The sequence below is a fragment of the Pseudomonas azotoformans genome (assembly GCF_001579805.1).
Classification (GTDB): Bacteria; Pseudomonadota; Gammaproteobacteria; order Pseudomonadales; family Pseudomonadaceae; genus Aquipseudomonas; species Aquipseudomonas azotoformans_A.
In genome coordinates, this window is sequence record NZ_CP014546.1 from 5372624 (window position 1) to 5597968 (window position 225345).

Annotated in this window: 225 protein-coding genes, 1 tRNA gene and 6 pseudogenes (2 of these 232 only partly in view); 105 read left to right on the forward strand and 127 right to left on the reverse strand. The window is 60.9% G+C overall.

Annotated features, from left to right (window positions below; genetic code table 11):
- On the forward strand, positions 1-2031 hold the 3' end of the coding sequence (locus tag AYR47_RS24490; protein ID WP_061448813.1) for an RNase A-like domain-containing protein. It extends 2688 nt beyond the left edge of the window; only the last 2031 of its 4719 coding nucleotides appear in the window; its start codon lies beyond the left edge, outside the window; it ends in the stop codon at positions 2029-2031.
- The gene (locus tag AYR47_RS24495) at positions 2028-2351 is read left to right on the forward strand and encodes a contact-dependent growth inhibition system immunity protein (RefSeq protein WP_061448814.1); all 324 of its coding nucleotides are present in this window, start codon (positions 2028-2030) and stop codon (positions 2349-2351) included. The genes AYR47_RS24490 and AYR47_RS24495 overlap by 4 nt, the downstream gene beginning before the upstream one ends.
- A gap of 206 nt (positions 2352-2557) precedes the next feature.
- Here AYR47_RS24495 and AYR47_RS24500 read toward each other — a convergent pair whose 3' ends face one another.
- Both AYR47_RS24500 and AYR47_RS24505 read right to left on the reverse strand, forming a co-directional pair.
- Positions 2558-3145 carry an NUDIX domain-containing protein gene (locus tag AYR47_RS24500; protein ID WP_061448815.1) on the reverse strand — a complete coding sequence of 196 codons (588 nt, stop codon included), beginning with the start codon at positions 3143-3145 and terminating at the stop codon, positions 2558-2560.
- An 11-nt stretch (positions 3146-3156) separates the two neighbouring features.
- A complete protein-coding gene (locus AYR47_RS24505; protein ID WP_061448816.1) occupies positions 3157-4014 on the reverse strand; it encodes an SDR family NAD(P)-dependent oxidoreductase in 858 nt (285 codons plus the stop codon).
- A 163-nt stretch (positions 4015-4177) separates the two neighbouring features.
- Here AYR47_RS24505 and AYR47_RS24510 point away from each other — a divergent pair, with 163 nt between their 5' ends.
- The gene (locus tag AYR47_RS24510) at positions 4178-5104 is read left to right on the forward strand and encodes an alpha/beta hydrolase (protein ID WP_061448817.1); all 927 of its coding nucleotides are present in this window, start codon (positions 4178-4180) and stop codon (positions 5102-5104) included.
- Between the two features lie 192 nt (positions 5105-5296).
- Here the strand turns inward: AYR47_RS24510 and AYR47_RS24515 are convergent, their stop codons facing one another.
- Positions 5297-6457, reverse strand: coding sequence for an alpha-hydroxy acid oxidase (locus AYR47_RS24515; RefSeq protein ID WP_061448818.1), 1161 nt, complete (start codon positions 6455-6457; stop codon positions 5297-5299).
- A gap of 121 nt (positions 6458-6578) precedes the next feature.
- Between AYR47_RS24515 and AYR47_RS24520 the strand changes: the two genes are divergently transcribed.
- Positions 6579-7361 (forward strand): DeoR/GlpR family DNA-binding transcription regulator, encoded by a 783-nt coding sequence (locus AYR47_RS24520; protein ID WP_033901874.1) that lies wholly within the window; start codon positions 6579-6581, stop codon positions 7359-7361.
- A gap of 82 nt (positions 7362-7443) precedes the next feature.
- A complete protein-coding gene (locus AYR47_RS24525; protein WP_033901873.1) occupies positions 7444-8004 on the forward strand; it encodes a type 1 glutamine amidotransferase domain-containing protein in 561 nt (186 codons plus the stop codon).
- 60 nt (positions 8005-8064) lie between these two features.
- Here AYR47_RS24525 and AYR47_RS24530 read toward each other — a convergent pair whose 3' ends face one another.
- The gene (locus tag AYR47_RS24530; protein ID WP_033901872.1) at positions 8065-8271 is read right to left on the reverse strand and encodes a PLDc N-terminal domain-containing protein; all 207 of its coding nucleotides are present in this window, start codon (positions 8269-8271) and stop codon (positions 8065-8067) included.
- A 170-nt stretch (positions 8272-8441) separates the two neighbouring features.
- On the opposite strand from AYR47_RS24530, the gene AYR47_RS24535 reads away from it, so the two are divergent.
- Entirely contained in the window at positions 8442-8684 is a 243-nt protein-coding gene (locus AYR47_RS24535; protein WP_033901871.1) for a hypothetical protein, read from the forward strand.
- Here the strand turns inward: AYR47_RS24535 and AYR47_RS24540 are convergent.
- The 7 genes and pseudogenes from AYR47_RS24540 to AYR47_RS24570 form a co-directional block, all read right to left on the reverse strand.
- Positions 8673-8882 carry a DUF3079 domain-containing protein gene (locus AYR47_RS24540; RefSeq protein ID WP_061448819.1) on the reverse strand — a complete coding sequence of 70 codons (210 nt, stop codon included), beginning with the start codon at positions 8880-8882 and terminating at the stop codon, positions 8673-8675. The two genes, AYR47_RS24535 and AYR47_RS24540, sit on opposite strands and share 12 nt — an antisense overlap.
- Before the next feature lie 109 nt (positions 8883-8991).
- Positions 8992-10611 (reverse strand): methyl-accepting chemotaxis protein, encoded by a 1620-nt coding sequence (locus AYR47_RS24545; RefSeq protein ID WP_061448820.1) that lies wholly within the window; start codon positions 10609-10611, stop codon positions 8992-8994.
- Between the two features lie 69 nt (positions 10612-10680).
- Positions 10681-11106 (reverse strand): annotated as a pseudogene (locus AYR47_RS24550) (anaerobic ribonucleoside-triphosphate reductase activating protein); the annotation flags it as partial.
- Between the two features lie 8 nt (positions 11107-11114).
- A pseudogene (locus AYR47_RS32300) lies at positions 11115-11455 on the reverse strand (NnrS family protein); the annotation flags it as partial.
- Between the two features lie 72 nt (positions 11456-11527).
- Positions 11528-12550 carry a hypothetical protein gene (locus tag AYR47_RS24560; protein WP_061448821.1) on the reverse strand — a complete coding sequence of 341 codons (1023 nt, stop codon included), beginning with the start codon at positions 12548-12550 and terminating at the stop codon, positions 11528-11530.
- A 97-nt stretch (positions 12551-12647) separates the two neighbouring features.
- On the reverse strand, positions 12648-13964 hold the full coding sequence (locus tag AYR47_RS24565; RefSeq protein WP_033901868.1) for an OprD family porin: 1317 nt from the start codon (positions 13962-13964) through the stop codon (positions 12648-12650).
- 132 nt (positions 13965-14096) lie between these two features.
- On the reverse strand, positions 14097-16271 hold the full coding sequence (locus AYR47_RS24570; RefSeq protein ID WP_061448822.1) for an FUSC family protein: 2175 nt from the start codon (positions 16269-16271) through the stop codon (positions 14097-14099).
- 184 nt (positions 16272-16455) lie between these two features.
- Between AYR47_RS24570 and AYR47_RS24575 the strand changes: the two genes are divergently transcribed.
- Complete coding sequence (locus AYR47_RS24575; protein ID WP_033901866.1) at positions 16456-17409, forward strand: LysR family transcriptional regulator; 954 nt, start codon at positions 16456-16458, stop codon at positions 17407-17409.
- 145 nt (positions 17410-17554) lie between these two features.
- Complete coding sequence (locus tag AYR47_RS24580; protein WP_033901865.1) at positions 17555-18298, forward strand: SDR family NAD(P)-dependent oxidoreductase; 744 nt, start codon at positions 17555-17557, stop codon at positions 18296-18298.
- Here the strand turns inward: AYR47_RS24580 and AYR47_RS24585 are convergent, their stop codons facing one another.
- A complete protein-coding gene (locus AYR47_RS24585) occupies positions 18299-19453 on the reverse strand; it encodes an MFS transporter (protein WP_061448823.1) in 1155 nt (384 codons plus the stop codon).
- Positions 19450-20472: a zinc-dependent alcohol dehydrogenase family protein gene (locus AYR47_RS24590; protein ID WP_061448824.1), complete on the reverse strand. Its 1023-nt coding sequence runs from the start codon at positions 20470-20472 to the stop codon at positions 19450-19452. Before AYR47_RS24590 ends, AYR47_RS24585 begins: the two co-directional genes overlap by 4 nt.
- 154 nt (positions 20473-20626) lie before the next feature.
- On the opposite strand from AYR47_RS24590, the gene AYR47_RS24595 reads away from it, so the two are divergent.
- Positions 20627-21508, forward strand: a complete 882-nt coding sequence (locus tag AYR47_RS24595; RefSeq protein WP_061448825.1) for a LysR family transcriptional regulator — start codon at positions 20627-20629, stop codon at positions 21506-21508.
- Here the strand turns inward: AYR47_RS24595 and AYR47_RS24600 are convergent, their stop codons facing one another.
- A complete protein-coding gene (locus AYR47_RS24600) occupies positions 21509-21904 on the reverse strand; it encodes a winged helix-turn-helix transcriptional regulator (RefSeq protein WP_061448826.1) in 396 nt (131 codons plus the stop codon).
- A gap of 91 nt (positions 21905-21995) precedes the next feature.
- Between AYR47_RS24600 and AYR47_RS24605 the strand changes: the two genes are divergently transcribed.
- Complete coding sequence (locus AYR47_RS24605; RefSeq protein WP_061448827.1) at positions 21996-22910, forward strand: aromatic alcohol reductase; 915 nt, start codon at positions 21996-21998, stop codon at positions 22908-22910.
- On the opposite strand, the gene AYR47_RS24610 is transcribed toward AYR47_RS24605, so the two are convergent.
- Entirely contained in the window at positions 22885-23430 is a 546-nt protein-coding gene (locus tag AYR47_RS24610; RefSeq protein WP_033901859.1) for a putative natural product biosynthesis protein, read from the reverse strand. The genes AYR47_RS24605 and AYR47_RS24610 overlap by 26 nt on opposite strands.
- Positions 23431-23492: 62 nt before the next feature.
- Positions 23493-23876 (reverse strand): DUF2946 domain-containing protein, encoded by a 384-nt coding sequence (locus AYR47_RS24615; protein ID WP_033901858.1) that lies wholly within the window; start codon positions 23874-23876, stop codon positions 23493-23495.
- 164 nt (positions 23877-24040) lie between these two features.
- On the opposite strand from AYR47_RS24615, the gene AYR47_RS24620 reads away from it, so the two are divergent.
- Entirely contained in the window at positions 24041-24649 is a 609-nt protein-coding gene (locus AYR47_RS24620; protein ID WP_016976099.1) for an SCO family protein, read from the forward strand.
- The gene (locus AYR47_RS24625; RefSeq protein ID WP_033896646.1) at positions 24649-25116 is read left to right on the forward strand and encodes a copper chaperone PCu(A)C; all 468 of its coding nucleotides are present in this window, start codon (positions 24649-24651) and stop codon (positions 25114-25116) included. Before AYR47_RS24620 ends, AYR47_RS24625 begins: the two co-directional genes overlap by 1 nt.
- Positions 25117-25176: 60 nt before the next feature.
- On the opposite strand, the gene AYR47_RS24630 is transcribed toward AYR47_RS24625, so the two are convergent.
- The 3 genes from AYR47_RS24630 to AYR47_RS24640 all read right to left on the reverse strand — a co-directional run bounded on the left by AYR47_RS24630 (position 25177) and on the right by AYR47_RS24640 (position 28759).
- Positions 25177-27291 (reverse strand): xanthine dehydrogenase family protein molybdopterin-binding subunit, encoded by a 2115-nt coding sequence (locus tag AYR47_RS24630; RefSeq protein ID WP_061448828.1) that lies wholly within the window; start codon positions 27289-27291, stop codon positions 25177-25179.
- A complete protein-coding gene (locus AYR47_RS24635; protein ID WP_033896649.1) occupies positions 27288-27743 on the reverse strand; it encodes a (2Fe-2S)-binding protein in 456 nt (151 codons plus the stop codon). Before AYR47_RS24635 ends, AYR47_RS24630 begins: the two co-directional genes overlap by 4 nt.
- 92 nt (positions 27744-27835) lie before the next feature.
- On the reverse strand, positions 27836-28759 hold the full coding sequence (locus tag AYR47_RS24640) for a LysR family transcriptional regulator (protein ID WP_061448829.1): 924 nt from the start codon (positions 28757-28759) through the stop codon (positions 27836-27838).
- Between the two features lie 209 nt (positions 28760-28968).
- Here AYR47_RS24640 and AYR47_RS24645 point away from each other — a divergent pair, with 209 nt between their 5' ends.
- Positions 28969-30582 (forward strand): argininosuccinate lyase, encoded by a 1614-nt coding sequence (locus tag AYR47_RS24645; protein ID WP_033896652.1) that lies wholly within the window; start codon positions 28969-28971, stop codon positions 30580-30582.
- A gap of 76 nt (positions 30583-30658) precedes the next feature.
- On the opposite strand, the gene AYR47_RS24650 is transcribed toward AYR47_RS24645, so the two are convergent.
- On the reverse strand, positions 30659-31867 hold the full coding sequence (locus tag AYR47_RS24650; RefSeq protein WP_061448830.1) for a cation:dicarboxylate symporter family transporter: 1209 nt from the start codon (positions 31865-31867) through the stop codon (positions 30659-30661).
- A 118-nt stretch (positions 31868-31985) separates the two neighbouring features.
- On the opposite strand from AYR47_RS24650, the gene AYR47_RS24655 reads away from it, so the two are divergent.
- Positions 31986-32945, forward strand: a complete 960-nt coding sequence (locus AYR47_RS24655; protein ID WP_033896655.1) for a LysR substrate-binding domain-containing protein — start codon at positions 31986-31988, stop codon at positions 32943-32945.
- Here AYR47_RS24655 and AYR47_RS24660 read toward each other — a convergent pair.
- Positions 32854-33789, reverse strand: a complete 936-nt coding sequence (locus tag AYR47_RS24660) for a LysR family transcriptional regulator (protein WP_061448831.1) — start codon at positions 33787-33789, stop codon at positions 32854-32856. The two genes, AYR47_RS24655 and AYR47_RS24660, sit on opposite strands and share 92 nt — an antisense overlap.
- Before the next feature lie 87 nt (positions 33790-33876).
- Between AYR47_RS24660 and AYR47_RS24665 the strand changes: the two genes are divergently transcribed.
- Positions 33877-34908 carry an NADP-dependent oxidoreductase gene (locus AYR47_RS24665; protein ID WP_033896657.1) on the forward strand — a complete coding sequence of 344 codons (1032 nt, stop codon included), beginning with the start codon at positions 33877-33879 and terminating at the stop codon, positions 34906-34908.
- On the opposite strand, the gene AYR47_RS24670 is transcribed toward AYR47_RS24665, so the two are convergent.
- The gene (locus AYR47_RS24670; RefSeq protein WP_016976107.1) at positions 34895-35224 is read right to left on the reverse strand and encodes a DHCW motif cupin fold protein; all 330 of its coding nucleotides are present in this window, start codon (positions 35222-35224) and stop codon (positions 34895-34897) included. The two genes, AYR47_RS24665 and AYR47_RS24670, sit on opposite strands and share 14 nt — an antisense overlap.
- Before the next feature lie 125 nt (positions 35225-35349).
- On the opposite strand from AYR47_RS24670, the gene AYR47_RS24675 reads away from it, so the two are divergent.
- Positions 35350-35838, forward strand: coding sequence for an HIT family protein (locus AYR47_RS24675; RefSeq protein ID WP_061448832.1), 489 nt, complete (start codon positions 35350-35352; stop codon positions 35836-35838).
- On the opposite strand, the gene AYR47_RS24680 is transcribed toward AYR47_RS24675, so the two are convergent.
- The gene (locus AYR47_RS24680; protein ID WP_033896659.1) at positions 35832-37742 is read right to left on the reverse strand and encodes a sigma-54-dependent Fis family transcriptional regulator; all 1911 of its coding nucleotides are present in this window, start codon (positions 37740-37742) and stop codon (positions 35832-35834) included. The genes AYR47_RS24675 and AYR47_RS24680 overlap by 7 nt on opposite strands.
- 194 nt (positions 37743-37936) lie before the next feature.
- On the opposite strand from AYR47_RS24680, the gene AYR47_RS24685 reads away from it, so the two are divergent.
- From AYR47_RS24685 to AYR47_RS24700, 4 genes are all read left to right on the forward strand, one after another.
- Entirely contained in the window at positions 37937-38803 is an 867-nt protein-coding gene (locus tag AYR47_RS24685) for a DUF1932 domain-containing protein (RefSeq protein WP_033896661.1), read from the forward strand.
- Positions 38804-38812: 9 nt separating this feature from the next.
- Positions 38813-39517 carry an S-adenosylmethionine--2-demethylmenaquinone methyltransferase gene (locus tag AYR47_RS24690; RefSeq protein ID WP_033896662.1) on the forward strand — a complete coding sequence of 235 codons (705 nt, stop codon included), beginning with the start codon at positions 38813-38815 and terminating at the stop codon, positions 39515-39517.
- A gap of 79 nt (positions 39518-39596) precedes the next feature.
- Positions 39597-40958, forward strand: a complete 1362-nt coding sequence (locus tag AYR47_RS24695) for a CitMHS family transporter (RefSeq protein WP_033896663.1) — start codon at positions 39597-39599, stop codon at positions 40956-40958.
- Positions 40959-41263: 305 nt separating this feature from the next.
- A complete protein-coding gene (locus tag AYR47_RS24700) occupies positions 41264-41599 on the forward strand; it encodes a hypothetical protein (RefSeq protein WP_033896666.1) in 336 nt (111 codons plus the stop codon).
- Here the strand turns inward: AYR47_RS24700 and AYR47_RS24705 are convergent.
- Positions 41589-43202, reverse strand: a complete 1614-nt coding sequence (locus AYR47_RS24705) for an ATP-binding response regulator (RefSeq protein WP_061448833.1) — start codon at positions 43200-43202, stop codon at positions 41589-41591. The two genes, AYR47_RS24700 and AYR47_RS24705, sit on opposite strands and share 11 nt — an antisense overlap.
- A 116-nt stretch (positions 43203-43318) precedes the next feature.
- On the opposite strand from AYR47_RS24705, the gene AYR47_RS24710 reads away from it, so the two are divergent.
- Positions 43319-43921 (forward strand): LuxR C-terminal-related transcriptional regulator, encoded by a 603-nt coding sequence (locus tag AYR47_RS24710; RefSeq protein WP_061448834.1) that lies wholly within the window; start codon positions 43319-43321, stop codon positions 43919-43921.
- On the opposite strand, the gene AYR47_RS24715 is transcribed toward AYR47_RS24710, so the two are convergent.
- Together AYR47_RS24715 and tssM are read right to left on the reverse strand one after the other, a co-directional pair.
- Positions 43918-44352 (reverse strand): GNAT family N-acetyltransferase, encoded by a 435-nt coding sequence (locus AYR47_RS24715; RefSeq protein WP_061448835.1) that lies wholly within the window; start codon positions 44350-44352, stop codon positions 43918-43920. The two genes, AYR47_RS24710 and AYR47_RS24715, sit on opposite strands and share 4 nt — an antisense overlap.
- A 64-nt stretch (positions 44353-44416) precedes the next feature.
- Positions 44417-48079 (reverse strand): type VI secretion system membrane subunit TssM, encoded by a 3663-nt coding sequence (gene tssM / locus AYR47_RS24720; protein ID WP_061448836.1) that lies wholly within the window; start codon positions 48077-48079, stop codon positions 44417-44419.
- A 296-nt stretch (positions 48080-48375) separates the two neighbouring features.
- Here tssM and tssF point away from each other — a divergent pair, with 296 nt between their 5' ends.
- The 6 genes from tssF to AYR47_RS24750 all read left to right on the forward strand — a co-directional run bounded on the left by tssF (position 48376) and on the right by AYR47_RS24750 (position 59279).
- Positions 48376-50142, forward strand: a complete 1767-nt coding sequence (gene tssF, locus AYR47_RS24725) for a type VI secretion system baseplate subunit TssF (RefSeq protein WP_061448837.1) — start codon at positions 48376-48378, stop codon at positions 50140-50142.
- Positions 50143-50157: 15 nt separating this feature from the next.
- Positions 50158-50955 (forward strand): type IVB secretion system protein IcmH/DotU, encoded by a 798-nt coding sequence (gene icmH, locus AYR47_RS24730; RefSeq protein WP_061448838.1) that lies wholly within the window; start codon positions 50158-50160, stop codon positions 50953-50955.
- 226 nt (positions 50956-51181) lie between these two features.
- On the forward strand, positions 51182-53965 hold the full coding sequence (locus AYR47_RS24735; RefSeq protein ID WP_061448839.1) for a type VI secretion system Vgr family protein: 2784 nt from the start codon (positions 51182-51184) through the stop codon (positions 53963-53965).
- Positions 53962-58476, forward strand: coding sequence for an RHS repeat-associated core domain-containing protein (locus AYR47_RS24740; protein WP_061448840.1), 4515 nt, complete (start codon positions 53962-53964; stop codon positions 58474-58476). The genes AYR47_RS24735 and AYR47_RS24740 overlap by 4 nt, the downstream gene beginning before the upstream one ends.
- Before the next feature lies 1 nt (position 58477).
- On the forward strand, positions 58478-58837 hold the full coding sequence (locus tag AYR47_RS24745) for a hypothetical protein (RefSeq protein ID WP_061448841.1): 360 nt from the start codon (positions 58478-58480) through the stop codon (positions 58835-58837).
- Positions 58838-59018: 181 nt separating this feature from the next.
- Positions 59019-59279, forward strand: coding sequence for a PAAR domain-containing protein (locus AYR47_RS24750; protein ID WP_156487859.1), 261 nt, complete (start codon positions 59019-59021; stop codon positions 59277-59279).
- A 15-nt stretch (positions 59280-59294) separates the two neighbouring features.
- On the opposite strand, the gene AYR47_RS33055 is transcribed toward AYR47_RS24750, so the two are convergent.
- A complete protein-coding gene (locus AYR47_RS33055) occupies positions 59295-59534 on the reverse strand; it encodes a hypothetical protein (RefSeq protein ID WP_061448843.1) in 240 nt (79 codons plus the stop codon).
- 180 nt (positions 59535-59714) lie between these two features.
- On the opposite strand from AYR47_RS33055, the gene AYR47_RS24760 reads away from it, so the two are divergent.
- From AYR47_RS24760 to argE, 4 genes are read left to right on the forward strand one after another with little or no spacing between them, the layout of a single operon-like run.
- The gene (locus tag AYR47_RS24760; RefSeq protein WP_061448844.1) at positions 59715-61004 is read left to right on the forward strand and encodes a flavin-containing monooxygenase; all 1290 of its coding nucleotides are present in this window, start codon (positions 59715-59717) and stop codon (positions 61002-61004) included.
- A gap of 25 nt (positions 61005-61029) precedes the next feature.
- The gene (locus AYR47_RS24765) at positions 61030-61440 is read left to right on the forward strand and encodes a RidA family protein (RefSeq protein WP_033896673.1); all 411 of its coding nucleotides are present in this window, start codon (positions 61030-61032) and stop codon (positions 61438-61440) included.
- 10 nt (positions 61441-61450) lie between these two features.
- Complete coding sequence (locus tag AYR47_RS24770) at positions 61451-62128, forward strand: DUF1028 domain-containing protein (RefSeq protein ID WP_061448845.1); 678 nt, start codon at positions 61451-61453, stop codon at positions 62126-62128.
- Positions 62125-63270, forward strand: a complete 1146-nt coding sequence (gene argE, locus AYR47_RS24775) for an acetylornithine deacetylase (RefSeq protein ID WP_061448846.1) — start codon at positions 62125-62127, stop codon at positions 63268-63270. Before AYR47_RS24770 ends, argE begins: the two co-directional genes overlap by 4 nt.
- Before the next feature lie 55 nt (positions 63271-63325).
- Here the strand turns inward: argE and AYR47_RS24780 are convergent, their stop codons facing one another.
- On the reverse strand, positions 63326-64237 hold the full coding sequence (locus tag AYR47_RS24780) for a LysR substrate-binding domain-containing protein (RefSeq protein WP_033896676.1): 912 nt from the start codon (positions 64235-64237) through the stop codon (positions 63326-63328).
- Between the two features lie 219 nt (positions 64238-64456).
- Between AYR47_RS24780 and AYR47_RS24785 the strand changes: the two genes are divergently transcribed.
- The 3 genes from AYR47_RS24785 to AYR47_RS24795 all read left to right on the forward strand — a co-directional run bounded on the left by AYR47_RS24785 (position 64457) and on the right by AYR47_RS24795 (position 66996).
- The gene (locus AYR47_RS24785; protein WP_033896677.1) at positions 64457-65872 is read left to right on the forward strand and encodes a purine-cytosine permease family protein; all 1416 of its coding nucleotides are present in this window, start codon (positions 64457-64459) and stop codon (positions 65870-65872) included.
- A gap of 204 nt (positions 65873-66076) precedes the next feature.
- The gene (locus tag AYR47_RS24790) at positions 66077-66568 is read left to right on the forward strand and encodes a GNAT family N-acetyltransferase (RefSeq protein ID WP_033896679.1); all 492 of its coding nucleotides are present in this window, start codon (positions 66077-66079) and stop codon (positions 66566-66568) included.
- Between the two features lie 2 nt (positions 66569-66570).
- Positions 66571-66996, forward strand: coding sequence for a GNAT family N-acetyltransferase (locus AYR47_RS24795; protein ID WP_033896680.1), 426 nt, complete (start codon positions 66571-66573; stop codon positions 66994-66996).
- Here the strand turns inward: AYR47_RS24795 and AYR47_RS24800 are convergent.
- Complete coding sequence (locus tag AYR47_RS24800; RefSeq protein ID WP_033896681.1) at positions 66983-67516, reverse strand: GNAT family N-acetyltransferase; 534 nt, start codon at positions 67514-67516, stop codon at positions 66983-66985. The two genes, AYR47_RS24795 and AYR47_RS24800, sit on opposite strands and share 14 nt — an antisense overlap.
- Before the next feature lie 107 nt (positions 67517-67623).
- Here AYR47_RS24800 and AYR47_RS24805 point away from each other — a divergent pair, with 107 nt between their 5' ends.
- A complete protein-coding gene (locus AYR47_RS24805) occupies positions 67624-68301 on the forward strand; it encodes a class I SAM-dependent methyltransferase (RefSeq protein WP_033896682.1) in 678 nt (225 codons plus the stop codon).
- Positions 68302-68306: 5 nt separating this feature from the next.
- On the opposite strand, the gene AYR47_RS24810 is transcribed toward AYR47_RS24805, so the two are convergent.
- Positions 68307-69506, reverse strand: coding sequence for a TPM domain-containing protein (locus tag AYR47_RS24810; RefSeq protein ID WP_061448847.1), 1200 nt, complete (start codon positions 69504-69506; stop codon positions 68307-68309).
- Positions 69507-69632: 126 nt separating this feature from the next.
- Here AYR47_RS24810 and AYR47_RS24815 point away from each other — a divergent pair, with 126 nt between their 5' ends.
- Together AYR47_RS24815 and AYR47_RS24820 are read left to right on the forward strand one after the other, a co-directional pair.
- Positions 69633-70448 (forward strand): alpha/beta fold hydrolase, encoded by an 816-nt coding sequence (locus AYR47_RS24815; RefSeq protein WP_061448848.1) that lies wholly within the window; start codon positions 69633-69635, stop codon positions 70446-70448.
- Entirely contained in the window at positions 70438-71580 is a 1143-nt protein-coding gene (locus AYR47_RS24820) for a PAS domain-containing sensor histidine kinase (protein WP_061448849.1), read from the forward strand. The genes AYR47_RS24815 and AYR47_RS24820 overlap by 11 nt, the downstream gene beginning before the upstream one ends.
- Here the strand turns inward: AYR47_RS24820 and dapF are convergent.
- Entirely contained in the window at positions 71568-72371 is an 804-nt protein-coding gene (gene dapF, locus AYR47_RS24825; protein ID WP_061448850.1) for a diaminopimelate epimerase, read from the reverse strand. The genes AYR47_RS24820 and dapF overlap by 13 nt on opposite strands.
- Before the next feature lie 73 nt (positions 72372-72444).
- Here dapF and AYR47_RS24830 point away from each other — a divergent pair, with 73 nt between their 5' ends.
- Complete coding sequence (locus AYR47_RS24830) at positions 72445-72954, forward strand: AAA family ATPase (RefSeq protein WP_033896687.1); 510 nt, start codon at positions 72445-72447, stop codon at positions 72952-72954.
- Positions 72955-73123: 169 nt separating this feature from the next.
- Here AYR47_RS24830 and AYR47_RS24835 read toward each other — a convergent pair whose 3' ends face one another.
- Positions 73124-74719, reverse strand: a complete 1596-nt coding sequence (locus AYR47_RS24835) for a L,D-transpeptidase family protein (RefSeq protein WP_061448851.1) — start codon at positions 74717-74719, stop codon at positions 73124-73126.
- A 39-nt stretch (positions 74720-74758) separates the two neighbouring features.
- On the opposite strand from AYR47_RS24835, the gene AYR47_RS24840 reads away from it, so the two are divergent.
- Together AYR47_RS24840 and AYR47_RS24845 are read left to right on the forward strand one after the other, a co-directional pair.
- Positions 74759-75472, forward strand: coding sequence for a murein L,D-transpeptidase catalytic domain family protein (locus AYR47_RS24840; RefSeq protein ID WP_016977141.1), 714 nt, complete (start codon positions 74759-74761; stop codon positions 75470-75472).
- Positions 75473-75500: 28 nt separating this feature from the next.
- Positions 75501-76247: a creatininase family protein gene (locus tag AYR47_RS24845; RefSeq protein ID WP_033896690.1), complete on the forward strand. Its 747-nt coding sequence runs from the start codon at positions 75501-75503 to the stop codon at positions 76245-76247.
- Between the two features lie 13 nt (positions 76248-76260).
- Here the strand turns inward: AYR47_RS24845 and AYR47_RS24850 are convergent, their stop codons facing one another.
- Together AYR47_RS24850 and AYR47_RS24855 are read right to left on the reverse strand one after the other, a co-directional pair.
- The gene (locus AYR47_RS24850) at positions 76261-76602 is read right to left on the reverse strand and encodes a hypothetical protein (protein ID WP_033896691.1); all 342 of its coding nucleotides are present in this window, start codon (positions 76600-76602) and stop codon (positions 76261-76263) included.
- 34 nt (positions 76603-76636) lie between these two features.
- Positions 76637-77281, reverse strand: coding sequence for a hypothetical protein (locus AYR47_RS24855; RefSeq protein ID WP_061448852.1), 645 nt, complete (start codon positions 77279-77281; stop codon positions 76637-76639).
- A gap of 131 nt (positions 77282-77412) precedes the next feature.
- Here AYR47_RS24855 and AYR47_RS24860 point away from each other — a divergent pair, with 131 nt between their 5' ends.
- Entirely contained in the window at positions 77413-77676 is a 264-nt protein-coding gene (locus AYR47_RS24860) for a hypothetical protein (RefSeq protein ID WP_061448853.1), read from the forward strand.
- On the opposite strand, the gene AYR47_RS24865 is transcribed toward AYR47_RS24860, so the two are convergent.
- The 4 genes from AYR47_RS24865 to yfcF form a co-directional block, all read right to left on the reverse strand.
- Positions 77653-78486: an amidohydrolase family protein gene (locus AYR47_RS24865; RefSeq protein ID WP_061448854.1), complete on the reverse strand. Its 834-nt coding sequence runs from the start codon at positions 78484-78486 to the stop codon at positions 77653-77655. The two genes, AYR47_RS24860 and AYR47_RS24865, sit on opposite strands and share 24 nt — an antisense overlap.
- A 28-nt stretch (positions 78487-78514) precedes the next feature.
- Entirely contained in the window at positions 78515-79795 is a 1281-nt protein-coding gene (locus AYR47_RS24870) for an MFS transporter (RefSeq protein ID WP_033896695.1), read from the reverse strand.
- Between the two features lie 98 nt (positions 79796-79893).
- Entirely contained in the window at positions 79894-80625 is a 732-nt protein-coding gene (locus tag AYR47_RS24875; protein ID WP_016977148.1) for a GntR family transcriptional regulator, read from the reverse strand.
- 111 nt (positions 80626-80736) lie between these two features.
- Positions 80737-81369 carry a glutathione transferase gene (gene yfcF, locus AYR47_RS24880; RefSeq protein ID WP_061448855.1) on the reverse strand — a complete coding sequence of 211 codons (633 nt, stop codon included), beginning with the start codon at positions 81367-81369 and terminating at the stop codon, positions 80737-80739.
- 177 nt (positions 81370-81546) lie between these two features.
- Between yfcF and AYR47_RS24885 the strand changes: the two genes are divergently transcribed.
- Positions 81547-82242 (forward strand): hypothetical protein, encoded by a 696-nt coding sequence (locus AYR47_RS24885; RefSeq protein WP_156487827.1) that lies wholly within the window; start codon positions 81547-81549, stop codon positions 82240-82242.
- Positions 82243-82245: 3 nt separating this feature from the next.
- Here the strand turns inward: AYR47_RS24885 and AYR47_RS24890 are convergent, their stop codons facing one another.
- The 4 genes from AYR47_RS24890 to AYR47_RS24905 form a co-directional block, all read right to left on the reverse strand.
- Positions 82246-82788, reverse strand: a complete 543-nt coding sequence (locus tag AYR47_RS24890) for a DUF924 family protein (RefSeq protein ID WP_061448856.1) — start codon at positions 82786-82788, stop codon at positions 82246-82248.
- A 122-nt stretch (positions 82789-82910) separates the two neighbouring features.
- Positions 82911-85340, reverse strand: coding sequence for a TonB-dependent receptor (locus tag AYR47_RS24895; protein WP_061448857.1), 2430 nt, complete (start codon positions 85338-85340; stop codon positions 82911-82913).
- 89 nt (positions 85341-85429) lie between these two features.
- Entirely contained in the window at positions 85430-86383 is a 954-nt protein-coding gene (locus AYR47_RS24900; RefSeq protein WP_061448858.1) for a FecR domain-containing protein, read from the reverse strand.
- Entirely contained in the window at positions 86380-86877 is a 498-nt protein-coding gene (locus AYR47_RS24905) for a sigma-70 family RNA polymerase sigma factor (RefSeq protein ID WP_033896865.1), read from the reverse strand. Before AYR47_RS24905 ends, AYR47_RS24900 begins: the two co-directional genes overlap by 4 nt.
- Positions 86878-87006: 129 nt before the next feature.
- Here AYR47_RS24905 and AYR47_RS24910 point away from each other — a divergent pair.
- Positions 87007-88162: pseudogene (locus AYR47_RS24910) on the forward strand (DUF1624 domain-containing protein).
- A gap of 39 nt (positions 88163-88201) precedes the next feature.
- Here AYR47_RS24910 and AYR47_RS24915 read toward each other — a convergent pair.
- Positions 88202-88810 (reverse strand): LysE family translocator, encoded by a 609-nt coding sequence (locus AYR47_RS24915; RefSeq protein WP_061448859.1) that lies wholly within the window; start codon positions 88808-88810, stop codon positions 88202-88204.
- Between the two features lie 164 nt (positions 88811-88974).
- On the opposite strand from AYR47_RS24915, the gene AYR47_RS24920 reads away from it, so the two are divergent.
- Positions 88975-89346 (forward strand): GFA family protein, encoded by a 372-nt coding sequence (locus AYR47_RS24920; RefSeq protein WP_061449479.1) that lies wholly within the window; start codon positions 88975-88977, stop codon positions 89344-89346.
- A 43-nt stretch (positions 89347-89389) separates the two neighbouring features.
- On the opposite strand, the gene AYR47_RS24925 is transcribed toward AYR47_RS24920, so the two are convergent.
- From AYR47_RS24925 to AYR47_RS24955, 7 genes are read right to left on the reverse strand one after another with little or no spacing between them, the layout of a single operon-like run.
- The gene (locus tag AYR47_RS24925; protein ID WP_033896705.1) at positions 89390-90709 is read right to left on the reverse strand and encodes an OprD family porin; all 1320 of its coding nucleotides are present in this window, start codon (positions 90707-90709) and stop codon (positions 89390-89392) included.
- Positions 90710-90716: 7 nt separating this feature from the next.
- The gene (locus AYR47_RS24930) at positions 90717-91550 is read right to left on the reverse strand and encodes a phosphodiesterase (protein ID WP_033896706.1); all 834 of its coding nucleotides are present in this window, start codon (positions 91548-91550) and stop codon (positions 90717-90719) included.
- Positions 91551-91559: 9 nt separating this feature from the next.
- The gene (locus tag AYR47_RS24935) at positions 91560-92591 is read right to left on the reverse strand and encodes an ABC transporter ATP-binding protein (protein WP_033896707.1); all 1032 of its coding nucleotides are present in this window, start codon (positions 92589-92591) and stop codon (positions 91560-91562) included.
- A complete protein-coding gene (locus AYR47_RS24940) occupies positions 92588-93382 on the reverse strand; it encodes an ABC transporter permease (RefSeq protein ID WP_033896708.1) in 795 nt (264 codons plus the stop codon). Before AYR47_RS24940 ends, AYR47_RS24935 begins: the two co-directional genes overlap by 4 nt.
- Positions 93379-94197, reverse strand: a complete 819-nt coding sequence (locus tag AYR47_RS24945) for an ABC transporter permease (protein WP_033896709.1) — start codon at positions 94195-94197, stop codon at positions 93379-93381. The genes AYR47_RS24940 and AYR47_RS24945 overlap by 4 nt, the downstream gene beginning before the upstream one ends.
- Complete coding sequence (locus AYR47_RS24950) at positions 94198-95202, reverse strand: ABC transporter substrate-binding protein (protein ID WP_033896710.1); 1005 nt, start codon at positions 95200-95202, stop codon at positions 94198-94200.
- On the reverse strand, positions 95186-96205 hold the full coding sequence (locus AYR47_RS24955) for a LacI family DNA-binding transcriptional regulator (RefSeq protein WP_061448860.1): 1020 nt from the start codon (positions 96203-96205) through the stop codon (positions 95186-95188). The genes AYR47_RS24950 and AYR47_RS24955 overlap by 17 nt, the downstream gene beginning before the upstream one ends.
- 255 nt (positions 96206-96460) lie before the next feature.
- On the opposite strand from AYR47_RS24955, the gene AYR47_RS24960 reads away from it, so the two are divergent.
- Both AYR47_RS24960 and AYR47_RS24965 read left to right on the forward strand, forming a co-directional pair.
- Positions 96461-97558 carry a carboxynorspermidine decarboxylase gene (locus AYR47_RS24960; protein WP_028616547.1) on the forward strand — a complete coding sequence of 366 codons (1098 nt, stop codon included), beginning with the start codon at positions 96461-96463 and terminating at the stop codon, positions 97556-97558.
- A gap of 28 nt (positions 97559-97586) precedes the next feature.
- Complete coding sequence (locus AYR47_RS24965) at positions 97587-98831, forward strand: saccharopine dehydrogenase family protein (RefSeq protein ID WP_033896713.1); 1245 nt, start codon at positions 97587-97589, stop codon at positions 98829-98831.
- Between the two features lie 70 nt (positions 98832-98901).
- Here AYR47_RS24965 and AYR47_RS24970 read toward each other — a convergent pair whose 3' ends face one another.
- From AYR47_RS24970 to AYR47_RS24980, 3 genes are all read right to left on the reverse strand, one after another.
- Positions 98902-100845 carry a hypothetical protein gene (locus tag AYR47_RS24970; protein ID WP_156487828.1) on the reverse strand — a complete coding sequence of 648 codons (1944 nt, stop codon included), beginning with the start codon at positions 100843-100845 and terminating at the stop codon, positions 98902-98904.
- Positions 100838-101893, reverse strand: a complete 1056-nt coding sequence (locus AYR47_RS24975; protein WP_167351268.1) for a polyprenyl synthetase family protein — start codon at positions 101891-101893, stop codon at positions 100838-100840. Before AYR47_RS24975 ends, AYR47_RS24970 begins: the two co-directional genes overlap by 8 nt.
- Positions 101894-102044: 151 nt before the next feature.
- Positions 102045-102824 carry an IclR family transcriptional regulator gene (locus tag AYR47_RS24980; RefSeq protein WP_061448863.1) on the reverse strand — a complete coding sequence of 260 codons (780 nt, stop codon included), beginning with the start codon at positions 102822-102824 and terminating at the stop codon, positions 102045-102047.
- Positions 102825-103039: 215 nt separating this feature from the next.
- On the opposite strand from AYR47_RS24980, the gene AYR47_RS24985 reads away from it, so the two are divergent.
- The 6 genes from AYR47_RS24985 to AYR47_RS25010 all read left to right on the forward strand — a co-directional run bounded on the left by AYR47_RS24985 (position 103040) and on the right by AYR47_RS25010 (position 108042).
- A complete protein-coding gene (locus AYR47_RS24985; RefSeq protein ID WP_061448864.1) occupies positions 103040-103822 on the forward strand; it encodes an ABC transporter substrate-binding protein in 783 nt (260 codons plus the stop codon).
- Entirely contained in the window at positions 103819-104487 is a 669-nt protein-coding gene (locus tag AYR47_RS24990; RefSeq protein ID WP_034106261.1) for an amino acid ABC transporter permease, read from the forward strand. Before AYR47_RS24985 ends, AYR47_RS24990 begins: the two co-directional genes overlap by 4 nt.
- The gene (locus AYR47_RS24995; RefSeq protein WP_038846955.1) at positions 104484-105236 is read left to right on the forward strand and encodes an amino acid ABC transporter ATP-binding protein; all 753 of its coding nucleotides are present in this window, start codon (positions 104484-104486) and stop codon (positions 105234-105236) included. The genes AYR47_RS24990 and AYR47_RS24995 overlap by 4 nt, the downstream gene beginning before the upstream one ends.
- On the forward strand, positions 105233-106501 hold the full coding sequence (locus AYR47_RS25000) for an NAD(P)/FAD-dependent oxidoreductase (RefSeq protein ID WP_061448865.1): 1269 nt from the start codon (positions 105233-105235) through the stop codon (positions 106499-106501). Before AYR47_RS24995 ends, AYR47_RS25000 begins: the two co-directional genes overlap by 4 nt.
- Positions 106502-106634: 133 nt before the next feature.
- Entirely contained in the window at positions 106635-107420 is a 786-nt protein-coding gene (gene mddA / locus AYR47_RS25005) for a methanethiol S-methyltransferase (RefSeq protein WP_061448866.1), read from the forward strand.
- A gap of 118 nt (positions 107421-107538) precedes the next feature.
- Complete coding sequence (locus AYR47_RS25010; RefSeq protein ID WP_033896723.1) at positions 107539-108042, forward strand: signal peptidase II; 504 nt, start codon at positions 107539-107541, stop codon at positions 108040-108042.
- A gap of 38 nt (positions 108043-108080) precedes the next feature.
- On the opposite strand, the gene AYR47_RS25015 is transcribed toward AYR47_RS25010, so the two are convergent.
- From AYR47_RS25015 to AYR47_RS25030, 4 genes are all read right to left on the reverse strand, one after another.
- Positions 108081-108824 carry a zeta toxin family protein gene (locus AYR47_RS25015; RefSeq protein ID WP_237142504.1) on the reverse strand — a complete coding sequence of 248 codons (744 nt, stop codon included), beginning with the start codon at positions 108822-108824 and terminating at the stop codon, positions 108081-108083.
- Complete coding sequence (locus tag AYR47_RS25020) at positions 108821-109111, reverse strand: hypothetical protein (RefSeq protein WP_028616556.1); 291 nt, start codon at positions 109109-109111, stop codon at positions 108821-108823. Before AYR47_RS25020 ends, AYR47_RS25015 begins: the two co-directional genes overlap by 4 nt.
- A 152-nt stretch (positions 109112-109263) precedes the next feature.
- Positions 109264-110172 carry a glutaminase B gene (gene glsB, locus AYR47_RS25025; RefSeq protein WP_033896725.1) on the reverse strand — a complete coding sequence of 303 codons (909 nt, stop codon included), beginning with the start codon at positions 110170-110172 and terminating at the stop codon, positions 109264-109266.
- A gap of 155 nt (positions 110173-110327) precedes the next feature.
- Positions 110328-110738: a hypothetical protein gene (locus tag AYR47_RS25030; RefSeq protein ID WP_033896726.1), complete on the reverse strand. Its 411-nt coding sequence runs from the start codon at positions 110736-110738 to the stop codon at positions 110328-110330.
- Positions 110739-110846: 108 nt separating this feature from the next.
- Here AYR47_RS25030 and AYR47_RS25035 point away from each other — a divergent pair, with 108 nt between their 5' ends.
- Positions 110847-111689, forward strand: coding sequence for an AraC family transcriptional regulator (locus tag AYR47_RS25035; RefSeq protein ID WP_033896727.1), 843 nt, complete (start codon positions 110847-110849; stop codon positions 111687-111689).
- A gap of 9 nt (positions 111690-111698) precedes the next feature.
- On the opposite strand, the gene AYR47_RS25040 is transcribed toward AYR47_RS25035, so the two are convergent.
- Genes AYR47_RS25040 through AYR47_RS25060 form a run of 5 tightly spaced genes read right to left on the reverse strand, consistent with a single transcriptional unit; the run spans position 111699 to position 116798 of the window.
- On the reverse strand, positions 111699-112487 hold the full coding sequence (locus AYR47_RS25040) for an ABC transporter ATP-binding protein (RefSeq protein WP_061448867.1): 789 nt from the start codon (positions 112485-112487) through the stop codon (positions 111699-111701).
- On the reverse strand, positions 112481-113470 hold the full coding sequence (locus AYR47_RS25045) for an ABC transporter permease (RefSeq protein WP_061448868.1): 990 nt from the start codon (positions 113468-113470) through the stop codon (positions 112481-112483). The genes AYR47_RS25040 and AYR47_RS25045 overlap by 7 nt, the downstream gene beginning before the upstream one ends.
- Positions 113457-114515 carry an ABC transporter substrate-binding protein gene (locus AYR47_RS25050; protein WP_061448869.1) on the reverse strand — a complete coding sequence of 353 codons (1059 nt, stop codon included), beginning with the start codon at positions 114513-114515 and terminating at the stop codon, positions 113457-113459. Before AYR47_RS25050 ends, AYR47_RS25045 begins: the two co-directional genes overlap by 14 nt.
- On the reverse strand, positions 114508-115863 hold the full coding sequence (locus AYR47_RS25055) for an LLM class flavin-dependent oxidoreductase (protein WP_061448870.1): 1356 nt from the start codon (positions 115861-115863) through the stop codon (positions 114508-114510). The genes AYR47_RS25050 and AYR47_RS25055 overlap by 8 nt, the downstream gene beginning before the upstream one ends.
- The gene (locus tag AYR47_RS25060) at positions 115860-116798 is read right to left on the reverse strand and encodes an aliphatic sulfonate ABC transporter substrate-binding protein (protein ID WP_061448871.1); all 939 of its coding nucleotides are present in this window, start codon (positions 116796-116798) and stop codon (positions 115860-115862) included. The genes AYR47_RS25055 and AYR47_RS25060 overlap by 4 nt, the downstream gene beginning before the upstream one ends.
- Before the next feature lie 245 nt (positions 116799-117043).
- Between AYR47_RS25060 and AYR47_RS25065 the strand changes: the two genes are divergently transcribed.
- Both AYR47_RS25065 and AYR47_RS25070 read left to right on the forward strand, forming a co-directional pair.
- A complete protein-coding gene (locus AYR47_RS25065) occupies positions 117044-117988 on the forward strand; it encodes an aliphatic sulfonate ABC transporter substrate-binding protein (RefSeq protein WP_033896735.1) in 945 nt (314 codons plus the stop codon).
- Positions 117989-118060: 72 nt separating this feature from the next.
- Complete coding sequence (locus tag AYR47_RS25070; protein ID WP_061448872.1) at positions 118061-119056, forward strand: GlxA family transcriptional regulator; 996 nt, start codon at positions 118061-118063, stop codon at positions 119054-119056.
- Between the two features lie 210 nt (positions 119057-119266).
- On the opposite strand, the gene AYR47_RS25075 is transcribed toward AYR47_RS25070, so the two are convergent.
- Both AYR47_RS25075 and AYR47_RS25080 read right to left on the reverse strand, forming a co-directional pair.
- On the reverse strand, positions 119267-120685 hold the full coding sequence (locus AYR47_RS25075) for a mechanosensitive ion channel family protein (RefSeq protein WP_033896738.1): 1419 nt from the start codon (positions 120683-120685) through the stop codon (positions 119267-119269).
- Complete coding sequence (locus AYR47_RS25080) at positions 120685-121614, reverse strand: LysR family transcriptional regulator (protein WP_033896739.1); 930 nt, start codon at positions 121612-121614, stop codon at positions 120685-120687. Before AYR47_RS25080 ends, AYR47_RS25075 begins: the two co-directional genes overlap by 1 nt.
- Before the next feature lie 220 nt (positions 121615-121834).
- On the opposite strand from AYR47_RS25080, the gene AYR47_RS25085 reads away from it, so the two are divergent.
- The 4 genes from AYR47_RS25085 (at position 121835) to AYR47_RS25100 (ending at position 125824) form a co-directional block, all read left to right on the forward strand.
- Positions 121835-123373: a sensor histidine kinase gene (locus AYR47_RS25085; protein ID WP_082781536.1), complete on the forward strand. Its 1539-nt coding sequence runs from the start codon at positions 121835-121837 to the stop codon at positions 123371-123373.
- Complete coding sequence (locus tag AYR47_RS25090; RefSeq protein ID WP_061448873.1) at positions 123370-124041, forward strand: response regulator transcription factor; 672 nt, start codon at positions 123370-123372, stop codon at positions 124039-124041. The genes AYR47_RS25085 and AYR47_RS25090 overlap by 4 nt, the downstream gene beginning before the upstream one ends.
- Before the next feature lie 81 nt (positions 124042-124122).
- On the forward strand, positions 124123-124491 hold the full coding sequence (locus AYR47_RS25095) for a response regulator transcription factor (RefSeq protein ID WP_033896742.1): 369 nt from the start codon (positions 124123-124125) through the stop codon (positions 124489-124491).
- A 133-nt stretch (positions 124492-124624) separates the two neighbouring features.
- The gene (locus tag AYR47_RS25100) at positions 124625-125824 is read left to right on the forward strand and encodes an NAD(P)/FAD-dependent oxidoreductase (protein WP_033896743.1); all 1200 of its coding nucleotides are present in this window, start codon (positions 124625-124627) and stop codon (positions 125822-125824) included.
- Positions 125825-125896: 72 nt separating this feature from the next.
- On the opposite strand, the gene aqpZ is transcribed toward AYR47_RS25100, so the two are convergent.
- From aqpZ to AYR47_RS25120, 4 genes are all read right to left on the reverse strand, one after another.
- Positions 125897-126598, reverse strand: coding sequence for an aquaporin Z (gene aqpZ, locus AYR47_RS25105; RefSeq protein ID WP_206542892.1), 702 nt, complete (start codon positions 126596-126598; stop codon positions 125897-125899).
- 102 nt (positions 126599-126700) lie between these two features.
- Complete coding sequence (locus AYR47_RS25110) at positions 126701-127885, reverse strand: sugar transporter (RefSeq protein WP_033896745.1); 1185 nt, start codon at positions 127883-127885, stop codon at positions 126701-126703.
- A gap of 123 nt (positions 127886-128008) precedes the next feature.
- On the reverse strand, positions 128009-128368 hold the full coding sequence (locus tag AYR47_RS25115) for a type 1 fimbrial protein (RefSeq protein WP_033896746.1): 360 nt from the start codon (positions 128366-128368) through the stop codon (positions 128009-128011).
- An 86-nt stretch (positions 128369-128454) separates the two neighbouring features.
- Positions 128455-129453, reverse strand: coding sequence for a bile acid:sodium symporter family protein (locus AYR47_RS25120; protein ID WP_038846999.1), 999 nt, complete (start codon positions 129451-129453; stop codon positions 128455-128457).
- A gap of 86 nt (positions 129454-129539) precedes the next feature.
- On the opposite strand from AYR47_RS25120, the gene AYR47_RS25125 reads away from it, so the two are divergent.
- Positions 129540-130328 carry an AraC family transcriptional regulator gene (locus AYR47_RS25125; RefSeq protein ID WP_061448874.1) on the forward strand — a complete coding sequence of 263 codons (789 nt, stop codon included), beginning with the start codon at positions 129540-129542 and terminating at the stop codon, positions 130326-130328.
- On the opposite strand, the gene AYR47_RS25130 is transcribed toward AYR47_RS25125, so the two are convergent.
- From AYR47_RS25130 to AYR47_RS25160, 7 genes are all read right to left on the reverse strand, one after another.
- The gene (locus AYR47_RS25130; RefSeq protein WP_082781537.1) at positions 130325-131560 is read right to left on the reverse strand and encodes a Zn-dependent hydrolase; all 1236 of its coding nucleotides are present in this window, start codon (positions 131558-131560) and stop codon (positions 130325-130327) included. The two genes, AYR47_RS25125 and AYR47_RS25130, sit on opposite strands and share 4 nt — an antisense overlap.
- A complete protein-coding gene (locus AYR47_RS25135) occupies positions 131553-132035 on the reverse strand; it encodes an L-2-amino-thiazoline-4-carboxylic acid hydrolase (RefSeq protein ID WP_033896750.1) in 483 nt (160 codons plus the stop codon). Before AYR47_RS25135 ends, AYR47_RS25130 begins: the two co-directional genes overlap by 8 nt.
- A 57-nt stretch (positions 132036-132092) precedes the next feature.
- Complete coding sequence (locus AYR47_RS25140) at positions 132093-133232, reverse strand: branched-chain amino acid ABC transporter substrate-binding protein (protein WP_061448876.1); 1140 nt, start codon at positions 133230-133232, stop codon at positions 132093-132095.
- 63 nt (positions 133233-133295) lie between these two features.
- Positions 133296-134012 (reverse strand): ABC transporter ATP-binding protein, encoded by a 717-nt coding sequence (locus tag AYR47_RS25145; protein ID WP_061448877.1) that lies wholly within the window; start codon positions 134010-134012, stop codon positions 133296-133298.
- Entirely contained in the window at positions 134005-134778 is a 774-nt protein-coding gene (locus AYR47_RS25150; protein ID WP_016977293.1) for an ABC transporter ATP-binding protein, read from the reverse strand. The genes AYR47_RS25145 and AYR47_RS25150 overlap by 8 nt, the downstream gene beginning before the upstream one ends.
- Entirely contained in the window at positions 134775-135860 is a 1086-nt protein-coding gene (locus tag AYR47_RS25155; RefSeq protein ID WP_061448878.1) for an ABC transporter permease subunit, read from the reverse strand. Before AYR47_RS25155 ends, AYR47_RS25150 begins: the two co-directional genes overlap by 4 nt.
- Complete coding sequence (locus AYR47_RS25160) at positions 135857-136804, reverse strand: branched-chain amino acid ABC transporter permease (RefSeq protein WP_061448879.1); 948 nt, start codon at positions 136802-136804, stop codon at positions 135857-135859. Before AYR47_RS25160 ends, AYR47_RS25155 begins: the two co-directional genes overlap by 4 nt.
- A 172-nt stretch (positions 136805-136976) precedes the next feature.
- Between AYR47_RS25160 and AYR47_RS25165 the strand changes: the two genes are divergently transcribed.
- Positions 136977-137873, forward strand: a complete 897-nt coding sequence (locus AYR47_RS25165) for a LysR substrate-binding domain-containing protein (protein ID WP_061448880.1) — start codon at positions 136977-136979, stop codon at positions 137871-137873.
- Here the strand turns inward: AYR47_RS25165 and AYR47_RS25170 are convergent.
- Entirely contained in the window at positions 137870-138883 is a 1014-nt protein-coding gene (locus AYR47_RS25170) for an ABC transporter substrate-binding protein (RefSeq protein WP_061448881.1), read from the reverse strand. The two genes, AYR47_RS25165 and AYR47_RS25170, sit on opposite strands and share 4 nt — an antisense overlap.
- Before the next feature lie 148 nt (positions 138884-139031).
- On the opposite strand from AYR47_RS25170, the gene AYR47_RS25175 reads away from it, so the two are divergent.
- The gene (locus AYR47_RS25175; protein ID WP_033896763.1) at positions 139032-139928 is read left to right on the forward strand and encodes a LysR family transcriptional regulator; all 897 of its coding nucleotides are present in this window, start codon (positions 139032-139034) and stop codon (positions 139926-139928) included.
- On the opposite strand, the gene AYR47_RS25180 is transcribed toward AYR47_RS25175, so the two are convergent.
- Complete coding sequence (locus AYR47_RS25180; protein WP_061448882.1) at positions 139929-140321, reverse strand: RidA family protein; 393 nt, start codon at positions 140319-140321, stop codon at positions 139929-139931.
- 164 nt (positions 140322-140485) lie between these two features.
- Between AYR47_RS25180 and AYR47_RS25185 the strand changes: the two genes are divergently transcribed.
- Positions 140486-140914, forward strand: coding sequence for a hypothetical protein (locus tag AYR47_RS25185; protein ID WP_061448883.1), 429 nt, complete (start codon positions 140486-140488; stop codon positions 140912-140914).
- Here the strand turns inward: AYR47_RS25185 and AYR47_RS25190 are convergent, their stop codons facing one another.
- A complete protein-coding gene (locus tag AYR47_RS25190) occupies positions 140915-141664 on the reverse strand; it encodes an SDR family NAD(P)-dependent oxidoreductase (RefSeq protein WP_061448884.1) in 750 nt (249 codons plus the stop codon).
- A 130-nt stretch (positions 141665-141794) separates the two neighbouring features.
- On the opposite strand from AYR47_RS25190, the gene AYR47_RS25195 reads away from it, so the two are divergent.
- Positions 141795-142721, forward strand: a complete 927-nt coding sequence (locus tag AYR47_RS25195; protein ID WP_038847026.1) for a LysR family transcriptional regulator — start codon at positions 141795-141797, stop codon at positions 142719-142721.
- On the opposite strand, the gene AYR47_RS25200 is transcribed toward AYR47_RS25195, so the two are convergent.
- The gene (locus tag AYR47_RS25200) at positions 142715-143464 is read right to left on the reverse strand and encodes an SDR family NAD(P)-dependent oxidoreductase (RefSeq protein ID WP_033896770.1); all 750 of its coding nucleotides are present in this window, start codon (positions 143462-143464) and stop codon (positions 142715-142717) included. The two genes, AYR47_RS25195 and AYR47_RS25200, sit on opposite strands and share 7 nt — an antisense overlap.
- 147 nt (positions 143465-143611) lie before the next feature.
- Between AYR47_RS25200 and AYR47_RS25205 the strand changes: the two genes are divergently transcribed.
- The gene (locus tag AYR47_RS25205) at positions 143612-144478 is read left to right on the forward strand and encodes an AraC family transcriptional regulator (RefSeq protein ID WP_033896771.1); all 867 of its coding nucleotides are present in this window, start codon (positions 143612-143614) and stop codon (positions 144476-144478) included.
- Positions 144479-144558: 80 nt separating this feature from the next.
- On the opposite strand, the gene AYR47_RS25210 is transcribed toward AYR47_RS25205, so the two are convergent.
- From AYR47_RS25210 to AYR47_RS25225, 4 genes and pseudogenes are all read right to left on the reverse strand, one after another.
- Positions 144559-145023 carry a nuclear transport factor 2 family protein gene (locus AYR47_RS25210; RefSeq protein WP_061448885.1) on the reverse strand — a complete coding sequence of 155 codons (465 nt, stop codon included), beginning with the start codon at positions 145021-145023 and terminating at the stop codon, positions 144559-144561.
- 19 nt (positions 145024-145042) lie between these two features.
- Positions 145043-146000, reverse strand: a pseudogene (locus AYR47_RS25215) (saccharopine dehydrogenase family protein).
- Positions 145997-146398 (reverse strand): VOC family protein, encoded by a 402-nt coding sequence (locus AYR47_RS25220; RefSeq protein ID WP_033896774.1) that lies wholly within the window; start codon positions 146396-146398, stop codon positions 145997-145999. Before AYR47_RS25220 ends, AYR47_RS25215 begins: the two are co-directional and overlap by 4 nt.
- Before the next feature lie 16 nt (positions 146399-146414).
- On the reverse strand, positions 146415-147158 hold the full coding sequence (locus AYR47_RS25225) for an SDR family NAD(P)-dependent oxidoreductase (protein WP_033896776.1): 744 nt from the start codon (positions 147156-147158) through the stop codon (positions 146415-146417).
- 138 nt (positions 147159-147296) lie between these two features.
- Here AYR47_RS25225 and AYR47_RS25230 point away from each other — a divergent pair, with 138 nt between their 5' ends.
- Complete coding sequence (locus tag AYR47_RS25230) at positions 147297-148184, forward strand: AraC family transcriptional regulator (RefSeq protein ID WP_191982990.1); 888 nt, start codon at positions 147297-147299, stop codon at positions 148182-148184.
- Positions 148185-148225: 41 nt separating this feature from the next.
- Here AYR47_RS25230 and AYR47_RS25235 read toward each other — a convergent pair whose 3' ends face one another.
- Genes AYR47_RS25235 through AYR47_RS25260 form a run of 6 tightly spaced genes read right to left on the reverse strand, consistent with a single transcriptional unit; the run spans position 148226 to position 154149 of the window.
- Positions 148226-149968 carry an ABC transporter substrate-binding protein gene (locus AYR47_RS25235; protein ID WP_033896777.1) on the reverse strand — a complete coding sequence of 581 codons (1743 nt, stop codon included), beginning with the start codon at positions 149966-149968 and terminating at the stop codon, positions 148226-148228.
- A 32-nt stretch (positions 149969-150000) separates the two neighbouring features.
- Positions 150001-150273, reverse strand: coding sequence for a DUF2160 domain-containing protein (locus AYR47_RS25240; protein WP_016977309.1), 273 nt, complete (start codon positions 150271-150273; stop codon positions 150001-150003).
- A gap of 10 nt (positions 150274-150283) precedes the next feature.
- Positions 150284-151084: a carbohydrate ABC transporter permease gene (locus AYR47_RS25245; RefSeq protein WP_003174634.1), complete on the reverse strand. Its 801-nt coding sequence runs from the start codon at positions 151082-151084 to the stop codon at positions 150284-150286.
- A gap of 10 nt (positions 151085-151094) precedes the next feature.
- On the reverse strand, positions 151095-151961 hold the full coding sequence (locus AYR47_RS25250) for a carbohydrate ABC transporter permease (RefSeq protein ID WP_010209674.1): 867 nt from the start codon (positions 151959-151961) through the stop codon (positions 151095-151097).
- Positions 151958-153055, reverse strand: a complete 1098-nt coding sequence (locus AYR47_RS25255) for an ABC transporter ATP-binding protein (RefSeq protein ID WP_061448886.1) — start codon at positions 153053-153055, stop codon at positions 151958-151960. Before AYR47_RS25255 ends, AYR47_RS25250 begins: the two co-directional genes overlap by 4 nt.
- The gene (locus tag AYR47_RS25260; protein ID WP_033896779.1) at positions 153055-154149 is read right to left on the reverse strand and encodes an ABC transporter ATP-binding protein; all 1095 of its coding nucleotides are present in this window, start codon (positions 154147-154149) and stop codon (positions 153055-153057) included. The genes AYR47_RS25255 and AYR47_RS25260 overlap by 1 nt, the downstream gene beginning before the upstream one ends.
- 248 nt (positions 154150-154397) lie before the next feature.
- On the opposite strand from AYR47_RS25260, the gene AYR47_RS25265 reads away from it, so the two are divergent.
- Positions 154398-156215, forward strand: a complete 1818-nt coding sequence (locus tag AYR47_RS25265) for a sigma-54-dependent Fis family transcriptional regulator (protein ID WP_033896780.1) — start codon at positions 154398-154400, stop codon at positions 156213-156215.
- On the opposite strand, the gene AYR47_RS25270 is transcribed toward AYR47_RS25265, so the two are convergent.
- The 3 genes and pseudogenes from AYR47_RS25270 to AYR47_RS25280 all read right to left on the reverse strand — a co-directional run bounded on the left by AYR47_RS25270 (position 156212) and on the right by AYR47_RS25280 (position 159877).
- A complete protein-coding gene (locus AYR47_RS25270) occupies positions 156212-157144 on the reverse strand; it encodes a FecR family protein (RefSeq protein ID WP_061448887.1) in 933 nt (310 codons plus the stop codon). The two genes, AYR47_RS25265 and AYR47_RS25270, sit on opposite strands and share 4 nt — an antisense overlap.
- Positions 157141-157683, reverse strand: a complete 543-nt coding sequence (locus AYR47_RS25275; protein ID WP_033896782.1) for a sigma-70 family RNA polymerase sigma factor — start codon at positions 157681-157683, stop codon at positions 157141-157143. Before AYR47_RS25275 ends, AYR47_RS25270 begins: the two co-directional genes overlap by 4 nt.
- Before the next feature lie 75 nt (positions 157684-157758).
- Positions 157759-159877 (reverse strand): annotated as a pseudogene (locus tag AYR47_RS25280) (TonB-dependent receptor family protein).
- Positions 159878-160100: 223 nt separating this feature from the next.
- Between AYR47_RS25280 and AYR47_RS32740 the strand changes: the two are divergent.
- Positions 160101-160259, forward strand: a complete 159-nt coding sequence (locus tag AYR47_RS32740) for a hypothetical protein (protein ID WP_167351269.1) — start codon at positions 160101-160103, stop codon at positions 160257-160259.
- A 5-nt stretch (positions 160260-160264) separates the two neighbouring features.
- A complete protein-coding gene (locus tag AYR47_RS25285) occupies positions 160265-160891 on the forward strand; it encodes a helix-turn-helix domain-containing protein (protein WP_033896785.1) in 627 nt (208 codons plus the stop codon).
- Positions 160892-160941: 50 nt separating this feature from the next.
- Here the strand turns inward: AYR47_RS25285 and AYR47_RS25290 are convergent.
- The 5 genes and pseudogenes from AYR47_RS25290 to AYR47_RS32745 form a co-directional block, all read right to left on the reverse strand.
- Positions 160942-161440 (reverse strand): annotated as a pseudogene (locus AYR47_RS25290) (hypothetical protein).
- A gap of 749 nt (positions 161441-162189) precedes the next feature.
- Positions 162190-162459 (reverse strand): hypothetical protein, encoded by a 270-nt coding sequence (locus AYR47_RS25295; protein ID WP_033896786.1) that lies wholly within the window; start codon positions 162457-162459, stop codon positions 162190-162192.
- 134 nt (positions 162460-162593) lie between these two features.
- Positions 162594-163343 (reverse strand): hypothetical protein, encoded by a 750-nt coding sequence (locus AYR47_RS25300; protein ID WP_033896787.1) that lies wholly within the window; start codon positions 163341-163343, stop codon positions 162594-162596.
- Positions 163344-163822: 479 nt separating this feature from the next.
- The gene (locus tag AYR47_RS25305; RefSeq protein ID WP_061449481.1) at positions 163823-164140 is read right to left on the reverse strand and encodes a hypothetical protein; all 318 of its coding nucleotides are present in this window, start codon (positions 164138-164140) and stop codon (positions 163823-163825) included.
- A gap of 5 nt (positions 164141-164145) precedes the next feature.
- Positions 164146-164307: a hypothetical protein gene (locus tag AYR47_RS32745; RefSeq protein WP_167351270.1), complete on the reverse strand. Its 162-nt coding sequence runs from the start codon at positions 164305-164307 to the stop codon at positions 164146-164148.
- Between the two features lie 193 nt (positions 164308-164500).
- Here AYR47_RS32745 and AYR47_RS25310 point away from each other — a divergent pair, with 193 nt between their 5' ends.
- Positions 164501-165358 carry a sensor domain-containing diguanylate cyclase gene (locus AYR47_RS25310; RefSeq protein ID WP_038843682.1) on the forward strand — a complete coding sequence of 286 codons (858 nt, stop codon included), beginning with the start codon at positions 164501-164503 and terminating at the stop codon, positions 165356-165358.
- 104 nt (positions 165359-165462) lie between these two features.
- Here the strand turns inward: AYR47_RS25310 and AYR47_RS33060 are convergent, their stop codons facing one another.
- From AYR47_RS33060 to AYR47_RS25325, 3 genes are all read right to left on the reverse strand, one after another.
- On the reverse strand, positions 165463-165939 hold the full coding sequence (locus tag AYR47_RS33060; RefSeq protein ID WP_237142505.1) for a hypothetical protein: 477 nt from the start codon (positions 165937-165939) through the stop codon (positions 165463-165465).
- 312 nt (positions 165940-166251) lie between these two features.
- Positions 166252-166893, reverse strand: a complete 642-nt coding sequence (locus AYR47_RS25320) for a glycoside hydrolase family 25 protein (RefSeq protein ID WP_061448888.1) — start codon at positions 166891-166893, stop codon at positions 166252-166254.
- A gap of 887 nt (positions 166894-167780) precedes the next feature.
- Positions 167781-168461 carry an EcsC family protein gene (locus AYR47_RS25325; RefSeq protein WP_033896790.1) on the reverse strand — a complete coding sequence of 227 codons (681 nt, stop codon included), beginning with the start codon at positions 168459-168461 and terminating at the stop codon, positions 167781-167783.
- A 1132-nt stretch (positions 168462-169593) separates the two neighbouring features.
- On the opposite strand from AYR47_RS25325, the gene AYR47_RS25335 reads away from it, so the two are divergent.
- Positions 169594-169866, forward strand: coding sequence for a hypothetical protein (locus tag AYR47_RS25335; RefSeq protein ID WP_033896791.1), 273 nt, complete (start codon positions 169594-169596; stop codon positions 169864-169866).
- A gap of 410 nt (positions 169867-170276) precedes the next feature.
- Here the strand turns inward: AYR47_RS25335 and AYR47_RS25340 are convergent, their stop codons facing one another.
- The 3 genes from AYR47_RS25340 to AYR47_RS25345 all read right to left on the reverse strand — a co-directional run bounded on the left by AYR47_RS25340 (position 170277) and on the right by AYR47_RS25345 (position 171246).
- A complete protein-coding gene (locus AYR47_RS25340; protein WP_033896792.1) occupies positions 170277-170582 on the reverse strand; it encodes a hypothetical protein in 306 nt (101 codons plus the stop codon).
- A gap of 284 nt (positions 170583-170866) precedes the next feature.
- Positions 170867-170962, reverse strand: a complete 96-nt coding sequence (locus AYR47_RS33205) for a phage holin family protein (protein WP_156487830.1) — start codon at positions 170960-170962, stop codon at positions 170867-170869.
- A 193-nt stretch (positions 170963-171155) separates the two neighbouring features.
- A tRNA-Ser gene (locus tag AYR47_RS25345) sits at positions 171156-171246 on the reverse strand.
- 152 nt (positions 171247-171398) lie between these two features.
- Between AYR47_RS25345 and AYR47_RS25350 the strand changes: the two genes are divergently transcribed.
- Positions 171399-172070: a Bax inhibitor-1/YccA family protein gene (locus tag AYR47_RS25350; RefSeq protein ID WP_025858161.1), complete on the forward strand. Its 672-nt coding sequence runs from the start codon at positions 171399-171401 to the stop codon at positions 172068-172070.
- Positions 172071-172132: 62 nt separating this feature from the next.
- Here AYR47_RS25350 and murB read toward each other — a convergent pair whose 3' ends face one another.
- From murB to AYR47_RS25390, 8 genes are all read right to left on the reverse strand, one after another.
- Entirely contained in the window at positions 172133-173152 is a 1020-nt protein-coding gene (murB, locus tag AYR47_RS25355; protein ID WP_061448889.1) for a UDP-N-acetylmuramate dehydrogenase, read from the reverse strand.
- A complete protein-coding gene (locus tag AYR47_RS25360; protein ID WP_033896794.1) occupies positions 173149-173613 on the reverse strand; it encodes a low molecular weight protein-tyrosine-phosphatase in 465 nt (154 codons plus the stop codon). Before AYR47_RS25360 ends, murB begins: the two co-directional genes overlap by 4 nt.
- Complete coding sequence (kdsB, locus tag AYR47_RS25365) at positions 173613-174377, reverse strand: 3-deoxy-manno-octulosonate cytidylyltransferase (protein ID WP_028616766.1); 765 nt, start codon at positions 174375-174377, stop codon at positions 173613-173615. Before kdsB ends, AYR47_RS25360 begins: the two co-directional genes overlap by 1 nt.
- Positions 174374-174559 (reverse strand): Trm112 family protein, encoded by a 186-nt coding sequence (locus AYR47_RS25370; protein ID WP_003174668.1) that lies wholly within the window; start codon positions 174557-174559, stop codon positions 174374-174376. Before AYR47_RS25370 ends, kdsB begins: the two co-directional genes overlap by 4 nt.
- 24 nt (positions 174560-174583) lie before the next feature.
- Positions 174584-175594: a tetraacyldisaccharide 4'-kinase gene (lpxK, locus tag AYR47_RS25375; protein ID WP_061448890.1), complete on the reverse strand. Its 1011-nt coding sequence runs from the start codon at positions 175592-175594 to the stop codon at positions 174584-174586.
- Entirely contained in the window at positions 175594-176022 is a 429-nt protein-coding gene (locus AYR47_RS25380) for an ExbD/TolR family protein (protein ID WP_061448891.1), read from the reverse strand. Before AYR47_RS25380 ends, lpxK begins: the two co-directional genes overlap by 1 nt.
- A complete protein-coding gene (locus AYR47_RS25385) occupies positions 176019-176654 on the reverse strand; it encodes a MotA/TolQ/ExbB proton channel family protein (protein WP_033896796.1) in 636 nt (211 codons plus the stop codon). The genes AYR47_RS25380 and AYR47_RS25385 overlap by 4 nt, the downstream gene beginning before the upstream one ends.
- A 73-nt stretch (positions 176655-176727) precedes the next feature.
- On the reverse strand, positions 176728-178953 hold the full coding sequence (locus AYR47_RS25390; protein ID WP_237142506.1) for a DNA internalization-related competence protein ComEC/Rec2: 2226 nt from the start codon (positions 178951-178953) through the stop codon (positions 176728-176730).
- A gap of 135 nt (positions 178954-179088) precedes the next feature.
- Here AYR47_RS25390 and AYR47_RS25395 point away from each other — a divergent pair, with 135 nt between their 5' ends.
- On the forward strand, positions 179089-179604 hold the full coding sequence (locus AYR47_RS25395) for a DUF2062 domain-containing protein (protein ID WP_033896799.1): 516 nt from the start codon (positions 179089-179091) through the stop codon (positions 179602-179604).
- Here AYR47_RS25395 and AYR47_RS25400 read toward each other — a convergent pair.
- Together AYR47_RS25400 and AYR47_RS25405 are read right to left on the reverse strand one after the other, a co-directional pair.
- Positions 179601-180971: a sensor histidine kinase gene (locus AYR47_RS25400; protein ID WP_061448893.1), complete on the reverse strand. Its 1371-nt coding sequence runs from the start codon at positions 180969-180971 to the stop codon at positions 179601-179603. The two genes, AYR47_RS25395 and AYR47_RS25400, sit on opposite strands and share 4 nt — an antisense overlap.
- Positions 180958-181686: a response regulator transcription factor gene (locus tag AYR47_RS25405; protein ID WP_033896801.1), complete on the reverse strand. Its 729-nt coding sequence runs from the start codon at positions 181684-181686 to the stop codon at positions 180958-180960. Before AYR47_RS25405 ends, AYR47_RS25400 begins: the two co-directional genes overlap by 14 nt.
- A 206-nt stretch (positions 181687-181892) precedes the next feature.
- On the opposite strand from AYR47_RS25405, the gene AYR47_RS25410 reads away from it, so the two are divergent.
- The 4 genes from AYR47_RS25410 to AYR47_RS25425 all read left to right on the forward strand — a co-directional run bounded on the left by AYR47_RS25410 (position 181893) and on the right by AYR47_RS25425 (position 186572).
- Complete coding sequence (locus tag AYR47_RS25410; protein WP_061448894.1) at positions 181893-184646, forward strand: response regulator; 2754 nt, start codon at positions 181893-181895, stop codon at positions 184644-184646.
- A 23-nt stretch (positions 184647-184669) separates the two neighbouring features.
- Positions 184670-185659: a 2-hydroxyacid dehydrogenase gene (locus AYR47_RS25415; protein WP_033896803.1), complete on the forward strand. Its 990-nt coding sequence runs from the start codon at positions 184670-184672 to the stop codon at positions 185657-185659.
- Between the two features lie 71 nt (positions 185660-185730).
- Complete coding sequence (locus tag AYR47_RS25420; protein ID WP_033896804.1) at positions 185731-186171, forward strand: hypothetical protein; 441 nt, start codon at positions 185731-185733, stop codon at positions 186169-186171.
- Positions 186168-186572, forward strand: coding sequence for an META domain-containing protein (locus AYR47_RS25425; protein WP_033896805.1), 405 nt, complete (start codon positions 186168-186170; stop codon positions 186570-186572). The genes AYR47_RS25420 and AYR47_RS25425 overlap by 4 nt, the downstream gene beginning before the upstream one ends.
- 32 nt (positions 186573-186604) lie before the next feature.
- Here AYR47_RS25425 and AYR47_RS25430 read toward each other — a convergent pair whose 3' ends face one another.
- Entirely contained in the window at positions 186605-187066 is a 462-nt protein-coding gene (locus AYR47_RS25430; protein ID WP_033896806.1) for a TlpA disulfide reductase family protein, read from the reverse strand.
- A 115-nt stretch (positions 187067-187181) separates the two neighbouring features.
- On the opposite strand from AYR47_RS25430, the gene arsC reads away from it, so the two are divergent.
- From arsC to AYR47_RS25445, 3 genes are read left to right on the forward strand one after another with little or no spacing between them, the layout of a single operon-like run.
- Positions 187182-187535, forward strand: coding sequence for an arsenate reductase (glutaredoxin) (gene arsC / locus AYR47_RS25435; protein WP_038847344.1), 354 nt, complete (start codon positions 187182-187184; stop codon positions 187533-187535).
- Positions 187532-188146: an NAD(P)H:quinone oxidoreductase gene (gene wrbA, locus AYR47_RS25440; protein ID WP_061448895.1), complete on the forward strand. Its 615-nt coding sequence runs from the start codon at positions 187532-187534 to the stop codon at positions 188144-188146. The genes arsC and wrbA overlap by 4 nt, the downstream gene beginning before the upstream one ends.
- A complete protein-coding gene (locus AYR47_RS25445; protein ID WP_033896807.1) occupies positions 188130-188534 on the forward strand; it encodes a DUF2069 domain-containing protein in 405 nt (134 codons plus the stop codon). The genes wrbA and AYR47_RS25445 overlap by 17 nt, the downstream gene beginning before the upstream one ends.
- A 40-nt stretch (positions 188535-188574) precedes the next feature.
- Here the strand turns inward: AYR47_RS25445 and AYR47_RS25450 are convergent, their stop codons facing one another.
- Positions 188575-189246, reverse strand: coding sequence for a DNA-3-methyladenine glycosylase I (locus AYR47_RS25450; RefSeq protein ID WP_028616779.1), 672 nt, complete (start codon positions 189244-189246; stop codon positions 188575-188577).
- A gap of 67 nt (positions 189247-189313) precedes the next feature.
- The gene (gene ttcA, locus AYR47_RS25455; protein ID WP_033896808.1) at positions 189314-190138 is read right to left on the reverse strand and encodes a tRNA 2-thiocytidine(32) synthetase TtcA; all 825 of its coding nucleotides are present in this window, start codon (positions 190136-190138) and stop codon (positions 189314-189316) included.
- A gap of 262 nt (positions 190139-190400) precedes the next feature.
- Between ttcA and AYR47_RS25460 the strand changes: the two genes are divergently transcribed.
- Complete coding sequence (locus AYR47_RS25460) at positions 190401-191003, forward strand: Yip1 family protein (RefSeq protein WP_016977555.1); 603 nt, start codon at positions 190401-190403, stop codon at positions 191001-191003.
- Between the two features lie 128 nt (positions 191004-191131).
- Entirely contained in the window at positions 191132-191626 is a 495-nt protein-coding gene (locus AYR47_RS25465) for a SprT family zinc-dependent metalloprotease (protein ID WP_010209629.1), read from the forward strand.
- Between the two features lie 3 nt (positions 191627-191629).
- Here AYR47_RS25465 and AYR47_RS25470 read toward each other — a convergent pair whose 3' ends face one another.
- On the reverse strand, positions 191630-192793 hold the full coding sequence (locus AYR47_RS25470) for a CaiB/BaiF CoA transferase family protein (RefSeq protein ID WP_061448896.1): 1164 nt from the start codon (positions 192791-192793) through the stop codon (positions 191630-191632).
- Positions 192794-192950: 157 nt separating this feature from the next.
- Here AYR47_RS25470 and tusD point away from each other — a divergent pair, with 157 nt between their 5' ends.
- From tusD to AYR47_RS25500, 6 genes are all read left to right on the forward strand, one after another.
- Positions 192951-193343, forward strand: a complete 393-nt coding sequence (gene tusD / locus AYR47_RS25475) for a sulfurtransferase complex subunit TusD (RefSeq protein ID WP_033896872.1) — start codon at positions 192951-192953, stop codon at positions 193341-193343.
- A 1-nt stretch (position 193344) separates the two neighbouring features.
- Complete coding sequence (gene tusC / locus AYR47_RS25480; RefSeq protein WP_033896810.1) at positions 193345-193695, forward strand: sulfurtransferase complex subunit TusC; 351 nt, start codon at positions 193345-193347, stop codon at positions 193693-193695.
- Positions 193695-193973 carry a sulfurtransferase complex subunit TusB gene (tusB, locus tag AYR47_RS25485; protein ID WP_033896811.1) on the forward strand — a complete coding sequence of 93 codons (279 nt, stop codon included), beginning with the start codon at positions 193695-193697 and terminating at the stop codon, positions 193971-193973. Before tusC ends, tusB begins: the two co-directional genes overlap by 1 nt.
- The gene (locus tag AYR47_RS25490) at positions 193970-194305 is read left to right on the forward strand and encodes a TusE/DsrC/DsvC family sulfur relay protein (protein ID WP_061448897.1); all 336 of its coding nucleotides are present in this window, start codon (positions 193970-193972) and stop codon (positions 194303-194305) included. The genes tusB and AYR47_RS25490 overlap by 4 nt, the downstream gene beginning before the upstream one ends.
- The gene (locus AYR47_RS25495; protein ID WP_061448898.1) at positions 194302-195303 is read left to right on the forward strand and encodes a glycosyl transferase family protein; all 1002 of its coding nucleotides are present in this window, start codon (positions 194302-194304) and stop codon (positions 195301-195303) included. The genes AYR47_RS25490 and AYR47_RS25495 overlap by 4 nt, the downstream gene beginning before the upstream one ends.
- An 88-nt stretch (positions 195304-195391) precedes the next feature.
- Positions 195392-196387 (forward strand): glutathione S-transferase family protein, encoded by a 996-nt coding sequence (locus AYR47_RS25500; protein WP_061448899.1) that lies wholly within the window; start codon positions 195392-195394, stop codon positions 196385-196387.
- Positions 196388-196434: 47 nt separating this feature from the next.
- On the opposite strand, the gene cysG is transcribed toward AYR47_RS25500, so the two are convergent.
- From cysG to AYR47_RS32620, 7 genes are read right to left on the reverse strand one after another with little or no spacing between them, the layout of a single operon-like run.
- The gene (gene cysG, locus AYR47_RS25505; protein WP_033896815.1) at positions 196435-197829 is read right to left on the reverse strand and encodes a siroheme synthase CysG; all 1395 of its coding nucleotides are present in this window, start codon (positions 197827-197829) and stop codon (positions 196435-196437) included.
- The gene (gene serS / locus AYR47_RS25510) at positions 197830-199110 is read right to left on the reverse strand and encodes a serine--tRNA ligase (RefSeq protein ID WP_038847883.1); all 1281 of its coding nucleotides are present in this window, start codon (positions 199108-199110) and stop codon (positions 197830-197832) included.
- Positions 199111-199126: 16 nt separating this feature from the next.
- Positions 199127-199501 (reverse strand): fluoride efflux transporter CrcB, encoded by a 375-nt coding sequence (gene crcB, locus AYR47_RS25515; RefSeq protein WP_033896818.1) that lies wholly within the window; start codon positions 199499-199501, stop codon positions 199127-199129.
- Positions 199501-200823, reverse strand: a complete 1323-nt coding sequence (locus AYR47_RS25520) for a replication-associated recombination protein A (RefSeq protein WP_061448900.1) — start codon at positions 200821-200823, stop codon at positions 199501-199503. Before AYR47_RS25520 ends, crcB begins: the two co-directional genes overlap by 1 nt.
- A gap of 10 nt (positions 200824-200833) precedes the next feature.
- Positions 200834-201457 (reverse strand): outer membrane lipoprotein chaperone LolA, encoded by a 624-nt coding sequence (lolA, locus tag AYR47_RS25525; protein ID WP_016975527.1) that lies wholly within the window; start codon positions 201455-201457, stop codon positions 200834-200836.
- A 54-nt stretch (positions 201458-201511) separates the two neighbouring features.
- Entirely contained in the window at positions 201512-203920 is a 2409-nt protein-coding gene (locus tag AYR47_RS25530; RefSeq protein ID WP_061448901.1) for a DNA translocase FtsK, read from the reverse strand.
- Positions 203895-204104 (reverse strand): hypothetical protein, encoded by a 210-nt coding sequence (locus AYR47_RS32620; RefSeq protein WP_167351271.1) that lies wholly within the window; start codon positions 204102-204104, stop codon positions 203895-203897. The genes AYR47_RS25530 and AYR47_RS32620 overlap by 26 nt, the downstream gene beginning before the upstream one ends.
- Before the next feature lie 312 nt (positions 204105-204416).
- Between AYR47_RS32620 and aat the strand changes: the two genes are divergently transcribed.
- The 3 genes from aat (at position 204417) to infA (ending at position 206179) form a co-directional block, all read left to right on the forward strand.
- Positions 204417-205097 carry a leucyl/phenylalanyl-tRNA--protein transferase gene (gene aat, locus AYR47_RS25535; protein ID WP_033896821.1) on the forward strand — a complete coding sequence of 227 codons (681 nt, stop codon included), beginning with the start codon at positions 204417-204419 and terminating at the stop codon, positions 205095-205097.
- 55 nt (positions 205098-205152) lie between these two features.
- Complete coding sequence (locus AYR47_RS25540) at positions 205153-205860, forward strand: arginyltransferase (RefSeq protein ID WP_016975530.1); 708 nt, start codon at positions 205153-205155, stop codon at positions 205858-205860.
- A 100-nt stretch (positions 205861-205960) separates the two neighbouring features.
- Positions 205961-206179: a translation initiation factor IF-1 gene (gene infA / locus AYR47_RS25545; protein ID WP_002553999.1), complete on the forward strand. Its 219-nt coding sequence runs from the start codon at positions 205961-205963 to the stop codon at positions 206177-206179.
- Between the two features lie 126 nt (positions 206180-206305).
- Here infA and clpA read toward each other — a convergent pair whose 3' ends face one another.
- Together clpA and clpS are read right to left on the reverse strand one after the other, a co-directional pair.
- On the reverse strand, positions 206306-208576 hold the full coding sequence (gene clpA, locus AYR47_RS25550) for an ATP-dependent Clp protease ATP-binding subunit ClpA (RefSeq protein ID WP_033896823.1): 2271 nt from the start codon (positions 208574-208576) through the stop codon (positions 206306-206308).
- 29 nt (positions 208577-208605) lie between these two features.
- Positions 208606-208974 (reverse strand): ATP-dependent Clp protease adapter ClpS, encoded by a 369-nt coding sequence (gene clpS, locus AYR47_RS25555; RefSeq protein WP_005789091.1) that lies wholly within the window; start codon positions 208972-208974, stop codon positions 208606-208608.
- Positions 208975-209198: 224 nt separating this feature from the next.
- On the opposite strand from clpS, the gene cspD reads away from it, so the two are divergent.
- Entirely contained in the window at positions 209199-209477 is a 279-nt protein-coding gene (cspD, locus tag AYR47_RS25560) for a cold shock domain-containing protein CspD (RefSeq protein ID WP_033896873.1), read from the forward strand.
- A 78-nt stretch (positions 209478-209555) separates the two neighbouring features.
- Here the strand turns inward: cspD and icd are convergent, their stop codons facing one another.
- Entirely contained in the window at positions 209556-210812 is a 1257-nt protein-coding gene (icd, locus tag AYR47_RS25565) for an NADP-dependent isocitrate dehydrogenase (RefSeq protein WP_061449482.1), read from the reverse strand.
- 494 nt (positions 210813-211306) lie between these two features.
- Here icd and AYR47_RS25570 point away from each other — a divergent pair, with 494 nt between their 5' ends.
- The 13 genes from AYR47_RS25570 to nuoC all read left to right on the forward strand — a co-directional run.
- Positions 211307-213532, forward strand: a complete 2226-nt coding sequence (locus AYR47_RS25570; RefSeq protein WP_061448902.1) for an NADP-dependent isocitrate dehydrogenase — start codon at positions 211307-211309, stop codon at positions 213530-213532.
- A 172-nt stretch (positions 213533-213704) separates the two neighbouring features.
- A complete protein-coding gene (locus AYR47_RS25575; RefSeq protein WP_237142507.1) occupies positions 213705-214922 on the forward strand; it encodes a serine hydrolase domain-containing protein in 1218 nt (405 codons plus the stop codon).
- A gap of 62 nt (positions 214923-214984) precedes the next feature.
- Positions 214985-215431, forward strand: coding sequence for an NUDIX hydrolase (locus AYR47_RS25580; protein WP_038847889.1), 447 nt, complete (start codon positions 214985-214987; stop codon positions 215429-215431).
- A 59-nt stretch (positions 215432-215490) separates the two neighbouring features.
- A complete protein-coding gene (gene mnmA, locus AYR47_RS25585; protein ID WP_033896831.1) occupies positions 215491-216615 on the forward strand; it encodes a tRNA 2-thiouridine(34) synthase MnmA in 1125 nt (374 codons plus the stop codon).
- Positions 216612-217235 carry a high frequency lysogenization protein HflD gene (gene hflD / locus AYR47_RS25590; RefSeq protein WP_033896832.1) on the forward strand — a complete coding sequence of 208 codons (624 nt, stop codon included), beginning with the start codon at positions 216612-216614 and terminating at the stop codon, positions 217233-217235. Before mnmA ends, hflD begins: the two co-directional genes overlap by 4 nt.
- A 125-nt stretch (positions 217236-217360) precedes the next feature.
- Positions 217361-218731 (forward strand): adenylosuccinate lyase, encoded by a 1371-nt coding sequence (gene purB / locus AYR47_RS25595; RefSeq protein WP_033896833.1) that lies wholly within the window; start codon positions 217361-217363, stop codon positions 218729-218731.
- A gap of 84 nt (positions 218732-218815) precedes the next feature.
- Entirely contained in the window at positions 218816-219982 is a 1167-nt protein-coding gene (locus AYR47_RS25600) for a ribosomal protein uL16 3-hydroxylase (RefSeq protein WP_033896834.1), read from the forward strand.
- Positions 219975-220397: a GNAT family N-acetyltransferase gene (locus tag AYR47_RS25605; protein WP_033896835.1), complete on the forward strand. Its 423-nt coding sequence runs from the start codon at positions 219975-219977 to the stop codon at positions 220395-220397. Before AYR47_RS25600 ends, AYR47_RS25605 begins: the two co-directional genes overlap by 8 nt.
- Positions 220398-220547: 150 nt before the next feature.
- A complete protein-coding gene (locus AYR47_RS25610) occupies positions 220548-221285 on the forward strand; it encodes a secretin N-terminal domain-containing protein (protein ID WP_061448904.1) in 738 nt (245 codons plus the stop codon).
- A gap of 490 nt (positions 221286-221775) precedes the next feature.
- Positions 221776-223101: an isocitrate lyase gene (aceA, locus tag AYR47_RS25615; RefSeq protein ID WP_003174717.1), complete on the forward strand. Its 1326-nt coding sequence runs from the start codon at positions 221776-221778 to the stop codon at positions 223099-223101.
- 501 nt (positions 223102-223602) lie between these two features.
- Positions 223603-224016, forward strand: a complete 414-nt coding sequence (locus tag AYR47_RS25620) for an NADH-quinone oxidoreductase subunit A (RefSeq protein ID WP_003219575.1) — start codon at positions 223603-223605, stop codon at positions 224014-224016.
- Between the two features lie 10 nt (positions 224017-224026).
- The gene (locus tag AYR47_RS25625) at positions 224027-224701 is read left to right on the forward strand and encodes a NuoB/complex I 20 kDa subunit family protein (protein WP_016975544.1); all 675 of its coding nucleotides are present in this window, start codon (positions 224027-224029) and stop codon (positions 224699-224701) included.
- Positions 224702-224774: 73 nt separating this feature from the next.
- On the forward strand, positions 224775-225345 hold the 5' end (the start) of the coding sequence (gene nuoC / locus AYR47_RS25630; protein WP_061449483.1) for an NADH-quinone oxidoreductase subunit C/D. The gene runs 1214 nt beyond the window's last position; the window shows 571 of its 1785 coding nt (coding positions 1-571); it begins with the start codon at positions 224775-224777; its stop codon lies beyond the right edge, outside the window.

The window sequence follows — 225345 nt, forward strand, 5'->3', positions numbered from 1 at the left end:
AAAATCACCTCCGAGCGCGATGAGCTCGGCCACGTCACCCGCTACGAATACGCTGACGGCCTGCACCTGATCAGTCGGCGCATCAACGCTGATGGCACTCAGGTCAAATACCGTTACGACAACGTCAGGTTGCTGCTGACCGAAATCGAAAATGAGGTGGGCGAAACCTACCGACTCCAGTATCACGCCAACGGCCTGATCCAACAGGAAACCGGGTTTGACGGCCAGCGCACAGCTTACCTCTACGACCTCAACGGCAACCTTCAGGAAAAGACCGAGCATGGCGATGATGGCAGTCAGCTGGTTACCCGTTACGAGCGCGACTACGCCGGACGCCTCGTAAGAAAAACCCTGCCCGACGGCAGACTTGTCGATTACGCCTACGACCGCCAGGGCAATCTCCTCAGCGTCGAGGACGGCCACTGGGCGTTGGCCTACGAGTACGACAGCCAAAACCGCCTCACCGCCGAACACCAGGGCTGGGGCACGCTGCGTTACGGCTATGACGCCTGCGGACAGCTGAACAACCTACGCCTGCCGGACAACAACCGGGTGGTGTTCAACCACGACAAAGGCGGCCACCTCGCCACCGTCGAGTTAAACGGCGCGGTGCTGACCGCCCACCTGTTCAAAGCCGGCCAGGAACACCAGCGCCAACAAGGCCAACTGATCAGTCATTACCACTACGACGACCAGCAACGCCTGCACGCCCACGCCGTCACCCAACAGCAACACACCCTTTACCAACGCCACTACGACTACGACAAATCCGGCAACCTCACCCGCCTGCTCGACACCCACAAAGGCGACCACCACTACCACTACGACCCGCTAAACCGCATCACCCACGCCGACCACTCCCAAGCCGAGCTAGAGCGTTTCGCACACGACCCGGCCGGCAACCTGCTCATGCAAAACCGCCCCGGCCCGGACATCGTAGCGGGCAACCGCCTGATGATCCAAGGCGACCACCACTACGACTATGACGCCTTCGGCAACCTCATTCGCGAACGACGTGGCAAAGGCCACCAACTCGTCACCGAGTATCGCTACGACTGCCAGCATCGTCTGATCGGCATTAAAAAGCCCAACGGCCAGACTGCCAGCTATCGCTATGATCCGTTTGGGCGGCGCATCAGCAAGACCGTTGATAGCACAACTACCGAGTTCTTCTGGCAAGGCGACAGACTCATCGCCGAACACCAAGCGGATCGCCATCGCAGTTACCTCTACGAACCTGAAAGCTTCCGGCCATTGGCGCTGCTGGAGGGCTTTGGTCCAAAGGAAACCAAGGCCTACCATTACCAACTCGATCACTTGGGTACGCCGCAGAAACTCACCGATACCAACGGCGAAATCGTCTGGTCTGCGCATTACCGTTCTTATGGCGAAATCAGCCGCCTCGATATCAACAAAATCGACAACCCGCTGCGTTTCCAAGGCCAATACTTTGACCCAGAAAGCGGGCTGCACTACAACCGTCATCGCTACTACAATCCGGATATTGGTCGCTACCTGACGCCGGACCCGGTGAAGTTGGCGGGTGGGATCAATGCGTACCAATACGTGCCCAATCCAACCGGGTGGATAGATCCCCTAGGTCTAAGCTGTAAGAGCACAAACTGTCCTGAAGGACCCTATAGCGCAATAGTTCCAGGAGGAGGATTAGCCGCACATGAGAAAGCAGGTGGGCACTTAATGGAAAAACATATAGGTAGAAGCGACGAACAATTATTGGACCGTTTGAAGCAAGAGCCACACATCCCTGCCGCCTCTACATTCCACGACAGAGCCACAGCTGAGTGGGAAGTATCGACAGTACTGGATCAAAACAAAGAAAAAATCGATAAATTTTTAAAGGGGACAAAGAGCCAAACCGTTATCACTCAAAAAACCAAATACCCCGTAGGCACAAGCTTTAAAAAAAACAGCACAACAGCGCTTTCGGGAAAGGAAATTCAACTGATAATCCGCAGAGATCATAAAACGCATACTGGCTACCGAATTCATACTGGATTTCCAAACCCATGAACCAAGACTACCCCGAATTACAGCAATTTCTTGCGTGTTACTTCAACCAAGACTGGGTTGATGACCACGAAAAAGCGGACGATGTTATTCATTATTTTATCTCCGAGTCATCCGAAGATACGCTATTAGAAGTGCAAGAAGAACTAGATAAGCTAATGCGAAGTGGAAAGACAGAGCAAGAGCTTGAAAATTATTTATTCAGTGATATCGGTTGCTATTATTATTATCGCAGCGAATGGGCCGACGGAATCACTTGGCTGAGACATGTTGTATCAATACTGAAAAATGGAACCCTCCAAATGAAAAATAAAAAAAACTAAACGACGCTTAAGAAAGCGACGCTCACTCCTGTGGCGAACGAGCTTGCTCGCGCTGGGTCGCGAAGCGGCCCCAATCCAGGCAATGTTTTTTTTAGTTACATCGGCAGTGTCTGTTTTAGGGCTGCTTCGCAGCCCAACGCAGGCGGTGCGACGATTCGGGAAGCCTGCTCACTACAGTAATCGTGTTCACCCAGCAACAAACGAACTCACCAGCCGTCCCTCAACATCCGCAACTCCAAATGCTGCAACAACATAATCGTCTTCCCATCCACAATCTCCCCACTCTGCACCATCCCCAGCGCCTGCTCGAACCCCAGCTCCAACACCTCGATATCCTCACCCTCCTCTTCCAAACCACCACCGCTCCCCACCCGATCCCCCGGCTGATACTCACCGATAAAAAAGTGGATCCGCTCCGTCACCGACCCCGGGCTCATGAACGCCGCATAGATCTTCTCCACATGCCCCACGCGATACCCGGTTTCTTCTTCCGCTTCCAGGCGAATACGTTCTTCGGGGCTGGCGTTGTCGAGCAAGCCGGCTGCCGCTTCGATCAGGTAGCCGTGGTAGTCGTTGACGAATGTCGGCATGCGAAACTGGCGGATCATCAACACCGTGCGCTGCTCGCGGTTGTACAGCAGGATGGTCGCGCCATTGCCGCGGTCGTACACCTCGCGGGTCTGGGCTTGCCAACTGCCGTCGCGGCGGCGCAGGTCGAAGCTGTATTTTTTCAGCAGGTACCAGTTTTCCGAGAGGGTTTCTTCGGCGGTGATACGAACGGGGCTGTTGTCCATGCTCGGGTTTCTCAAGAAAGAGGTTGGGCTTGTTTGATGCTGTCCCAGGCAGCGGCGACAGCTTCTGCGCTACTCGCCTTGATCCGTGCCAAGTTGCGCGGGTAGTCCACCCCTGGGTTTTCGGTGAAGCGCGTGGCCGTGAATTGGCCGTTGCTGGCGCGCAGGATATAACCCGTGTCCTCGCACTGCTCAGAGGCGAGGAACAGCACCCCCGGCGTCACCCAGTCAGGCTTGAGTTCATCCGGTTCTTCGGTCACGCCCCACATGCGCGTCTTGGCAACCGGCGAGATTGCATTGACCTTGATCCCGGCCTCCGCGCCCTCATGGCTCAACGCGTTCATGATCCCCAGTTGCGCCATCTTGCCCGCGCTGTAGGCCACCAGGCCGGTCTGCTCATATTGCGCATACATGGCGCGGTCGGAGGTGGTGAGGATGATGCGCGGCGCGGATGAGCGCAGCAGGTGCGGCCAGGCGTGCTTGCACAGCCATAGCGGTGCGTAGAGGTTGATGTCCATGGCACGTTGCAGGAACGCGGCGTCGAGGTCAGCGATGGGCTGGTAACCGACCCAGCCGGCGTTGTGAATCAGGATGTCGAGTTGGCCGAAGGCCTCGATGGCGTACGCGATCAGTTGCTCGCAGCCCGCGTTCGTGGACAGGTCGCCCCCGTGGCCGATCACGTTCAAGCCTTCGACCTGCAGGGTTTCTGCCGCAGTCTGGACCACCGAGGCATCGCTGCCCGCGCCGGCATTGTCGGCACCGATATCGCTGATCACCACCCGTGCGCCGCCCAGGGCCAAAGCCCGTGCGTAACTGAGCCCCAACCCGCGTGCGCCGCCGGTGACGAGTGCGGTTTTGCCTGTGAAATCCATGTGCTTGCTCTCCTGTTCGGGCCGCCCACCCTAACAACCTCGGCGCGCCTTGTTCAATGCTGTAATACTTTGCAAGCAATCCCCGTTGACGGCTGTCGAATTAATTCCTGCCCGATTGGGCCATCTGGTAAAACCCCTGCTTCACCTTTTTCCTGGAACCTTCATGTCCTCTCGTTTCCTCTCGCGCCTGAGCCTGCGCTGGTTTCCCATGGTGTGCATGGCATTGTTGATCGTCGGCCTGCCGGTGGGCTGCGCCGTGCTGCAACACAAGGAGCGCGAGCTGGTGTTTCGCATCGAGCCGGGCACCGCCAGTTGGTACAGCGGCTTGCCTAAGGCAGTGCAGGAATTCGAACTCAAGCCGGCCAGTTTCAAAGCCGGACAGAATATCCATGGCTGGTGGTACCCGGCGGACAAGAAAGACGCGCCCGCCATCCTCTACCTGCACGGCGTACGCTGGAACCTGACCGGGCAACTGTTTCGCATCGAGCAACTGCACGCCCTGGGTTATTCGGTACTGGCTATCGACTATCGCGGCTTCGGCCAGAGCCACGGCGAACTGCCGTCGGAAACCACCGTGTATGAAGACGCGCGCATCGCCTGGGAGCGTTTCCAGGTGCTGCAACCGGACCCGAATAAACGCCTGATCTACGGGCACTCACTCGGCGGCGCAGTGGCCATCGATTTGGCTGCCGAGTTGGGCAAGCAAACACCGCTGCCGGTGCGCGGGCTGGTGATCGAATCCACCTTCACGTCGCTGGCGGATGTGGCCACGGCCGTGGCGAACACCTCATTGCCGGTGCGCTGGTTGATGTCGCAGAAATTCGATTCCATCGACAAGATTGCCGATATCCATATGCCGCTGCTGGTGGTGCATGGCCTGGACGATCGCTACGTACCGCCGCGTTTCAGCCAGCAATTGTTTGAAGCCGCCCAGGAACCCAAGCGGCTGTTAATGGTGCCCGGTGCCAGCCATAACAACAGCATGAGCCTGGCCGGTCGCAGTTATGGCCAGGCGCTGGACAAACTGATGCAAGCGAAGATGCCGGCGCAGGTAGTCACACACTCCACAGGTCGCAGCGGCGACTCGTAAAAGCGTATTTCGGCACTGGGTTCGCGCTTGCGTGTCAAGCGCAAACCCTGCCCATGCTGGGCCAAAACAGAAGTTGATCAAATAATAACCTCTGCCGAAATCGCCAACCCTGCCGGGGCTTCGCAAAGTTATCCACAGAGATACCCACGGTTTTCGTGGACAACTCTTTTTATATTTTTACGTTTTTTTTGCTCAGCAAACCTTTTCAGGAAATGTACCCGGCAACAAAATCTCGCGATTCACATCGCGTATATCGTTATACCCACACAAGGCCATCGACACGTCCAACTCACGGGCGATGATCTCAAGCGCCTTGGTCACACCCGCCTCGCCCATGGCGCCCAGACCATACAAATGCGGGCGGCCGATCATGGTGCCCTTGGCGCCCAATGCCATCGCCTTGAGCACGTCCTGGCCGGAACGAATGCCACCGTCTAGCCACACCTCAATGCGCTCGCCCACCACTTCGACAATCGCCGGTAACTGGCTGATGCTCGAAGGCGCACCGTCCAGTTGACGACCGCCGTGGTTGCTCACCACCAGTGCGTCGGCGCCGGCATTCGCGGCCAGGCGTGCATCCTCCACATCGAGGATGCCCTTGATGATCAACTTGCCGCCCCAGCATTTCTTGATCCATTCCACATCGTCCCAGCTCAGGCGCGGGTCGAATTGCTGGGCGGTCCAGGACGACAGCGAACTCATGTCTGCCACGCCGTTCACGTGCCCGACGATATTGCCAAAACCCCGGCGTTTAGTGCCGAGCATGCCCATCACCCAGCGTGGCTTGGTCGCCATGTTGAGGATATTCGGCAAGGTCAGTTTCGGTGGCGCCGACAGGCCATTGATCAAATCCTTGTGGCGCTGGCCGAGGATCTGCAGGTCGAGGGTCAGCACCAGGGCATCCACACCGGCAGCCTTGGCGCGCTCGATCAACTGTTCGATAAAGGCGCGGTCGCGCATCACATAGAGCTGGAACCAGAACGGCTGGCCGACGTGCTCGGCGATGTCTTCCAGGGAGCAGATACTCATGGTCGACAAGGTGTAACGCAGGCCAAATGCTGCGGCGGCGCGCGCGGTCAGAATCTCGCCATCGGCGTGCTGCATACCGGCCAATCCGGTAGGCGCCAGTGCCACCGGCATAGCCATCTCCTGGCCGATCATCGTGGCGCGGATCGAGCGTTGATCAATGTTGCGCGCCACGCGCTGGCGGAACTTGATGCTGGCAAAATCGCTTTCATTTGCCCGGTAGGTGCTCTCAGTCCAGGAGCCGGAATCGGCGTAGTCGTAGAACATCCGGGGGACACGTTTTTGCGCGAGCTTGCGTAAATCTTCGATGGTTGTGATCAACGGCATCTAGGTCACCTCTCCCTGAACTGAATGCTGAGAGTAACCGCCCATCGGCTGCGCAACCAGCCATTGCGTTTAGATAGCTGCACGGCTAATCTCGCATAAACCCGCAGAAAAGCGCACAAACATGCACAACACTCATCAAGACATCGACCTGCCTTCTTTGCGCAAACAGAAGATCCTGTTGCTGCTGGAGCGCGACGGCAAAGTCACCGCCTCGGAACTGGTGGAACACTTTGCCGTGTCCCAGGACACCATCCGCCGCGACCTCGGCGAACTCGCCGCCGCTGGGCTGTTGCAACGCGTCCACGGTGGCGCCCTGCCCCGGCCCAAGGACACCGGCAAAGACTTTTTCACCCGCGTCGGCGAGACCAACGAGGCCAAGCGCCACCTCGCTCGGCTGGCGGCAGACCGTGTGGAAGATGGGCAAATCGTACTGTTCGATTCCGGCTCGACCACGCTGCAGATTGCCCAGTCATTGCCGCGCTCGATCCGCCTGACAGTGGTCACGACATCACCGATGATCGCCATCGCTTTGGCCGACCATCCTGACGTGAAAGTCATCCTCACGGGCGGCCAGCTCAACCCGGCGACGCTGTCCACCAGCGGCCATGAAACCGTGCGAATGATCCAGGGCATCAAGGCCGACCTGCTGTTTACCGGCGTCTGCGCGCTGCACCCGCAAGTGGGCATCAGCTCGCTGCATTTTGATGAAGTGGCGGTCAAGCAGGCACTGCTCGACAGCGCTTCCCATGTGGTGGCGGTGACCATGGCCGACAAACTCGGTGCCGTGGAGCCTTTTGTGGTGGCACCGTGCAGTCGCATTCACACGTTGATCACGGAGTGGCATGTGCCGAGTGTGGAGGCGTATGAGCAGTTGGGATTGGAAGTGTTGCGGGTAGAGGTCTAGAAACCACGCAAATTAATTTAAACCTTTACCACCCCCATCGGATCAACTCTCCCATATCCCATCCATCAGGAGAGACTCGATCATGCGTTCAGACCTTAACGGCAAGAAGATTCTGGTCATCACATCCAACACCGGTATCGAGCGCGATGAACTGCTCAAGCCCCTGGAAGCCTTACGTGAATTTGGCGCAACGGTAACCCATGGTTCCAGCAAAGGCGGCACCACCCAGACCTTCGTCGGTGATACCGAAAAGGACACAACAGTTGAATCCGATGCGAAGCTGTCCGAGCTGTCGGGGAGTGATTTCGATGCATTGGTGATTCCCGGCGGCACCGTCAACGCGGACACATTGCGCCAGGATGCAGCAGCGCAGAAGTTGATCAATGAGTTCGTCACGGCAGGTAAAACCATAGCGGCGATCTGTCATGGGCCATGGGCGCTGATCGATGCCGGCGTGATCAAGGGCAAGACCCTGACCTCTTACAAAAGCGTGCGTATCGACCTGGAAAATGCCGGTGCTGCTGGCTGGGTCGATGCCGAGATCAAGGAATGCCGGGCCAACGGTTGGACCTTGATTACCTCGCGCACACCAGATGATCTACCGGCCTTCAATCATGCGATTGCCAAGGCAGTGGCGGGCTGACTCGCCACTGGCAGAATGCAAACAGGCGCCTCAAAGGCGCCTGTTTTTTTCGTTCATGCCTCAGCTTTTGCGGTGTTCCGGCATCTCACGCTTGGGCCCGAACATCGCCCAGGCAATCAAGCCGAACAGCGGTACAAAAATCAGAATCACCAGCCACAAACCCTTGCTCTCCCACCCCCCGGTGCTGCGCAGTACTGTATTGATCGCCCACAATTCCAACAGCAACAGAATCACTGCCAAGCCGATCCAGATATATTGAATTTCCATGCTTCACCTCCTAGGTCGTATGCATTAGGTCAAGCATCGGCCTTGAGGGTTCATTAAAAATTGCGCGAAGAGCCGCTCGTCGCTCCGGCACCCGGCGTATAAAACTTTGATTTCCCGCAGGCACTCCCAATTAAGCAAGGCCAAACCTCCATGCGATAGGGGATTGCGTCATGAAGACCAGAACGTCCCGAAGGATTTTGCTTATCGTCAGCCTGTCAGCCCTGTTGACCGGCCCCGCCCTCGCCGCCTTTGGCGACAACACCAACGCGCCTGCGGCCAACGCCCTGCCGCCAGGCACTTACCCCAGCAGCCAGTCCGACAGCGACAAGAAACCCAAGGGCACCGACAAGCAGCCACCCAAGCCGGCTGACAGCCGTAAGGACACCAAGGAAAAGCCCCGCTCAGGCAGTTGACGACTCAACCGTCACCGGCGGCTCAGGCGCAAGCCCCCAGTCGCCGTGTTCGTACCAGTCATCACCGAGCATCTCGGCCGGGTGCATGGTGCGGTCGGCACCGTTGCCGCAAGCCAGGTCGGCCGCACCGCAGTAGCGGTCGCAGCCCCAGCAGATACGTTCGGGGTGTTTGGGGTGCAACGGAAAAGGCTTGGCCATGGCTGTGCTCCTTACTCCGGACAGAGCCCCCACCCTACTGCTGACGCGCGGCTGTGGACTTGACTGAAATCAAACCCACAGTCCGCACTGTTTCGGCGCCCGCTTCAGGCTAAACCTTGAAACGCGCCACCGTCTGGTGCAGCGCCCCCGCCATGCCCGCCAGGTCATGCCCCGCCGTCTCGGTATGCAACGCCCCTTCCAGCACCTGCTGCGACAAGTTGCGAATGCCCACCAGGTTGCGATCCACTTCGCGCGCCACCAGGGCCTGTTCCTCGGTGGCGCTGGCGATCATCATGTTGCGCTCGTTGATCTGCGAAATAGACCGGGTGATCTCATCCAAGGCTTCACCCGAACGCTGTGCCACGCCAAGGGTCGCCTGTACGCGCTCGCTGCTGCTGTGCATGGCCGCAACTGCGTGCTCGGTGTCCTGGCGGATGTTGCCGATCATCTGCTCGATCTCCTGGGTCGACGCCTGGGTACGATGGGCCAGCGCCCGCACCTCATCGGCGACCACCGCAAAGCCGCGTCCGGCATCGCCGGCACGGGCCGCTTCGATGGCGGCATTGAGGGCCAGCAGGTTGGTCTGGTCGGCAATGCTGCGGATCACTTCCAACACGCTACTGATGTCTTGCACGCGGCCCGCCAGTTGCTGGATGCGCTCGGAGGTTTCCACGACGCCAGCGGCCAAGGTGTTGATCGACACCACGGTTTCCTGCACCTGGGCACGGCCGCGCTGGGCGGTCTGTTCCGACAGGCGCGAGGCCTCGCTGGTGCTCACGGCGTTGCGCGCGACCTCATCCACGGCAGCGGTCATTTCATTCACCGCCGTGGCAGCTTGTTCGATTTCATGACCCTGGGACTGCAAGCTGCTGCTGGTCTGGCTGCTGACCGCGCTGAGCTCTTCGGAGGAACTGGCCACGCCGTCCACCGACGCCGCAATATGGCGCACCATCTGGTTGAGGTTCTGCTGCATCTGATGCAGGTTGCGCATCACACTGCCCTCGGCGCTGTTGCCCACCGGCACGTTGATGGTCAGGTCGCCCTGGGCGATATGGCTCAACACACGCGCGGCTTCGTCCGGCTCGCCGCCCAAAGGACGGATCACGCTGCGGGTGACGATCACGGCGGCAGTCACCACCAACGCCACGCACAGCAAAAGCAGCCCGATCATGTTGCGTCGGGCGTCGTCGTACAGCGCCTGCGCGGCCTGCTCACGCTCGGCGAACAAACGCCCCTGCATGGCCATCAACGCGTCCAGGCTCTTGAACACTTCAAGCTCGGCCGGCACCACCTGCTGCTTGAGCTGGGCCAGGCCCTGCTCGCGGGCGCCTTGCTTGATCAGTGCCTGCACCTGCGTGAACGCCGCCACGTAGGTTTCACGATGGGCCTTCAAGGTCGCATAGGCCGCCTTGCCTTCGGCGGTATCGAGCAGCGGCTCCAGGATGGCGAACGCCTGGGTGATGCGCTGCCGAGTGGTGCCAATGGCGTCCTGGGCCTGCTGGTTGTCCTGGTCAATCAGCAGGTCGCGGGTGTTGCGGCCGTTATCGCGCACGCCGGTGGCGATCACCATGATCGGCGCGATTTTGGGCCAGTCCTGCTGCACAATCTGTTCGGATTGTTGCTTGAGGGTTGCCAGGTCGTGCAAGGCATAGAACACCAAACCGACCAGGGCCAGCGGCGCAATCGCGAAACCGATGACAATGCGTTGTGCCGTGGTTAACTGCTTCATTCTGAACATTCCTTGATGAAAACCTGCCCACCATGGGCAGCATCGATAAAAACCGGCTGAGGGTGCGGGTCACCCTCGCAATACAAAAGCGGGAAACAACTCGCGCAGACGGCCCCACAACTCCGGCAACGCGGCCTGTGCCGGGGCACTCGGCAGTTGCGTATCGAGCATGCTGGCGGTGCGCACCCTCTGCACGGCAAAGCGCTGCACACCACGGGCCTGCAAACGTTGGGCCAGGAGCAACAGGCGCGGTGGGTCGATCAGGTGCCAATGCACGGTGGTGCGGCATTCCTACTCCACGCCGCTGGCGAGCAAGGTGTCGAGGCTGCGCCAGTTGGCGGCGCCGCTGCCCTTGACCTGGGTGATCGACTGGCAGTCTTCGGCCAGGGCCTTGACGTCAAACCCGACACAGTCGGCATGGCGCAAGGTATGGGCAAACCCCGCCGGCTTGATCCCAGCACTGTGCAAGCCGATGTGAAAACCCATCGCGCGCGCACCCCGGTAACTGCCAACGGGACATTCAGCAACCAAGCCACGCGTGCCGCCAGCCACAGCGCGGCCAACACCGCCAATGGCCCCCGCTGAGGCCGGGGCGACCGGTCCAGGTCTGCACTGCCGTCAGCAGGAACCCGGCGATGATCGCCAGGCCGGCGCCGAACAGCACCAGCAACACCCAGGGCATCAGCACCTTGGCGCGCTGGCCGACGCCCTGCTCTACCCGCACCATTACCCGTGCGGGGAGTTGATGGTGCAGTCGCGCCAGGATCAGCACTTCGAAAAACACCGTGCCGATAAAGATCAGCGCGGCGAACAGATGGGCCAGCAGAAACAGCAGGTAAAGCATGGTGGCCTCGCAGGTCGCGTCGAGGCTCCAGTGTGGTCGGCCTGACGCTGCCAAACCTTGATGCCGATCAAGCTAAACGCGCACGCCGAGCATGCCGGCGGTAATGACCAGTGTCACCAGCGCACCGATCCCGATCACCGTCCAGGTCAAGGTCGCGCAACGTGTTTCGCTCACCCCATGGTTGCGCAGTACCCCGCGCAAACCGCAGGCCAGGTGCGCGATCAGCAGGAACACCGCCAGGGAGTAATGCGGCACCAGGCGAATGCTCCAGGCATCGGCCAGCAAGCCCACCGGTTCGGCCACGGCCCAGGCGTAATCGGTGTCGGTGCCGAAGTAGCGTGCCAGGGTGAACACTGAGTTGATATGAGAGGCGATAAACAGCGCCAGGTAAGCGCCGGATGCCGTCTGCAAGGCATCCAGCAGGTCGGCGCGCTGCTGGGTCCTGGGGCGGATCAGCACCAGGCCGCTGAGTATCTGGAAGAAGAACGTGACAATGATGATCGGTTCCAGCCAGCCATTGCGGTAGACCCCGCGCAACACCTCCATCACCGCCCGATGCGCATCGCTGCCCAGCACGCCGAACAGATGGTTGAACAGATGCGGCGCCAGGAACACCAGCAGGATCGCCACCGACGCAATGCCATGGGCAACCCGCAGCTTGACGTAGGTACGCGCGTGCCGACTGAAATCAATGCTCGGCAATGTGCTCGACACCATCGAGAAGTAGGCGATCAACGCCAGCCACAGGCCGCTCCACACCCAGAGGTCATGGCCATTGATCTTCATCAGGTACAACAACACGCCCATCAACGTGTAGGCCGGCGGCGCGGCCACCGCCAGGCAGGCCAGGCGCCGTGCAAGTACCAGCCGTGCCGTCATCACCGGCTGTATGCCTGTGACGAAAACGCAGTAGAACGCCAGCACCGGCACCGCATAGGCACTCAACATCAACGCCAGCGTCACCGGCGCGCCAGCCTCGGCGACATGGGCCTGGTTGCTCCATTGCAGCGCCCAGGGGTAATAGAGCGCGGCAGCGAATGGCAGCAGCCAGAGCCATTCGAGCCGGGTGTGGGTGAGCTTTTGTACGCGTGACATGACAACGTCCTTACTCATGGATTTTCCCTCGCGACCCTACGGGCTGGCCCGCGGGAAACCCAGGTCCAATCCCACGCTTTTTGCCTACTCCACTGCGCTAGAGCAACGGGATGCTGTAGCTGACGATCAACCGTGTCTCGTCCTTGTCGGCCGTGTCGTTACCGCGCAGTACCGCGCTGCGCCAGGTAAATCCCAGGCCTTTCAAGGTGCCGGTGGGGATCACGTAATCCAGGCGCAAGTCGCGCTCCCATTCACTATTGTCGCGGCTCGCGGTGCGGATATGGCTGCCGTGCAGGTAGGTCACGCTGGAGCGCAGCCCCGGCACGCCAAGGCTGGCAAAGTCATAGGCGTAGCTGCCAACGGTGGCCTGCTCACCGGCATTCACGAACTTCAGCGACTGGGAATTGGTGATCAGGTACAGGGAGCGGCCCTGGCCCTGGTTGATGTGCGGGAAGTCACTTTGCCCGCTGGTTTTCTGGTAGCCGAGGCTCAGCGAGTGCCCACTCAAGGCATAGGTGAACATCGCGCTCCACAGGCGGTTGTCGACCTTGCCCGCATTGACGCCCGGACCGTAGTAACCCGAGCTGACGTAACCTTCGCCGCGCCCGGCAGCGCTGCCATTCTTGCCGTCGGCGGTGCTGTAGAAATACCGCAGGTCGCTCTTGAGTTGGCCCACCGGCAGTTGCCAGTTGTGCACCAAACCGAGGAAATGCTGCTGGTAGAAATTCTCGAGGCTCGCGTAGTAGTACTGCACCTGCAACTGCTTGCTGACGGCGTAGTCCACGCCGCCGTAATAGAACTGGTTGCTCGCCTTGCCTTTGATGGGGTCGTTGGCACCGGCAATCGACAGGCCTTGGCCATTGCTGGAGTTACGGTCCATCACCTGCTCGATCTTGCCGGCAATCAGGTTGACGTCCTTGAAGTCCCTGGACTCCACTTGATACCCCCGGAAGGTCTGGGGCAACAGGCGACCGTCTTCGGTGGTCAGGATGGGCAGCTTGGGCATCAGGCTGCCGGCCTTGAGTTGGGTCTGGGCGATCCGCATCTTGCCGGTGACGCCGGTCTTGCTGAAGTCATGGGCAGCCTTGCCATCGTCCAGCGGGAAGACGCTGCCGGGGGTGTTGTCTGCGCCGGCCTTGCCCGCCCGGCCCGAAGCGTCCAGGCGCAAGCCGTACCATTCTTGCAGATCCACGCCCAGGCCGACCGTGCCCTCGGTGAAACCCGACTGGTAATTGAACATGAAGGCCTGGCCCCACTCCTTGTCCGAGGCGGCCTTGGCGTTGCGGGTGTCCTGGTTGTAATAGAAATTGCGCAGGTCGAGGCTGGCTTTGCTGTCGTCGATAAAACCCGACGCAGCCGCCTGCTGCGCGGCGCCGAGGGAGACGGCGAGCGCCAGGCAAGTCTTGTGGTTCATGAAGGCTCCGAGAAGTGATTGAGGCGATCCCGCCGGCGCCCTGTTTTTTTGTCGGCCAGGTGCGGCGGCATTCAGCGGGAGCGCGCACGGTATAGGGTTGGGGCACAGGGAAAAAGCCGGCAAAACTGCCAATCACTTTTTCAGTTTGGGTAACAATCCGGCGAACGGCGAGCGTGTATCCAGCAGCGAGGTGCGGATGAAATGCAGATAGCTTTCCACCCGGCGCAACGCCGAGGTTTCGAAGTGCGCCTCGAACGGTTCTACGCTGTGCTGCACACACTCGATCGCCTGTTCCACGGCGGCCAATGCACGCCGCCATGGCTTATGCTCCGGCTTCAGGAACAGGCGAACCAACGCCCGCCCCATGCTGCGCACTGCTTGGCGCCAAGCGGTGGACTCGGCGTAGCAGGCCAGCGTCGGCAGTTGCGCCTGTTCGCGGCGCAGCTCGATAATCGCGTGGCCCACGTCCAGCACCACAAAGGTCCAGCGCAGCAGGCGGTGTTGCACCTGGGGCTGGCCGGCCGACAAGCCATGGGCCTGGTTCAAGAGATCACGCGTGCCGCTTTCGAAGCCTGAGCCCAGCGCCGGCAAAGGCGCGTTGATGGCGAACACGACGCGGCGGCGCAGGTCCTGTTCCAGCCGACGCCACAACCACGGACTGTTGGGCGGCAGGATGATCGCCCCGGCTGCCGCGCACACCAGCATGCCAAACACCATGGCGAGGTAGTCGTTGATCAGGCCATAAGGGTTGTAGAGCGTGGGGTTGCCGGGTATCGAACTGGTGCCGAAAAACACCAGCATGCCCAGGCCGTAGCCCGCCCATTGCGGCTTGGCCAGCAGAAACGAACCGAGCATGATCACCGGCGCAATCACCAGGCACAGCAAGGGGAACCCATCGATCTGCGGGTAAACGAAGAACACTTCGAAAATGCCGATCACCGCCGCTGCCAGCGTCCCGCAGGCAATCTGGAACGACATCCGCCGGGGGTTGGTGGAGAATGCTGACAGCCCCACCGTCAGCGCAGACACCAGAGTCATTGCCGCGCCGCTGGGCCAGGCGGTGGCGATCCACAGGGCACACAACACCAGCAATACCAGCCCTGCACGCAGGCCTGCCGCCACCGCCGCCAGCCAATTGGTCTGGGGTTGGAAAGGCTCGGCCCAGCGCTCACGCACGGGGTGATGGTCGGCCAGGGATGCATGGGTCTGGGCGTAGCGGTGCAACTCGTCGGCGAAGCGATAGAGCAGCTCGCACGCCGTGTGAAAGTCCAGCCAATCGTCGGCGTGGGGATGGGCGCGCAACAGCTCGGCGCGCAGGTGACGGATCTGCATCGGCAACCCCTGCGTGTAGCGTTGCAGCCGTGCCGACAGGTGCGCCGCATCCAGGTCCGTCAGTACCTGGCCGGCGAACGGTTCCAGCACCTTGACCAACGCAACCAGGCCCGGGTCGACGGCGTTCAGCACTGCCGTGGCACCGCGCACCTGCAAGCGGTCCAGCAACTGATGCAGGGCATTGAAGCGTGTGGTGATGGCCATGAACTCGACATTGAGGCGATCAAGCCGGCCCTTGCGTCGGCGCAGTGCAGGGTCTTCGAACACGCTGACGCTGCGCAACCCTTCCAGGCCCACTGCTTCGGCAATGAAGCGCAGGTTGCTGGCCTCGAATGCCGCCTGGTCGTGGCTGCCGCGCAGCCCACTCAGCACAAATGCGGCGAAGCGGCCGAAGCGCTGATAGAGGGTATTGCGCAGGGCGGCGCCTGCCGTATTGGGCAACAGCGTTGCGCTGACCAAGGTGGCGCACAGCACGCCGAGGGTAATTTCCAGCACACGCCAGACCGCCGCCATGAACACCTGCTCCGGGTGCCCCACCACCGGCAAGCCGACCATGACCGCCGTGTACCCCGCCAACACAAACCCATAGGCACGAAAGTGACGATTGCGCGCCGCACCACACGAACACACGCCCACCCACAACGCCAGGCCACTCAGGAACAGCTCGGTGCTTTGGGCAAACAGGGCCATCAACAACACCATGAACGCCGACCCCACCAAGGTGCCGATTACGCGATAAACGCTCTTGGCCAGGACATGCCCGCTGAACGGCTGCATCACGATAAACACCGTGGTAATCGCGGTGCTGGGCTGCGGCAATTCCAGGCGCATCGCCAGCCACAGCGCGAGGTACGACGCGATCAGCACCTTGAACAGGTAGACCCACATCACCCCATCGGTGCGCGCCCATTCCAGGAAACCCCGACGCCAGGGCAGCGCTGTCAGCCAGCGCGAAAAATCAGTGAGTGATGGCACGAAAAGACGACTCCCGACAAGCTGGCTGGCACACAAGGCCGGCGACTTTAGGCAGTTGTGCCAGGGTCGGTAAGTCATCCAGAACGTGAATGACTGTTACGCAAAACTTCACAATAAATAGCGTTTACAGCGCCCCGCGTCTTCATGTCACACTGGAAAAACTCGTCATCCCTGGTAAGCCCCGATGGACATTCTGCAGAACATGCGCATCTTCCGTTGCGTCGCCGAAGCCGGCAGTTTCACCAGCGCGGCCTTGCGCCTGAAGACCAACACCACCCACGTTTCGCGCTCGATCTCCAACCTGGAGGCCCACCTGCGCACGCGCCTGTTCAATCGCACCACGCGCCGCATTGCCCTCACCGAATCCGGGCAACGCTACCTGCTGCGGTGCGAGCAGATCCTGCATTCGATCGAAGAAGCCGAAGTGGAAGCCGGCGATGCCCACACCCGTCCTATCGGCCAGCTCAAGGTGCATTCGATGACGGGCATCGGCCAGCATTACGTCGTGGACGCCATCGCCCGTTACCGCCAACACTATCCGGACGTGACCTTCAACCTGAGCATGAGCAACCGTATGCCCGACCTGGTGCACGAAGGTTTCGACGTGTCCATCGTGCTGGCCATTGACCTGCCGGACTCCAGCCATGTTTCGCAAAAACTCGGGACGACCTACAGCATCGTCTGCGCATCGCCCTCCTACGTGAAGAATCATGGCATCGCGCAAGTTCCCAAGGACCTGCTCGACCACGCCTGCCTGCGTCTGGTCAGCCCCGTGATCCCCCTGGAGGACTGGACGTTCGACGGTCCCAACGGCAAGGAAAACGTCATCATCACCCACTCGCCGTTCCTGGTGGACTCGGTCGACGCGATGAAGACCGCGATCAGCAATGACATGGGTATCGGCATTCTGCCGGTGCACGCCGCGATCAAGGGCTTGCGCAGCGGCAGCCTGGTCCGCGTACTGCCCGACTACCGCCTGGAAGAACTCAGCCTGTACGCCATTTACCCTTCCCGGCATTACCTGGATGCCAAGATCAAGACCTGGGTGGAATACCTGCGCAGCTCCCTGCCGGAAGTGCTCGCCGACCATAAGGCCGTGCTGAAAACCCGCGTGCCGCTCAGCGTTGTCGAGTCATAACGACTACAGCTCGTCATTGCGACTACAAAACTCTGCAGTCAAAATGACCTGATTCATACTATCTGATTGATTTATCTAAAGTTATTAGCTGGCATGGTTCCTGATGGGTGTGAAGTGAATCTTCGACACTCACAGAGAGATCACCATGAGCAATGAATTCAACCAACGCCTTGCCGTCGTCACCGGCGCCAGTTCCGGTATCGGCCTGGCCGTGACCCAGCGCCTGCTCGAACGCGGTGCGAAGGTGGTAGCGATGTCGCGTCAATGGGGTGGGCTCGGCGAGCTGGCCGAGACGTTTGGCGAGCAGTTGTCGTGGCTCAGCGGGGATGTGACCAAGGCTGCCGACCTGGCACGCCTGGCGCAATTGGCAGCATCGATCGGCCCCGTGGATTGCCTGGTGCCAAACGCGGGGATTGCACAGCTGGCCGACGGGCTCGACCTGGCGGCGTTTGACCGACAATGGGCGGTCAACGGGGCCGGCGCGCTGAACACCCTGGGCAGCCTGCGCGGGCAGTTGGCAGCGCAGGCGTCGGTCGTGTTCATCGGGACGTTCCTGGAGCAAGTGACCTTTCCCGGATTGGCCGCCTACATTGCCTCAAAAGCCGCGTTGCGGGCCCAGGTTCGCACCCTTGCGGTGGAGCTGGCGCCCCACGGCATTCGGCTGAACATGGTCTCGCCCGGCCCGACCGCCACCCCGATCTGGAGCACGCTGGGGCTCAATGACGAGTCACTCGGCTCCGTGGCGAAGACCGTCAACGCAAGGCTGCTCGACGGGCAGTTCCTGGAGCCCGGCGCGGTGGCCGATGTGATCCTGTTCCAGCTGAGCCAAGGCGCACGCAGCGTATTCGGCCAGGACTGGGTGGTGGACGGCGGGTATACCTTGCGCTGATCACGCCCGTGCAGGCAGGCCCTTGGCACCACCGAATGCCAGGGCCTTCCAGGCGATCACCAGCAGCGACAACCCGGCAAAGACCAACCCGCAGCCAATCACCCCGGTGGTGCCGAAAGCATTGATGAACAGACCGCCCATGGAGGCGCCGATCACCACGCCGGCATTTGCCGACGACACGTAAAGGCTGGTCGCGAACTCATGCGCCTGGGGTGCCGAAGACGTGAGCCAGACTTGCGTGACGACCAGGCCGCAGGTGTGGGCCGCGCCCCAAAGCAACACGATTACACTCATCGACACCCACGACAGGCTGCCAAACCCATACAACACCAGGTATGCCACCGCCAACACCACCGGATACCCCACGGCCGTCACCACCAGGTGTCGACTGAGCACACGCCCCACCAGCAGATTACCGACCACACCGCCGATGCCAAAGATCACCAGCATCAGGCTGATGGTCTGGCCGTCCATGCCGACCTGGGTCTTGAGGTATTCGGCGGCGTAGCTGTACACCGAAAACATCGTGCTAAATACCAGCACGGTGGCAATGATCGCCAGCCACACCGAGAGGCTGCGCAGCACGGCCAGTTGCTTGCCGAAACTCAACGGCGCCGCGCGCGCATGATCGGGCAGTTTGATCCACACACCCAACGCCGCCACTGCCGTCGCCAGTGCACAAAAATAGAACGAGGCTTCATAGGAAATACGCGCGCCCACCCAGGTGGTCAACGGCACGCCCAGCACCAGCCCGAGGGTGGTACCCACTACCGCCAGGGCCGTGGCATGGGCCGCGCGCTCCTTGGGGTACAGCGAGACCGCCGTGGAAAATGCCGCAGCAAAAAACACCGGGTGCAGCATGGCCGGAATCACGCGCAGCGCCATCAGCGTTTCGAAGTTCGGCGCAAACGCCGACAACACACTGCACACCGAGAACCCCAGCAATGCCCCCACCAGGATCTTCTTGCGCGCCAGCCGTGAGGCCAGCAACACCAGGAACGGCCCCAGCACCGCGACGATCAACGCAAACAAGCCCATCAACCACCCCGCCTGGGACACGCTGATACCGAAACGCTCGACGACCATCGGCAAAATGCCCACCACGCCAAATTCCAACGTGTACAGGCCGAACAACCCAAGAATGAGGTAGATCACGGGCTGACCTCGATCACCACTTTGCCGAAAGCGCCACGCTGCAAATGAGCGAAGGCTTGAGGCACCTCGGTAAACCGGTAGGTGTGGTCGATCACCGGGGCAAGGGTGTGTCGATCCACCATGCGGATCAGGTCTTCAAGGGCGCGGCGCGGGCCCACGGCCACGCCGACGATGGATGCGCGCTTGGCCAGCAGGCTCATCAGCGGCGCGCTCAACTGGTCACTCTCCAGCAAGCCGATCACCGAGATACGCCCGCCGTTGGCCACCGCTTGCAGTGAGCGCGCCAGGTTGTCGCCGCCGGCCATTTCCAGCACATGCTCGGCGCCGCGTCCGCCGGTGAGTTCCAGCACTGCGGTGTGCCAGTCCGGCACGCGCCCGCGGTGGATGCCATGGGTCGCGCCCAACTCAACGGCACGCGCAATTTTTTCATCGCTGCTGCTGGTGATGATCACGCGGGCGCCGTGGGCCGCCGCCAGTTGCACGGCAAACAGCGACACGCCGCCGGTGCCTTGCACCACGACAGTCTGGCCGGCGTGCAGGTGGCCGAGTTCAACCAGGGCCATCCAGGCGGTCAACCCCGCCACGGGCAAGGTGCTGGCTTGAGCAGCGCTCAGCGAGCGTGGCGCCAGTACGCACCACTCGGCGGGTGTGGCCACGTATTCGGCGAGCATGCCGGGGATCGGACCGCCTTGTGGCGGTGCCTCGGCCCAGGACAAGGGCTGGCCATCGACCCAGCCGGCAAAGAAGCTCGACAGCACCTGGTCGCCCATTTTGAAGCGTTGCACGCCCTCGCCCACCGCCACCACCGTGCCCGTCATGTCCGAGGCCGGGGTGAAGGGAAATTGCAGGCTGGCGCCCATGCCGTTTTCCGCCACTTCGGCATCACGGTAGTTGAGCGATACCGCCGCAACGCGCACCAGCACTTCCCCGGCCTTGGCGACCGGTCGCGGCACGCGGGCCAGGTGCAAGGTGTGAAGACCAAAGCTCGGGATTTCCCAGCGCTGCATCATGTCGGTCATGTTCAAGTCTCTCGTGAAGGATTTGGCGCAAGGATAAGAACCGCGCTTCACGGGATTAAGTAGGGGGCAGTTCCTGTGTCTACGGAGCTTTCATTCCGCAATGCCGGCAATTGCGCTAGGGTAGCGGCACTTCCCGTCGCCAATCGGTGCATCGATGGACAGCCTCACCACCCTTAATGCCTTTGTGCAGGTCGCCCACACCCACAGTTTTGTCGGCGCCGGCCGTGTGCTGGGCATCACTGCATCGGCGGTCGGCAAAAGCGTGGCGCGGCTGGAGGAGCGCCTGGGCGTCCGGCTGTTCCACCGCAGTACGCGCAGCGTGACCCTGACCGCCGAGGGCGAACTGTTCCTGGAGCGCAGCCGGCGCATCCTGCTGGAGATCGAGGAAGCCGAGGCGGAGTTGTCCCAGGTCAGCCAGGCACCCCGTGGCCGTCTCAAGGTCAGCCTGCCGCTGGTGGGTCATCCGTTTCTGCCGGTACTGGCCGACTTCAAGAAGGACTATCCCGACGTCGAGTTGGACCTGAGCTTCACCGACCGCCGCGTGGACGTGGTGGAAGAAGGCTACGACGCGGTGCTGCGCAGCGGTGAGGCGCCGGACTCGCGCTTGAGTTCACGGCTGGTCGGGGACTACCGGATGATCGTCGTGGCAGCCCCTGCCTACCTCGCCAGCCGAGGCACGCCTGGGCACCCGAGTGACCTGGCCGCGCACAGCTGCATCCTGTTCCGCTTCCCCAATACCGGCAAGTTGCAGCGCTGGCCGCTGCGCCAGGACGGCGTCGAGCTGGACATGCTGTTGCCCGCCGCGATGATCTGCAACAACCTTGAAGCCAGGGTGTGCTTTGCGCGCCAGGGCATTGGCCTCGCTTACTTGCCTGACTTTGCCATACGTGAATGGCTCGAAAGCGGCGAATTGGTGCAGGTGCTGCACGACTGCACCGAACGCGGCAGCTTTCGCATGATGTGGCCGTCGAGCCGGCACCCGTCGCCCAAGCTGCGCGTGTTTATCGACTTTCTCAAGGCGCGGCTGTTTGCCTGATCAGGCGTGGTCAAACCGCTCACGCGCACGGCGGAATTCATCGCCCTTCTCCACCACCCAAGTCCACAACGGAATCATATGCACCAGCAGTTCCGTGCCCAGGCTCGACAGCTCGTATTCAACCCTGGGCGGTACTTCGCGAAAGTCATGGCGCAGCACTAAACCGTCACGTTCCAGCTGGCGCAAGGTGCGGGTCAGCATGCGTTGGGTCACGCCCTGCATGCGCCGGCCGATCTCGGTGTGACGCAGGCGCCCGCTCACCCCCAACACATGCACGATGCCCAAGGACCAGCGGTTTCCCGCGTGGGTCAGCACCTCGCGCTTGAGGCCATCGTCGTCGGCGCTGAGGGCGTCGCAGGCGGCTTGCGAGCGGCGGATGATCTCGTCGTTATCCATGGAAGAGCCTCGGTATCACGGGTGTGCCTTCTTATGCGCAGCGATTAATTCTGCAAGCATGCCACGACTTTCCACACAGACGGAGCCTCCTATGACCCCCTCTTCTCTCCTGGTACTCGGTGCCGGCGAACTGGGCATGGCCGTGTTGCACGCACTGGCCGAGCTGGCCGAACCCCGCACCACACGCATCGCTGTACTGCTGCGCCCCGCCAGCCTGCACTCGGCGGCCGCCAACACCCTGCGTGAGCGCGGTGTAGAGCTGGTCGTCGGTGATCTACAGAACGATAGCCAACGTGCGCTCGCCGAACGGTTTGCGCCTTTCCACACCGTGATCTGCTGCACCGGTTTCGCCGCCGGCCCCGGCACCCAACGCAAGCTGGCACGCGCGGCCATTGAAGGCGGCGTGCAGCGCTATGTGCCGTGGCAATTCGGTGTGGATTACGACGTGATCGGTCGCGGCAGCCCGCAAGACACGTTCGACGAACAACTGGATGTGCGCGACCTGCTGCGCGGGCAACAGGCCACGCAATGGCTGATCATCTCCACCGGCATGTTCACCAGTTTTCTGTTCGAGCCGTCATTTGGCGTAGTCGACCTGGCGCAAAACCGCGTGCATGCCCTGGGCGACTGGGACACCGCCGTCACGGTCACCACACCGGAGGATATCGGCCGGTTGACCGCGCGCATCGTGCTGGCCGAACCGGCGCTGAACAATCAGGTGGTGTTCACCGCCGGCGACACCCTGACTTATGGGCAATTGGCGGACACCGTGGACGCCACCCTCGGCCTGCAACTCCAGCGCGAAGCCTGGTCGGTGCCGACGCTGCTGGCCGAGTTGGCCCAGGACCCCGACGACAACCTGAAGAAGTACCGCGCCGTATTCGCCCAGGGCAACGGCGTGGCCTGGGACCCCGCCGTGACTTTCAATGCCGGGCAGCGCATTGCGGTGACAGACGTCGAGCAATGGATCCGACAGCACCTCAAGGCACCGACGACCACCCACTGAAACCACCCGACGCCTTTAACGGGCACCAGGCGAAATCCCAGGGAGACGGCGGTAACGCCTGCGGTTCGGCCCCGAAAAAGCGGGGGTCTTTCCAATCGACAACCCGTGACGCCTGCCAGGCCAGGGCCACTCCCTGGGCCTGGCTTGCGTCCGTATTGACCCAGCGCGCGGCAGCCGCCGCCATGAACGCCTCGATCGGTTCGTCATCGATCTGCGCCCGGTACGGCGAACCCAGCAGCCAACGGCAGACATTCAGGTGATAGGTCCAATCCAGCGGCGGCCGGTGGCGATAAGCCCAGGTCATGAAGCTGCGGAACAGGTTCAATCCTTCAGGCGGATCCAGCTTGAGCAGCGCCGGGCAGATATCGAACAGGGTGTGCCAATACGGCAACAACCGCGCATCCAGGTGCACGAAGTTGCGGGAATTACTCGGGTATTCAGGCGGTGCCGGTTCCGCGTGCAGGCGGCGGGACGCCTTGCTGACCAGGCGGCTGGCGCCTGCGGGCAACAGGTGGTTCATGAAACGCACTCACTGTCATGACGAGGGAATGCCTCCCGATCACGGGAGGCCCAAGGCATACGTCAGAATGCGGGGGAAGCGCGGGGGTTGGCCGACGGCCAGGAATAGCGCGGCGGCGCCTTGTTGCGCCGCTCATGAGCCGGGCGCGGGGTTTGTCCCAGGCCGAGCAACCAGGCCAGGCCGACCAAAAACACCAGGGCGACCGTCAAGGCGTTGCAGACCGGGCAGGCAAAGTAGTTCGAGATGTTGCTGGAAGACGGGCTGCCCAACCCTTTGTCGGAAAGTGGCGCTGGCTTGCCGTCCACCGAACAGAACGCCCCGCCGATGCCATTCAGCTCCTGGCCCATCATCTGCCCATGCCCCAAACCGCAGACGAACAGGTTCATCAGCACGCAGAAGTACAGGGCCCAGGCAATCAGGGAACGGTCGGGGTGGCTCAATTTCATGGCGGCGACTCTACCACCAGAGCCGCCCAAGGATGAAGTGTCGCAGGCCCCTGTGGCAGAACGTCGCAGATTACGTGCACTTCCCAGGGTTGGTAGACTGGGCGCCCTCAAAGCCTGACGTATTGATCCAGAGCAATGCAGGCGTTTCACAGGATGCACAGTTGATGAGTACCTTATTCACCCGCCGCAAAGTGCTGACCGGAATGGGCCTGCTGGGCCTGGGCAGCCTGCTGGGCGGCTGTGACTACAGCCCCAAGCTGAACTTCAAGTACGGCAAGGACCTGAGCGACAAAATCATGGGCCGCACCTTCAAGCTCAAGAACACCGACGGCGAAACCGTCACCTTGAGCTCGTTCCGTGGCCTGATGCCGGTGGTGTTCTTCGGTTTCACCCAATGCCCGGCCGTGTGCCCGACCACCCTGGCGCGCGCTGCGCAGGCCAAGAAGCTGATGGGCCGCGACGGCGAAATCATGCAAGTGGTGTTCATCACCCTGGACCCGGAACGCGACACCCCCGAGATTCTCGACAAGTACGTCAAGGCTTTCGATCCGAGCTTCGAAGCGCTGTACGGCACCCCGGAAGAAATCGCCGTGGCCGCCAAGGAGTTCGGGATCTTTTATGAAAAGATCCCCGCCGGCGACACCTACACCCTGTCCCACACCGCCACCAGTTTCGTGTTCGACACCCGTGGCAACCTGCGCCTGGGCCTGCAGGCATCCCTTACCGCTAAAGAGTGCGCAGAAGACCTGCTCACCGTCATGGAGGTCTGCTAATGACTGCCGTTCAACACCTCAAACGCACCCTCATCGGCATGACCCTGCTGGGCCTCGCCGCCCACGCCAGCGCCCAGGTGCAAGTCACCGACGCCTGGGTACGCGCCACCGTGCCGGGCCAGCCGTCCAGCGGCGCGTTCATGACCGTCACCGCCGACACTGACAGCAAACTGCTGAGCGTGGCCTCGCCGGTGGCCAAGGACGTGCAGATCCATGAAATGAGCATGAAGGACGACGTCATGCGCATGGGCCCGGTGGATTCGGTAGCCCTGCCCGCCGGCAAGGCCGTGACCCTCGACCCAAATGGCTACCACGTAATGCTGATGGGCCTGACCGGCCAGATCAAGGAAGGCGACCAAGTACCGCTGACCCTCACCGTACAAAATGCCAAGGGCGAAAAGCAGGCGATTGAAGTGAAGGCCCCGGCCCGTGGCGTGGATGGGATGGACCACAGCAAGATGCATTGAGGCACGGGCTTCTGTGGTGAGCGGGCAAACCTGCCCACCACAAAGCCCTGCTCGAATCAGTCACACAACAATAGGCAACCGGCGCACGCGCTTACCCGTCGCCGCAAACACCGCGTTCACCACCGCCGGGGCAATCGTCACCGTCGACACCTCGCCAATCCCGCCCGGTGTTTCCTCGCTGTCCAGCAGGTACGTGTCGATCAGCGGCGCTTCATTCATCCGCAGCAGGCGGTAGCTGTCGAAATTGGCTTGTTCCACTCGTCCGTCCTTGAAGGTGATGTTGCCGAACAACGCCGCCGTCAGGCCGAAGATTGCCCCACCCTGCATCTGCGCGACCACGCTGTCGGGCACGATGGCACGGCCGCAGTCCACCACGCAGGTGACCTTGTGCACCCGCACCTGGCCCGCCTCCACACTGACTTCTGCCACCTGCGCCGCGTAGGTGCCAAAACAAAAGGTCAATGCCACCCCCCGACCACGTCCTGGCGCCAGCGACGTGCCCCATTGGGCGTGTTGCGCTACGGCCTCCAGCACCTTGCGCGCACGCGGATGCTTGTCCAGCAGGGCCAGGCGATAGGCGATCGGATCCTGCCCGGCCAGATGGGCCAGTTCGTCGATAAAACCTTCCACCATGAACACATTCTGGGTATGCCCCACTCCCCGCCAAAAACCCGTGGTAATGCCCGCGGGCGGTTCGTGGCGCACGTAGTTCACGCCGATATTGGCGAAGTCATAGGGGCCGCTGGGGTCTCGGATTGCATCACCGTCGATGCCATGGGTGAAGCGCTCCGGCAACCAGCGCGCGAGGATCGATGAGCCGGTGACTTTATGGGTCCACACGGTGGGTTTGCCGCTGGCATCGAGCCCGGCGCTGAGGTGGTTGAAATGGTAAGGACGCAAGGTGCTGTGGCGGGTGTCTTCCTCACGCGACCAGATGACTTTGAGGGGAAATGTCACTTGCTTGGCAAAGGCCACGGCGTGGGCCACGAAGTCCACGTCCAGGCGCCGACCGAAGCCGCCGCCGAGCAAATGGTTGTGTACCTGCACCTGGTTTTCCGCCAGGCCCGTCTGCTGCATCGCCACCGCCTGGGCCCGCGCCGGTACCTGGCTGCCGAGCCACAGGTCACAGCCATCGGGCCGTACATGCACGGTGCAGTTCACCGGTTCCATGCACGCATGCGCCAGAAACGGCACTTCGTACACGGCCTCCAGGATCTTGCTGGCGCCGGCCAACGCCTGTTCGGCGTTGCCCACGGTCTTCACCACCGCACCCGCCGCCTGGGAGGCCTGTTCGATGTCCGCGAGCATCTGCGCCGTGGAGAACTGGCCATTGATGCCTTCGTTCCACTGCACACTCAGCAGCGCCAGGGCCTTGCGCGCAGCGCCCATGTGCTCGGCCACCACTGCCACGGCAGTGTCGGTACGCAACACCTGCAGCACGCCCTTCACCGACAGCGCGGCGTGGTCATCGACGCTGACCAGAGTGCCGCCGATCACCGGGCAGGTCATGATCGCAGCCACCTTGAAGCCCTCAGGCCGCGCATCGATGCCATAGCGGGCAGTGCCGTTGACCTTGCTGGCCGAGTCGGTGCGCTGGCGGGTCAGGCCGATCAGTTGGAAGTGTTCGGCGCTCTTGAGTTCGACCTTGTCCGGCAGCGGCAAGGTCGCGGCCTTTTGCACCAATTCGCCATAGGCCAGTTGCCGTTGGCTGTCGGCGTGATAGACCACGCCCTCGCGCGCGCTGCAACGGCTTGGCGCCACGTTCCAGTACAAGGCGGCGGCCTCCAGCAGCAAGGTGCGCGCAGTGGCCCCGGCCTGACGCAAAGGGGTCCAGGCACTGCGTACCGAGGTGGAACCGCCCGTGACCTGGAAACCCAGCAACGGGTTGGCATAGCGCTTGTTATCCGCGGGGGCGTGCTCAAGGGTGACCTGATCCAGGCGCACTGCCAGCTCTTCGGCAATCAACACGGGGATCGAGGTGTAGGTGCCCTGCCCCATTTCCACCTGGGCGATGGTGAAGGTCACCCGACCGTCGCGATCGATCCGGATAAACGCATTCGGCGCAAACACCACGGTTTCATCCGCAACAACCTGCCCCATGGGCAACCTCAGGCTCAGCAGCAAACCACCGCCGCTGGCGGCACTGACTTTAAGAAAACCACGTCGTGTGATCATGCGCTGGCCGCCTGCTTGATCGCCGCACGGATGCGCACGTAGGTGCCGCAGCGGCAGATATTGCCGGCCATGGCGTTGTCGATATCGCTGTCACTGGGGTTCGGGTTGCTGGCCAACAACGCCGAGGCGGACATGATCTGCCCGGACTGGCAGTAGCCGCATTGCACCACTTCCAAGTCACGCCAGGCGGCCTGGATCTTCTGGCCGGCGGGGGTCTCGCCGATGGCTTCGATGGTGGTGATGCTGGCCCCCACCAACGCACTCACCGGCATCACGCACGCGCGGATCGGCGTGCCATTCATCTGCACCGTGCAGGCGCCGCACAGGGCCATGCCGCAACCGAACTTGGTGCCGGTCATGCCCAGCACATCGCGCAACACCCAGAGCAGCGGCGTGTCGTCATCGACATCCACAGTGTGCGGGGTGCCATTGATATTCAGCGTCTGGGCCATGGGACAACTCCTGAGGATGGACGGACCATCTTAGGAGCACGCCGTGCGGCACAGAACGTCGCCAGCCCGCATAGGCTATGAAGGCAAACTTACTAAAGTACTTGCAGTGGTGGCGACGGCGCGAGGCTGGACGGCTCGCGCAGAAAGTCGATCAGTGCACGCAGCTTGCGGCTCACGCGACGGCGATCGGAGTAATACAGGGTGAAGCCGGGCAAGGCCGGGCACCAGTCCTCGAACAGGCTGACCAGTTCACCACGGGCGATAAAGGGGTCGATGTGGCCACTGATCATGTAGCCAATGCCCAGGCCATCCAGCACGCTTTGCACCAAGGCCGACGAGTCGTTGACGATTATCCGCCCGCGCACCGGCAGTTGCAGGGTTTCCAGGCCCCTGGCGAAGTCCCAGCGCTCGACCACGCCGCTGGACGCACGAAACGTGATGCAATTGTGCTGGAGCAATTCGCTGGGATGCTGCGGTGCGTCGTGCCGCGCCAGGTAGGCCGGTGATGCGATCACACGCATGCGCAGAGCGGGGCCGACCTTGACCGCGACCATATCCTGCTCGACGAAATCGCCAAAACGGATACCGGCGTCATAGCCCAGGCGCACGATGTCCACCAGGGCATTTTCCATCGTCAGTTCGAGGTCAATCTGCGGGTGCACCTGCAGAAATGCCGCGAGCACCGGTTGCAGCACGGTCATGTACGCGGCGCGCGGCACGTTGAGACGCAGCAAGCCTGAGGGTGAGCCGCTGCTGTCACCGACTTCCAGGGCCGCAGCCGTCAAGGCGCTGACCGCCGGTTGCACCTTGGCCAGGAAGCCCAGACCTGCTTCCGTGAGGCTGACACTGCGGGTGGTGCGATTGAATAACGCAACGCCCAGGCGCCGCTCCAGGTTGCGAATGACCTGGCTGACCGCCGACGGCGACACACCCAGGCGCACGGCGGCGGCCGAAAAGCTGGCATGTTCAGCGACGCAAACGAAGGTCACCAGCCCGTCGAGTTGATCCTGGCGCATAAAGGGTTCCGCAGAAAATGAACGGTATAGCACAAGCATTGTGAAGACAGGCTTCAAAGCCTGAACAGCATTACAGGGCTAGCGCATTCAATCCAATGCTGTATCCATACCTAAAAGCTCTGCCATCGACACTTACTATATATTTTCAATCTGAAAACAGACTCGATAGCCTGACGGCTCACAATTCCAACAATAAATCGGGTATTCCTGTGAACACATCCCCCCGCGCCCTTAAAAGCCTGCTGCACCTGGCGGTGGCTTTCGCCCTGTTCAACAGCGTTGGCGCCTACGCGGCCAACACCGGCGAGCTGCCCTGCACCACCACCGAACAATGCGCCGCCCAGGCGGCAAAAGTCGGCGCCACGCCGGACAGTGCGCAAACCGAGCGCAAAGCCAAAGGCGATCCCACCCAGACTCAATTCGCCTGGCTCAACCGCATCAACAAAGCCTCGATCGTGATGCTCACCGAAGAAGGCATTGTGAAACCCGAGATGGGCCAGAAGATCGCTGGCGGCGTGCGTTATGCGATCGCCCAAGCCGACCAGCCCGGCGGCACGCGCCCGAGCGATGTGCTGCAACTGGAAAAGATCATGACCGACAAGATCGGTCCCGAGGCCTCGCTGATTCATTCCGGCCGCAGTCGCCAGGACATGCTCGCCACTTACCGCCTGGCCGCCCTGCGCAGCCAGGTGCTGGCCTACAGCGAAGCCCTCAACGCCACGCGCCTGCGCCTGTTGAACATTGCCGACAAGAACGTCGATACCCTGGTGCCGGCCTACACCAACGGCGTGCAGGCCATGCCGATCAGCTATGCGCATTACCTGCTGGCCTTTGAGGCCGCGTTCGACCGTGACGGCCAGCGCATCCGCGAGCTGTACACACGCCTGAACAAAAGCCCGATGGGCACCGCCGTGCTGGCCAATTCGGCCTACCCGCTGAACCGCGAGCGCTTGGCCGAGCTGCTGGGCTTTGATGGCGTGCGTGAGAATTCATTGGATTCCAGCCAGGTATCGACCTATGACATCCCAATCGAGGCGGCCAACCTGGCGTCGTCATCGGCGATTCGCGTGGGCGCCATGATTGGCGACATCCACACCCAGTATCACCAGATCCGCCCATGGTTGCTGTTGGATGAAGAAGCCACTTACACCAGCAGCGCCATGCCGCAAAAACGCAACCCAGGCCTGCTGATGCGTGCCCGAGAGTCCGCCTCGGATGTGGTCGGCCTGGCCCAGGCGGTGACCTTGCGCGCGCACAACGTCACCACCGGCATGACCGACTATAAATTCGCGTTCGATTCCCTGGGCGTATTCCGTTCCACTCAGGAAATGTTCGAAAGCATGGATGCCGTGCTCGACGCGCTGCAGATCAACCCGCAGCGCGCATTGGAAGAACTGGAATCGGAATGGACCACCTCAATGGAGCTGGCCGACACCCTGGAGCGCCAGTTCAAGGTGCCGTTCCGGATTGGCCACAGCTTTGCCTCGCTGATCGTCACCGAAGCGCGCAGCAACGGCACCACGCCGAAAACCTTCCCCTACGCCGACGCGCAGAAGCTGTATCGCCAGGCGGCGGACAAGTACAAGTGGACGCCCAATACCTTGCCGCTGGACGAGGCCGGCTTCCGTGCGGCGCTGTCGCCAACCACCATGGTGCAGACCCGCAAAGGCACGGGCGGGCCGCAGCCGCAAGAGGTCAAGCGCATGCTGGTGGAGGCGCGCAAGACGTTGGAAGGCGATCAGCAGTGGTTGAAAGAGCGGCGTGAGAAGCTCAAGGGCGCTGAAGAAAATCTCGATAAGGCCTTCGATAAGCTCAAGGGCTAACACCCGGTCCACAATGTTGCGGTTTGCTTTTGCTACTGTGGTGAGCGGGCTTGCCCGCTCACTACATAAAGCCAGTTCATGACAGCTCCCGTTGCAACACCCCACGATCAATCGATCGCTGCCACCCACAAATCGCCAGGCACGCCACGCAGTTGCCCAGCACATTGGTCAACGAGCGGCACTTCATCAAGCGTTCCACCCCCAGCAGCAGCCCCACCCCTTCCAGCGGCACCAGTTGCAGGATGTTCAAGGTGGCGATAAGGGTGAACAACGCCGAACCCGCCACGCTGGTAGAGCCCAGCGACGTCACCAGGCAGATCACCAGCACCGCGAGCAACTCCGGCAAGGCGATCTCGACCCCGGCCATATGGGCCAGGAACATGATCGCGGTGGTGAGGTACAGGTTGGTGCCGGCCAGGTTGAAGGTGTAGCCGGTGGTCAATACCAGGCGCACTAATTGCCGGTCGCAGCCCAGCGCTTCAAGTTTATTCACGCAGCCTGGAAGTGCGGCGACAGAAGAGCCGGTAAATGTCACCAGCAATAACTCTTCTTTTAAATACACAATCAATCGGGATAACTTCACCCCGACCAGGCGCGTAATAGTGGCGAACACTAAAACTACAAACAGTGCACTGACCAGATAAATAACCACGACAAACTTCAGCAGGGGCAATACTGAACTCACACCGTATTTACCCACCACGAAGGCCATCGCCCCAAACGCTGCCAACGGGGCAAACGTGAGAATAATCCGCAGCACGTAGAACAGCCCTTGCACCGCCGTTTCCAGCCAGCCCAGGCAGCGATTGCCGAGCGCACTGCCCCGCCCCAGCAGCAACCCGCAGACCATCGCAGCAAACATCACTTGCAAGACCAGGCTTTGGGTAAACACGCGGTACAACGTCGAGGAAGCCGACAGCAGCGACAGCTCATGCAGGAAGTTTTCCGGCAGTACAGGTGGCGTCGGCAACGCGCTGTGTTCCAGGTTGAACACCCAGCCGGTAGCCATGCCGAGCATCAGCGCAGCACAAGACATCAATTGGAAATACACAATGATCCGCCGCACGACATGGCGGTGATGAGGCTCGCGCTTGATACCCGCGACCCCGGTGGACACCAGCACAAACAACAGGAAGGGCATCAACCAGCCGACCATCTTGATAAAAGCGTCGCTGAGCACTTTCATCTCAATCGCCAGGTTCGGATAAACCAGGCCCAACATCATGCCAAGTACGATGGCAATCAGAATAGGCAGGGTTCCGTTCTTGGCGTATCGGGTCGGCATCGTTACTCCAGCCTGTTTTTATTTATTGTTATTGTCGCCCCTTGCCGCTTTGGGCATATTGGGCGCCACGGTCGCTGCCGGCCGCAAATAATAAAGTCTTGTCACGGGATATACCACCATGGAACTTCGCCATTTACGCTATTTCATCATGGTGGCTGAAGAGCGACATTTCACCCGTGCCGCCGCGCGCCTGAACATGCAACAACCGCCCCTCAGCCAACAGATCCGCGCCCTCGAAACCGAACTGGGGTTCGACCTGTTCAAGCGCCACCCCAAGGGCGTCGACCTTACCGCCGGTGGCCTGGTGTTCCTCGATGAAGCGCGGATCATCCTCGCCCGTGTCGAACAGGGTTCGCTCAAAGCCTCCCGCGCCGCCCAGGGCATCGAAGGCACGCTGGTGATCGGTTTTACCAGCTCCGCCGCCGCCCATCCGCTGATCCCTCGGATCATCCGTGCCTACCGCGAGCGCTACCCCGGCGTGGAGTTGTCGATCAACGAAGGCAGCGCTCGCGAAGTGACCGAAGACAGTGTCGAAAAACGCATCGACATCGGCATCCTGCGCGCGCCGGTCAGTACGCACCAGAGCCTGACGTTCCATCGCCTGCTCAATGAAGAAATGCTGCTGACCCTGCCCATCGGCCACCCGCTGCTGAACACCCCCGGCAGCGCCATTCCCCTCGCAGCCCTCAAGGATGAACGCTTCATCCTGGTACGCCGCCCCGGCGCGCCGGGGATGTACGCGAACCTGATCAAGGCCTGCCAGAACGCCGGTTTCGAACCGAAAATCGCCTTTGAAGTGGAACGCATGCTCACCAACGTCAGCCTGGTAGCCGCTGGCGAAGGCATCTCGGTGGTCCCGGCGTCGATGCGCGATGTGCACCGCGAAAGCGTGGTGTATTGCCGGATCAAAGACGCACGGCCCAAGCTGCTGGCGCCGATCACGCTGGTGCGACGCACGTTCAATCCGTCGGCGCCGTTGCAGAACTTCATTGGGTTGGCGCGGGAGTTGGGTGGGGTGTATCGCAAGGGATCAGGCCACCTGGCCTTGGCTGCGTCATCAGGTGAAAACTCTCGCTGAGCAAGTCGACCGTTGCGCGAATACCGTCGGTTTGACGTGGTACCGCGAACAATCCGTAATTGACGCTTAAGGCCTGACTACCGCTGGGGCCCAGCGAGATCACACGCAGGGTGTCCGGGCGAATATTTTCTGCCGGCAGTAATGCGACGCCCAGGCCGCTTTCCACGGCAGCCATGATCACGCCGATATTCGGGCTGGTGACGGTCACGCGAAAATCGCGGCCGGCGGCCAACAACGCGTCGAACATCAGGCGCCGCCACGCGCAGGGTTCGGCATACACGATCACATCCAACGCCGACGCCGGGTCGATCTCATCATCGATCCCACACACCCAATACAGCGGCATGTTCCAGGTATGCACGGGGTCGGCGGCAAATACCGAGCTCACGCCGACGGCCACGTCGAGCAAACCATCGTGCCAGCGTTCAGCGAGGGCATCGCCGTGGTCCACGGTGATGTCCAGGTGCACGTGGGGGCTGGCACGGCGTAAACGGCCCAGGGCAGCCGGCAACGCTGAGACGGCGATGTCCTCCGACAGGCCGACGCGCACCGTGCCCATCACCGTACGTTCCTTCAAGCGTGTCGCCACCGTTTCGCCGAGCGCCAGAATGCGTGTGGCATAGCTGAGCAACAATTCGCCCTCAGTGGTCGGCACTACACCACGCCCGGTGCGACGCAGCAGGCGTTGACCGAGCAACTCCTCCAGCCGGCGAATCTGCGCGCTTAGCGCCGATTGTGCCCTGCCCGCCTGTTGCGCAGCGCCACTGAGGCTGCCGTGATGACACACCGCAACAAAAGTACGCAGCAAATAGGGTTCAAACGCGTCGGATATCATGTTTGGCATAACTCTGAATCAACTGCTATCAGCCTACCTTGATACCCACCGTATGACTACGCTGCTCAGCCTGTTCAATCAGTGAGTAGACACATCATGGATAACACCCAGAACCCACGCATCGTATTGGCCGCTCGTCCCGATGGCCGACCGAAGACCAGCGATTTCCGCCTCGAATACGCACCCATCCCAGAGCCGGTCGATGGACAGGTGCTGCTGGAAAACCTTTACCTGTCTCTCGACCCCTACATGCGTTGGCGCATGAGTGCCGCCAAATCGTATGCCGAGCCGGTGGGCATCGGTGAAGTGATGGTCGGTGGCACCGTGGCGCGTATCAAACACTCACGTCATGCCGATTGGCACGAAGGCGATTTCGTCTTGGCCTACGCCGGCTGGCAGCGCTTCGCGTTGTCTGAGGGGCAAGACCTGCGCCGCCTGGACCCAGGCATCGCACCGCTGACCACCGCCCTTGGCGTGCTGGGCATGCCGGGGTTCACGGCCTATGCCGGCCTGCTTAATATCGGCAAGCCCAAACCCGGCGACACGGTCGTCGTCGCAGCGGCGAGCGGTGCAGTCGGCTCAGTGGTCGGCCAGATCGCTCGCCTGCACGGTGCACGCGCCGTGGGCATTGCCGGTGGAGTGGACAAGTGCACATTCGTGAAGGACGAACTGGGCTTTGATGCAGTCATAGACCACCGCGCCCCGGACTTTGCCGAACAGCTGGCCAAGGCGTGCCCCAAGGGTATCGACGTGTACTTTGAAAACGTCGCCGGGCCAGTCTGGGACGCCGTGCGACCGCTACTCAATGATTTTGCACGGATACCCGTGTGCGGTCTGATCGCCCATTACAACGATGGCGCCCTTCAAGAAGCAACGATCGACCGATTGCCCGCAACAATGCATGACATCCTCGCCAAGAGCCTGACCGTGCGCGGATTTATCCAGACCGAATTTGTCGATCAGCAACAGGACACATTCTTGAAAGAAGCTGCGCAGTGGATCGCTGAAGGCAAACTCAAATGGCGCGAGGATGTTGTCGACGGACTGGACCAGGCACCCGAGGCGTTTATCGGGCTGCTGGAAGGGCGCAATTTCGGCAAGTTGATCGTGCGCCTCAATCCACAATAAACAGCTTCGCGCCAATACTCGTCGATGAGCGATGACCTTCCATGTCATTGCCCACCTGATAACTCATTCCGGCCGTCAGGGTGAACTGACGACCGTCTTCCAATTCAGTGTGCAACTCGCCTTCAAGACACAACAGAATATGCCCTCTCCAGCACCAGTGATCCGCCAGGTAGCCGGGGGTATATTCGACCATGCGCACGCGGGTGGTGCCGAAGTGGCAGGTGCGCCATAACGCCTTGCCGATAACGCCCGGATGAATCACGGGTTCGACAGTGGACCAGTCGGTAGTGCCAAAGGGGACGGCAGTGAGTTCCATCATGAGCTCGAAGGTTGGTTAGCGAGGCTTGAGGCTATTCATCTGAAGCAACGGGCGATAGGCACAGATCAAACGCTTTTTTGGGATACAGGTATCCTGCTCGCAACGCTCCCCTGGATTCGCTTATGCACATCGACCCCGCGTACATCCTTCACGAAACCGAACACTGGCAGCTCAACCACCACCTGGCCTCAGCATTGCCCGGCTACCTGATGTTGGGCGCCAAGGCGCCGATCCACTCCCTGGCCGACATGCCGGAGGCGGCGCTCGCCGAATTAGGTGGGTTGCTGGCGAAGACTCAGCGGGTGATGGAAGCGCAGCTGAAACCGAAATGGCTGTACATCAGCCGTTACGGGCACATGCCGGGGTTCCCGCTGCATTTTCATTTCATCCCGGTGTACGACTGGGTGGAGGAAGCGTTTTGGCGGGACGAGCGCTATCGGCTGCTGCAGGGTTTTGGCAAACAGGGACTGGCGCAAACATTGACCGATGGCGCTGAGTTGACGTTGTTTGTATGGCGTGAGTTTGGCGAAAGTCCCACGCCACCACACATCCAGGGAGACACCGTGCATCGAGTGATTGAGCGGTTGCGCGTAGCCTTTGCGGGTCAGTAGCGCGCACTGTCAAAACACCCAGGGTCCTCATCCAGGTATTTCTTCATTCGCCGCCACAACGTGGTGGTGCTGATCTGCAAGCGTTTGGCCGCTTCTTCGCGGTTGCCGCGCACGCTGGTGAGCACTTCGTGCAGCAGCGCCTTTTCGCTCCTGATGGGCGCGTCCTGCGCAACCGGCACGTCCGCCGAAAGATCCTCCAGCACGTCCTCCAGCCACGGCTGTGCAAACGGCCGGCCCTGGCTCATCACCGCCAGCCGTTCGACGATATTGCCCAGTTGCCGGATATTGCCCGGCCAGGGGTAACCACTCAGGCGCGCCAGCAGTGCTTGCGACGGCTCGGCGGTGTCCATCGGCAGGCTGCGCAACTGGTGGCGCACCAGTTCGGGGATGTCGGCGCGACGTTCACGCAGCGCCGGCAGGTGCAATTTGAGCACGCAGATACGGTAAAAAAAGTCCTCGCGAAACAGCCCTTGGACCATCAATTTCGGCAGGCTTTTGTTGCTGGCGGTGATGATACGGATATCCACCGGAGTGACCTTGTCGTCACCGATACGCACCACTTTGCGCTCCTGCAACGCGCGCAGCAGCTTGACCTGAATGTCGGTGGAGGTTTCGTTGATTTCATCGAGGAAGAGCGTGCCGGTGTGTGCCAGTTCGAACACGCCTGCCTTGCCTTCGTTGAGCGCGCCGGTGAAGGCGCCTTTGACGTAGCCGAACAGTTCACTCTCCAGCACGCCGGGGGCAAACGCCGCGCAGTTGATCGCCACGAACGGCCCGTGTTTGCGGCGCGAAGCGTTGTGGATGCTCTGGGCGAACAACTCTTTGCCGGTGCCGGTTTCGCCTTCGATCATCACTGTGCTGTCCACCGCCGCGTAGGTCAGGGCCAGGCGCTTGGCCTTGGCCAGCGCCGGGCTACTGCCGATAATGTCGTCGAAGTTTTTTTCGGCCAGGTGCTGGCGGGCCAACTGGCGACGCATCTTGCGTTCGATGGCGGTGATTTCGGTCTGGTTTTGCAGGGTGGCGACGGCTCCGATCACGAGGTTGTCCAAGGTGATCGGTGCGATGCTCAGGGTCAGTGACAACCTTCCCAAGGTGATCAGCGCACCCCGCACCGGGCGCCCATGGTTGAGCACCTGGCTGAAGTAGTCCTGGGTCAGCAGGCCGTCGATGCTGTCGCCGATTGCCAGGCTGCCCAGGTACGCGGTGGCCACGCTGTTCATATTGGTGACCGTGCGCTGGCTGTCGACACTGAAGATGCCTTCGGACACACAGTTGAGGATCGACTGGATCATCTCGTAGCGGCTTTGCAGCTCGACGCGTTTGAGCCGCCGCTCTTCCTCGACCTGCAAGAGATGGAGGGCTTCGTCGATGGCTTCATCGGCGGCATCCGCATCGGCTTCGGACATGATGTAGTGCATGCCGCGCGCAATTACCGCCTGACGCAATGAAAGCCCGCCAATCGCCACTTCAATGCCCTCGGCGAGCAAACGGTCCAGCTGCGCTTCTGTAGTTTGATGGCTGCCCAGCGGGTCGATCCGGCAGATCGCGACTTCCGGCATGAAGGGCCGGGCTTTTTCCAGGATGGTCGCGTAGCCCTCGGACGTTGCCAGAAAGGCGATCCTGGCCGAGACCTGCTGCGCCCGGTGATAAGCGTTGATGCAGTCGAAAAACGTGTGCTTGACCTCAACGATGGGCACCCGCAACTGTTCGCGCAACACGCTGGCGGTACGCCCACGGCTGATGATCACGCTGACGCCGCTTGCAATCAACTCGCGGGCCTTGAGTACCGCGTCGTGCTGCGCCGCTTCGACCACCCCCAGCGACAACCCGCGCTGGCCGAGAATGCAGCGCATCACGGCGGTCAGGGTACTGGAGGGGGAAATGACGGCGATGGTGCCTTGCATGGCGGGGCTCGATTAGCGCGGACGAAGATTGCAGATTATTTCAGCCTGCAATTATTTGAAAGACTCTGAAATCAACTAAACCCTCTCAAGGCCGCACGCTTAATTTCAACTTATTGTTTTTAATGACAATTAAAGCCATGGCACAGCCCTTGCTCTTCCTTCATCAATAACAAAGACAATGAAGGAAACACTGCATGGATATCGTCTTCATCGGGTTTGGCGAAGCCGCCTACCACCTCTGCGCCGGCCTGCGCACCACGGGCGATCTACAGATATGTGCGTTCGACGCCAACGTCAGCCCCGCCCTGCAGCAACGCGCCGACCAGCAGCACGTCACCCTCTTCGACTCCCTGGAAAACGCCTGCCGTGACGCGCGCTTCGTGGTGTGCCTGACCAGCGCCAGCAGCGCATTGGGCATCGCGCGTAAAGTCCTGCCGCTGTTGGTGGCAGGGCAAACCTACGTCGATATGAACTCCGCCGCGCCTACCGTCAAACAGGCTATCGACCAGCTGCCGCGCCCTGCCGGCGTAGGCTTTTGCGACAGCGCCGTGATGGGCACCGTCCCCGGCAATAACCACCGCGTGCCGATGCTGCTGGCCGGCAGCGGTGCTGCTGCGTTTGCCGAAGCCTTCACGCCACGCGGCATGCAATTGACCGTGCTGGAAGCTGAAGCCGGTGCCGCCTCCGCCATCAAAATGCTCAAGAGCGTGGTCATGAAAGGCCTGCCGCAATTGCTGCTGGAAGCCTTCCAGGCCGGCGAGAAATTCGGCGTGCTGGACACGCTGGTCGCGTCCCTCGGCGACTCGTTGAACGGCAAGACCGTCGAGCAACTGGCCAATACCTTCACCGCCCGCACGCTGATCCACGCCAAGCGCCGCAGTGCGGAAATGGACGATGCGGTCACCACCCTCGAAGCCGCTGGCGTGGACGCCACCATGACCCGTGCGACCCAAGGCCAGCTGGATAAATTGGCCGCCACCGACTGGGCCAGCCTGCTCGGCCCCGATGGCAGCGACATGGATTTTCGCACCGCCATCGCCCACCTGACTGCCCACGCCTGAGAACCTGCCATGAACACTGAACAGTACTTCCCCCTGCCCGATTTGATCCCGAACGATTTGCTGGAGCGCTTCCGCCAACTCAGCCCCGCACAACTGTGCGACGGCATGCAAAGCCTCGGCATCCCGCGCAACGGCTGTATGGACGCTGACCTTATGCCGCTGGATGAACGCAAGGTGATGCTCGGGACCGCCTACACCGTCGACACCGAAGACGGCGACAACTTCCCGATCCACGTGGCCGTGTACCAGGGCCAGCCGGGCTACGTGCTGGTGGTGGCCGGCAAAGCCTACCCCGGCCGCGCCTACATCGGCGATCTGATGGCCGGCGCCGCCCAGGCCGTGGGCTTGGCCGGCATGGTCATCGACGGCTGTGTGCGCGACAAGGTGCCGTTGGCACAACTGGATATCCCGATCTACGCCAAGGGCTTCATGCAACGCAGCCCCGGCAAGCAAGGCCCTGGCAAGATCAACGCCAGCGTGACCTGTGCCGGTGTGGAAGTTGCGCCGGGAGACCTGGTGTTCGGCGATTACGACGGCGTCACCGTGGTGCCCCGCGCGCGGCTATTGGAAGTGCTGGAGGCCTCCGAGAAAAAAAGTGCGTATGAAAACCAGCGCCGCGAGGTGATCGACGAATACACTCGCTGCCGAGACAGCGGCCTGCCTCTTCCCCCACTGGCCCCGGCGTGGGTCACCCAACTGCTGGAAGGCCAGTAACGCCCAAGGCTGCACCCGGGGTGCCTGGCACCCCAACCCGCTGCGCTCACTATAAAAATAATATTGTGGAGACGTTCAGATGCTGACAGTTCTGGGCTATGTGTTGATCACGTCGTTTCTGTTGCTGGTCATCAAGCAAAAACTCTCGCCATTCACCGGCCTGATCGTGGTATCGCTGGCCGTTGGGGTGCTGGTGTGCCTGTTCAACGGCGTGCCGATGGGCACCATCATGACGTGGGTACGCGAGGGCCTGTTCTACTCGCAGAACGAGGCCGGCAAGGTCTCCCTCGGCACGGTCAACCCCACGGTGATGATCCTGTTTGCCGTGCTGTATTTCAGCCTGATGATGAACGTCGGGCTGTTCGATCCGCTGTGCACCTTCCTGATTCGCAAGGCCAACGGCGACCCGCTGAAAATCATCCTGGTCACAGCCTTTACCTCGGCCGTGGTCACCCTGGACGGCGACGGCACCACCACCATCTTGATCATCACCACCGCGTTCCTGCCGCTGTACAAACAGATGGGTATGAAGCTGTCGAACCTGGCGATGCTGATCATCCTGCCGTGCGGCCTGGGCAACTGCTTGCCATGGGGCGGTCCACTGGCACGCGCGGCGGCGGTGCTGAATGTGGAGGTCAATACGTTGTTCGTGGCGATCTTGCCGATTCTCGGCGTGTCGTTCCTCTACGTGTTTTTCATGGCCTACCTGATGGGCATCAAGGAGCGCAAACGCCTGGGCTTTGTGAAGGGTGAAAAAGGCATCGTGACGCCCGAGCAAATCCTGCAGATGGTCAATGTTATCAAGGACCACGACAAAGCACTCAAGCGCCCGCGCCTGTTCCTGTTCAACCTGGCGCTGACCCTGGGCATGCTGGTTATCCTCATTGCCGGCTGGGCCAGCGGTGCCGTGGTGTTCATGCTGGGTACCGCGATTGCGCTGACCGTCAACTACAGCGCCGTGGAACAACGCGAACGCATCACCGCCAACGGTGGCGACGCCGTGGCCGTGGCCTCGATCATCCTGGCTGCGGGGTGTTTCCTGGGCATCTTCAACGGCAGCGGCATGGCCGGCGCCGTGGCCGAACACATGGCCAGCCTGATCCCGGACTCCATGGGCAGCCACACCGCCCTGATCTTCGCCTTCCTCGGCGCCCTCGCCTGCTATGCCTTGCCGGTGGACGCCTACTACTTCGGCATCCTGCCGGTGGTGGCGCCCATTGCCTACAAGTTCGGTATCAGCCCGACCGAGATCGGAGTGGCGTCGTTCATGGGGCAGGCGCTGCGGTATGCCAGCCCGACGGTGGCGTGGTTGTTCCTGCTGATGAACCGTACGGAGATGACGTTCGGGGAGTACCAGAAGGAATTCTTCAAGTGGTCGATCCCGATGTTTTTCATCTTTTTGATCACGGCGATTGTGACGGGGGAGTTGCCGGTGGGCTAAACCCAATCCTGTAGTGAGCGGGCTTGCCCCGCGCTGGGTGGCGAAGCCGCCCTAAACCCAGGCACCGCGGTGTTTCAGACAGACCGAGTCGCCTGGGTTTGGGGCGGCTCCGCCACCCAGCGCGGGACAAGCCCGCTCACTACAATGACCTCAGTGTGCCATTAGCACACTTGTGCTAATCGACCCTTCTCCCTTGCGGCGCTATATTCCCCGGCACTTCCAACGCTCTCCCGGCACCGTGCATCCCTTGCGCGTGGGCGCGTTGTGCGCTGGAAAAACCATAACAACCCCAAGGAAGAAGCACCATGAAACTGCAATCCTCCGTTACCCGTCTCACCCTGCTGGGCGCCTTGATCATTGGCGTGGCCGGCTGCAGCAATATCAAGCCTACTGAAGACCATCTCAAGACGCTGTCGGAAACCAACCTGGGCGAGCCGGTCAAGCGTATCTCCAACGTGCGCAGCGACTCGATGACCACCTACTACGTCGCCAGCGCAGCATCCGGCGAGTACAACTGCTCGGTGCCCAGCGGTGCCAGCGGCGGCATGTTTGCCGTTGCCAGCTTCGGCATGATGAAACCTGCCGCCTACTGCCAGCCCAAAGGTGCACGCGGTAACCCACTTCAGGGCTTTACCCAGTAACCGCCTCCTGACTCAGTTCCCGCAGAACACCGCGCAGTTCAGCGGGGCGCACAGGCTTGGAGAGAATGGCGATCTGACGGTCGTGCAACGCGGCCTGGATTTTCTCCACATCGTGCCCGGTGAGGATCAGCGCCGGGACCGCCCAACCACGTTGTTCGCGCAGGGCGTCGATGCACTCGATGCCGGTGGCGTGGTTACCCAGGTCGTAGTCGGCGACGATGATGTCGCAGTCACTGACCAGATCACGCCCCGAAGACTCCGCCTGCACCTCGCACCCCCAGCGCTCCAGCAGCGCCTGGGTGGCGAGCAGCACGTTGTGGTCATCTTCGACCAGGCACACCTTCAAACCGGTGAGCAACCCGGCCTGGCGCGTGTCGTCGCGCGGTGCCGTGGCTCGCGGCGCGGTGGCCAGAGTGAGGCCATACAGGCTCACGGAAGTGCCACGGCCCACCCGTGAGCGCAGGCTCACGTGCACGCCCATCAACTGCCCCAGGCGCTTGACGATGGACAGCCCGAGGCCCACGCCTTCGACGTCTTTGTCACGCAGGTGGCGTACCCGATAAAACTCCTCGAAGACCTTTGACAGATGCTCCTCGGCAATCCCCCGCCCCCGGTCATGAATCTCCACCGCCAAGCCGCCGTCGCGAATACGCACGCCGATCAGCACCGGACGCTGTGCGCCATATTTGAAGCAGTTGGACAGCACGTTCTGCACCATGGTCGCCAGCAGCGCCGGGTCAACCAGCACCCAGTGCGCACACGGTCGCAGGCGCAGTTCCACGCCAGCCCAACGCGCGGCCTCGGCGTTCTGCCGCACCAGGTCGGCAAGGAAGTCGCCCAGGTGCACCGCCTGGTATTTGGGCAGCAAGCGACCGTTATCAAGGGTGTAGAGGTCGAGAATCGAGCGGAACAGTTGCGACACGTTCAGCAGCGACCGGTCGATGTTGTCCACCAGCCGCCGCTCTTCATCACCCAGGCGCGCTTCGCGCAGGCACGCGGTGAACAGGCCGATGGAGTGGATCGGCTGGCGCAGGTCGTGGCTGGCCTGGGCGAGGAAACGGGACTTTTCAAGATTGGCGGCGATGGCTTGCTCGGACGCCTTGCGCGTGCGCTCCAGCAGGATATGCGCGTACACCGGGATCACCGTGCTGGTGATCATCAGCATCAACACCATGAAAGGTTGCGCCTGCCACACCGGCGTGAGGCGATACACGATCAACAGCGCGAGCAACGCCAACGCCGTGGCAATCGCCAGGTATCGCGAGCCGTAGCGCATGCCATTGCCGAGGTTGACCCACACCATCACCGCATACAACGGCAGTGCTGCCTCCCCACCGACTACCATGCCAAACGAGGTGCCGGTGTAGTCGTGAAGCATCCCGAAAATCCGCCGCGCCGGGTAGTGTCCTGGCCATCGGGCGATGACTTGGCGCAACACAATGGAGGCCAACAGGAACAGGAAGATATACAGGATCACCGGCAGGTAAGTGTCCACCGACTGTCCCGGCAGAAAGCCCAACACGCTGATGTAAACGATAGCGATGGAGGCAACCACAATGCGCAGGTTGGCCTGGTCGAGTTCGGAGTTGGTCTCAAGACTCATGGGGTTACGTCCTTGTGCGGCAATCAACAAATCCAACTTGCGTCACAGGCAGGCCTCGGACGCGGTGGTAAGGTAGCATGCAATCGCACAGCCTTGCCCCAGGAAGGAGCACCCACATGACCGGTCGCATCATCATCGCCGACGACCATCCGATGTTTCGCGAAGCCATGCTGCGCACCGTGCAGCGCTTGCTACCGGACGCCGTGGTGCAGGAAGCCGGCGACCTCGACGGGGTACTCGCGCTGATCCGCGAAAGCGGCGAGGTCGACACCCTGATCCTCGACCTGCGCTTCCCTGGCCTGACCTGCATGAGCCAATTGGTCGACCTGCGCCAGCAACTGCGGCGCACCACGTTGATCGTGGTGTCGATGGTGGATGACCCGGCGTTGATCGATCAAGTGATGGCATTGGGCGCAGATGGCTTCATCGGCAAGAACATCGCCCCCGACGAGATCGGCCAGGCGCTGCTGGCCATCCGCGAAGGCGAAGTACTGGTCAAGTTCGCCCCCTCCGGCCTGCTGCCACTGGACACCCACACCCTCACCGCCCGCCAGCAGGACGTGCTGCGCCTGATCGCCCAGGGCAAGACCAACAAGGAAATCGCCAAGGCCCTGGATATCTCGCCGTTTACCGTGCGTATCCATGTGTCGTCGCTGCTGCGCACGCTGGATGTACCGTCGCGGGCGGCGGCGGCGGTGAAGTATTCCGGGGAGTTCTAGGCGTTCTCATTACCCGCGCGGGTGAAGGAATAGCGGTCAATATCGGTACGCAGCTTCCAGCCTTGGCCTTGCCAATAATCAGCGGCGCTGATGTTGGTCTTGAACACATCGAGGTGGCATTTGTGGATGCCCAGTTGCGCCAGCGCGTCGAGGCAGCGTTGTGTCAGCGCCTGTGCGATGCCTTGGCGACGGTACTCCGGCAGCACCAACGCATGTTGCAGATAGCCGCGACGCCCGTCATGGCCGCACATCACGCAGGCGATCAGTCGTCCTGCGGCTTCAGCGACAAAACTCAAGCCAGGGTTGCGTGCCAGATAGCGCTCGGTGGCGGAGCGGGAATCGGCGTCGCGCAGGGAGATGCCGGGAGTGCCTTGCATGAGCGAGAGAACGGCGTCGTAGTCGGCTGGGGTCATTGTGCGGATATTGAGCATGGCGTAAACCTTGTGGAAGTGAGCTTGCCAAATAGGACGTTCTACTACCGGGTGGGCCCATGGTCTACCGCTCCGCCATGCGCTGCCCCAGCGATTCGCGCAACAACGTGCGCGGCAACTCAAACCCCTTGAACGGTGTGCGGGTAAACGGGTTATTGGCGCCTTCGGCATACAGCTTGTAGCGCATCACTCCACCGACCACCGGCAAGCTCAAATCGACGCTGGTGGCAGTGCGCGCGTTGAGTTGGCCACGATTGAGCAGGCGATAGAACGACCACGGCCCCCGAAAACCCAGGCTGACGGTGCTGCCATCGCGCTTGACCAGGGTCAGGCGACTGTCGCTGCTCTCCCCCCGCACACCCGGCCAGCTCATCGCGATGCCGCGTACCGGGCCGTGGGAATAAATATGCAGCTGGCCATCGACGCTCAGTGCGCTGTTGAGATGATCGGCGCTCAACGCAATTGGCTCCAAGGTAAACGGTACGTTGAGCACACCTCGGTTATCGAAAAAGGTGTCGCGGATCTGTTCGACCGCCTTGAGCTGGGTGATGACCTCGGGGCGGATCAGGTAGTCCTCCTGACTGTCGGAATACAACGCATCCAGGTTGTCCTTTAGGAACACTTTCAGGTACTGGTCGTGAAAACGTTGCACCAGGCCGGCGGGACCAAAGAAGGCCTCAAAGTCCTTGAGCGACACATCCTCCTGGCTGCCGCTCAACGGGTAGCGTGAGGCCAGGCGTTCCTTGTAGAAGCTGTAGACGTCCGCCTCCCAACGCTGCTCCAGCTCGCGCAAGGCCAGCACCATCAGCACCTGCGAGGTCTGCTCGGCCAGGTGACGCACCTGCTGGTTCAATGGTTCGGGCAAGCCAGCGGCGATGCGTTGCAGGTTGCGGATCGGGTCCGGGTCGGCTTGCGAGAAACGCGCCAGCACCACGCCAAGAGCGGCCTTGCCACGGTTGGGGTGGTCCTGCACGGCCTTGGTGTAGTCGTAGACAGCGTTGATCGCCCGCAGGGTCTCTTCGTAGTAGGACGGCTTGTCTTGCTCAGCGTTGAGCAACCCGGACAGGCCGGCGAACGCGCGGTGAATGCCCAGCGCCTGATTACGCCCGGCCTCTTCACTGGACGACTTCTCGTCCTTGCCGGTGACGGGCGGGTAGATCAGGGTGTTGTCGCGCACGGTTTCCAGCAGCCGGCGCAGGGGCGCGGCCGGACCGGTGACCTGCCCCAGCACTTCCAGGGTTTGGGCCAGGTCGGTGAAGTCGGTGACGGTGAACTGGTTCAGCGCACGGCGCCAGCTGTCGACGTAATCGGCGCTGTACAAGGCGCGCAACCGTTCGGTCAGCACGCGACGGTCGGCCTCGGAATAATCCAGGTTACGACGCTCGCCGAGTACCCATTGGTCGATCAAGGCCAACTCGGTGACGTTCTGGCTGTTGGGCTCGAAGTAATCACGGAATCCGCGGGCAGTCAGCAACGGCGATAGGGTCAGGTTTTCATCCAGCGCCGCGCCGCTTTCGCGCTCGCTCAAGGGACGGTAGACCACGTCAAAGGCCGGGCCGATTTCGTTGCGCAAATCCAGTTCGCCGTGCAAGCGTTCTTTCGCCTGTTGGCGCAGGGTCATGTATACCCGCTGCGCCATGGGCAGCTTGCGCAGTTGTTGCTGGGTCTGCGCGATCAGCTCGCGGTGTTCGGGCAGTTCGACGTCAGCATAAGTCAGCGCATAGGTCAGGTGGCGCATCAACGCCGCCTGGCGTTGACCCTGACCCGGATAAGCCTGTTGCCATTGCTCGGCCATCCATTGCGCGACGATCTCCGGGCGGCGGTTATTGCGGTCCTCGATCATGCGGTACACACGCAGGGCCGCGAGCTGTTCATCGCTGCCCGGCTCGGCGCGGCGGATGACCTCAACCGCCCCCGCGGCAATCGCCGGCAGGAAGCGCCGCGATAACAGGCTCAAGTACGCCTGGTCGACCATCGGCCCGATCAACTGGCCTTGATACAACCCCATATCGGCCAATTGCGGCCAGGTCGCCCGATAATCGCCATACACCGTGACCGCCTCACGGATTTCATCCAGCGGCACCAACAGGTTCAGCCCGGTGGGGTCGGCCTGCAGGTCGCTGGCCTTGCTACTGAACGCCTGGCTTTTGGCCAACACCTGGTCGGCCTTGTCGCGGTTGATGCCGTAGTAGTACCACCAGCCGCCGACCAGCAACGCCCCCATAAACCCGACCAGCACCGAGCCGCTGAGCAACAACCGGCGCTTGCGTCGCGCCACCTTGAAGTTATCGCCGGCCAACCCGGCCTCGGGATACACCACCTGCTTCAACAAGTGCTGGGCAAAATACACCACCGAATGCCCCTGCGGCTTGGTCGCGCTGACGGGTGCGGGGAACCCATAGGCCCGCGCCGAGGCTTCGACAAACAGGTTCGCCACCACGCCACGCTGATACACAGACGATAGGTACACGCCGCGCACCAACGCAGGCGTGGTGTAGCGGTCACTGCCCAGCACGTCGCCCAGAAAGTGCAGCAGGATCTCGCGTGAACCGCTGAGCTGGCGCATCAAACTGAACATACGCTCGCGTAAAGCTTGCGGGCCGGGCTCGCCCATGGCCCGTACCACTTTCCGGTTGAGCGTCTCGACAAAGCGGTCATAAGCGCCCGCCAGTTCGTCCAGCCATGCGTCAAAATCCTCAACTGCCGCGAGGCTGAAGGTAAAACCCTGTACTTCTTCCCGCGCCGAGGCGGGCAGATTGGCGAACAATTCTTCAAACCCTTCGAGCAAATCGAACTTGCTCAGCACCACGTACAACGGCAGGCGCGTGCCCAATTCATGGCCCAACTCGGTCAGGCGCGCGCGCAACAGAAACGCCAGGTTGCGGCGCTCGTTGGGCGGGCGTTCAAACAGGCTGACCATGTCCACTAACAGCACTACGCCATTGAGCGGGCGCCGGCTGCGGCTGCGCGCCAGCCAGTCAATCAGGTGGTGCCATAGTCGTTGCTCGGCGCCCGCGGGTAGCCCGCTGGGTTGTTCAACTTGGGCGTCCACAGGGTCGGCGATTGCCTTAGTGTCCGCCGCCGCATTGTCGATGGGTACGACGGGGGCTGGCGTCGGTGGCGGTTTCCGCTCTGGCTGACTGATGAACTCACCGGGCGGGTCGATCAACACCGCGTCGTCGCCGATCCACCAGTCGATGTCGAACGCCAGATCCGGATCCGACGCCGTCTGCGTGGCGCCGCTACGCGCCGTGCGAGTCAGGGCAAAGCTCTGGCTGGAGCGGCTGATAAAGCTGGACTTGCCTGCATTCTCCTCGCCAAGTACCAGGTACCACGGAATCTGGTGCAGGCTGCGGCCCTGATGGTTGTCTCGCACCCGCGCCAGATTGCGATCCAGCGAACGTTCCTGGGCTAGCAAGTAGGCCAGGCAAGGGTCCTGCACCTGCTGAGCCTGCTGCTGACGGGCTTGCTGCAAGCGGCGTAGTTGACGATGCACTTGACCCGCCCACACCAACAGCGGCACCACCACCAATACCACGCTGATCGCCAGGCGCAGCGGCCAGGGCGCCAGTGGTTGCTCGTCGCGCCAGGTCCAGGTCGGTCCCTGCCACCAGAGCCAACCCAGCGCCACGGCAATCGCCATGATCGCGGCGGCGATGACGACAAGCGTCCCTCGGCGCCGAAGGACTGCAAACCCGCGAGCCAGTGTGCCCAGTTGTTTATTCATGACTGTTCGCCCCTGAACTTCCCACGCCAAAAAACCGTTCCCACAGTAGAAACAGTGCTTGACCTGGATATATACGATCGTTACTTGAGCAAACAGTAACAGCGCAAACAAACATCTTTCAATGCACAATACGAAAGAAACAAAAAATTACACCTGATCTTTTTTATTATCTTGACGAACTATCCTCACCACCCGAAACATCTATAAATATCTATCCACAGCACTAATACGCAACCCCTACAGAACATTCCCACAAAGACCCCGAACAACTTAAACTTATTAAATAGGGCGAAGCCATGTCATTGAAAGATCGCTTCTCAGAAGAACTCCGTTACTTGCGGGAGTTAGGCCGTGAATTCGCCGAAGACGATCCACGACTAGCCCCCTTCCTGGGCGAGCAAGCATCGGACCCGGGTGCGGCACACCTATTGGAAGGGTTCGCGTTCCTCACGGCCAAACTGGCCCTGAAGATCGAAGACGACCTGCCCCAACTCACCCACCCGCTGATGCAGCAGGTCTACCCCAACTACCTGCGCCCGCTCCCCAGCCTGACTCAGGTGCGCTTCGACCCCGTGGTACACGCCCTCAGCGGTCCGCAGGTGATTACCAAAGGCACCCAGTTGTTCGCCCGGGCGCTGAATGATGTCAGTTGCACCTTTCGTACCTGTACCGACGTGACGATTTATCCGCTGCAGGTCAGTGCTGCCAGCGTCGCCCATAGCGTGCAGAAGTCGGTGCTGAGTATCGAGTTGCAGGCCTTATCGGAGCAGCCGTTGAGCGAGATGAACTGCGAGCGCCTGGATTTCCACCTTGGCGGTGACGACCTGCACGCACTCACGCTCTATCAGTGGCTGGCCCAGCATCTGGACAAAATCGTGCTGTGCCTCGACGAGCAACGGCTGGCCCTGCCGCCGGAGGCCCTTAGCTTTCCTGGCTTCGAACCCGACGACGCGCTGTTACCCACCTTGGACCAGCAGTTGGAGGGCTATCGCCTGATCCAGGAATACTTCTACTTCCCCCAACGTTTTCACGGTTTTCGCATCAGTGGCCTGCGCCGCCTGTGGCCGCAAACAACGGCCGCGCAGATTCGCCTGGAGCTGCATTTCTCCACGCCCCTGCCCGCCTCCATATCGATCAACCCCAACATGCTCTGCTTGTATTGCACGCCCGCCATCAACCTGTTCGAACACCCGGCCGAACCGGTCCAACTGGACGGCCAGGCCCTGCACGAAACGCTACAACCGCGTGGCCCGAATGCCCGAGCCTATGAGATTTTCAGCATCGACCGGGTCAGTGCCCGGCGGCGCAAACCGCATACCCCGGCAGATAACTACCGTGTCGACTTCGCTCCCTATGAATCATTGCAGCACCAAGTGGAGCCGGCTGGCCAACGCACAGCGTGCTACTTCAGCCACACCATCGAACCTGAACTGCTCAAGACCCGCGCCAAACACAGCGTGAGCCTCATTCATGCCGATCAGCGTCCCTACCTTGGCGAGCGTGAAGTGCTTAATATCGCGCTGACCTGCACCAACGCCGACCTACCCCGGCAGTTGCAGGTAGGGGACATCAGCCTGCTCACCCAGACCACACCGTCATTCGCCACTTATCGAAACCTCACCCGCCCGACCCGCGCCTACCCGCCAATCCTCGACGGCCAAGTGCAGTGGGCGCTGATCTCCAACCTTGCGCTGAACAACCTGTCGCTGTCGTCTCCGGCGGCGCTCAAGGCCGTGTTGCAGGTTTACGACTTCATCGCCGCCCACGACCTACCTCACCATCGTGCCACCCAGCGTCGCCTGGAGGGCATCCTTGAGGTCCGCACACAACCTGTCGACTGGCTGATCAAAGGCCTGCCAGTGCGCGGCAGTTGCACCACCATGACAATGGACCCCGCCGCCTTCAGCAACGCCGGCGATTTGCATCTGTTTGGCTGCGTGCTCTCACATTTCATGGCGCTGTACGCCAACACCAACGCCTTCCATCAGTTGGAAATCATCAACGCCGCCGATGGCACGGTTTTCACTTGGCCAATGCGCACCGGCCAGCAACCGATCATATGACCCACGGAGAGCAGCATGCCGACCCTGAATCCCACCACCACGTTTTCCAGCAGCCATGGCGACGCCCGCGACGGCTGGCCCGATGGCGAGCTGTTCTGCCATCACGACCCACTCGAATTCCACCTGCGCGGCCACAGCCTCAACCCATTGGTGGATGTGGCCATGCCGTTGTTCGGGCTGGTGATCCGGCTGCGCCGGACCGAGGTCTACGCCCCGGTCGAACAACTGCAAGGTCACCTCACCAACCAGATCAAGGTGATGCTCGAAGAACTACGCCAGCACGACTACAGCGAGGCCGAGTTGCGCGTGTTCTCCTACGTACTCTGCGTCTTTGTCGATGAGGCGGTGCTGGCTACGCCGTGGGGCTCCGGCTCAATATGGCAAGCCAAATCGCTGCTGAGCACCTTCCACCAGGAAACCTGGGGCGGCGAGACCTTCTTCACCCTGCTCATCCGCTTGCAGGAAACCCCGCAGCAATACCGCGACGTGTTGCTGCTCATGTACTTGTGCCTGTGCCTGGGCTTCAAAGGCCAGTACAGCGTGCAGACCCAGGGCGACCAGGCCTTGCAGCAGGTGATCAGCCGTTTGCAGGGGGTGATCGACGCGCTGCACGAACCGGCGCCTGCTCATCTGACCCGTCCACTGGACAACGTTGCGCCACGCCATTACCAGATGAACCGGCAATGGCCGTGGTGGACGCCGTGGGCGGTGGGCACGGCGCTGTGCGTGGGGGCCTATGTGTTTTTTGCCGTGCGCCTGAACAGCATGACCGAGCAGGTGATGCAATCATTGGAGACCATCTTAGTGCGTTAACCCGCGCGCACCGTTTCGCTATTGCTCGTCATACACCGGCAAGTTAGCGACCCGCTTAAACTGGGCGACACACTTAACTAGAGAAACTTCCCACAACACTTGCGGAAAGCATGAAGGCGACAGCCGGAGTATGCCTCTTTAAAGTTCGAGGCCTTCGCCTGATCGCCACTGCGTTACAACGTGTGGCGATTAAAACCTGCAACCAAGGATTGCCGCAGGAGTTGCCATGCCGAACTTGCGCGATGTGCGCTTTACCTTCAGTTCAAGCGCCGATATCAACTTCGATGTCGTCTCGTTTGAACTCACTGAGGGGCTTTGCGAACTGTATTGCCTGTCCGTAGACCTGGTCAGCACATCGGCCAATGCCGACTTCGCACAACTGCTGGATCAACCGGCGGTAATGACCATTTGGCAAGGCGAGCAACCGGTGCGCCATGTGCACGGCCTGATCAGCCGCTTCGAGCAGGGCAAGACCGGCTTTCGTCGCACCGCCTACCGCGCGGTGATCGAACCACAACTGGCCCGCGCCCGGTTGCAATCGGACTGGCGCATTTTTCAGCAGCGCAGTGTGCCGCAGATACTTGAACAGCTGTGCAACGAACGCCGTTGGGGCGCCTGCACCCAGCGTCTGACCGAAAACCACCTACCCCGCGAATACTGCGTGCAGCCCGGCGAGCTGGATTGGGACTTCTACCAGCGCCTGGCAGCCGAAGAAGGCCTGTTGTCGATCTTCCAGCACAGCGAGGGCGGGCATCAGTTGATTCAGGCCGACCATATCGCCAGCTTCGGGGTGATTGAGGGCGAAGCACTGGTGTATGAGGCCAACCCCGGTGGCGATCAGGCACAACCGGCCTTGCACAGCTTTACCTACCGCGAGCAGGTGCGCAGCGCCAACCAGACCCAGCGCGACTACACCTTCACCCACCCGCGCTACAACCTCGAACAGCGTGAACAGGCGCCGCAGCTGGAGCACCAGAGCCCCGACTACGAACGCTATGACTACCCTGGTCGCTACAAGCACGATGATGCCGGCAAGCCCTTCACCCTGACCCGTCTGCAAGGATTGCGCGGTGATGCGCGCACCGCCGAAGTCAGCGGCGACGATGCGCGCCTGGTGCCGGGCTTGGCCTTTGATCTGGTCGGCCATCCCCGCGAAGACCTGAATATTGGCTGGCGTGCCGCCACCATCCACCACATCGGTCGCCAGCACACCGCGATGGAAGAAGAAGCTACCGGCAGCCAGGTGGGTACCCATTACAGCTTCACCGCCACGCTGATTCCCGACACGGTGGAATGGCAAGCACCGCCGCGCCCCAAACCCTGCATCGAAGGCCCACAGATCGCCACCATCGTCGGCCCGCCCGGCGAAGAAATCTACTGCGACGAACACGGCCGTGTGCGCCTGCAATTTCCCTGGGACCGCGAGGGCCAGGACGACGACCGCAGCTCCTGCTGGGTGCGCGTCACCCACAACTGGGCCGGCGCCGGCTGGGGGCATGTCGCCCTGCCACGGGTCGGCCAGGAAGTACTGGTGGGCTTTTTGCACGGTGACCCGGACCAGCCGATGGTCATCGGTCGCAGCTACCACGCCATCAACCGCTCACCGTACAAACTCCCCGCATTCAAGGCGCTGAGCCCGATCCGCAGCAAGGAGCTGCACGGCGAGCGCCACAATGAACTGCGCCTGGATGACACCACCGGGCAAATCAGCGCCACGCTGATGAGCGACCATCAAGCCAGCGCGTTGAACCTGGGCTACCTGACCCACCCCCGCCCCGGCGGCGGCGTGCCCCGTGGCGAAGGTTTTGAACTACGCACCGACGCCCATGGCGTACTGCGTGCCGGCGGCGGCCTGCTGCTCACCACCCAACGGCGCCCGCGCGCCGCCGAGCACCACACCGACCTGCCGGAAACCGCCGAACAACTCGACACCGCCCGCCAGCACCACGCCACCTTCGCCAGCGAAGCCCGCGACCACCTGGCCCAGGACAGCGGCGATCAGGACGAAGTCGCCGACGCGCTCAAGGCCCAGCAACAGGCCATTCGTGGCACCGGCGGCAACCCCGGCGCCAACCAATACCCCGAACTGGCCGAACCGCACCTGGTACTGCACAGTCCGGCCGGCATCGCCAGCAGCACCCCGCAATCCACCCACATCGCCAGCGGCGAACACCTCGCCCTGAGCAGCGGCGGCCACACCAGCCTGGCCATCGGCAAACGCCTGTTGATCAGCGCCAGTCGTGGTGTGCGCACTTTTGTGCAAAGCCTGGGTTGGAGGTTGGTAGCCGCCTCCGGCGATATCGATATTCGGGCGTTGAAAGACAACATCAATCTGCTGGCCAAACTCAAGGTCACCGTGACGGCTGAGCGCATCACGTTGAGTGCCAAGGAAGAGATCGTGATTCAGGCGGCGGGGAGTAGCACTACCTACAACGCCGGGGGGATTACGCATGCCACCAGTGGGTTGTACACCGCACATGCCGTGGATTTTATCTACGACGCTGCGAAGAGTAAGGCGGCGGCGTTTCCGGAGGCGCCTAAGGCGGGGAAAGGGAATTTGGAGTTGATTCAACAATACGCCAACGGGATTTCCTTCAAGGGAGGCGAGTACAAGGTTGAGGATGCCTTAGGCAAGGTCTTCAAAGGGTCACTGGATGGCAATGGTTTTGCGGCTGTGGCTGGTGTTGCTCCAGGCCCGGCCAAAGTGCTTTTCAGCAAAGACCCGGTGGATGTCTGGACCGATCCCGGATTTCCCGGTCCGCATGAGCAGATCAAAGCGGACGCCATTGAAACCTCCGGTCAAACCTTGCCTGCGCCTGCGAAAGCACTGCTGGACCAAGTGCTAAACGCGACTAAGCAGTCTCCGATGAGCCTTGCCACCGACCTGCTGAAAAAGACTGTGCCAATGCCAGACGCTGCGACCGCGCTGGCCTCCCAGCTACCTCAGTCACTCATGAAAAACGCCGAGATGCTCGGATTGCCACGCAAGCTCTCGGAGAAAACACAATGACTGCAGCCACTGCGCGCCCGCCCCAATCAGCCACCGCCCCGCTCAATACCACATCAAAGAATGACATTGATGCGGGCAAGGAAAAACTCGACAAGTGGCTGCGCAAACTCACCAACGATGCCATTGGCTGGAATGCCGTACAGACCGCAGGTGCTGTGATTCCCGGTGTCGGCACCGTCTTCGCCGCCATTGATGCCATCGGGGACCTACTCACCTTAATTGACGGTGATCAAAACGACTTCCTGACCTGGGTCAGCTTTGGTGTCAATGTCGTCGGCCTGATCTCCTTTCCAGGTGTCGGCCCGGCACGGCTGGCGGTGCGCACCACGCTTTCAACCGTCAGGCGCAATGGCCTACCCGCCATTTCGACGGCCATGCTCAGTGCATTGGAAAAGAACCTTAACGACAAAACTCGCGGCGCCCTGGAGGATTTTGCCAACGCCATCCAAGCACGTCTCAGCGAACTGCTCACCAAAATCGCCGCAGAAATCAGAAAAGCCTGCGCCGCTTTCGCCCGCATGCTCAGAAGCATTGCCAGTGAGCAAGGACAGCAGGCACTGGCCAAGAAAGCCAAGGTCGGCTCTTTCTTCTTCGGCCCGGTGGTGGGTATTGCCGCACAGTTCATGATCGACGACAGGCTGCTGTCCAAAGCCGTCTGCCAGAAGCTGCTCACCGTTGCAAATGCCGCCGACAGAATCGGTCTGGCGGTAGCACAGAAAGTTCAGGGATTAGGGGATCCGAAACGAATCGGCAGTATCGGCAACCTGATCATGGAGCTGGTCAGTGCATTGGCCGCCCGCAAGCGTCGCGGCGCTCAAACGGCCAATGCCTCCAGTCACCAGAACAATCGAGCTCAAGCGACACAAGGCCAAGGCCCATTGGTCAGTCAATCAACTCAGCGCAGAACCACCAATGATCCTAATGGTTGTAAGAACTGTAGACCTAGCGTCCCTGTAGGCACTGGCCACAGCATCAGCTTCGCCACTGGCAGTGAAACGCTGGAACACACCGATTTCTCGCTGCCCGGCCCCTTCCCGATCGAGTGGACACGCACCTATCGCTCAAGCCTGTCAGCGTTTGATCAGGGAAGTTTTGGCGCACGCTGGATCACGCCGTTCTCGATTCGCATTGACCAACTTGAAGACGGCCTGAGCTACCACGGTTACGACGGGCGTAGCCAGCGTTACCCTGATCTTGCGATCAGCAAGCACCACTACGACCCGATCGAAGGGGTATTGCTGATTCGCACCACGGCCAGCACGTTGGTGGTCGTACGTGGTCACGACAGCCAAGAAACTTTTCAAAAACAAGGTGACCACTATTTGCTCAGTGGCATGACCTTGCGAGGTGGCGCCCGCATCGCCCTGCACTACGAGCACCAACACGCGGGTCGGATAGTGCTGTCAGACCTGGTCACTTACCAGGACGATACGGCGCATCATCATATCCATAGCGAACTTGACGAACATGGACGCATCAACGCCCTGTGGCTGATGCATGAAGGCCAGCCCAAGCGCCAACTGGCGGGTTATGACTACGATGAACACAGCGACCTGATCGCAGCCCGCGACGAGCACACCGCGCAATGGGACTACCAATACCAACATCACCTGATCACCCACTACACCGACCGCACTGGACGCGGTATCAATCTGCAATGGCACGGCGAAGGCGCCGATGCAAAGGCCATCCGCGAATGGGCCGACGACGGAACCTACGACACCCGCCTGGAGTGGGACGACAACATCCGCCTGACCTACGTGACCGATGCGTTGGGCCAGGAGGCCTGGTACTACTACGATATCCTCGGCTACACCTACCGCATCATCTACCCCGACGGTAATGAAGAGTGGTTCTACCGCGATGATGCCAAAAACATCACCCGGCACATTCACACTGACGGCAGCACCGACAGTTACGCCTACGATGACCGTGGCAACCTGCTCCAGCACACCCGTCCGGATGGCAGCTGTGTTCATCATGCCTACGACGACCAAGACCAACGCTTTAAAACACGCGATGCCGAAGGCGGGTTGTGGAAGTACGACTACGATCAACGCGGCAACATCATCGAAACAATCGATCCGCTAGAAAACACCACCCAGTACAGCTACAACAGCGACAACCTGCCCGTGGTCATCACCGATGCCAACGGCGGCAGCAAACAACTGGCCTATAACGCCGACGGCCAACTGATTCGCTACACCGACTGCTCCGCCAAGGTCAGCCAATGGGACTACGATACCCTCGGCCAGCTCAGCCGCTTCACCGATGCCGAAGGCCACGTCACCACCTACGAGTACCACGCCGGGCAGCTGGTACGACTGATCCACCCCGACAAGACCGAAGAGCATTTCGAGCGCGACGCCGAAGGCCGTCTGCTCACCCACACCGGCGCCCTGCGCCAGTCCACCACCTGGCACTACAACGAAGCCGGCTTGATCCAACAGCGCGTTGATGCCAACGGCACAACACTCAATTACCGCTGGGACCGCCTCGGCCAACTGCTGGAACTGCGCAACGAAAACAACAGCACCGCCAGCTTCAAATACGACCCGGCCGGGCGCCTGCTCAAGGAAACTGGCTTCGACCAACAGACCACCCACTACCTCTACGACCACGGCAGCAACCAACCGACTCGCCGCCTCGATGGCGACCGGGTCAATGAATTTGAGTACGACCCACTCGGCCGCCTGATCGCCCGCCATGCCGGACACAAGGAAGGCCTGGAATGGCAAACCGAAACCTTCGCCTACGACGGCAACGGCAATTTGCTGTTGGCCGAAAACGCCGCCTGCAAACTGCAATGGTTTTATGATCGTGCCGGCAACAACACCCGTGAGCATCAATACCTGCGTTACCTGCAGGAACCGCATGTAGCCATCTGGAAGCATGAGTACGACGCTCTCAACCAACGCATCGCCACCATCCGCCCGGACGGCCATCGTGTGAGTTGGTTGACCTATGGCAGCGGCCATCTGCTGGCCTTGAAGGTCGACGATACCGAGCTGCTGAGCTACCAACGCGACAACCTGCACCGCGAAATCGCCCGCGATCAGGGCAACGGTTTACAGCACCGGCAAGCCTGGACACCCAACGGCCAGTTGAGGGAGCAGGCACTGGGAAAACGCGGCGACGCTCAGCGCCTGGTGGTGCGCAACTACCGGCACGACGCCGCCGGCCAACTGACCCGCATTGATGACACAAGACGCGGTGCGCTCAGTTACCGCTATGACCCGCTGGGCCGATTGCTCGCCGCCCAAACCATCAGTGGCGAAGAGACCTTCGCCTTCGACCCGGCCAGCAACCTGCTGGACCCGCGGGCGCCGCGTCGTCCCAATCAATATGGCCCATCCAAGTTGCTGGACAACCTGCTCCGTGACTATGTCGGCACCCACTACAGCTACGACGAGCGCGGCAACCTGAAGGAACGCCTGCAGAACGGCAAAAAATCCCACTTTACCTGGGACCTGTACGACCGCCTGATCGGCTACGTAGATGACCGTTTGACCGTCTCCTTCGCCTACGACGCACTAGGCCGACGCCTATTTAAACTGTCCAAAGCCAAATACCACGACCGCCGCGAAGCCGGACCAATGTGGAACAAGCTGGAGCGCGCCAAGCTCGATGAGCAGTACGGCTGTGGCTACACCATCTATGGCTGGGACGGTGATGTACTAGCGTTTGAAAGTCGCAACAACGACAAGACTGAACGCCTGACTCACTACTTTTTTGAACCGGGCAGCTTTGTGCCGGTGGCTCAGGCCGTTGAACCACGCAGCATCCAACTGCTGCCCGAGCCGGTTTACGAAGGTGCTTACGACGTTGACCAAGATCCGGTTTGGCAGCACAAGCCTAAGCCGGTGACCTTTAGCGCCCTGGCCTGGTACCAGTGCGACCACCTTGGTACACCGATGGAGCTGACCGACGAGCACGGCGATATCGCCTGGGCCGGGGTCTACAAAGCCTGGGGCCTGGCTAAGGAACAACGTAGCGAGACCGCCAAGCGTGCGGATGTGCGCAATCCGCTGCGCTTTCAGGGGCAGTACTTCGATGTCGAAACCGGGCTGCACTACAACCGCTATCGGTACTATGATCCGCAGGTAGGGCGGTTTATTGGCAAGGATCCGATTGGGTTTGCGGGAGGGCTGAATGTCTATGCGTATGCGCCGAATCCAGTTGGGTGGATGGATCCGCTCGGGCTGGCTGCTAACAGAGGAAGAATCCAAGCCCAAGGAGCAAAACTTGAACAGTCGGTAAGCTGGAATCAGGACTCACCACTTACTGCTGCTGATGCAAAGCTAAAACTGGATGAACTCAAGGGAAAACTAGGCCGTCAAGATTTGAGGGCCAGGGAAGAAGCCTTCGGCAAAGCCGAGCGTTTTATTGATAGTGCTTGCGCCTGCGGTGGAGTTAGCGCCCCCGTGAGCAAGACATTCATGGTAAGAAATACCTCACACGAACGTGTTGATATAGAAGTTACCTCTGGAACGGCATTTACGGACAAATAATATGTTCAACGACTACCTATCTACTCCAAGCACATACAAAAATCTTGAAAATCACATCAAAGAAATATTTATCAAACTTGCCACTTCGTACAGCATAGATGCCGAGAGATTTATTATGCAATTTTACAACACAACATTTTCCGATGGCACCCCATTTATGGACGCCAACCCCATATTTTCGGTCAAGCACAAAAAAACAGGAACCATATTAAAAATAGTTCTGGATGAAAACATCAAAAAGACTATTTGCTCCACTAAAAAATCAGAGCTAGGGCCTGAAACATCCATTATTTCAAATCAAAAAAATCTCACCTCAATAAAAAACGAGATATCTAAATGGCTCAAAACACTAAACACCTAAATTGGTCATTTTCTATCATCAGTACCCATACACATCACCAGCCCAACCTTCAGTAACCACCACAATCTTTCAATGTTAATAACGAGACGAGTCCGCATGAATATCCTCTCAGCTCCATACCATCTCCAGCAGAACGAGACAGCCGTCTTCACTCAGCAACCAGAACGAGTGCTGTGAAATGATGCCAATAGTTCGACTCAGCGACACCACCGACCATGGCGGTGTCGTCACCGAATCCATCCCCCACACCAACCTCAATGGCAAACCCATGGCCGGCAAAGGTAATCTGGTGATGTGCCCCTTGTGCAAAGGCTCCTTCCCCATTGCCGAAGGCAGCAGCACCTATTCCGTCAACGGCATTCCCGTGGCGCTGGATGGCATGAAGACCACCTGCGGCGCAACTTTGATCGCCAGCGGCTCCCATGGTGCCGTGCATCGCTAACCCGCGCCCCGCTCTTTAACAACCTGACGTCACCGGCATTGGCTTGATCACGCCAATGCCCATGCCAGCTCCAAAACCCGCGACGCCGAAGGCGGCCTGTGGAAGTACGACTACGATCAACGCGGCAATATCATCGAGACCATCGATCCGCTGGAGAACAAAACCCAGTACAGCTACAACAGCGACAACCTGCCCGTACTCATCACCGATGCCAACGGTGGCAGCAAACAACTGGCTTACAACGCTGACGGCCAACTGATCCGCTACACCGATTGTTCCGGAAAAATCAGCCAGTGCTACTCAGAGCCCCCTCCCTCTGCATCCGATATTTATGCTCACTTCCCAGCTTAATAATATTTTATTTATGACCCCCCTCCCCCTAGCCTTGAAGTCATGTAAACGCTGAATCCAACTGCATTACGCAAGGACAGAGACATGACTGAAGCAATAACAAAAACAGACACGCTGGTGGTGGGCGCCGGCCAAGCTGGCGTGGCCATGAGCGAGCATTTGAGCAAGCAAGGTGTGCCCCACCTGGTGCTGGAGCGCAGCCGTATTGCCGAGCGCTGGCGCACCGGGCGTTGGGATTCGCTGGTGGCCAATGGCCCGGCCTGGCATGACCGCTTTCCGGGGTTGGAATTCGACACGGTCGCTGCGGATGGGTTTGCGCCGAAAGAGCGTGTGGCGGATTACTTTGAGGCCTATGCCCGCAAGTTCAACGCGCCGATCCGTACCGGTGTGGAGGTGTTGTCCGTGGTGCGTAATGTCGGTCGCCCTGGCTTTACCGTGCACACCAGCGAAGGCGTGATCGAGGCCAACCGTGTGGTCGCCGCTACCGGGCCGTTCCAGAAACCGGTGATTCCGGCCATCGCGCCGAAAGACACTGCGTTGCACCAGATCCATTCCGCTGACTATCGCAACCCCACACAACTGCCGGCCGGCGCCGTGCTGGTGGTGGGCGCGGGTTCCTCCGGCGTGCAGATCGCCGATGAATTGCAGCGCGCCGGGCGCCAGGTGTACCTCTCGGTCGGTGCCCATGACCGCCCGCCTCGCGCCTATCGCAACCGCGACTTCTGCTGGTGGCTGGGGGTGCTGGGCGAGTGGGACCAGGCCGCGATGAAACCCGGCCGCGAGCACGTGACCATCGCGGTCAGCGGTGCACACGGCGGCAAGACCATCGACTTCCGTGAGCTGGCGCAGCAAGGCATGACCCTGGTCGGCCTCACGCAAGCGTTCAACGGCAGTGTCGCCAGCTTCCAGCCGAACCTGGTAGAAAACCTGGCACGCGGCGATGAAAACTACCTGGCCCTGTTGGATGCGGCCGACGCCTATATCGAGCGCAATGGCGTTGACCTGCCGCTGGAGCCCGAGGCCCGTCGCGTGTTTCCCGATGCGGACTGCATCAAAAATCCGATCCTGGAACTGGACCTTGCCCAGGCCGGCGTCACCTCGATCATCTGGGCCACCGGGTTTGCCGTGGACTACAGCTGGTTGAAGGTCGCCGCCTTCGACGAAGCCGGCAAGCCCCAGCATCAGCGTGGCGTGTCCAGCGAAGCGGGGATCTACTTCCTCGGCTTGCCGTGGCAATCGCGCCGGGGTTCGTCGTTTATCTGGGGCGTTTGGCATGACGCCAAGTATGTGGCCGACCACATCGCGATCCAGCGTCAATACCTTGAATACCGCGAAGCCGCCCCGGTGGTTCGTCCGTCCCCTGTCAGCGCCTGATCCCTTTATTGCCGGAGTTTTTCTGATGCCTACTCACACTCGCATCCGCATGTTCAACACCAAGGAAACCTACCCTAACCAGAGCCTGGACAACGACCTGTGCCAGGCCGTGCGCGCCGGCAATACCGTGTACGTGCGCGGCCAGGTGGGCACGGATTTCGAGGGCAATCTGATCGGCCTTGGCGACCCGCGCGCCCAGACTGAGCAAGCCATGAAAAACGTCAAGCAACTGCTGGAAGAGGCCGGCAGCGACCTGTCGCACATCGTCAAGACCACCACCTACCTGATCGACCCGCGCTACCGCGAACCGGTGTACCAGGAAGTGGGCAAATGGCTCAAGGGCGTGTTCCCGATTTCCACAGGGCTGGTGGTGTCGGCCCTCGGCCAGCCACAGTGGTTGATGGAAATTGATGTGATCGCCGTTATTCCCGAGTAAGGAGCCGCACATGACTTTTTCAATCGTCGGCCGTTGCGCCGAAACCGGCCAGCTGGGCATTGCCATCAGCTCATCGAGCATTGCCGTGGGTGCCCGTTGCCCATGGCTGCGGCCCGGTGTGGGCGCGGTGTCGACCCAGAACATCACCCTCCCGGCCCTGGGCCCGGACGTGCTGGACCTGTTGGAACAAGGCCTCGCCCCTGCCGACGCGATCGACAAGGCCCTGACGCGCAACGGCTACAGCCAGTACCGGCAACTGACGGCGATTGATCACCTGGGCCGTAGCGTGCATTTCAGCGGCAGCGAAACCCTCGGTACCCACAACGCTGTGTCGGGAGAACAGTGTGTGGCGGCGGGCAACATGCTCGCCGACCGCGCGGTGATCGAAGCGATGGTCACGGCCTTTGAGCAAGGCGAAGGCCAGTTAGCCGATCGCCTGCTGGCGGCGATGCACGCCGCCATCGCCGCCGGTGGCGAAGCCGGCCCGGTGCACTCCGCCGCGCTGGTGGTGGTGGGCGAACTGACTTGGCCGATCATCAACTTGCGCGTGGATTGGGCTGACGAACAGCCGATCCTTGAACTGCAAAAGCTCTGGGAGGCCTATCGCCCGCAAGTGCAGGACTACATCGACCGCGCCCTCGCCCCGGACCGTTCCCCCGGCTACGGCGTGGCCGGAGACGACCGATGAGCGCCAGCCGCGAACTGCTGCAGACGCTGGTGGGGTTCGATACCACCAGCCGCGAATCCAACCTGCAACTGATCGAGTTTGTACGCGATTACCTGGCCGGTTTCGGGGTATCCAGCCAATTGGTCTACAACGAAGAGCGCAGCAAGGCTAACCTGTTTGCCAGCGTTGGCCCGGTTGAGTTGCCGGGGATCGTGCTGTCGGGGCACACCGATGTGGTGCCGGTGGACGGCCAGCCATGGACCGTGCCGCCGTTCGAATTGACCGAACGCGACGGCAAGCTCTTCGGCCGCGGCACCGCCGACATGAAGGGCTATATCGCCTGTGTATTGGCGCTGGTGCCAGCGTTGGTCGCGGCGCCGTTGCGGATGCCGGTACATATCGCCCTGTCCTATGATGAGGAAGTCGGTTGCCTGGGCGTGCGTTCGTTGCTCAAGGTGCTGGAAGAACGGCCAGTGAAACCCATGCTGTGCATCATCGGCGAACCGACCGAACTCAAGCCGGTACTCGGCCACAAGGGCAAGTTGGCCATGCGCTGCGATGTGCACGGCGAGGCGTGTCATTCGGCCTATGCGCCATATGGGGTGAATGCGATTGAGCATGCCGCCGAGTTGATTGGTGAACTCGGGCGGATCGGCCAGCGCCTGCGGCAGACCCAGGATGCACGGTTTGATCCGCCGTTCAGCACGGTGCAAACCGGCGTGATCAGCGGTGGCAAGGCCCTGAACATCGTACCGGCGGATTGCCGGTTTGATTTTGAGGTGCGTGCGTTGCCGTCGCAGGATCCGGCCAAGGTCGCGGATGAACTGAAGGCCTACGCCGAGCAGCAGGTGTTGCCGCGCATGCAGGCGGTGAGCGCGCAAAGTGCGATTCGCTTTACCGAGCTGTCGGCCTACCCAGGTTTGGTCACCGATGAGCGCAGCCAGGCAGCAGAGTTGATCGCGGCGTTTTCCGGCTCGCGGGAGTTCGGCACGGTGGCGTTTGGCACTGAAGGCGGGCTGTTTGATGCGGTGGGCATTCCCACGGTGGTGTGCGGGCCGGGGAGCATGGACCAGGGGCATAAGCCGGATGAGTTTGTGAAGGTGGAGCAATTGCTGGGGTGTGATGCGATGCTGGGGCGGATGCTGGATTCTATTCGCGCTTGAGCCGAACACCAATCAAATGTGGGAGCAAACCGCTCCCACATTTTTGGCCTTGTCCTCAACCCAAGAGTCGGGCAAGTTCCTCGCGGCAGTAGTCGACAAAGAGCTGCACCGGCTTGGTCAACGGTGCGCGGCGCAACCAGACCGCTGACAAGCCTGAGCCGGTCACCGTCTCCGCCAACGGCACGCACACCACCTTCTGCCCATCATAGGTGTACTCGGTGAACGGCTTGGTCACCAGGATCGAAAACCCGAACCCCCGCCCCACCATCCCCCGCACCATCTCGATCGATGGCGAGCTGAACACGATATTCGGCGTCAATCCACGCTCTTCGAAGATGCTGACAAAGTAGGTGCGGCTCGGCAGCACGTCCAGCAAGATCATCGGTTCCAGCACCAGGTCCGCCAGCGACACCTTGGCCTGCTGCGCAAAACGATGATCGGCCGGCAACAGCGCATACGGCTGCTGCGGCGGCATCAACGGCGTGGTCTCGATGGTCGCGCCCAGGTCGTGCTCGAACAGCATCGCCACGTCAATGCTGCCCGCCGTCAGCGCCTGCACCAGCTCTTGCTGCTCGCCATCACGTATGCGGATCTCCACCCCCGGCCAACGTGCCTTGAAACCCGCGATCAGACGCGGCAGGTACAACGGCGCCACGGTTTCAAAGCAGCCGATATCGATCTGCCCCGCCACCACGTCATTGTCCGCCAGGGCGTTCTGTTCGAACTCATGGGCCACGCGCAGCAGCTCCAGGGCCTTGCGATAGAAGCGTGCGCCGCTGGGCGTCAGTGACACCCCCTGGGCGTGATGACGGATAAACAGCTGCACGCCAAAGCTGTCTTCCAGCTGCTTGATCGCCGTGGACACCGACGGCTGCGCGATATACAGCTTGCGCGAGGCCTCGGCGACGCTGCCGCATTCGGCCGTGGTGACGAAATATCTGAGTTGGCGCAGGTTATACGCAGCCATCGGGACCTCCAGAAACGTGAGACTTCGCCCGCAAAACAGGTGTAGGCAACATACCGGAGCGCAGCAAGGCTGCGAGCTATATTTTTTAAGGTCTATAGCAACAAACTTACTAATTTACCTCCCTGCGCCCATTGCAGATCATCACTCCAACAACAAAGCGCCGCGCACGTGGCGCACAGCGAAGTACGTCAACGTACTCACCTTGCCTTGGAGTTCGTCATGGTCACCACTGCAACATCCTCCGCCCCGCTTATCGAAAAACACACGATTGGATACGTGCCCCCGGAAGATCGCCATGGAAAGGTAAGAGACCTGTTCACCCTGTGGTTCGGCGGCAATATCGCGCCGCTGCCGATCGTCACGGGTGCGCTGGGTGTGCAACTGTTTCACCTCAACTTGGTATGGGGCATCATCGCCATCCTCATCGGCCACCTGGTCGGCGGCGTGCTGATGGCGCTGCACTCGGCCCAGGGCCCGCAAATGGGCATCCCGCAAATGATCCAGAGCCGCGCCCAGTTCGGCTCCCTCGGCGCACTGTTGGTGGTGGTGATCGCCGGCGTGATGTACATCGGTTTCTTCGCCTCCAACATCGTGCTCGCGGGCAAATCCCTGCACGGCGTGGTTGACGCGGTACCGGTGCCGGTGGGCATTGTGATCGGCGCCATCGGCTCCGGGATTATCGGCATCATCGGCTACCGCTTCATCCATGTGCTCAACCGCATCGGTACCTGGGTGCTCGGCGCCGGTATCGTGCTGGGCTTCGGCTACATCTTCACCCATGTGCAGACCACGGATTTTCTGACACGCGGCAGCTTCAACATCGCAGGTGTGCTGGCGACCGTGTCCCTGGCGGCCCTGTGGCAAATCGCATTTGCCCCCTACGTGTCGGACTACTCGCGCTACCTGCCCGCCGACGTACCGGTAGCCTCCACTTTTTGGACCACCTACCTCGGCTCGGCACTGGGTTCCAGCCTGTCGTTCATCTTCGGCGCGGTCGCCGTGCTGGCGACGCCGGTGGGCATGGACACCATGGACGCAGTCAAACTCGCCACCGGCGCTATCGGGCCGTTGATGCTGGTGTTGTTCCTGCTCAGCGTGATCAGCCATAACGCCCTCAACCTGTATGGCGCCGTGCTGTCGATCATCACCCTGGTACAGACCTTTGCCTACCGCTGGATTCCAACGGCCAAAAGCCGCGCGCTGATTTCGATCCTGGTATTGGCCGCCTGCGCGATTGCGGCCGTGTTCGCCTCGAAGGACTTCATCGGTCACTTCGTCGACATGGTGTTGGTGCTGCTGGTGGTGCTGGTGCCGTGGACGGCGATCAACCTGATCGACTTCTATGCGATCCATAAGGGCAAGTACGACATTGCCTCGATCTTCCGCGTGGATGGCGGGATTTATGGGCGCTACAACCCGCAGGCCCTGTTGGCGTATGCGGTCGGCATTGTGGTGCAGATTCCGTTCATGAACACACCGCTGTACGTAGGGCCGATTTCGGAACACATCAACGGGGCCGATTTGTCCTGGGTGGTGGGGTTGGTGGTGACGTCGCCGTTGTATTTCTGGTTGGCGAGTCGGGACAGTGCGTATAAGCGCCGGATGGACGGAGGGAAGTTGGTGGGTGGAGTTTGAGACATCCGCTTTGAGTTTTGAGGAAACCCGCCTAGGCGGGTTTCCTGTTTTTTGGATAGCCCGTCAGATGCTTTTTTATGGTAAACCGGCTTCCTGTGGTGAGCGGGCTTGCCACAACAACCGCATCGCCACAGGGGATTTGTGTTGCTGGGGTCGATGTTTGTCTATCATGTGGCCTCTCGCTCAACGCCTCAGGAAACGCCCATGCCCGCTCTCACCTTCCGCAACGCCCTACCCGCCGACGCCGCCCGCTGCTTTGACATCGAGATCAGCGCCTACGAGGGCGACGAAGCCGCGACCCTGGAGAAGATCGCCACGCGTATTGCCCAGTACCCGCAAGGCTTTCTGATCCTGGAGGCCGCGGGTGAAGTGGTGGGTTTCATCAATTGTGGCTGCGCCCACGAAGTGGTGATGTCGGACGAGGCGTTCAAGGAGTTGGTGGGCCACTCGGCCGACGCGCCGAATGTGGTGATCATGTCGGTGGTGGTCGACCCGGCGCATCAGGGCAAGGGCTATTCGAAAATGTTGATGACTGAGTTTGTGCAGCGCATGAGCCGCATGGGCAAGCAGACGATTCATTTGATGTGCAAGGAGCAACACGTGCCGCTGTATGAACGCATGGGCTATGAGTATGTGCAGCCGTCGCCGTCGGATCACGGTGGCATGGCGTGGCATGAAATGGTCATGGCGCTCTAGAGATGAACGCAGCGCATATTGAAATCAGCGACCAACCCAATCCCGACGCCGAGCGTATCCTCGGCGGCGGCTTGGCGGCGTTCAATGAAGCCATCACCGGCTATAACGATCGGCGTCTGCTGACGGTTTTGATCAAGGATCCCGAGACCCAGCAAATCCTCGGCGGCATCACTGGCAAGACCACATTGGGCATGGCCTTTCTCGACCTGTTCCACTTGCCCGACTCGCTGCGTGGCACGGGACTGGGCAGCCAGTTACTGCAAACATTCGAAGATGAGGCGCGGCGACGGGGCTGTCGCAACGCGGTGCTGTACACCCTGAGTTTCCAGGCGCCGGGGTTTTACGAGAAGCATGGCTGGGTACGTTTTGGCGAGCTACCGTGCGAGCCTGAGGGCAGCAGCCGGGTGTTTCTGTCTAAATCGCTGTGACGCCCAGGGCTTTGCCAAACAACCGATTCCCATGGCTCTCCCCTTGGAAGGTATACACCGGCGAGCCCAGCAGCCCATACCCGCGCCGAGGGTAAAACCCCAGGGCGCGCTTGTTACCGTCCCACACCGTCGCCCATAACAGCGAAGCACCACCCAGCGTCGCGCATTGCTCTGCCGCTTGCAGCAACTGATAGCCGATGCCCAGGCCGGTGAAACGTTCCTGGATGTACAGGCGTTGCAGTTCAGCGACGTCGGGCGCTTCGATCATCGGGTGACAGGCGTTGAGCTTGACCTGGGCAAAGCCGACCAGGTGCTGGTTGGACTCGGCCACCAGCAGCGAGATACCAGGATCGGCGATCAACCGGGCCATGACCTGCGGCGCAAACGCTTCAAGCACTTCAGTGGCAATCGAGCCGCGAATGCCTTGGGTCGCGTAGGTGTCGAGGAACACTTGCATGCCCAGCACGCCCAGGCACAGGGCGTCGTCGGGGATGGCGTCGCGAAGAAGAATGGCAGACATCGAGCGTCCATACTCTGAGGGGTGAGGAGCGACGTTTTACCATGAATGTTGCCTCTGCGGGTTTGCCGCAGTAGGGTTTATCCCCGCCCAATTTGCAGGAGCCCAGCATGAGCTTTTTTTCCGACCCGGATGCCGTTGCCCGTTACGCCGAAGGCCCCGTGCGCCTGGTGCCGGGCTTTGATGGCCTGCAACGCATGACCACCCTGTTGTTGCGCGAAAGCGTGCCAGCCGCCGGCAATGTGCTGGTGTTGGGCGCCGGCGGCGGCCTGGAGTTGAAGCGTTTTGCGGACGCAGAACCGGGCTGGCGGTTTGTGGGGGTGGACCCTTCAGCCGAGATGCTGAAGCTGGCCGAGGCAACCTTGGGCCCGTTGATGGACCGCACCGAGTTGCATGAAGGCTATATCGACACGGCGCCGTTGGGACCTTTCAACGGCGCCACGTGCTTGCTGACCTTGCATTTCATCCCGGCCGAGCAGCGCCTGCAAACCCTCAAGGCGTTGTGGCAACGCCTGCTGCCGGGCGCGCCGCTGGTAGTGGCCCATCATAGTTTCCCGCAAGCGCCGGAGGATAAAGTCCGGTGGTTGAAGCGCTACGCGGCGTTCGCGGTGGACTCGGGCGTGCCGGCGGTGGATGCCGAGCGCGCGATTGCGGCAATCAGCGAGAAATTGCCGGTGCTGTCACCCGAGACGGATGAAGCCTTGATGAGAGAAGCCGGCTTTGACGGCGTGGAGTTGTTCTACGCTGGCTTCAGTTTCAAAGGCTGGGTGGGCTACAAGCCGCGCTAGCGGCGTCACCAACTGCCGGACGCCCCGCCACCGCCACTGGAGCCACCGCCGCCGGATGAGCTGCTGCTGGAACTGGAGCTGCTGGAGCTCGAACTCGAGCCACCGCCCGAAGACCCCGAGCCGCCGCTGGTCTTGCCAAAGATGAACAGCGCCGCAAACGAGGCAATCGGGAACGCGAACAGCCAGCCATCACGGCCGAGGTCCAGTAACACCCCCGCCGCCACATACACCCCCACCGCCGCCAGTAGCCGCGCGATAAAACCCACGCGGCTCTGCTTCCAAGCATCCTTCATGATCACCAGCAGCACCAGGTACAGCCCCAGCACCACCAGCGCGCCCAGTGGAAAGACCAGCCAGTGGATGAAGTTGACGTCGGCAAAGCGCTGATCAACCACCACCAAGCCCAGGATGTAGGCCAGCAGCCCGATCACGCCGTAAAACACCGAACGCGCCATCCACAATGCGCCGAAGGTCGCGCCGCCGATCAGCATGATCAGTGGCATCACCAGCAGAAACATCGCCCAGTCGCGGCCCTCACCCACGATCACGAGCAGCAACGTGGCAACCACCGCGGCAATCAACGCGCGGCGCCACCGCAGTTTGCCCGCACTGATGAGCACGCCGCCAATGGCGCCGATGACAAACGCCAACGCTATGGCAATGAACTGTGGATTGACCCTTGTGCCTGCGGCTGCAGGCAAATCACCGCCGTCCACCAGCACCACCAGGTCATTCACGCCCTGGGAGACACCACCGACGAAATCACCCTGGCGGAAGGCCGGGGTGATGTGTTCTTCGATGATGCGGTGCGCGAGCAAATCGGTGACCGTGCCTTCCAGGCCATAGCCCACCTCAATGCGCACCTTGCGGTCCTCCTTGGCCACTACCAGCAGGATGCCGTCGTTGACGTCCTTGCGTCCCAGCTTCCAGGCGCGGAACAGTTGGTTGGCGTAGTCCTCGATGCTCACGCCGCCGGTGGTCGGCACCAACAACACGGCCACTTGCGAGCCTTTGCGCTGCTCAAGGTCAGCCAATTGGGTTTTCAGACGGGTGGTGGTCGAGGCATCCAGGGTGTTGGTGAGGTCAATCACCCGCTGGTCGAGGGCGACACCAATCGGTGAAATGTCGGCCTGGGCGGTGCCCACCAGGCCCAAGACCACCAGCGCCACCAGGTTCAAGACGGACTGCCGCAGAATCGCCATCATGTTTGTTACCTGAAGTTTCTTCCTGAAGGCGGCGACTTTACCTTATCCGCGCTATATCGCGTGACCCCGCGCCGTTGACTATCTAAACTCCCTGCACGCATAGCAAAACGCCATAACGGGAAGCCCATGGACCTACGCCACCGTAACAATGTCAGTGTGATGGGCAACGGCCGCTCGACCCTGGTGTTTTCTCACGGCTTCGGCTGCAACCAGGCCATGTGGAACTACCTGGCACCGCAATTTTTCGAGCGCTTTCGCGTGGTGATGTATGACCTGGTGGGCGCCGGTCTGTCGGACCTCAGTGCGTTCGACAAGGCCAAATACAGTGCCTTGGACGGCTACGCCCGTGATTTGAACGAAATCATCGACGCCTTCGCGGTAGGCCCTGTGATCCTGGTGAGCCATTCGGTGAGCGCCATGATCGGCACCCTCGCCGACCGCCAGACCTCCGGCCGCATTGCCGCCCACGTCATGATCGGCCCCTCGCCGCGCTATATCGATGCCGACGGCTATGTCGGCGGCTTCAAGCTGGCGGATATCCAGGACCTGCTCGACACCCTCGACAGCAACTACCTCGGCTGGTCCAGCGCCATGGCCCCGGTGATCATGGGCGCGCCTGGGCAACCGGCGTTGAGCGAGGAACTGACGGACAGTTTCTGCCGCACCGAACCTGAGATCGCCAAGCAATTTGCGCGGGTGACGTTCATGTCGGACAACCGCGAGGACGTGATCGGCCTGGCCACTCCGGTGCTGATCCTGCAATCGAGCGACGACCTGATCGCCCCCGTGGCCGTGGGCGAATACCTGCACAGCGTGCTACCCAACAGCACCTATTTCCTGGTGGACAACGTCGGCCATTGCCCGCACATGAGCGCGCCGCAAGCGTGCGCGGCGGCGATGGAAAGCTTCCTGGCGCCGTGGACGGCCGCCCATGCCGTCTGACTTGTTCGACAGCGCCGCCTGCGCCCTCGCCGTCACGGCGCAGGACGGCACGATCCTGCAAGCCAATACGCGCTTCAGCGAGTGGCTGGGGTTCAGCACCACGGAACTGTGCGGCAAGCGTTTCCAGGATTTGCTGACCATGGGCGGACGGATCTTCCACCAGACCCACCTGGCGCCGATGCTGCGCCTGCGCGGCAGCGTCACCGAAGTGAAACTCGACATGCTGCACCGTGACGGCCACAAGCTGACCGTGCTGCTCAACGGCATCAAGCGTGAGCAGGATGACGGTACGGTGTACGACCTGGCGCTGTTCGGCACCACCGACCGCGACAAGTACGAGCGCGAGCTGCTCAATGCACGCAACTTCGCCGAAGCGCTGTTACAGGAAAAGACCGCCACTGAACTCGCGCTCAAACTGGCCCAAGCCGAATTGAGCGAGGCCTATGCCATCGCCCAGCGCCGGGCGCTGTTTGCCGAGCAGATGGTGGCGATTGTCAGCCACGACTTGAAGAACCCGCTTACAGCCATTCGCATGGCCTCGGATTTTCTTAACCGTGGCGAACGCACCGCCAAGGAACGCCAACTGCTCGGGCACATTGGCCAGTCATCCGAACGGGCCCAGCGCATGATCGCCGACCTGCTGGACTTTACCCAGGCGCGCGTTGGCCAGGGTATTACCATCAAGGCGGCGCCGTTGGACCTGCATGAGGTGATTCATCGGGCCGTGGATGAACTGCGCGTGGCGTTTCCCACAGCAACGTTGGCGCATCTCGCCGAGGGCAGTGGCGAGGCTTGCCTGGACGCCGACCGCGTGCAGCAGATCATTGGCAACCTGGTGGCCAACAGCGTGGCGTATGGCGACCTGCAACGGCCGATCACCGTCACGTCACGGCTGGGGCAGGATAGCTGCGAGGTCTCAGTCCACAACCACGGCAAGGTCATTCCCGAAGCCTTGCTTGCCGAACTGTTCGAACCCATGACCCGTGGCACCGACCAAGGCAGTGATGTGCGCAGCGTGGGCCTCGGCCTGTATATCGTGCGCGAGTTGGCCAGGGTGCATGGCGGCGATGTGGCGGTGAGTTCCTGTGTCACGGGCGGCACCACGTTTACCGTCAACTTTCAGCCAACGTAGGCGCTGCCCTGCATCACCGGCTCTACGCTGCCCGTCAGCACTACGCCACCCTCGCCTGCCCAATTCACGGTTACCGTGCCGCCGTCGCATTGCACTTCGACGGTATCGTCCAGCAGTCCGCGACGAATCCCGTTGACCACCGCGCCACAGCAACAAGAACCCGAGCCCAACGGCACACCGCCGCCGCGCTCCCAGATGCGCAGGCGGATGTGGCTACGATCAAGCACCTGCACGAAATGCACATTGGTCTTGGCCGGGAACAACGGGTGGGTTTCCAGCGCCGGGCCCAAGGCCGCCACATCGACAGCTGCGATGTCTTCCACGAAAAACGTGCAATGCGGGTTGCCCATGCTGCACGCCGCCGGGTTGCCACCGATGGGCAAGGTGCGGGTGTCCATGGCCTCGGCCAGCGGCACGGCTGACCAGTCCAGCGACGGCTCGCCCATGTTCACCGACACCTGCCGCCCCGCTGCCCGCACACAGGTCAGCAAGCCCCGATCGGTACGCAGCACCACCGAATCCGTGCCGGCTTCGTGCATCAAGCGATCAGCCACGCCACGGGTGGCGCTGCCGCAGGTGGCCAGCGGCGTGCCGTTGGGGTTCCAGAACTTGATGCGCGCCGCGGCGTCATCACAATCGAGCAGCACAGCCAGTTGGTTGAAACCAATACCGGTGTGGCGGTTGCCAAGCTGGCGGGCGATTTTCGCGGTGATCGGATCGTCCAGGCCACGGCGGTCGATGATGATGAAGTCATCGCCATGGGCGTGCATTTTCACAAACGGCAGGGGCATGGGCTGTCCTGTGGTCGACCGGTGAGGAACTGAAGGATACCCTGAACCGGCCCAACCTTATCGAGAGCCACCCATGCTAATTGTCTTCAGCGGACTGCCCGGCACCGGCAAGACCACCCTGGCCCAGGCACTGGCACGCCAGATCGGCGCGATGTACCTGCGCATCGACGTGATTGAGCAGGCGATCCGTGATGCGGGCGTGCTGGCGGGCGATGTGGGCGCCAGCGGTTATGGGGTGGCGAATGCTTTGGCGTTGAGCAACCTGCAATGGGGGCAGATGGTGGTGGCTGACTGCGTGAACCCGGTCAGGGAAAGCCGGGAGGCATGGAAGACAACGGCGGCAATGGCCGGTGTGGCGTTGCTGGATATTCGGGTGATTTGTTCTGACCGGCAGGAACATCAACGGCGGGTGGAGACCCGAACTGGGGATATTCCCGGCCTGGTTCCACCCAGTTGGGAGTCGGTGTTGGCGCATGAGTACGAAGACTGGGATGAAGTACCGCTGACGGTCGACACGGCCTTCACGGCGCCAGAACAGGCAATGGCGGTGATTTTGACGGACCTCACCGCTATGGCGAACTAGGTCTCTCTGTAGTGAGCGGGCTTGCCCCGCGCTGGGTGGCGAAGCCGCCCCAAGAAGACCGCCGCGCTTTTTCTGTGAGACCACATGGCACGATTTTAGGGCTGCTTCGCAGCCCAGCGCGGGGCAAGCCCGCTCACCACAGCAAGCACGCTCACTACAGAAGCACGCTTCAGAGCACACTCCCCATCGCCTTCATCAACACCAGGTCCCGCCCATAGATATCCGGCGCATACACCAACCCGCCCTCGCGGTTGACCTCCACCGTCCAGTAACTCAACAGCACCGGCACCGGCGTGGCCAGCCTGAATTCATGGGTCACGCCGGTGGCCAGCAGCTCATCGGTGCGAGTACGTTCGGCCGGGCTCACCAGCAAATCCCGCAGCAACAACGGTTGCTCGACCCGCACACACCCCGAGCTGAACGCCCGCGGCCCTTTGGTGAACAGCGGCTGGCTCGGCGTGTCGTGCAGGTACACCGAGTACGGGTTGGGAAAGCGCATCACGATCTTGCCCAGCGGGTTGCGCGGCCCGGCTTCCTGGCGCAGCAGGATATTGCCAGGGCGAGCCCAGTCGATTTGCTCGGGCGCCAGCGGGTGACCTTCAGCGTCGAGTACTTGCAGGTTCTGCTGGCGCAGGTATTCGGGGTTGAGGCGGATGGCCGGGAGTTTGTCCTCGCGCATGATGGTGGGCGGGATGGTCCAGGTGGGGTTGAGGGTCAGCCGGGTGATGCGCGATTTGAGCAACGGCGTCTGGCGTTCGGCGCGGCCTACTTGCAGGCGGGTTTGCCACACGGGGATGCCGCTCTGGTACACGCTCAGTTGCGCGGCGGCGACATTCACCAGCACGCCTTCGGGCTCCAGATCCTGGGCCAGCCAGCGGAAGCGTTCAAGGTTGATACGCAGTTGTTCGCGGCGCACCAACGGGCTGATGTTCAATTCGGCCACGGTGCCGGCGCCGATCACGCCATCGGCCTGCAACGAGTGGCTGAGCTGGAAGGCCTTGACCGCCTTGACCAGTTCATCGCGGTACTGCTTGCCACTGGGCGCGTTGGCGAGGTAGCCACCACTGACCAGGCGCCGCGCCAGCTCCGGCACGCGGGGGTCTTCCATGCCGGGGCGCAGCAGCGGACCGCTGGCGACCGGATCCCAATGCGGCAACGGCTGCTGACGCACGGTGGAATAGGCGTTGCGCAGGCTGCGATACAAGTCGGCACTGGGCCGCGCCTGGTCGAATGCCTGGGGCATGTCTTGCAAGCCCGTGGCGGCAAAGGCCAGCACCTCGACATTGGGGTCGCGCGTAGGCGGTTGCGAATGCCACAAGGGTTCGAAACGTGACTGTTGCAGTCGGCCGTAATGCAGATCCTGCAAGGCTTGCAGGTAACGCTGGCTGGTGGCTATATCTCTGCACAGCACGTTGGCCGTGGCATCTGGCGCAGGCAAGCTATAGTGGGTGGGGTCCAGGCCGTCATCGGCGAGCATCAGCAACTGAGATTGCAGGGCTTGTCGGCGTTCATCGGCGGACCACAGCGGCACATTACCTTGCTGCTGGTAGAAGGCTTGCAGGCGCAGTTGCGCAGCGGGGTCGAGCTGCGGCGCCAGGCCGGGGCAGACACTCGGCAGTTGCGCCAACGCCTGTTGCACGGGCGCCAGATCGACCGGCGCCGGCGTGGTCACCGGCAACGGCTCGACCGGCAGCGCGTCGGCTGTCGCGACCAATGGTGCAACGAGCAGGCAAATGCTCAAGTAACATGCGTGTTTTTTGAACAATTGACCAGGCTCCAATCCACACCGGGGGACACTTCGTAGATGCTGACTTTCATGCGCCGCCTCGGTTTGATGACCGTGGCGTTGGCTACCTTGAGCAATTTTGCGCTCGCCGCCAATCAGACCTCTCCTAACTTGTATAGCAGCCTGGCGCGCTCGGCTCCAGAACTCAATCCCACCGTACTCAAAAGCGCCCTGAACGCGGTGCAGTGCGCGGTCAATAACGGCGAGGAACGTTCCGAGCGCCTAGCGGTTATTGACTACTCCCAGCCTTCGACCGCCCGTCGGCTGTGGATCTTCGATTTGCGCAAGAAAACCCTGGTGCTACGGGACCTGGTCGCCCACGGCGCCAAATCCGGGGAAAACTTCGCCACCCAGTTCTCCAACCTGGAAGGCAGCCACCAGTCCAGCCTTGGGTTGTTCCGCACCCAGGAAAGCTACCTGGGCACCCACGGCTACTCACTGCGCATGGACGGCCTGGAGCCGGGTTTCAATGACCAGGCCCGCGACCGCGCCATCGTGATTCACGCCGCCGACTACGTGAGCCCCTTGTGGAGCAAGCGCGAAGGCCGTATCGGCCGCAGCCAGGGTTGCCCGGCCGTGCGCCCGCAGGTGGCACGCCAGGTGGTGGACAAGCTCAAGGATGGGCAGTTCATGTTTTCCTGGTACCCGGACCAGCGCTGGTTGAAGTCTTCGACCTACCTCAATTGCAAACCCCAGCAGGTGGCGAGTAGTCGTACAATCCGTGGCGGATAGCCTGTCCCCATAGATAAGAGAACCTCGCATGCTTCTACATAAGTCCACCTGGATCGAGATCGGGCAGTTTCTGGAACGCAGCCGCACGGTGGTGATTCCCATCGGTTCCAACGAACAACACGGCCCTACCGGCCTGCTGGGCACCGACTGGATGTGCCCGGAAATCATCGCCCATGAAGCGCAGAAGAACGCCGACCTGCTGATCGGCCCCACCTTCAACATCGGCATGGCCCAGCATCACCTGGGCTTTCCCGGCACCATATCCCTGCGCCCTTCCACCTTTATCGCCGCGATTGGCGATTGGGTGCGCTCGCTGGCCGGGCATGGTTTCGAGAAGATCCTGTTTCTGAATGGCCACGGCGGCAATATCGCCACCATCGAAGCGGCGTTTTCCGAGCTGTACGCCGAAGCCAGCTTCGCCCGTCGCCCGGCTGGGTTTGCCTTGAAACTGGTGAACTGGTGGGACCTGGAAGGCGTGAACGACCTGGCGCAACGCCAATTCCCGGTGGGCCATGGCAGCCATGCCACGCCATCGGAGATTGCGGTGACGCAGTGGGCTTATCCGGACTCGGTCAAGACGGCCGATTATTCGCCGCAGATCGCCAACACCGGGCCGATCCGTGAAGCGCTGGACTTCCGCGCGCGCTTCCCGGATGGGCGCATGGGCTCGGACCCGGCGCTGGCGACGGTAGAAAAAGGTGGGGAGTTGGTGGCGTTGGCGGCGCTGGGGTTGGTCAAGACGGTGAATGCCTTCAGCAACGAAGCCAAGCCCTAGGCCATACGCAAAATTATTGGCATTCCTTGGCAGCCAGCTCAAGCCGCGACGGCGTAATCGTCGACGCCAGCGGCTTGCGCTCATACAGGAACACTTTGCCGCCGTCCTGGGACTTGTAGGCTTCCAGCACATCATCGGCGGCAATCTTGCTGGTCAACACCACCTTGGCGTGGCGCGAGTTCTGCGTCACGGTGGAGGTGATCTTGTGTTTTTCCAGTTTGGGCAGCACGCACTGCACATAGGCTTCAGGCGTCTTGCTGGTCTGCAAGGTCAGGGTGGGTGCGTTGGGGGCGGACACACAACCGGCCAGCAACAGGGAAGCAAAGGCCAAGGCCGGGGCGAAAAAAGCGCGCATGAAAAATTCCTGATTATAAAAATAAAGGTTCACATCAACCGGCACGGACCAGCGCTTTGAGAGACGCATCGAACTGCTTCAGGGCATCCAGTTGCACATCGCGCTGCTGCTCGATCTGCGCGGCAATTTCCGGCGCTGCCTTGTCATGTACCCACACCGACGGCACCTGCTTGTGTACCGAGCCTTCGGCCTTGGCGATGTATTGCAGGTTCGCATCATAGAACCGCGCAATAAAACGCGCCTCGACCTGGTCGTTGCGCTGGGTCAGCAGTTGGTTATGGGTATCGAGCATCACCACCACATCGGGGTGAGCCTGCACCAAGGCATCCAGGTTGTCGTAGACCGTCACCGACAAAAACGTGCCTTGCAGCGAGTTCATCAACCAATCGATGGCCAGTTCCGGATCGGAACTGTTGACGAACGCCTGGCGGATACGCTCGTCGAGGGCATCCTTGGCGCCATTCAAGGCCATGTCGTGGTAGCGTTCAAGGTAGCTGAGGTTGTCGCGGGTGTTGTCACTCAGCAATACACCCACCGACTGCGCGTGCTGCAGGGAGTCTACGCTACCGTTGATCGGTAGCAAATGGCTCATGGGCAGATCATCGGCAATTGCCGCGTTGTTGATGGCAACCGTGCCCAGCATCAAAGCCATCAACGCCAGCTGAATAAACGTCCTCATCGCGCATTTCCTTGAACAGCGTCTCGATGGCGTGATTTTCCGCTTTTCCCGCAAAAACAGAACTTGCGATCCTTGATGGTGACTATTATCTGAACCGATAGTGCTGACATAAAACTTATAAGGACCACGCCATGAAGCCCCACCAGAAAACCTTCGACCGCATCCGCGAAGCCGTACTACCGGAGTTTCGCGAGCGGGTCGCCGATTACCTGGTCGACTATGAACACGTGCTGCAGGACGAGGCAGCCGACGCCGATCAAATCAGCGCCAGCGCCCAGCAACTGCGGGGTTACCTGCGGGGTTTGAACACCACACGGGTGCTGGGCATGGCGGACTGGGAAGACCTCGACCGCCGTGTGGAGGAGGATTGGCTACGCGTGGTGGAAGCCGAATAACTGGCGTGGCGTGTCGATCAACAAAGCCTGCGCGACTGCTGCCGACCAGCCCAGGGCTTGGCGTTGCTCAATCACTGCGCCATAGCCGATAGACGCTTCATGCTGGGTGTGCGGCCAGTCACTGCCCCACACCAACCGATGTAGGCCAAAGCTCTGTTGCAGCAACGGCATGGCTTGGTGGGCAAACTCACGGTTCTGCGCCGCGCTGCCAGCCAGGCGATAGATACCCGAGACTTTCAGCCACAGCTGGCCGCCGAGCCCGAGCGCCAGCAACTCGGTAAAGCCGCGCTGCTCGACGCCCAGTCGCGCGTCGGGTCGCCCGAAATGATCGATCACCAATTTCACCCCGAACGGCAGCAGTTGCCGCACCAACTGCGGCAGGTCGTCCAGCTCGCGGTGTACTTCCACATGCCAGCCCAGTTCGACGATGTGCTCGAAGAACGCCTTCCAGCCCGACTCGGCAAAGTCCGGCAGCGCCCGGCCCACCAGGTTCAGCCGCACGCCCACGACACCTGAGCGGGCCATGGCATCCAGGGCGTCGCGCGGGATATCGCGTTCAACCACCGCCACGCCGCGCAAACGATCAGGTGCCTGCTGCAAGGCGGCCAGCAGGTAGCGATTGTCAGTGCCCAGGAAGCTGGGCTGCACCAGCACGCCATGGCTCAAGCCGTTGGCGCGCAAGTGCCCGAGGTAATCCGCCAGCGTGGCGTCGTAGCCAGGGGTGTAGCGACGTTCGCCGGCCAGGGTCAGCGTGCGGCTGAACACATGGGCGTGGGCGTCGATGCCGCTGATGGAGCAGTTATCAAACATGGGGTTCGTCTTTCAAGAGTAAAAAGGGTCAAGCCTGGGCGCGCTGGCCGGTCACCACGTTGTCGGCGGGCGCTGCTTCCAGCACGCGGCCACGGGTTTCCGGCAGGCACAATGCGGCGATCACCGCGACGCCGTAGGCAATCCCGGCATCGATGCCGATGGCCGAGCCGAGGGACATGGAGTCGCTCATATGCCCCACCAGGAACGGAAACACTGCGGACAAGACGCGCCCGAAGTTGTAGCAAAAGCCCACGCCGGCACCGCGCACATCCGCCGGGTACAGTTCGTTGAACAACGCCCCGAGGCTGGCCGGAATGCCGGCCGCGAAAAAGCCCAGCGGGAAGCCAAGGAACAGCATCTGCGTATTGGTCAACGGCAGGAACACATAAGCCTGCACGGTGATCACGCAGCACAGCGCGAACAGCACGATATTCTTGCGTCGGCCGATGCGATCAATCAGCAGACCACTGGCGATGCAGCCGCACCAGAAGGCAAAGATGATCACCGCCAGGTAGCCGCCGGAGTTGAGTACCGACAGGTTGCGCTCGGTCTTGAGGAAGGTCGGCAGCCAGGTCATCACCGCGTGGTAACCGCCATGGGCCCCCAGGCCCAGCAGGCCGCCGAACAGCGTGACGCGAATCAGCTCAGGACGGAAGATACCGGCCAGCGACTTGAAGAAGCTCTGTGGAATCGCCTGTTCTTTTTGCAGGCGCTGGAAGCTGTCGGGCTCTTCAACATTGCGGCGCACCCAGATAATCAGGAACGACGGCAGCAGGCCCACTACAAACATCACGCGCCAGGCCATGTCCTGCGGCACAAACGAATAGATCAGCGCAAACACCCCGACCGCGACGCCCCAACCCACGGCCCAGGCGCTCTGCACGGTGCCCATCACCTTGCCGCGATACTTCGGGTTGATGGTCTCGGCCATCAACACCGCGCCCGCCGCCCACTCACCGCCAATGCCAAAGCCTTGCAGCGCCTTGACGATCAACAACTGGTGGAAGCCCGTGACAAACGCCGACAAAAAGGTGAAGAACGAGAACCACAGAATCATCCACTGCAAGGTACGCACCCGGCCGTAGCGGTCGGACAAGGTGCCGCCGACCCAACCGCCGATGGCCGAGGTCACCAGCGTGACGCCGCTGATCAACCCTGCATCGCCCTTGGTCAAGGCGAAGGCGGCGATGAGTGCCGGGATCGCCAGGCCGAACATCTGCACTTCCAGTGCGTCGAGGGACCATCCACCGAAACAGGCCCAGAATGTTTTGCGCTCCCGGGGAGTGACTTGGCGATACCAACTGAACATGATTTTTATCCTTATAGGTCAAACGCGAGGCAGCCGGGCGCGAACCGTGCCGCAGCCGGGTCGGTGTTGGGCAAACAATTAACGGTGTGGGTGTCGGGTCAGCGAATGTCCACGCGGTAGCGGAAGTGCTCGGCGTGCCCGCGGGAGCGTCGCCACTCCAGGGGTTGGCCGGCGTAATCGCGGGCCAGGCGCTCGATCACCACCACCGGGCTGTTGACCGGCACCTGCAGCAAGCGCGCGTACACCTCGTTGACCGATTCGGCGGTCAGGGTTTCCTCGGCCGAGGCCACCACTTGCCCGCAGACGTCTTCATACACCGGATACAGCAACGGGCCTTGCTGGGACAGATCAATATCCAGCAACGCCTGGAAGCGCGTGCGCGGCAGCCAGATCTCTTCGGCCAGCAGCGGCTGCACATCAAACAAACGGGTACGCAGGATGCGGATCACCTGGGCTTCGGGCGCCAGGCCCAACGCCTCACTGACCGCCGACGGCGCGGCCAGGGATTCAACCGTGAGGATGCGGCTCTCCGGCACCTGGCGCTCGCCCGCAGGACCTTGAAACCGGAAGAAGCGAAACAGGGAGGACTGGAACTGAGGGCGGCGCACAAAGGTGCCCCGGCCCTGCTGGCGCTCAAGAATGCCTTCGCTCACCAACGCATCGACGGCCTTGCGCACCGTGCCGGTGGACAGTTCGTACTCGGCGGACAGCACCGCTTCGGTGGGAATGGCTTCACCGGGGCGCCAGCGATTGTTGGCGATCTGCTCGACCAGGTGGTCGCGCAGGCGTTGGTAAAGCGGCAGACGGGCATCACTGGACAAGGTATTCATGGGGCCACATTCACTTTGTTATTTAGTCATATATATGAATATGGCGAGAGTATTTGTCCGCTGGGTGACGGCTGTCAAGCGCGTCACCACGCCTGGAGGATGAATGGTCGGTTACAGCACTGGGCGTTGCTGTTGCACCCACGCCTGCACGGACGGGCGCTGCCACTGGCGCTGCGCGTATTCCAACAACTCGGCGGGCACGCTGTCGCCGTTGAGGATCAAGCGATTGAGCATCACCGCCAGGTCCACATCGGCAATCGACCACGCGCCGAACAGATAGGCCCGGTTACCCGCCAACAGCGCCTGGGCCGCGCCGATCAGCTTGCGCGCCGCCGCTTCGGCCACGGGGGACAAGGGCGGCATCTTCTGCCCGTAGAACACCACCATCGTCGAACGCTCCTGGCGGATCGGCAGCAAGTCACTGCGCAACCACGCCTGCACCTGCCGCGCCCTCGCCCGCTGCCGGGGATCGGTCGGATAGACCGGCGTCTCGGGGTAAGTCTCTTCCAGGTACTCCGTGATCGCCGAAGACTCCGACAGCGTAAAATCTGCTTCTACCAGCGTTGGCACGCGCTGGGTCAGGGACAGTTGGGCGAAGTCGGCGGTCTGGTTCTGTGCAGCATCCAGGTCCAGGGTCAAGGTGTCGAACACCAGGCCTTTTTCCCGCAGGGTGACGAACACCGACATCGCGTAGGGACTGGTATACAAATGATCAACATACAGGCGCAACGGACGCTGGCTCATAACGATTCTCCGTGAGTGGAACACCACGCTACGAGATGTGCGGCGAGAAAGACAATGCGCTGTTTTTATGGGGGCATTCCTGGTGGGAATAGCCGCACCCGCTGTAACGGCAACGCCTGCCAAGGTAGACTTTCCACCCAGCGCGCACCTGCGTAGCACTGAAAAAGGATGTTCGTCTTGCGCTTTCCCTTCGCCGTGTTTTTGTCGTTCTCCTGTGTTTCCTACGTGGCGTCGGCCAGTGATCTCCCCGCGCTGCCCGGTGAAGTGCAGTATCAGCAAGCCGCCGCCCTGTTGAAGAAAAGCGACGCTGAGTACGCCGACCTGATGCGCTCAGTGCTGGCCAAGAAAACACCTGCCGATGTGGACGAGAAGAAAGCGAACCTGGCGCTCATCCAACAACGCTTGAGCGAATCAGCGCAGGCAGGACATCCCGTTGCCGAATACCGCCTGATGCTCCTGTATCAGATCTATTTGGTGCCCGGCAAAGAACAAGAGATGTGCCAACTGGCAATCTCAAGCCTGGAGCACGGCTTTGCCCCGGCCGCACTTTACGTCGACAACACTTGCCTGGACTATGTGATGGGCCCCAAGTACATGCCGGCGCTGCAAAACGCCCTGGCTAAAATGGACGACTTTGCACCTTACTACCCGCAGCCCGCCGTCTGGTTGACCTGCGGCGCGCCGCCCAAGGGCGTCGAGCTGCAATCAGGCAGCGAAAACGATTACCGCGCCGAACTCTATAAAGTGCTCGCCAGCCGAACCAATCGCAGAACCGCCCGGCCGTTGCGTATTGAATACCTTGAGAAAGCGCTGGCAACCAACGGCTGCCCCAACGCGCGCAAACGCCTGGAAATCGACCGGGACGCTCAATAGCCGCTAGCCAGAGAACCCGCCCGCGTCCAGAAACCTACGCTCGGCGTCGGTGGTAGCCCTGGCCAACACCTCGTTTCGATGGGGAAAGCGCCCGAATTGCTCAATGATGCGCGCGTGCTCCTTGGCCCAACGGTAAGTGTTGGCGTCCAACTGCTGGTTCAGGACCAGTGAGCGCTGTTGATCCGCCGAGTCTTCAGAATGTTCGAACGGCAGGTAGCAGAACGCACGCAATGCCGGCTCGACCTGCTGATCCAATCCGGCATCGACCATGCGCCTCGCATACAGGCGCGCCAATGGGTCGGTGGCGAACATGTGGGCAGTGCCGCGAAAGGCGTTGCGCGGGTATTGGTCAAGCAGGATCAGCAGCGCCAGGGCTCCTTGCGCCGAGTCCAGCCAATGTTCCAGTTCGCGCCGGGCGGCTTGCAGGTGGGCGGTGTGGAAGGTGTCGCGGAAGGTGGCGTCGAAGGCGTCATCCTTGGCGAACCAGTATTTGGGGCCAGCGTGTTTCCAGAAGTCGAGGACGGATTGCGCGGTGTAGTTGCTCATAGTCGCTACCTACTCTCAATCGAACGCTTCGACGGTAGCAGAAACCCGATATCAATTGTGGTGAGCGGGCTTGCCCGCTCACCACAACAAGCCCGTTAGCCAGATACAAGCGTGCTCACCGGTTAGAAGTCCACCGTGGCGGAGAGTTTGACCGTGCGCGGCTCACCCTGGGTCAGGTAGTTGTTGGCCGTCGACGCCGACGCCCAATACGCCTTGTTCGCCACGTTTTCGACGTTGGCGCGCAACGTGATGTACTTGTCATCGGCCTTGAAACCATAGCGAGCGCCGAGGTCGACACGGGTCCAGGCGGGGATGCTCAGGCTATTGGCCGCGTTGACGTACTCGCCACCGGTGCGCAGCATCCGCGCGTTGACGGCGGCGCCCTGGAGGCCGGGAATATTCCAGTCGGCGCCGACGTTGTACTGGAAACGTGGCACGCCAGCCGCGCGGTTACCGTCGTTGAGGCCGTTGGAGGTGTTCTTCAGTTCGGTGTTCATCCAGGTCGCACCGGCCAGCAGGCGCAGGCCGTCAACCGGCTCACCGAACACGTTCAATTCCACGCCTTTGTTGATCTGCTCGCCATCGACGCTGAAGGTATTAGTGCCATTGGGGTTGGTGTTGGTGGCGCTGCTGGGCTGCTCGATTCGGTAGACACCCAAGGTCGCGCCAAAACTGTCCCAATCCAGCTTGACCCCGGCTTCGGTCTGCTTGCTGCGGTTAGGCGCAAAGACCTCGCCAGGGTTGGTGACGTTGGTCAACGGCGCGGTCGGCCCTTGGGCCAGGCCTTCGATGCGGTTGGCGTAGAACGACACGTGCTCCCACGGCTTAACCACCAGGCCATACACCGGCGTGGTGATGCTCTCGGCATAGTTGGCGTTGCGCACGCCCGTGGTGGTGTTCCACGCGTCTACCTCAATGGTCTGGCGCCGCACGCCCAGGGTCAGCAGCACACGATCATCGATAAAGCCCAGGGTGTCGGACACTGCCGCACTTTTGATGCGGTTCTTGCCGACGATGCGCGGGTCGTGGATGTCGCTGCCGAAGTAAGTAACGGACGGACGTGGGATCTGGGTCGGGTTATAGAGGTTGCCCGGCCGGCGGTTGGCTTGCAGGATCGCTTCAAATGCCGAACGTTGCTCCCCCCAGATGCCGGACAAACCGAAGTTCACCTGATGGCTCACGGGGCCGGTATTGAAACGCCCGTTCAAGCCGGCCATGGCGCTCTTGTTGTCCTCGTCGTGGGGCGAGTACAAAAAGCCCACACGGCCACTGCCATCGTTGCCCACGTACAGCGACGAATACTGCCCGTTCTCCCGCGTGTGCTTGGCCCCGCCACCGACATAGGCGGTCCAGTTGTCATTCAAATCGTATTCGGCATTGAACATGCCATAGGTGTCTTCCAGCTCCGACCAGCTCCAGTCCTGGGCATAGTTGTGCTTGGCCGATGGCGCCTTCGGCACCTGTGTGCCATTGGGATAGACCACCGAGCGACCGCTGTTGATGCGCTCTTTCTGGTAGCCGAAGTCGGTGGACACGCGCAGGCGATCGCCCCGGTAATCCAGGGCGACGGCCACCAGTTGCGAGCTTTTGAATTCGTCCTCGATGGCCGTGTCGCCGCCATGCTTGGCCAGGTTGACCCGCACGCCGAAGCGGTTGTCTTCGCCAAACCGCTGGCCCAGGTCGAGGTGGCCGCCGCTCTGGCCATCGGTAGTGGTGTCGAGGCTGACGCTACGGGTTGGCACATCTTCGGCGCGCTTGGGCACCAGGTTGACGCTGCCGCCAATGCCGCTGCCGGCTGGCGATACACCGTTGACGAAGGCGTTGGGGCCTTTGAACAACTCGACCCGCTCCAGGGCTTCGGTGGTGATGATCTGCCGTGGCAGCACGCCGTACAGGCCGTTGAAGGCAATGTCATCGGTATTCAGCGGCAGGCCGCGAATGGTGAACACCTGGGAAAAGTTGCCGAAGCCCGCCGACTGGCGCACCGACGCATCATTGAGCAGCACATCCCCGACAGTGCGCGCCTGTTGGTCGGCGATGGTCTTGGCGGTGTAGCTGACCACGCTGAACGGCACGTCATTGATCGAGCGATTGCCCAACACGCCCAGGCGCGCCGATCGGGCGACCTGGCCACCGGCATAGGTATCCGCCTGCGCCCCACTCTCGCCGCTGATGGTGGTCGCGCCCAGTTGCACGGCGTCGCCCGTTGCTTCAGGCACCAAGGTGTAGCCATTGGCGCCGGTGCTTTGGAGTGCGTAGCCGCTGCCTTGCAGCAGTTGCATGAAGCCCGCCTGCGCGGTGAAGCTGCCCTGCAAACCGGCGCTTTGCTGGTCGTTGAGCAGCGTGGAATCAAATGACAACGGCACCCCGGACAACGCCGCGAATTGCGCCAACACATTGCCCAACGGCCCCGGCGCAAGGTGGTAGCTGCGTGTCGCGCTGCTCGACGGGGCGTCGGCTGCCACGGCGCTGTGCAGCGGCGCGATGGCAGCCAGGGCGACAGCCAGGCTCAAGGCCTTCAAGGGGCGGATCGGGTGCGGGGTGAAGGTCATGAGGGTTCCTGTCGACGCGGTGCAGAGTTGAGGGTTCTCCCCTACACCGGGCGACAACTGAAAAGGTATCAGCGAAACGGGAAAAAAATTCAGCGCGGTTCGATCGTCACCCAGTAGCCGGTCAAGCTGCTGACCTTGACCGGCAGGGTTTCCTGCAACAAGCGCAGGCTGGCGTCGGTGTCCCGCAAGGGGAACGCCCCGGACACGCTCAGCCCGGCGACGCTGTCGTGGCAGCGCAACACGCCGTGGCGGTAGCGTCCCAGCTCATCGAGCAAGTCCGCCAGGCGCATCTGCTGGGCCAGCAGCATGCCGTTTTCCCAGGTGGTGGCGCCGGCCTCCAGCGGCTGCACCGCGGCCACGCTGTCGCTACCGAATGCGCTCTGCTCGCCAGCCTTGAGGATCAGCCCACGACGGGCGTGCTGCGGCAGCATTTCCACCGCACCGTCGAGCACCGCCACGCGGCTGCTCTGCTCGTCCACCCGCACGCTGAAATGCGTGCCCAGGGCGCGGGCGGTGCCGTGGCGGGTCTGCACCACAAACGGACGATGGGTCGGCGCGGGGTCCTTGGCGGTGGTGATCATCACTTCACCCTGCAGCAACTCGAGACGCCGCAGTTGGTCGGTGAACGCGATATTCAATGAGCTGGCTGTGTTGATCAGCAGGCGTGTGCCATCCGGCAAAGTGAGGTTGCGTTGCTCGCCAACGGCGGTGTGCTGGTCGGCGGTCCACGGTTGCCACGGTTTTTGCCGGTAGGCCAGCCAGGTCGCAGGGCCCGCCAGCAGCAACAGGCCAAGCGCCTGGCGGCGGCCGAGGGATTTTTTGCGGCCGATACGCTTGAGGGTGTCGCCCGCAATCGCCGCCGGCACGCTGTTGAAATCCCCCAGAATCGCCTGCACCCGTTGCCAGGCCTGGGCGTGCTGGGCGCTGCGGCCTTGCCATTGGGCGATGGCGCGACGGTCTTCGTCGGTGGCGCTGCCGGACTGCAACTGCACCATCCAGTCGGCGGCCTCCCCGAGGATCAGCGGGTCGATGGACGGGTTCATGCCACGCTCAGGCACGCAAGGAACGCATCGCGCATGTAGCGTTTGACCGAAACCAGCGACACCTTCAATTCGTCGGCGATCTGCTGATAGGTCAAGCCGTCGAGCTGTGACATCAGGAAGGCCTGGCGGGTCTTTTCCGGCAAATCCCGCAACATGGCTTCGATGCGGTACAACGCCTCGAGGATCAGCCAGCGGGTTTCCGGCGACGGCACTGCCTGCTCGGGCAGGTGCGCGATAGTTTCCAGGTAGGCGCGTTCGACTTCCTGGCGACGCCAGCTGTCGATCATCAGGCCCTTGGCAATATGGGTGAGCAACGCGCGCGGCTCGCTGCCGAAACCGGCACTGTGTTGGCGGGTGAGCAGGCGCATGAAGGTGTCGTGGGCCAGGTCGGCCGCATCGTTGGCATTGCCCAGCTTGCGGTCGAGCCAGCGGTACAGCCAACCATGATGTTCGCAGTACAACGCCTGGACAGGCAGATGGAGCGAAGACGACATGCCGATCACCCGAACCCGGTAGTAATTAAGAATTGATCGCATTCTAATCTGGGCAACGAATCGCGGCAACGCGTTAATTAATGTTATAGGATAACAACCCATTTTCGCCCTGCCCTGTGATCCTCGCCCATGACCGATGCTGTTCCCCTGCGCCAACGCCTGCTCTCCATCGATGCCCTGCGCGGCCTGGTGATCCTGTTCATGTTGCTGGACCATGTGCGCGAAACCTTCCTGCTGCACCGTCAGGTCAGCGATCCGATGACTATCGACAGCACCGAGCCCGCGCTGTTTTTCAGCCGCACCCTCGCCCACCTGTGCGCGCCAGTGTTTGTGTTGCTCACGGGCTTGTCGGCGTGGCTGTACGGCCAGAAATATCAGGGCCGGCGCGATGTGTCGGCGTTCCTGTTCAAGCGTGGGCTGTTCCTGGTGGTACTGGAGTTCACCCTGGTCAACTTCGCCTGGACCTTTCAGCTGCCGCCCAGCGTGATCTATATGCAAGTGATCTGGGCGATTGGCGTGAGCATGATCACCCTCGCGGCGCTGGTGTGGTTGCCGCGTTCGCTGCTGATCGTGTTGGCCGTGGTGATCATTGCCGGGCACAACCTGCTGGACGGGCTGCACTTCGACGCGGGTTCGGCACTGCACATTCCGTGGGCAATCCTGCATGAGCGCAGCTGGATCGAAGTGGGCGACTCGCTGCGCCTGCGCATCACCTATCCGGTGCTGCCGTGGATCGGTGTGATTGCCCTGGGCTACAGCCTCGGCCCGTGGTTTGCCCAAGGCATGCCGCCGGCGCTGCGTCAGCGTTACCTGTTGCTCGGCGGTATGAGTGCATTGATAGGGTTCGTGGTGTTGCGAGCAGCCAACGGGTATGGCGAAAAACCCTGGCAAGCCTATGACAATGGCGTGCAGACCCTGATGAGCTTTTTCAACATCACCAAGTACCCGCCTTCGTTGTTGTTTCTGGCACTGACGCTGGGGATCGGCTTGCTGCTGTTGCTGGCGTTCGAGAAAGCGGGAAGCAAGCGTTGGATCGGGCCTGCTCGCCACCTTCGGTGCAGCGCCGATGTTCTTCTACCTGCTGCACCTGTACGTGCTGAAAATCCTCTACGTCGCGTGTGTGGCGCTGTTCGGCCTGAATCACGGCAACTACTTCGGCGTCGACGGCGTGGGCGCCATTTGGCTGGTGGCGCTGCTGCTGCCGCTGGCGCTGTATCCGCCGGTACGTTGGTTTGCCGGGCTCAAGACGCGACGCCGCGACCTGGCCTGGCTCAAGTACCTGTAGAAGCTCGATCTATGCGTGAGTCGAGGTGACAAGCTCCACTCATGCGGCGACCAGGTGCACATAGAACGCGTGAAACATGAAATACGCACACACCGCCAGCGCCAGGCCCATGCAGCGGTTGAACACGGTAAACGCCGACGTCCCGTTGATCCGCCGCCCCAGCAATGCGCCGAGCAACGCATAGAGCCACGGCGCACCCAACGCGCCAAAGGCCAGCAACGCCGACACCAGCGCAATCGACACCCCAGTGATATGCGCCGCCGGCAGCATGACGCTGGTGATCGGCAGCACCGCCATGATGCCCTTGGGGTTGAGCAACTGGATCACCAGGCCGTTCCAGAACGTGAGCGTCTTGGCCGGTGCGGTAGAGACTTTTTCATCGACCACCGTGCGCGCGGTGAACACCTGATAAGCCAGGTACAAGGTGTACACGCCGCCAATCAACGAAATATAGGGCAAGGCTGCCTGGGAAATGATCGCCTCGCCGGTGTAGCCGAACAGCACGAACAACACCAGCATCGCGCAGCCCACGCCGATGAAAAACCCGGTGGAGCGCCTGAACTGGCCGGTGAGCCCGGCGTTGAGGCCCATGAAGTTCACGGGGCCGGGGCTGTACATGACGCTGAAGGCGTAGAGGAAGATGTCCATGGAAAACCTGCAGTAGAGGGAGTGCGGCGAGTCTACTGAGGGGGGTTGGGGGGATTCTTGTACGTTTGTGGTGGGGCTGGATGGGGATGCTGCGCATCCCAGCGGGAGCAAGCTCCCTCGCCACAGGTATAGTGTTTGTCGAACTCTTCGGGATAAAACCAGACATGGATGCAATCAATCAAGGCAGTTGCCTCTGCGGTGCAGTCACTTATCAAGTCGCGACACCGCTCAAGGCCGCCACCCACTGCCACTGCAAAAAATGCCAGAAAGGCCATGGCGCTGCGTTCGCGACGTATGCCAGCGCGCGCCGATCAGACGTGACGATCCAGGCTGTGCGTGACACGCTGAAAGGCTATGAATCTTCGCCAGGTATCACCCGTCAATTCTGCTCAGAATGCGGTTCATCGCTGTTCTGGAGCGACGCTAAAGGAAAGTATCCAGAGTGGATTTCGATTGCGCTGGGCACGCTCGACACTCCTTTTACCGCACAAGCTCAGGCACACAGCTGTGTCGAGTCCAGGGTCGCCTGGCTGTAGGAGCGACTTGGTCGCCCCTACAGATATAGTCGGCGTTTGCGGACTACATCAACGGAATCGAGTAGTTCACAAACACCCGATTCTGGTCCTGGTCCCGCGCCACTTCACTGCGCGACACGCCGTTGCGCCAGCCGAACCCGACGTTCTTGAACGTGCCGCTCTGCACCACGTAATCCAGCGAGATATCGCGCTCCCACTCGCTGGCGTCGTTGCCGCTGGCGGTGAGGATGTGGTCGCCCTTCAAGTACATCACCGAGGCCTTTAACCCCGGCACACCGAGTGACGCGAAGTCGTAGGCGTATTGCGCAAAGGCAGTGCGCTCGCCGGCCTGGATAAAGGTTTGCACGGTACGGTCGGTGTAGAGGTACAGGCTGGAACCGCCCTCCCCTTTGTTCACCAGGCCGCCCTGGTTGAGTTGGGCGAAGTTGCTGTCGTCCGAGACTTGCTGGTAGCCGGCGGTGATCGCGTGCGGGCCCAGGGAGTAGATGAACGCCGCGCTCCAGGTGTTGTTGTCGATTTCACCGGTGCCATTCTTGGTGTAGCCGCCGAGCTTGTAACCTTCGGCACGGCCAGAAGCGCTGCTGTTCTTGCCGTCGGAGGTGGTCTTGAAGTAGCGCAGGTCGGTTTTCAAGGAGCCGTAGTCGCCCAGCGGCAATACGTGGATCAGCCCGGCGAAGTGCTGTTGATAATAGTCTTCGAGGTTGGCGTAGTAGTACTGGACCATCAGGTCCTTGGTCACCTGGTAATCGGCACCGGCGTAGTTGAATTTGTTGCTTTCCTGGGTGCCGCCCGCCGCCGCCAGGCCGCTGCGGTCGCTGGAGCCACGGCCGGTGGTGTGTTGCAGTTGGCCGCCGATCAGGGTCAGGTTGTCGATGTCCTTGCTGGTGATTTGCCCACCTTCGAACGACTGCGGCAACAGGCGGCCGTCGTTACTCACCAGGATCGGCAGGTTCGGCCGCAGGTAGCCGTAGCGCAGTTCGCTCTTGGCAAAACGCGCCTTGGCCGTGGCGCCGCCACGGGCCCAGTTGTCGGTGGCCTTGCCGTCGTCGTTGGGGATCATCGAGCTGCCCACGTGGCGGCCGGCGCCGCTGTCCAGGGTGATGCCGAGCATGCCGATGGCGTCGAGACCAAAACCGACGGTGCCGTCGGTGAAGCCCGACTGGTAGTTGAGGATAAACGCCTGGCCCCACTCCTCGGTCTTCGACGGTGCGGCGGCGCCGTCACGGTTGTCGTTGTTGAAGTAGAAGTTGCGCATACTCAAGTTGGCTTTACTGTCGCTCAAGAAATCAGCCGACGCCAAAGGGCTGAGGGCAACGCCCAGGCCGCCGGTCAACACGCTTAACACATTCAAAGTGGCTTTCATCACAACCTCAGTCAATTAACCCATGAGCGTCATAAAACGGATACGGCCCCGGGTACTCCCCGAATACGCCGTTGTGGCTGATCAAACCCTGTTGCGCCTCCCAGCGATGCAACAGATAGCCCGCCGGCTCCAGGTTGAAATGCGCGGGCGCCGCTTCTTGTAGGTCCAACACGATCTGGTGCGAGGTGCCGGGGCATACACAACTCAGGCTGCCGCCGAAACGGCGCTGCATCGGCCGGTGCAAATGCCCGCACAGCAGGCGCTCGACTTGCGGATGACGGGCGACGACCTGCTCCAGCGCCGCCGCATTGATGAAGGGCTCGCGGTCCATATGGCCGATGCCGCTGATAAACGGCGGGTGATGCAAAATCAGCAAGGTCGGCGCCTGCGGACGCAGCGACAATTGCGCGTCCAGCCAGTGCAATTGGCTGTCGAGCAACTGGCCGCCGTGGCCGCCGGGGATGGTGGAGTCGAGGCCGATCAGGCGCAGCGGATGCTCGTCCACCACCCAGTCCAATGGGCCCTCTGCGGACACAGGCAAATACGCGTGATCCCGGAACGCCTCCAGCAGCGGCCCGCGCGTGTCGTGGTTGCCGGGTACCAGGTAGCACGGCATGTGCAAACGGGCGAGTTCGGGGTGCAGCACGGCGTATTCATCGGCGCGGCCGAAGTCCACCAGGTCACCGCTGATCACCACGATATCGGGGCGTGGGTAACTGGCGTTGAGGTGGTCGACGGCGCGGCGCAGTGCGCCCAAGGTATCGACCACCCCATAAGTGAGGCGCTGGCCGGCTTTAAGGTGCAGGTCGCTGATCTGCGCGACAAGAAACGGACGATTCACAGTAGATTCTCAAGCATTCAGGGTGAACAACATGTGCGGCGCAATCGCCAGGGCGATTGGCGCGCCGACGGCGTACAGCTGGTTGTCGCTGCTGTCGACCAGCAGCGGTTGCTGGCCGCCCACATCCACCAGCAGGCGGCTTTGTGCGCCCTGGAAAAACTGCGCCAACAGACGGCCGTGCAGGTGCCCTTCTCCCTCCATCACCTTCAGGTGCTCCGGGCGGCAATAGACCGTGCTGGGCCGCTCGGCGGCCTGCCACGGCAACTCGCCGCCGTGGACTTTCAAGCCATGGGCCGACAGCTCGATTACCTCGAAGGCATTGAGGTTGCCGACGAAGCCCGCGACGAAGGCGTTGGCAGGTTTCTGGTAGATGTCACGCGGGCTGGCCAGTTGCGCGACACGGCCGTGCTCCATGACCAGGATGCGGTCGCCCAGGGCCATGGCTTCGCCCTGGTCGTGGGTGACGAACACCGAGGTGATGCCGAGGCCGCGCAGCAGGTCATTCAGTTCGCTGCGCAGGCGTTCGCGCAATTGCGCGTCGAGGGCCGCCAGGGGTTCGTCCAGCAACAGCACTTTCGGACGCGGCGCCAAGGCACGGGCCAATGCCACGCGCTGGCGCTGGCCGCCGGAGAGTTCGTGGATGCTGCGCTTGCCGTGATGCTGCAAGCCCACCAGCTCCAGCAACTCGTCGCAGCGCTTGTTGCGTTCAGGCACCGACATCCCGCGAATCTTCAAGCCGTAGACGATATTTCCCGCCACATCCAGGTTGGGAAACAGCGCGTAGTTCTGGAACACCATGCCCACGTCGCGGCGCTCGATGGGCAGGCGCGTCACGTCCTGGTCACCGAACAACACCTGGCCCACATCCGGGCGCTCCAGGCCGGCGATCAGGCGCAAGGTGGTGGTCTTGCCACAGCCGGACGGCCCGAGAATCGCCAGGGTTTCGCCGCCCTCGACGGTCAGGTTCAAGTCATGCACGGCCACGGTGCCGTCGGCGAACGCCTTGCGACAGCCTTGCAGGCGGATAGTGATAGCGGTCATCGACGCTCTCCACGGGACAAACGGGCACTGATGGCCTGCAACGCAATCAGCAGCGGCACGATCATCAGCAAAAAGATAAGGGTGTAGGCGCTGGCGATCTCCAGGCGCGCCGAGGCGTAGCTGTCGGCCAGGCCCACGGGCAGGGTCTTGGTCATGGGGGTGTGAAGCATCCAGGTCAGGTTGAATTCACCCAGGGACAAGGTCACCACCATCAGCACGCCGGCCAGGATTCCCGCGCGGCAGTTAGGCACCACCACACTGAAAAAGCGCTTGATCGGACCGGCGCCCAAGCTGGCCGCCGCCTCTTCCAGCACCGGCAGTTGCTGGCGTTGCATCACCGCCATCACCGGGCGTACCAGGAATGGCAAGGTGAACAGCACATGCCCGACCAGGATGAACAGCCAACTGCTGCGAAAGCTGCCGAACTGGCCGTAGGTGAGCAGCAACGCCAACGCACTGGCCAACCCCGGCATCGCCACGGGCAGCACCATCAACTCTTCGAAGGCGCGGCTGAAGCGGTTGTTCATCCGCACCAGGGCGTAGGCGGCCGGCACGCCAATCACGCAGACACACACCGCGCAGGCCAGCGCCAATTGCAGCGACAACCACACAGTCGGCGAATAGGCCTGCCACACCTGGATCAACCAATCGAAGGTCAAGCCACTGGACAGACCGACGAAGAAGTTGCGGGTCAAACCCGCCAGCAACGACATCACCACCGGCACCAACATGAAGGCGCACACCAGCAGGGTAAACAGCAGTTGCAGCACAAACAGCGATGAACGTTTCACAGCACAGTCCCCGCGTTTTTCACCAGGCGCCGGGTCAGCAGCAACACCGCCCAGGTCACCCCGCCCAGCACCACCGACAGCGCAGCGGCGACGGCAAAGTTGGCGTAGTTGGTGAATACGTTGTAGATCGCCACCGGGGTGACATTCAGTCGCGTGCCCAAGGTAAACGCCGTGCCGAAGGCGCCCATGGACGTGGCAAAACAGATCGCCCCGCAGGACGCCAACGCGGGTGCCAGGCCCGGCACGATCACGTCACACACCACGCGCCAATGCCCGGCACCCAGGGAGTGCGCGGCTTCTTCCAGGCTGCGATCAAGGCTCTCGCACGCGGCCATCACCGTGAGGATCACCCGTGGAATCGAGAAGTACAGGTAGCCCACGAACAGCCCCGCCAGCGAGTAGGCAAAGATCCAGCGCTCGCCAGCCAGTTGCAGGCCCAGTGAGGCCAGCAGGCCTTGGCGACCGGCCAGCAGAATCACCAGAAAGCCCACCACCACACCGGGAAAGGCCAACGGAAAGGTGAGCAACGCCACCAGCGCCGAGCGCCCGAAAAACTGGTGCCGGGCGAGGAACACGCCGCTGATGCCGCCGATCACCAGCGCCACCAGCGTCACCACCACGGCCAGCACCAGCGTTTGCCCAAGGCTACCCAGGTACTGCGCGCTGCTGAGCACCTGCCAGTAACCGCTGCCGTTGCTGTCGCGACTCTCGGCGCCGAGCACCATCAAGTGCGCCAGCGGCAGCAGCCAAAAGGCGAGCAGCACCGCAAAGGCCGGGGCCAGTGCCCAGGCGGCATGTTTTGCCGATGCTGCCACTTACTTGACCTCGTTCAGGTAACGGGCGGCGAAGGCTTCCTGCACAGCGGCCATTTTTTCGTAGTCCACCACCCCGGCGCGGGCGTAGTCGCTGTCAGGCAGAAACTGGGCGGCCACGTCAGCCGGCATTTTCATTGGGCGCACCGGGCGCAGGTAGGCCTTGGCCCAGAGTGCCTGGCCTTCGTCCGACAGCACGAAGTCGAGGACCTTTTGCGCATTGGCGCGGTGCGGTGCGTTGGCCACCAGGCTCATCACGTAGGGCACGCTGATGCTGCCTTCCTTCGGGATCACGAAGGCGACGTTGGCCTTATCTTTGTAGCGCGCGCGGTAGGCGTTGAAGTCGTAGTCCACCAGGATCGGCAACTCACCGGACAGCACCCGCGCATAGGCGGTTTGCTTGGGCACGATGGGCGCGTTCTTCGCCAACTTCTGGAAGTAGTCGATGGCCGGTGCGAAGTTGTCCAGGTCGCCGCCCAGGGCGCGGTTGATCGCCACGGCCGACACGTAGCCGACGAAGGCGCTGGACGGGTCGAGGTAACCGACCATGCCTTTGTATTCCGGCTTGAGCAGGTCGGCCCAGCTTTGCGGCACCGGCAAACCACCCAGCGCATCAACATTGACCATGATGCCCAAGGTACCGGAGTGGATCGCGAACCAATGGCCGGCCGGATCTTTCAAGCCAGCGGGAATCTGCTCCCAGGCCTTGGGTTTATAGGTGTCGACCACCTCGGCTTTTTGTGCCTGCAGGCCGAAGGTCACGCCGTAGTACACGACGTCGGCCACCGGCGCGGCTTTTTCCGCCACCAACTGCGCCAGGGACTGGCCGGAGTTCTTGTTGTCCAGCGGTACTTGCACGCCGGTGCTGGCGGCGATGGCCTTGAGCTGGGTGCCCCAGTCGGCCCAGTCCGGCGGGCAGTTGTAGCAGATCGCGGTTTCGGCGGCCTGGGCCAGGCTGGCCGCACCGCACAGCAGCACGGCTGCCAGGGTTTTACTGAGTGCGCGCATCAAGGGTTTCCTCGTGGGGTTGAGTACTGTCGCCCGGCCGGATATGGCAAGGCAGGCAATGGGACGTCGGGGCGTTGCCGGCGATCTGCGCCAGCAGTTGGTCAATCACGGTGCTGGCCAGCAAGGCGATGGGCTGCACCACGCTGCACAGGGTCGGGTGCATCTGGGTGCCGAGGCTGATGCCGTCGAAGCCCATCACCGACAATTGCTCGGGCACGTTCCAGGCGTTGCGACGCAGTTCGGCGATCAGGCTGATCGCCAGGAAATCGTTGGAGCACACCAATGCAGTCGGGGCCTTGTCGCCTCGCAAAAAGGGTTCGATAGCGGCGAATTCGGCTTGGGTGTGGGCCGGCATTTCGATCACCGCGCGGGGTTCCAGGCTGTATTCGCGCATGGCGTCGCAATAACCGGCGTAGCGCAGACGGGCACGGTCGGATTGCAACGCAGGACCGGCGACCATGCCGATGCGCCGATGCCCGGCTTCCAGCAGGTAACGCGTGGCCAGCGCCATGCCTGCGCGGTTGTCCACCGACACGGCGCTGTAGTTGGGATTGCTCGGTTGGTGATAAGCCAGCACGAACGGGGTTTGCTCGGTGTTCAAGCTGCTGAGCACGCTGTTGCTCTCGGCATCGGTGACCGTCAGCACCAGGCCATCGACGCGCTGGCGCAACAGTTCTTCCACCACGATGCATTCGCGCTCGCTGCTGTAATCGGTGGTCGCCAGCAACAGGCTGTAGCCGCGCGCCCGAGCGGCGCGCTCCATGGCCTGGAACTGTTCGGCAAACACCGGGTTGAGCAGGTTGGGCACCACTACGCCGATCAACTGGGTGGTTTGCAGGCGCAGCTGGCGGCCCAGCAGATTGGGGCGAAAACCCAACTCACGGGCGGCGGCGAACACTTGCTCACGGGTGGTCGGGCGCACCTGGTCGGGGGAAGCAAAAGTGCGGGCGGCGGTGGCGCGGGATACGCCCGCCAGCCGGGCTACGTCTTTCAGGTCAGTCATTGTCACTCGCTTGAGATCGATCTCATTGGCGAGGACAGTAGCGGGGGAATGTGGCAGTTCGGCGGTAAGGAGATGACAGTTTGATGGCACCTGGCTTGCTACCCATTGATCCGGGGTATGCCCATAGATGGTCATACTCAGCGGGTATCATTGAAACCCAGGGCAGCAAAATCCGCCCACTAACCTTTCGATTCGATCCAAGTGCGGGCACAATGCGTGTCCTTTTTTGGCAGGCACCGCCGCAGGCTCTCAAAAATGATCAAAACGCCGTACTACCTCATCGATAAACAGAAGCTTCTGGTCAACATGCAGAAGATTGCTTACGTGCGCGAGCAGTCCGGCGCCAAGGCGTTGCTGGCGCTCAAGTGCTTTGCCACCTGGTCGGTGTTCGACCTGATGCAGCAATACATGGACGGCACCACCTCGTCGTCGTTGTATGAGCTCAAGCTCGGTCGCCAGAAGTTCGAAGGCGAGGCACACGCCTACAGCGTGGCCTGGGCCGACGATGAAATCGAAGAGATGCTGGACAACTGCGACAAGATCATCTTCAACTCGATCAGCCAGCTGCAACGCTTTGCCGAACGTTCCGAAGGCAAGACCCGTGGCCTGCGCGTCAACCCGCAGGTGAGCAGCTCCGACTACCTGCTGGCCGACCCGGCGCGCCCGTTCAGCCGCTTGGGCGAATGGGACCCGGTGAAGATCGAAGGCGTGATCGAGCAGATCTCCGGCTTCATGTTCCACAACAACTGCGAGAACGGCGATTTCAGCCTGTTCGACAAGATGCTCGGCACCATCGAAGAACGCTTCGGCGCGCTGCTGCACAAGGTCGAGTGGGTCAGCCTCGGCGGCGGCATCCACTTCACCGGTGAAGACTATGCGGTGGACGCGTTCTGCGCACGCCTGAAGGCGTTCTCCGAAAAGTACGGCGTGCAGGTGTACCTGGAACCCGGCGAAGCGGCGATCACCAATAGCGCCTCCCTGGAAGTCACCGTGCTCGACACCCTCTACAACGGCAAGCACCTCGCCGTGGTAGACAGCTCCATCGAAGCCCACCTGCTGGACCTGCTGATCTATCGCCTCAACGCCAAGCTGGCGCCAAGCGACGGTGAACACACCTTCATGGTGTGCGGCAAATCCTGCCTGGCCGGGGATATCTTCGGCGAGTATCAATTTGATCGTCCGCTGGCCATCGGCGATCGGCTGTCGTTCATCGACACCGCAGGCTACACCATGGTCAAGAAAAACTGGTTCAACGGCCTGAAAATGCCGTCCATCGTAGTGAAACAACTCGACGGTACAGTCGAGGTGGTTCGTGAATTTGGTTACGACGACTACCTGTCCAGCCTTTCGTAAGCTGGCGGATAAAGGAGAGATAAAGCAATTGAAAAAGAACGTTCTTATCATTGGTGCAGGAGGTGTCGCCAAGGTGGTGGCCCACAAGTGCGCGCAGCACAACGACGAACTCGGTCGTATTGCTATCGCGTCGCGCAACATCTCCAAATGCCAGGCCATCATCGACAGCGTCAAGGCCAAGGGTAGCCTCAAGGTTCCCGCCGACATCCAAGCCTTCGCGCTGAACGCCCTGGACGTGGAAGCGACCAAGGCCCTGATCCGCGAGACCGACTCGCAGATCGTTATCAACGTAGGTTCCGCGTTCCTCAACATGTCGGTGCTGCGCGCCTGCATCGATACGGGCGTTGCCTACCTCGACACCGCCATCCACGAAGAGCCGGGCAAGGTCTGCGAGACCCCGCCGTGGTACGGCAACTACGAATGGAACCACCTGGAAGAGTGCAAACAGAAGAACATCACCGCCATCCTTGGCGTGGGCTTCGACCCGGGTGTCGTCAACGCGTACGCCGCGCTGGCGCAGCAACAGCATTTCGACCGTATTGATTCGATCGACATCCTCGACGTCAATGCCGGCTCCCATGGCAAATACTTCGCCACCAACTTCGACCCGGAAATCAACTTCCGCGAGTTCACCGGACAGGTGTGGAGCTGGCAGAACAGCCAGTGGACCAGCAACACCATGTTCGAAGTCAAACGCACCGACGACCTGCCGGTCGTCGGTTCGCAGAACCTCTACCTCACCGGCCACGATGAAGTGCACTCGCTGTCGAAAAACCTCGACGTGCCCAACGTGCGTTTCTGGATGAGCTTCGGCGAACACTACATCAACGTGTTCACCGTGCTGAAAAACCTCGGCCTGCTCTCCGAAAAGCCGGTCACCACCGCCGAAGGCCTGGAAGTCGTGCCGTTGAAACTGGTCAAGGCCGTGCTGCCCGACCCGTCTTCGCTCGCCCCCGGCTACACCGGCAAGACCTGCATCGGTGACCTGGTCAAAGGCACCAAAAATGGCCAGCCCCACGAGATGTTCATCTACAACGTGGCCTGCCATGAAGAAGCCTTTGCCGAAACCGACAGCCAGGGCATCTCCTACACCGCAGGCGTGCCACCAGTGGCCGCTGCGCTGCTGGTTGCCCGTGGCGAATGGGATGTGAAGCACATGGCCAACGTCGAGGAACTGCCGGCCGAGCCGTTCCTGAAAGCGCTGGATGTGATGGGGTTGCCGACTCGGATCAAAGACGAGAACGGTGATCGGGCTTGGGATGCGATTGCCTGATCGTAATCGTTAACCAAAAAAAGCGCCCTCCAGGGCGCTTTTTGCATGAACAGCCCCCGGTTCTGCCACGTCACTCATCGCCAGACGCTTCACATTGGCTCGCAATGCCATCCGTCAGACGCGCATAAGGATTGAAACCCGCCAATTCCACGGCACTGGTTGCTATGCCGAAGAATGCACGCCTGACTATCAACCCCACCTCCACAGGTAACGTGTAGCTACGCCGAACCGCCGCATCACAATCAACATACAACTGCTCAGTATCAACGCCAGCTAGTTCATCACAAGCGACAATACATCCCCAAAGTCGTGCCAGAACGGATTTAAAGGGATCAATAAGTGACTGATGAGAATCAACGCGCGTACCACTCAGCTGCAGGCAAGCATCAAACAGCGCATGCCAGTGTGAAAACAGCGCGCGTAGATCAGCGCTGTCTTCGAGCGTATCGCATTGCTGCAACAATGGCTGTGCAATAGCAGTCAGCGAATCATGACATTCACGCCGCCACACATCGATTAGTAGGCAACGCCTGACAATCCGACGCGTCAGTTCTGCAATCAGGATGGGACGTTCTGTCGATGGCATAACTCGCCAGAGTGGCTGCCAGGAGACACCATGAAGGAGCTTGCCCGGCAACAGTATCTGCGTCGCAAACTGTAATCGGCGCCCCGCAGGCGGCAGTGTAAATGCACTGGCAAGGCCTTCTTCACCAGCACTGAACGCGCGTAACTGCCTCCACGCTTGATAGCGTGGCAATAGCAGATACCAAAGACATCCACCCATGGACATCTCCGCTGCCTCATCATGTCCTGGTTCGCCACAATCGCAACGCAATAGCTCATCAGTTACGCAGGAAAGGCTTGTGCCATAACCACGCAACGCCTTGACGCCCCCCATCGACAACGCAACAAATGCCTCATTGAAGAACTCTTCGTTCGAATAATCTGCAACGAAATCCACCACTTCGCTGTAGCGAATCAGATTATCGATAGCTCGTTGGACGGTGGCGCATCGCGCAAATGAATCGAAAGCGCCCGCTTCGTTCATCAAATAATCATAGCCGTCAGAGTTCATTACCATACGGTGATAAGGGCTCATCGCCGCATCCCACCAACGCGCCAAGATAAATTCATCAGGTGTTATCCCTCCGCCTGCCGCTTCGACAAAGCCGCCCAATTCCCCCCAATGCCTTGAAGCTGCGACCAGCACATCCTTGGTTTTCATAAAGGCACAAGCCGTAACCATGTCCTGCAAAGCCTGCCTGACAGAATCCCCACCCAAGTGCGTAAAGCCATCGCTGGCAGCCAATCTGTAGGCCGCCCGCTTCGCCCCGGGATCATCGGCGGCCCCCACATAATCGACGGCCGTCGTGAGCACCAGCAATGAGCCACATAGATCATGAATACGTGCGTCCGGGCTGCGAATGCACTGCCATGCAAATGTACTGGCGCAGAAGTCGCGAATGATCATTGCGGGCATATCCTGCGCTTTCAAACCGGGAGCAACAGTGCGGTAGGCGCTGAATAACCGTGGAACCTCCAAACCCTTTTTTGGTGCAGGGCGCGCAATAGCAGCCAGGCCACTGGCAATGCGACGGCTCTGTTCACTCACTCCCTTAGATGCGTGCCATAAACTGGCTCCCGCGATCAATGTCATCGCCGCAATTGCGCCCGTCGATACCGTCTTGCAAAGTGATTTCTCGTCAGTCAATGCCAACAACTGATCAAAATACGCGCCCCCCTGCGCACTGTGTTCTATACGGTGCGACGCATATGGCACGTATACAGGAAGGCCAACCAAGTAGGTCAGTGCACTGTCGCTCCCCACAATCACCTTCCCGCTGTTCATGGAGGCGAAGATTGACTGGACGCTGGCATCCGTCAACCCCATCGCGGCGGCACTCCATATATCCGCTCTTGAGCCCGCACGTATAAAGTGCGTACGTAAACGACGTACTTCGCAAGGATCACGCAGCCACTGCTGTGCTTTCTCAAGGATGAACGAGTCACTCATGATCAGACCACACTCTTGTAGACCCGATGAAACTCGCCCTGAGTTGCGTCAATTGCTGTCGAGCTTCATCAAGTCCCTGATGCGGTCCCGCCTTGATACAAAGCTCTCGAAACGACTGATCCAGAATATTATTACTTCGTTGAGTCCCTCGAGCGCCCAGTGCTTGGCAAATGTCATCTGCCAGCGACTGCACTTCATACGGCTCGACAACAGCTTGGGCCTTTTTCTTCAATGAGTTGAAATAACAGCAACTCAAGTCCTCCGCCAGCCACGCCCACACCCAAGAGGGCCGATCATTGCGTAAATCTTCATATCGCTTGATGGGGTCGAGCTGCTCACCGAAGTTACCCAGATCATCCAACATCTGCAGCGCCACACCCACCTGCTGTCCATACACTGTCAGGCTCTCGATAAGGGATTTCGACCCTCCTGCCGCAATGGCACCCAACGACGCAGCCAAGGCCATCAGTCGTCCTGTTTTCAAACCTGAGATCACGGATACAACCGAAAGCACTTCTGCTTGTTCCAAGTCGGTCAAGCGTACAGATAGATCCAATGCCTGCCCCGAGTGGCAGTGAAGCAACGTCGACGACACTGCGCGGGATACCTTCAGCTCTACGGCGCCGGGCAGGCCCAAACGCTGTATCAGGCTGAGCGCCCAGAAATACAGCCAATTGCCGGTATTCAACGCCAGCGGCAGCCCATGGGTAACGTGCAACGCTGGTTTGCCACGTCGCCAGGATGAGTTGTCTTCAATGTCATCCACGATCAGCGAACCGCCGTGGAGTGCCTCAAGGATAATTGCCAGTTCTGGAGGTGCGCACTCCTCGCGCCCTGCCAGGTGCCAGCCGAGATTCACCAGAGACGCACGAAATCCTTTACCAGGCGTACGGAAAAATGTGCGTGCCGGGTCCAGGAGTGCTTCGTTCCAGAAACCTGCAGCCAAGTGATACTCCTGTGCAAATGTTGAGGAGGATGAGAAATCGCTCTCAAGCATTTGCAGCAGCAGAGTTGAATGTGGTTGTGTTGTTTGAAGCAGCATAGCCATGACGCGCTCTTCCCTGAACGGGTTCCCGACAGGATCAGCTTTAACTGGGTCGAACGGCATGCCAACAAAATGCGTGAGGCAATGACTCAAGAAAGCCACCGATTGAAGGGTGAGCCTAGGTGAGGTTTTTTCTAGCGTCAAACACCGGCCATCACCCCAGATTCCGCGCTGAGTTACTCAATGCTCGCGAACACTGCAACAACGCCGGCGCCAACTGCTTCTCCGCATCCGCCCTGCTCCACCGACTGGTCGGCGCCACCACATGCACCGCCGCCACCGGCCGGCCATTGGCACCCAACACCGGCGCGCCGATGGTCATGTCGCCCAGGAACAGCTCCTGGCCATTCACTGCATAGCCCTGCTCACGCACTTGCTGTAACGATTGCAGAATCTGCTCGACGTCAGTCAGCGTCTGGCTGGTGTGGGCAATGCGCTGGCTGTTCTCGATCAACACCAACGCCTCCTCCTGCGGCAACGCGCTCAAATACGCGCGCCCCGACGCCGTGCAATACATCGGCACCCGCGAACCGATCGGCATGTGCACCGGCACAAACCCTGAGCTGACGAAACGCGCGATATAGGTCATGTCGTAGCCCGCAGGCTCGGTGAGGCATGACGTTTCGCCGGTCAATCGCGTCAGCTCCGACAGAAACGGATTGGCCACCTCGATCAACGAATGCGCATCCAGATAACTAAAACCCAACTCCAGCACCCGAGGTGTGAGTTGGTAATGCCGTGTGCGGGAGTGTTTCCGAAGGTAACCCAGGCTTTCCAGGGTAAACACCATGCGCTGGGCCGAGCTTTTGGTCATGCCAGCAGCCTCGGCCACCTCTGCAAGGCTCATGCTGCGGCGCTGTGCGCTGAATGCCTTGAGCACCGACAGGCCTTTTTCCAGGGATTGGTTGTGCAGACTGTTGCGTTCTTCGGACATGGCGGACTCGCGGTCAGGTCGATCAGGCGTGGCGTTATTTCTACCTCAAATCACAAAAATAGACCATTAAATATCGCATATCGATACGAACAGTTCATTTTGTAGACTTTTAATGGCGTATATCGATTCTTATCAATCGAAATGGCACAGAGCTTGCGATTTCATCAATAACCGCTCGCGGTACTGACGATCCGTTTTCCTTCTGGAGTAACCCGATGAACAGTCTTTCGCCCTTGTTTCGCCGCCTTGCCTTCGGTCTGTGCGCCGCCGTTTGTGTCAGCGCCGCGCACGCAGACAGTGCGTCCTCGTACAAAGTCGGTGCAACCGCCAGTGGCTCGCCGTTTACCTTTCTCGACATCAAGAGCAACAGCATCCAGGGCGTGATGGTGGATGTGGCCGAGGCCGTGGGCAAGGCCGGCGGGTTCACCAGCCAGATCGAGCAGACCAACTTCGCGGCGCTGATTCCATCACTCACCTCGGGCAAGCTGGACTTCATTTCCGCCGGCATGCTCAAGACCGAAGAGCGCACCAAGGTGGTCGACTTCAGCGCCCCGGTGTATGCCTACGGTGAAGGCCTGATCGTCAATGCCGACGACAACACCGCCTACCCGGACCTTATGCCACTCAAGGACCAAGTGGTCGGCGTGCAAGCCGGCACCGTCTTCTATGACCAACTGAACAAGCTCGGTATTTTCAAGGAAATCCGCACCTACGACTCCATCGGTGAGATGGTCCGCGACCTGTCCCTGGGCCGCATCAAGGCTGCCGTGGGCGACCAGCCGGTGGTGGCCTACCAGATCCGCCAGAAGCTGTTCAAAGGCGTGAAACTCGCCCCGGACTACAAGCCCACCAATGTCGGCGAAGTGTGCCTGGTGGTGCGCAAGGGTGACGCACAAACCCTGGAGCGCCTGAACACCGCTATCGCCAGCATCAAGGCCGACGGCACCCTGGACAGCATCCTCAAGAAGTGGGGACTTGATACCCTGGTGCGCCCATGAACCCGGCTGAGTTCCTGCAAAACGCCCAGGACTTCTTGCCGATCCTGCTGCAAGGCGCCTGGGTGACGATCCAGATCACGGTGCTGTCGTTCCTGCTCAGCAGCGCGATCGGCCTGGTGCTGGCGCTGCTCAAGCTGTCGCCAATCCGCGCGCTGTCGTGGACGGCCAGCACCATCATCAACGTGATCCGTGGCCTGCCGATCATTGTGCAGCTGTTCTACATCTACTTTGTGCTGCCGGACATGGGTGTGCACCTCACCGCGTTCTACGCGGGCGTGATCGGCATGGGCATCGCCTACTCGGCGTACCAGGCCGAGAACTTCCGCACCGGGATCATTGCCGTCGAACAGGGCCAGCGTGAGGCCGCCGAAGCCTTGGGCATGCGCTCGGCACTGATGATGCGCCGGGTGATCCTGCCGCAGGCGTTCCGCATCGCCCTGCCGCCCTACGGCAACACCCTGGTGATGATGCTCAAGGACTCGTCCCTGGTATCGACCATCACCGTGGCCGAGATGACCCGCCAGGGCCAACTCATCGCCTCGTCCACCTTCCAGAACATGACCGTCTACACCCTGGTCGCCCTGCTCTACCTGCTGATGAGCCTGCCGCTGGTGTATGGCCTGCGCCGCATGGAACAGCACCTGGGCCGGAGGAAAAAAGCATGATCGAAATTCGCCAACTGCAAAAACATTACGGCAGCCACCGCGTGCTGCACGGCGTCGACCTGGACGTGGCCAAGGGCGAAGTGGTGTGCCTGATCGGCCCTTCGGGTTCAGGCAAGTCCACCTTGCTGCGCTGCATCAATGCGCTGGAAGCCTATGACGGCGGCGTCATCACCGTGTTCGGCCAAACCGTACAACGCGGCAGCAAGACCGTGCACGCCCTGCGCAGCCGCATGGGCATGGTGTTCCAGCGCTTCAACCTGTTCCCCCATCGCACCGTGCTGGAAAACGTCATGGAAGGCCCGGTGTATGTCAAAGGCGAACCTGCGCAACAAGCCCGCGAGGAAGCCCTGGTGTTGCTGGAAAAGGTCGGCTTGAGTGCCAAGGCCGACGCCTACCCGGAGCAACTCTCCGGTGGCCAGCAACAACGCGTAGCCATCGCCCGCGCCCTGGCGATGAAACCCGAAGCGATGTTGTTCGACGAACCTACCTCGGCCCTCGACCCGGAACTGGTGGGCGATGTGCTGGCAGTGATGCGCACCCTGGCGGATGAAGGCATGACCATGATCGTGGTGACCCATGAAATGGGCTTTGCCCGCGAAGTGGCCGACCGCGTGTGCTTCCTGCATGGCGGCTACATCGTCGAAAGCGGCGCGGCGGAGCAGGTGCTGGGCAATCCGCAGCATCCACGCACCCAGGACTTTCTGCGCCGTGTGCTGCATCCCACTGGCGATACGCGGAGCCTGTCATGAAGTCATTGTGGTCCGCGACCGCACCGTCGGAGGTGCCGACGCCTGCGTTGAGTGAATCGGTGAAGGTCGATGTGGCGATTGTCGGTGCGGGCTATACCGGCTTGTCCACGGCACTGCATTTGGCCGAGCGAGGCGTGAGCGTCTGCGTGTTGGAAGCCAATGAGCCGGGTTGGGGTGCGTCCGGGCGCAACGGTGGGCAGGTCAACCCCACCCTCAAATATGACCCGGAACAACTGGTGCAGATGTATGGACCGGAACGCGCCGAGCCGTTGATCTCAACCGTATCGAGCTCGGCGGACCTAGTGTTCAAGCTGATCGAAAAACACGGCATCGATTGCGCCCCGGTACGCAAGGGTTGGATGCAGGTGTCGTACACCGGAAAAGGCGTCGCCGGATTGCATGCGCGGGCAGATCAGTGGGCCCGGCGTGGTGTGCCGGTACATCGACTGGATGCCGCAGCGGTGGCTTCACGCATGGGCAGTGACGCGTTTGCCGGCGGTTGGCTGGACGGCCGTGCCGGTGCGATTCAGCCGTTGGCGTATGCCCGTGGGTTGGTGGGCGCAGCGTTGGCGGCGGGTGTAAGGATTCATGGGCAAAGTGCAGTGACAGGCTTGCAGCGTCAGGGGTTCGGCTGGCAATTGCAGACCGCCTCCGGTGCGCAGGTGACCGCTGACCAAGTGGTGCTCGCCACCAACGGCTACAGCGGCAACCTATGGCCGGGCATGGCGCAAAGCATCCTGGCGGCCAACAGTTTTATCGTCGCGACCAAGCCTCTGACGGGGCGTGCGGCCGAGAGCATTTTGCCGGGGCAGGAAACCGTCTCTACCGCACAAAGGCTGCTGCTGTACTTTCGCAAAGACAGCCATGGCCGCTTGTTGATGGGCGGACGCGGGCTGTTCAACGACCCCACCTCGCCCACGGACTTTGCTCACCTGGAGCGTTCGTTGGCGCTGCTGTTTCCGCAGTTGGGGCCATTGGAATTCGAATACCGTTGGGCTGGGCGAATCGCGATCACGCGGGACTTCATGCCCCATGTCCACGAACCTGCGCCAGGCCTCACGTTGGCGCTGGGTTGTAATGGTCGGGGGATTGCGCTGTGTACCAGCCTGGGGCAGCAACTGGCGGAGCGGTTGTGTGACCGCAAGGCAGAGTTTGCCTACCCGGTGACGCCGTTGCAGCGTTTGCCGATGCATGGGTTGCAGCGGTTTTACATTGGGGCGGGGGTGGCGTGGTACAGCTTGTTGGATCGGCTCAATATCAGCTGAGATCCATCGCCAAACAATCTATACCACTGTCATTTTTCACAGGTTGCCGATCACGCAATGGCTGCTAGCTTTAGCCAGTCGAGTTTACACTTCGACTGGCTTACCTATTCACCATGCGCGAAAGGAATCGTCCATGAACCCGCAAAAGAACCCGAACAGCCTCCCGGCGCGGCTGGCCGGGCTGGCATACAGCCTGGTCTGCTACTTGGTTTTCCTGGCCACCTTTTTATACCTGATAGGTTTTCTGGGTGGCTTCAAGGTGCCAAAAACCATCAACGATGGACCCTTCATCCATTGGTCATTGGCAACATTGATCAACGGTTTGCTGGTCATCCTGTTCGGCATGCAACACAGCATCATGGCGCGTAAAAACTTCAAGAACAGGCTGGCCGCTTTCATTCCTCCGGCGGTTGAACGCTCCACCTATGTGTTGATCAGCAGTTGGGTACTCATGTTGATGTTTTGGCTTTGGCAACCTATGCCGCACACGGTGTGGAGCGTTGACGCCGCCTGGGCAAGGGCCTTGTTGGCGGGGTTGTTCTGGCTGGGCTGGGGCATCGTCTTGCTGGCAACATTGTTGATCAGCCACTTCGAACTGTTCGGCCTCAAGCAAGCCTTTGATCGTTGGCGCGACACGGCACCGCACACGCCGACATTCAGAACGCCGCTGCTGTACAAGATCGTTCGCCACCCGCTGTACCTGGGGTTCTTGATTGCCTTCTGGGCTACGCCTGACATGACGGTCGGGCATTTACTGTTTTCGATGGGCCTGACGGTCTATCTCTTTATCGGTGCCTACTTTGAAGAGAAGGACCTAGTGGTGTTGTTTAGTGATAGATATCGGCAGTATCAGGGAGAGACCAGCATGATTTTGCCGGTGCCGAAGAGACGGCCCAAGGGGCGGAACACAGACACTTGATCGCCCCTGAGCCCCCCCCCCGGTGGCGAGAGAGCTTGCCGAATCAACGTAGACGATATAAGGCGCCTGAGCTATCTTCGGACGCCTTATCGATCGACCCGGAACAGGAAGTCACCGCTTGAGCACGTCGTCCCTACTGCGAAGCCGCACCTTTGCCCTCTTCGCAGGCATCGCCTTTGTTGCCATAGACCAGCTCGTCAAACTACTGGCCCTGGTTTCACTGCAAGCCAACAGCTTCAAATTCGGTGCCAGCCCCCTCAACCTCGCGCTGGAACTGAGCCTGAACCCAGGCGCCTTCCTGAGCCTGGGCGCGGCGCTACCGTCGCAGGTCAAACAGCTGATCTTTATCGTGGGTGTGGCGGTCGTGGTGGCATGGGCGATGGGGTGGTCACTTTCCAACTGGAGCCAACCGCTGCGTAAAGTCTTGCCGCTGTACGCGATTGCGTTGGGCGGTATCGCCAACCTGATTGACCGCGTGTTTCGCGACGGGCATGTGGTTGACTACATGGTGCTGAATGTTGGGCCGACGCACACTGGCGTGTTCAATATTGCTGATATCGCAATTACAGCTGGTGCAATCTATTTAATGATCGACTTGTTGGTACAACCGCGAAAGGCATAGTTGTATGAGCATGTTATGTAAAAAAGGAGTCTCACCTTCTACGTCAACTTATCGATCACGTATTGCTTAAACCAGGCGGGCTGCGTGTCCGAAACGATATCGATATCCTCACCTTCGGTAATTTCCGCCAGCTGAGCGAAACTAGGCTCACCGTCTTGCGAGTTATCAAAGATATAAGCTCTGTTTGAAAGCAAAACAGCCTCGGAGAGATTCTCCAGCGAGCGCTTGTAACGAGAGCGAATTTTGTCGGCGGGAACATCATGCCCCCCGATGGATGCCCTGTACGCAACCCGCGCAACGTTGATATCGGCATCTGCAGTAGCAACGTAGTAGACGTATACCCGATACCCCGCTGCTTTCGCCTGCCGGAGCAACTCTATCTTGCTGCTATCTGACATGACGGTTTCAAAGGTAAAACTCACCCGTTCTTCAATCAAAGAAACTCGAATAAAGTCAGACAACGCAGAGGCTATATAGGAGTCCACCTGCCTTGAGGGAAAAGCGATTTGATCGCCGCCCACGACTAACCCTTCCAGCTTGGCGAGAGAGTCGGGAAAATTCAAAAGTAGCGTATGATCGCGTAAGAACAGAAGTGCCCGCCTGGCATGTTGATCAAGGCCAAACGCAGCAAGTTCAAACACTCCCGTTTCGCGGATGCTCAACTCAATTGCATCAGGGTTGATGTAGTTCACCAACAAATGAGCCGGAACTTTCGAGTTGAACGTGCTCTTTCCACTCCCGTTCGGTCCGGCGAACATCCGGTCCCTGGGGGTGGTGCTCAAGCTTGAATCTGCGCCTGGGTGGACCGTCGATCCAAGAGAGACTTCTTGGTTTTCAAGCGGGTACCCGCCTTGAGAGTGCCGTAGGTTTCCACGGGGCGGATAACCAGCGTTTCTGTATTTGAGACTTTCACCAGTTGGCCGGCACGGACCACAAGCACAGATTCGCCCTTGGAAAGGGCAACCTCGTAGGCATCTCTGAATGCCTTGGCTGCAATAGAGGGAATACTCGATTCTTGAGCAAGAATCTGCGCTTCGGTGATCTGTGGCTTAACTTTTTTACGTGACATGCTGGTCTCCGACTCAGGACGGGGGCGGATCAATGGCGGTTAGCATAGATCACCTCTAGCGTCGAACGCAGACCCGACTTCACCTCAATGTGTGTCCCGTGTCCTCACTCCCACCGTGCGACCCGGTGTTTACGCTCTTCCCATTCGATCTCTCAAAACACCGACCACCCAATCCGCTCACTCAACAACTCCAACGCCTTCATCCCCGCCAGCGAATTCCCCGCCGCGTTCAACTCCGGCGACCACACGCACACTGTGAACTGCCCCGGCACCACTGCGACAATCCCGCCGCCTACCCCGCTCTTGCCGGGCAACCCGACGCGATAGGCAAAATTGCCCGCCTCGTCATACAGCCCGCTGGTGGCCATGATCGAGTTGACCTGCTTGGTCTGGCGCGCCGTCAAAATCTGCTCGCCGCTGTGGGCGCTTATGCCCTCGTTGGCGAGGAAGCTGAATGCGCGGGCCAAGTCCAGGCAGCTCATCTGCAACGCGCAGTAGTTGAAGTAGCTGTGCAGCACCGCGTCCACGTCATTGTGGAAGTTGCCGAACGATTTCATCAGATAGGCCATGGCCGCGTTACGCGCACCGTGTTGCGCTTCGGACTCGGCGACGATGCTATTGACCAGGATTTGCGGGTTACCCGACAGGCGCCGCACAAAGTCGCGCATCGATAAGATCGGCACGGCAAAGCGCGACTGGTTGATGTCGCAGATCACCAGCGCACCGGCATTGATGAACGGGTTACGCGGGCGGCCGCGCTCGAATTCCAGCTGCACCATGGAGTTAAATGGCTGTCCGGAAGGCTCATGCCCCAGGCGCTCCCAGATGGTTTCACCGCCGTGGTCGATGGCTTGCACCAGGCTGAACACCTTGGAAATGCTCTGCACCGAGAACAAGGTGTCGGCGTCGCCGGCGCAGTAGGCTGTGCCATCGTTGCCGTAAACGGCGATGCCCAGTTGGTTGGCCGGCACGTCGGCCAGCGCGGGGATGTAGTCGGCAACCTTGCCGAGGCCGATCAGGGGGCGCACTTCGTCGAGGATCGAGGAGAGCATCGCCTGCATGTCTTGTCCGGTCATTTGTCTTTGAATCGGTGGAAAACGAGGCGCGGAGGATACCTGAAACACCCAGGTCAGGTGACGTACTACAGAACGTGCAGCCCCCCGTCCCCTCTGTGGCGAGCGGGAACCTCCTCGTCACAGCACGACCTTGCGGGCGTTCAAAAGTGCGCCACATCCGACACCCGCTCATCCAGCACATCCCGCGCCAGCGCCCAGGCCTGGTCCTTGGATTCCACCACCAGCAGCGGATAGCCCCAGGCCTTGCCGAACATCACGGCAAACGGTTTGAGCGCCAGGCGCTGTGCAGCGCTGGGTTCCACTTGGATCATGCCTCGGACGTAGGTGCGCAGCGCCTGCTTGTTTTTCTTCATCCAGATCGAGGCTTGCTTGCGCTCTTCGTGGGAGTGTTCGTGGTTGTTTTCGTCCACGGATTTTTCATGCAGCAGCAGGAAGGGTTGCTGGCGGGCCAGCAGGTTTTCGAAGACCAGGAAGGCATCCTCCTGCCCGCCCTCGTTGGGCGCGTCGAAAACGATTTTCACCACCGGGAATGTTGTGCTGTCGAGTCGCATGGCAGAGCTCCTTGTTGAGAATGGCTCTCACTTTAACGATCCACCCACTGGACGGCATTGCACAGAATAGCCAGACTGTTTCGCAATTCAGCCAACCTGCGATCCCGTATGAAACACCATCGCCTTGAAATGCATGACCGCTCGATGGTCAAGGATGCAGATCTATTCCCCCGCGCGGTGGTGGCCGTGGGCGCCACCAGCACGTCTGACACCTGGGAGCATGCGCAACACGCGCACCGCAAGGGCCAGTTGCTGTACACCCTGCGCGGGGTCATCCATTGCGAGATCGAGGCGGGTATCTGGATCGTGCCACCGCAATGCGCACTGTGGATTCCCGGCGGTACGTCCCATGCGGCACGCGGGTCTGGCGAAGCGGAAGTCTATTGCCTGTTGATCGATCCCGACGCCGCCTGCGCCCTGGCCCCGCAATGCTGCACCCTGGCCGTGTCAGGGCTGTTGCATGAGCTGATCAGCAAGGCGGTGAGTTTCCCGCTGCTCTACGACGAAAGCGGCGCCCAGGGCCGCTTGATCAACACCTTGCTGGATGAGTTGGCCGCTGCACCTGTCGAAGCCTTGCACTTGCCGATGCCACAAGACCCACGGTTGCGCCGACTGGCCGATAGCCTGCTGGCCGAACCGGCGGACAAGGCCACGCTCGGTCAATGGGCCGTGCGCATCGGCATGAGCGAGCGCAGCATGACGCGCCTGTTGCTGGAGGAACTGGGGCTGAGTTTTGGCCGCTGGCGCCGGCAGTTGCATGTGATCTTGTCACTGCAACGGCTGGCCAAAGGTGAGAGTGTGCAGCGCGTGGCCCTGGACTTGGGCTATGAGAACGCCAGCGGCTTTATCACCATGTTCCGCAAGACGATGGGCCAGCCGCCGGCGCGTTACCTGGCAGACCGTGCCGGGGCCTTGAACGCCCTTGCGCCGGCGACGATTGCGCTCAACTGAGCCGGCGCGTTACCAGTTTTCGCCCAGCCCCAACAAGCCCAGGATCTGCCGCCGCAAGTCCACCAGATATGGATCATCTCGGTGCCGAGGATACGGCCGTTCGATGGTCAACTGCGCCTGGATTTTCGCCGGACGGTCGCTGAACACGATCACCCGGTTGGCCAGCAGCAAGGCTTCTTCCACATCATGGGTCACCAGCAGCGCCGTGTAGCCCTGGCGTTGCCACAGGTCGATCAGCTCTTTTTGCATGGTGATGCGGGTCAGTGAGTCGAGCTTGCCTAAAGGCTCATCCAGGATCAGCAGGCGCGGTTGATTGACCAGTGCGCGAGCCAAGGCGACCCGTTGCGCCATGCCACCGGACAACTGCCGTGGATACGCGCGCGCGAACTGGCTAAGGCCGACTTTCTCCAAAGCTTCATCGACCTTGGCCGAATGGCTCTTGAGCAGGCCCTGGGCTTCCAGGCCGACGGCGACGTTGTCCCACACCCGGCGCCATGGGTAGAGCGTCGGGTCCTGGAACACCACCACACGGCTCGGGTCCGGGCCGGTGATGGCGTCACCGTCTGCCAGCAAGCGGCCGGAGTCCGCCGGTTCCAGGCCGGCCACCAGGCGCAGCAAGGTCGACTTGCCGCACCCCGAAGGCCCGAGCAAGGCCACGAACTCGCCGGGTGCCACGTCCAGCGAAACCCGCTCCAGCACCGGCAGATGCTGGCCGTCCAGGGCAAAGCCATGGCTGAGGTTTTCTATACGTAGCGCCAAACCTTCCGACGCCGATACTGCGTGTGCCCGGGCTACCATTTCATCGATCCTTTCTGCCAGGCCAATAACCGGTCACGCACCAGGAACAAACCGGTGATCAACCCCGAACAGGCGAGTGCCATGATGAGCAAGGCGGCGTACATATTCGCGTAGGCGGCCCAGCCCTGTGCCCATTGCAGGTACCAGCCGATGCCGGATTTGACGCCCATCATCTCCGCCACCACCAAGGTCGAAAACGAGGCGCCCAGGCCCATGAACAGGCCGACAAATACATGCGGCAAGGCAGCGGGAATCGCCACCTTGAAAATCAGGAAACCTTGCTTGGCGCCGAGGGTGCGGGCCACGTCGTAATAGGCTTTATCCACGCTCGCCACGCCCGACCAGGTGAGCACCGTGACCGGAAACCAGGTGGCCAGGGCGATCAGGAATACGCTGGCGCTCCAACTGCTCGGAAACAGGAAAAAGCACAGCGGCAACAACGCCGTCGACGGCACCGGGCCGAGGATGCGCAGTACCGGGTGCAGCCAGTAGCCAATGCGCGTGGACCACCCGATCGCCACGCCCGCAATGAACCCGGTGATAGCCCCCAGCGCCACGCCCGAACCCAGCAGCAACGCCGAGTGCAACAGGCTGTCGGCCAGGCGTGCGTAGTCTTCGATATACACCGCCAGCAAGGCCTGGGGCGGCGCAAAAAACGGCACCGGCAACAACGCCAATTTGGCGGTGAGCAATTCCCAGATACCCAGCAGCACCGGCAGGGCAATCAGCCAGGGACCCGCGTTGCGCAGACGCAGGCCCAGCTTCGATAGCTTGCGCCCCAGCAGGCTCAATACGATGAACAGCGCTGCGATGCCCACACACAGATTGGCCAGGCCATGGGTCATCGGCCAGTTGCGCGTCGCGTTGGGCCAGTAGCTGATCAGCAACGCGACAGCCAACCAGGCCCCGACCACTGCCACATCCTGCCACCCGATTTTGTAGACCAGGGCTGGCGCCAGAGTTGTTGCTTCAGCTGAAGACATCGGCGGTGATCTCCTTGGCAAACTCCACCGGGTCGGTGCTCTTGCTGATCACTTCGACGGTTTTCAGGTCGGTCACGTAGGTGAGGATTTCCTGGGTCAGCGCCGCGCCCACCGCGTGATGGCCGTGGGTATGGTCGTGGAGGATCGCCTGCACTTCCTCTACCGACGTATTCAACGCATGGGCCTGGAAGCCTTTGGCGACTTCTTCGGGGTGCTGCACGGAATAGTCGTGGGCTTCCAGAATCGCTTGGGTCAGCGCCGCAACCACGCGTTTGTCTTCGCGCACCAGTTTGCCGGTGACGCCGACCACGCAGCAGCTGAGGTTGGCGTATTCCTCCACCAGGTTGGTGGACAGTTCACGGGCCACGCCGGATTTGATCAGACGATACATGAACGGGTCACTGCCACTCACCGCCTGCACTTCGCCGCGCTCCAGGGCCGTGCCGAGCAGGTCGGCCGGGTACAGGCGCCACTCCACGTCGCGCACCGGGTCCACGCCGTGTTTTTTCAGCAGGATCGAGAAGAAATTGCGGTCCGGGCTGGCCATGTCGGTCACGCCGATGGCCTTGCCTTTAAGGTCTTCCAGCTTGGTCACGCCGCCATTCGCCGCACTGAGTAAACGCAGGCAGCCGCCGTGGGTGCCCGCCGTGAGTTTCACATCGAAGCCCTGCTCCAGGGCCTTGAGCCAACGCAGCGCCATGCCCACGCCCGCGTCGGCTTTACCGGTGGCGATGGCCTCCAGCAGCACCTCGGTGGAGTTGCCGAAGTTGACCAACTCCACGTCCAGATTGTGCTTGGTAAAAAAGCCCTGGCCGTGGGCGATTACTACGGGTGCCAGGCACACGGCGTTGAGGTTGACTGCCAGTTTCAACTTGCGTGGCGCGTCGAGGCGGATGAACTCACCGGTGCCGGCGGGTTCCTGTGAAGTGTTATGGCCAGCGTGTTCGTCAGCGGTGAACCCCAGGCGTGGCAGCGACAGGCTGGCCAGGGTGATACCGGCCAGGCCGAGCAGGCGGCGGCGGGTTAAATGATCGAAATCAGCCATGCGAAATATCCTTTTTATCAATTCTGTTGTTGAGATCAGCCAATCCCAAATGCTCGCGCAACGTCGCCCCTTCGTACGCCGTGCGAAACAATCCCTTGCGCTGCAAATGCGGAATCACGCTCTCGACAAACTCGGTGAACGAGCCCGGCAGGTACCCCGGTGAAATCACAAACCCATCGCACCCACCCTGCTCAAACAGTTCGGCCAACTGATCGGCCACCTGTGCCCCCGTGCCCACCAGCTGCGGCACGCGCACGCTGCTGGCGAAGATGCGCCCGAGTTGTTCCAGGGTGGTGTCCGGGCCCTGCATCAACAGCTTCTCGGCGGCAGCCGGGTGGATCAGCGGCGACTGGGCGATTTCAGCCAGCGTCGCCGAAAGCGGGAATGGCGACAGGTCGACATTCAACTGTGAAGCCAATGTCACCAGCCCCAACTCAGGCCGCGCCAAAGCGTTGTGTTTGTCGCGCTTGGCGCGGGCTTCGGCCGCGCTGCCCCCAATGAACGGCATCACCGCCGTCAGCACCTTGCAGCTGTCAGCCTCACGGCCTTGCTGCACCACCTGCGCACGCACGTCATCGCGAAACGCACGCATCGCCGCCAAATGCGGGTGAATGGTGAAAATCGCCTCGGCCCACCGCGCACCGAAGCGCCGGCCCCGACCGGACGAACCGGCCTGGATCAGCACCGGTCGGCCCTGGGGCGTACGTGGAATATTCAGCGGGCCTTCAACCCGGAACCACTCGCCCTGATGCTGCACCGAACGGATCAACGCGGGGTCCGCCAGCACGCCACTTTCGCGATCCAGCTTCAATGCGTCCTTGCCCCAGCTGTGCCAGAGTTTGAGCGCGACTTCGACAAACTCATCGGCGCGGTCATAACGCAGGTCGTGTTCCAGGTGCTTGTCCTTGCCGAACAGGCGCCCTTCGCTGTCGTTCATCGAGGTGACGATATTCCAGGCTGCACGGCCCTTGGACAGATGGTCGAGGGTGGCGAATTCACGCGCGATGTGCGCCGGTTCGTAATAGGTGGTGGAACGGGTCGCACCGAGCCCCAGCTTGGAGGTCTTGCCGACCAGGTAAGAGAGGATCGGCAACGGGTCCAGCCGCGTAGCGTCCTGGGCGCCGTAGCGCAGGGCGAACTCGCGGGAGCCGCCCATCTGGTCGCCCACGGCCAGGCGATCGGCGAAGAACAGGAAGTCGAACAGCCCCTCCTCCACCACCTTGGCCACCCGTGCGTAGTACTCGGGGTCGAGGTAATTGCCGACGGTTTCCGGATGGCGCCACACCGCGTGACTGTGCACCACCGGCCCACTCAACAGGAACGCGGATAAATGGATCTGGCGGCTCATGGTTTTGGCGTCCACACAGTGATTGCGCTGACCTTCAACGGCTTGGGAATCAGCTTGGCGGCGTAGTAGGTGTCGGCGATGCGCTGTTGCTCGGCGAGGTTGTCCAGCTTGACCGGGATGATGTCGTAGCTGCGGCGGCTATTGGCGCGCTCCACCGTGGCCGGGGCGATGTTGCCCCACAGCGGGCCGAGGATTTCGGCAGCTTCCTTGGGGTGGGCCTTCACCCATTGGCCGGTCTCGCGCAGGGTGTCGAAGGTCACCTGCAACACGTCCGGATGAGCCTTGGCGAATTTCGTCGTAGCCAGGTAGAAGCGGTTGTAGTCGGCCAGGCCGTCCCTGCCGTCGGCAATCACACGTACGTGATGGTCCAGTTGCTGGGTGGCGAGGAACGGGTCCCAGATCACCCACGCGTCCACGCTGCCATTGGCGAAGGCGGCACCGCCGTCTGGGGCTTCCAGATAACGGGGGGTGATATCGGCCAGGGTCAGGCCGGCTTTTTTCAGGGCCGAGATCAGCAGATAGTTGCTGCCCGAGCCCTTGGACACGGCGACGGTCTTGCCCTTGAGGTCGGCGATGCTGTGGATCGACGATGTGTCCTGCACGATGATCGCCTGGGCACCGGGCGAGGAGTTTTCCTGGGCGTAGTAGGTCAACGGCGCGTCGGCGGCCTGGGTGAACAGTGCAAAGGCATCGGCCACATCGGCATGCAGGTCGACGCTGCCGGCGTTCAAGGAACTGAGCAAACCGGTGCTGAATTCATGCCAGTTCACGGTGAAACCCAGCGGTTTGAGGCGCTGTTCCAACTGGCCATTTTGCTTGAGCAGGATCCACAAGGTGGAAGAACGCTGGTAGCTGATGTCCAGGGTTTGCTCGGCTTGGGCCGCCGCCGCGGCAAGCAGCAGACTGGCGGCAACGATAAGTTTCTTGAACGTCATGGAAGGCCTTGGCGTGAGAGAAATAGAAGGAGCTGCATATGCCAAAAAACCGCGTAAGGCCTGGCAGAAAAACTCATTCGATTATATTAACGACGAGAAATGATGAAAGAATCTTATAATTCTATGGTTATGCCCAATTCGTCGGTTCCAGGGAAAAGTGCCCTAAGCTAAGATCGAAAGAGTATTTAACGAATGGTTTTTAGAACTTTAAGCTCGACGCTATTTCGTTGAAGATCGAGCTCGCCATGTCCTTACGTCGTCCCCTCGCCGCAGTACTCGGTTTGCTGGCCTTTTCTGTCGCCGTGAGCGCCGAGGCCCAGGAAACCGTGCGCATCGGCTACCAGAAGTCCTCGACCCTGATTACTTTGCTGAAAACCCAGGGCACCCTGGAAAAAGCCCTCAAGGCCGACAATATCGATGTGAGCTGGCATGAGTTCCCCAGCGGCCTGCCACTGCTCGAAGCGCTCAACGTGGGCAACGTCGACATCAGTGCCGACGTGGCCGACACCGTGCCGATCTTCGCCCTGGCCGCCCAGGCCAAACTCACCTACTTCGCCCAGGAAGCACCCTCGCCTTCAGCCCAGGCCATCGTGGTGCGCAAGGACTCGCCGATCCAGCAACTGGCGGACCTCAAAGGCAAGAAAATCGCCGTGACCAAGGCGGCGGGCACCCACTATTTGCTGATCGCGGCATTGGCCAAGGCGGGCCTGGAATTTTCGGATATCACACCGGCTTACCTGACACCCGCCGATGGTCGGGCGGCGTTCGAGAACAACAAGGTGGACGCCTGGGTCACCTGGGAACCTTTCCTCACCAGCGTGCAGCGCCAACTGCCGACGCGCACCCTGGCCGACGGCGCCGGCTTGGCCAGTTACAAGCGTTACTACCTGACCGGCACGCCTTACGCCAAGGCGCATCCTGAGGTGTTGAAGGTGGTGTATGAGCAGTTGGAAAAAGCCGGCCAGTGGGTGAAAACCAACCCGCAGGATGCGGCCAAGATACTCGGCCCGCTGTGGGGCAACCTGGATGTGGCTACCGTTGAAGCGGCCAATGCGCACCGCAGCTACCAAGTGCAACCGGTAACGCTCGACCAACTGGGCGAGCAGCAGAAAATCGCCGATGCGTTCTTCAAGGCAGGACTGCTGCCCAAGGCAGTGGATGCCAAGGATGTGCAGACCTGGAAGCCTTAACGGACTGAGCGGGGGAATCCGGTTAGGTGGTACAAAGGGCGACCCTGCCCTCGCCCCGGGAAATTGTCTTCCATGACCGCCATCGCCCCACTCGTTCAACCGCGTACCCTGGTGTTCCTGGCCTATCAGCAAATGGGCCTGCTCGACCTGACCGGTGCCCAGACCGTGTTCTGGGCCGCCACCAAGGCCATGGCCGAACGCGGCTTGCCGGGTTACTTGATGCACACCGCCAGCCTGGCTGGAGGCTTGATGCAGACCGCCGAAGGCTTGAGCGTAGACACGGTGGAACTCGGGCAATTGGCTGACACGCCCATCGACACCCTGATCGTGCCTGGCGCCCCGGCCATTCAACAGGCGATGGCGACCAATACAGAACTGGTCGAATGGCTGCGCATCGCCTCGGCCAGCGCCGGGCGCACCGCCTCGGTGTGCAGCGGCACCTTCCTGCTGGCCATGGCCGGCTTGCTCGACGGCCGCCGCGCCGCCACCCACTGGGCCATGTGCGACATGCTCAAGCACGGCTTCCCGGCCATCGTGGTGGACATGGACGCGATCTTCATCCAACAGGACAATGTGTGGACCTCGGCCGGCGTGACGGCCGGGATCGACCTGGCATTGGCCTTGGTCGAGATCGACTGCGGCCGCGATGTGGCGTTGCAGGTGGCCCGCGAGCTGGTGGTGTTTCTCAAACGCCCCGGCGGGCAGGCGCAGTTCAGCCAACTGTTGCAGGCACAGACCGATGACAGCGCGGGTTTCGATGAACTGCACCTGTGGATTGCCGACAACTTGCAGGACTCGGACCTGTCCGTGGAGCGTCTGGCGCACCAGGCGCAGATGAGCCCGCGCAACTTTGCGCGGGTCTACAAACAACGCACCGGGCGCACACCGGCCAAGGCCATCGAGTTGTTCCGCATGGAAGCGGCGCGCCGCTTGCTGGAAGACTCGGACCGCAATATCGACCAGATCGCCCGGCTGTGTGGGTTCGGCGATGAGGAGCGGATGCGGTATACCTTTCACCGTCACCTGACGATTTCTCCGCGGGAGTATCGGGAGAGGTTTTCCCGCTGATGCGCCCATGATTTTTTCGGCAGGACGGGCTTGTTGTGATGGGCGCGCTGTCGTGGCGAGCGGGCTTGCCCCGCGTTGGGCTGCGAAGCAGCCCCAATAAGATCACCGCATTGGTTCAGATAAACCGAGGCGCCTGGTTTTTAGGGCCGCTTCGCGCCCCAACGCGGGGCAAGCCCGCTCGCCACTAGAACCGTGCTCGCCACAGTGGGCTCAGTGTTTCTGGAGCCACCGCAGCAAACCAGTTTTCTTGACCGGCGCAGGTTTCTTCAGCACCACCGCCTCCCGGATGTCTTCGCGCTGATGCTGCAACCGATCCAATGCCATCAACAAATCACTGCTGTGCTGCAACTGCGCGCCCAGCAGTGATTTTTCGATGCGGAACAACCGCCCGCTGGTGAGGCTGCGAAATTGCCCACGGGAACGCCCGTCCGCCAAGATGCCCTCCTCACCCATCACTTCGCCGGGGCCCATGCGACCGGCTTCGACCACACGGTCACCATCATGGATGGCTACCGACACCACGCCCGTGGCGATGATCATCAGGCTATCGGCGACTTCATCGAAGGCCAACAGCACCTGATTGGCCTGGAAGTCCACGGGGGCCATGGCCTCGGCCAGGCGGTCGCGTTCCTCAAGGCTGAGGGCACGCATGACCCGGACTTCCTCCAGCAATTGCCGCTGGCGGCTCCAAGCCTTGGTGTTGGAGCCTTCACCCCAGGTCAGCCCAGCCGCTTCAAGGTGTCGATGGGCCAGGTCAAACATCAGGTTGCGCACGCCGCTGCGGGCCGAGCGTGAGGCGACGAAGCCCTTGAGTTCGTATTCGTTGAATTCCAGTTGCGAGCTCTTGATCGAGACTTTGGGCCCCGGCAGCAAGGCGTGAGTACCCTGCAAGGCTTTTTCCAAGGCCTCCAGTGCCAGGCGAGGCGCGATGCCGCTGGGCACCGCCAGGCTGACGCTGACGCCATGCGCCCCGCCCGGCCGGCTGTGGTTGAGGATCTTGGCCTTGGCCGCCAGGGAATTGGGCACCACAGCGGTGCTGCCCGCTTCCGTCTGCAAATGAGTAGAACGCCAATCGATGTCCAGCACCTTGCCCTCAACCCCATCGATGCTGACCCAATCATCGATCTGATAGGGCTTGGTGGTGTTGATCACGATGCCGCTGAACACGTCGCTCAACGTGCTTTGCAGCGCCAGGCCGAGGATGATCGCCATGGCGCCCGAGGTCGCCAACAGGCCCTTGACCGGCAGTTGCAGCACATAGGCCGCTGCGCCGACGATGGCGACCAGGAAGATCACCGCCCCCAGCACGTCATGCAGCAAGCGCGCGCTCTGCCCCACACGAGTGGTGAGGCCGTGGCCGAGGATCACGGTCAGGGTGCGTGCGGCGAACAACCACCAGCCGATGCCCAGCACGGTCGCCATCAGGTTGAGCACCGCGTCTTCCGGCCAAGGCGGTGGCTGCAAGGGGCTGATGCCGGCCGCCACCATGACCCAGCAAAACAGCGCGAACACCAGCACGCGCAACCCGCTGCGCAAGGTACGTCGCGCCGGGCCAAGGCCTTGCCACAACACCAGGTCCAGCAGGATCAGCACGCCGCCGAGCAGCAAGGGATGAGTAGAGAGGTTCATCAACTGGCCACCGCGAGCACCACCGGCTCGCCCAGGAACACGCTGCAGCGCGACCGCAACCAGCGCTCTCCCGGATCGTTATGGGTGGTGCCGCGCCACACCAGCGCCAGTTCCTGTTCGGGCAGCTCCAGCGGCGCACACTGCGCGCGAAGCCCACCGACTCCGGCCATGGCGTGCGCCACATAGTCGGGCACGATGGCGAGCATGTCGCTGTCGGCGAGCAGCACCGGTAACGCGCTGAACTGCGGCACAGTAAGCACCACTTTGCGCTGGCGCCCGATCAGGCCCAGCGCGCGGTCGGAGTCATCGATCACATTGCCCATGGACGACACGACCGCGTGGGGCCGCTGGCAGAACTCGTCCAGTCCCACTTCCCCTGGCCGGTGATCGGCGCGCAGCAGCATCGGGCGCATCGGCCGCAGGCTTTTGCGGCGTGCATTGGCCGGCAGTTCCTGGGTGTGGCTGATGCCCAGGGAGATCTCACCACTGGTGAGCAGTTGCGACATCTGCCAGTGATCGGCGCGGCGCACCACCAGGGTCATGTTGGGTGCCTCGATACGCAGGCGCCGCAACAGGCTGGGCAGCAAGGCGTATTCCACGTCGTCGGACAGGCCGATATGAAAAGTGGCCTCGCTGGTCGCCGGGTTGAACGCCTGGCAGCGACTCAGCGCCGCCGCAATGCTGTCCAGCGCCGGGCCGAGATTGCTGAAGATTTCCTCGGCACGGGACGTGGGTTGCATCAGCCGCCCAGCGCGAATGAACAGCGGGTCATCGAACATCAACCGCAAGCGGCCGAGGGCACTGCTGATGGTCGGCTGGCCAAGGAACAATTTCTCGCCGACCCGGCTGACATTGCGCTCATGCATCATCGACTCGAACACCACCAGCAGATTGATGTCAGCACGACGCAGGTCATTTCTGTTCATCATGTTAGCCACCCGGCCGCAGGGCCTTGGAGAGGAGTGAGAGGCCTCAGGTTATGGCGGCGCGGGCCGAGCGTCACTCCTACCTGGGGTCAGCGCGCTCATACCTGGGTATAGGGTTTGGCAGGATTTCAGGGTTTTGTGTCCTACTCGGTGAGAACGGATGCTTTTAAAGTAAGTGACCCCTGCTCCACCCCCGATAACACCAACGGAGTGCCCGAACGCCATGAAAATTACCGTTCCCGCGAGCGCGCGCCGCGAACAGTCGTGGTTGACCGGCCTCTGGGACCGGCTGGTATTCACCCCCCGACAGACCCACGCACGCGCCGCGTTTGGCATCAGCCCGACCCCGGCGATCAACGCCCTGGGCTGGGTGGTCGGGCTGGTCGTGGCCTGCGGCATCTTCGTGATCAATTCCGAAACCCATACCGACTGGGCGCCGACGCTGCTGTACATCACGCTGCTGCTGATGGCGGCCAACCTGTTTTCGATCAATGTGGTGATTGGCGTCGCGCTGTTTTCCATCGCGCTGCTCACTGCGCTGTTTCTCTACAACGGCAACTATGAGCGCTGGGAATCGATCACCGGGTTCTTCCGTTGCCTCACGGCACTCTCCGCCATCACTTTTCTTGCCCTGCGCAGCAAGTACGCGGCGGACAGCCTGCGGCACAACGAGGCCTACCTGGTGGGCGCCCAGCGCTTGAGCCAGACCGGCAGCGTGAGTTTTCGTGGCGACAGCGATGCCATGTCGTGGTCCGAGGAATTGGCGCGGATTTTCGAATACCCACACCACCAGACGCCCACGGCAGCCATGGTGCTGGAGCGCACCCATCCCGACGACCATCACCTGGCCCGCGAGGTCTTCGCCAAGGCCCTGAACCGCGAGCCGCTGATCGAGGTCAAGCACCGCCTGCTGATGCCCGATGGGCGCGTCAAGCACCTGCATATGATCGCCAGCCCCGTCGAGAGCCGTGGGCATTTCGAATACCTGGGCGCGGTGAAGGACGTCACCGCCGACAAGCTCGCCGAAGAGGCGTTGTTCCATGCGCAGAGCCAACTGGCCCACGTCACCCGCATCACCTCCCTGGGTGAATTGGCCGCCTCGATTGCCCATGAAGTGAACCAGCCGCTGACCGCCATCACCAGCAGTGGCGAAGCCTGTCGGCGCTGGCTCGACCGCGTCGAACCCGACCTCAATGAAGCCCGCCAGTCTCTGGACCGCATCGTCTCCAGCGCCTGCCGCGCCAGTGAGGTGATCAGCCGCATTCGCGCGCTGTCACGCAAGTGCGACCCGCTACGCAAACCCGAGTCGCTGGACGCCATCGTCAACGAAACCCTGGGCCTGGTGCAGCACGAACTGTCGCGCCATAAAGTGCGCAGCCGCGTGGAACTGGGCGTGCTCGACGCACAGATCAACGCCGACCGCGTGCAGCTGCAACAGGTGTTGATCAACTTGATCATCAATGCCTGCCACGCCATGGAAACCGTCGCCCCGCGCCAGCGCCTGCTGCGGGTGCGCACCTGGGTAGACGGCGACAAAGTCCTGCTTGAAGTGGCCGACCAGGGCATCGGCATTGACCCCAAGGACCTGCCCACTTTGTTCCAACCCTTCTTCACCACCAAGCCCGACGGCCTGGGCATGGGCCTGTCGATCTGCCGTTCGATCATCGACTTCCACGGCGGCCGCCTCTGGGCCGCCAGCACGCCCGGCGAGGGCACCGCATTCACCTGCTCACTGCCACTGTTGGCCAAGAAGACCCCATGAACGACCTTCACCCGATGAACCGCGTGATCAGCCAGGAACCCTGGGTGTATATCGTCGATGATGATCGCCCGCTGCGCGAATCCCTCGGCAGCCTGTTGCGCTCGGTGGGCCTGCAGGTCCAGCTGTTTGGTTCGGCGGCCGAGTTCATGCACTTTCCACGCCCCGACCTGCCCAGTTGCCTGGTGCTCGACGTACGCCTGCAAGGCACCAGCGGCCTGGATTTTCAGAATGAATTGGTGGCGACGCGGATCAATCTGCCCATCGTGTTCATGACCGGCCACGGCGACATCGCCATGACCGTGCGCGCGATGAAAGCCGGTGCCGTGGACTTCCTGGCCAAGCCGTTCCGCGAGCAGGACCTGATCGACGCGGTGTGCGCCGCCCACGCCAAGGACAAGGCGCGGCGTGAGGCCGAGCGTGGTGATGATGCGTTGCGCAGCCGCTACGCCACCCTCACCCCCCGCGAGCAAACGGTGATGGCGCTGGCGGTTTCCGGCCTGATGAACAAGCAGATTGCCGGCGAGATCGGCCTGAGTGAAATCACCGTGAAGATCCATCGCGGCCAGGCGATGCGCAAGATGCTCGCCCGCTCTTTCGCTGATCTGGTACGTATGGCCCAGGCCCTCGGCATCCCGGTCAAGCAACAGTCTGGGTATACGCACGTATAGTATGTTGCCGGTGTGGACGGCGTATCGTGGGGTGATGGCGGGTTGCTTCCATGTGCAGCCCGATAGCCTCCAGGTAACGAAATGTCCGACACGAAGATAATTGCCATCGTCGATGATGATGAGTCCGTTCGCCTGGCACTGGATGGGTTGCTGCGCTCCAACGGCTACAGCGTCCGGCTCTATGCGAATGCCGAAGCCTTCCTCGACTCGGATGCCCCCCGCACCACCGCCTGCCTGATCAGCGACATCCAGATGCCTGGCCTCACCGGCATCCAGCTCTACGAAACCCTGCATGCCGATGGCGTCTCACTGCCGGTGATTTTCATCACCGGCTACCCCGGCCCGCCGCCCAGCATCGACCCGGCATTGCCACCGCCGATTGCGTTCTTTCCCAAGCCGTTTTCCTGCGCCCAACTGATGGCCTGTCTCGCCGATGTGTTGGGCCGCTAATACCTTGGTATAGCCGCCTCACACCTATGCATGCCTGCACTGACCCTAGGTAGAAGTGTTCAAGGCAAGTCACCTGGATAGTCTGGCTCCACACAGTCCCACTCACGCAACAACGCCTCTCCAGGAGCAAACCATGAAACAGCACATTCTTATTATTGGCGCAGGGTTCGGTGGTGTCTGGAGCGCGTTGAGCGCGGCCCGCCTGCTGGACAAACATGACCGCAACGACGTGCAGATCAGCCTGCTCGCCCCGCAACCGGAACTGCGCATCCGCCCACGTTTCTACGAACCCGACGTGCACACCATGATGGCGCCGCTGGGCCCGTTGTTCGACGCGGTGAACGTGACGTTCATTGAAGGCGCGGCGGACAGCATCGACGAGAATGGCAAGCAAGTGACCTACCGCAACGCGGCCGGCACCTCCACCACCATCCAGTACGACCGCCTGGTGCTGGCCGCTGGCAGCCGTCTGAATCGCCCGCAGATGCCAGGTATCGAGCATGTCTTCGATGTGGACCAGATCGAAGACGCCACGCGCCTCGAAGCGCATATCAAGGCCCTGAAGAACCTGCCTGACAGCGCGGCGCGCAATACCGTGGTGGTCGCCGGGGGTGGTTTTACCGGTATCGAGACCGCCACCGAAATGCCGGCGCGCCTGCGTGAAGCACTGGGTGACAAGGCTGACATTCGCGTCGTGGTGGTCGACCGTGGCCCGCAGATCGCCGCGTCCATGGGCGATGGCATTCGCCCATCGATCATCGAAGCGAGCACGGAACTGGGCCTGGATTGGGTGCTCAATACCTCGGTCGCCTCGGTGGATGCCGGCGGCGTGACCCTGGCGAATGGGCAGCGGATCGAATCCAGCACCGTGATCTGGACCATTGGCTTTCGCGCCAACCCGCTCACCGAACAGGTCAGCGGCACCCGCGATCCCCAGGGCCGCCTGCATGTGGACGGCAACCTCAAGGTCAAGGGCCAGGCCGACGTGTTCGCCGCTGGCGACGTGGCTTACGCCGCCACCGATGATTTGGGCAACTTCGCCGGCATGTCCTGCCAGCACGCCATCGCCCTGGGCCGTTATGCCGGCAACAACGTGGCCGCCGACCTGATCGGCGTCGCGCCGATGACCTACAGCCAGCCCAAGTACGTGACCTGCCTCGACCTTGGTGCCTGGGGCGCGGTGTTCACCGAAGGCTGGGACCGCCAGCTGAAACTGGTCGGCCAGGAAGCCAAGGACCTCAAGCACCAGATCAACACCGTGTGGATCTACCCACCGGCCGCTGATCGTGCGGTGGCGCTGGCGGCGGCTGACCCGTTGATCCCGGTGGCCTGATCCCCGAACGCCCTACACCGGCCAGCTCACTCCTTGCTGCCCCGGTCACTCCCGAGCGCCCGCCGATGATGTTTAGGCGGGCGTTTTTTTATCGTCCTCACCCAACGAACGCGCCGCCAAGGCCCCCATCACCCCGCCCACCATCGGCGCCAGCCAGAACAGCCAAAGCTGCGCCAGGTACTCGCCCCCGGCAAACAACGCCGGCCCGGTGCTGCGTGCGGGGTTCACCGAGGTATTGGTCACCGGGATCAACACCAGGTGAATGAGCGCCAGCGCCAAGCCAATCGCAATCGGCGCAAAACCAGGCACCGCGCCCGGTGCGGTCACACGCATGATGATGAACAAGAAGAAAAACGTGGCGATGAACTCTGCGAGCAGCGCGGCCTTCATGTCGAAGTGGCCAGGGCTCAATGGACCATAACCGTTGGCGGCAAAACCACCCACTGTAAAATCCGGCTGCCCATTGGCAATCAGGTACAAAGCCGCTGCCGCGCCCATCGCACCGGCAACTTGCGCCGCGATATACGGCAGCACATCACCGCCGGCCACACGCCGCCCCGCCCATAAACCTAGGGTCACCGCCGGGTTGAAATGCCCACCGGAAATACCGCCTACCGCATAGGCCATGGTCAGCACCGTGAGCCCGAACGCCAGTGAAACGCCGACAAACCCAATACCCAGTTCCGGGAAAGCCGCCGCCAGGATGGCGCTGCCGCAGCCGCCAAACGTCAGCCAGAAAGTACCGATAAACTCGGCGGTCAAACGCTTTTGCACAATCGACTCCATTGCTGTTCAAGTGCCGTCACCACAGACCGTGGGCGGTCGTGGGGGACGGTAGCAATGGGTATCAAATTGCTGTGTAAGCCTTGTCCTGTTTTATCGGGTTACGACACCTTGCCCAAACCGGCGGATCGCCAGGCAATAGCCAATCAACGCCAGCGCCGCGAGCAACCCGCCCGCCGCGCCGATCCAGGCAAAGCCAAACTGGCTGCCGACCCAACTGCCCATCAGGGCACCACCGCCGATGCCGATGTTGTAGATGCCGGAAAACATCGCCATGGCCACGTCGGTTGCATCCGGTGCTAGTACCAGCACCTTGGATTGCATCGCCAGACCAAAGCCCATGATCGCCATGCCCCAGAACACGCTCAACACCACCAGGTAGGATTCTGCACCGCTCAACGGCAGCAGCAGCGCCAGGCAGGCGGCGAGGATGAATACCGCGCCGACCACGAACAGGTGCGGGTTGAATCGGTGCACCAGGCTGAACAGCAGCGAGCCGATGATGCCGGCGCCGCCGAACACCAGCAGGATCAGGGTGACCGCGCTGCCGCTCATGCCGGCGACGCCTTCGACGAAGGGTTCGATGTAGCTGTAGGCAGTGAACTGCGCGGTCACGGTCATGGCGGTGAGCACGTACAACGCCACCAGCGCCGGGCGCTTGAACAGCAGCGGCAGGCTGCGCAAGGAGCCGGAGTTCTGGCTCGGCAGCAGCGGCAAGGTGCGCGCCAGCCAGAACACCAGGGCGGCGGCGAATGCGCCGATCACCAGGAACGTGGTGCGCCAGCCCATGGCTTCACCCAGCAGGCGGCCCAGTGGAATCCCCAATACCATCGCCAAAGAAGTACCGGTAGCCAGTAGACCGAGGGCTTGCACCTGCTTGCCTTCCGGCGCCAGGCGCACTGCAAGGGACGCGGTGATCGACCAGAACAAGGCGTGAGACAAGGCAATGCCAATGCGGCTGATCATCAAAAGGCCGAAGCTGTTGGCGACACTGGAGAGAATGTGGCTGACGATAAACATGCAAAACAGCACGATCAGCAGCTTGCGCCGTTCGACGTTGCGGGTCAGCAGCATCACCGGCAGCGAGGTCAGGGACACGATCCAGGCGTAGATGGTGAGCATCAGGCCGACGCTGGACACGGGCATGTCGAAGCTGGCACCGATGGCGCTGAGCAGCCCGACAGGCACGAATTCGGTGGTATTGAACACAAAGGCGGCCAACGCGAGGGCGATGACCGGTTGCCAGTTGGCTTGGGGCGTTGCGGCTGAAATGCTCATTGAAGGGCGCGGTACTCGGACGATGATCAGACGGCCACCCAGGACAAGCGCCGCCGCCGAGCATTCTATAGGTTTCTGGCGCGGCTGTTGACGCCGATCCGGCTCAAAACAACCTCAACCCCATCACGGCGCGCTCAGGGTGACCACGTAGGCCCCCGATTGAATGGGCTTGCCGAGGGCGTCCACCAGCACATACCGTTGGTCGTAATAGCGCCCATCACGGCTGTCGGCGACTAACTTGACGTTAGCCTGCGCAGTGCCCAGCGCCTTCACCGTGCGCACCGGTTGCACCGCCAACTGGCTGCCACGCAGGGCCTGGGGGCAGCCCTTGAATTCCAGCGTCGACCCGCCTGGCGCAGCCGCATGACAACTGGGCTCGACAATACTGCCGTGAAATTGAATGACGCCTGAGGGCGCCGCCAGGCAAGCCCCCGCCCATACCGCAAGAACGCCGGTAACCAGTGACAAACGTTTAACGTTCATGTCGACGCTCCTTCTTGGGTAGTTAAGAAGGTAGTCGTCTGGCCCGGCGTTTACTTGAGCTTATTCGGCAAAGGCTGTGACGTAGATCAAGGATCCACCTGCCCCATCATTTCTGGAATGCTTTCCGGCCGCTTGGCATAACGCTGGGCCAACGCCGCGCAGACCATCAGCTGAATCTGGTGGAACAGCATCAGCGGCAAAATCAGCACGCCCATGGTTGCCCCGGCGAACAACACCTGAGCCATCGGCACACCGGTTGCCAGGCTCTTCTTCGAACCACAGAACAGGATGGTGATGCGGTCTTCCTGATTGAAGCCAAAGGCCTTGCCCAACACGGTCGAGGCCACCAGCACCAAGGCGAGCAACACGCAGCACGCCACCACCAACCCACCCAGCTCCCACAACGGGATCTGGTGCCAGATGCCTTCGTTGACCGCTTCGCTGAACGCGCCATAGACCACCAGCAGAATCGAGCCCTGATCAACGAACTTCAGCCAGGATTTATTGCGGCCGACCCACTCACCGATCCAACGACGGGCGATTTGCCCGGCGATGAATGGCAGCAGCAATTGCACGCTGATTTTCAAGATCGCGTCGACGGTCGAACCACCCTCGCCGTGCACGTTGAGCAACAGGGTCACCAGCAACGGCGTGAGGAAGATCCCGAACAGGCTGGACGCCGCCGCACTGCAAATCGCCGCCGGGATATTGCCCCGCGCCAGCGACGTAAACGCAATTGCCGATTGCACCGTGGCCGGCAGGGCGCAGAGGTAGAGCATGCCCATGTACAGGTCTTTACCGATCAGCGGCGACAGCACCGGTTTGAGCGCAAGGCCCAGCAACGGAAACAGCACAAAGGTCAGGCTGAACACCAATAGATGCAGGCGCCAGTGCCCGGCACCGGCAACAATTGCCTGGCGCGACAGCTTGGCGCCGTGCAGGAAGAACAGCAGCGCTATCGCAAGGTTGGTGACCCAGCCGAAGGCCACGGCGGTCTGGCCGCTGGCGGGCAGCAGGGAAGCGAGGATCACCGTGGCGATCAGCGTCAGGGTGAAGTTGTCGGGCAGAAAACGGGGGCGAGTCATAAGCAGGATCTTCCGGGGGTTGCCAAGAGCGTCGTCGCGACTCTAACGTAACGGCTTGTTACCGACTAACGCCAATGAGCCAGTAAATGCCGCCTAAAGGACACGATAAGACCGTCCGCCGCAGTGTGCCTGGGCTTTCCAGCCTGCCACGGCCGGTGTACGGACGCACCGAATCCTTGCCCAATCGTGCGTTGACCCGTCGCCACAGCCACCCGTGGGTGCAATTGTCCTACGCGATTTCCGGGGTGCTGGAGATCCAGACCAGCGTCGGCCGCTTCGTCGCGCCGCCTCAGCGCGCGGTGTGGATTCCGGCCGGTATGCCGCACCGCGTGTTCAGCTCGCCCCACACGGAGATGCGCAGCCTGTACCTGGATTGCAGCGTCACCGCCTGGGCGGATGAGCGCTGCCATGTGCTGGAGGTAAGCAGTTTGCTGCGGGAGTTGATCCGCAGTTTCAGCGAACTGCCGGTGGAATATGCCGAGGATGGACCGGATGGGCGCCTGGCCCAAGTGGTACTGGACCAACTGGCGGCGGCGCCGCAAGTCGACCTGATGCTGCCGCTGCCGCTGGACCCGCGTTTACGCCAGATCTACCGCAGCATGAATTCACACCCGGAGCAGCAGACGACCTTGGGCCAGTGGAGCCAGAAGCTGGGGGTGAGCGAGAAGACCCTCAGCCGCTTGTTCCTGAGCGACACCGGGCTGACCTTTCGGGCGTGGCGCCAGCGTTTGCGATTGCTCACCGCCCTGCCCGCCCTGGAGCAGGGCGAGCGGGTGACGGATGTGGCGCTGGGGTGTGGGTATGAATCCACCTCGGCGTTTATCAATGCATTTCGCCAGCAGTTCGAGGCGACGCCGGGTGAGTTCTTTCGCTAGGCAGAAGCCTTCGCCAGCATCGCCTGGAGCAACACATCCGCGCCCGCCGTCGACCATTCCTGGGAAATTTCTTCCGCCTCGTTATGGCTCAACCCATCCACACAGGGCACAAAGATCATCGCCGTCGGCGCCACCTGGTTCAGGTAGCAGGCATCGTGCCCGGCGCCGGAAATCATCGGCCGATGGCTATAGCCCAACGCCTGCGCCGACGCCCGCACGACTTCGACACAGCCCGCATCAAAGGCAATCGGCGCGTACTGGAAGATCTGCTTCACGCTGTGCTGCAAGCCAATGCCGTCGGCAATCTGCGCCACGGCATCACGCAACTGCTGGTCCTGGCGTGCCAAGACCGCTTCATCGGGGTGACGGAATTCCACACTGAAAAACACCCGCCCCGGCACCACGTTGCGTGAGTTGGGGAAGATATTCGCCATGCCCACCGTGGCCCGCCCTTCGGCGCCCTGCTCCAGGCCCAACCCGTTGACGGCCTCGACCACCCGGGCAAAACCGAGCAAGGCATCCAGGCGATGATCCATGGGCGTGGTGCCGGCGTGGGCGCTGCGGCCGCTCAGTTCCACTTCATACCAGCGTTGGCCCTGGGCGCCGGTGACCACGCCGATGGTAATGCCCTGCGCTTCGAGGATCGGGCCTTGTTCGATATGCAGTTCGAACGCGGCGTGGATGGCTTGGCCGCCCACCGGCTCGGTGCCAGCGTAGCCGATTTGCTGCAGCGCCTGGCCAATGGTCACGCCGGCTTTGTCTTCACGGGACAGCCCGTATTCCAGGTCAAACACGCCCGCGTAGACGCCCGAGGAAATCATCGCCGGCGCAAAGCGTGAGCCTTCTTCGTTGGTCCAGTTGACCACTTCGATGGGCCGGTCGGTCTCGATACCCAGGTCATTCAGGGTGCGCAGCACTTCCAGGCCCGCAAGCACACCGTAGATGCCGTCGTACTTGCCGCCAAAGGGCTGGGAATCGCCGTGGGAACCGGTCATCACCGGGGCCAAATCGTCGAAGCGCCCCGCGCGACGGGCGAAGATATTGCCCATGGCATCCACGCGAATGCTGCAACCGGCCGCCTCGCACCACTGCACGAACAGGTCGCGGCCACGGCGGTCTTCGTCGGTCAGCGCCAGGCGTGATACGCCGCCTTTTTCGGTGGCGCCGATCTGCGCCATTTCCATCAGCGAAGCCCACAGGCGTTCGCCGTTCACACGCGCCAGCTTACTCATGGGGTTTGGCCCGATAGCGGAAGTCACAACGGTGATCGCCGCCCATGATGGTCTGGGTGCGGGTCAACTGGATGTCCGGGTTGTAGCCGACGATAAACAGCTCGTCACGGTTGCACGACAGCAGATGGCCGATCTCGCCCAGGCCCATATCGTGGTACATCTCGGCGTAGCGGCAGCGCTTGACGTCGTAGTCATAGTGCTCGGCGTCACTGGCGATGATCTCGACCTTCAGCGCGTCGTCCTTCTCCCACAGCACTTGCAGCTCCACGAAACTCTTGAGGTCGGCGCCCTGCTCTTCCAGCGACGCAAAATGCTTGCCGGCCTGGATCGCGGCATTGCCCACGGCTTCACCAATCACGGCAGCGGCAAAGTCCTTGCCCTGTTCGCGCTTGAGGATCTCGTAGATCGGCTTGATGATTTCGGCCTCGATGCGCCGCCGGGCGAGGATGCCCAGTTCACCTTCCAGTTTGCTCATTGTGTGCCTCCATCAGCTCCACAGAATCGGGTGCCCGGCAGGCACCCGACAATACGATTATTGACCGCCTGCCACGCTCACCGGCTGCCATTGATTGGCCTTGACCTGGTAAACGGTGAACGTCGGTTTCTTCAAGTTGCCTTCGCCGTCAAAGGCGATGGTGCCGGTCACGCCCTCATAGCTGATGGCGCGCAGCACCGGCAGGTATTTCTGCGGGTCCACCGAATCTGCTTTCTCGATAGCCGCCACCAACACCCCCACACCGTCGTAGGCGAACGGCGCGTGCAGTTCGATGTTGGTTTTGTAGCGTTCCTTGTAAGCCTGCTCGAACGCCTTGCCGCCTGGCATCTGCGCAATCGCCAGGCCCGGCTCCAGGGCGATCACGCCCTCGCCTTCGTTCTGCGCCAATTGCAGGAAGGTCTGGCTGACGAAACCACCGGCGCCCATCAGCGGCGCCTTGATCCCCAGTTGCTTGATGCGACGGGCCAACGGCGCGGCCTGGGCGTCGACGCCGCCGAAGAAGATCAGGTCCGGGTTCTGGCTACGGATATTGGTCAGCACGGCGCTGAAGTCGATGGTCTTGTCGTCCACGTATTCGCGGGACACCACCTTGGCGCCACCGGCTTCAATGGATTTGACGAACTGGTCCGCCAGGCCCTGGCCAAACGCGGTGCGGTCGTCGATCACGGCGATACGCTGGGCCTTGAGGGTTTTCAGGGCGTAGTCGCCGGCGACCTGACCACCATCGTCGTCATGGCCCATGATGCGGAAACTGGTGTCGAACCCTTGCTGGGTGTAAGCGTGACCGGTAGCCACCGGCGCCACCTGGGCGATGCCCGCGTCGTGGTAAACCCGTGCCGCCGGGATGCTGGTGCCGGTGTTCCAGTGGCCGACCACGCCCACCACGCCTTCGTCGACCAGGCGCTGGGCCACGGTGACGGCAGTGCGTGGGTCGGACTGGTCGTCTTCGGACACCAGCTTGAAGGTCACGGCTTCACCGTTGATCTTCGGGTGCTTGGCGTTGGCCTGGTCGATGGCCAGTTGCGCGCCGTTTTCCAGGTCCTTGCCGATGCGGGCCGACGGGCCAGTGAGCGGGCCGGCGAGGCCGATCAACACAGTCTGGTCGGCCTGGGCCACGGCGCTGGCCAGGCTGCTCAGGGTCAGGCCGATCAATGCGGTTTTCTTCAAGGTGTTCATGGGTTATTCCTGCTAAGTGTCGGGCGGGTCGGAACACGCCGGGCGTCCGGTAGCGTCATGGTTTTATTCACCGAGGTAAGCACTGCGCACCTCGGGGTGTTCAAGTAAATCCTGGGAAGGGCCGGTCAAGGTGATGCGCCCGGTGTCCATCACGTAGGCACGGTCGGTGACTTGCAGCGCCAGCCGTGCGTTCTGCTCCACCAGCAACAGGGTCATGCCCTGGCGACAGACGTCGTCGATCACCTGGAAAATCTTCTCGACCATGATCGGTGCCAAGCCCATGGACGGTTCGTCCAGGATCAACAAGCGCGGGCGTGACAACAGTGCACGGGCCAGGGCGAGCATCTGTTGCTCACCACCGGACAGCAGCCCGGCGGACTGGTGCAGACGCTCTTCCAGGCGCGGGAAGTGTTCGAACAACTGGCGCATTTCGCGCTGCACGTGCGCGTTATCGCGGCGCAAAAAGGCGCCAGCCTGCAGGTTTTCCAACACGCTCATGCGCGCGAAAATCCCGCGCCCCTCGGGGACCATGGCGATGCCCTGGCGCAGCAGCTGTTCCGGGGCCTGGCCGAGAATCGATTGCCCGGCAAAATGGATCGACCCCTTGGCCGCCGGCAGCAAGCCGGTCAAGGCCTTGAGGCTGGAGGACTTGCCCGCGCCATTGGCGCCGATCAGCGTGACGCGCTCGCCTTCAGCGATATGCAGGTCCAGGGACTTGACGGCTTCGATGGCGCCATAGCGCACCTGCAAGCCCTCGACGCTCAACAAGGCTTCAGACATGCGCACTGGCTCCCAGATAGGCCTGGATCACCGCCGGATGCTGACGCACTTCGGCGGGTGGGCCGACGGCGATAACCTGGCCATAGTCGAGCACGCTGATGCGGTCGCATACGCCCATCACCAGCTTGACGTCATGTTCGATCAGCAACAGCGTGTGGCCGTCGTCGCGGATCTTTTCCAGCAGGCCGCGCAGTTGCACTTTCTCGCTGGCGTTCATGCCCGCCGCCGGTTCATCCAGGGCCAGCAAGCGTGGCTCGGTGGCCAGGGCGCGGGCGATTTCCAGGCGGCGTTGATGGCCGTAGCTGAGGCTGTCGGCGCGGTAATGGGCAAAGCCGGCCAAGCCTACATACGCCAACAAACGATGGGCATGGGCACGGGTTTGCGCCTCTTCTTCCTGCGCGCGGCGGTGACGGCTCAAGGCCGCCCACAGGCCGTTGCGGGTGCGCACATGGCGCCCGACCATCACGTTTTCCAGGGCGCTCATGGCATTGAACAGGCGGATATTCTGGAACGTACGGGCAATACCGGCCTCGGCCACCTGATGCACACTGGTGGGCTGGTAGTCACGGCCATCGAGCTGGAAGCGCCCGGAATCCGGGGTGTACAAGCCGGTCATCACATTGAAGAACGTGGTCTTGCCCGCGCCGTTCGGGCCGATCAACCCGTAGATCTCACCGGGCTGGATGCTCAGGCTCACATCGGTCAGCGCCGCAACGCCGCCGAAGTGCTTGTTGACCTGGTCTATCTGCAACAGGGGTGCGTTCATCGTGCCACTCCTTTGGGCCACAGCCCGGCCGGTCGGTAGAGCATCGCCAGGATCAGCGCCAGGCCGTAGAACAACTGGCGGATGATTTCCGGGTCCACCAGCACCTGGCCGAACAGCGCCTGTTGCAGTGGCCCCATGCTCGCGCGCAAGGCTTCGGGCAAGGCCGCCAGCAACACGCAGCCGAGGATCACGCCGGGGATATGGCCCATGCCACCCAGCACCACCATGGCCAACACGGCGATGGACTCGTTGAGGGTGAAGGACTCCGGCGAAACAAAACCCTGGAACGAAGCGAACAGCGCCCCGCTTACCCCGCCGAACGCGGCGCCGATGGCAAACGCCAACAGCTTGAGGCGCACGGTATTCACGCCCATGGCCTGGGCCGCCTCTTCGTCTTCACGGATCGCCACCCAGGCGCGGCCGATGCGCGAGCGCTCCAGGCGGATGCAGGCAAACAGAATCAGCACCACCAGCGCAGCAAACAGGTAGTAATAGAGGTAGACCGACGGCAGGCGCAGGCCGAACAGCTCCTGGGTGCGACCGAGGTTCACGCCCAGCAGGTTGACCGGATCGACCTGGGCAATGCCTTTGGGCCCGTTGGTGATATTCACCGGGCGATCGAGGTTGCGCAGCAGGATGCGGATGATTTCGCCAAAGCCCAGGGTCACGATGGCCAGGTAATCGCCGCGCAGGCGTAGGGTCGGTGCGCCCAGCACCACGCCGCAACCGGCAGCGAGCAGTGCGCCCAACGGCAAGATCAGCCAGATCGAGGTGTGCATCCCTGCCGGCAACAGCGCGGCCAATGCCGGGAACTGTTGCAGCAAATGGGGTGACGAGAGCAACGCTGCCAGATAGGCACCCACCGCGTAAAACGCGATGAAGCCCATGTCCAGCAGCCCGGCGTAGCCAACCACGATGTTCAGGCCGAGGGCGAGCATGATGTACAGCAGGGCAAAGTCCAGGGTACGCACCCAGGTGTTGCCGCCGGCATGCCCGACGATCCAAGGCGCCAATACCAGGGCCAAGGCGAACAGCAGCAAGCCGAGACTCGCACGCTTGTTGGGAGACAGAGACTGGATCATGCGCGGGTCGCCAAACGTTCGCCCAACAGCCCGGAAGGACGGAACACCAGCACCGCGATCAACACGATAAAGGCGAACACATCCTGGTAATTACTGCCGAACACGCCGTTGGTGGCCGCACCCAGGTAACCGGTGCCCAGGGCTTCGATCAGCCCCAGCAGCAGGCCGCCGAGCATGGCGCCCTTGAGGTTGCCGATACCGCCCAGCACCGCGGCAGTGAAGGCTTTGATGCCAGGCAAAAAGCCCATGTAGAAATGCGCGCTGCCATAGTTGCTGGCCATCATGATCCCGGCGAGTGCTGCCAGGGCGCCGCCGATGGCGAAGGTGATCACGATAATCCGATTGGGGCTGATGCCCATCAGGCTGGCGACCTGGGGGTTTTCCGCCACGGCACGCATGGCCCGGCCGAAGCGCGTGCGCTCCACCAGCACCAGCAGCGCGACCATCACTGACAAGGCGATGGCGATGGTGGTCAGCGCCGTGACGTTGGTAATCGCCGGGTGCGCCGAGGCTCCGGCCGACACTTCAATCGGCGCCAGCGGCAGCAGTTGCGGAAACATCTGCGGGTTACGGGTCCAGACCAGCATGGCGATGGTTTGCAGCAACAGCGACACGCCAATCCCGCTGATCAGGGGCGCCAGGCGCGGCGCATGGCGCAGGCGGCGATAGGCGACGCGCTCGATCACCACCGCGAGTACTGCGCAAAACGCCATGGCAACGACGGTGGCACACAGCAACACCAGCACCGGCGGCAGTTCTGGAAAGGTCGCCTGCAACAGGCGAATCATCGACAACCCCACCAACGCGCCGATCATCAACACGTCGCCGTGGGCAAAGTTGATGATGCGCAAAATGCCATAGACCATGGTGTAACCCAGAGCCACCAGCGCGTAGAGACTGCCCGTCATCAAGCCATTGAGCAGTTGTTGGATAAACCCATCCATCAGGACCAGAAACCTCAGTGCGTGCAAGGGCGGCACACTAAGCATCTATTCTGTTTTTATCAAATATCAGAAAGTCATATGCATATACCAAACGAATAACAGGCCTTTTATGCCATAAATACGGCACTTACGACTCTTTATCCAGATTAAAAGTTAGTATTTAATTCAACACATGAATAAATCAGAACAGTTAGCCAACGACCCTCCCCTGCGTGCCGTGCGCACCTTCGAAGCGTTCGCGCGCCATGGCGGCGTGAATGCCGCCGCGCGCGAGCTGGACGTGTCCGCCTCGGCCATCAGCCATCAACTGCACTTGCTGGAAGATTTCCTGCAACAGCCACTGACCTTGCGTCAGGGCCGCAACCTGGTACTCACCGATGAAGGCCGCGAGTACTACCGCGCGATTCGTTCGGCCTTCGCCGTACTGCGCAGCGCCACCGAGCACGTGCGCGAAAAAAGCGCCACGCGCCAGGTGACCATCAGCCTGATCCCGCTGTTTGGTATCAACCTGTTCATCCCGCGCCTGGCGGACTTTCTGAAGGACCACCCGGCGCTGGACATCAACGTGACCTACGCCAACCACCGCAGTTACCCCAGCGATGCGGCCGACCTGTCGATCCGCTTCGGCACCGGGCATTGGCCGGGTTATCACAGTGAGCCGCTGATCTCCGGCGCGGTGACGCCCTATTGCAGCCGCGATTTCCTGGCGCAACATGGCCCCATCGACTCGCCCGAGGCGTTGAGCCAGCTGCCACTGCTGCACGACGAAGAACGCGGCACCTGGGGCCAGTGGTTCGAAGCGGCCGACGTGGACACCACGGCGCTGAATGGGCTGTTGTTGGAAGACGGCCAACTGGCGCTCACCGCCACGCTCACCGGCCTCGGCTGCGCCTTGCTGCGCGAGCCGTTGGTGGCGCCCCTGGTAGCCAGTGGCGAGTTGGTGAAGTTGTTTGAACGGGAGGTCAATGATGGCCGCCAGTACTACCTGTGCCGGCGGGCCAACAGTGAATTGTCGAGCGAGGGGAATGACTTGTATGACTGGATCAAGCGCAGCTTGATTGCCGGTTAGCTGCCATTGCCGCCATGGGCTTCTTCGAAGAAGTAGTCCTTCCAGCTGGCGGCCTTGTTTTTCAGCACACCGAGTTCCTGCAATTTTTCGGCGTAGATGTAAGTGCGCTGCGGCACGATGGTGAAGTCGATTTCCGGGTCCTGGACAATTTTTTCAACCAGGTCCAACGGCAACTTCGACTGTTCTACGCGAATATAGGCCTTGGCCGCAGCCGGTTTGTCGGCCTTGATAATGGTCTCGGCCTCGGCCAGCGCGTCATAGAACGCTTTGTAGGTCTTGGGGTTTTCGTCGTGGAATTTCTGCGTGGTGTAGAGCACGTTGAACGTCGCCTGCCCGCCCAGGATGTCGTAGGAACTGAGCACCTTGTGCACGTTGGGATTCAACAGTTCCTGGTACTGGAACGGCGGGCTGGAGAAGTGCGAATTGATCTCCGAGCCGCCGGCAATCAGCGCGGCGGTCGCGTCGGGGTGAGCCAGGCTGATGGAGATGTCGTCAAACTTCTTGTAGTTGGCATCGCCGAACTGCTTGGCGGTCTCGATCTGCAGCGTGCGCGACTGGAAACCCACGCCGGCGGCGGGCACGGCGATGCGGTCTTTTTCGGTGAAGTCCTTGAGAGTCTTCACGTTGGGGTTGTTAGTCAGCAGGTAGTTGGGCATCGAGCCAAGGGAAGCGATGGCCTTGACGTTCTGCTTGCCCTGGGTGCGGTCCCACAGGGTGAGCATCGGCGGCACCCCGGCCGAGACCACGTCCAACGCACCCGCCAGCAGCGACTCATTCATCGCCGTGGCGCCGGAAATGCTGTTCCACTCCACCTGGATGTCCAGGCCCTGTTCCTTGCCGTGCTTTTCGATCAGGTGCTGGTCGCGCACCACGTCGAGGATCAGGTAGCCGATCCCGAATTGCTGGGCGATGCTGATCTTGCCTTCGGCTTGGGCGCCGGGGCTGAGCAAAGCACTTGCGGCAGCCAGCGAGGCCGCCAGGAGAGTCAGGGAGGAGCGCTTGAGGGTCATGGAAAGTCTGCCGCACTGTTGAGAAGGTGAGCGAGGGTAGTCACGATTTTTAAGACAGGAAAAGAATATATAAATCTATTCTTATGCCGTTTTTCTACATAACCGAGCTGCTATATTGCGCATCTGCCCCGCCGCCACGAGTGACCCGATGCTGCGTACCAACCTCAATGAAATGCTGATTTTCATGGCCGTAGTCGACGCTGCCAGTTTTGTCGCGGGCGGCCAGACCATGGGGCTGACCCGCTCGGCGGCCGGCAAAGCCGTCACACGCCTAGAGGACAACCTGGGCGTACGCTTACTCAACCGCACCACGCGCACCCTGAGCCTGACCGATGAAGGTCGTGCGCTGTACGACCAGGGCTTGCAGATACTGGCTGCCGTCGACACAGCGCAAAACAGCATCGGCCAGCCTAGCGGGACGCCCCGCGGCTTGCTGCGCCTGACCCTACCCGATGCCTTCGGGCGCCGTGTCGTGCTGCCGCTGCTGGACACGTACTTGAAAACCTGGCCTGACGTGCAGGTAGAAGTGAGTTTCAGCGACCGCATGGCCGACATCATCGAGGACGGCTTCGACCTGGCCATCCGCATCGGCGGCGAACACGCCGACCGACAGCTGGTTTCGCGTGTGATCGCGCGCTATCAGGCGGTACTGTGCGCATCCCCTGCCTACGTCGCCGAACGCGGATTGCCCCGTGACACCGATGCCCTCGTACAGCACGACTGCCTGTATTTCAGCAGCCGCACGCGCAAGCTGAGCTGGCGTTTTCGCGACAAGCAAGGTGAGTGGTTCAAGGCGCCGGGACGCAGCCGGGTACGCCTGGACAGCGGCGAAGCCCTGCGCGACGCCGCCGTAGCGGGCATGGGCATTGCCCAGTTGCCGGACTTCGTGATCGCCGACGACCTGGCCAGCGGGCGCCTGGTAGCGATACTGCCCGAGTTGGACGCCGGCGACGTGGAGATCATGGCGATGTACCCGAGCAAGCGCTACCTGGAACCCCGTGTACGCCGCTTTATCGACCTGCTGGCCGAACATCTGCCCGGCTGATCAATCTGCGTGAGCCACGGCCTTGATTTCGACGATCTGCGCATCCGAGGCCAGGTAATTCACGCCCACCAATGTCGCTGCCGGGCGGTGCGTGCCGATGTAGTCTTTCCAGACCGCGACCACCGCGTCGAAATCCCGCTTGGCGTGCACCAGGAAAATATCCACCGCGGCAAGGTTGTTCCGACCGATGCCAAAACCTGCCAACACATGGTCGAGATTCTCCAGGGTCTTGCGGGTTTGTGCGGCCGCATCACCATCGACGAATTCACCTTCCAGCGTGTGGGAAAACTGCCCGGAGATAAAGATCGTGCCGTTGACGCTATAACCTTGGGCGACCCCATGGCCCTCTTCCCAGGCAACACCGTGTTTATAGATGGAAGTTTGCGTGCTCATATAAGTTCGCTCCAGAAGTTGATGAGGAAACTCTAACAAGGCCATTGGCGAATGGACGTCCCCACTCCGGCGAGCACCGTTCGCGCAAAAAATCCCCATGGGGCGTGCGCGGCTGGTATTGTGCCGCGCTTTGAAAAACTGCCGAACCTGCGAGGAAATGGACGTTGAACACTGACGAAAAAATGACCGGGGACCTGTTCGAGGTGGATAAGCGCCTGTCACTCAAACCCGTGGTGGACTTCAACGCCTACCTGCGCAGCGCCTTCGGCGACGGCCCATGCAGTTGCATCCGCTGCACGGCCAGCCAAGGGAATGAAACTGGCTATGAGTTCCAGCACGCCTTTACCTTCGACGGCAAACCCACCCATCGCCGTTTTGCCACCACGGCGGGCAGCGATGTGTTGCAAGCGTTGAAGAAAGCCTGGTTGTCGTACACCAAGGCCGAGCTGCCATTGAGCGGTGTGCTGGCACTGGACACAGTGAAGGAGTTTGTCGAACCGCAACTGCACAAACGCCTGGCACCGCTGTTTTTGGCCAGTGGGTTGGTCAAGGAGGTAGAGGGGGTGTTGCAGGTTCAGCCGCAGGCGGCATGATCAGCTGTTCTGCCCGCCGTCGACATTCAGCGTGGCACCGGTGATATAGGCGGCGTCCGCACCGGACAAAAACGCCACCACACCGGCGATTTCTTCCGGCTGGCCATAACGACCCAATGCGGTCATCTGCTTGACCAGCGGCGCCATGTCGCTGGTTTCGGGGTTCATTTCGGTATTGATGGGCCCCGGCTGCACGGTGTTGACCGTGATCCCGCGCGGCCCCAGGTCCCGTGCCCAGGCGCGGCCGTACGCCGCCACGGCTGCCTTGCTGGCGGCATAGTCCCCGACACCGGCAAAAGGTACTCGACTGGCAAACATGGTGCCGATCGATACGATGCGACCGCCATCGGCCATCAGCGGCACGGCAGCGCGTACTGCGGCCACCACGCCATTCAGGTTAATCGCTTGCTGGCGGTCCAAAGCGACTGTATCGGCCGTGGGATCGCCCACCACACCCATGCTAAAGACGCCGGCGCTGTTGACCAGGATATCCAGGCGCCCGAAGTGTTCATGCACGGTCCTGACCAATGCGGCAACCGCCCCACCATCAGCTTGATCCGCCGCGACGGCAAGCCCCTTCACCCCATAGGCCTTGATCCCACGCAACACGGCCTGCGCACGCTCGGCGGAGCGGGAGTAACTGAACGCAACGTCTGCACCTTCAGCGGCCAGGCGCAGGGCGATGGCGGCGCCGATACCGCGAGACGCACCGGTGACCAATGCGACTTTACCTTTGAGAGACTGGGTCATGGTGATTCCTTGAAAAACGGTCGATTCACGGGTTGCGAACCGTAAATCAAGGTAATCTCTTCAACTTAAGTGATAAACGCTGCATTTCTGTATTCCGTATCACTCAACCAGTGACAATCTGCGAGACTCCATGGACTACTTCCAGGCCGTACAGGCGTTTCTACGCATCGTGGAGACCGGCAGTTTTGTCAAAGCCGCCGCACAGTTGCAGGTGCACCCCAATGCCGTGACCAAGATGATGCAGGCGCTGGAGTCTCACTTGCAGGTGAGGTTGCTCAACCGCACCACCCGCACGGTGACGCTGACCCCGGAAGGCAGCGCCTATCATGCCCGCATGAGCCGAGTGCTGGACCAATGGCTGGAAGCCGAGTCAGACATGGCCGTATCCCGCAACCAGCCCAGTGGCAGGCTTCGAATCGACATGGGCACTTCCATCGCCACGTTGCTGGTGATCCCGGCCCTGCGCGATTTTCATGCGCGTTATCCGCAGATCCAGATCGATATCGGCGCCAGCGACCGTACCGCCGACCTGGCCAGTGAAAGCATCGACTGCGTGATCCGGGGTGGGCACTTGGCAGATTCGGCATTGATCGCACGACGTTTGGGCAGCCTGGACTTTGTCACCTGTGCCACACCGACTTACCTGGCAGCCCACGGGATACCCAGCCACCCTGCAGAACTGGAAGAGGGCCACACGCTGGTGCGCTATTTTTTCCCCGGCAGCGGCAAGCAAAACAGACTGGAATTGTCACACGGAGAGGAAAAAGTTGCGGTGGAGGGTCGGCATTTCGTGGCGGTCAACGACAGCAACGCCTACCTGGCGGCAGGCCTGGCCGGACTGGGAATACTCCACACGTTGCGCTTCATGGTGCAACCGCACATCGATTCGGGCGCACTGGTGCCGGTGCTACACGAATGGTCAGCGGCGCCCAATCCATTGTCGGTGGTGTACATGCCCAACCGGCATCTGAGTGCACGGGTGCGGGTGTTTGTGGAGTGGCTGGTAGAGTTGTTTGCCGCACACCCTCATGTGCGGCAAGGATCAGACCGTCAGTAACCCACACCCCGCACACCACCGGAAGCCCGGATCGATTCGCCGGTCACCCAATGAGCCTCATCGGAGGCGAGGAACACAGCCAGCGGCGCGATATCTTCCGGCTCACCAAAGCGCCCAAGGGGCGTACCGGCGATCAGCGACTGGCCAAATTCGCCGGCAAAATTGCCATCGGTGGCCGGCGTGTTGGTATGGCCCGGCAGGATCGAGTTGACCCGGATCCCCTTCGGCCCCAATTCCCGCGCCAGGGCGAAGGTCAGCGTGTCCACCGCGCCCTTGGTGGCCGAGTACACGCTGGAAGCCAGGTAGGGGTCGGTGCTGAGGATCGAGCTGATGTTGATGATGCTGCCGCCCTGCCCCAGCAACTTCACCGCTTCGCGCGCCGCCAGCAGATAGCCCAGCACGTTGAGGTTGAACTGTTTGTGAAAGGCCTCTTCGGTCAGGTCTTCAATCATCTGGAACACCGCGACGCCTGCGTTGTTGACCAGGATATCCAGCCTGCCGAATTGCTCACCGACCGTTGCGAACAGCCGCGTAACGTCGGCGCCCACACTCATGTCCGCCTGCACACTGATCGCTTTGCCGCCGTGCTGCTGGATATGCGCAACCACTGCGTCGGCGTCGGTTTGACTTGTGGCGTAATTGACTACCACGGTCGCGCCGGCTGCCGCCAAGCCTTTTGCGATCCCTGCGCCGATGCCTTTCGAGGCACCGGTGACCACTGCAATTTTTCCGTCGAGCTTCATGATTCTGGTCTTCCCAAGGTTGAGTGATGTCGCTTGCCACCAGTATTCGGCCCGCCATAGGAATGCCGGTTGCCGGTTTTTCTCCCATGCTTGCCTATTCTTCTCAGCCGGCTTGCTTTGCCCGTCGACCTGGCTCAAGGTCGCTGCATGAACGACGACCTGGATGAACTGCGCCGCCTTGTGATGCGCGCCGACAACAAATGGACCGACACCGGCCTGCCTCGCGTGGCGATGGTGCGCGCCGAAGCGTGCGCGGATCAGGTGTATCAGCCGATGCTGCACCTGGTGCTGCAAGGTTCGAAGACACTCTCCATCGGCGATCAGGTCGCGACCTACGGGCCGGCCAGTTACTTCGTGGTGCCGGTGGAGGTGCCGGCTACCGGCCAGGTCCATCCTTCGGCCCCCACACTGCCCTACCTGGCGCTCAGCCTGACCCTGGAACCCTCGATGATTGCTGCCGTGCTGGCAGACGAGCGTCAACCCGCCGAACGCCCGCGCACCCAACGGTTCGCGGCGGTGCAGGCGTCGGAGGAAATGCTGGATGCATGGCTGCGTATGCTGCGGTTGATGGATCGACCCAACGAGGCGGCCGTACTGGCGCCCCTGATCGAGCGGGAAATCCTGTTTCGGGTCCTGCAGGGTCCGCTGCGCGAAACCCTGGTGGACATGGCACGCCCCGATGGTCGCCTGGCGCAGATCCGCCGCGCCACCGAGTGGATCCGCCAGCACTACACCGAACCTTTTCGCGTAGAGCCGCTGGCGGCCATGACCGACATGAGCGTGGCGGCGTTCTACCGGCATTTCAAAGCCATCACCGCGATGACGCCGATTCAATACCAGAAACGCTTGCGTCTACTGCGGGCGCGTTGGTTGGTGCTGTTCGACACCCTGGATGCCGCGTCCATCGCCTTCACCGTGGGTTACGAAAGCGCCTCGCAGTTCAGCCGCGAATATGCGCGACTGTTTGGTTTGCCACCGGTGAAGGACGCGGCCCGGTTCAAAAGCCCGGCCTGAGGCTGTTGTGGTGAGCGAACTGTTTTTGTGCTGAGTGAGCTTGTGTGGTGAGCGGGCTTGCCCCGCTCACCACAGGAACGTTACACGCCCGCCAGTACCGCCGGATCACCGGAACGCCAGACGTTATCCACCGTCACCCGTTGGATCAGCCAGACGCTGGCCTCCCTGACCAACTCAACGTCATAACGGTTCTTCATCAAGTAGTGCCGCGACGGGTCGCTTTGCGGCACATGTTGCGCCTCCACCAGCGCGTCCAGGCGGGCGCTGTCGCCGTCCAGCGTCACCCGCGCGTTGCTCACGGAGTGTGTGGTGTCGAGCTGGCTGAGCGCGCCCGACAGCGCCGCGACGATGGTGTCGCGGCCTTCCAGCACAGGGTATTCAAAGCCGGCCTTGGCGGCAGCCGGACGAAAGTCCGACACGGCGTTTTGAGTGAAGGCCGAAGCCAGCAGGGTCGGGTCGTTCTGGTCGATGCCCGCCGCAAAGCGATGCAGGGTGTCGATCACCGCGAACGTGTCGACGGTGGTTTGAAACTCAGTAGACGTCATGGGGCAATTCCTGTGGCGATTAATAATCGATGATCCGGGTGCCGGCAATCGTCTGGGCAAAGCCCACGCCGAACAGTTTGGCCGGGGTTTCGAAACCGGCCCGGCGTTCGCCGCCGAGTACACGGCGTGCCGCTTCCACGGCGGCCAGTGGGGTGTAGCTGTAGCCGTTGACAGTCTCGATGACCGAGCGCGCCACCGAGCCGTCGAGGCCGGTGACTTCGGCCACGGCGCGCGCGGTGGGCGTCACGCTGGGCTTGGGTAGGGCCGTCGGGCAGCAGCGACAAGTCGCCCTCAGGGAAGGCTTCGCCGGTGATGTGCACGTACATGGCGATCGTCGGGATGGCGCTGGAGTGCCAGGCGGTCACCAGGTCGCCAAACGACAACGGCGCGCACAGTGCCGGTCCGTCGCCAAAGTCCAGGTGCTGAGGCTGGGCATCCGGTGTGGCGACCAGTTCACCCTCGATGCGCGCCATCACGCCGGCACCGAGGATCTCGCTGACACTCATGGCCGAACCACGGGACATCGCGCCGGGCACCTGCAAGGCGATTTTTATCGACTGCGGCTGCTGCACACGACTGGCGACGTGCATGGCCAGGCAGTCGGTGGGCACCACGTCCCAGCCCACGCCGGGCAGCAACATCACATCCGCTTCGGCGCCGAGTTGTTCGGCAAGGCGGTACACGTTGATTTCGGCGGTGATGTCCAGGTAGTCAGTGCCATTGGCGATACAAGCGCGCATCAGCGCTGCGGCGGTCAGGGCAAACGGCCCGGCGAAATTGAGCAGCACGTCGATGCCTTCCAACTGGGCGGCATCCGCCGTGAACACGCGGTAAGGCGCGTCCAACTCAGCGGCCAGGGACGCCAGGCGCTCGGCGTTGCGACCGGCCAGCACCAGATTGAGGCCGAGTGTTTTCGCGTGTTGCGCCGCCATGCGTCCGGTGTAGCCGGTGGCGCCGTAGATCATCAGGGTTTTCATGGGGTGTGCTGCCAGTTCTTGTAGACGAATTCGAGGCTGTAGCCGTCCGGGTCCAGCACGTTGGCCGCGTAGTAATTAGGGTCGTAGTGCAGGCGTGCGCCCGGTGCGCCGTTGTCGGTGGCGCCGTTGGCCAGGGCGGCGGCGTAGGCGTTTTCCACCTCGGCGCGGTTATTGGCGACGAAGCCCACATGCACCGCTCGCCCCTCCACCACGCCTTCGCGCAGCCAGAAGAACATCCGGCCGTGGGCGCCAAAGCCCTTCAGGTCCGGATGGCCGGGCGGGCCGTCCTTGCCGTCGTAGTCATGCCGCGCGGTGATGCCGAGCGGCGTCAGGGTGGCTTCGTAGAAGCGGATCGAGCGTTGGATATCGCTCACCGAGATAAACAGATGATCGAGCATGGTGGAGCCTCCTGATTCAGATGATGTAGCCGCCCGCGACCTCGACGGTCTGGGCATTGATCCAGCGGCCTTCTTCCGACAGCAACAGGGCAATAACCCGCGCCACGTCTTCCGGTTCGCCTACACGGCCGAGGGCGGTTTGCCCGGCCAGCAGGGCTTCGAATTCATCGTTCAAGCCGCCGCCCAGTTCGGTGCGTATGGCACCGGGGGACACGGCGTTGGCACGTATACGTCGCTCACCGAACTCCTTGGCCATGTAGCGCGTGAGCACATCCAGGCCGCCCTTGAATGCGGCGTAAGGCGCAACGCCCGCCGTCGCGACACGAGTGGTGGCGCTGGTAAGGTTGACGATGCTGGCGTGTTCTTCCAGCAGCGGCAGCAGGGTTTGGGTCAGGAAAAACGGCCCCTTGAGGTGCACGTTGAACAGGCCGTCGAACTGCGCTTCGGTCACCGACTCAAGGGGGTTGAACAAACCATAGCCGGCGTTGTTCACCAGCCCACTCAAGGTGCTTGCGCCCCAGGTGGCCTGCAGGGCGTGCGTCACCGCCTCACGGAAGACAGGGAATGTGCTGACAGCCGCAACATCCAATTCCAGCGCCACGGCTTTCCCGCCGCTGGCCTCGATACGCTGGACCACCGCCTGTGCCGCATCCGGGTTGCGGTTGTACGTCAGGATCACGCCATGTCCCTGACGTGCACACAGCTCGGCGGTACTGGCACCGATCCCACGGCTGCCTCCGGTAATCACGATAACGCCCATGGCCTGCTCCACTGCTGAAAAGTTGAGTGACCACAGTAGTCATCGCCCAACTCTTAGACGCAGCCGTTCCTACTCCAATCTTGCCTGTTTCTGCTTTTTGCTTGCGCAGGGCTCAACGGAAGGCACAGCATGGTCGCCATGAATACTCAATTGATTGAACTGCGCGCCTTGACTGCCAAGGCCGAAAACCGCCGCACCGAGACCGGTATCCCCCGCGTGGCGATGGTCCAGGGGGCGATTCCCGAGCATATGCTCGCGGCGGTGTATGACCCGATGATCAACCTGATCCTGCAGGGCAGTAAGTGCATGACCGTGGGCGACCGCACGCTGCATTACGACCCGGCGACGTATTTTGTGATGTCCATCGAGTTGCCCGCAGTCGGCGTGGTGAACCCGGCGATCACGGGCGAACCCTACCTGGCGGTGAGCCTGACGCTTGATCCGACCGTGCTGACCACCCTGCTCAATGACCTGCCGGCCCCCAACGGCCGTTGCGAACAGGAAGCCGGTTTCTCCGTGGCGGCCGTCACGCCCGCCTTGATGGATGCCTGGGTGCGCATGCTGCGCCTGATGGGCGACCCAGTGGCGATTGCCGCCTTGGCGCCCGCGTATGAACGGGAAATCCTCTACCACGTGCTGCAAGGCCCCCACGGCTGGATGTTGCGCGAGATTGCCGCGCCGGATACGGCCATGGCGCGGGTCAGTCGGGCGATCCAGTGGATCCGGCGTGACTATGCCGAGCCGATTCGTGTGGAGGCGTTGGCGCAGAAGGCTGCAATGAGCGTTTCGGCATTTCACCGGCACTTCAAGGCGGTGACCAACCTGAGCCCGTTGCAGTACCAGAAACGCGTGCGGCTGTTGCAGGCGCGCACGTTGATGGTGGCCAGTGCCAGCAGCGTGACCAGTGCGGCGTTTGAGGTGGGGTATGAAAGCGCGACCCAGTTCAGCCGGGACTATGCGCGGGTGTTCGGGTTGCCGCCGGCACGGGATACGGCGCGAATCTTGGCCAACAGCCGAGGATTGTAGTGAGCGGGCTTGCCCGCTCACCACAATTTACCCTGGTAGAGTTATTTGCGCGCAGCCTCCCACTGTTTGAGCAAGTCGCCGTAAGCCACGGTCTCGCCCTTCGGCTTCTCGTTGGCCAGTTTCGGTTTCGGCGCGCCCGGCTGGTCGAACCAGTATTGCGCGTCACGCTCGGGGTTCATTTTCGGGCCGCACACCGGTTGCACTTTGGAGCGCTCCAGGCGCGTCATGATCGCGTCCTGTTCCTTGGCCAGGTTGTCCAGTGCTTGCTGCGGGGTTTTCTCGCCGCTGGCGGCGGCGGCGATGTTGCTCCACCACAGTTGTGCCAGGCGTGGGTAGTCCGGCACGTTGGTGCCGGTCGGCGACCATTCGGTACGGGCCGGGCTGCGATAGAACTCCACCAGGCCGCCCAGTTTCGGCGCCATGTCGGTCATGGCCTGGGAGTTGATGTCGGACTCACGAATCGGCGTCAGGCCGACAATGGTTTTCTTCAGCGAGACGGTTTTCGAGGTCACGAACTGCGCGTAGAGCCAGGCCGCGAGTTTCTGCTTCTCAGGCGTCGACTTGAGTAAGGTCCAGGATCCTACATCCTGATAGCCCTTCTTCATGCCCTTTTCCCAGTAAGGTCCGACGGGCGACGGCGCCATGCGCCATTTTGGCGTGCCGTCGGCATTCACCACCGGCAAGCCCGGTTTGACCATGTCGGCGGTAAACGCGGTGTACCAGAAGATCTGCTGGGCGATGTTGCCTTGCGAAGGCACCGGGCCGGATTCGGAGAAGGTCATGCCCGCCGCTTCCGGTGGCGCGTAGGCTTTCATCCAGTCCACGTATTTCTGGGTGGCATACACGGCGGCCGGGCCGTTGGTGTCGCCGCCACGGGTGACGCTGGAGCCGACCGGGTGGCAGTCCTCCACGCGAATGCCCCACTCGTCCACCGGCAAGCCGTTGGGCAAGCCCTTGTCGCCGCCACCGGCCATGGAGAACCAGGCATCGGTGAAGCGCCAGCCCAGGGACGGGTCTTTCTTGCCGTAGTCCATGTGCCCATACACGCGCTTGCCGTCGATTTCCTTGACGTCTTCACTGAAGAATTTGGCGATGTCTTCATAGGCCGACCAGTTCACCGGCACACCGAGGTCATAGCCGTACTTTTCCTTGAACTTGGCTTTCAGGTCCGCGCGTTCGAACCAGTCGGCGCGGAACCAGTACAGGTTGGCGAACTGCTGGTCGGGCAGTTGGTAGATCTTGCCGTCCGGCGCAGTGGTGAATGAGAGGCCAATGAAGTCCTTCAGATCCAGGGTCGGCGAGGTGAAGTCCTTGCCTTCGTTGGCCATCAGGTCGGTGATGGATTCGGTCTTGCCGTAGCGAAAGTGCGTACCGATCAGGTCCGAGTCATTGACCCAGCCGTCATAGATGTTCTTGTCGGACTGCATCTGGGTTTGCAGCTTCTCCACCACGTCGCCTTCCTGCAGCAGGTCGTGGGTCAGCTTGATCCCGGTGATTTCGCTGAAGGCCTTGGCCAGTACCTTGGACTCGTACTCGTGGGTGGTGAGGGTTTCCGACACCACGTTGATCTTCATCCCACGGAACGGTTCCGACGCTTTGATAAACCACTTGAGTTCCTCAAGCTGCTGTTCAGCCGTGAGGGTGGACGGTTTGAATTCGCTGCCGATCCATTTTTTCGCGGCATCTTCGTACGCATCGGCCCAGGCCGAAGCGCTCAAACCACTGAGGGCCAGTACGGCGGCCAATGAAATGCTATGTCGCAGCTTATTGTTCTTATTCAACATAGAGACCTCCAGGTTGTTTATTCACAAGGGCATCAGCCCCAACGCATCACACTCAACAGCCATACCAGGGAGAGCGCGGACGCCACCCAGATGCTCCAGTCGGTAGCGCCGATCACCAGCAAATGCAGGTAGGCGCTGCCGAGAAGACCGATAAACAAACGATCACCACGGGTGGTACTGATCGGTAACAAACCACGCCGAGGGATGCTCGGCGAACGCAATTCCCAGGTGGTCATGCCCGCCAGGATCAGGGCTATGGCACCAAAGAACAGCGCGGTGGGGGTGGTCCAGGCCATCCATTCCATCATCGACTCCTCAGACCCGGCCCAGGGCAAAGCCCTTGGCCACGTGGTTGCGAACAAACCAGATCACCAGCATGCCGGGAAGGATAGTCAACACCCCCGCCGCCGCCAGCACGCCCCAATCGATACCCGACGCCGAGACCGTGCGCGTCATTACTGCCGCGATGGGCTTGGCGTTGACCGAGGTCAGCGTGCGCGCCAGCAGCAGTTCTACCCAGGAAAACATGAAGCAGAAAAACGCGGTCACACCGATGCCGGAGCCGATCAACGGGATAAAGATCTTCACGAAGAACTTGGGAAACGAGTAGCCATCGATGTAGGCGGTTTCGTCGATTTCCTTGGGCACCCCAGACATGAAGCCCTCCAGGATCCACACCGCCAACGGCACGTTGAACAGGCAGTGCGCCAGCGCCACCGCGATATGCGTGTCAAACAGACCAATCGACGAATACAGCTGGAAGAACGGCAGCAAGAACACCGCCGGCGGCGCCATGCGGTTGGTCAGCAGCCAGAAGAACAGGTGCTTGTCGCCCAGGAAGCGGTAGCGCGAAAACGCATAGGCCGCCGGCAGCGCCACGCTCAGGGAGATCACCGTGTTCAGGCTTACGTAGTACAGCGAGTTGAGGTAACCGGTGTACCAGCTCGGGTCAGTGAAGATCACCTTGTAGTTAGCCAGCGTGAAGTCCTGTGGAAACAGCGTCAGTCCGCCAAGGATTTCGGTGTTGCTCTTGAAGGACATGTTCAGCAGCCAGTAGATCGGCACCAGCAGAAACAGGATGTAGATCAGCAGCGGAATAACCTTGCGCTTGCTCATGTTGGCGGCCTCAGCGGTTGGCGTCGGAGTGGGTCATGGCGGTGTAGAACAGCCAGGACACCAACAGGATGATCAGGAAATACACCAGCGAGAAGGCTGCCGCCGGGCCCAGGTCGAATTGGCCCACGGCCATCTGGGTCAGCGTCTGACTCAGGAACGTGGTGGCGTTACCCGGCCCGCCGCCGGTGAGGACGAACGGCTCGGTGTAGATCATGAAACTGTCCATAAAGCGCAGCATCACCGCGATCAGCAGCACGCTTTTCATCTTCGGCAACTGGATATGTCGGAATACCGCCCAGGGCGATGCACGATCAATCCGCGCGGCCTGGTAGTACACATCCGGAATCGCCCGTAGGCCTGAGTAGCAGAGCAGCGCCACCAGCGACGTCCAGTGCCATACATCCATCACCAGCACCGTGACCCAGGCGTCCATGGTGTTGGCCGCGTAGTTGTAGCTGATGCCGAGGGCGTTGAGGCTGTACCCCAGCAAACCGATATCGGCGCGGCCAAAAATCTGCCAGATCGTACCCACCACGTTCCACGGGATCAGCAGCGGAATGGCGAGGATGATCAGCACCAGCGACGACCAGCGCCCCTTGGTCGGCATGGTCAGGGCGATGGCGATGCCCAGCGGGATTTCGATCAGCAGCACGCAGGCCGAGTAGATGAACTGGCGCAGTAGCGAGTCATGCAAACGTGGGTCGAGCAGCACCTGCTTGTACCAATCGGCACCGACAAAGTAGCGGCTGGATTGGTCGAAGATGTCCTGCACCGAGTAGTTGACCACGGTCATCATCGGGATCACCGCACTGAACGCCACCAGCAGGAACACCGGCAACACCAGCCACCAGGCCTTGTTGTTCTGCACCTTGTTCATGGCTGCACCTCCAGCAGATAATCGTCCGCGTACACCATCAGCCACTGCGCGGGAAAGCTGATGGAGGCCTTGCCTTCGGGCACCGGTTTGTCTTCGGCCAGGCGCACCTTGAGCATGGCGCCATCCAGGTTGAGGGTAATGATCTTGTAGGTGCCAAGGTCTTCCAGGTGTGTGACATCGGCCTGCATCGCGTCGGGATTGTGCTCGTCCCACACGTGGATGAATTCCGGGCGGATGCCCACCTGCAATTTCTTGTAATCGGTGTTGGCAATGCGTTGCTGCAAGGCTTCGGACAACGGCAGATGGGTGCCGGCAAAGCGCACCCCGCCCGCCTCGGCCTGCACCTCAATCAGGTTCATCCCAGGGCTGCCGATGAAATAGCCGACAAAGGTGTGGCTCGGCCGTTCGAACAGGTCACGGGGCGTGCCAAATTGCACGATTTGCCCGCCGTACATCACCGCAATCTTGTCGGCGAAGGTCGAGGCCTCCAACTGGTCGTGGGTGACATAGACCATGGTGATGTTGAACTGCTCGTGGATCTGCTTGAGCTTGCGCCGCAGCTTCCACTTGAGGTGCGGGTCGATCACCGTCAGCGGTTCATCGAACAGGATTGCCGACACGTCGTCACGCACCAGGCCACGGCCCATGGAGACTTTCTGTTTTTCGTCGGCGGTGAGGTTGCGCGCCTTTTTGCTCAGCAGGTTTTGCAGGTCGAGGACTTCGGCAATTTCCTGCACCTTGCTGTGAATCTTCGCCTCGGCCATGCCCTGGTTGCGTAGCGGAAACGCCAGGTTGTCGAACACCGTCATGGTGTCGTACACCACCGGGAACTGGAACACCTGGGCGATGTTGCGTTTTTCCGGGGTGAGGTCGTTGACCACTTTGGTGTCGAACAACACCTGGCCTTCGGACGGGCTGAGCAGGCCGGAGATGATATTGAGCAAGGTCGACTTGCCGCAGCCCGACGGCCCGAGCAAGGCGTAGGCCCCGCCCTGCTCCCACACGTGGTTCATTTCCCGGATGGCGTAGTCCTCAGGGCCGCTCGGCGTAGGGCTGTAGCTATGCGCCAGGTTCTGCAAATGGATCTCGGCCATCAGGCAACCCTCGCGACACGGCGTCCGGGGGCTTGGACCAAACGGCCCTGACCATCGAACACAAACAGTTTATGGGTGGGGATGTACACGCGGATCGGCGCGTCGACGTCGTATTCGTGCACCCCCGGCAGGTGCAGCACCAGCAGGAAATGCTCGCTGCGCACGTGCAGAAAGGTTTCCGAACCGCTGATCTCCGCGACTTCCACGGTGACCGCCAACTCCAGGTCGTCATCGTTGCTCGGCACCAGGCTGATATGGCTGGGGCGTACGCCGAAACGGAACTCGCCTTCACCAATGGGACGCAGGTCGACGTTCAGCGGGAAGTGCACGAAATTGGCGAAGCTCACTTCGTTGCCGCTGATGCGACCTGGCATCAGGTTGATCGGCGGCTCGGAAAACAGCTCGGCGGCCAGCACCGTCTGCGGCTGGTGATACACCTCGGCGGCCTTGCCGCTCTGGATCACCCGGCCTTCGTGCAGGATCGTGGTGGTGCCGCCCAGGGCAAGGGCCTCATTGGGCTCGGTGGTGGCGTAGATGGCAATGGTGTGGCGCGCGGCGAACAGCTCGCGCATTTCCTGACGCAGCTCTTCGCGCAGTTTGTAGTCCAGGTTCACCAGCGGCTCATCGAACAGGATCAACTCGGCATCCTTGACCAGCGCGCGGGCCATGGCCGTGCGTTGCTGCTGGCCGCCGGAGAGTTCCAGCGGGTGGCGCTGGAGGAATTTTTCGATGCGCAGCATTTTCGCGGTTTCCAGCACCTTGCTCTGGATCACCTCGTGGGACACACCGGCCTGGCGCAACGGCGAGGCGATGTTTTCGAACACGGTCATGGTCGGGTAGTTGATGAACTGCTGGTACACCATCGACACGTTGCGCAGGCGCACCGGTTTTTGCGTGACATCCACGCCGTTCATCAGGATGCGGCCGCTGTTGGGCTTGTCCAGGCCGGCCATCAGGCGCATCAGGCTGGTTTTGCCGGACAGGGTGCGACCGAGCAAGACGTTGAAGGAACCCGCTTCGAAACGCAGGGTGGCGTCGTCGATCCAGGTCTGGCCTTCGACAACGCGGGAGACATTTTCCAGGGTCAATGACATGACACGACCTTTTTTATTATTGGAATGAATCTGGCAATCAGCTAGAGCGAGTTTCGTGCCAGAACCGGCAGGTGCTTGATCCGCAAGGAAATGGCAAGAATTCTATGTTCAGGAGTGAACAGAAATGAACAACTCTGGCTGAACAACTGAACACTCAGGGGGTTGACAATGAACAGTACTGAACAACACTAATTAGGCCCCCGCGCCTGCGGGGCCCCATAAAAACAATAAAAAGCAGAAGGTCGCCCATGGCCGAACCCTTGGCTCACGACACCCTTATCCAGGAATCCTGGCGCCGTTGCCGCGCCTTCGGCCTGGACCATCAGAGCACGCCCAGCTTCGACCAACTCCCCGCCGAGGGCATCAGCCAATTGCTGGAAAGCCAGCACTCGCTGGTGCAGACCACCCATCAGGAAGTGCTGCCCTACTACGAGAACATCCTCAGCAATTCCAATTGCCTGATCATGTTGGCCGACAACCAGGGCCAGGTACTGACCAGTTGGGGCACCCAGCGATTTATCGAGCCCAAGCTGGCGCGCGGTTTCAACCCTGGCGCCAGTTGGATGGAGCGCTCCAGCGGCACCAATGCCATCGGCACCGCCCTGGCGTGTGCCCAGGCCGTGCATATCGAGCACGATGAACACTTCCTCAAGGCCAACCGTTTCATGACCGGCTCGGCGGCGCCGATCTTCGATGCCCAGCGCGAAATCATCGCGGTGCTGGATGTGTCCAGCGACAGCTACCTGCCGCCCTCCCACACCCTGGGCATGGTCAAGATGATGAGCCAGACCGTGGAAAACCGGCTGATCCTCAACCTGTTTCGCGGAGAGCACTTCCAACTGACCTTCAACACTGGCCTGAGCAACCTCGACAGCCAGTGGGCCGGCCTATTGATTTTTGATGAGAGCGGCCAGGTGCTGTCGGCCAACCGGCGTGCCGACAACCTGCTGGGCATCAGCTTGTCGCGGGTGATGATCGACAGTTTGTTCAAGGTGTCATTGCTGGAGCTGTTGAACCAGCCAGAAGGGCTGCCCTTCTCTCTGCAAGCCGCGGGACGCAACCGTTTCCAGTGCTTGCTCAGACGCCCCAAGCAGATGCCGGTGCAGGCGCGTGTGTTCACCGAGCCGACGCCACCGAAGCCGGCGTCGATTGGCCTCAAGACCTTGCATTTTGGCGATGTGCGCGTGGAAAAAGCCGTGCGCCAGGCCGAACGTTTACTGGAGAAGGACATTCCGCTGCTGATCCACGGCGAGACCGGCGTGGGCAAGGAAGTGTTCGTCAAAGCCCTGCACCAGGCCAGTTCGCGCAGCCAGAAGGCATTTATCGCGGTGAACTGTGCGGCGATTCCCGCTGAGCTTGTGGAATCGGAACTGTTCGGCTACGAAAAAGGCGCCTTTACCGGCGCCAATCAGAAAGGCAGCATCGGCCTGATCCGCAAGGCCGACAAGGGCACGCTGTTTCTAGATGAGATCGGCGATATGCCCCTGCCAACCCAGGCGCGTCTACTGCGGGTGCTACAGGAACGTTGCGTGCAACCGGTCGGCAGCAGCGAGTTGTTCCCGGTGGATTTGCGCATCATCTCGGCCACCAACCGCGCACTGCGGGACTTGGTGCAGGCCGGGCGTTTCCGTGAGGACTTGTACTACCGCATCGGCGGCCTGACCCTGGAACTGCCGCCGTTGCGCGAACGCACCGATAAGCAGGCACTGTTCCAGCAACTGTGGCAGCAACACCGCGAGCCGACTCAATGGGCGGGCCTGAGCGCCGAAGTGCTGGCGCTGTTCGAGCAGCATCCGTGGCCGGGGAACCTGCGTCAGGTGAGCAGCGTGTTGCAGGTGGCACTGGCCATGGCTGAAGAACAGCCGATCCGTGCAGAGCACCTGCCGGATGATTTTTTTGTGGACTTGAAGGTGGAGCCGCCGCTGCCCACCAGTGAATATCTGGATGACAGCATCGACCTGAACCAGCGCTTGAAGGCGGCGGGCGGCAACATCTCCCACCTGGCGCGGGAGCTGGGGGTGAGCCGCAACACCTTGTACAAGCGCCTGCGCCAGCACGAAAGCTAACGCGGCTTGACCACCACCAACAGGTCGGTGAAGTACTCCACCTGGATCGGCAAGTTGTCCGCCAGTGACGACAGCGCCGCCGCCGTGTCATCCAGCTTGAACACGCCGGACACCCGCAAGTTTTGCAGGGCCTGGGGATCGAAGCGCAGCATGCCGTGGCGGTAGCTGGCGAGGGTTTGCAGCACCTCGCTCAGGGGTTGGTCGTTGACCTTGAGCAGGCCACGGGTCCAGGCGTCCGGGTCGCTGTTGCCGATGGATTGCGGCGGCTGGGCGCGACCGTGGTCGAGGACCGAACGCTGGCCGGCGGTGACCTTCACACCGTCACTGGCATCACCTTGGACCGCGACGGTGGACTCGATCACCGTGACCACCGTGGTGCCGTCTGCCGCACGCTTGACCAGATATCGCGTGCCCAAAGCCGTCGCCGTGCCCTGGTCGGTACGCACCACGAAGGGCCGTTGCGCATCCTTGGCCACGTCCACCCAGAGCTCGCCTTGCAGCAGTTCGATGACCCGTTGATGGCCGTCGAACTTCACGTCCACCGCCGAATTGCTGTTGAGCTGCAACTGGCTGCCGTCTTCGAGGGCAATCTGGCGGCGCTCGCCAACGCCGGTGCGTTGGTCGGCCATCCAGACCGGCAGGTGTTGCAGGCCCAGCCAGCCGCACAGGACTACGCCGAGCAAGCCCACCACTTGCGCACCGCGTGGACGTCGCGGGGCGAATGCGCGGTTCAGGGCCATGCGTGCGGGTTTGGCCGGCAGCGTATCGAGGCTGCCCCATAACGCGCCCATGCGTTCGATAGCCACGGCGTGGCGCGGGTCGGCCGACCGCCAGGTGTTGAACGCCTGGCGGTCGGCTTCGGTGACGTTTTCGTCGTGCAGGCGGGTCAGCCACTGTGCCGCTTGCTGGATGATCTGTTCGGAACTCATGCCAGCGGGTCTGCCGGGTGCAGGCTGTGATAACAGTGCACCAAGGCGCTGGAGATATAGTTTTTGACGGTGCTGGAGGACACGTCCAGGCGCGTGGCGATTTCGCTGTAGGTCAACCCATCGAGGCGACTCAACAGAAACGCTTCGCGCGCCTTGGCCGGCAACCCGGCGAGCATTTCTGCGATGCGCTCCAGGGCTTGCAGTGCCACATGAATGGCCGCCGGGTCGGGCATGCCGGCGTCTTCGCACTGGATCACCAGGGCTTCCATGTAGGCTTTTTCGATGCGACGACGACGGGCGCTGTCGATCAGCAACCGCCCTGCCGTGGTGGCCAGGAACGCGCGCGGCTCTTTGATCTGTTGGGGTTCGGCCAGCATCAATACGCGAATGAAGGCGTCATGGGCAAGGTCGGCAGCATGTTGGGAACACCCGAGTTTCTTGCGCAGCCAGCCGTGCAACCAGCCGTGGTGCTCGCTGTACATCGCCGTAAGGGTCTGCTGCCGGACGGAGTCGCCCAGCGCGGCCGGAATGTCATGCATGCGCAAAAATATCTCAAATGGGAAGAGTTACCAATTGCGCAGACAATGCCAGTAAATCGGGGTTTGGGCAAGGGCTCAGCGCCAGCTCCAGGAGACGCCGGTGTAGATGCCACGGCCATCCGCCGGCGTCGAACGCGCGACATCCAGGCCTTTATCGTCATACCCCGGCGTGACGGTATTGGCGTAACGGCGGTTGGTGAGGTTGCGCAGATCGACCCAGGCTTGCCAATCCTGCTGGGGGGCGTCGTAGCCGAAGGTGGCGCCGAGTAGGGTGTAGGACGCGGCGTAGTAGGAGTTGGCGTAGTCCACCGCCACTTTTGATGAATGCTCGGTGTTGAGGCTGGTGTAGAAACCGGTCGGATGGCTGTAGCGCACTTGCGCCTGATAGTAGTGCTTGGGGATGCCCGGCAAGGTGTTGTCGCCGAAACGGTCGTCATCACGGTAATGGAAGTCACTGAAGGTGTAGGGCCTGGCGCAGGGTGAGCTGGCCGTTGCGGCCGCCCTCCCACAACGGGCTCAGCAGGCTCAACTCCACGCCCTGGTGAATCGTCGGGCTGGCATTGTTTTCGGCGACGATGGCGTTGCTGGTCGACGTCTGGGCCTGGGTTTCCACGGTGAGCAATTCGTGGCGCACTTCGGAGCGGTACAGCGCCAGGTCCCACTGGCCGAGCCATGCTTCACCACGTCCGCCGATTTCCAGGGTGGTGGCGGTCTGGTTTTTCAGGCTCACGCCTTCACGCTGCAGGCCGGTGGCCGCTCCACTGTTTTTAGGAAAGTATTTGTTCGAACCCCAGATCATCGACCACGCATGCGGCGGCTCGACCGAACGGCTCAGGTTGCCGTACACCTGTAGTTGCGGGGTGAAGTCATACCGCAGCCCAATGCGAGGGGCGTAGTCCCAGTCGTGCTGGCTGAGCGGCGCCTGCCCCTCAGGATAGGTAACTTGGGTTTCGCGACGGGTGTAGATCGCCGCCAGGCCGGTGGTCAGCCACAGGTCCGGAACCAGTTCGAGGTCGTTGCCGATATGCAGCACAGTATCGGAGCCCAGGTAGCTGTAGTCACGGGTCTTGGTGCCTGGCGCGTAGCCAGCGGTGTTGCCGGCCGGCGTGCGCACGTATTCCGAGGCACCGTTGTTGGGCATCGCCTGGGTGGTGCGCAGGCCGACGGTGGTTTTGCTGTCGTGGCCGAACAGCGTGTCCTGGCGGATGTAATTGAGGGTGCTGCTGATGTCGGTGTAGGCGACTTTCAGCCGGTTGGTGCCTTCGCGCAGGTCCATCGGGTAGTCGTGGTACGCCAGGCCAACTTCGACCCGGGAGCTGTCATCCAGTTGCAAGGTGGTTTTGTTGGCGATCCAGGTCGACCCCGGTTGCAGGCGCTTGGAATCGCGGGCGGCGTTGAGGCTGTTGGCCGCGCGTGGGTCGTGGCTGATCTGGCTGCGCGTGAGTTTGCCAGGGGTGTCGTTGGTGGTTTCGCGGTAGCGGAAGTAGAAGCGGGTTTCCAGGTCCGGGTTGAACCGGTAGCCGAAGTTCGCCGCCACGCCCTTGCCGGTGGCGGCGCTCTGCCGTTGGTAGCCGTCGGACTCGGAGTCGGTGAGGCCAATGTAGTAGTCGGCATCCCCGAGCACCTGGCCCGAGCTGATTTCGCGCTGGGCATAACCTTTGCTGCCGGCTTCATAGCGCAGTTGCAGCTTGGGCGCGTCGTAGCCGGTACGCGTCACGTAGTTGACGGCGCCGCCGAGGGCCAAGGCGCCCTGGTCAAAGCCGTTGGCGCCACGCAGCACCTCGACGCGGCTTTGCCACAACGGGTCTTTCAGCTCATAAGGTGTGCCGCCGGGGCCGGTCAGCGGCAGGCCGTCGAACATTTCGTACAGGCCGGAGGCATGGGAACCGGGGCTGCGGTTCAGGCCCGAACCACGAATCGAGAGTTTCACCCCTTCGTTGTTCGCCGCCTTGGCGTATACCCCGGCCTGGTACTTGAATACGTCTTCGTTGGTGCTCACCCGCCCCTGCTGCACGCTGTCCATGTCGATGTAATTGGTGCCGCCGGGCACGCTCTTGAGCTGCGCCTCGGCCACTTCCCCCGCACTGGCTTCGCTGCTGGTGACTTCGACCGGGGCCAATTGCAGGTCTTCGGCATGCACCAGTGAGCTTAACGTCAGGGCGGCAAACAGCAACGGAGGGTGGCGCAACAGCATCGGGCAGGTCCTTGGAATTCGGGGGGCACGTGGTGGGAAGGCTGGGACGCCCGCCAGGTCACTCCTTATTAACGGACCAGACCCTTCCGACAACAGTGTCGGATCGGGATTATTTGCTAAGTCCGAAATCGAATTACCACATGCAAACTCAGTATTTAAAGAAATAACCGCCACGCATTACTGTGGAGTCACTGAGTCACCCACGCACCCCGAGATCGCCCCCATGCAAGTATCCGCCACCGTCATCGACTTCACTCTCCACCGTAAACGCCGCCAAGCGCGTGCAGCGGCCGAGTTGATGTGGGCGATGTACGCAGCGCGTGCCGGCCTGGCGGTGTTTGCCGCTCAAGCCGCCTCGTCCAGCGATACCCGCCGGGCGTAAGGCCGATGAACTTCCTGCACGTGATTCCCGAACCACCTGAACCGCTGCCCAAGCCCAGCACTGACGATGATGTGATCAGCCAGTGCGTCGCCCACAACCTGCAACGCCTGCGCAGTAAACGCCATTTGTCCCTGGATGGATTGGCGCGCGCCTGTGGCGTGAGCAGGGCGATGCTGGCGCAGATCGAATCCGGGCGTAGCGTGCCGTCGATCAAGGTGCTGTGCAAAATTGCCAAGGGTCTGAAGGTGTCGGTGGCGGCGTTTCTGGAGGACCGAGCATTTGAGGGGGTGGAGGTGCTGCCGGCGCAACAGAGCAAGCGCCTGGTCAGTGCCGATGGTGCGTTTATCAGCCGAGCGTTGTTCCCCTACGATACGGCGCGCCAGTCAGAGTTCTACGAGATCCGCCTGCGGGCGCTGGGCGAGGAGATTTCCGAAGGCCACGGGCCCGGCATCCAGGAAAACCTGGTGGTGGCCCAAGGGGTGTTGGAGGTCAGCGTCAACGATGAGCGCTACCTCCTTTCTACCGGCGACTCGATCCTGTTCTACGCCGATCAGCCCCACCGCTACCGCAACCCGGCAGACAGCGAGGCGGTGGCCTTCCTGGTGATCACTTACCCAGAGCGCCTGGACTGAAATGCAAAACGCCCCGAATCATCGGGGCGTTTTTTAGTGCGCCGGACCTATCAGCAGGTGCAGCACATCATCGGCATGCCGTTGCAGCTCATCATCATCGGCATGGCGCAGTCGTTCATCATTTTGTTCATCAGCATGCAGCAGTTTTTCATCATGTCCATGCTCATGCCCGGCATTGGCATCATTTTGCACATCATGCTGTCACCCATCAGGGTGCATTCCATCACGCACTTCATCATCGGCATTGGCATGCCCATCATCGGCATCATGTTCATGCCTGTCATCATGGCCATGGCATCGGCCCGACATGCACATCATCGACATGTTGGCGCACTGCATCATCATCGGCATGCCACAGTTCATCATCATCGCCATCATTTCGGCGTTGGTCTTGAACTGAGCCATGTCCATGCCGGCGGCCGGCTTCATGGTGCACATCATGGCATCCGCGGCCATTTCGCATTTCATGGTGGCCATCATCATCGGCATGCCCATCATCGGCATCATTGGCATGGCGGTGTTCATTGGCATCTGCATGGCATTCATCATCTTCGAAACTCCGTAATCGACAGGAAATGAGCAAGTTCTGGCGCCGATTCTAAAGCCGGAGAACGGCGACGCAAGACGGCGGCAGAGCAGCAGGAATGGGTGTTTGAAGGGAAGCTTAGTTTAAGGAAACAGCTGCAACGGTTGTAAAGGCGACGATTTCGACACTATTGCAACGTCAATGACTGCTGTATTTCTTCATTTGACGCTATGGATATTCGATAAAGGAATAGCGACCAATCTTAAGGAAATAAACGTTCTAACGGATTGGGAAGAAGTAAAAAATCGACACCTCATGACCTGGGAAGCTAAAACCTAGCCTCCCGACAACGTCATCTAAATCCAGCGTTTAGTTACACTGCACGCTGACATTACTCGCGCTGAACTGTGACCACCCACCTCGCGTAGAGTGAATCACTTGATTTTGGATTCCTGGGTGCGCGGTTGCCTGGGTGCTAACACTTTGACCTCCAGGGCTGTTTTCTGTAGTAAATCTGAAGCTGATATGACAAGTATGGGGCTTATCGTCGGTATTGGTCGCGAATACATCCAATCCGGACTGGTCCTGGCGAACCGCTGTAGAAAACTGCGCATGGGCCAAGGTTGAAAACAATACTGCAAGTGTGCCTATCAGTAATTTCTTCATTGGAAACGTCTCCGTTCATTGATCGAAATACTGTGAAAGCCAAACTGCAGCACAGTACGTACAACTGTAGCTGGTTCGTAGACGCTGTCGCGCCCTCGCAAAATCCTCAACTATCGAAAATTTTCAGCGCCTGCATCAGTTCTTCCGCCTCTGATCCCGGAACAAACCGGAATCCATACATCTCATCAGTGCTGAGGATTTCTCCCAGTACCTCCAGCAATTGCGCCTCAGTCGGGGAATCACGCAGTAACTTGTGCGCGGGCAGTAGCAAATCGGACGAAACGCCTTGAACACTCGCCACATCGATCACGGCAAACAGGATAAAGCGCAAACGAATTTCTCTTTCAGTAGGCCAAACCGTTTTTCGCTTACCCATGGTAAAGGCCTCACATTTCAGAAAAATCCGAGGCTATTGATGACCGAGGGGTGTTTCAAGCATTGGGCGGCAAGATAGGCCAATTCCTACGTGGGAAAGGGAAACACCGCACCTTTATGCTGACGCTGCGCTGTTTATTGCACCGGCAGGAAGTTCATCAGCAACAAACTCTGCGCATAGTTCAAACCGATACGGCGGTAGCGTTCATCGAGCATCTGGGTCAGCAGGTCTAGGCGCGCGACGATCTTGCCGAACTCCACCGCGAAACTAAGGTTGCTGCCCTCCTCCGAAATCTCGTTGGAAAACAGCAGCAGCACGCCATTCGCATCCTGGCGCTTGCTCAGCAGCCAGGTGGCCTTTTCGATATTACGCGCGGCATTGCTGACGAACTGCGGGTTGATCGAATCGGTGATATAGAACTCGGTGCGTCCACCATGCGCGGTCACGATCATGCTGCCAATGGCATAGATGAAAGCGCCGACCCGGTCGCCCTTGAAGTCCGGCCCCAAGGAATAACTCAGCGCCGCCAGGTCACGACGATCGCCCAGTGCCGGCAGGGATCGACGTTGCTCGATGGCCTGGCGAATCTCCCGCGCTGCGGTCACCGCGTCCGGGTACCCCGACTGCCGCCACTGGCTGGGATTACGCAGATAGAGCTTGTTCATCAGCAGATACAAGCTCTGCAGGTTGTCGCGCATGCCCAGCGTCGCCATGCGATCGACACTGGTCTGGAAGAACTCATCGGGCTTGCCATTGCTGAACTGCTTGGCGATATCCCGGCCCTGTTGCTGGCTGCAACCGGCGGCACAGAGCATCAGCAAGGCTGCCAGCAGCAAAGGCTGGCGAATCCGTCGACGGTTGAAACAAGGAAACGTGCGATCCATCGGCACCCGATCTGGCTCATCTGCCCACGCGGGGGATCGGCGGGGCTGGGACAAGGATAGAGCGGAGAAATCCAGAAAAGTGCAGTGGCCCCAGGCAGATAGTTGTAACCAGAGACCGCTGGGGCCGATGAATCCGCCCAAACGTGAAGAATTTTTTCCAGGCTCTATACTGATTGCAACAGTTGCGTGTGTTGTTGGCGATCCAGGGTGGAATCTCAACCTTTGAACGGCCTGGCGCGTTTGTCTACATCGCCCACGGCATACTCACCAGCAGCTGTACATGAGGGTGACGGCAATGAAACATCCAATTCGTGCACAAATGGTTGTTCAAGTGATTTGCCTGCTTTCGGTGGCCCAGCTTTTTTGCTGAGCTGCGTTTCACGGCGTTAAAACCCAGCCGCCGTTGCGGCGGTGGAAGGTATTGCCAACGACAACCCCGCCTCTGGCCCGACAAGTGATTGCCGGGCCAGACCGTGCAGCTACAACAAGACAGTGGCCAGCATGCCCAAGGCGCCCAGGCAAAACCCGATCAATGCGCCTCGTCCGGGGAACTCCTGGAACAGCCCCCAGATCACGACCGGCTCCAGCAGCAATAACGAAGTCACGGAAACCACCGTGACCACCCAGATATCACCCACCGCCCGATAACCCAGCCAATACGCCCCCAACAGACAAAGCCCCGCGAAACACATCACCACTACCGGCATGATGAAGGCTTGCCATGAGCCGTCGCCAGCCTGGGCCAGCCTGGCGGTAACGACCTCGCTGTAGATTGCACAAAACTCACCAACGATCATCAAGCCTAGAGCAGAAACTCCGAGTAATTCTTTGGACATATCAAAAACTCCTTCGTATTCAACGCACTGTTTTTCAACGCCCAGCGGGCAATGCCGCAGCCGAGGGTTTCGTCGCAGAGATACGAAGCAGCCTTGAACAGGCCTGAATTGCCGAAGTGCTTTTGCATGCTCATGTCCTTATATAGGGGGTGAGTCTCGGCGCCTCGATAAGACGCTGGCTCCGATCATACGGTTGGCCGGCGGTTTTGAACACTCGGGGCACAATTGGCATGAGCGGCATTAAAAATTTGCAATCCCCCTAGCCGCCTTACGTGATGATCGGGCTATGATCGGCCATCTGAACCGGACGCCCTATGCCCCATGCCCGTTGACCTGCAAGCCCTTTATCCCAAACTGATCCACTTGATGCTGGATACGGTCTTCGTCGTCGACAGCGATAACCAGATTGTCTTCGTAAGTGATGCCTGCGAGGCACTGCTCGGTTACCGCGCCCAAGAGCTCACCGGCACCCTGATCACCGACTACATGCACCCTGAAGACCTGGCGCGCACGCGTGCCTCCATTGTTCGGGTCATGAATGGCCAACCCCATGTCGACTTCCGCAATCGTTACCTGCGCAAGGACGGCAGCGTCGTGCACATCCTGTGGGCGGCCTTCTGGTCCAAGGACGTCGGTGCGCGGATCGGTGTCGCACGGGACGTCACGGCGCTCACCCAGGCCGAGGAAGAACTACGCTTCCTTGCTCATCATGATCCACTGACGGCCCTTACCAATCGCTCGCTGTTCAATGATCGGCTGGACCAGGCCCTGCACGCTGCGCGGCGTCACAACCACACGCTTGCGTTGCTGTTTCTGGACATCAATGACTTCAAGGGCATCAATGATGTCCACGGCCATGCCATGGGCGATCGCGTACTGTGCGTGATTGCCCGACGACTGGAGCGCTGCGTACGCGAAAGCGACCTGGTGGCGCGGATGGGCGGGGATGAATTCACGGTGCTGATCACGGACATCCAGTCGCAGGACGCAGTAGCCGGGAAAGTGGCGCAGATCCTGGCGGTCATGGCTGAGCCGTTGGGCGCTGAGTTTGGCGGGGTGAAGATGCCGTCCTGCAGCGTCGGCGTGGCGTTTTATCCGGGGGATGGAGAGGATGCGGATACGCTGTTGAGTCATGCGGATGGGGAGATGTATCGGGTGAAAAGGTTGCGCTGCAACTGACCGACACCAAGCAAATGCCCCGACAGGTCAGGGCATTTTCAATGCCTTACGCGACTCACCAGAGCTTCTTGGACCAAGAAGCACTCGCGGTGGGTCTGCCTGCATTACTTGGCTTGGCGCAGCACAAGCTCAGACAGACGGGTCTTCACCCGGAAGCAGAATTCACGGATTTGAAATTGATAGGCGGGCATGACCATATAGTTCAAATCAGGACCCAATGAGTCTTTGATTTCCATGTATTTAGCGGTCTTGGCAGCAATGGCTTGGTATTCCGCCTCGTATTTAACGTAGGACGGCTTGTTGTAAACCTTCAGAACATCCAGCTCTTTACGGCATTGCTCGGCGCGAGTTGTTTCCGACTCTGGCTGAGCGGCCTCTGGAGAGGTATGGGCTGGAGCGTCAGCAACAGGGGCAGCCTCATATCGCACGGTGTAATTGGCAGACGACGCAGGTGCGACTTCAGGTGGTACTTCATGGACGACGGCGGGGGGCGGAGTCACTTCAGTTTTTTCTGGAGTTTTCGTAGCGCATCCCGCGAGGGCAAGTCCTACCACTACAACGATGCCACACATTTTATCCATCGGTTTCACCAAGAAGTAATTATGGTTGGCTGAGTCGTTAGGTTCTGGGTAAAAGCAATAGCTCACTCAATGTTCGAGTGTAAATTTCTACCAGACTCAAGGCGCTCAGCCTCTCTTCCTTGAGCGCACAGACGGGTAATAGTAGTAAAAAAACAAAGAGATGACGAGAAAAAGCTCGATCGCAGAGCAGATGATAGGGGCCATGCAAGACATGCATCCGCCAAGCCCTTCAAATAGGCAAAATTTCGGAGCACCTATGCTGAAGGTCCTCAATAACAACGGCCCGGAATGGGGCCGTTGTGATGTTGGCCATTAAGACTTGACCCAATCCAAGTCTACCGCCCCCTGAATACCGTCAACCTGGCCCTTGCTGCTGTGCTGCCACCACTCCCAGCTTTTGCCCTTGGCGCTCCAGGTTTCAGGTACCGTGGGCTGAGCCACCTCCCAATGAGCAATCCACAGCGGGCACTCACTGAAGTCGTACTTGCGCCAGGCCACGCGGTTACTCCAGATGCTGGGAGAGGCGTAAATATGCGGGTATGCCCCCTCCAGCAGCGAAACCCTGACCAGCGTCACCAACTGAAACAGGGCATCGGCCATCTGATCCGGGCTGGCACCTTCGTTGCGATTGGTCTCGACATCAATCACCAGCCTATCCCGCCCGGCTTTGAACGCCACCTCGGCCAAACGCCCCTTGATGTTGTTCAACTGCTCGCACGGAGTACTGCTCAAGGCACGGAAATAATGATAGACCCCGGCTTTCAAACCGTTTGCCTGCATACCTTGAAAGTTCGTGACAAATTTTGGATCGGTGTAGTCTCCACCCTCCGTCATTTTGGCGATTGCATGGGTGATGCCCGCCTTCGCAACGCGGCTCCAGTCAATATCGCCCTGCCAGCGCGACACATCGATGCCCCGCGCATTGTCGTTTTTTATCGGTTCGTTGCAATTCATCTGTGCGTTCCTGCCATGGATGTCGGGTCAATTCTTTCATCGACATACATCGGCAATGCACTATGGGGATACCGCACCCGGCGATAACGAAATCGCAGGCATAAAAAATCCCGCAAAGCCTCTGGCTCGCGGGATTTCTCGTTCATGTTTGGCGGGAACCCATGGATTCGAACCCTGGAGACGCTATTAACGTCCACCGGTTTTCGAGACCGATTTGCAAACTCCAGCGGGCTGTGGCCTTGAGGGCTCACGGAGTTCCCTAATTCACCAGTAGCAACTAGGCCTTAAAGCCTCACTCCACAAGGGGTGGATTTTTAGTTTTGGAACTGTCAACCCTTCCCCGCCGCCCTGCAGACCGAGCGTTGCCCCCATTGCAAACCTGCTGCTACCCTTTCTGCTCCACAGAGGAACAGCTATGCCGAACTAAGAACTACTCCCTTTCCTGCGGTCCAAAATCACCGAAAACTAACTCGCCCTTGAAGCGGTCATTATGGAGCTGACGAGCTGAGTTGAGCAGTGAGGCGTTACGGGAATCACCGAAAAGGTGCGAGGAGTTCTGGACACACTCGACCGGAACGAGGAACTCATCAAGATATTGCTAACCGTTCTCAACCCCCTCTGATTAATCGTGCGGGCGTCTATCTGACGATTCTGTTGCAAACGTCGATTCTTCTAGACTGACCGCAGAAATTCCATTTTTTTGCGAGCCGCTACGCGAAATCTGTTCCCAGCGTACTCTGCTCAACGCAAAAGTTTGACTATCAAGCGAGTACTTTTCTAAGGAGAAAACCATGGCCGACCTTTTCAACAGAATCGGCCAAAAGGTGTCAATCGAGAAGATGTATTAACTCGACGGGCCTCCTGCACCGCCCAGTTAACGCAGGTAGTTACTCCGCAATTGCCTCTTCCTTCAGACTCAAGCGGAAAGTGTCGCGAGCAGTTTTCCCCACGTAGGTGGTGAGAGCGTAATTCGCCGTGCCGCCGACGATGACCCCGATTCCGAACGGAATCACTTTTGCTGCGGCTTTTTGAGTGAACGAGATGCCGATTTTCGCGAACAGTTCCTTAATGACCTGAAGCGTCGGCCCCTTCAAATATTGATACACCATACGCACGCCGGCCTTGCTGGCGATTTTGGTTGCGCTTGAAGACCCCATCTGCTCCAGCGAGCCGTATAACGCGATGATGTACGACATGTGCTTGGCATCTTCGTTGGACATCTTGCCGTTTATTGCCACCGCCAGGCACATGGTCATATCGATCTGCAGCTTCATGCACACCGAGATATCCGCTAGCCCTCCCCCAACAGCGCTCACCACAGTGCCGATACCGGGAATGACACCCGGAAGAGCCGTGGCTGCGCCAGAGGTCGCTGCTAGCTTTGAATAACGGCTGATAATTTTGTCGACAACTGCGTCTTGAATCTTTTCGTCCGTGGCGGACGGCGCCGAGCTGCGTGCCTGGTTTTCATATTGCGTAACCAGTTCGCGGGCGTCCTGCGGGCTGATGGCGATGGCTTCCACCATCTTCATCAAGGAGGAGCTGTCTTCGTCTTTTTCTGTGGTCATGCCGAATTCCTTTCGAGAGATATTTATCAGCTGTTTTCGAGCCTGAAAGCTGACGCGAAGGTTCGCACAAATGATATCAAAATGACACCTAGCTCATGACCATACTCACTACAACAAACCAATTCGAGCAACCAAAATGAAGATCCCTTTCATCAAGGCTATTGCCTGCCTTTCGACTGCAAGCCTGTGCCAAAGAAGAATGTTGTTCTGGGCCAGCTGTTCGACCGATACGAGAGAGAAATCATCCCCGGCAAAGCGCCGAAGACACAGAGTTATAACCTGCTCTGCCTAAAGCAGATGCACAAAGCCATCGGAGCGGTGACGCCGAAGATCATCGCCCAGTACCGAGACGGCCGAACAGCGAAGGTGCGAGCGAACCGCGAGATCTCCTAGCTATTGCACATCTACAACATCGCACGGGAGTGGGGATTAACCCAGAACAACTCAGCCGCCGCCGTGCGCAAGAACAAAGAGGCAACACAAAATTTTTATGCGACCGAGGAAATCTCGAGCGCGGTGTATAGCATTGCCGCCTCAGAACTACGTGACGCGATGGACCTCGCGTACCTCACCGGATAGCGCCGCGCCGATGTACGGTCGATGCGTGAGGCGGATGCAATCCATGAGTCCCTGCAGGTCGTTCAGGGAAAGACGGCCAAGAAACTGCGCATCCGTCGTAAAGGAAAGATTGTGAACTATGGACATAGCCACAGAGCAGTCATGGTCTGCTGTTGACTCTGATCTCTGATGTCCATACTTCACCTCCATTTTCCCGCGAAAAATCTAGGGGGTGCCCATACGTCATTGCATTGATCCAACCCTCTATTAGCTAGCTGCATCGCATTTGACCTTTTTTCAGCTGACGTCCCTAAGCACTTGCGCATATGCGTAATTTCATGGACTTGACCGGTCGCTTGCATTGACTTGACCAGCACACTGGTTAGCCTTGACCGTCAGAAATCGGCCAAAAGCGGTCGCCCAACTGCTTCACCCTCGCTTAAGGACCAGCCAAGTGATATACCGCGCTTGGGTCTAATGCATGACACAAACAGGCAGTCTCAAGATGCGATTCTCAATTTATAGCGGATTGGTTTTGGTGGGCTACTCGGCGCTCGATTACGGAGATCCCCCGATGGGCGTTGCTTTCGGCCAATTCGAACCTGCCGATGGGTACGCAGCTATCCAGAACCAGTGCTCCACGAACCATCACGACCAGACCGTTCTGGATCTTTCTGTTCAGACCGAAGCGGGTCTGGTCATTCCATGTGCGGGTCTGGCCATCTTGGATTACTCCGAAGAGCTCGCGCCACCGTGCATCGAAGTGAACATTTTCGGCATTCCACATCCGCTCTATGGCGAGCTGTTTCCTCAGCACGTCACCCTGTATGAGCGTCAATTCAGCTAATCGGAATGTCCCGCCGATGTCCGCTTCGGATTGAGGACTCAACCGGCCATTAGCTGTCCTTCACGAAGGGCAGCTTTGGGTCGTTTTCTGACTCTCACGGCGGCCAGAAAACGGCCAATTGAATCGCACTGGATCCGCTCCTGTTGGTGTCGAGCGGCGACGGCGGCCTAATGGGGTCAGCGGTTTCGAGAATCAGCGCTTCGGTTGCAAGCAACTCGACCGTCTTGCCATCCGGTGGAAACACCCGGCGGTTGTTGTCTTTGAGCCAGGTGTGTAGCCCGACGTCCCGCGGATGCGAGCGGCGAAGGCGCATTTGGAGAGGTAAAGCGGCAGCATTTGAAGAAGATCCCGAGAGGAATTGAAAGGGGATTTACGGACATTCCCCCTCCGATTCGATCTGTGAGTTGGAACTACTTGGCGAAGTGGGCTTCCATGTATGTCAGCAATGTCGAGGTAGTCAATTGGCTCTCGGGAAGCACATCATGCTTAACATCTTCATCAGCTTCCTTGTTTGCCACCGCAATAGCGAATTCGCCTGGCTTGCTTTCCATCGTCATAACGATGATTCGGTTTTTTGTGGCAGTACAGTCGAGCACAGCAGAATGGCCGTCTCGAATATACAAAGGTCCACAAGACACCGATGCTCCGTCGTAAAGTTTGGTAAAAACACTGACAGCCTCCGCCGCCGCCATCATCAGCTGTTCACCAATTGCCATGTGTTCACCTCATGCTTATAAAAAACACATGGAAACACATTCCGAGCGATCATGAATAGCCAAAAGCCACTACCAAAATTCACCTTATAAAGTTCAGAGTTTCAACGCGGCCACTTCAATTGCAAATCATTGAATTTCAGTAAGCTGGCGACCCACCTGCTAACGCTTTCCCGCGGGTTTCATGCCCCGCGTCCCTCGGACTCCGCCAGGGTCACCGGCGACCTATCAGTGCTTCGTTTTGATGCAACAAGCTACAGACCTGGTATTACGTGGCCTTCAAAGCATCACGTCTGACCATTCCTTGAGGGCGGCACATCGTACACGCCCAATCGCTTGGCCGCCCAGCGGTCGTACTGGCCGATGGCGACATCAGAATTCATCGATATTGGCGGCGCCAGCTTACTGCTGGACTTAGCAAACAAGAGATCACGATGTGGGTTTACAGGAGGATTGGCGCCACTGCCAAACCATCAAAATAGGCAAAGTTTCGGAACGCCTATCAAAAACCTCCGTTAACTACCCAAACCCCAGAAACACGAAAGCCCCGCATTCGCGGGGCTTTCGTTTGAATCTTGGCGGGAAACCAGGGATTCGAACCCTGGAGACGCTATTAACGTCCGCCGGTTTTCAAGACCGGTGCATTCAACCACTCTGCCAATTTCCCTTGTGCATCACAGGATTATAGTAGCCCATCCCGTCTCAGCGGGCGCCATAATACCCGAATGAAACACACTGTCAAACTCTTGCCATAGCTTGTTACAGAGCGTCTGTTATGATCTTTGCGACTGAACGTTTCAAAACCGAAGGAGTGTCGCCATGCGCGAACAGAATTACGCAGTGAATGGTAACGCGCAGGCTGAGCAGCTTGAAGTCAGCCGCGTGTTGCGCAACACCTATGGCTTGCTCGCCCTTACCCTCGCATTCAGCGGCGTGATGGCGTTCGTGGCCCAGCAGATGCGCGTCGGCTACCCGAATATCTTTGTCGTGCTGATCGGCTTCTATGGTCTGTTCTTCCTGACCAACAAGCTGCGTGATTCGGCCTGGGGCCTGGTATCGGCATTTGCCTTGACCGGTTTCATGGGCTTTATCCTCGGCCCGATCCTCAACCGTTACCTCGGCATGGCCGGCGGCGCGGAAGTGGTCAGCTCGGCGTTTGCCATGACCGCACTGGTGTTTGGCGGCCTGTCGGCCTACGTGCTGATCACCCGCAAGGACATGAGCTTCCTGGGTGGTTTCATCACCGCGGGTTTCTTCGTATTGCTGGCGGCCGTGGTGGCGAGCATGTTCTTCCAGATCAGCGGCCTGCAACTGGCGATCAGCGCAGGTTTCGTGCTGTTCTCTTCGGTGTGCATCCTGTTCCAGACCAGTGCGATCATCCACGGTGGTGAGCGTAACTACATCATGGCGACCGTCAGCCTGTATGTGTCGATCTACAACCTGTTCATCAGCCTGTTGCAGATCTTCGGCATCATGAGCCGCGACGACTGATTGTCAGCGCAATAAAAAATGCCCCGCATCGAAAGATGCGGGGCATTTTTGTTTCAAGGGACTTAATACTGGTTGGGCTCCATTTCCAGATCGACCTTGAAGCGCTCTGCAATGTCGCGCTGGATACGCTGGGCCAAGTTCGCAATATCGTGCCCCGTGGCGTCGCCGTAGTTGACCAGCACCAGCGCCTGCAATTTATGCACGCCAGCATCGCCGTCACGAAAGCCCTTCCAGCCGGCCTTGTCGATCAGCCAGCCGGCCGCTAGCTTCATCTGCCCATCGGCCTGTGGGTACGCCACCAGGTCCGGATACAGCGCCTGCAGCTCAGCCGCCAGCGCTTGGGACACCAGCGGGTTCTTGAAGAAGCTGCCCGCATTGCCCAGCTCTGCCGGGTCGGGCAGTTTTTCCCGGCGGATGCTGCAGATCGCGCGGCTGACATCACTCGGTGTCGCCTGGGTGATCCCCTGCCCCGCCAGGCGCTGCTGCACCGGGCCGTAGTCGAGTTTGAGATGGCTGGCACGGCTCAGGGCAAAGCGCACCCGCAGGATCAGCCAGCGTCCGGTTTCGTGCTTGAACAGGCTGTCGCGGTAGGCAAAGTTGCACTCTTCCAGGCTGAAGTCGCGCAGTTTACCGGTGTGGCGATCCAGGGCGGTCAGGCCGGCGAATACATCCTTGATCTCGACACCGTAGGCGCCGATGTTCTGCATGGGCGCTGCGCCAACGGTGCCGGGGATGAGGCTGAGGTTTTCCAGGCCGCAGAAACCTTGTTCCAGGGTCCACAGCACGAACGGGTGCCAGGCCTCGCCGGCTTCGGCCTCGACCACCACCTGCGTACCGTCGTCGTGCAACACACGGATACCCTGGCTGGCCATGCGCAGCACCAGCGCCGGAATGTCCTGGGTCAACAGCAGGTTGCTACCACCACCGATCACCAGCAGCGGCACCGCGTGTGCGGCGGAATAGGCCAAGGCCTCACGGACATCATCGTCGCTGCGGGCCTCGGCGAACAGCTGGGCGCGCACGTCAATGCCAAAGCTGTTGAATGGCTTGAGCGATACCTGCGCAAGCACCTGCAAGGTCATAACCGCCCCTTCAATTCAATCACCAATAAATCACAAGCGCGTTCGATCAGGTCCAGGACCCGTTCGAAGCCTTGTTCACCTTCGTAATACGGGTCTGGCACTTCGTCCACTTCGGCGTCGTAACGGCGCAGGAACAGGTCCAGCTCCGCCTTGCCCTGGCCCGGTTGCATGGCCTTGAGGTTGCGCAGGTTGCTGTGATCCATGGCCAGGATCAGGTCATAGCGCGCAAAGTCGGCGCGAGAAACCTGCTGGGCACGCTGGGCCGACAGATCGTAGCCGCGCACCAACGCCGCGCGCTGGCTGCGTTGGTCCGGCGGGTTACCGACATGCCATTCGCCCGTGCCGGCGGACGCGACCTCGACCTGCCCCGCCAGCCCCGCTTCGCGCAATTTATGGCGCAGCACGCCTTCTGCGGTGGGCGAACGGCAGATGTTGCCCAGGCAGACAAACAGAACCTCCATCAGGCCCCCAGCAGGCGACGGACGCGCTCAAGGTCTTCCGGGGTATCGACACCGGCCGGCGGCGCTTCCAGCGCATCGCCCACGTGGATGCGCACGCCGTGCCACAGGGCGCGCAGTTGCTCCAGGGACTCGGTGTTTTCCAGCCAGCACGGGCCCCAACTGACAAAGTCATGCAGGAAACCGGCGCGGTAGGCGTAAATGCCGATATGGCGACGGTAAGGCACACCTTCCGGCAACACGTCAGGCTGCTTGGCGAAGGCGTCGCGCGCCCAAGGCAAGGTCGAACGACTGAACGTCAGCGCCAGGCCATTAATGTCACTGACCACTTTCACCACGTTCGGGTTGAACAGGGTCTCGATATCTTCGATCGGCTCGGCCAGGGTCGCCATGCGCGCTTCGCCATGGGCGGCGAGGTTGGCGGCCACCTGGTCGATCACGCTCGGTGGGATCAGGGGTTCGTCGCCCTGCACGTTGACCACGATGGCGTCTGGCGCCAGGCCAAGCTGGGTGGCCACTTCGGCCAGGCGGTCGGTGCCGGAGTTGTGGTCCTCGCGGGTCAGCACCGCCTCGGCGCCGAAGCCCTTGCAGGCTTCGATGATGCGCGGGTCGTCGGTAGCCACCACCACGCGCTCAGCGCTGCTTTTGCAGGCCTGTTCCCACACCAACTGGATCATCGGCTTGCTGCCGATCAGTTGCAGCGGCTTGCCCGGCAGGCGAGTCGAGGCGTAGCGGGACGGGATGACAACGGTAAAGGCGGTGGTCATTTATCCAAGCGCTCGTCGGTGGTCAAGGTGCGGGCTTCGCTTTCCAGCATCACCGGGATGCCATCACGGATCGGGTAAGCCAGGCCAGCGCCTTTGCTGATCAGCTCGGTTTTGTCGGCGCTGAGCTTGAGCGGGCCTTTGCAAATCGGGCAAGCGAGGATATCGAGCAATTTGGTGTCCATGAGTGTTTCCTGGAAAGCAGCGGTTTAAGGCAAAAGACGGGCAGGCAGCAGACGCATCAGCTGCGTGTCGAACCAGGCGACGAACGCCGGCGACGGCAGCGCATCCACCGCAAGGTACCACCAGTCGGGCTGGGCAAAGGCGCGGCACTTCACCGCGTCCTTCTCGGTCATGACCAGCGGCAATGACGGCGTAAAATTCAGGACCTCGGCGCTGTAGGTCGCGTGGTCGGCAAAGCCATGGGGTATCGGCTGCCAGTGTAACGTTTGAAGTGTAGTGAAGAAACGTTGCGGGTTGCCGATGCCGGCAACCGCGTGCACCTGCTGGCCGGCTGGAAAATGATCCACCGGCTGCCGTTCGCCGGTCAGCAGGTTGACCAGCGCGGTGGGTTGCAAGCAAAAAGCAAAGCCTTCGTCTCGATCACTGGCGGCGCCGTTGTACAGCAACGCGTCGACGCTCTGCAGACGCTCCACCGGCTCACGCAACGGCCCGGCCGGCAGGCAACGGCGGTTGCCCAGGCCACGGGCGGCGTCGATCAGCACCAGTTCAAGGTCACGGGCCAGGCGGTAGTGCTGCAGGCCGTCGTCGGAAAGGATCAGGTCGAGGGTTTCGCTGGCCAGCAGCGCCTTGACCGCACGGCTGCGATCGGGGTCGATCATCAACGGCACGCCGCAGCGCTGTACGATTAACAGCGGCTCATCGCCGGCCACGTCGGCGCTGTGGCTGGCTTCGACCCGCCAGGGCAACTGCGGCGGCTTGGCCCCATAACCCCGGCTGACCACACCCACGCGCAAGCCGCTGCGTCGGCAGTGTTCGATCAGCCACAGGATCAACGGCGTCTTGCCGGTGCCACCCACGGTGATATTACCGACCACCACCACCGGCACCGGCGATTGATAGATCTCGCCCTCACCGGCCAGGAAGCGTGCACGCTTGCCCTGCACCACCCGGCGATACAAGGACTCCAGCGGACGCAGCAGCGCAAGTGCCGGATGGCCCTCGTACCAGGCCTTGAGCAAACGATCGGACAGGGCCATCAGGGTTGGCCCGCCGCCTCGACGGTGGTCATGCGCAAATGGCTGAAACCGAGCTTGCCGGCAGCGTCCATCGCAGTGATCACGGCCTGGTGCTGGGTCTTGCCATCGGCACTGATGGACAGCGGCAGCTTAGTGTCGCCGCCGGACTCTTTCTGCAAGGCGTCCATCAGGCTGGCCAAGTCGTTTTTCTCAAGTAACTGGTTATTCAGGGAAAACACCCCGTCAGCGCTGATGGCGATGTCCAATTGCTTGACTTGCTGGTCTTCGGCCGGCGAACCGCTCACGGCTTCCGGCAGGTCGACGCGCAGCTCGGTCTGCCGGGTGAAGGTGGTGGTGACGACAAAAAACAGCAGCAGGATAAACACCACGTCGATCAGCGACGCGAGGTTGATATCGACGTTTTCCCGTTGCTTGCGGCGAAATTTCACGCTTTTCCCCCAACCAGGTCCACGTCACGATCGCCCTGCACCACTTCCACCAGCTTGATGGCTTCCTGCTCCATGCCGACCACCAGTTCATCGATGCGGCGTTGCAGGAAACGGTGGAAGAACACCGAAGGAATACCGACCATCAGGCCGGCAGCCGTAGTGATCAGCGCCTTGGAAATGCCACCGGCCAGTACGGCTGCGTTGGTGGTCATGCCGGAGCCCATGAACGAGCTGAAGATATCGATCATGCCCAGCACCGTGCCGAGCAAGCCGAGCAACGGCGCCATGGCGGCGATGGTGCCGAGGGCGTTGATGTAGCGCTCCAGTTCATGGATGACGCGGGCCGCGGCTTCCTCGATGCACTCTTTCATGATCTCGCGACCATGCTTGGAGTTGGCCAGGCCAGCGGCGAGGATTTCACCCAGCGGGGAATTGGCGCGCAGTTCCTTGAGCTTTTCCTTGTCGAGCTGCTTGTTCTTGATCCAGGCCCAGACCTGCCCCAGTAAATGCTCGGGGGTCACGCGGCTGGCGCGCAGGGTCCACAGGCGTTCGGCGACGATGCCGAGTGCGGCGATAGAGCTCATGATGATCGGCAACATCATCCAGCCGCCGGATTTGACCAATTCCCACACAGTGAATGTCCCCTCGAAAAAGTGCGCCACTTTACCATATAGGTGCGTTGACCACAGACCCCATCGGCCGCGCCTAAGGTAACCGCTCGCGCCAGAACCGGCGTTGATTGCGCGCAACTACCGGCGGCGTAAAAGCCCCCAACTGCAGACGCACGGCGCCCTGCTCGGCACTGTCATACACCTGGCTGCCCAACCGCCGGTAGCGTTCCATCACCTGTGGATGAGGATGGCCGAACGCGTTGTGGCGCCCTCGCGAGATCAGCACGGATCGCGGAGCAAGCCGTTCCACAAAGGGCCAGGACGATGAGCTGCGACTGCCATGGTGCGGCGCTTGCAGCCAATCAGTGCGCACCGCCAGGGGTGACGCGAGCAAGGCGTGTTCGGCAGCGCGGTCAATATCACCGGTCAGCAGCAGGCGCTCGCCATTGGCCTGCACCTGCAAGACGCAGGACTTCGCGTTTCCACTGATGGCGTCCGGCCACTGCCAGAGTTCGAAGGTCACACCGTCCCAGGTCCATCGCTCGCCGCTGACACAAGGTTGGGTGCCGAGCGATGACGGCAGGCCTTCAGTTTCCCCGCCCACCACGCGCTTGATCGGCATGCCCTTGGCAACGGCTGCTGCACCACCCGCATGATCGGCATCGGCGTGGCTGAGCAGCAGCATGTCCAGCTCCCCTACCCCGAGTTTTCGCAGAGATGGCAGTACCACGCGCGCGCCTAGGTCAAAGCTTCCGGAGCGCGGGCCGGCGTCGTAGAGCAAGGTGTGATGACGGGTGCGCAGAATCAGCGATTGGCCCTGGCCGACGTCCAGTTGCACGACCTCTACTTGTCCATGAGGGACCAATTCTCGCGGGGGAAACACCGCCAACAGTAGCATCGGCAATCCGAGCAGACGAAATGGAACACCCTTTGGCAGCAGGAGCAGCACGGTCCCCAGCAGACTCACCAGCCAATAGCCCATCGGCACTTCGGCCGGAATCCAGGCGGGCATTTGCCCGGCGAGCCACGCCAAGCCCTTGAACAAGACATCCAGTGCCCCACCCGCCAACCACAGCAATCCTTCACCCACGAAGGGCAGCCCCAGCAATGCGCTGCCCAACAAAGCCAGCGGCAACACCACCAGGCTGATCCATGGCACCGCCACCAGGTTAGCGAACGGTGCGCTCAGACTGATGGGCAACCCCAACACCAACAAGACCGGAAACAACCCGATGGCAATCAACCACTGCGGCCGGGTCCACGCCTGCCACAGGCTCCACGGCCCCAGACGGCCACCAAACGCCAGGATCAGCACCGCCACCGCCGCAAAGGACAGCCAGAACCCCGGCTGCAAACTCGCCAACGGCTCCAGCACCAACACCCCATTGAGTGCCAGCAACAAAGGCCACCACAGCCCCAGATGACGAAAGCGCAAACGCCACAACAACACCAACCCGACCATCACACAGGCGCGCTGCACCGGCACGCCAAACCCGGCGAGCAAGCCGTAACCCAGCGCCGTGGTGAACGCCAACCCACAGGCCCACGGCAACCACGGCCAGCTTCGGGGCCAGCACCCATAGCGCGCCAGGCTGGCGATCAAACCGTAGATCAAACCCGCGAGCAAACCGATATGCTGGCCGGAGATGACCAGCAAATGCACCGTCCCTGTGTCCTGCAGCACCTGCCAATCAGCGGCGGTCAATCCAGAGCCATCGCCCAACACCAGGGCAATCAGGCCTGATTCCCGGCCCTGGGCGTCCACCGCAAGCAAGCGCTGACGCACACCGTCGCGCCAGGCATTGGCAGCCGGTGCCAGGCGTGCTCCGTCCTTTACCGTGCCCGTGGCGCCAATCCGCTGGGCGAGCAACCAGGCCTCCTGATCAAACCCATGGAAGTTCAGCAACCCGGCCGGCCGTTTCAGGGTGATTGCCAGGCGCCAGCGTTCGCCACTGCGCACGGGCGGCCCGCCATGCCAGGAGACCCGGATACGCGTGGGCAACCGGGCATTACGCGACCGACTGTCGGTCAGCACGAAGCGCACGCCATCGCCCGTCTGTTGCGGCAAACCGATGACCCGCCCTTCTACCCAGCGCGTCTGACCATCCAGCGCCGGCCTGAGGCGGTCATCCAGCGCCCACTGCGCACTCATGCATGCCCAACTCAGCCCGAACAGGAAAAACGCCAAGGGATACGTGCGAAACGGCAACAGCATCAAGGCCAGCACCAGCAAAGCGATCAGCCAACCGGTCGTCGGCAATGCCGGTAAAAAGCGCAAGGCCAGCAACCCCAGCGCAAACGCGCACATCCCTGTCCTCATGGATCATCCTTTTCCAGTGATCCACTCAGTCTTAGCCGGATGCCCAGCACGGCCTATGATGTTTTGTCACAAAGTCTGAATTTTCTGTTTATAGAATGCGGGCATACTTGCCCCTCGAACTGACCTGGACCCCTTATGCCCCGGCGCTTATTCAAACGGTACATGCCTGACCCCAGCAGCATCAGGGAACACAAGTCATTACAGTTTCTCGGCACTTTGCTGCATGACCCGAACCTCTGGCACCTGAACCGGCACTCGGTCGCACGCGCAATGGCCGTGGGTTTGTTCGCGGCATTTATCCCGATTCCGTTGCAGATGCTGCTGGCGGCCGTGCTGGCAATCACCGTGCGCGGCAATATGCCCATCGCGGTCAGCCTGGTGTGGCTGACCAACCCCATCACCATGCCGGTGGTGTTTATCTGCACCTACATGACTGGCGCCTGGCTGATGAATGTGCCGCCGCGCAGCCTGCCGGATGACCTGACCTGGGAATGGATCAGCGGCCAATTGAGTACGTTATGGCAGCCATTCCTGCTGGGTTCAGTGGTGCTGGGGCTGGTGTTGGGTGCGATCGCGTATTGCCTGACCATGGGTTATTGGCGCTGGTGGGTGGCCCACCAATGGAAAAAACGCAAACAGCGTCGCGCCTAGCAAGCCCGCAGGCGCAGATGCACGCGCAGCCCTTTTCCGGTGTTTTCCGCCCACAGGCTGCCGTCCTGGCGCTGCACGGCATTGCGCGCGATGCTCAGCCCAAGCCCGAAGCCACCGTCGCCGGGGCGTGATCCGTCCAGGCGCGTGAACGGTGCGAAGATCCGTTCCAGGTCCCCGTCATCAATCCCGCCGCCCTGATCCTCCAGCCACACATGCCAATAGTCACCTTCGCGACGCCCATCCAGGCTGATCACACCGCCCACGGGTGAGTGGCGAATGGCATTGCGCAGGATGTTTTCCAGGGCCTGGGCCAACGCATTCAGGTTGCCCCGCACCCAGCACTCCGGGCCGAGCAGGCACGGCAGGCGCGGTGCAGGCCAATCGCTCTCGAAACATGCGTTTTCGCGCAGCATGTCCCACAGTGCCTGAAGCTGGATATCTTCCTGGGGCAGCGGCGTCCGTTCGGTGTCCAACCAGGCCAGTTGCAGGCTGTCTTCCACCAGGCGCTGCATGGCGTCGATCTCACGGCCGAGTCGCTCGCGCAGTTGCGTCAGGTCTTGCTCACTGTCACAGGCCACCCGCAGGCGGCTCAGCGGTGTGCGCAGTTCATGGGACATGTCTCGCAGCAGTTGCTGCTGCAACACCACAGTGCCCTGCAAACGCTCGGACATATGGTCGAACGCGCGGCCCAGCTCGCCCAATTCATCCTGACGACTGGTGGCGTCGTGGGACAGCCGCGTATTCAACTGGTCGGCCCGCCAGGCGTTGGCCTGCTCACGCAATTGATTGAGGGGCATGATCAGCAGCCGATACAGACCGACGCACAGCAACAGCGTAAACAGACCGGGAATCACACCATTGGTCACTACCCGCCAGAACAGTTGATAGCGTCCCGGCATGAAACGCTGTGGCAATTCGATCACCAGCGAACCCGCGCTGGGGTCGGCGGGAAACGGGATTTTCAGCCACGGCAGGCCTTTGGTATGCCGGCTCACCGGCCAGTCCAGGCCACGCAGAAAGGTCAGGCGCTGGCTTTCCTTATCGGTCAGCGGGTAGCTGCTCAGCGATTGCAAGTCATTGCCGATCACGCCGATCCAGGTACTTTCGCGCTTGCCCATCTCCTGCAGCCACGCATCGACGCCCGCATTGCCGCCTCGGTTCCATGCCTGTTCCGCACGTACCGCGTAGCCACTCAAGGTGATCCGCGCTTCATCGGACAGGTAGGCGTTCTGCTGCTCCATGTATCGCCCCCACGACCAACTGAGCCAGATCATCAGCAAACAGAAGGCGATCAGCAGGCAGGCCAGCTTCCAGAATAACGAGTGCTTGCCCGGCAGGCGTTTAAAGGGCCGTTTAAAGGCTGTCATCGGCACCGCTCAACACATAGCCCTTGCCCCACACCGTGCGCACTTCGCGCTCGGTGTAGCCGATGGCCCTGAGCTTGCGGCGGATCTGGCTGATATGCATGTCCAGGCTGCGGTCATGGGGCGCGTAACCGCGTTGCAGCACATGCTGGTAAAGGAAGGGTTTGCTGAGGACTTCTTCCGCGTTGCGATGCAGGGTTTCCAGCAGGCGATATTCACTGCGGGTCAGGCCAGCCCAGTGGTCCAGGTGGAAGACATCGCACAGTTCATCGTCAAAACGCAGGGTGCGGGCATCGCCACGTGCGGGCGCCAGGCTCGGCAAGGGGCGTCGGTCCAACGCGACACGGCGCAGGATCGCCTCGATGCGCACGCGCAACTCGATCATGCTGAACGGCTTGGGCAGGTAGTCATCGGCGCCCAGGCGAAAACCGCTGATGCGATCAGCCTCGGCACCGAGTGCCGACATCAGGATCACCGGGATCGAATGGCTCTGGCGCAGATGGGTGAGGATCGACAACCCATCCAGCCCCGGCAGCAAAATATCCATCAACACCACGTCGAATACCTGATCGCGCGCCATCTGCAGGCCTTGCTGGCCGTTCTGGCACCAGGTGACGTGGAAACCACAGCGCCCCAGGTGCTCATGGACATAGGCGCCCAGCACGGGGTCATCTTCGATGGTCAGGATACTGGGCAGGCCAATTGCTACGGGATTCATTAGTATCTGCAAGTCATTCTCAATGACTGATTATTCAAGATAACCCCGCCGCAGGCAATCGCCACTGGCCGCCAAATGCCTTCAAGATTGCCGTATGTCATTAATTTGCAAGATTCCTCGCCGCGCAAATGGCTACACTGCGCAGGTGGCGCGGGCCGGATGCCCGCGCAATTCCGTAGATATCAATGTGGTAGCAGGAGAGTGGCGTGCTGACAAGAATGGGGATAAAAGGCCGCGTACTGTTGCTGACCTTATTACCGACCAGCCTGATGGCCTCGTTGCTGGGCGGCTATTTCACCTGGATGCAGCTCTCGGAACTGCAGACCCAATTGCTGCAACGCGGCGAAATGATCGCCGAACAGTTGGCGCCCCTAGTCGCGCCCGCCCTCAGTGCGCGCAACACCGATCTGCTCGAACGCATCGCCACTCAGTCCCTGGAACAGCCGGACGTGCGTGCCGTGTCCTTTCTCAGCCCAGACCGCGCGTCTCTCGCTCACGCCGGCCCGACCATGCTCAACCAGCCGCCGGTTGGCAACAGCTCCCATTTATTGCAGCGCACTGGCAATGACGCCACCCGCTATTTGCTGCCGGTGTTTGGCCGCCATCGCAACCTCGCGGGCGACCTGATCCCGGATGAAGCCGACCGCCTGCTGGGCTGGGTCGAGGTGGAACTGTCCCACAACGGCATGCTGCTGCGTGGCTACCGCAGCCTGTTCGCCAGCCTGTTACTGATCGCCATCGGCCTGATCTGCACCGCAGCGCTGGCCCTGCGCATCAGCCGCACGATCAACTCGCCCATCGGCCAGATCAAGCAAGCCGTGGCCCAGCTCAAGGACGGCAACCTGGAAACCCGCCTGCCACCCTTGGGCAGCCAGGAACTGGACCAACTCGCCTCGGGCATCAACCGCATGGCCGAGACCTTGCAGAACGCCCAGGAAGAACTGCAACACAGCATCGACCAGGCCACCGAAGACGTGCGCCAGAACCTGGAAACCATCGAGATTCAGAACATCGAGCTGGACCTGGCGCGCAAGGAGGCCCTGGAGGCCAGCCGCATCAAGTCGGAATTCCTGGCCAACATGAGCCACGAGATCCGCACGCCGCTCAACGGCATTCTCGGTTTCACCCATTTACTGCAAAAAAGCGAACTGACCCCGCGCCAACTCGACTACCTGGGCACCATCGAAAAATCCGCCGACAACCTGCTGGGCATCATCAACGAAATCCTCGACTTCTCGAAAATCGAGGCCGGTAAGCTGGTGCTCGACAGCATCCCGTTCAACCTGCGCGACTTGCTGCAAGACACCCTGACCATCCTCGCCCCCGCCGCCCATGCCAAGCAGCTGGAACTGGTGAGCCTGGTGTACCGCGACACGCCGTTGGCGCTGGTGGGCGACCCGCTGCGCCTCAAGCAGATCCTCACCAACCTGATCAGCAACGCGATCAAGTTCACCCGCGAAGGCACTATCGTCGCCCGTGCGATGATCGAGGACGAGCAAGAAGACAGCGTGCAATTGCGCATCAGTGTGCAGGACACCGGCATCGGCCTGTCCAGCCAAGACGTGCGCGCGTTGTTCCAGGCCTTCAGCCAGGCCGACAATTCCCTGTCGCGCCAACCTGGCGGCACGGGGTTGGGCCTGGTGATTTCCAAACGCCTGATCGAGCAGATGGGCGGTGAAATCGGCGTCGACAGCACGCCAGGCGAAGGCTCGGAATTCTGGATCAGCCTGAACCTGCCCAAGACCCGCGACGATGTCGAAGACTTGCCTTCCGCACCTTTGCTGGGCCATCGCGTCGCGGTCCTGGAAAACCACGAACTGGCACGCCAGGCGCTGCAACATCAATTGGAAGACTGTGGCCTGGAAGTCACACCGTTCAACAGCCTGGAAAGCCTGACCAACGGCATCACCAGCGCCCACCAGACCGAGCAGGCCATCGACCTTGCGGTACTCGGCGTCACCGCCAACGATATCCCGCCCGAGCGCCTCAACCAGCACCTGTGGGACCTCGAACACCTGGGCTGCAAGGTGCTGGTGCTGTGCCCGACCACCGAGCAGATGCTGTTCAACCAGTCCGTGCCCAACCCCAACAGCCAATTGCAGGCCAAGCCCGCGTGTACGCGCAAGTTGCGTCGCGCGCTGTCCGACCTGATCAGCCCGCGCCCGTCACGCAGCGAACCGGGCGAACCATTGTCCAGCCGTGCACCGCGCGTGTTGTGCGTGGACGACAACCCGGCAAACCTGCTCTTGGTGCAGACGCTGCTGGAGGACATGGGCGCACGGGTGCGCGCCGTGGAAAGCGGGTATGCCGCCATCGACGCCGTAAAACAGGACACCTTCGACCTGGTGCTGATGGACGTGCAAATGCCCGGCATGGACGGCCGCCAGAGCACCGAGGCGATCCGTCAGTGGGAAAGCGAACGCAGCGGCACGCCATTGCCGGTGGTCGCCCTCACCGCCCACGCCATGGCCAACGAAAAACGCGCCTTGCTGCAAAGCGGCATGGACGATTACCTGACCAAACCCATCAGCGAGCGGCAACTGGCCCAGGTGGTGTTGAAGTGGACCGGCCTGGCCCTGCGCAATCAAGGCCCGGAAAGGGCAACAGATGGTCTTGGCCCTGGCGTGCAACTGCCTGTGCTTGACCATGAAGAAGGCCTGCGCCTGGCCGCCGGCAAGGCAGATCTCGCGGCGGACATGCTCGCCATGTTGCTCGCCTCCCTGGAGGCCGACCGCCTGGCTATCACCCTTGCCCGTGACGCCAACGACAACAACGCCCTGATCGAGCGCGTGCACCGCCTGCATGGCGCCACCCGTTATTGCGGCGTACCGCAACTGCGGGCTGCTTGCCACCGCGCCGAAACCTTGCTCAAGCAAGACGACGCCAAGGCCCAGCATGCCCTGGACGAACTGGACATGGCCATCGCCCGACTCGCCAGTGAAGCGCGGGTCAACGCCTGAACTCATCAAAAAGGAAGCCTTTGATGCGCGTCATTCTTTTCAGCAGCCAAACCTACGACCGCGACAGTTTTCTCGGCGAACCCTTGCCGCCAGGCCTGGAACTGCAGTTCCAGCCCGCCCGCCTCAACCTCGACACCGTGGCCCTTGCCGAGCATCACGAAGTGGTCTGCGCCTTTATCAACGACGACCTCAGCGCCCCGGTCCTGGAGCACCTGGCCAAGGGCGGCACGCGGTTGATCGCGCTGCGCTCGGCGGGCTACAACCATGTGGACCTGGCCGCCGCCAAGCGCCTGGGCCTGACCATCGTGCGCGTGCCGGCCTATTCGCCCCATGCGGTGGCCGAGCATGCGGTCGCGCTGATCCTCGCCCTCAACCGTCGCCTGCACCGCGCCTATAACCGCACCCGCGATGGCGATTTCAGTCTGCACGGCCTCACCGGCTTCGATCTGGTAGGCAAGACTGTCGGCGTGGTCGGCACCGGGCAGATCGGCGCCACTTTTGCCAAAATCATGGCCGGCTTCGGTTGCCAGTTGCTCGCCTATGACCCCTTCCCTAACGTACAGGTGCAGGCCCTGGGCGCGCGCTACGTGAGCCTGCCCGAACTGCTGGCCCAGGCGCAGATCATCAGCCTGCATTGCCCGCTGACCGCTGACAGCAAACACTTGATCAACGCCCGCTCCCTGGCACAGATGCAGCCGGGCGCGATGCTGATCAACACCGGCCGCGGTGGGCTGGTCGACACCCCGGCGCTGATCGAAGCGCTCAAGGACGGCCAACTCGGCTATCTGGGGCTGGATGTGTATGAAGAAGAAGCCCAGCTGTTTTTCGAGGACCGCTCCGACCTGCCCCTGCAGGACGACGTGCTCGCGCGCCTGCTGACCTTCCCCAACGTGATCATCACAGCCCACCAGGCGTTCCTCACCCGCGAAGCCCTGGCCGCGATTGCCGGCACCACCCTGGCCAACATTGCCGCCTGGGCCGATGGGCAGGCGCAGAACCTCGTCGAAGGATGATCAGCGGTCACATACCAGGCTCATGATGAGCCAGCACCCGTGATAGGATGCCGCGCCTATTTGGAGGATCCATGGCCGAACACGATTTCCGCTTCAGTTTGCTGAGCCCGCAACACACCCTGATCGAATGCCGCGCCCTGGTGCCGGGCCGTTACCAAGTCACCGGCAACGGTGGCTCGATCAAGCATGGCGACATCTTGATCGTCTCCCTGCGCGGCAGTAAAACCCTGTCGATGCGCCTCACCGTCGAAGGTGATGCGCGCTATTCCATCCGCCCGGCGGGCCAATGGGTCGCCATGGCCCAAGGGCCGAAGTTCGGCGAGTTGGAGATTCACACCTGGAAGGTCAACTGCGACAGCTGCGAGGCCGTGTTGGAGTTTGAATTCGCGGTGGAAACCAAGCTGACCAAAGAACCGCTGCAACCGGCCGCCAACGCGCGCATTGCCGAATTGGGCTGGGCCAGCGAGGGCGACAAGCACCGCTGCCCTAAATGCCAAAAGGCCGCGCAATGAAAGGCCTGCTTCTGCTCGCCGCCGTCGGAGCGGCCCTGACGGGCTGCGCCGGGGATGCGGTCAAGCTCAAGCAGGATCACAGCTATGTGGTGGAATGGATTGGTGAACGGCCGCTGATGGACTACGCGCACCTGACCGTTACGCTCGGCGCCGATGGCCGTGCCTACGGCAACGGCGGCTGCAACCACTGGTTCGCGCCCTACACCGTCGACGGCGAAAAGCTCAGCTTCGGCCAGATCGGCAGCACCCGCAAACTCTGCGCCGAGGCCTTGATGGAGCAGGAACACCGCTTCTTCCAGGCCCTGCAAGGTGTGCAACGTTGGGACATCTCGCCGATCGAACAGACGCGTTTCTGGCCGGCCGAGGGCAAGCCGATTCGTTTATGGCTTGAAGAAGGCTGATCGATGGGAGGGGCAAAACCCCTCCCATTTTGTTATCCGCGCAACGCCTTGAGTTTGGCCAGCACCCCTTCCGCCGTCTGCTCGCCCATCAACGTCTCACGTACCTTGCCCTTGTCATCGATGATGTAGGTCACCGGCAAGGCTTCGCTGCGCGGGATATCGAAAATCTCTTCCGGGTTCTGCGCCAGCACCGTGAACTTGATGCCCAGCTTGTCACTGGCGGCTTTCAGCTCTTCGCCCTGCACGTTGTCGAAGTTCACTCCAAAGACGCCCACGTTCTGCGCCTTCAGTTGGTCGGCCAAGGCATTGAGCTCGGGGATTTCCGTGCGGCACGGGCCACACCATTCGGCCCAGTAGTTGACCACCAGCCACTGCTTGTCCAAGCGTTCGGCAGCCACCTTCTTGCCATATTGGTCAACGCCGTAATCGTTACCGCAGCCGCTGAGCAGCAGGGTTGTGATGATCGCCAATGCACCGATCAGTCGCCTTGTCATGGGGTAATCCTTCGCAAAAATGAACGTTGGCTGCGACCTATCGCCTCTTACGGTTTAAGGACAGGTCGCTGCGCGGGTAGAATACCCGCCACCTTACGCAAGATGCGACCCGCACATGACCGATCTGACGCTTTATCACAACCCGCGCTGCTCGAAATCCCGCGGTGCGCTGGAACTGCTGGAAGCCCGCGGCCTCACCCCCAACGTGGTGCGCTACCTTGAAACCCCGCTGGACGCCGCGCAATTAAAGGCGCTGCTGGGCAAGCTGGGCATCAGTGCCCGCCAACTGCTGCGCACCGGTGAAGATGAATACAAGGCCCTCAACCTGGCCGACGCCAGCCTCAGCGAAGCCCAGTTGATTGCGGCCATCGCCGAACATCCAAAGCTGATGGAACGCCCGATCCTGGAAACCGCCGACAAAGCCATCATTGGCCGTCCGCCGGAAAACGTGTTGGAGATCCTGCCGTGACGTCGCCCTATGTGCTGGTGCTGTATTACAGCCGCAATGGCTCGGTGAGCGAAATGGCCCGGCAGATCGCCCGGGGCATCGAGCAAGGCGGCATGGAAGCGCGACTGCGCACCGTGCCGGCGATCTCCACCGAGTGCGAAGCCGTGGCACCGAGCATTCCGGACGAAGGCGCACTGTATGCCAGCCTGGATGACCTGAAGCACTGCTCCGGCCTGGCCCTCGGCAGCCCGACCCGTTTCGGCAACATGGCAGCGCCGCTCAAATACTTCCTCGACGGCACCAGCAACCTGTGGCTCACCGGTGCCCTCGTCGGCAAGCCGGCCGGGGTATTCACGTCTACCGCCAGCCTGCACGGCGGCCAGGAAACCACACTGATGTCGATGCTGCTGCCGCTGCTGCACCACGGCATGCTGATCACGGGCCTGCCCTACAGCGAACAGGCCTTGCTCGACACCCAGGGCGGTGGCACCCCGTATGGCGCCAGCCATCACGCCGGCCCCGACGGCAAGCGCATGCTCGATCAACATGAAATCGCCCTGTGCCGTGCCCTTGGGCTGCGCCTGGCAACGACCGCTACCTTGCTGGAGAGCGGCAGTGGCCAGAAAGCCTAAGGTCCTGCCACCCCAGGCGTGGCTGGAGCCACGGGTCAAGCTGGCACGCGTGGCGAGCCTGCTGGCGTTTTTTGGCCTGGTGGGTCTGCTGTGCGTGTATTACCTGTTCGTCGCCGACCTGCATGGCGCGCGGCCGTGGGTGATCCTGCTGATCGAGCTGGTGCCGTTGCTGGTGCTGGCGCCGGGCATGCTGTTGGGCAGCGCGCGCGGGCATTCGTGGATGTGCTTTGTGGTGAACCTGTATTTCATCAAAGGTGCGCTGGCGGCCTATGACCCGAACCGGCAGTGGTTCGGGGTGCTGGAGATGCTGGCGAGTCTGGCGGTGTTTTGTACGGCGTTGTTGTATGTGCGGTGGCGGCATCAGTTGAATCGGCGGTTGACTGAATAACCTAGCGTAGTGGCGAGCGGGCTTGCCACAGTAAAAGCGGTTAGTGATTGACGGTGTACGCCAACATCATCGACAACTGGCACATCGGCCGCCCGCTCTCGGCATGCCACTGGTTGAATGCGCCCTGCACCGTCGCCAGGTCGCGCAGGCTGGTGGGTGCCTTGTCGACGATCTTCTGCGCGTTCAGCGCCGCCACCACGTCATAACTCGGCACAAAGGTGTCCTTGCCAACCATGCGCAAGAAGCGCGGCGCTGACAGCCCGCCAAGCTGATGGCCATGCTTGCTCAGGTACTTCCACAGCCCGACGATATCGGTCACCGGCCAGTCGGCGATAAACGCGCCGAAGCTGCCCTTCTCCTGCTCGATGTCGAGGATCATCTGCGCATTGCGCGGCACGCTCTTGAGCTTGCCCAGGTGACGGATGATGCTGGTGTCCTGCATCAAGCGCTCCAGATGCTCAGCGCCCATCAACACGACTTTTTCCGGGTCGAAGCCGAAAAACACCTTTTCGAACGCCGGCCACTTGGCATCCACCACGCTGTGCTTCAAGCCCGCACGAAACACGCGCAGCGCCAGGGTCGACAGGTAGCGATCATCGCTGATCTTGCGCAATTGCGCCGGGGTCTTGGCTACAGGCAGATGGGCTTCCAGCTCGGCCGCCGAACCGAAGCGGTTCAGACAGTATTCGTGCAGCCACTTGTAATCGCGCATGCCCTCTCCTGGCAGTTGAATTGAAAACGGCGCCCGCGAGCGCCGTGTGTCAGAGCGTTGAAATGGCTCAGAGGTTCACTACGTTGACGAAGCGCGAGGTGGCGGTTTCATCAATTTTCAGGCTGGTGAAGTCGAACAGGTTGCGGTCGGCCAACTGCGACGGCTGCACATTCTGCAAGCTGCGGAAGATGCTTTCGGTACGGCCTGGGGTCTTGCGCTCCCAATCCACCAGCATTTCCTTGACCACCTGGCGCTGCAGGTTTTCCTGGGAGCCGCACAGGTTGCACGGAATGATCGGGAATTGCTTGAAGTCGGAGTAGGCCTGGATGTCCTTCTCGTTGCAATACGCCAGCGGGCGGATCACCACGTTGCGCCCGTCATCGGCACGCAGCTTGGGCGGCATGGCCTTGAGCGAGCCGTTGAAGAACATATTGAGGAAGAAGGTCTCGACGATATCGTCGCGGTGGTGACCCAGGGCCATCTTGGTCGCGCCGATTTCATCCGCGAAGGTGTACAGCGTGCCACGGCGCAGGCGCGAGCACAGCGAGCAGGTGGTCTTGCCTTCCGGAATCAGCTCCTTGACCACCGAGTAGGTGTCTTTCTCGACGATGTGGTACTCGACGCCCAGCTCCTTGAGGTAGGCCGGCAGCACATGCTCGGGGAAGCCCGGTTGTTTCTGGTCCATGTTGACGGCGACGATCTCGAACTTGATCGGCGCGACCTTTTGCAGGTGCAGCAGCACGTCGAGCATTGTGTAACTGTCTTTGCCACCGGAGAGGCAGACCATGACCTTGTCGCCGTCCTCGATCATGTTGAAATCGGCGACCGCTTCACCGGCCAGGCGACGCAGGCGTTTTTGCAGTTTGTTCTGGTTGACCGTAAGAGTGCCCATGGCGCTTGGATCCGCTAGAGGTGTGTGACGAAAAGCCGGGTATTTTACGCAAAAAAACCATCAAAAGGGCTAGCGGTAAAAGACCCCACCGCGATTAAGCCCAATGTTTACAGCGCAATTTGCTCTAAAGGCCCTACAGTTATTCCGGTCATCACTTCCTATACTGCGACTAGAGGTCGCACATCTATCCAGACCTTTGAGGCCATTTGGCCCGCGGGCGCTCCGATGGGGGGCGATGGTAATAACGACAGGAGTGACTGGCATGATCCATCACGTCGTGGGGCTGTTTACCCATCCCGACCAGGAATGGCGGGAAATCCGTGGCGATAAAGAAGAAAGCATCGGCCACATGTACCTCACTCACACCTTGATTCTTGCGGCGATCCCCGCCGTTTCCGCCTTTATCGGCACCACCCAGGTTGGCTGGGTCATCGGCAACCGTGCGCCCGTGATGCTGACCCAGGAAAGCGCCTTGTGGATGACCATCATGTCCTACGCCGCCATGCTGGGCGGCGTGGCGGTGATGGGCGCGTTCATTCACTGGATGGCGCGCACCTACGACGCCAACCCCAGCATGGCGCGCTGCGTGGCCTTTGCCACCTACACCGCTACGCCGCTGTTTATCGGTGGGCTGGCCGCGCTTTATCCGCATATGTGGCTGGGTATGGTCGTGGGTACGGCGGCCATCTGTTACACAGTGTATTTGCTCTATGTGGGGCTGCCGACCTTCATGAACATCGACCCGGATGAAGGCTTTCTATTTTCCAGCTCGGTACTGGCCGTGGGCCTGGTGGTACTGGTAGCGATCATGGCGTTTACCGTGATCGTGTGGGGGCTGGGCGTGGGCCCGATCTACACCAACTGACCGTTTAAAACCTTAGGCAAAGCCACCGCAAGGTGGCTTTGTGCATCATGCACGACCATTCGGCGCCTGACAGATTCGGAAACACCCAGCTTTGCGGCATACTGGGCGTCTCTGGAGATATGTACAGCATGCCCGAGCAACTCAATACCCGCGTCGAAGATTGTTTCCTACAAGCCGAATCTTTTTTTAAACGAAGCTTCAAACGCCCCCAGGTCAGCCTCAAGCTGCGGGGCCAGAAAGCCGGTGTCGCGCATTTGCACGAGAACCTGCTGCGATTCAACCCACAGTTGTACCGTGAAAACAGCCAACACTTCCTGAAACAGACCGTGGCCCATGAGGTGGCGCATCTGATTGCCCACCAATTGTTTGGCGAACGCATCCAGCCCCATGGTGAGGAATGGCAATTGATCATGCGCGGGGTCTACGAACTGCCGCCGGACCGTTGCCACACCTATGAGGTGAAGCGTCGCCAGGTGACCCGTTACATCTACCGATGCCCGTGTGCGGACAGTGACTTTCCGTTCTCGTCACAACGCCATGGCATGGTGGCTCAGGGGCGGCGGTATTTGTGTCGGCGGTGTCGGCAAACCTTGGTGTTTACCGGCGAAACCCGCGTCGAATAGGCGTCAGGCAATCACGCGAGCGGCGCGCAGCTCGCTGATTCGCTGCGGGCTCAGGCCCAGCTCCGCCAACACTTCATCACTGTGCGCCCCCATCGCGGACCCCATATGCCTCGGTGCCGGTAACCCTTGCGAAAACTTCAGCGGGCAGGCCAATTGCGCCTGAGTCGAGCCATCGCCCCGTGGCACCTGGCTGACCAGTTGCCGCGCCTTGAGCTGTGGATGTTCCACCGCCTCACTCAGGCTCAACACCGGCTCCACGCACGCATCCACCCCGGCGAACAACGTGCACAGCTCATCGAAACTGCGCTTCTCAAACTCAACCTGCAGCGCCACCTTGAGCTTGGGCGACAAACCCAGCGCCGCCAACTCCGGCCGCCCCAGCGCCTCGCAGAGCTGCTGCATAAACCCAGGCTCCAGGCTGCCCACCGACATCCAACGCCCATCCCGCGAGCGGTAGTAATCGTAAAAGCTACCGCCATTGAGTACATGGCCCTCGCGCTCCGGCTCCACCCCACACGCCAGGTAACCCGCGCCAGCCATGGCGTTCAGGCTGAACGAACAGTCGGTCATGCTCACATCCAGGTATTGACCAACCCCGCTCTGCTGCCGGGCGATGACCGCCGCCAGCAACCCCACCACTGCGTGCAACGAACCACCACCCACGTCCGCCACTTGCACACCCAATGGCAGCGGCCCGCTGTCCTGGCGCCCGGTGTAGCTGGCCACGCCGGCCAACGCCAGGTAGTTGATATCGTGTCCGGCGCGGTCTTTATAGGGCCCTGTCTGGCCATAACCGGTGATCGACACATAAATCAGCCGGGGATTGATCGCCTTCAGTGCCTCATAACCCAAACCCAGGCGGTCCATCACTCCAGGGCGGAATTGTTCGAGCAGGATGTCGTAGTCCTTCACCAGCGCCCGCACGATCTCTAGCGCCTCGGCCTGCTTGAGGTCCAGCGCCAAGCTGCGTTTATTGCGATTGAGGTAGGCGTGGCTCGCCGATGTGCCCTGATCATGGGGCGGCAGTACCCGCAACAGATCCAGGCGCGTGGGCGACTCGATACGCAACACCTCGGCGCCCATGTCTGCCAGCATCAGGGAGGCAAACGGGCCGGGCAGCAGGGTGGAAAAATCCAGCACTTTGAGGGACGCCAAAGGACCTGACATGGGCACTCCATTTCCGTTTCGACTGCCCACAGACTAGGCAGCCTTGCCCCTCACGGCAATCGCCGAAACAGTCAGCAAAGATGACCGTTTTGATCACGGCGGGCTTTTTCGTGGCGGCGGCTTTATCATTGGCCCACGTTTGCTTGCCGAGTGTTCCATGAAGTTTGCGATTGCCTTGTTTTCCGCCGCCCACGCGCCCTCCTCGCGCCGCGCCCTGCTGTTCGCCCAGGCGGCGCTGGCCGGTGGGCATGAGATTGTGCGGCTGTTTTTCTATCAGGATGGCGTGCACAGCGCATCCAATAACATCGTTGCGCCCCAGGACGAGCAAGACATCGCCCGCCAATGGCGTGAGTTTGTCAGCCAGCACCAGCTTGATGGCGTGGTGTGCATTGCCGCTGCGTTACGCCGTGGCGTTCTCAACCAGGAGGAAGCCACTCGGTATCAGCGCACAGCGGTGAATCTGGATGCGCCCTGGGCGCTGTCTGGCCTGGGGCAGTTACATGATGCGATCCAGGATGCCGACCGCCTGATCTGTTTTGGAGGGCCGTGAGATGTCTAAATCCTTGTTGGTGATCAGCCGCCAGGCACCGTGGTCCGGGCCGAGCGCACGGGAAGCGCTGGATATCGTGCTGGCCGGTGGCGCATTCGATCTGCCCATCGGCTTGCTATTCATGGATGACGGCGTGTTCCAGCTCGCTGCGCACCAGAACGCCAAGGCCGTGCAACAAAAGGACCTCAGTGCCAACCTGCAGGCACTGGAGCTGTTCGGCATCGATGATGTCTTTGTCTGCCGCCACAGCATGGCCGTGCGTGGCTTGACGCCGCCCACTGAGGCGCAACCGTTGAGCAACGACGCTATTTCCCAATTGATTGACCGTTACGACCAGGTGATTACCCTCTGATGTCGACTTTACACGTGGTGTCTCACTCCCCGTTTTCCGACAGTCGCCTCGACAGCTGCCTGCGTATCTGCGGCGCCGAGGACGCGATCCTGCTGTGCGGCGACGGCGCCTATGGGCTGCACGTCCCTGCCCTGCACACCCAGGGCGTGAAGGTGTTCGTGCTGGCCGAAGACATGCAGGCGCGCAACCTGCCGCTCCCGGACTGGGCCGACAGCGTGGACTACCCAGGTTTCGTGCAGCTGTCGATTGACTACGACAAGGTCAACACCTGGCTATGAACACCCTGACCGTAGGCGCACGTACCCTGGAACTGGACAAGGACGGTTATTTGGCCGACCTGAACGACTGGTCCGCTGACGTCGCCCATGCCCTGGCCGCCGCCGAAGCCATGGAGCTGACGCCGGCCCACTGGGAAATCCTCGAACTGCTGCGCCAGTTCTATGCCGAATTCCAACTGTCCCCGGCCACACGTCCGCTGATCAAGTACACCGCCTTGAAGCTCGGCCCGGAAAAGGGCAACAGCCTGCACCTCAACAAACTGTTCAACGGCACTCCCGCCAAACTCGCCGCCAAGCTGGCGGGCCTGCCCAGGCCGACGAATTGCTTATGACCGACTTTGCCCCGCTGACCCTTGAAACCCCTGCCGAGCACCCGTTTGCCCAGTTCGTGCGCATCCTGGGCAAAGGCAAGCGCGGCGCGCGCAACCTCACCCGCGAGGAAGCCCGCGAAGCCATGGGCATGCTGCTCGATGAAAAAGTCGAAGACACCCAGCTCGGCGCCTTCCTGATGTTGTTGCGCCACAAGGAAGAAAGCCCGGAAGAACTCGCCGGCTTCACCGAAGCCGTTCGCGAACGCCTGGATGCACCGGCGCTGAACGTGGATGTCGACTGGCCAACCTACGCCGGCAAGAAGCGCCACCTGCCGTGGTACCTGCTGGCGGCCAAGTGCCTGGCGCAGAATGGTGTGCGCATCCTTATGCATGGCGGCGGCGCACACACGGCGGGCCGGCTGTACACCGAACAACTGCTGGAAGGTTTGCAGATCCCGCTGTGCCGCAACTGGCAGCAGGTCGAGGCCGCCTATGCGCAAGGCAACCTGGCGTTTATTCCACTGGGCGACTGGGCGCCGCAATTGCAACGCATGATCGACCTGCGCAACACCCTGGGCCTGCGCTCGCCGATCCACTCCCTGGCGCGTTTGCTCAATCCCTTGAATGCGCGCCTGGGCCTGCAAAGCATTTTCCATCCGGGTTATCAGGGCGTGCACCGCGATGCCAGCGGCCTGCTCGGCGACAACGTGATCGTGGTGAAGGGCGACGGCGGCGAGATCGAGATCAACCCCGACTCGGCCAGCCACCTTTACGGCACCACCGGCGGCGAAAGCTGGGACGAAGAGTGGCCCGCCCTCTCCGCCCAGCGCCACGTCAAACCCGCCACACTTGAACCGGAACACCTGAAGGCGTTGTGGCGCGGTGATGTCGAAGAAAGCTACCCGCAACTGGCCTTGATCGCGACCATGGCCCTGGCCCTGCGCGGCCTGGGCCATTCACGGGAACAGGCGTTCGTCCTGGCCCAGCAATACTGGGACGCGCGGGACAAATCGATTTAATCGATCATTAACGCCCGGTCTTTGCGCTTTTAAATCGAACTCAGCCCTTTAGACTGGCCTCCAACGCTTATTAGCCAAGGAGCCAGTCATGGGTTTGCTGATCGAAGGACGCTGGAAAGACCAGTGGTACGAAAGTAGCGCAGACGGCGCATTCCAACGGGAACAGGCGCAACGCCGCAACTGGGTGACCGCCGATGGCGCGCCGGGCCCGAGTGGCGAAGGCGGATTCAAGGCCGAGACCGGTCGCTACCACCTCTATGTCTCTCTCGCCTGCCCGTGGGCCCATCGCACCCTGATTCTGCGCAAGCTCAAAGGACTGGAAAGCCTGATCGACGTGTCCGTGGTCAGTTGGTTGATGCTGGAAAACGGCTGGACGTTCGACAAGGCTCACGGCTCCACCGGCGACAAGCTGGATGATTTCGACTTCATGCACCAGCGCTACACGGCTGACACGGCCGACTACACCGGGCGCGTCACCGTGCCAGTGCTGTGGGACAAAAAGCTCAAGCGCATCGTCAGCAATGAATCGGCGGAGATCATCCGTATGTTCAACAGTGCGTTTAATGAGGTGACCGGCAACACCCTGGACTTCTACCCCGAGCCACTGCGCCCGAGCATTGACGCACTGAATGAGCGTATTTACCCGGCCGTGAACAACGGCGTGTACCGCGCGGGCTTCGCGACGTCGCAGCAGGCGTATGAACGTGCGTTTGAGGATGTGTTTGCGGAGCTGGATCATCTGGAGCAGCATCTGGGTGAGCATCGCTACTTGGCCGGTGAATACCTGACCGAGGCGGATGTACGGCTGTTCACCACGCTGATTCGCTTTGATGCGGTGTATTACAGCCACTTCAAATGCAACCTGCACAGGATTGCGGATTATCCGCACCTGTCGAATTGGCTAAGGGAGCTGTATCAGTGGCCGGGCGTGGCTGAGACGGTGGATTTTGCGCATATCAAAGGGCATTACTATGCCAGTCACCGCACGATCAACCCGACGGGGATTGTGCCGAAGGGGCCGTTGCAGCATTTTGATGCTGCCCATGATCGTCAGCGCCTGGTCGGTAACGGCATCTTGAGCTGAAAACACCTTGTGGCGAGGGAGCTTGCTCCCTCGCCACAGGTACAGTGTCAAACTTGAGACTGCGCGCCTTCAAACCACTTGAGCTTCTCGCGCAACACCACCACCTCACCCACGATCACCAGTGTCGGTGCATGCACTTCATGCTCCGCCACCATGCGCGGCAGGTCCGCCAGCGTGCCGGTAAACACGCGCTGGTTGGAGGTGGTGCCCTGCTGGATCAACGCTGCAGGGGTATCCGATGCACGGCCATGTTTGATCAGCTGTTCGCAGATGATCGGCAAGCCAATCAATCCCATGTAGAACACCAGGGTCTGCGATGGCCCCACTAGGTCATGCCAGGGCAGGTCCGAAGTGCCGTCCTTTAAATGCCCGGTGATGAACCGCACCGACTGTGCGTAGTCGCGGTGAGTCAGCGGAATCCCGGCATACGCCGCGCAACCGCTGGCCGCCGTGATCCCCGGCACCACCTGGAACGGAATGCCGTGGGCCGCCAGTTCCTCGATCTCTTCGCCACCACGGCCAAAGATGAACGGATCGCCACCCTTGAGGCGCAGCACGCGCTTGCCTTGCTTGGCCAGGTCCACCAATTGCTGGTTGATCTGGTCTTGCGGCACGGCGTGGTCGGCGCGGCGTTTGCCGACGTATACACGTTCGGCGTCACGGCGGCACAGTTCGAGAATCGCGGGGGCTACGAGGCGGTCATACAGCACCACATCGGCTTGCTGCATCAGGCGCAGGGCGCGGAAGGTCAGGAGGTCCGGATCACCCGGGCCTGCGCCCACCAAGTAGACTTCGCCCGGTGCATTCGGCGGCGCGCCGTTGACCTTTTCGATCAACAGGCGCTCGGCTTCAGCACCCTGCCCGGCCAATTGACGGTCGGCAATCGGGCCCTGGAACACGTCTTCCCAAAATGCGCGGCGCTGCTGCACATCCGGGTACAAGCTTTTGACCTGGGCACGAAAACGCGCCGCCAAACCGGCCAGTTGGCCATAGGTGGACGGAATCCAGGTTTCCAGCTTGGCGCGGATCAGGCGCGCCAGCACCGGCGCATCGCCGCCGCTGGACACCGCGATCACCAAGGGTGAACGGTCGACAATCGCCGGGAAGATCACGCTGCACAAGGCCGGTGCATCCACCACATTGACCGGCACGCAACGGCGCTTGGCATCGCTGGACACTTGCGCGTTCAACGGCTCATCGTCGGTGGCCGCGATGATCAGGGTGCAACCGTCGAGGTCCGCCTCCTGATAACCGCGCAAAATCAGTTCCCCGCCACTGCCCAGTACCAGTTCACGCAACTGGTCTTCGATCTGGAGAGCAACCACCCGCAGCAACGCACCGGCATCGGCCAGCAGCCGGGATTTGCGCAAGGCAATCTCCCCGCCACCGACGACCAACACACGACTGCCGCGCAGGTTATGAAACAGCGGCAGAAATTCCATTTAGCGGATGACCTCAACGCCCGCCATGTACGGCTTGAGCACTTCCGGTACACGGATCGAGCCGTCAGCCTGCTGGTAGTTTTCCAGCACCGCCACCAGGGTACGGCCTACGGCCAAACCGGAACCGTTGAGGGTGTGCACCAGCTCAGGCTTGCCGGTTTCCGGGTTGCGGAAACGCGCCTGCATGCGACGGGCCTGGAAATCACCGCAGTTGGAGCACGACGAAATCTCGCGGTACTTGTCCTGGCTCGGCACCCACACTTCGAGGTCGTAGGTCTTCACGGCGCTGAAACCCATGTCGCCGGTGCACAGCGCCAGCACGCGGTACGGCAGCTCCAGCAATTGCAGAACGCGTTCGGCGTTGGCGGTCAGGCCTTCCAAGGCTTCCATGGAAGTCGACGGCTCGACCACCTGCACCATCTCGACCTTGTCGAACTGGTGCTGGCGGATCATGCCGCGGGTGTCACGGCCAGACGCACCGGCTTCGCTGCGGAAGCACGGGCTGTGGGCCACGAACTTCAACGGCAGCTCTTTAGCGTCGAGGATCTCGCCAGACACGATGTTGGTCAGCGACACTTCAGCGGTCGGGATCAGGTACAGGTCGGCTTCGCCGTCGCGGCTGATCTTGAACAGGTCTTCTTCGAACTTCGGTAGCTGGCTGGTGCCCATCAACGCCGGCGCCTGCACCAGGTATGGAGTGTAGGCTTCTTCGTAACCGTGTTCGCCGGTGTGCAGGTTGATCATGAACTGCGCCAGGGCACGGTGCATGCGCGCAATCGGGCCGCGCAGCAAGGCAAAGCGCGCGCCGGACATCTTGGCGGCGGTTTCGAAATCCAGGCCGCCGGTCAATTCGCCCAAGGCAACGTGGTCCTTGATCTCGAAATCAAAGACGGTTGGCGTACCCCAGCGACGCACTTCAACGTTGCCGTCTTCGTCTGCGCCAATCGGCACGGATTCGTGCGGGATGTTGGGGATGCCCAGCAGGATCGAATCCAGCTCGGTCTGGATCTTGTCCAGCTCGACCTTGCCGTCGGACAGCTCAGTGCCCATGCGCTCGACATCCGCCATCAGCGGGGCGATGTCTTCGCCGCGCTGCTTGGCCTGACCGATGGATTTGGAACGCGCATTACGCTCAGCCTGCAGTGCTTCGGTGCGGGTCTGGACGGTCTTGCGCTGTTCTTCCAGCGCTTCGATGCGCGCAACATCCAAGGCAAAGCCACGGGATGCCAGGCGGTCCGCTACGTCCTGAAGGTTGCTACGTAACAGTTTGGAATCGAGCATGTCGGTCTCTCGTTTATCAAAGTTTGGTCAAGGACAGGCCAGCCCAAGTGGCGAGCAGCCCGCCGAACACGCTGATGCCCAGATACCCGAAGGCTATCAGGGCCTGCCCGCTTTCCAGCAGGCGCAGCGTATCCAGTGAAAAGGATGAAAAGGTCGTCAGACCGCCTACAAAGCCGACAATCAAGCCAGCGCGAATTTCAATCGGTACTTCCGGGCGCAACAGGAACCAGCCGTACAACAGCCCGATGATCAGGCAGCCGATCAGGTTGACCGCCAGGGTCGCCGCATAAAAATGCTTCGGCCAGTTGGCGCTGACCCATGTGCCAGCGGCGAAACGCAATAATGTACCAGCGATGCCGGCTGCGGACACGGCAAGAATCGTCTTGAACACTACTTTCTCCGCTGTCTGGGGCTGAGTCGATCGAGTTGGGCGAGGTGATTGAGCTTTTCGCCGATCTTCAACTCCAGGCCGCGGGGCACCGGCTGATAGAGCGGGAGTGGCTCAAGGTCATCGGGGAAGTAGTCTTCACCGGCCGCATAGGCGTCCGGTTCATCGTGGGCGTAGCGGTATTCATCACCGTAGCCCAACTGTTTCATCAGCTTGGTCGGCGCGTTACGCAGGTGCATCGGTACTTCGAGGGAGCCGTGTTCGGCGGCGGCGCGCAGGGCCGACTTGAAGCCCATGTACACCGCGTTGCTTTTCGGCGCGCAGGCCAGGTAAGTGATGGCCTGGGCCACTGCCAACTCGCCTTCCGGGCTGCCGAGGCGTTCCTGCACGTCCCACGCCGCCAGGCACAGGCTCAGAGCGCGCGGGTCGGCATTGCCAATGTCTTCGCTGGCCATGCGCACCACACGGCGGGCGAGGTACAGCGGGTCGCAGCCGCCGTCGATCATGCGCGCGAACCAGTACAGCGCGCCGTCCGGGTTGGAGCCGCGCACGGATTTATGCAGCGCCGAAATCTGGTCGTAGAAAGCTTCGCCACCCTTGTCAAAGCGCCGGCGCGTGTCGCCGAGCAGGCTTTGCAGGAGGTCGACGCCGATCTCGCTGCCGTCTTCGGCCAGGTCGGAGGCGTTCTCCACCAGGTTGAGAAAGCGGCGCCCATCGCCATCGGCGGCGGCAAGCAGAATCTTGAAGCCCTCTTCGCTCACACTCAGTTGCCGTTTGCCCAGCCCTTTGTCTTCACTCAGGGCGCGGTGCAGCAACTTCTGCATCGCCGCCTCGTCCAGGCTTTTGAGCACATAGACCCGCGCCCGCGACAGCAAAGCGTTGTTCAATTCAAACGAAGGGTTTTCCGTGGTGGCGCCGATAAAAATCAGCGTGCCGTCTTCCACATAAGGCAGGAACGCATCCTGCTGCGACTTGTTGAAGCGGTGCACTTCATCGACAAACAGGATGGTGCGCTTGCCGTATTGGCCGGCCTGCTGCTTGGCGACTTCCACCGCCTGGCGGATCTCCTTGACCCCCGCCAGTACCGCCGAGACCGTTTCGAAGTGTGCATCCGAGACCTTCGCCAGCAGCCGCGCCAGGGTAGTCTTGCCCACCCCCGGCGGCCCCCAGAAAATCATCGAGTGCAGCGCACCCTGCTCCAGGGCTTCGCGCAACGGCTTGCCGCGAGCCAGCAGGTGTTCCTGACCGACGTACTCGTCCAGGTTGGTCGAACGCAAGCGCGCGGCCAGTGGCTGGGCAATCGGGTCACTTCGAAACAGGTCCATGGGCAGCGATTTATTCCTGGATCACATCGGCACCCTTGGGGATGTCGAACTTGAACTTGGAGGCAGGCACCGGCTGGTTGGCCTTGACCCCGGAGAACAGGATGTCGGTGCGTTGGCCGACGCTGTCGACCAGGCGCATGTTGTTGATCACGCCATTGCCGAACGACAGGGACAGCGTGTCGAACAGCGTGTCCTTGGATTTCGGCTTGAGGGTGAACTCGATCACGTTGCTGGTTTGCTTGGAGGTGATGTCGAAGCTGTCGTTGATCTTCGACACATCACCCGACAGCAGCAGCGCCGGGGTCTGGTTCAGGCGCGGGTCGAGCTTCTTGATGGTCGCCTGCTCCAGGTCCGGGTCCCACAGGGTGACCTTCTGGCCGTCAGACACGATGGTCTGCTCGGCCTTGCCTTCAGTGTGCCAGTAGAACAGGCCAGGACGCTGCACGGCCATTTCACCTGCGGTTTCCTGCAACTGGGTGCCGCCAGCATCCAGGGTCAGCTGGGAGAAGCGCGCGGTCAGGGTCTGGGATTTGTCCAACAGGTTCTTCAGGCTGGCGACGGAGGCCGGATCAGCGTGGGCCGAAACAGCGGTCAGGGCCAGAGCCGGCAACAACAGCATGCGGATAAGGCGCATGGGAGTCCTCATTGAGTGTTCAGGGCGTGCCGCGTGTTGCCACGCGGCACGGGATCAGTCGCGCATCTGCCCAGGGGCGATGACTTCACGCGAGCCGTTGGTGTTCATTGCGGTCACGACGCCGGCCATTTCCATGGCTTCGATCATGCGGGCGGCGCGGTTATAGCCGATTTTCAGTTTACGTTGCACCGCGGAAATCGACGCGCGACGGCTTTCCAGCACGAAGGCCACGGCCTCGTCGTACAGCGCGTCGGTTTCAGCATCGTCGTCACCCCCGCCGCCGCCGTTTTCAAAGCCGCTGCCGGCTTCTTCAACGCCGTTGAGGATGTCGTCGTTGTACTCGGGTGCGCCACGCAGCTTCCAGGCTTCAACGACACGGTGCACTTCATCATCGGAAACGAAGGCGCCGTGGACCCGGATCGGCAGGCTGGTGCCCGGCGGCATGTAGAGCATGTCACCGTGGCCGAGCAGTTGTTCGGCGCCGCCCTGGTCGATGATGGTCCGCGAGTCGATCTTGCTCGACACCTGGAACGCCATGCGCGTCGGAATGTTGGCCTTGATCAACCCCGTGATCACGTCCACCGATGGACGCTGGGTGGCGAGGATCAAGTGAATACCGGCAGCACGGGCCTTTTGGGCGATACGGGCGATCAGTTCTTCGACCTTCTTGCCGACGATCATCATCATGTCGGCGAATTCGTCGACCACCACCACGATGGTCGGCAACTTAGTCAGCTTTGGCGCTTCGTCGTGAATGCTTTCGCGCTTGTACAGCGGGTCATCAATGGTCTCGCCACGCTCTTGGGCTTCCTTGATCTTGGCGTTGAAACCCGACAGGTTACGCACGCCCATCTTCGCCATCAGTTTGTAGCGGCGCTCCATCTCGGCCACGCTCCAGCGCAGGGCGTTGGCGGCGTCCTTCATGTCGGTGACCACCGGGCACAGCAAATGCGGAATGCCTTCGTAGATCGACAGTTCCAACATCTTCGGGTCGATCATGATCAGCTTGGCGTCTTCCGGGCCGGACTTGAACAGGATCGACAGGATCATCGCGTTCACACCCACCGACTTACCGGAACCGGTGGTACCGGCCACCAGCAGGTGAGGCATCTTCGCCAGGTCGGTGATCACCGGCTTGCCGCCGATGTCGTGGCCCAGGGCCAGGGTGACTGGCGACTTGAAGTTGTCGTATTCCGGCGTCGACAGCACCTCGGAGAAGCGCACGATCTGGCGGTCTTCGTTGGGGATCTCGATACCCACGGTGGTCTTGCCGGGGATGACTTCCACCACGCGCACGCTGGTCACGGCCAGGGAGCGGGCCAAGTCCTTCGCCAGGTTGGAAATGCGGCTGACCTTGACGCCGGCGGCCGGCTGGATTTCGTAACGGGTAATCACCGGGCCGGGATGGATCGAGTCCACCGACACTTCGACGCCGAACTCCTTGAGCTTGATTTCCAGCAGGTGGCCGACGGCCGCCAGGGATTCCGGGGAATAGTTGAGTTGTTTCTTTTCGGCCGGGTCGAGGATCGAGATCGGCGGCAAGGTGCCTTCGACGGCACTGTCGACGAACAGCGGCGCCTGTTTCTCTTTCTGTACACGATGGCTGGGCTCAGGAGCCTTGGGCGGTGCCGGGGCGATCACCGGCGGCACCTGCTTCTCGCGATCCGACATGTGTTTGCTCAGGGCCTGCTCGCGCTCTATGAGGCGCTCCTTGACCTTGGCCTGTTCGCGCCGGTCCGGCGTGGTCGGGGCCACCACTTCGTTGACGCGGGTGTCCACCTCACGCAGTTGGGCAACCATGCGCTTGCGCTCGACACGGGCCGCCCACCAGCGGTTGGCGGCGCCCTGGAACAGTTCCAGTAGGTCAAGAGTGATCTTGCCGGTCACGTCCATCACCTTGAACCACGACAGGTCGGTGAACACGGTGAGACCGAACAGGAACAAGGCGATGAACATCAGGGTGCTGCCCTGGATGTTCAGGGTCCTGCGCGCCAGGTCGCCCAGGCTTTCGCCCAGCGCCCCGCCCGCGCCCGCCGGTAGGCCGGTGGGGGCATGGAAATGGATATGGGCCAGGGCTGCGCCGGATAGTACGAGGAATACCAGGCCGATCAGCCGCCAGGAGAACAGCCAGCCACTCCACTGCCACGGTTCATGACGCTGGCGAAAGATCTGCCAGGTCTTGATCGCCAGCAGCAACGGGAAGATATAAGCAAAGTAACCCAGCACCATGAACAGGATATCGGCACTGTAGGAACCGGCAGGCCCACCGAAGTTCTGCACGTCTTCGATCTTGCTGTTGTGGCTCCAGCCCGGGTCGTCCTTGCCGTACGTGAGCAAGGCCATCATCAGGAACAGGCACAGCGCGCCGATCGCGATCAGCGCACCTTCCTTGAGGCGATAATGCAGGTGCTGGCGCCAGGCCGGCACGACTGCTGCTTTAGGTGTTGCGGCGGATTTCTTCAAAACGGGTCTTTTCCTGCGCCTTTAGCGCGTCCATCTGTTGAATGACTGCAAATACTGCCCAATCCGAGCAGTTGAAAAATGAACGAGCGTCGTTGAATCTACTTTTACCATTGGGCGCTTGCTGGATGAAATGACGAAAGCGCCACAATGCCCGCATTGTACGGGTTTGTGCCGGCGATGCCACGCCCCTGCCCTTCACTCGACAGCCTAGCCAATTTTGTGTCACAGCATGTTCAATTTGAGCATGCATTGTCTTTGCTGACAAAGGCTTATGCGCTGTTTTTACCAATCCAGGCAAGCTTGGCAAATGGCCTGCATGGCACAGACCCGATTACGACCACGTCCCCGGCACAGAGTTGCAGAAACACCTGCTCACGCTAATCCACCTCAATAGCCGATTCGGGCTGGCCCGATGGCGCCGTGTCGACAATAATCAGCACTGCGCAGACAGGTGTCATACCTGCCACTCCCCTCCCCTTCCGTAAGCCTGGATGCCATGCTGACCTGGTTACAACGCGACTCACTGACATTCCCTCCCCTGGCCAAGGCCATGCGCGAACCCAATGGCCTGCTGGCTGCCGGCGGCGACCTTTCGGCGGAACGCCTGGTACACGCCTATCGCCATGGCTGCTTTCCGTGGTTTTCGGAGGGCCAGCCGATCCTCTGGTGGTCGCCCGACCCGCGCACCGTCATATTCCCCGACGAACTGCATGTCTCCCGCAGCCTGGGCAAGCTGTTGCGCCAACAGCGCTACACCGTGACCTTCGATCAGGACTTTGCCGCCGTCATCCAGGCCTGCGCAGCACCGCGCGCCTATGCCGACGGCACCTGGATCACCGAAAGCATCCAGAGCGCTTACCTGGAGTTGCACCAGCGCGGCTACGCGCATTCGGTCGAGGTGTGGGACGACGGCAAACTGGTGGGTGGCTTGTATGGCTTGGCGATGGGCCAGCTGTTTTTTGGTGAGTCCATGTTCAGCCGCGCCGACAACGCCTCGAAGTTCGGCTTTGCCACGCTGACCCGCCAGCTACAGGAATGGGGTTTTGTATTGATCGACTGCCAGATGCCCAACGATCACCTCCACAGCCTGGGTGCCCGCGCCATATCCCGCAGCGACTTCGCAGGTTTCCTGCGCGACCATCTGGATCAGCCCAGCGCTGGACCGTGGGTTTCCTAGGCGACTTCCGCGCTCCTGGCTTACACTTATTTCAAAGCTTATCCGAGGGTTGATCATGACCGAGTTGGCGCGTTTGAAGTTTTATGCCACTCAACCCCACTCTTGCAGCTATCTGCCCGACGAGCAGGCCACCACACTGTTCCTCGACCCCAGCCAGCCTATGGACGTGCATGTGTATGCCGACCTGTCGGAGATGGGCTTTCGGCGCAGTGGCGATCATCTGTACCGGCCTCATTGCCAGAACTGTAATGCCTGCGTCCCGGCACGTATTCCCGTGGCGCAGTTTCTGCCGGACCGTAACCAGAAACGCATCCTCAAGCGCAATGCTGACCTCACGGTGATGCCGGCCAAGCCACGCTTCACCGAAGAGTATTTCGACCTTTACCAGCGCTACATCGAAGAGCGCCACGCCGACGGCGATATGTTTCCGCCCAGTCGCGACCAATTCTCCACGTTCTTGGTACGCGACCTGCCCTTTTCACGCTTCTATGAATTTCGCGCCGACGGCCGGTTGGTGGCGGTGGCCGTGACCGATTTGCTGCCAAACGGCCTGTCGGCGGTCTACACCTTCTACGAGCCCGCCGAAGAGCGTCGCAGCCTGGGGCGCTTCGCAATCCTCTGGCAAATCGGCGAAGCACTGCGCCTGGAACTGGAGGCGGTGTACCTCGGCTACTGGATCAAGAACTGCAAAAAGATGAACTACAAGACCCAATATCGGCCCATAGAACTGCTGATTAATCAAAGATGGGTCGTGCTTAACTAGAACCCCTTGGCTTAAACACCCTTTTTCGGGCACAATGCACGCCGCTTTTGCCTGGCGCAGTTGCACCGGGCCATTCACTGGATACCGAGGGCTTTACTGCATGTCGAAAGAAGACAGCTTCGAAATGGAAGGCACTGTCGTCGACACCCTGCCCAACACCATGTTTCGTGTGGAGTTGGAAAATGGGCACGTCGTAACCGCGCATATCTCCGGCAAGATGCGCAAGAACTACATTCGTATTCTTACCGGTGACAAAGTGCGCGTCGAGCTGACGCCCTATGACTTGAGCAAAGGGCGCATCACTTACCGCGCTCGCTAAGCAAGTCAATACAAGACGCCCGGTTATGCCGGGCGTTTTTGTGTGTGCGCTATTTGACAATCACCACAGCCCCCACAGACAGCAAAAAGGCGCCTTTCGGCGCCTTTGCTTTATTGCAGCTATCGATCAGGCCATTTCAGCCGTGGTTTCGAACTCGAAGGTCAGCTCGCCATCCTTCAGGTCGATGTGCACCACGCCGCCATGGTCGGAAAGTTCGCCGAACAGGATCTCTTCGGCCAATGGCCGCTTGATCTTGTCCTGGATCAGACGCGCCATTGGGCGAGCGCCCATTGCCGCATCGTAGCCGCCCTCGGCGATCCAACTGCGCGCCGCTTCCGTGACATCCAGCTGCACGCGCTTGTCTTCCAACTGCGCCTGAAGCTCGGTGAGGAACTTGTCCACCACGCTTTTGATGACCTCATGACTGAGGCGACCAAACTGGATAATGGTGTCCAGGCGGTTGCGGAATTCCGGCGTGAAGCTCTTCTTGATCACTTCCATTGCATCGGAAGAGTGATCCTGATGACTGAAGCCGATCGAAGCCCGCGCAGCCGTTTCGGCACCAGCGTTGGTGGTCATGATCACGATCACATTGCGGAAGTCCGCCTTGCGCCCGTTGTTGTCGGTCAGGGTGCCGTGATCCATCACCTGCAACAGCAGGTTGAAGACTTCCGGGTGGGCCTTTTCGATTTCATCGAGCAGCAGCACGCAATGCGGTTGCTTGGTGATTGCCTCGGTCAACAGACCGCCCTGGTCGAAACCGACATAGCCCGGGGGAGCACCGATGAGGCGCGACACGGTGTGACGCTCCATGTACTCGGACATGTCGAAACGCACCAGCTCAATGCCCATGGCCTTGGCCAACTGCCGCGCCGCTTCGGTCTTGCCGACGCCGGTCGGGCCGGCGAACAGGAACGAACCAACCGGTTTGTCCGGCGACTTGAGGCCCGCACGCGACAACTTGATCGCGGTGGACAGCGCATCGATGGCCGCATCCTGGCCGAACACGGTCAGCTTGAGGTCACGCTCCAGGTTACGCAGCAGCTCCTTATCGGAACTGTTGACGTGCTTAGGCGGAATCCGCGCGATCTTCGCCACGATGTCCTCGACCTGAGGCACGTCGATGCGCTTCACACGCTTCTCGACCGGCTGCAGGCGCTGATAGGCACCCGCCTCGTCGATCACGTCGATGGCCTTGTCCGGCATGTGCCGGTCATTGATGTAGCGCGACGCCAGCTCAGCCGCCGAACGCAGGGCTTCATCAGTGTACTCGATGCCATGGTGCGCTTCGAAACGCCCCTTGAGCCCACGCAGGATGCCGATGGTGTCTTCAACCGAAGGCTCGGACACGTCGACCTTCTGGAAACGACGCGCCAGGGCACGGTCTTTTTCGAAGATCCCGCGAAACTCCTGGAACGTGGTCGAACCGATGCAACGGATATCACCCGACGACAGCAGCGGCTTGAGCAGGTTCGAGGCGTCCATCACCCCACCGGAAGCCGCACCGGCGCCAATGATGGTGTGGATTTCGTCGATGAACAGGATAGCCTGCGGGCGTTTTTTCAGCTCACCAAGCAGCGCCTTGAAGCGCTTCTCGAAATCGCCACGGTACTTGGTCCCGGCGAGCAACGCGCCCAGGTCCAAGGAGTAGACGACACTGTTGGCCAGCAGGTCCGGCACCTGGTTGTCCACGATGCGCTTGGCCAGGCCTTCGGCAATCGCGGTCTTACCCACGCCCGCCTCACCCACCAGCAACGGGTTATTCTTGCGACGACGGGCAAGGATCTGCGCCACGCGCTCAACTTCAAGCTCACGCCCCACCAGCGGATCGATCCGCCCCTGGCGCGCCAGTTCGTTGAGGTTGCTGGCATAGGCATCCAGTGGATTGCCCGAAGAAGAAGACTCACCGCCCTCGTCGTCCTGCATATCCTGCTCACCCTCGGAATGATCGCCGTGCCCAGGCACCTTGGAGATACCGTGGGCGATGTAGTTGACGACATCGATACGGGCAACGCTCTGCTGTTTGAGCAGGAACACTGCCTGGCTTTCCTGTTCGCTGAAAATCGCCACAAGCACATTGGCGCCTGTGACTTCACGCTTACCGGAGCTCTGAACATGGAACACGGCACGCTGAAGCACCCGCTGAAAGCCCAGGGTTGGCTGGGTTTCACGGTCTTCATCGTGGACTGGAATAAGTGGCGTAGTGGAGTCGATAAACTCCTGCAGGTCATGCTTGAGTTTGTCGAGGTTGGCGCCGCACGCACGCAAAACGGTGGCGGCAGCTTCATTATCCAAAAGTGCCAGCAGCAGGTGTTCGACGGTCATGAATTCATGACGCTTCGAACGAGCCTCCTTGAAGGCAAGATTGAGGGTGACTTCGAGCTCGCGGTTTAACATAGCTTCACCTCATACCCAAGTGGTCGGCGTTAACCGTCCTTCTCGATTTCACAGAGTAGCGGATGCTGGCTTTCCCTGGCGTACTGGTTGACCTGCATGGCCTTTGTCTCGGCGATGTCGCGGGTAAACACTCCACATACTGCCCGTCCTTCTGTGTGAACGGCCAGCATTACCTTGGTCGCCAACTCGCGGTTCAGGTTAAAAAACACCTCGAGTACTTCGACCACGAAATCCATCGGTGTGTAGTCATCATTGAACAAAACCACCTTGTACATCGGCGGCGCCTGTAAGGCAGGCTTGGCCTCCTGAACAGCAATGCCTGCAGAACCGTCGTCATCATGTTCCTGATCCGGTCGATCCTGATTGAATGTTAGTCGAATCTGGCTGTTTGCATGCATGGAAAGAAAGGTTCGTCAGTGGTTCAAATACAGTGGTGGGGGCGACCTGTCAGAATTTCAACTCTGACCGACTGGTCGCCTTGACTATCGGCGAAACGGTGTTACAACCAATAGAACCCACAGTGGGTAAAAAAGGTCCGCGCAGTCAACCTTATTTATTCGGGTTAGGACGGATAAACTGGATGATACTCCAGTGATGGAGTCTGGTGCAGAGGGATATGGGTATGTCTGGCGTCAAGATCAATGGCAAGGTCAAGTGGTTCAACAATGCCAAGGGATATGGCTTTGTTAATGAAGAAGGGAAAACCGAGGACCTTTTTGCGCACTACTCAGCGATCATCATGGACGGGTACAAAACGCTGAAAGCGGGACAAGCGGTCACCTTTGAGATTATTCAAGGCCCCAAAGGGCTGCATGCCGTGAATATCGACACAGCAAAAACGGAAGTCACTGCCAGCCCAGCAGCACGCAAGAGCGAAGTAGAAAAGAAACAAACGGCGTGATCCGCCGCCAAGCGTGCAGCTAGCAAAAAAAAACGGCCACCCAATCAAATTGGATGGCCGTTTTTTATGCCGGCTTGTTTACATATGCGAAATCAATGCTTCACCAAAGCCCGACGACGACACCAGCTTCGCGCCATCCATCAAGCGCTCGAAGTCATAGGTCACAGTCTTGGCCGAAATCGCGCCATTGGTACCCTTGATGATCAAATCCGCCGCCTCAGTCCAGCCCATATGACGCAACATCATCTCGGCCGACAGAATCAACGATCCCGGATTCACCTGATCCTTGCCCGCATATTTAGGCGCAGTACCGTGGGTAGCTTCGAACATCGCCACGGTGTCCGACAGGTTCGCGCCCGGCGCAATACCGATACCGCCCACCTCCGCCGCCAAGGCGTCAGACAGGTAATCACCATTCAGGTTAAGCGTCGCGATCACATCATACTCGGCCGGACGCAGCAGGATCTGCTGGAGCATGGCGTCGGCAATGGCGTCCTTGACCACCACATTCTTGCCGGTCTTCGGGTTCTTGAACTGCATCCACGGGCCGCCGTCGAGCAGTGTGGCGCCAAATTCTTCGGCCGCCACTTCGTAGGCCCATTCCTTGAAGGCACCTTCGGTGAACTTCATGATGTTGCCTTTGTGCACGATGGTCAGTGAGTCGCGGTCGTTATCCACTACATATTGCAGGGCTTTACGCGCCAGGCGCTTGGTCCCTTCCTTGGAGACGGGCTTCACACCAATCCCACAATCCTGGTCGAAACGGATCTTGGTCACGCCCATTTCTTCCTTGAGGAACTTGATCACCTTGATCGCTTCGGGCGAACCGGCCTTCCACTCGATCCCGGCATAAATGTCTTCGGAGTTTTCACGGAAGATGGTCATGTCCACATCGCCCGGCTTCTTGACCGGGCTGGGCACGCCTTCGAACCAACGCACCGGGCGCAGGCACACATATAGATCGAGTTGTTGGCGCAGGGCCACGTTCAGCGAGCGGATGCCGCCGCCGACGGGAGTGGTCAGCGGCCCCTTGATGGAAAGCACGTAATCCTTGACCGCATCCAGGGTTTCCTGGGGCAGCCAGGTGTCCTGGTCGTAGACTTGAGTCGCCTTTTCGCCGGCATATACCTCCATCCAGGAGATTTTGCGCTTGCCGCCGTAGGCCTTTTCAACAGCTGCGTCGACCACCTTGATCATCACCGGACTGATGTCGACGCCGATACCGTCACCTTCTATATAAGGGATGATCGGTTGGTCAGGAACATTGAGAGAATGGTCTGCATTGACGGTGATTTTGTCGCCGACTGCCGGAACCTGAATCTTCTTGTATCCCATGCTGAACTCCATCTATGGATTGAACATCTGGCTGCGTTCGAGCCTACTCCAGATAAATGGCGACTGAAACCTCACGCCATGCTCATTTGCATCGAAAACAGCATAATTTGTCGCCTACAAGCCTGAAAGCAAAGGCAAAATCGCCAATCCTGAGCACATCGTGCGACTTTGGTAGCAACCTCGGCCCTGCGACCTTTAGACCAATGGACGACACACCTTTTGTATGAAGGCTCGGCGTAAGCATAGCGACCTATGTATAATGCCGCCGCTGACCCAAGAGTCACGACGGCTGACCGCTCTGGAACAGGTGCCTTCAGCTACAAAGCCGGACTATTACAATAGTCCACCCGCTTGACGCTCGACTGATGCAACCCAACATCACCGCGAAGAAACCTCGACATTTCGCTCATGGATGACTTTGAACGAACGCGCTCCACCCGGCGCATCTCGAGTTTCTGCGCACGCTTTCAGCAAAGAAGAGAGTTAATCCGAATATGCCCACCCGCTCGAAGATCATCTACACCTTCACCGACGAAGCCCCGGCCCTCGCCACCTATTCACTGCTGCCTATCGTAGAGGCCTTCACCGCTTCCGCTGATATTGCCGTGGAAACCCGCGACATCTCCCTCGCCGCGCGCATCCTCGCAAGCTTCCCCGAGCAACTGGGCGCCAAGGCTATCCCGGACCACCTCGCCGAACTGGGCGACCTGGCCGTTACGCCTGAAGCCAACATCATCAAGCTGCCTAACATCAGCGCCTCGACCCCGCAGCTGCAAGCCGCGATCAAGGAACTGCAGGCCCAGGGCTACGCCCTGCCGGACTACCCGGAAACCGTAACCACCGACGCGGAAAAAGAAACCCGTGCACGTTACGACAAGGTCAAGGGCAGCGCCGTGAACCCGGTACTGCGCGAAGGCAACTCCGACCGCCGCGCACCGCTGTCGGTCAAGAACTACGCACGCAAGCACCCGCACAAGATGGGCGCCTGGGCTGCCGACTCCAAGTCGCACATCGCCCACATGAACAGTGGCGATTTCTACGGCAGCGAAAAAGCCGTGCAGATCGAAGCCGCTGACGCTGTCAAAATCGAGCTGATCGCTCAAGACGGCACCGCGACTGTCCTGAAAGAAAAGACTTCGGTACAGGCCGGCGAAATCATCGACACCGCCGTATTGAGCAAGAAAGCCCTGCGCGCGTTCATCGCCGCTGAAATCGAAGACGCCAAGCAACAAGGCGTACTCCTGTCGGTTCACCTGAAAGCCACCATGATGAAGGTCTCCGACCCGATCATGTTCGGCCAGATCGTTGCCGAGTTCTATAAAGACGCCCTGGCCAAGCACGCTGTCGTGCTGGAGCAGATCGGCTTCAACCTGAACAACGGCATCGGCGACCTGTACGCTCGCATCAAGGCCCTGCCGGCCGACCAGCAAGCGCAGATCGAAGCCGACATCCAGGCGGTCTACGCCGCTCGCCCTTCCCTGGCGATGGTCAACTCCGACAAAGGCATCACCAACCTGCACGTGCCGAGCGACGTCATCGTCGACGCCTCGATGCCCGCCATGATCCGTGACTCCGGCAAGATGTGGGGCACCGACGGCCAGCTGCACGACACCAAGGCCGTGATCCCGGATCGCTGCTACGCCACCATCTACCAAGCCGTCATCGAAGACTGCAAGGCCAATGGCGCGTTCGACCCAACCACCATGGGCAGCGTGCCAAACGTTGGCCTGATGGCGAAGAAAGCCGAAGAGTACGGCTCCCACGACAAGACCTTCCAGATCAAGGCTGACGGCGTAGTCCGCGTCACCGACAGCAAGGGCAACCTGCTGATGGAACAGAAAGTCGAAGCCGGCGACATCTTCCGCATGTGCCAGACCAAAGACGCGCCGATCCAGGACTGGGTCAAACTGGCCGTCAACCGTGCCCGCGCCAGCAACACCCCGGCTATTTTCTGGCTGGACCCTAAGCGTGCTCACGACGGCGTCGTGGTCGAGAAAGTTCAGGCTTACCTGAAAGACCACAACACCGAAGGCCTGGACATCCGCATCATGTCGCCGGTCGACGCGATGAAGTTCACCCTGGAGCGCACCCGCAAGGGCCTGGACACCATCTCGGTGACCGGTAACGTGCTGCGCGACTACCTGACCGACCTGTTCCCGATCATGGAACTGGGCACCAGCGCCAAGATGCTGTCCATCGTGCCGCTGATGAACGGCGGCGGCCTGTTCGAAACCGGCGCCGGCGGTTCGGCTCCGAAACACGTGCAGCAGCTGGTGGAAGAAAACTTCCTGCGCTGGGATTCCCTGGGCGAGTTCCTGGCCCTGGCCGCGTCCCTTGAGCATTTGGGTGTGACGTACAACAACCCGAAAGCCCTGGTACTGTCCAAGACCCTGGACCAGGCCACCGGCCAGTTCCTCGACAACAACAAGTCGCCATCGCGCAAAGTCGGCAACATCGACAACCGCGGCAGCCACTTCTACCTGGCGTTGTACTGGGCTCAAGCCCTGGCCGCCCAGACCGAAGACACTGCACTGCAAGCGCAGTTTGGCGAACTGGCAAAAACCCTGACCGCGAACGAAGCGACCATCGTCGCTGAGCTCAACGCAGTACAGGGCAAGCCAGTGGACATCGGTGGCTACTACGCGCCGAACCCGGAGCTGACCAGCAAGGCCATGCGCCCAAGCAACACGCTCAATGCGGCGATTGCTGCACTGGTGTGATGCTTCGCGATGCCGCTGATGTGACAATGGCTGACTGATCGTCACACCAGCAGGAAATCCGGAATCCGAAAGGGTTCCGGATTTTTTTTGCCCTTTTTTTGTGCAAGTGGGCGCAGGATTTGCTTCGTGTTTCTGTTCAAGTCATCCAGAAAACATGAAAAGGGAAGTTTCCATGCACCGAAATCACTTCCAATGGCTGGGCTGGACCACTGCAATAGTCCTGCTGACGGCCTGCGCGCACCACTCGCACACCTACCCTCACGTACAGGAGACCATTGGCGACGTGCAGACCATGTACGACGGCAAACTCAGCCCTGACGCCGCTGTCAGCACCTTTCGCAATATCGATCGCTTGTTCCCGGTGCGCACCATTCAAGCCGGAGGCCACCCCTTTGCGCTGCCACGCAGCAGCCAACCGCTCGGCGCCGTCGCATTCGACTACGACGGCAAACACTACAGCCTTGACGATTACGTCACCCTCAACCGGGTAACAGGCTTGCTGGTGATAAAAAACGGGCAAGTCGTTACTGAACGCTACGAAAAAGGCAACACACCGGCAAGCCGCTGGATGTCGATGTCAGTCGCCAAATCCGTTACCTCAACCCTTGTCGGCGCCGCACTGCAGGACGGCGCCATCAAAAGCCTTGATGACAAAGTGACCCGCTACCTGCCTGCTCTCGCAGGTAGCGGCTACGACCAGGCGACTGTACGCCAGGTCCTGGCCATGCGCTCCGGCGTCAAATGGAGTGAGAAGTACGCCGACCCCACCTCAGACCGACGCATGATGCTCAAGCTGCAAACCGAGCAAGTGCCGGGCTCTGCCCTCAAGTTCATGGCGAGCCTGCCCAGCGCGGCAACGCCTGGTACGCGCACCAACTACAGCACGGGCGAAACACAGGTCCTCGGCCAACTGGTCAGCGCCGCTGTGGGCAAACCGCTGGCGCAGTACCTGAGCGAGAAAATCTGGGCACCTTACGGCATGCAAACCGACGCCAACTGGTGGCTTGACGGCCCCAATGGCAACGAGGTGGGTGGTAGCGGCATCAGCGCAACGCTGGAAGATTACGGCCGCTTCGGGCAATTCGTCCTTAGCGGCGGCAAAGCCGGCGAGAAACAAGTGCTGCCCAAAGGCTGGATGAGCTTTGCCAGTACCACCACCGGCACCGACCCCGCATACGGCGACTTTGCCTCAATGTGGTGGCCCGCATGGACCGACGCCTCAAAGGCGGACAAAGCCTTCACTGCTGCGGGCATTTTCGGCCAGTTCATCTACATCAACCCCGTACAGAATGTGGTGATTGTTGTGTGGCAAGCACAAACCAAAGCCACCGGCGGTGAAGTCATCGACGACATGGTCGCCTTCGACGCCATCACCAAGGCCGCGAAGTAAACGACAGGGGCGGCACCTCTGTATGATGGGTGCCCGCCCTTCTGATCGCTTGAGACTTGCCCATGACCTGGCAACCCCACATCACCGTCGCCACTATCGTTGAGGACAACGGTCGCTTCCTCATGGTCGAGGAACTCAAGGGCGGCCGTGCCGTGCTCAACCAGCCCGCCGGCCACCTCGATCCGCATGAAACCCTCACGGAAGCCGCCGTGCGCGAAACCCTCGAGGAAACCGGCTGGGATGTCGAAGCCACCGGCATTGTCGGCATTTATCTCTACACCGCCCCCAGCAATGGCGTGACCTATCAACGGGTCTGCTTCATCGCCAAGGCCTTGAAACACCACCCAGACTATCAACTCGACGAAGGCATCCTCCGCGCCCGTTGGCTGACCCGTGACGAACTGATGGAACTGCGCAACGACTGGCGCAGCGAGCTGATCATCCGCTGTATCGATGATTATCTGGCCGGTCAGCGCCACAGCCTCGAATTGATCCGCCCTTCTCTTTAGCCTTGAAGGCCTGAGCCTGATAGAATCGCGTCCTTTTTCAAGACACCCGTTGAAACCCTATGCGTGATCCAGCCCCTTCTGACACACAAAAGAAGCGCGTCATCGTCGGCATGTCCGGCGGCGTGGATTCTTCCGTTTCCGCCGTTCTGCTCATGGAGCAGGGTTATGAGGTGGAAGGCCTGTTCATGAAGAACTGGGAAGAAGACGATGGAACGGAATACTGCACCGCCATGGACGATCTGGCGGACGCCCAGGCCGTGTGCGACAAGATCGGTATCAAGCTGCACACCGCCAACTTCGCCGCCGAGTATTGGGACAACGTGTTCGAGCACTTCCTGGCCGAATACAAGGCCGGCCGCACGCCGAACCCGGACATCCTGTGCAACCGTGAAATCAAGTTCAAGGCATTCCTCGACTACGCCATGATGCTCGGCGCGGACCTGATTGCCACTGGCCACTATGTGCGCCGCCGCGATATCGATGGCCGTACCGAACTGCTCAAGGGCCTGGACCCGAACAAGGACCAGAGCTATTTCCTGCACGCCGTCGGCGGTGAACAGATCGCCAAGACCCTGTTCCCGGTGGGCGAGCTGGAAAAACCCGAAGTGCGCAAGATTGCCGAGAAACACGGCCTGGCCACCGCCAAGAAGAAGGATTCCACCGGGATCTGCTTTATCGGCGAGCGCCGCTTCAGCGACTTCCTCAAGCAGTACCTGCCAGCGCAACCGGGCGAAATCCACACCACCGAAGGTGAAGTCATCGGCCGTCACCATGGCCTGATGTATCACACCATCGGCCAACGCCAGGGCCTGGGCATCGGCGGCTTGAAAGACGCCGGTGAAGAGCCGTGGTACGTGCTGGTCAAGGACCTGGAAAACAACGTGCTGATCGTCGGCCAAGGCAACGAGCATCCACTGTTGTTCTCCGGCGCCCTGCTCGCTTCGGAAATCTATTGGGTCAACCCGATTGACCTGAGCACCCCGCGCCGCCTGACTGCCAAAGTGCGCTATCGCCAGAGCGACCAGCCCTGCACCCTGGAAAAAACCGCCACCGGCTACCGCGCCACCTTTGATGACCCGCAACGCGCGGTCACGCCTGGCCAGTCCGTGGTGTTCTACGACGGCGAAATCTGCCTGGGCGGCGGCGTGATTGAAGTGGCCGAAGCCTGGAGCAACCCGGCATGAGCCCGACCCAGGAGCAATTGACGGCACTCGGCGGGGTTTTCCTCGCCGCTGTCTTGGTGGACAAGATCGCCAAGACCGGCCAGGTCACCGAGGCGGGCCTGACCTGCATGCTCGGCAGCCTGCTGATCCGCGACCCCAAGGACACCCTGGAAGTCTACGGCGGCGACGATATCGCGCTGCGTGAAGGTTACCGCGCGCTGATCGGCGCCCTGGAGCGCGACCCAAGCACGTTGCAGCGCGAGCCGTTGCGCTATGCCTTGTCAATGCTTGGCCTTGAGCGTCAGTTGGCCAAGCGCGACGACCTGCTGGAGGTCATCGGCAAGCGTTTGCCACAGATTCAATCCCAGGTGGAACACTTCGGCCCGGCCCACGAAAACGTGATCGCGGCCTGTGGCGCGCTGTACCAGGACACCCTGAGCACCTTGCGCCAACGCATCCAGGTGCACGGCGACATGCGCAACCTGCAGCAACCGAACAACGCCTCGAAAATCCGTGCACTGCTCCTGGCCGGTATTCGTTCGGCGCGATTGTGGCGTCAGTTGGGCGGTCATCGTTGGCAGTTGGTGATCAGCCGCCGCAAATTGCTCAAAGAGCTTTACCCGTTGATGCGCAACGAATAAGTCGCACCGACAGGCTATTTTCAAGCCGTTACGCGTAATACGCCGGTCAGTTGGCGACGGACCGGCGGATTTTTTCATGTATGATACGCGCCCCATTTCGTTGCCCGACTGTCCGAGAACACCCCATGCAGCTCTCTTCGCTCACTGCGGTTTCCCCTGTTGACGGCCGCTACGCCGGCAAAACCCAGGCCCTGCGCCCTATTTTCAGTGAATACGGCCTGATCCGTGCTCGTGTTCTGGTTGAAGTGCGCTGGCTCCAGCGCCTGGCCGCTCATCCCGCCATCAGCGAAGTGCCGGCGTTCTCCGCGCAAGCCAACGCTGTGCTCAACACCCTGGCGGAAAACTTCTCCCTGGAGCACGCCGAGCGTGTGAAAGAGATCGAGCGCACCACCAACCACGACGTAAAAGCCATCGAATACCTGCTCAAAGAGCAAGCGGCCAAGCTGCCGGAACTGGCCCAGGTCAGCGAGTTCATCCACTTTGCCTGCACCAGCGAGGACATCAACAACCTGTCCCACGCCCTGATGCTGCGCGAAGGCCGTGATGACGTGATGCTGCCGCTGATGCGCCAGACTGCCAACGCCATCCGCGAACTGGCGATCCGTTTCGCCGACGTGCCAATGCTGTCGCGCACCCACGGCCAGCCGGCGTCGCCGACCACCCTGGGCAAAGAATTGGCCAACGTGGTGTACCGCCTGGAGCGTCAGATCACTCAAGTGGCGGCCGTGCCGCTGCTGGGCAAGATCAACGGCGCCGTAGGCAACTACAACGCCCACCTGTCGGCCTACCCTGAGATCGACTGGGAAGCCAACGCCCGCGCCTTCATCGAAGACGAGCTGGGCCTGGGCTTCAACCCGTACACCACGCAGATCGAACCGCACGACTACATCGCCGAGCTGTTCGACGCCATTGCGCGCTTCAACACCATCCTGATCGACTTCGATCGCGATATCTGGGGCTACATCTCCCTGGGCTACTTCAAGCAGCGCACCATTGCCGGTGAAATCGGTTCGTCGACCATGCCGCACAAGGTCAACCCGATCGACTTTGAAAACTCCGAAGGCAACCTCGGCATCGCCAACGCCCTGTTCCAGCACCTGGCCAGCAAGTTGCCGATCTCCCGCTGGCAGCGCGACCTGACCGACTCCACCGTACTGCGCAACCTCGGCGTGGGCTTCGCTCACAGCGTGATCGCGTACGAAGCCAGCCTCAAAGGCATCAGCAAACTTGAGCTCAATGAGCAGAAGATCGCCGCTGACCTGGACGCGTGCTGGGAAGTCCTGGCCGAGCCGATCCAGACCGTGATGCGCCGCTACAACATCGAGAATCCGTACGAAAAGCTGAAAGAGTTGACGCGCGGCAAGGGCATCACCTCTGACGCACTGCAAACTTTCATCGACGGCCTGGACATGCCAGCCGCGGCCAAGGCCGAGCTGAAACTACTGACCCCGGCCAACTACATCGGCAACGCTGTAGAGCAAGCCAAGCGCATCTGATCTTTGCTTGACCCTTTGAGACGCCCGGCCGCGCCGGGCGTTTTTATTCCAGTCTGAAAAGTGCTTTTTTTCAATAGGTTACACATGAATCCTGATATCCCTCTTCAACTTCTGGGCGGCATCACGGCACGGGAATTCCTGCGCGACTACTGGCAGAAAAAGCCGCTGCTGATCCGTCAGGCCATCCCTGATTTCGAAAGCCCGATCGACGCCGACGAGCTGGCCGGCCTGGCCCTGGAAGAAGAAGTCGAATCGCGCCTGGTGATCGAACACGGCGAGCGCCCGTGGGAATTGCGTCGCGGCCCGTTTGCTGAAGATGCCTTCAGCACGCTGCCTGAGCGCGAGTGGACCCTGCTGGTGCAGGCCGTCGACCAGTTCGTGCCGGAAGTGGCCGAACTGCTCGAGCAGTTCCGCTTCCTGCCAAGCTGGCGCATCGACGACGTGATGATCAGCTTCGCCGCGCCCGGTGGCAGCGTCGGTCCGCACTTCGACAACTACGATGTGTTCCTGCTGCAAGCCCAAGGCAAGCGCAACTGGAAGATCGGCCAGATGTGCAACTCCGAAAGCCCGCTGCTGCAGCACGCCGACCTGCGCATCCTCGCTGAATTCGAAGAAAGCGCCGAGTGGGTGCTGGAACCGGGCGACATGCTTTACCTGCCGCCGCGCCTGGCGCACTTCGGTATTGCCGAAGATGACTGCATGACCTATTCCGTAGGTTTCCGCGCCCCCAGCGCCGCTGAAGTGCTGACCCACTTCACCGACTTCCTCAGCCAGTACCTGACTGACGAAGAACGCTACACCGACGCCGACGCCCAGCCGGTCAGCGACCCGCACCAGATCCAGGGCGACGCGCTCGACCGCCTCAAGAGCCTGCTGGCCGAGCACATGAGCGATGAGCGCATGCTGCTGACCTGGTTCGGCCAGTTCATGACCGAACCGCGCTATCCTGAGCTGGTGGCCGGTGAAGAATTGGGCGAAGAGGATTTCGTCAACAGCCTGCAAGACGGCGCGATCCTGGTGCGCAACCCAAGCGCGCGCATGGCCTGGTCGGAAGTCGACGATGATGTGCTGCTGTTCGCCAGCGGCCAGAGCCGCTACCTGCCGGGCAAGCTGCGCGAACTGCTCAAGCTGATCTGCGCCGCCGACGCCCTGCACGCCGAAAACCTCGGCCCATGGCTGGCGGACGAAGACGGTCGCGACCTGCTGTGCGAATTGGTCAAGCAAGGAAGCCTGGGATTTGCCGATGAATAAGATTCACGTAAGTGTCGCGGACTGGCAAAAGGATATCGCTGAGATTCGGCGCATTCGTGAAGCGGTGTTTATCGCTGAACAATCGGTTCCGCCAGAGCTGGAGTGGGACGCGGACGACGCCGGCGCTGTGCATTTCCTTGCATTCGAAGGTGATTTTCCGATTGGCACCGCGCGCCTGCTGCCCAGTGGCGAGATCGGACGTGTGTCGGTACTCAAGGACTGGCGCGGACTGAAGGTCGGCGACAAGCTGATGGAAGCGGTGATCGGCGTGGCCGAGAAGCGCGGCCAGACCAGGCAGTTCCTGAGCGCACAGGTTTATGCAGCGCCGTTCTATGAGCGACTGGGCTTCAAGATCGTCAGTGACGAATTCCTTGAAGTCGGGATTCCGCATGTGGACATGGTGCGCGGCGACTGATCCGAAACCGCATCGCCTGCGATAGCGATATCAGCAACACCAATAATGCCCTGCCTTGCCAGGGCATTTTGCCGTCTACGATTCAACTTGCCCCCCGCCAGGCCGACAAACTGGCAAACTCAAGCTTAATGACTCGCAGAGATAACGGACATGTCCCTACGCACCCTGCTCACCGCCCTTCTCCTGACCGCCAGCGTTTCGGCCATAGCCGACACCGAAGTGGTCAACCTGAGCAACCGCACCAGCGCCGACCTGCTCCCCGTAGCGCAGAACTTCATCGGCAAGGACGGCACCGTCAGCGCCTACGGCAACCAGCTTATTGTCAACGCCAACCCCGCCAAGATCCAGGACTTGCGCGCCCTGCTCTCCCAACTCGACACACCGGCCAAGCGGCTGCTGATCACCGTCGACACCAACGAAAACAAACAACAGAACAGCGGCGACAGCCAGACCCGCATCATCAGCTACGGCACCGCCAGCCGCGACGGCGGGATCCAGCAGATCCAGGCCAGCGAAGGCGTGCCCGCACTGATCCAGGTCGGCCAGAGCGTGCCGCTGACCACCACCCAGCAAGACAGCTACGGCCGCCTGCAGAACCAGACTCAGTATCGCAACGTCACTCAGGGTTTCTACGTGACGGCGAGCGTCACCGGCGAAACCGTGCACCTGGCGATCAGTACCAACCGTGACCGCATGAGCCAGGAACGTCCCGATGTAGTGAATGTGCAAAGTACCGACACAACCGTCAGCGGCCGCTTGGGTGAATGGATCCCCCTGGCCGGTATCAATCGCGAGACCCAGGCCGACAAATCCTCTGGAACCCGCACCTACTCTACTCAAGGCCGCGATGACCTGACTGTGCGGGTCAAGGTCGATACCCTGAACTGAAGCACCAAAAACTGACTGATGAGTCGTCTTAGACTAAAGATGTAGTGCTTGAAAATAAGCACTACAAAACATTTGACGATCCAAAAAAGCATGGGCATGATGGCCTCGCTCCCGCTAATCAGGGGCCCTGGCAAGGGCCTTCGGATCGCCGCTCCAAGCTACCCACCTGAGCCGATTCGTGTCTGTACCGCCCACAAGGCGTGTTTGACGAGGTTGCGACTGGAACGAAGTTGTCCCGAGGGACGGAAGCTAACCAGGTAACCCGGCTACACGCTGTTGAACACCCAAGGGCCCACGACGCCCTCAGACTGTTCGCGGCCCGCCTTTACCTACCGCCCCTCTCGCCAATCGTTCATCCCGTCGCATTCCCCGCCAGACCCGACATGACCGCCTAAGCTTCTGGTCAGCGAGCAGCCCTGCCCACGCATTTGAATGCAGGGCTGGCAAATGGATTTTTCCACCACAAGAAGACGCGACGAGGTTTACTTCCATGGCACTGACACGCGAACAGCAAATTGCAGCCCTCGAAAAAGACTGGGCTGAAAACCCACGCTGGAAAGGCGTGACCCGCGCTTATTCCGCTGCTGACGTCGTCCGCCTGCGTGGCTCGGTTCAACCTGAGCACACCTTTGCAAAACTCGGCGCCGAGAAGCTGTGGAACCTGGTGACCCAAGGTGCCAAGCCCTCCTTCCGTCCCGACAAAGATTTCGTCAACTGCATGGGCGCCCTCACTGGCGGCCAGGCAGTGCAACAGGTGAAAGCCGGTATCCAGGCGATCTACCTGTCCGGCTGGCAAGTGGCAGCGGACAACAACTCCGCTGAATCCATGTACCCCGACCAATCGCTGTACCCGGTGGACTCGGTCCCAACCGTGGTCAAGCGCATCAACAACTCGTTCCGTCGTGCCGACCAGATCCAGTGGAAAGCCGGCAAGAACCCAGGCGACGAAGGCTACATCGACTACTTCGCGCCGATCGTGGCTGACGCGGAAGCCGGTTTCGGCGGCGTGCTGAACGCCTACGAATTGATGAAGAGCATGATCGAGGCTGGCGCTGCCGGCGTGCACTTCGAAGACCAGCTTGCTTCGGTGAAGAAATGTGGCCACATGGGCGGCAAAGTATTGGTGCCAACCCAGGAAGCCGTACAGAAGCTCACCGCTGCACGTCTGGCGGCTGACGTTGCCGGTACTCCGACCATCATCCTGGCCCGTACCGACGCCAACGCCGCTGACCTGCTGACTTCGGACTGCGACCCGTACGACCAGCCATTCGTGACCGGCGAGCGCACTCAGGAAGGTTTCTACAAGGTACGTGCCGGCCTGGACCAGGCGATTGCCCGAGGCCTGGCCTACGCGCCGTACGCCGACCTGATCTGGTGCGAAACCGCCAAGCCGGACCTGGACGAAGCCCGTCGCTTCGCCGAGGCGATCAAGAAGGAATACCCAGACCAACTGCTGTCCTACAACTGCTCGCCTTCCTTCAACTGGAAGAAGAACCTGGACGACGCGACCATCGCCAAGTTCCAGCGTGAACTGTCCGCCATGGGCTACAAGCACCAGTTCATCACCCTGGCCGGCATTCACAACATGTGGCACAGCATGTTCAACCTGGCGCACGACTACGCCCGCAACGACATGACCGCCTACGTGAAGCTGCAAGAGCAGGAGTTCGCTGACGCCGCCAAGGGCTACACCTTCGTGGCTCACCAGCAGGAAGTGGGCACCGGCTACTTCGACGACATGACCACCGTGATCCAGGGCGGCACCTCGTCCGTGACCGCACTGACCGGCTCGACCGAAGAAGAGCAGTTCCACTAAGCACCGCGTACACGGCCACTGCGGCCCCAAGGAAGACCTAACCGCAGTGCCGCACAACAATCACGCCCCGACCTGTTCGGGGCGTTTTTTTGTCAAAACATTGATCCAGAGCGGTGTTCGCGTGGATCAGATCGGTTAAAAGATCCCCGTCAGCAACTAAGCGACACTCTAGCAAGTAACGGCAACTTCCCTCGCCACACGCGAAACATTCGCTTAAACCCCACGCAAACAATATTCATTATCATTTAGCGCATGAAAACTTCGTTACAGGATAAACAAAACACATTTGATTAAATGCCCGCTAATGCCCGCCCCACAAGGGCTACAGCCCCAAGAAGGTGCACTATGTCCTTATTCCATCGAATAATTTCGCTATAGGAATTTTACTTGCCCGGTGTTTAGCCATAAAATCACCGCGATTGATTGCAGTGCGACATATCGTCACTGCATCGTTACTTTTTCGAGCTCAGAGACCTTTGCTCTCTGTTAAGGATTTCCAGCATGACCGAAGCGACAGGACTCATGGCCCACAACTGGGGCTTTGCCATTTTCCTCCTCGGTGTTGTCGGCCTCTGCGCCTTCATGCTCGGTGTCTCCAGCCTCCTCGGGTCAAAAGCCTGGGGCCGCAGCAAAAATGAACCGTTCGAGTCCGGCATGCTGCCTACAGGTGGCGCCCGCTTGCGGCTCTCAGCCAAATTCTATCTGGTCGCGATGCTGTTCGTGATCTTCGATATCGAAGCCCTTTTTCTCTTTGCCTGGTCTGTGTCCGTCCGCGAAAGCGGCTGGACCGGATTCGTCGAAGCTCTCGTTTTCATAGCAATTCTGTTGGCAGGCCTTGTCTACCTATTTCGAGTGGGCGCCCTTGATTGGGCTCCGGAAGCTCGTCGTAAGCGGCAAGCGAAGCTGAAACAATGAGGCTTTGGCGATGCAATACAATCTCACCAGGATCGACCCGGATGCTCCTAACGATCAATACCCCATCGGCGAACGGGAAACCGTCTCCGATCCGTTAGAAGATCAAGTCCACAAAAACATCTACATGGGCAAGCTCGAAGACGTGCTGAGTGGCGCGGTCAACTGGGGGCGTAAAAACTCCCTGTGGCCGTACAACTTCGGCCTTTCGTGCTGCTACGTGGAAATGACCACCGCCTTCACGGCGCCCCACGACATCGCGCGCTTTGGCGCCGAAGTTATCCGGGCATCACCGCGCCAGGCGGATTTCATGGTTATCGCCGGCACCTGCTTTATCAAGATGGCGCCGATCATCCAGCGTCTCTACGAGCAAATGCTCGAGCCGAAGTGGGTTATCTCCATGGGTTCGTGCGCCAACTCCGGTGGCATGTACGACATCTACTCCGTCGTTCAGGGGGTGGACAAGTTCCTGCCCGTGGATGTCTACGTGCCTGGCTGCCCGCCCCGCCCCGAAGCATTCCTGCAAGGCTTGATGCTGTTGCAGGAATCGATCGGCAAGGAGCGTCGCCCGCTTTCCTGGGTCGTTGGCGATCAAGGCGTATACCGCGCCGAGATGCCTTCGCAAAAGGAAGAGCGCCGCGAACAGCGAATCGCAGTCACCAACCTGCGCAGCCCTGACGAAGTCTGATCCAGCCCGCTTCTTTAAATAGAACGAACACCTGGCTTCATTCTTTACGTTGACCGAAAGCGATAAAAAAACCATGACTACAGGCAGCGCTCTGTACATCCCGCCTTATAAGGCAGACGACCAGGATGTGGTCGTCGAACTCAATAACCGTTTTGGCCCTGACGCCTTCACCGCCCAGGCCACACGCACCGGTATGCCGGTGCTGTGGGTGGCGCGCGCCAAGCTCGTCGAAATCCTGACCTTCCTGCGTAACCTGCCCAAGCCGTACGTCATGCTCTATGACCTGCATGGCGTGGACGAGCGTCTGCGCACCAAGCGTCAAGGGCTGCCGAGCGGCGCCGATTTCACCGTGTTCTACCACCTGATGTCGCTGGAACGTAACAGCGACGTGATGATCAAGGTCGCACTAAGCGAAAGCGACTTGAGCATCCCGACCGTCACCGGTATCTGGCCGAACGCCAGCTGGTACGAGCGTGAAGTGTGGGACATGTTCGGTATCGACTTCCCGGGCCACCCGCACCTGACGCGCATCATGATGCCGCCGACCTGGGAAGGTCACCCGCTGCGCAAGGACTTCCCTGCCCGCGCCACCGAATTCGATCCGTTCAGCCTCAACCTCGCCAAGCAACAGCTTGAAGAGGAAG

Bases quoted from the DNA above. Each gene is read 5' to 3' on its own strand.
- AYR47_RS24495 (WP_061448814.1), top strand. From the start codon at position 2,028: ATGAACCAAGACTACCCCGAATTACAGCAATTTCTTGCGTGTTACTTC.
- AYR47_RS24500 (WP_061448815.1), bottom strand. From the start codon at position 3,145: ATGGACAACAGCCCCGTTCGTATCACCGCCGAAGAAACCCTCTCGGAA.
- AYR47_RS24505 (WP_061448816.1), bottom strand. From the start codon at position 4,014: ATGGATTTCACAGGCAAAACCGCACTCGTCACCGGCGGCGCACGCGGG.
- AYR47_RS24510 (WP_061448817.1), top strand. From the start codon at position 4,178: ATGTCCTCTCGTTTCCTCTCGCGCCTGAGCCTGCGCTGGTTTCCCATG.
- AYR47_RS24515 (WP_061448818.1), bottom strand. From the start codon at position 6,457: ATGCCGTTGATCACAACCATCGAAGATTTACGCAAGCTCGCGCAAAAA.
- AYR47_RS24520 (WP_033901874.1), top strand. From the start codon at position 6,579: ATGCACAACACTCATCAAGACATCGACCTGCCTTCTTTGCGCAAACAG.
- AYR47_RS24525 (WP_033901873.1), top strand. From the start codon at position 7,444: ATGCGTTCAGACCTTAACGGCAAGAAGATTCTGGTCATCACATCCAAC.
- AYR47_RS24530 (WP_033901872.1), bottom strand. From the start codon at position 8,271: ATGGAAATTCAATATATCTGGATCGGCTTGGCAGTGATTCTGTTGCTG.
- AYR47_RS24535 (WP_033901871.1), top strand. From the start codon at position 8,442: ATGAAGACCAGAACGTCCCGAAGGATTTTGCTTATCGTCAGCCTGTCA.
- AYR47_RS24540 (WP_061448819.1), bottom strand. From the start codon at position 8,882: ATGGCCAAGCCTTTTCCGTTGCACCCCAAACACCCCGAACGTATCTGC.
- AYR47_RS24545 (WP_061448820.1), bottom strand. From the start codon at position 10,611: ATGAAGCAGTTAACCACGGCACAACGCATTGTCATCGGTTTCGCGATT.
- AYR47_RS24560 (WP_061448821.1), bottom strand. From the start codon at position 12,550: ATGTCACGCGTACAAAAGCTCACCCACACCCGGCTCGAATGGCTCTGG.
- AYR47_RS24565 (WP_033901868.1), bottom strand. From the start codon at position 13,964: ATGAACCACAAGACTTGCCTGGCGCTCGCCGTCTCCCTCGGCGCCGCG.
- AYR47_RS24575 (WP_033901866.1), top strand. From the start codon at position 16,456: ATGGACATTCTGCAGAACATGCGCATCTTCCGTTGCGTCGCCGAAGCC.
- AYR47_RS24580 (WP_033901865.1), top strand. From the start codon at position 17,555: ATGAGCAATGAATTCAACCAACGCCTTGCCGTCGTCACCGGCGCCAGT.
- AYR47_RS24590 (WP_061448824.1), bottom strand. From the start codon at position 20,472: ATGACCGACATGATGCAGCGCTGGGAAATCCCGAGCTTTGGTCTTCAC.
- AYR47_RS24595 (WP_061448825.1), top strand. From the start codon at position 20,627: ATGGACAGCCTCACCACCCTTAATGCCTTTGTGCAGGTCGCCCACACC.
- AYR47_RS24600 (WP_061448826.1), bottom strand. From the start codon at position 21,904: ATGGATAACGACGAGATCATCCGCCGCTCGCAAGCCGCCTGCGACGCC.
- AYR47_RS24605 (WP_061448827.1), top strand. From the start codon at position 21,996: ATGACCCCCTCTTCTCTCCTGGTACTCGGTGCCGGCGAACTGGGCATG.
- AYR47_RS24610 (WP_033901859.1), bottom strand. From the start codon at position 23,430: ATGAACCACCTGTTGCCCGCAGGCGCCAGCCGCCTGGTCAGCAAGGCG.
- AYR47_RS24615 (WP_033901858.1), bottom strand. From the start codon at position 23,876: ATGAAATTGAGCCACCCCGACCGTTCCCTGATTGCCTGGGCCCTGTAC.
- AYR47_RS24620 (WP_016976099.1), top strand. From the start codon at position 24,041: ATGAGTACCTTATTCACCCGCCGCAAAGTGCTGACCGGAATGGGCCTG.
- AYR47_RS24625 (WP_033896646.1), top strand. From the start codon at position 24,649: ATGACTGCCGTTCAACACCTCAAACGCACCCTCATCGGCATGACCCTG.
- AYR47_RS24630 (WP_061448828.1), bottom strand. From the start codon at position 27,291: ATGATCACACGACGTGGTTTTCTTAAAGTCAGTGCCGCCAGCGGCGGT.
- AYR47_RS24635 (WP_033896649.1), bottom strand. From the start codon at position 27,743: ATGGCCCAGACGCTGAATATCAATGGCACCCCGCACACTGTGGATGTC.
- AYR47_RS24640 (WP_061448829.1), bottom strand. From the start codon at position 28,759: ATGCGCCAGGATCAACTCGACGGGCTGGTGACCTTCGTTTGCGTCGCT.
- AYR47_RS24650 (WP_061448830.1), bottom strand. From the start codon at position 31,867: ATGCCGACCCGATACGCCAAGAACGGAACCCTGCCTATTCTGATTGCC.
- AYR47_RS24655 (WP_033896655.1), top strand. From the start codon at position 31,986: ATGGAACTTCGCCATTTACGCTATTTCATCATGGTGGCTGAAGAGCGA.
- AYR47_RS24660 (WP_061448831.1), bottom strand. From the start codon at position 33,789: ATGCCAAACATGATATCCGACGCGTTTGAACCCTATTTGCTGCGTACT.
- AYR47_RS24665 (WP_033896657.1), top strand. From the start codon at position 33,877: ATGGATAACACCCAGAACCCACGCATCGTATTGGCCGCTCGTCCCGAT.
- AYR47_RS24670 (WP_016976107.1), bottom strand. From the start codon at position 35,224: ATGGAACTCACTGCCGTCCCCTTTGGCACTACCGACTGGTCCACTGTC.
- AYR47_RS24675 (WP_061448832.1), top strand. From the start codon at position 35,350: ATGCACATCGACCCCGCGTACATCCTTCACGAAACCGAACACTGGCAG.
- AYR47_RS24680 (WP_033896659.1), bottom strand. From the start codon at position 37,742: ATGCAAGGCACCATCGCCGTCATTTCCCCCTCCAGTACCCTGACCGCC.
- AYR47_RS24685 (WP_033896661.1), top strand. From the start codon at position 37,937: ATGGATATCGTCTTCATCGGGTTTGGCGAAGCCGCCTACCACCTCTGC.
- AYR47_RS24690 (WP_033896662.1), top strand. From the start codon at position 38,813: ATGAACACTGAACAGTACTTCCCCCTGCCCGATTTGATCCCGAACGAT.
- AYR47_RS24695 (WP_033896663.1), top strand. From the start codon at position 39,597: ATGCTGACAGTTCTGGGCTATGTGTTGATCACGTCGTTTCTGTTGCTG.
- AYR47_RS24700 (WP_033896666.1), top strand. From the start codon at position 41,264: ATGAAACTGCAATCCTCCGTTACCCGTCTCACCCTGCTGGGCGCCTTG.
- AYR47_RS24705 (WP_061448833.1), bottom strand. From the start codon at position 43,202: ATGAGTCTTGAGACCAACTCCGAACTCGACCAGGCCAACCTGCGCATT.
- AYR47_RS24710 (WP_061448834.1), top strand. From the start codon at position 43,319: ATGACCGGTCGCATCATCATCGCCGACGACCATCCGATGTTTCGCGAA.
- AYR47_RS24715 (WP_061448835.1), bottom strand. From the start codon at position 44,352: ATGCTCAATATCCGCACAATGACCCCAGCCGACTACGACGCCGTTCTC.
- tssM (WP_061448836.1), bottom strand. From the start codon at position 48,079: ATGAATAAACAACTGGGCACACTGGCTCGCGGGTTTGCAGTCCTTCGG.
- tssF (WP_061448837.1), top strand. From the start codon at position 48,376: ATGTCATTGAAAGATCGCTTCTCAGAAGAACTCCGTTACTTGCGGGAG.
- icmH (WP_061448838.1), top strand. From the start codon at position 50,158: ATGCCGACCCTGAATCCCACCACCACGTTTTCCAGCAGCCATGGCGAC.
- AYR47_RS24735 (WP_061448839.1), top strand. From the start codon at position 51,182: ATGCCGAACTTGCGCGATGTGCGCTTTACCTTCAGTTCAAGCGCCGAT.
- AYR47_RS24740 (WP_061448840.1), top strand. From the start codon at position 53,962: ATGACTGCAGCCACTGCGCGCCCGCCCCAATCAGCCACCGCCCCGCTC.
- AYR47_RS24745 (WP_061448841.1), top strand. From the start codon at position 58,478: ATGTTCAACGACTACCTATCTACTCCAAGCACATACAAAAATCTTGAA.
- AYR47_RS24750 (WP_156487859.1), top strand. From the start codon at position 59,019: ATGCCAATAGTTCGACTCAGCGACACCACCGACCATGGCGGTGTCGTC.
- AYR47_RS24760 (WP_061448844.1), top strand. From the start codon at position 59,715: ATGACTGAAGCAATAACAAAAACAGACACGCTGGTGGTGGGCGCCGGC.
- AYR47_RS24765 (WP_033896673.1), top strand. From the start codon at position 61,030: ATGCCTACTCACACTCGCATCCGCATGTTCAACACCAAGGAAACCTAC.
- AYR47_RS24770 (WP_061448845.1), top strand. From the start codon at position 61,451: ATGACTTTTTCAATCGTCGGCCGTTGCGCCGAAACCGGCCAGCTGGGC.
- argE (WP_061448846.1), top strand. From the start codon at position 62,125: ATGAGCGCCAGCCGCGAACTGCTGCAGACGCTGGTGGGGTTCGATACC.
- AYR47_RS24780 (WP_033896676.1), bottom strand. From the start codon at position 64,237: ATGGCTGCGTATAACCTGCGCCAACTCAGATATTTCGTCACCACGGCC.
- AYR47_RS24785 (WP_033896677.1), top strand. From the start codon at position 64,457: ATGGTCACCACTGCAACATCCTCCGCCCCGCTTATCGAAAAACACACG.
- AYR47_RS24790 (WP_033896679.1), top strand. From the start codon at position 66,077: ATGCCCGCTCTCACCTTCCGCAACGCCCTACCCGCCGACGCCGCCCGC.
- AYR47_RS24795 (WP_033896680.1), top strand. From the start codon at position 66,571: ATGAACGCAGCGCATATTGAAATCAGCGACCAACCCAATCCCGACGCC.
- AYR47_RS24800 (WP_033896681.1), bottom strand. From the start codon at position 67,516: ATGTCTGCCATTCTTCTTCGCGACGCCATCCCCGACGACGCCCTGTGC.
- AYR47_RS24805 (WP_033896682.1), top strand. From the start codon at position 67,624: ATGAGCTTTTTTTCCGACCCGGATGCCGTTGCCCGTTACGCCGAAGGC.
- AYR47_RS24810 (WP_061448847.1), bottom strand. From the start codon at position 69,506: ATGATGGCGATTCTGCGGCAGTCCGTCTTGAACCTGGTGGCGCTGGTG.
- AYR47_RS24815 (WP_061448848.1), top strand. From the start codon at position 69,633: ATGGACCTACGCCACCGTAACAATGTCAGTGTGATGGGCAACGGCCGC.
- AYR47_RS24820 (WP_061448849.1), top strand. From the start codon at position 70,438: ATGCCGTCTGACTTGTTCGACAGCGCCGCCTGCGCCCTCGCCGTCACG.
- dapF (WP_061448850.1), bottom strand. From the start codon at position 72,371: ATGCCCCTGCCGTTTGTGAAAATGCACGCCCATGGCGATGACTTCATC.
- AYR47_RS24830 (WP_033896687.1), top strand. From the start codon at position 72,445: ATGCTAATTGTCTTCAGCGGACTGCCCGGCACCGGCAAGACCACCCTG.
- AYR47_RS24840 (WP_016977141.1), top strand. From the start codon at position 74,759: ATGCTGACTTTCATGCGCCGCCTCGGTTTGATGACCGTGGCGTTGGCT.
- AYR47_RS24845 (WP_033896690.1), top strand. From the start codon at position 75,501: ATGCTTCTACATAAGTCCACCTGGATCGAGATCGGGCAGTTTCTGGAA.
- AYR47_RS24850 (WP_033896691.1), bottom strand. From the start codon at position 76,602: ATGCGCGCTTTTTTCGCCCCGGCCTTGGCCTTTGCTTCCCTGTTGCTG.
- AYR47_RS24855 (WP_061448852.1), bottom strand. From the start codon at position 77,281: ATGAGGACGTTTATTCAGCTGGCGTTGATGGCTTTGATGCTGGGCACG.
- AYR47_RS24860 (WP_061448853.1), top strand. From the start codon at position 77,413: ATGAAGCCCCACCAGAAAACCTTCGACCGCATCCGCGAAGCCGTACTA.
- AYR47_RS24865 (WP_061448854.1), bottom strand. From the start codon at position 78,486: ATGTTTGATAACTGCTCCATCAGCGGCATCGACGCCCACGCCCATGTG.
- AYR47_RS24870 (WP_033896695.1), bottom strand. From the start codon at position 79,795: ATGTTCAGTTGGTATCGCCAAGTCACTCCCCGGGAGCGCAAAACATTC.
- AYR47_RS24875 (WP_016977148.1), bottom strand. From the start codon at position 80,625: ATGAATACCTTGTCCAGTGATGCCCGTCTGCCGCTTTACCAACGCCTG.
- yfcF (WP_061448855.1), bottom strand. From the start codon at position 81,369: ATGAGCCAGCGTCCGTTGCGCCTGTATGTTGATCATTTGTATACCAGT.
- AYR47_RS24890 (WP_061448856.1), bottom strand. From the start codon at position 82,788: ATGAGCAACTACACCGCGCAATCCGTCCTCGACTTCTGGAAACACGCT.
- AYR47_RS24895 (WP_061448857.1), bottom strand. From the start codon at position 85,340: ATGACCTTCACCCCGCACCCGATCCGCCCCTTGAAGGCCTTGAGCCTG.
- AYR47_RS24900 (WP_061448858.1), bottom strand. From the start codon at position 86,383: ATGAACCCGTCCATCGACCCGCTGATCCTCGGGGAGGCCGCCGACTGG.
- AYR47_RS24905 (WP_033896865.1), bottom strand. From the start codon at position 86,877: ATGTCGTCTTCGCTCCATCTGCCTGTCCAGGCGTTGTACTGCGAACAT.
- AYR47_RS24915 (WP_061448859.1), bottom strand. From the start codon at position 88,810: ATGGACATCTTCCTCTACGCCTTCAGCGTCATGTACAGCCCCGGCCCC.
- AYR47_RS24920 (WP_061449479.1), top strand. From the start codon at position 88,975: ATGGATGCAATCAATCAAGGCAGTTGCCTCTGCGGTGCAGTCACTTAT.
- AYR47_RS24925 (WP_033896705.1), bottom strand. From the start codon at position 90,709: ATGAAAGCCACTTTGAATGTGTTAAGCGTGTTGACCGGCGGCCTGGGC.
- AYR47_RS24935 (WP_033896707.1), bottom strand. From the start codon at position 92,591: ATGACCGCTATCACTATCCGCCTGCAAGGCTGTCGCAAGGCGTTCGCC.
- AYR47_RS24950 (WP_033896710.1), bottom strand. From the start codon at position 95,202: ATGCGCGCACTCAGTAAAACCCTGGCAGCCGTGCTGCTGTGCGGTGCG.
- AYR47_RS24955 (WP_061448860.1), bottom strand. From the start codon at position 96,205: ATGACTGACCTGAAAGACGTAGCCCGGCTGGCGGGCGTATCCCGCGCC.
- AYR47_RS24960 (WP_028616547.1), top strand. From the start codon at position 96,461: ATGATCAAAACGCCGTACTACCTCATCGATAAACAGAAGCTTCTGGTC.
- AYR47_RS24970 (WP_156487828.1), bottom strand. From the start codon at position 100,845: ATGAGTGACTCGTTCATCCTTGAGAAAGCACAGCAGTGGCTGCGTGAT.
- AYR47_RS24975 (WP_167351268.1), bottom strand. From the start codon at position 101,893: ATGGCTATGCTGCTTCAAACAACACAACCACATTCAACTCTGCTGCTG.
- AYR47_RS24980 (WP_061448863.1), bottom strand. From the start codon at position 102,824: ATGTCCGAAGAACGCAACAGTCTGCACAACCAATCCCTGGAAAAAGGC.
- AYR47_RS24985 (WP_061448864.1), top strand. From the start codon at position 103,040: ATGAACAGTCTTTCGCCCTTGTTTCGCCGCCTTGCCTTCGGTCTGTGC.
- AYR47_RS24990 (WP_034106261.1), top strand. From the start codon at position 103,819: ATGAACCCGGCTGAGTTCCTGCAAAACGCCCAGGACTTCTTGCCGATC.
- AYR47_RS24995 (WP_038846955.1), top strand. From the start codon at position 104,484: ATGATCGAAATTCGCCAACTGCAAAAACATTACGGCAGCCACCGCGTG.
- AYR47_RS25000 (WP_061448865.1), top strand. From the start codon at position 105,233: ATGAAGTCATTGTGGTCCGCGACCGCACCGTCGGAGGTGCCGACGCCT.
- mddA (WP_061448866.1), top strand. From the start codon at position 106,635: ATGAACCCGCAAAAGAACCCGAACAGCCTCCCGGCGCGGCTGGCCGGG.
- AYR47_RS25020 (WP_028616556.1), bottom strand. From the start codon at position 109,111: ATGTCACGTAAAAAAGTTAAGCCACAGATCACCGAAGCGCAGATTCTT.
- glsB (WP_033896725.1), bottom strand. From the start codon at position 110,172: ATGCAGGCGATGCTCTCCTCGATCCTCGACGAAGTGCGCCCCCTGATC.
- AYR47_RS25030 (WP_033896726.1), bottom strand. From the start codon at position 110,738: ATGCGACTCGACAGCACAACATTCCCGGTGGTGAAAATCGTTTTCGAC.
- AYR47_RS25035 (WP_033896727.1), top strand. From the start codon at position 110,847: ATGAAACACCATCGCCTTGAAATGCATGACCGCTCGATGGTCAAGGAT.
- AYR47_RS25040 (WP_061448867.1), bottom strand. From the start codon at position 112,487: ATGGTAGCCCGGGCACACGCAGTATCGGCGTCGGAAGGTTTGGCGCTA.
- AYR47_RS25045 (WP_061448868.1), bottom strand. From the start codon at position 113,470: ATGTCTTCAGCTGAAGCAACAACTCTGGCGCCAGCCCTGGTCTACAAA.
- AYR47_RS25050 (WP_061448869.1), bottom strand. From the start codon at position 114,515: ATGGCTGATTTCGATCATTTAACCCGCCGCCGCCTGCTCGGCCTGGCC.
- AYR47_RS25055 (WP_061448870.1), bottom strand. From the start codon at position 115,863: ATGAGCCGCCAGATCCATTTATCCGCGTTCCTGTTGAGTGGGCCGGTG.
- AYR47_RS25060 (WP_061448871.1), bottom strand. From the start codon at position 116,798: ATGACGTTCAAGAAACTTATCGTTGCCGCCAGTCTGCTGCTTGCCGCG.
- AYR47_RS25065 (WP_033896735.1), top strand. From the start codon at position 117,044: ATGTCCTTACGTCGTCCCCTCGCCGCAGTACTCGGTTTGCTGGCCTTT.
- AYR47_RS25070 (WP_061448872.1), top strand. From the start codon at position 118,061: ATGACCGCCATCGCCCCACTCGTTCAACCGCGTACCCTGGTGTTCCTG.
- AYR47_RS25075 (WP_033896738.1), bottom strand. From the start codon at position 120,685: ATGAACCTCTCTACTCATCCCTTGCTGCTCGGCGGCGTGCTGATCCTG.
- AYR47_RS25080 (WP_033896739.1), bottom strand. From the start codon at position 121,614: ATGATGAACAGAAATGACCTGCGTCGTGCTGACATCAATCTGCTGGTG.
- AYR47_RS25085 (WP_082781536.1), top strand. From the start codon at position 121,835: ATGAAAATTACCGTTCCCGCGAGCGCGCGCCGCGAACAGTCGTGGTTG.
- AYR47_RS25090 (WP_061448873.1), top strand. From the start codon at position 123,370: ATGAACGACCTTCACCCGATGAACCGCGTGATCAGCCAGGAACCCTGG.
- AYR47_RS25095 (WP_033896742.1), top strand. From the start codon at position 124,123: ATGTCCGACACGAAGATAATTGCCATCGTCGATGATGATGAGTCCGTT.
- AYR47_RS25100 (WP_033896743.1), top strand. From the start codon at position 124,625: ATGAAACAGCACATTCTTATTATTGGCGCAGGGTTCGGTGGTGTCTGG.
- AYR47_RS25110 (WP_033896745.1), bottom strand. From the start codon at position 127,885: ATGAGCATTTCAGCCGCAACGCCCCAAGCCAACTGGCAACCGGTCATC.
- AYR47_RS25115 (WP_033896746.1), bottom strand. From the start codon at position 128,368: ATGAACGTTAAACGTTTGTCACTGGTTACCGGCGTTCTTGCGGTATGG.
- AYR47_RS25120 (WP_038846999.1), bottom strand. From the start codon at position 129,453: ATGACTCGCCCCCGTTTTCTGCCCGACAACTTCACCCTGACGCTGATC.
- AYR47_RS25125 (WP_061448874.1), top strand. From the start codon at position 129,540: ATGCCGCCTAAAGGACACGATAAGACCGTCCGCCGCAGTGTGCCTGGG.
- AYR47_RS25130 (WP_082781537.1), bottom strand. From the start codon at position 131,560: ATGAGTAAGCTGGCGCGTGTGAACGGCGAACGCCTGTGGGCTTCGCTG.
- AYR47_RS25135 (WP_033896750.1), bottom strand. From the start codon at position 132,035: ATGAGCAAACTGGAAGGTGAACTGGGCATCCTCGCCCGGCGGCGCATC.
- AYR47_RS25140 (WP_061448876.1), bottom strand. From the start codon at position 133,232: ATGAACACCTTGAAGAAAACCGCATTGATCGGCCTGACCCTGAGCAGC.
- AYR47_RS25145 (WP_061448877.1), bottom strand. From the start codon at position 134,012: ATGTCTGAAGCCTTGTTGAGCGTCGAGGGCTTGCAGGTGCGCTATGGC.
- AYR47_RS25150 (WP_016977293.1), bottom strand. From the start codon at position 134,778: ATGAACGCACCCCTGTTGCAGATAGACCAGGTCAACAAGCACTTCGGC.
- AYR47_RS25155 (WP_061448878.1), bottom strand. From the start codon at position 135,860: ATGATCCAGTCTCTGTCTCCCAACAAGCGTGCGAGTCTCGGCTTGCTG.
- AYR47_RS25160 (WP_061448879.1), bottom strand. From the start codon at position 136,804: ATGGATGGGTTTATCCAACAACTGCTCAATGGCTTGATGACGGGCAGT.
- AYR47_RS25165 (WP_061448880.1), top strand. From the start codon at position 136,977: ATGAATAAATCAGAACAGTTAGCCAACGACCCTCCCCTGCGTGCCGTG.
- AYR47_RS25170 (WP_061448881.1), bottom strand. From the start codon at position 138,883: ATGACCCTCAAGCGCTCCTCCCTGACTCTCCTGGCGGCCTCGCTGGCT.
- AYR47_RS25175 (WP_033896763.1), top strand. From the start codon at position 139,032: ATGCTGCGTACCAACCTCAATGAAATGCTGATTTTCATGGCCGTAGTC.
- AYR47_RS25180 (WP_061448882.1), bottom strand. From the start codon at position 140,321: ATGAGCACGCAAACTTCCATCTATAAACACGGTGTTGCCTGGGAAGAG.
- AYR47_RS25190 (WP_061448884.1), bottom strand. From the start codon at position 141,664: ATGACCCAGTCTCTCAAAGGTAAAGTCGCATTGGTCACCGGTGCGTCT.
- AYR47_RS25195 (WP_038847026.1), top strand. From the start codon at position 141,795: ATGGACTACTTCCAGGCCGTACAGGCGTTTCTACGCATCGTGGAGACC.
- AYR47_RS25200 (WP_033896770.1), bottom strand. From the start codon at position 143,464: ATGAAGCTCGACGGAAAAATTGCAGTGGTCACCGGTGCCTCGAAAGGC.
- AYR47_RS25205 (WP_033896771.1), top strand. From the start codon at position 143,612: ATGAACGACGACCTGGATGAACTGCGCCGCCTTGTGATGCGCGCCGAC.
- AYR47_RS25210 (WP_061448885.1), bottom strand. From the start codon at position 145,023: ATGACGTCTACTGAGTTTCAAACCACCGTCGACACGTTCGCGGTGATC.
- AYR47_RS25220 (WP_033896774.1), bottom strand. From the start codon at position 146,398: ATGCTCGATCATCTGTTTATCTCGGTGAGCGATATCCAACGCTCGATC.
- AYR47_RS25225 (WP_033896776.1), bottom strand. From the start codon at position 147,158: ATGGGCGTTATCGTGATTACCGGAGGCAGCCGTGGGATCGGTGCCAGT.
- AYR47_RS25230 (WP_191982990.1), top strand. From the start codon at position 147,297: ATGAATACTCAATTGATTGAACTGCGCGCCTTGACTGCCAAGGCCGAA.
- AYR47_RS25235 (WP_033896777.1), bottom strand. From the start codon at position 149,968: ATGTTGAATAAGAACAATAAGCTGCGACATAGCATTTCATTGGCCGCC.
- AYR47_RS25240 (WP_016977309.1), bottom strand. From the start codon at position 150,273: ATGGAATGGATGGCCTGGACCACCCCCACCGCGCTGTTCTTTGGTGCC.
- AYR47_RS25245 (WP_003174634.1), bottom strand. From the start codon at position 151,084: ATGAGCAAGCGCAAGGTTATTCCGCTGCTGATCTACATCCTGTTTCTG.
- AYR47_RS25250 (WP_010209674.1), bottom strand. From the start codon at position 151,961: ATGAACAAGGTGCAGAACAACAAGGCCTGGTGGCTGGTGTTGCCGGTG.
- AYR47_RS25255 (WP_061448886.1), bottom strand. From the start codon at position 153,055: ATGGCCGAGATCCATTTGCAGAACCTGGCGCATAGCTACAGCCCTACG.
- AYR47_RS25260 (WP_033896779.1), bottom strand. From the start codon at position 154,149: ATGTCATTGACCCTGGAAAATGTCTCCCGCGTTGTCGAAGGCCAGACC.
- AYR47_RS25265 (WP_033896780.1), top strand. From the start codon at position 154,398: ATGGCCGAACCCTTGGCTCACGACACCCTTATCCAGGAATCCTGGCGC.
- AYR47_RS25270 (WP_061448887.1), bottom strand. From the start codon at position 157,144: ATGAGTTCCGAACAGATCATCCAGCAAGCGGCACAGTGGCTGACCCGC.
- AYR47_RS25275 (WP_033896782.1), bottom strand. From the start codon at position 157,683: ATGCATGACATTCCGGCCGCGCTGGGCGACTCCGTCCGGCAGCAGACC.
- AYR47_RS32740 (WP_167351269.1), top strand. From the start codon at position 160,101: ATGCAAGTATCCGCCACCGTCATCGACTTCACTCTCCACCGTAAACGC.
- AYR47_RS25285 (WP_033896785.1), top strand. From the start codon at position 160,265: ATGAACTTCCTGCACGTGATTCCCGAACCACCTGAACCGCTGCCCAAG.
- AYR47_RS25295 (WP_033896786.1), bottom strand. From the start codon at position 162,459: ATGGGTAAGCGAAAAACGGTTTGGCCTACTGAAAGAGAAATTCGTTTG.
- AYR47_RS25300 (WP_033896787.1), bottom strand. From the start codon at position 163,343: ATGGATCGCACGTTTCCTTGTTTCAACCGTCGACGGATTCGCCAGCCT.
- AYR47_RS25305 (WP_061449481.1), bottom strand. From the start codon at position 164,140: ATGATCGTTGGTGAGTTTTGTGCAATCTACAGCGAGGTCGTTACCGCC.
- AYR47_RS32745 (WP_167351270.1), bottom strand. From the start codon at position 164,307: ATGCAAAAGCACTTCGGCAATTCAGGCCTGTTCAAGGCTGCTTCGTAT.
- AYR47_RS25310 (WP_038843682.1), top strand. From the start codon at position 164,501: ATGCCCGTTGACCTGCAAGCCCTTTATCCCAAACTGATCCACTTGATG.
- AYR47_RS33060 (WP_237142505.1), bottom strand. From the start codon at position 165,939: ATGGATAAAATGTGTGGCATCGTTGTAGTGGTAGGACTTGCCCTCGCG.
- AYR47_RS25320 (WP_061448888.1), bottom strand. From the start codon at position 166,893: ATGAATTGCAACGAACCGATAAAAAACGACAATGCGCGGGGCATCGAT.
- AYR47_RS25325 (WP_033896790.1), bottom strand. From the start codon at position 168,461: ATGACCACAGAAAAAGACGAAGACAGCTCCTCCTTGATGAAGATGGTG.
- AYR47_RS25335 (WP_033896791.1), top strand. From the start codon at position 169,594: ATGGGCGTTGCTTTCGGCCAATTCGAACCTGCCGATGGGTACGCAGCT.
- AYR47_RS25340 (WP_033896792.1), bottom strand. From the start codon at position 170,582: ATGGCAATTGGTGAACAGCTGATGATGGCGGCGGCGGAGGCTGTCAGT.
- AYR47_RS33205 (WP_156487830.1), bottom strand. From the start codon at position 170,962: ATGAATTCTGATGTCGCCATCGGCCAGTACGACCGCTGGGCGGCCAAG.
- AYR47_RS25350 (WP_025858161.1), top strand. From the start codon at position 171,399: ATGCGCGAACAGAATTACGCAGTGAATGGTAACGCGCAGGCTGAGCAG.
- murB (WP_061448889.1), bottom strand. From the start codon at position 173,152: ATGACCTTGCAGGTGCTTGCGCAGGTATCGCTCAAGCCATTCAACAGC.
- AYR47_RS25360 (WP_033896794.1), bottom strand. From the start codon at position 173,613: ATGGAGGTTCTGTTTGTCTGCCTGGGCAACATCTGCCGTTCGCCCACC.
- kdsB (WP_028616766.1), bottom strand. From the start codon at position 174,377: ATGACCACCGCCTTTACCGTTGTCATCCCGTCCCGCTACGCCTCGACT.
- AYR47_RS25370 (WP_003174668.1), bottom strand. From the start codon at position 174,559: ATGGACACCAAATTGCTCGATATCCTCGCTTGCCCGATTTGCAAAGGC.
- lpxK (WP_061448890.1), bottom strand. From the start codon at position 175,594: ATGGCCCTGTCCGATCGTTTGCTCAAGGCCTGGTACGAGGGCCATCCG.
- AYR47_RS25390 (WP_237142506.1), bottom strand. From the start codon at position 178,953: ATGAGGACAGGGATGTGCGCGTTTGCGCTGGGGTTGCTGGCCTTGCGC.
- AYR47_RS25395 (WP_033896799.1), top strand. From the start codon at position 179,089: ATGCCCCGGCGCTTATTCAAACGGTACATGCCTGACCCCAGCAGCATC.
- AYR47_RS25400 (WP_061448893.1), bottom strand. From the start codon at position 180,971: ATGACAGCCTTTAAACGGCCCTTTAAACGCCTGCCGGGCAAGCACTCG.
- AYR47_RS25405 (WP_033896801.1), bottom strand. From the start codon at position 181,686: ATGAATCCCGTAGCAATTGGCCTGCCCAGTATCCTGACCATCGAAGAT.
- AYR47_RS25415 (WP_033896803.1), top strand. From the start codon at position 184,670: ATGCGCGTCATTCTTTTCAGCAGCCAAACCTACGACCGCGACAGTTTT.
- AYR47_RS25420 (WP_033896804.1), top strand. From the start codon at position 185,731: ATGGCCGAACACGATTTCCGCTTCAGTTTGCTGAGCCCGCAACACACC.
- AYR47_RS25425 (WP_033896805.1), top strand. From the start codon at position 186,168: ATGAAAGGCCTGCTTCTGCTCGCCGCCGTCGGAGCGGCCCTGACGGGC.
- AYR47_RS25430 (WP_033896806.1), bottom strand. From the start codon at position 187,066: ATGACAAGGCGACTGATCGGTGCATTGGCGATCATCACAACCCTGCTG.
- arsC (WP_038847344.1), top strand. From the start codon at position 187,182: ATGACCGATCTGACGCTTTATCACAACCCGCGCTGCTCGAAATCCCGC.
- AYR47_RS25450 (WP_028616779.1), bottom strand. From the start codon at position 189,246: ATGCGCGATTACAAGTGGCTGCACGAATACTGTCTGAACCGCTTCGGT.
- ttcA (WP_033896808.1), bottom strand. From the start codon at position 190,138: ATGGGCACTCTTACGGTCAACCAGAACAAACTGCAAAAACGCCTGCGT.
- AYR47_RS25460 (WP_016977555.1), top strand. From the start codon at position 190,401: ATGATCCATCACGTCGTGGGGCTGTTTACCCATCCCGACCAGGAATGG.
- AYR47_RS25465 (WP_010209629.1), top strand. From the start codon at position 191,132: ATGCCCGAGCAACTCAATACCCGCGTCGAAGATTGTTTCCTACAAGCC.
- AYR47_RS25470 (WP_061448896.1), bottom strand. From the start codon at position 192,793: ATGTCAGGTCCTTTGGCGTCCCTCAAAGTGCTGGATTTTTCCACCCTG.
- tusD (WP_033896872.1), top strand. From the start codon at position 192,951: ATGAAGTTTGCGATTGCCTTGTTTTCCGCCGCCCACGCGCCCTCCTCG.
- tusC (WP_033896810.1), top strand. From the start codon at position 193,345: ATGTCTAAATCCTTGTTGGTGATCAGCCGCCAGGCACCGTGGTCCGGG.
- tusB (WP_033896811.1), top strand. From the start codon at position 193,695: ATGTCGACTTTACACGTGGTGTCTCACTCCCCGTTTTCCGACAGTCGC.
- AYR47_RS25490 (WP_061448897.1), top strand. From the start codon at position 193,970: ATGAACACCCTGACCGTAGGCGCACGTACCCTGGAACTGGACAAGGAC.
- AYR47_RS25495 (WP_061448898.1), top strand. From the start codon at position 194,302: ATGACCGACTTTGCCCCGCTGACCCTTGAAACCCCTGCCGAGCACCCG.
- AYR47_RS25500 (WP_061448899.1), top strand. From the start codon at position 195,392: ATGGGTTTGCTGATCGAAGGACGCTGGAAAGACCAGTGGTACGAAAGT.
- cysG (WP_033896815.1), bottom strand. From the start codon at position 197,829: ATGGAATTTCTGCCGCTGTTTCATAACCTGCGCGGCAGTCGTGTGTTG.
- serS (WP_038847883.1), bottom strand. From the start codon at position 199,110: ATGCTCGATTCCAAACTGTTACGTAGCAACCTTCAGGACGTAGCGGAC.
- AYR47_RS25520 (WP_061448900.1), bottom strand. From the start codon at position 200,823: ATGGACCTGTTTCGAAGTGACCCGATTGCCCAGCCACTGGCCGCGCGC.
- lolA (WP_016975527.1), bottom strand. From the start codon at position 201,457: ATGCGCCTTATCCGCATGCTGTTGTTGCCGGCTCTGGCCCTGACCGCT.
- aat (WP_033896821.1), top strand. From the start codon at position 204,417: ATGCTGACCTGGTTACAACGCGACTCACTGACATTCCCTCCCCTGGCC.
- AYR47_RS25540 (WP_016975530.1), top strand. From the start codon at position 205,153: ATGACCGAGTTGGCGCGTTTGAAGTTTTATGCCACTCAACCCCACTCT.
- infA (WP_002553999.1), top strand. From the start codon at position 205,961: ATGTCGAAAGAAGACAGCTTCGAAATGGAAGGCACTGTCGTCGACACC.
- clpA (WP_033896823.1), bottom strand. From the start codon at position 208,576: ATGTTAAACCGCGAGCTCGAAGTCACCCTCAATCTTGCCTTCAAGGAG.
- clpS (WP_005789091.1), bottom strand. From the start codon at position 208,974: ATGCATGCAAACAGCCAGATTCGACTAACATTCAATCAGGATCGACCG.
- cspD (WP_033896873.1), top strand. From the start codon at position 209,199: ATGTCTGGCGTCAAGATCAATGGCAAGGTCAAGTGGTTCAACAATGCC.
- icd (WP_061449482.1), bottom strand. From the start codon at position 210,812: ATGGGATACAAGAAGATTCAGGTTCCGGCAGTCGGCGACAAAATCACC.
- AYR47_RS25570 (WP_061448902.1), top strand. From the start codon at position 211,307: ATGCCCACCCGCTCGAAGATCATCTACACCTTCACCGACGAAGCCCCG.
- AYR47_RS25575 (WP_237142507.1), top strand. From the start codon at position 213,705: ATGCACCGAAATCACTTCCAATGGCTGGGCTGGACCACTGCAATAGTC.
- AYR47_RS25580 (WP_038847889.1), top strand. From the start codon at position 214,985: ATGACCTGGCAACCCCACATCACCGTCGCCACTATCGTTGAGGACAAC.
- mnmA (WP_033896831.1), top strand. From the start codon at position 215,491: ATGCGTGATCCAGCCCCTTCTGACACACAAAAGAAGCGCGTCATCGTC.
- hflD (WP_033896832.1), top strand. From the start codon at position 216,612: ATGAGCCCGACCCAGGAGCAATTGACGGCACTCGGCGGGGTTTTCCTC.
- purB (WP_033896833.1), top strand. From the start codon at position 217,361: ATGCAGCTCTCTTCGCTCACTGCGGTTTCCCCTGTTGACGGCCGCTAC.
- AYR47_RS25600 (WP_033896834.1), top strand. From the start codon at position 218,816: ATGAATCCTGATATCCCTCTTCAACTTCTGGGCGGCATCACGGCACGG.
- AYR47_RS25605 (WP_033896835.1), top strand. From the start codon at position 219,975: ATGAATAAGATTCACGTAAGTGTCGCGGACTGGCAAAAGGATATCGCT.
- AYR47_RS25610 (WP_061448904.1), top strand. From the start codon at position 220,548: ATGTCCCTACGCACCCTGCTCACCGCCCTTCTCCTGACCGCCAGCGTT.
- aceA (WP_003174717.1), top strand. From the start codon at position 221,776: ATGGCACTGACACGCGAACAGCAAATTGCAGCCCTCGAAAAAGACTGG.
- AYR47_RS25620 (WP_003219575.1), top strand. From the start codon at position 223,603: ATGACCGAAGCGACAGGACTCATGGCCCACAACTGGGGCTTTGCCATT.
- AYR47_RS25625 (WP_016975544.1), top strand. From the start codon at position 224,027: ATGCAATACAATCTCACCAGGATCGACCCGGATGCTCCTAACGATCAA.